Below are 223,790 nucleotides of genomic sequence, written 5' to 3' on the forward strand. Positions count from 1 at the left end.
CGGCCGCGCGGCCGGCGCCGGGAGATGTCAGTCCGCGACGCGGAATTCGACGTCGCCGAGGTTCTGGAACTCGCAGGAGACGTGGACGCCGGGGGCAAGGTGCGCGGCTGCCGTGGCGCCGCCGGCAAGCACGATATAGCCCGGCTCCAGCCGTTCGCCGGAGCGCGCGACCATGCGGGCGGCGGCAACGAGCGAGCGGATCGGATTGCCGAGGATCGCGGCCGTGGAGCCGATCTCCACCGGCCGGCCGTCGAACTTCATGATGATGCCGAGATTGGCGACGTCGGTGTCCGGGGCGTGCCAGCCGCCGACGACGAAGCCGGAGGAGGAGGAGTTGTCGGCGACGACGTCGCCGAGGGCGAATTTGAAGTTCTCGTAGCGGCTGTCGATGATCTCCAGCGCCGGGGCGACGGCCTCGACGGCGGCCAGCGCCTCCATCGGGCTGACGTCGCCGGCGAGCGGCTTCTTCATCAGGTAGGCGATCTCCGGCTCGACGCGCGGATGGACATAGCCGGCCATATCGAGGACGCCTCCTTCCTCAACGCGCATGGCGTCGGTCAGCCGGCCCCAGATCACCTCCGAGACGCCGACCTGCTCCATCTTGACGCGGCTCGTCAGCCCCATCTTGAAGCCGACCCGGCGCTCGCCGCGCTGGATGCGGCGCGAGACCGACATCGCCTGGACGGCGTAGGCCTCTTCCAGGGTCATCTCGTCGTCGCCGACGAATTGCGGGATCTCGGTGGCGGTGCGGGCCGCCTCGTCGACGATCTCGGCGAACTTGGCAAGGTTCTTCATTGCAGTCCTTCGTTTCGTTCTTGTGTGCCTATTCGGCGGCGTGCTGGCGTGCCTTTACGAGGTCGAGGGCGACATCGACGATCATGTCCTCCTGGCCGCCGACCATCTTGCGCCGGCCGAGCTCCACGAGGATGTCGCGGGTGTCGATGTTGTAGAGTTCCGACGCGTTCTCCGCGTGGCGCAGGAAGCTGGAATAGACGCCGGCATAGCCGAGGCTGAGGCTTTCGCGGTCGACGCGGACCGGGCGTTCCTGCAGCGGGCGGACGAGGTCGTCGGCGGCGTCCATCAGGCCGAAGAGGTCGCAGCCGTGCTCTAAGCCGGCCCGGTCCATGACCGCGATCAGCACTTCCAGGGGCGCGTTGCCGGCGCCGGCGCCAAGGCCGGTGAGCGAGGCATCGACGCGGTTGGCGCCCTCCTCGATGGCGGCGATGGAGTTGGCGACGCCAAGCGAGAGGTTGTGGTGGCAGTGGATGCCGAGTTCGGTCTCGGGCTTGATGGCATCGCGCACGGCGCGGATACGAGTGCGCACATCGTCGGGCAGCATGTAGCCGGCGCTGTCGGTGACGTAGATGGTGGTGGCGCCGTAGCCCTCCATGAGCTTTGCCTGTTCGGCAAGGCCTTCCGGCGAGTTCATATGCGCCATCATCAGAAAGCCGATGGTGTCGTAGCCGAGCTCGCGGGCGATCGGGATGTGCTGCTGGGAGACGTCGGCCTCGGTGCAGTGGGTGGCGATGCGGACGGAGCGGGCGCCGGCGTCGTAGGCATCCTTCAGGTGCTCGCGGGTGCCGATGCCGGGCAGGGAGAGAACGGTGACGACGGCAGTGTCTACGGCGTCGGCAACGGCGGCGATCCACTCGAAATCGGTGTGGGCGCCGAGGCCGTAATTGAAGCTCTCGCCGGCAAGGCCGTCGCCATGGGTGATCTCGATGGCAGCGACGTTGGCCGCGTCGAGCGCCTTGGCGATGCGCACGACGTCATGGAGATGGAACTGGTGACGGATGGAGTGCATGCCGTCGCGGAGCGTCACGTCCTGGATGTAGATTTTCTCGGTCATGTCTTTCTCCCTCAGGCCGCTTCGGCGTCGCGCTTCTTGTCCATCCAGCGCTCGGCGGTGGCCAGCGCGGCGGACGTCATGATGTCGAGATTGCCGGCATAGGCGGGCAGGTAGTGGGCCGCGCCCTCGACCTCCAGGAAGATGGTCGACTTGATGCCGGTGAACTCGCCATAGCCGGGGAAGCGGATCGGGTTGTTGTCGCCGAAGCGCTCGAACTGGACGTCCTGCTTGAGGCGATAGCCGGGCACGTATTCCTGCACCTTTGCGGCCATTTCCTCGACGCTTTTCTGGATCTCTTCCGGCTCGGCGCCCTGGCTCAGCACATAGACGGTGTCGCGCATCAGCAGCGGCGGCTCGGCCGGGTTGAGGATGATGATCGCCTTGCCGCGATGGGCGCCGCCGACGGTCTCGATGGCGCGGGCCGTGTTCTGGGTGAACTCGTCGATATTGGCGCGGGTGCCGGGGCCGGCGGACTTGGAGGCCACCGAGGCGACGATCTCCGCATAGGGTACGGACTTGGAGACCCGGGCGACGGCGTGGACCATCGGGATGGTCGCCTGGCCGCCGCAGGTCACCATGTTGACGTTCTGCTCGGTGAGGTGCTCGTCCATGTTGACGACGGGGATGCAGTGCGGACCGATCGCCGCCGGCGTCAGGTCGATCATCTGCTTGCCGTACTCTTTGCAGATGTCGTTGTGCTTCTTGTGGGCGTAGGCGGAGGTGGCATCGAAGACGACGCCGATCTCGTCCCAGACCGGCATCTTGACGAGGCCGTCGATGCCTTCGGCGGTCGTTGCCACCTTCAGGCGCTCGGCGCGGGCAAGGCCGTCGGAGGCCGGGTCGACGCCGACCATGGCGCCCATCTCGATGTTCTTGCCGGTGCGCATCACCTTGATCATCAGGTCGGTGCCGATATTGCCCGAGCCGATGATCGCGCATTTGGTCTTGGCATTGCTCATCGTTACTCTCCCTTGGCGAACTGGGCGCGGACGGAGCCGAGGCCCTCGATGCGGGCCTCGAAGACATTGCCGGGCTTGGCGACGACCATCGGGCCGAGGGCGCCGGACATGATCTGGTCGCCGGCGCCCAAGGGCCGGCCGACGCGGGCCATGGTCTTTGCCAGCCACAGGGCGGCGTTCAGCGGATGGCCGAGGCAGGCGGCGCCCGCGCCGGTCGCCATCGGCTCGCCCTTCAGGGTCATCACCATGCCGCAGCTCCGGAGATTGAGGCCGTCGAGTTTCCGCGGCGTGGTGCCGAGGACGTAGAGGCCGCTGGAGGCGTTGTCGGCGACGGTGTCGAGGATGCGGATATCCCAGTTGGAAATGCGGCTGTCGACGATCTCGACGGCCGGCAGGACGTATTCGATCGCGCTCATCAGATCGGACATGGTGAGGTCCGGCTCGGCAAGATCCCTGCCGACGACGAAGGCGACCTCCGCCTCGACCTTGGGCTGGATCAGCGTGCCGACCGGCACCTCCTCGCCCTCCGGCACCGACATGTCGGCGAACAGCATGCCGTAGTCGGGCTGGTCGACGCCGAGCTGCTTCTGCACGGAAACGGAGGTCAGGCCGATCTTGCGGCCGACGATCGTGCGGCCGGCATCGAGCCAGCGCTTCGTATTGATCTCCTGGACGGCATAGGCGCCGTCGACGTCGCCGTCCTCGAGCATGTCGCGGATCGGCGCGACGGGTTTCTTGGTGGCATGGGCATCGAAGATCGCGTCGGCGGCCTTCTGGATGTTTTCCTCAGTAGAACTCACGGCGCCTCTCACAGCTTCACGCAGACATTGGACAGTTCGGTGTAGAATTCGAGGGAATGGACGCCGCCCTCGCGGCCGATGCCGGACATCTTGGAGCCGCCGAAGGCGGTCCTGAGATCGCGCAGGAACCAGGAATTCACCCAGATGATGCCGGCCTCAAGGTGCCGCGAGACGCGGTGGGCGCGCGAGACGTCGCCGGTCCAGACCGCCGCGGCAAGGCCGTAGGGCGTGTCGTTGGCGAGGTGCAGAACCTCGTCCTCGCTATCGAACGGGCGGATGTGGCAGCAGGGGCCGAAGATCTCCTCCGTCACGATGGCGCTGTCGTCGGGAAGGCCGGTCCAGATGGTCGGCTCGACCCACCAGCCGCCATTGAGGTCGCCCATTTCCGGGATGCCGCCGCCGGTAACGACCGTGGCGCCTTCGGCGGCGGCCTTGTCGTAGTAGGACTTTACCTTGGCGCGGTGTTCCTCGGAAATCAGCGGGCCGAGATTGGTTTCCGGGTCGTCGGAATGGCCGAGCTTCAGGTTCGATGCCTTCTCGGCAAGGGTGGCGACGAATTTCTCGAAGATCGGCCGCTCCACATAGACGCGTTCGGTGCCGAGGCAGACCTGGCCGCAATTGGCGAAGACCGAGCGCATGGTGCCCTCGATGGCGGCGTCGAAATCGCAGTCGGCAAAGACGATGGCGGGGTTCTTGCCGCCGAGCTCGAAGGAGACGTCGCGCACGCCCCTGGCGGCGGCTTTCATGATGGCCTCGCCGGTGCGGGTCTCGCCGGTGAAGGTGATGGCGTCGACGCCGGGATGCTCGGTGAGGAAGGCGCCGGCGGCATCGGGGCCGTGGCCATGGATGACGTTGTAGACGCCCTTGGGGATGCCGACCGCGTTCATCACCTCGCCGAGGAGCGTGGTCGTCATCGGGGTCTCTTCCGACGGTTTGACGACGACCGTGTTGCCGCAGGCAAGTGCCGGGCCGACCTTCCAGGTCATCAGCAAGAGCGGCAGGTTCCAGGGCGAGATGACCCCGATGACGCCCTTCGGCTTCCGCACCGCATAGTTCATGGCACCGGCGCCGTCTGGGGTCTCCAGGAAGAAGCTCTCGGTGGGGACGTTCTTCACCACGTCCGCAAAAACCTTGAAGTTGGCGGCGCCGCGGGGAATGTCGATATGGGCGGCGAGCGACTTCGGCTTGCCGGTGTCGGCGATTTCGGCGGCAAGGAAGTCGTCGAAGCGCCGGTCGATCTCGTCGGCGACCGCATAGAGCAGCTTGACGCGCTCGGCCGTCGACATGCGGCCCCAGTCGCCGTCAAGGGCGGCGCGGGCGGCGGAGACCGCGGCGTCGACGTCTTCCTTCGTTGCCTTGTGGATGACGCCGAGCTTCTCGCCGTTCAGCGGGCAGATGTTGTCGAAGGTCTCGCCGCCGGAGCCGGCGACGAATTCGCCGTTGATGAAATGCTTGATCTCGACCGTTTCGGTCTCCGCTTTCAGCGCTGTCTGTGTGCTCATCGTCGTCTTTCCGGGCTGGTTGATCTTATTTTTCGGGGGCAAGGCCGATGGCTTTCAGCCCGGCCGTTGCGCAGATTTCGTCTTCCTCGGCCGAGGCACCCGAGACGCCGATGCCGCCGACGATTTTCCCGTCGACCGATATCGGCAGGCCGCCGGCGAACATCACCAGGCGGTCGCGGACCATCAGGCCGTCGCGCAGCATGTCGTCGCCGGCAACGACCGCGCCCCACTTCGAGGTGGCAAGGCCGAAGCTTGCCGAGGTGAAGGCCTTGTCCTCGGCGATGGAAATGGAATGGAGCGGCGCGCCGGGCGCCCTCAGGAAGGCCAGCAGGTGGCCGCCGGTATCGACGACCGCGGCGTTGATCGGCCGTTCCATCTCAAGGCCCGTCCTGACCGCGGCTTGAACCGCGGCCAGGCCGGCCTCGAACGTCAGACAGGTGCTGGGTTCGACAACCTTCATCGGACTATCCGGTCAGGTGACCACCGACAGGAAGGCTTCGTTGAGTTCGCCTTCGTAGTAGAAGATGCCGCGACCGACCTGGTCGGCGCTCCAGCGGCGGGTCGGGTTGTCGGGGTAGTAGGTGTAGCCGCCGGCATAGACCTCGTTGCGATTGCCGCTCGGGTCGAAGAAATAGATCGTCTGGCCGCGGGTGATGCCGTGGCGGGTCGGGCCGACGTCCCGGGAGATGTTGTAGTGGGTCATGATGTCGGCGGCGTGGCCGACGTCGTTCCAGCTCTCCAGGAAGAAGGCGGCGTGGTGGAACTTGCCGGGCTCGGCATGGTTCACGAAGGCGATGTCGTGGGCCTTGTTGGAGACCGTCAGCCAGATCGCCAGCTTGCCGTCCGGGGTGTCGACATATTCGGCGAGCGAGAAGTCGAGCACGTTGGTGAACAGGTCGAGGACCTCATTGAGGTTCGGGCCGTAGAGCAAGGCGTGGTCGAAGCGGGTCGCCTTCATGCCGCGCGGCTCGACCGGCCAGATCATCGGGTTCTCGATCGCCGGGTGGGTCTCCGACATCTCGATGTCGGCATAGAGCTCGATGCGGTGGCCGCTCGGGATGGTGAAGCCGATGCGGCGGCCGACGCCCGGCTGCTCGCCGGCGGGCACCTCGTCGGTGGCGACGCCGTAGGCGTTGAGGCGCCTGGTGAAGTCATTGAGCGAGGCGTCGCTGTCGACCTTGAAGGCCATCAGGTCGATGCCGGCCTGGTCGGCCTCACGCAAGATGAAGCTGTGGCGGTCGAACTCGTCCCAGCCCTTCAGAAACACGCGGCCGTCGTCGCTGCGGCTGACCTCGTTGAGGCCGACGCGGTCGATGTAGTGGGTCAGCGCCTCATCCATGTCCAGGACGCGGAGCTGGATGAAGCCCGGACGCAAGATCCCTTTGAGTGCCATTTGTCGTCTCCCTTGACGTTTCCCGTGATGCCGTTGCGGCTGCCTTTAAGCACATTTTTGCCGCGGCACCGGTGTCTTGACCGCGTTGCGCAGCACCATGTCGCTGGTCGGCGTGATGCGGCAGGACAGGGCAAAGCCCGCTGCCGCCTCCGCGTCGTCGACATGGTTCTTCCCCATCCGCAAACGGTCGCAGTCGCCTTGAAGGATCTGGACCCGGCATGCCCCACAGCCGCCGCCCCGGCAGCCGACCTGGATCTTGCGCAGACGCGCCCGCTCCATGGCGGCCAATACCTTTTCGCCTTCGCGGCAGTCGAAGCTGTCGCCGCTTTCGAAGGTGATGCGGTAGGTCTTCGGGGCCGTTCCGGCGGCATCAGCCATGAAGGCCGGATCCTTCTTCAACGTTTCCATCGGCGCGAGTTTTGTCCGGTCCGTTATTGCGGGCCGCCGCTCGCTTACGGGATGCATCATGAAGGCCTAAAATATCGTCTGTCAACAAAAATATCGTTATTTAAAGACTCTCTCGTTTATTTGTTTCGGGCAGACGAGCGCTATTGTCCGCCCGGCGACAGGGCGCTTGCGAGACGGGAAAACAGCGGATTTTCAGGAATGGTGGAAGCAGCCTGCGGAGGCAGTGCGAGCCCTTTTTATGCGGGCTGCTGAACTCGATATCTGCCCGCGAAGACACATTGACGCCGAGGAGTTCCGGGAGTGCGCAAGCTACGAACCGGACAGCGGTGGGCTGAGGCGCAGGAGCCCGATGAACGGCATGCCGTGAAGCGGCGGGATCGGATCAGGATCCGACGGCGGGCCTTGAGTCGGTTTCGCCTCAGACCGCGGCGGAGCGCCGGGGCTCCTCGCGGCAGGGCTCGTCGTCGGTTGCCGGCTCCTCCACATGGAGGCGGATGACGTTGGACGGGCCCTTGCCCCGGCGATGGCCGGCCTCGGCAGTCAGGAGTTCGGCGAGGGTCCGGGCGGGCAGCATTCTGAGGGCGATCATCTGGTTTCCCCGGTTCTGGTTTTTTGGCGCCGGAGCCTTAAGGGGCCGGGCGCAGCGCTTGTTGGTCCTGGCGCGGCTCCAGCGTCATGCCGGCCGCGCCGAGCACGGCGGCGAAATCGCAGGCGGTCTTGACGACCTCGTCGGCGTCGGGCGTGCCGAGGAGGGTGGCGGCAACGCCGCGCACGGCCTCCTCCGTCTCGTGCTGGCCGGCGGCGATCATGGCGATGCCGAGCCGCTCGTCGCGGCAGAAGGCGACGCCGTCGAAGGGATCGTAGAACGGGTAGAACTCGATCTGCCGGCTGGCGGCGGCGCTCAGCGCCCGCACCCAGCACGACAGTTCCGTGATCGCGCCCTTGGCCGCGTCGGCGCCGAGCCTGTCGCGATAGATGCGCCAGCCGGCCTCCCAGCAATTGATGTCGCAGGTGGCGAACCCCGCCATCCAGCAGCGAAAGCCGATGCCGACGAGCCGTTCGGGTATCCTCAGGGTGCCGCCGGCCTCGCGGAGCGGGCAGATGTCGCCCTTCGGGCATGGAATGCAGTTCATCGCGGCGGCTCCCCTCCACCGTGCGTGCCGTCGTCGCAGCAGGGTGCGCATCTCATCCGCATGACGCTAATGAGAATGAGTTGCAATAGCAATAAGTAAAACAGCGGATGTGATTAAATTATAATCGATCTAAGATTATGCCGTGGGATTGTGCAGAACTGGCGTGTTTCCGGAATTTTTAAATGTCTATGCGCAATATCCCTTAATTGCCATTGAAAATCATTCGCATTAAGAGTAGGGATGCGTCACTCGCCAAGGCGAGAAAACAAGGGGAAGGACAATTTATGTTGCCAATCGTACGTGCCCAGTTCGTCCGGGCTTGTGGAGTTGCCGGGCTTGTAGCGGGGCTGACGATGATCTCACCCGCCGCCGCCGAGGTTGACGAAAAGGCGGTCCTCGACACCTACGCGGATATCGCGGAGGCAGGCTACGGGGACTCTCTGGCCGCTGCCAGGACGCTCGATGCGGCCATCGACAAGTTGATCGCCGATCCTTCCGAGGAAACGCTTGCCGCCGCGAAAGACGCCTGGCGTGCCGCCCGCATTCCCTATCAGCAGACCGAGGCGTTCCGCTTCGGCAACCCGATCGTCGACGACTGGGAGGGCAAGGTGAATGCCTGGCCGCTCGACGAGGGCCTGATCGACTATGTGAAGACCGACACTTACGGCATGGAGTCCGACGAGAACGAACTCTTCACCGCCAACGTCATCGCCAATGAGACGATCACCATCGGCGGCAAGGAGATCGACACCTCCAAGATCACGCCGGAGCTTCTCGGCGAGACCCTGCACGAGGCCGGCGAGGTCGAGGCGAACGTGGCCACCGGTTACCACGCCATCGAGTTCCTGCTCTGGGGCCAGGACGTCAACGGCACCGACGCCGGCGCCGGGACCCGTCCGGCGACCGATTTCGACACCGCCAACTGCACTGGCGGCCATTGCGACCGTCGCGCGGCCTACCTCAAGGCGGCTTCCACGCTGATGATCAGCGACCTGGAAGAGATCGCCGCGGCCTGGTCGGACGGCGGGGCGGCCCGCAAGGACGTGATGGAGGGCAAGGCCGGCCTCGTTCGCATCCTGACCGGCATGGGTTCGCTCTCCTATGGCGAGCTTGCCGGCGAGCGCATGAAGCTTGGCCTGCTGCTGCACGATCCGGAGGAAGAGCACGACTGCTTCTCCGACAACACGCACATGTCGCACTTCTTGGACGCAAAGGGCATCAGCAACGTCTACCACGGCAAATACACCCGCATTGACGGGACCGTCGTGGAGGGGCCGAGCCTGTCCGACCTGGTCGCCGGAAAGAACGCCGACCTCGATAAGGAACTGAGCGGCAAGCTCGAGGCGACCATGGCGGCGATGACGACCATGAAGGAGCGCGCCGAGGGCGGCGAGGCCTACGACCAGATGATCGGCGAGGGCAATGACGAGGGCAACGCCGTCGTCCAGGCCGCGATCGACGCCCTTGTCGACCAGACCCGGTCGATCGAGCGGGTGGTCGCCGAACTCGACCTCGATGCCATCGATTTCGAGGGCTCCGACAGCCTCGACAATCCGAACGCGGTGTTCCAATGATCGTCTGCAGTTGCAACGTCATCAGCGATTTTGAAATCGAGGAGGCCGTTCTCGGCCTCCTCGAGGACGATCCCTGGCGGCTTATCGTCCCCGGCCACGTCTACAAGGAGATGCGGAAACGGGGGAAGTGCTGCAACTGCTTTCCGAACGTCGTCCAGATCATCGAACGCGTCACCGAACGCTTCCATCGCACCCTGGGAACCGCCGATGCCGACCGCACGGCGGCTTTCCTGTCGAACCTGAAGGCCGAGCACCGCAGGATCGTGGAGATGCGCCGGGCCCGGCGCGAGGCCGCCGCAAAGCAGTGGAAAAAGACGATCGCCGCGTGATCGCCGGCCGCCCGCCACGACTACGCCCCTTTGAATGTGGCGCCATTCGTTCTATTTGCATTGGGAGACGACATCCCAATGCGAGACGGAAAGGACGAATAGCCGATGAAGGGCGACCCAAAAGTCATTGAATGTTTGAACGAAGCGCTCTTTATGGAACTGGCGGCGATCAACCAGTACTGGCTGCATTACCGGCTGCTGGACGACTGGGGCTACACGCTGCTGGCCAAGAAGGAACGGGAAGAATCCATCGAGGAGATGGGCCACGCCGACAAGCTGATCGAGCGCATCATCTTCCTGGAGGGGCTTCCAAACCTGCAGACCGTTGCGCCGCTGCGCATCGGGCAGTCCGTCAAGGAAGTGCTCGACAGCGACCTGGCCGCGGAATACGAGGCGCGCGAGGCCTATGCCAAGTCGCGCGAGGTGTGCCGCGAGGCGCGCGACTACGTCTCCATGGAACTCTTCGAGGAACTGCTGACGGACGAGGAAGGTCATATCGACTTCCTGGAAACCCAGCTCGAGCTTTTCAAGGAAATCGGCCCGCAGAACTACGGCCAGCTCAACGCCGGTCCGGCGAGCGAAGCCGACTAGGCCGCCGGCCGATCCCGAATTCGACGGGCCGGCGCATGCCTCGATATGTGCCGGTCCGGCTTTTGCGTAGTCATTTCCTGATCAAATGCGCGATACGATGCTTGCGGGTGCCCGATGGCGCCGAGGCGCGCGCGTGACGGGGCGGCGTTTCCTTTCGGCGGCCGGCGTCGGCGCGCTGGCATTCGTTGCCGGCCTTGCCACGACGATCGCTGCCGACAAGGGCGGCCGCGACGACCTTTCCGCCGACGACGCGGCGCGCGTTGCCGCCGTCATCCGGCCGACCACCGACTTTTCCACGGCCGAGCGCTTCGAGGCTCGATCCGCCGGCGCGGGCACCCATATGAAGCGGGTGACGCGGATGGCGTTTTCCCAGCCGCTCGCCAATCTGTCCCGCAAAGACGAGACCGAATTCCGCTTCGGCAACGGGCTGTTCGAAAAGCTCTGGGTCTCTTCGCCCTCATCGACCCGGGCCTCCGACGGCCTCGGGCCGCTCTTCAACGCCCGTTCATGCCAGAGTTGCCATGTGCGCGACGGCCGCGGCCGGCCGCCGGAAGCACCCGGCGCCAGCGCCGTCTCCATGTTCCTCAGGCTTTCCGTTCCGCCCGAGACCGATGCGGACCGCAAGGCGCTGGCGACGAAGGCGGTGCTCAGCGTTCCGGAGCCGACCTATGGCGGCCAGCTTCAGGAGTCCGCCGTCACCGGGCTTGCCGCGGAGGGGCAGCTCCATGTGGACTACACCGAAGAGACGGTCGTGCTTGCCGGCGGCGACACGGTCCGCCTGCGCCGGCCGCACTACCGGGTGACGAATCTCGGCTACGGGCCGATGCACCCGAAGGTGCAGCTCTCTCCGCGCGTGGCGCCGCAGATGGTCGGCCTCGGGCTGATCGAGCAGATCCACGAGGCCGATATACTTCGCCTTGCCGACCCGATGGATGCCGACGGCGACGGCATTTCCGGCAAGGCCAGCATGGTGCGCGACCATGATGGAACCCTCGTCCTCGGCCGGTTCGGCTGGAAGGCGTCGATGCCCTCGGTGCTGGAGCAGTCCGCCCACGCCTTTTCCGGCGATATCGGCATTTCCAATCCCCTGATGCCCGATGCCTTCGGCGACTGCACGGCGCGCCAGCCGGACTGCCGGGGGATGCCGACGGGCGAGCAGGCCAATCTCGGCGCCACCGAGGCGCCGGATCCGGTGCTGGCGATGGTCGTCCATTATTCTGAGAACGTTGCCGTGCCGGCCCGGCGCGATGTCGGCGATGCCGCGGTGCTGCGCGGCAAGAAGGCGTTCTACGGTGCCGGTTGCGCCTCCTGCCATACGCCGAAATTCGTCACCCGCCGCGATGCGCCGAACCCGGCCCACCGCTTCCAGCTCATCTGGCCCTATTCCGATTTCCTCTTGCATGACATGGGCGAGGGGCTTGCCGACCGCCGGCCCGTCGGCGATGCTTCGGGTCGCGACTGGCGCACGCCGCCACTCTGGGGCATCGGGCTGACAAAGACCGTCAGCGGCCATACCTACTTCCTGCATGACGGGCGCGCCCGCACCCTGCTGGAAGCCATCCTCTGGCATGGCGGCGAGGCCGAGGCGTCGCGCGATGCCGTCGTCGACCTTCCGCCTTCCGCCCGCGCCGATCTTCTGAAATTCCTGGGGTCCCTGTGATGCCGTTTGTTCACGCCGTTCTCGCCCTTCTCGTTCTCGTCGCGGCCTTTCCCGGTACGGCGGTGGCCGAACCGGTCGACGCCTATCCGCGGATCGTGGAACGGACCATCACCGAGTTCATCCGCCCCGGCTACGACCGGCTGGCGGCGGAGGCCGGCGCCATGGACAAGGTCGCCGCTGCGCTCTGCGCGTCGCCGTCCGAGGAGACGCTCAGTGCTGCCCGCGGGCAGTTCGCCGATCTGGTCGATGCCTGGTCGCGGGTGGAACTCCTCCGCTTCGGCCCGGTGCGCGAGGACAACCGCTATGAGCGCCTCAATTTCTGGCCGGACCGGCGCAGCCTCGGGCTTCGCCAGGTGCAGCGGATCATTGCAGGCAAGGACGAAAGCGCCATCGGCGCCAAGGCGCTATGGGACAAGAGCGTCGCCGTCCAGGGCCTCGGGGCGCTGGAATTCGCCCTCTTCGGCACGGGCGCCGACAAGCTCGCCGAAGCCGGCGCTGCCGATTTCCGCTGCCGCTACGCCGAATCCATCGCCGCGCGCATGGCCGCGACGGCCGGCGATGTCGCCTCGGACTGGAACAAGGCAGACGGTTTTTCCGCCGTGCTCCTTGAGCCCGGCGACGACAACCCGGTCTATCGGACCCATGGCGAGGTCGTGCAGGATTTGCTCAGGGCGATGACCGAGGAAATGCAGTTCGTCCGCGACCTCAAGATCGTCGCCATCATGGGCGAGGACGCCAAGGACGCGAACCCGCGGGTGGCGCCGTTCCGCCGTGCCGGGCTCACCGTTGCCGCCATCAAGGCGAATGTGGAATCGGTGCTGGCGATGTTCGAAAAGGGCGACTTCATCTCCGCCCTCGGCGAGGAGGATGCCTGGCTGTCGCAGTCGCTGCGCTTCGAGATCGGCCAGGTGTTCCAGTCGCTGGGCCAGGTGGAGGACGATTTCGGCAAAGCCTTGCGCGACGAGGACAAGCGCAAGTTCCTCGATCTCGTGCTCCTCAGCCTGCATGGCGCCAAGGAGTCCATCGGCGACTACTATGCCGGCCGGACCGGGCTCGCCATCGGCTTCAATTCCTTTGACGGAGACTGACCGTGATCGAGATCGACCGGCGCCGGTTCCTTGCCGGCGCGCTTGCCAGCGGGCTGGCGACGGCCGTTGCCGTGCCGGCAGAGGCGTCCGGGGGCGAAGCGACCTATGTCACCGCGATCCGCAACGCCGACGGCAGCTTCGGCGTCGCCGTTCTCAACGCGGAGGGAACCCTCCTTTTCACCGACACCATGGAGGGGCGGGGCCACGGTGCCACCGTCTCGCCGGACAATTCGACCGCTGTCGTCTTCGGCCGGCGGCCGGGCAAGTTCGCGGCCGTGGTCGACATTGCGGCCGGAAGGATCGTGCGCACCATTCCGGCGGCGAAGGGCCGCCATTTCTGCGGCCACGGGCTCTATACGCCGGACGGGCGCCTGCTCTATGCGACCGAGAACGCCTATGAGCTGGAAAAAGGGATGCTCGGCGTCTATGACGTTGCGGCAGACTACCGGCGCATCGGCGAGATCTGGACCGGCGGCATCGGCCCGCACGAGACGCTGCTGATGCCGGACGGCAAGATGGCGGTCGTCGCCAATGGCGGCATCCTGATCGATCCGATGTATGGCCGCCAGAAGCTCAACATCGCCACCATGGAGCCCTCGCTCGCCTATCTCGACCTTGAGAGCGGCGACGTCGTCGACAAGATGGAGCTTGGGCCTGAGCGCCACCAGCTGTCGATCCGCCATATCAGCATCGACGGCGAGGGTGCGGTCTGGTTCGGCTGCCAGTATGAGGGGCCGAAGACCGACCGGGTGCCGCTGATCGGCAAGCACAAGCGGGAGGGCGAGCCCCAGATGATGTCGGCGCCGCCGCAGGTCATGCGCGGCTACCGGCAGTATGTGGGCTCGGTCGCCACCAGCCGCGACGGCACGCACGTCGCCACCTCCAGCCCGCGCGGCGGCGTCATGACGATCTGGAACTGCGCCACCGGGACCATCGTCTCGGAAGCGAAGGTAGAAGACGTCTGCGGTCTTGCGCCCGATGCCGGCAACGCCTTCTTCGGCACCTCCGGCACCGGCCTCGTCTTCGACGGCGACAGGAACCTCGCCCGCTATCCGGGCATCGCCTTCGACAACCACATGCGGATGGTTTGAGGGCCGGTGGGCGGAGTTTCAGCAAGTGGTGCATTGCGCTCGGGAGCGCGCTGCGCTGGATTGCTTCGCTGCGCTCGCAATGACGGTAATTTATTGATTTATTGGGGGTTTTTCGTCATTGCGAGGAGGCCGTAAGGCCGACGCGGCAATCCAGCCGACCTTTCAGGGGCACTCCTTCGCCGGCAACGGACCTCTTGCCTACCCGACCTCGAAATGCTCCCTGAGCGCGAGCCATGTCGCCTCGTCCGGCGCCAGCAGCAGCATGCCGTCCTCGCGGGCCGGGGTGTAGGGGCGGCCGTCGACGAGGGCGGCGTGGCCGCCGGCTTCGCGGAAGATCAGTTCGCCGGCCGCGTGGTCCCAGGGCCGGATATGCGGCGTCAACAGGAAGGAGGCGCTGCCGAGGGCGAGCATGCGGTATTCGTAGGCGGAGCAGCGCAGCGTCAACACCCTGTGGAAGGCGGCGAGTTTTTGCGCCATCCGGGCCTTCGCCTTATCCTCGAACAGGAAAATCGAGAAGAAGCCGACGGCGTGCCTGAAGTCCTCGACGGGGGCGACGGTGAGGCGCTGGCGGGCGCCCTTTGCGTTGCCGTACCAGGCCCCAAAACCCTCGATCGCGCAAACCCAGTCGTCGCCGAGGGGATCGTAGACGATGCCGAGTTTCGTCTGTCCGCCTTCGGCGACGGCAAGCATGACGCCGAAGATCGGCAGGCCGTCGACGAAATTCCAGGTGCCGTCGATGGGGTCGATGATGACGGCCCGTTCCGCATCGGCGATCTTGGCCAACAGGCCGGGGTCGTCGGCGACGGCCTCCTCGCCGATCACGGTGGCGATGGGAAAAGCTTCGCGGACGCGGGCGGTGATCACCTCTTCCGCGCGCCGGTCGGCCTTCGTCACGAAATCGGTGGCGTGGGCCTTGGTGTCGATGGCCTCGCGCGGGAGATTGCGGAATAGAGGTACAATCTCGTCGCTTGCGGCCTGGCGGACGATGTCGATGAGGGTGGCGAGGGTCGCCTCGGAGAAATCCATGTCACGCGGTCCGATGGCAGGCGGGAGGGCGATTCGGCGCGCCCATTGTTGCCGGCCATCATAAGGATTCCGTGACGGCCTGCCAGACGCCTGCGGCCGCACCCCGCGTCCGTTGCGTTCAGACCTTCCCGTCTTCCAGGATCATGGCGCTCGCCTTTTCGCCGATCATGATCGTCGGGGCGTTGGTGTTGCCGGAGACGATGGTCGGCATGATCGAGGCATCGGCGACCCTGAGCCCTTTGATGCCGTGGACGCGCAGGCGGTCGTCGACGACGGCATTGGCGTCATGGCCCATCTTGCAGGTGCTGGTCGGGTGGTAGATCGTCTGGGAGATGTTGCGGGCCGCTTCCAGCAGATTGTCGTCGCCGTCGACCTCCGTGCCCGGCACCTTTTCCGACACGATGAAAGGTGACAGGGCCGCGGTTCCGACCAGGCGGCGGGAAAAGCGCATGGCGTCGACCACGGTCTCCTGGTCGCGCAGGGCCGACAGGTAGTTCGGAAAGATCTTCGGGTAGGTGCGCGGGTCGGGCGAAGCGATGGCGATGCGTCCGCGGCTTTCCGGCCGCAACTGGCAGACCGAGGAGGTAATGCCGGAAAAGCGGTGCATCTCGATGCCGGGCTTGTCGGCGGAGAGCGGCTGGACGTGGAACTGGATGTCGGGCGTCTCCAGCTCCGGCCTTGTCTTGGCGAAGATGCAGACCTGGCTGGCGCCCATCGCCATCGGGCCGGCGCGTTTTAAGACGAATTGCAGGCCGATGAGGCCACGGCGGACGAGGTTGTTGATCTCGTCGTTGAGGGTCGGGACGTTGACCTCGTAGATCATGCGCACCTGCAGGTGGTCCTGCAGGTTCTCGCCGACGCCGCTAAGGTCGCGCACGACCGGGATGTCCATCTCCTGCAACAGGGCGCCGGGGCCGATGCCGCTCAGTTGCAGGATCTGCGGCGAGCCGATGGCGCCGGCGGACAGGATCACCTCGCCGCCGGGTTTGAGGGTCGCCAGCCGCGGCTCGTTGCCGGCGGCGTAGCGGATGCCGTCGACCCGGTCCGGCGCCTCGCTGGCGAACAGCAGCCGTTCCACATGGGCGTGGGTGACGATCTCCAGGTTCGCGCGGTTCTTAGCCGGCTTCAGAAAGGCCGTGGCCGACGAGCAGCGCAGGCCGTTTTTTGCCGTGAGCTGGAAGTAGCCGGCACCCTCCTGGCTGGCGCCGTTGAAGTCGTCGGTGCGCGGCACGCCGAGTTCTTCGGCGGCCGCGATATAGGCGTCGCAGATGTCGCGCTGAGCGCGCATGTTGGTGACGGAAAGCTCGCCGTCGGCGCCGTGGAAGTCGTCGGTGCCGCGCTCCTGGCGCTCGGACCTGCGAAAGAACGGCAGCACGTCGTCATAGGACCAGCCGACATTGCCGAGCTGGCGCCAGTGGTCGTAGTCCTCGCGCTGGCCGCGGATATAGAGAAGGCCGTTGATGGAGCTGGAGCCGCCGAGCACCTTGCCGCGCGGCCATTGCAGGCTGCGCCCGTTGAGGCCCGGATCGGCCTCGGTCCTGTAGCACCAGTCGGTCTTGGGATTGTGCAGGGTCTTGAAATAGCCGACCGGCACATGGATCCACGGATTGGTGTCGCGGCCGCCGGCTTCCAGAAGAAGAACGCGCTTGTCCGGATCGGCCGACAGGCGGTTGGCGAGGACGCAACCGGCAGACCCGGCGCCGACGACGATATAATCGTACTCCATGGACGGCTCCCAGTTTTTTTTATCGGCCACGTGGGCCACTTTTGGCGTTTACTTTACAATGCATATAGCATTAATATTGAGACTGTCAGTCTCAAAAAAACATAATTTTTGCTCAATGCATATGCAAACGACACGCATATGCTAGCGATAACAGGGAGGAAGCCGATGCTGACAGCATCCGAGAAGCTCAAGGGAATTTCACGCCGCGACCTGCTGCGCCTGACCAAGCAGTTCGGGATCACCTCGACGCTGGTCGCGGCCGGCGGCCTGACGGGCACGGTGACGCTGACGCGCCTCGCCGAGGCGGCGAACTCCACCTACGAGAAGCGCTTCAAGACGCCGGCCAAGCACACCTGGAAGTTCGGCGCGGCCGGCTTTAACGAGCGCAACCTCCTGATCGAGCGCGCCGGCTGCCTGGAGTTCGTGCGCGACATCGAAGAGCGCTCCGACGGCGCCATCCGCATCGAGTTCATCGGCTCCAACCAGATGTGCGGTCAGCTCGACTGCGTGAAGAAGACCCAGCAGGGCATCACCGACGTGTTCTCCGCCTCGACCCAGAACTCGGCCGGCGGCGCGCCCTATCTGAACGTCCTCGACTACGCCTACATGTTCCCGAGCCGGGCTTCGCAGTACTACTTCTTCTACCATCCGGGCAGCGAGAAGGTGCTGCGCGAGCCGCTGCGCAAGCGCCACGGCCTGCAGTTCCTGTTCACCCACTGCGAGCTGCGCGGCATCCAGCTTGGCCTGAAGTGGAAGGACAAGCCGCTGGTCAAGAGCGTCAAGGACCTCGCCGGCACCAAGAACCGGGTCACCGGCACACAGCTCGGCCGTATCGCCATGGAGCTGATGGAGCTGAACCCGACGCCGATCGCCTGGGAAGAGACGCTCGACGGCCTCAAGCAGGGCCTCATCGACGGCGCGGAGACCTGGGCCGCGGCGGTCGCCTACGCCAACATGTCGCCGGTGGTCTCGCAGTGCGTCAATCTCGGCTTCTTCTGCGGCACCGAGCACACGGCGATGAACGCTTCGAAGTTCGACGAGCTCTCCGGCGACCTGCAGGACGACGTCATGGAATCGGCGTACCTGACCCAAGTGCAGATCCAGGCCGCGAACGAGGCGGCGCTGGTCAAGACGGTCGGCTTCTCCGACCCGCAGCTTCCCGACACCCTGTTCGCCAAGAACGGCGTGCGCGTCGCCATGCTCGACGATGCGGCCCGCCACGAGGCCGAACAGATGTGCTCGCCGGAGTTCAAGCCGGAGCCGTGGACGAAGTGGCGCGAGCGCCTCAACGACTGGTCCGGCGGCATGGACACGTACAAGTACATCTACGACATCGCCCGGGAAATCCCGCAGGACACCAAGCCGGAGAACGTCGAGCCGCGGCGCTGGTGGAAGGGCTAACCCGGTCCGCCGTCCAAGACATCGGCGAGGGTGTGGTCGGCCCGCCGCACCCTCATCCGTCGATGGCCGCCTTGAGGAACGCCCCCGGTATCGCCCTGGCGTGCCGTCGGTGTTGCCTCAAGGCGTGCCGTTGACCGGTCCGGCCGGCGCCGGCCAACATCAATCTCACATCGCAGACAAGGGAGGGAGTGCATGCCCATCATCCGGTGGCTCGACCGCAACGTCGAGCGCGTCGTCATCCTCGTGAGCTACACGGTGATGGCGCTGATCGTCTTCGTGGAGGTGATCCGTCGCTTCACGATCAGCGAGCAGGCGCCCTGGAGCAGCACCATCCCGGTCTATCTGTTCCTGTGGATCGTCTGGGCCGGCTGCGCCTACAACGTGCGCATCCGCACCCATCTGCGCTTCGATGAATTGAGGGTCCGGTTTTCCTACACCGCGCAGTTCGCCTGCCTGATGCTCGACGCGCTGCTGTGGATCGTCTTTTCCGCGATCATCATCTACTTCACCGTCCACCAGGTGCAGCTCGCCAGGGACAATTTCGCCATCGTCCAGGGCACCGACGACGTCATGCAGTGGTGGTTCTACCTGGCGACCCCGCTCGCCTTCTCGCTGCTGATCATCCGCGTCTTGCAGAACGTCTATGAGGACGTCGCCAAGTACCGGCGCGGCCAGCCCTTCGAAATCCAGACCAGCATTCTCGGCGATTAGAGGGCCACCCCATGGATCAACAAACCCTCATTCTCCTGATCTCGATCGGCGTCACGCTGTTGTTCCTCATCGGCGTGCCGATCTTCCTGGTCATCGGCTTCTGGGTCATCGGCGTCAGCATCGCCATCGACTTCACCCTCGCCAATCTCGGCGTCACCCTCTATGAGGGCCTCAACTTCTTCGGCCTCCTGGCGCTGCCGCTGTTCATCCTCACCGGCGACCTCATCAACGGCGCCGGCATCGCCAAGCGGCTGTCCGATTTCGCCTATTCGATCCTCGGCTGGCTGCGCGGCGGCCTGGCCATGGCGGCGCTCGGCGCCTGCGGCCTGTTCGCGGCCATCTCCGGCTCCAATTCGGCGACGACGGCGGCGATCGGCTCGATCATGCATCCGGAAATGGTCAAGGGCGGCTACGACGAGAACTTCGCGGCGGCGACGGCCGCTTCGGGCGGCACCGTCGGCATCATCATCCCGCCGTCGATCATCTTCATCGTCTACGGCTTCCTGATGAACCTTTCCATCAGCGACCTGTTCATCGGCGGCCTGTTGCCGGGCATCATGATGGTCGCCGCGATGCAGGCCGCCTGCTGGTGGATCTGCCACAAGAACGGCTGGGGCCACCTGATCCGGCTGAAGCTGAGCCGGATCGTCGGCACGGCCTTCGGCGCCTGGCTCGGCTTCTTCGCCATCGGCCTCGTCCTGTGGGGCATCTATACCGGCGCCTTCTCGCCGACCGAGGCGGCGGGCGTCACCGCGGGCTTCTGCGCCATCGCCGGCCTCGTCTGCTATCCGATTCACAAGGTCCTGATGCGCATCCAGGAGCGCCGCGGGCGGCCGGAGATCGGCGATGACGTCGCTCCGGATGCGGAGGGTGGCGCCCATGTCGCGGAAATCGACAGCCGCGGCATCCTCGGCAACCTCGTGGTGCCGGGCTTCAGCCCGCTGGAGCTGCCGACGCTGATCATGCGCTCGGGCCAGATCACCGGCCTGCTGGCGCCGCTGATCGCGATTTCCGTCGTCATGCAGCAGATCCTGACGCTGCTCGGCGCCAAGGCGTTCGTCACCGGCATGCTCGGCGAACTGGGCAGCTACTACGCCATCCTGTTCGCCTGCATGGGCATCGTGCTGGTCGCCGGAACGATCCTGGAAAGTCTGCCCAACACCATCATCCTGGCACCGATCCTGGCGCCGATCGCGGCCACCATCGGCGTCGACCCGATCCATTTCGCCGTCATCTTCCTGATCGGCGATGCCATCGGCTTCATCACCCCGCCCTACGGCCTCAACCTCTATGTGGCCAGCGGCATCACGGGCATTCCCTATTTCCGGCTGCTGCGATACACCATGCCCTACCTATTCGCGCTGCTCGCCGTGTGGGCGATCGTGGCGCTGGTGCCGCAGCTATCGACGATCCTGCTCTTCAACAGCGGAGCGGGCGTCTACCAGTGATGACGGGGGTTTCCTTGCCGGGACATTCGGAACGCGACGACGAGACCGGCGAGGGTCGCGTTCCGACCGGCATCCGCAGCCTCATCATCCTGGAGGAACTGGCCCGAACCGGCACGCCGATGACGGCAACGGAGATCACCGCCGCCCTCGGCCTGCCGAAGCCGACGATCCACCGGCTCTGCCAGCAGCTCGAGGCGGAAGGCTTCCTGGAGCGCGACCTCGACGGACGGCGCTACCTGCCGGGCCGGCGCATGCGCGAGATGGCGGCCGGCGTCACCCAATTCTCAAGCGTCTTCCAGGAGCGCCACGCCATCCTGGAGCGGGTGTCGACCCGGCTCGGCGAGACCTGCAACATCGTCAGCCACGACAAGGACGGCATGTTCTATCTCGACCGGGTGGAATCGCGCTGGCCGCTGAAGGTCGACCTGCCGGTCAGCGGGCGGGTGCCGTTCCACTGTACGGCCAGCGGCAAGCTCTATCTGTCGAGCCTCAGGAAAACGCAGCGGCGCACGCTCATCCATGCGCTGACCTTGCGCAAATACGGCCCCAACACGCTGACGGCGCCGGAGAAACTGATGGCCGAGGTGGAGGCGACGGCGAAGCGGCGCTACGGCATCGACAACGAGGAATTCATCGAGGGGATGGTGGCGCTGGCCGTGCCGGTGCGCGATGCCGGCGGGCGGCTTGCGGCCATCCTTGCCGTGCACGGCCCGGTGCAGCGCATGAGCCTTGAGGACGTCATCGGCCACCTGCCGGTGCTGCGCGAGGGCGCCGAGCAGCTTGCGGCTGTCATCGACGCGGAAGCGGCGGGTTAGGCCATGCGTGGGACGCTATCCGCCGCAGGTTTCCGCGGCGCCGGGCTCGCCAAAGGGAATACGGGAAAAACCGTTGACAACTGCGGCATATCGTCTAATTACGAGACTGCAAGTCTCAAAAACAGAGCAATTTGCGACTAATGCGGAGGCGGAAATCCCGCCGGTGTGGTGACCAGGTGGAGCCGGCGAAACGGTTTCCTTCCTCCGCGGCAAAAACAAGCCGACCGACTTGCATCAATGGGCCTCAACGTGTGTGTAACGCTAGAGTGAGCTGAGAAACCGCCAGACCGTCGGACACGACCGTTCCATCGGCCCTATGATCTTCGCGACAAGCCGTCCCGCGCCTGCCGTCTGATACCGCTTCGGACCAATGCCCGACCTTTTGTCGCGATACCTTCGATCGCACCAAGGAGTGTATCCCCCATGAAAATGTCCACCGAAGAAGCCTTCATCAAAGTCCTCCAGATGCACGGCATCGATCAGGCCTTCGGCATTATCGGCTCGGCGATGATGCCCGTGTCCGACCTGTTCCCCCAGGCCGGCATCAGGTTCTGGGACTGCGCGCACGAGACCAATGCCGGCTATATGTGTGACGGCTACACACGGACGACCGGCAAGATGGCCATGGCCATCGCCCAGAACGGCCCCGGCGTCACCGGCTTCGTCACCTCCATCAAGACCGCCTACTGGAACCACACGCCGATGCTGCTGGTGACCCCGCAGGCCGCCAACAAGACCATCGGCCAGGGCGGCTTCCAGGAGGTCGATCAGATGGCGATGTTCCGCGACATGGTCGCCTACCAGGAAGAGCTGCGCGACGCCTCGCGCGTCGGCGAGGTGCTCAACCGTGTCATCGAGAAGGCCTGGCGCGCCTCTGCGCCGGCGCAGATGAACGTGCCGCGCGATTTCTGGACCCAGGTCGTCGACATCGAGCTGCCGCAGATCGTGGCGCTGGAGCGCACCTCGGGCGGCCGCGGCTCCATCAAGCAGGCGGCCGAACTGCTGTCGGACGCAAAATTCCCGGTGATCCTGTCGGGCGGCGGCGTCGTCATCGGCAACGCCATTGGCGACTGCGCGGCGCTCGCCGAGCGGCTCGACGCCCCGGTCTGCTCCGGCTACCAGCACAATGACAGCTTCCCCGGCTCGCACCCGCTCGCCGTCGGCCCCCTCGGCTACAACGGCTCGAAGGCGGCGATGGAGCTGATCTCCAAGGCCGACGTGGTGCTGGCGCTCGGCACCCGCCTCAATCCGTTCTCGACGCTTCCCGGCTACGGCATCGACTACTGGCCGAAGGACGCCAAGATCATCCAGGTCGACATCAATCCGGACCGCATCGGCCTGACCAAGAAGGTCTCCGTCGGCATCTGCGGCGACGCCAAGCTGGTCGCCCAGGACATCCTTGCCGCGCTGTCGGCGAGTGCCGGCGATGCCGGCCGCGAGGAGCGCAAGGCGCTGATCCACCAGACCAAGTCGGCCTGGCTGCAGACGCTGTCCTCAATGGACCACGAGGACGACGATCCGGGCACGACCTGGAACGAGCGCGCCCGCGACCGCGATTCCGAGCTGATGTCGCCGCGCCAGGCATGGCGGGCGATCCAGGCGGCGCTGCCGAAGGACGCCATCATGTCCACCGACATTGGCAACAACTGCGCCATCGGCAACGCCTATCCGACCTTCGAGACCGGCCGCAAATACCTGGCGCCGGGCATGTTCGGGCCCTGCGGCTACGCTTTCCCGGCGATCCTCGGCGCCAAGATCGGCCGTCCGGACGCCACCGTGGTCGGCTTTGCCGGCGACGGCGCCTTCGGCATTTCCATGAACGAGATGTCGGCCTGCGGCCGCGACGACTGGCCGCCGATCACCATGGTCATCTTCCGCAACTACCAGTGGGGCGCGGAAAAGCGCAACACGACGCTCTGGTACTCCGACAACTTCGTCGGCACGGAACTCGACCGCGACGTCTCCTACGCGAAGATCGCGCAAGGCTGCGGCGCCAAGGGCGTCCAGGCGCGCAGCATGGAAGAGCTGACCGCGGTGCTCAACACGGCGGTTGAGGACCAGAAGAAGGGCATCACCACCTTCGTGGAGGTGCTGCTCAACCAGGAACTCGGCGAGCCGTTCCGGCGCGATGCCATGAAGAAGCCGGAGAAGATCGCCGGCGTCGATCCGGCCGACATGCGCCAGCAGCCCGGCGTGTAAGCCTTTACCATCGGCGGGCGGTGCCAACGCCGCCCGTCCAAAAGCCGGCATCGCCGCCAATGGATGCCGCTCATCGCCTTGACGCCGGTCGGCCTCGCGCCCGCCGGCGTTTTTTCTTTGGCGCTATGGTTTGGAGGGGTCGGGTCGGTCGCGTTCACGCGTGCCGGTCGAATTCCCGCGGGAATTTTGGTATAGTGCTTCTCAACTGCAACTAACCGGGCGGACAGCTTGAACCTCGTCATTGCCAGGGTCCTTTCCAGAAGCGTTCGCGGCGTTCCTTGCGCGCCGCCGGTATCGGCCGTGCCCGCCGCCTGACCGCACCGCTTTTTTCACAAGGACCCCGACAATGACCGACCTTTTCGACAATCCGATGGGGCTCGACGGCTTCGAATTCGTCGAGTTCGCCGCGCCGGAAGCGAACATGCTGGAGCCGGTGTTCGCGATGCTCGGCTTTACCCATGTCGCCAACCACCGCTCCAAGGATGTCGCCCTTTACCGCCAGGGCAATATCAACTTCATCCTCAACCGCGAGCCGCGGAGCCTGGCGGCCTATTTCGCCGAGGAGCACGGGGCTTCGGCCTGCGGGCTCGCCTTCCGGGTCCGGGACGCGCACAAGGCCTATGCGCGGGCGCTTTCCCTCGGCGCCCAGCCGGTCGACATCCCGACCGGGCCGATGGAGCTGCGCCTGCCGGCGATCAAGGGCATCGGCGGCGCGCCGATCTACCTCATCGACCGCTACGAGGACGGCTCGTCGATCTACGACATCGACTTCGAGTTCTTGGATGGCGTCGACCCGCATCCCGTCGGCTGCGGCTTCACCACCATCGACCACCTGACCCACAACGTCTATCGCGGCCGCATGGCGCACTGGGCGGAGTACTATTCGAAGCTCTTCAATTTCCGCGAACTGCGCTTCTTCGACATCAAGGGCGAATATACGGGCCTGACCTCGCGGGCGATGACGGCGCCGGACGGCAAGATCCGCATCCCCCTCAACGAGGAGGCCTCGGGAGGTTCCGGCCAGATCGAGGAATTCCTGATGGATTTCAACGGCGAGGGCATCCAGCACATCGCGCTCCTGTGCGACGACCTCATCGCCGCCTGGGATCGCCTGAAGCGCAAGGGCCTGCCCTTCATGACGGCGCCGCCGGACACCTATTACGAGATGCTGGAAGGCCGGCTGCCGGGCCATGGCGAGCCGGTCGACGAGCTAAAGGCGCGCGGCATCCTGCTGGACGGCTCGACCGAGGACGGCGATCCGCGGCTCCTCCTCCAGATCTTCTCCGCGCCGCTGCTCGGCTCCGTCTTCTTCGAGTTCATCGAGCGCAAGCGCGACGAGGGCTTCGGCGAGGGCAATTTTAAAGCGCTGTTCGAATCCATCGAGCGCGATCAGGTGCGCCGCGGGGTGATTGCCGCGGATTGAGGGGGCGGGTCTTCGCTGCGCCGCGGCCGGGATGACGGGAGAGGGGTGAGCTACTCAGAGGCATTTCGCCAGCGCTGTTCTGGATCGCCGCGTCGGCCTTACGGCCTCCTCGCGATGACGCCACGGAAGAAATGGTCGTCATCGCGAGCGCAGCGAAGCGATCCAGAAGGCGGCAGCCTCCGTCAGTGCGGCACTGCCTCAAGACGCCCGCCCCGCAGCGCCAGCGTCCGCGTCGCAACCGCCTCCCGGAACGGGCGGTCGTGGGAGACGAGGACCATTGCCTGGGGGAGGCCGGTGAGGATCTCGATGAGCCGGGCGCAGGTTTCCTCGTCGAGGGCGTTGGACGGCTCGTCGAGCAAGAGCACCTCCGGCTCCATGGCGAGCACGGCGGCGATGGTGATCAGCCGCTTCTCGCCGCCGGACAGCTTGTGGGTGATGCGGTTACGGAAATCGCTGAGCCGCAGGCGGTCCAGCACGTCGTCGACGATGGCCATTGCCTCCTTGCGGCTCTTGCCGAGATTGAGCGGGCCGAAGGCGACGTCCTCGGCGACGGTCGGGCAGAAGAGCTGGTCGTCCGGGTCCTGGAAGACGAGGCCGGCGAGGCGCCTAACCTCGTGGAAATCGGCCTCGGCCCGGCGCTCCTCACCGAAGGCGTGGACGCTGCCGCGCACGGGCTTCAGGAGCCCGACCATGATGTGGAGCAGGGTCGACTTGCCGGCGCCGTTGGGCCCGGCAATCGCCAGCCGCTCGCCCGGCTCAAGGTCGAGCGAGACCTCGGAGAGGACCGGCGGGCCGCTGCGATAGGCGAAGTGGATGTCGCGGAGCTCAAAGAGGGGCACGCAGCACCTCGATGACGGCAAGACCGCTGAGCAGGGAGAGGGTCGCGAGCCCGAGGCCGAAATCGCGGCGGCGCCAGGCGAGGTCGTCGATGAGCGGGATCGTGCCGGTGAAGCCGCGGCATTTCATGGCCGCCAGAATGCGCTCGGACCGCTCCAGCGAGCGCACCAGCATCATGCCGACGAGGTATCCGAAGCTCTTCCAGGTGTGGCGCGAGTTCGACGGCCGGAAGCCGCGCGCCTTCATCGCCGTGCGGAGCGTGCGGTATTCGCGGACGAGCACGTCGATGTAGCGGACCGTGAACATCATCAGATGGACGAGGGGTTCCGGCGCCTTCAGGCGATAGAGCGCGCGGCCGATGGTGATGGCGTCCATGGTGCCGACGAGCGACAGCAGCATGAGGACGATGGCGTTGGCCTTCAGCGCGATCTCGACGGCGCGGATCAGCCCCTGCCAGCTTGCCGGATAGCCGAAGATCGTGACGATCGGATCGCCCGGCACGGTGAAGGGCAGCAGCATCAGCATGAAGATGATGAAGCTGTCCATCATCGCCATGCGCCGCAGCGTCGGCGCTGGCGGCAGATTGGCGAGCACCATCGCGAGGAGGCTGGCACAAAGGGCGACGACGAGCGCGGCAAGGTCGCTCAGCACCACGACGGCGAGGGCGAAGGTGACGACGGCAAGGATGCGCGCCCGCGGATCGAACCCGCCGATCGGCGTTTCCGTCTCCTCCTCAGCACGCGGCAGTGCCAAGGTTTCGGTCTGGATGGCCGACTGCGCGCGGGTCTTGAGGACGTGGCCCATCAGGCGTCTTTCAGCCGGCGGCGCGCGGCGACATAGAACGCGACGCCGAAGAGGCCGATGATGTAGCCGATGCCGCCGAGGACGTTCTGCAGGTCGTTCTTTTCCTTATAGGCGGCGATCTCGCGGCGCAGGGGCCGCAGCTCGCGGCGGATTTCCTCGGCGATGACGGCGCGCTGATCCGCCGACATGCCGGGGACCATCGCAGCGCTCACCGTTCCGGCCGGTACGATAGCGGGTTTGGCAGGATCCGTCGCTGCGGTTGCCGGCGCGGCGGCTTGCGGCAGGTCTGCGATTTCCACCCGCGCCGTTGCGACATGGCCGGCGCCGAGGTCGGCGCGGAAAATATGGACCGTTTTCTGCGTCGGCTTGTAGGTGAAGTAGCCGTCGCCGTCGGTCATCGTCTCGCCGATTTTCTTGTCGGCATCGTCATAGACATCGATGCGGGCGTTTTCGGCCATGTCGCCGTTGGAAAAGCCGACTTCGCCCTCCAGCGCTTCGCCGACCGCATAGACGGAGAGCACGACCTTGTGGGCGAGGGCCGGCGGCGCGGCGAGCAGTGCGGCGGCAATGACGGCGGCAAAGAGGGGCGCGAAGGGCTTCATGACGTTGCCTCCTTCTCGGCTTCGGAAAGGGCATCAAAGAGTTCCGGTTTGACCCGGTGGGCGAGGAGGACGGCGGCGCCGGTGAGTGCTGCTTCCACGGCCATCACCGGGACATGGGCGAAGAACACCAGCTTTGCCGCGGGAATGTATTCGTCGCCGGAAAGGGCAAGGGCGAAGGCGACCAGGAGGGTCGTCAGCGCGATCGCCAGTCCGCCGCCGAGCGCGCCCCAGCCAGCGGCAACGGCCGGGGAGCGGGCGGCGATGCCGCGCCGGCAGAGATAGTAGACGATGACCGCGGGCAGGGCGATGTTGAGCGTGTTGACGCCGAGCACCGTCAGCCCGCCGAAGCCGAAGAACACGGCCTGCAACAGGAGCCCGATGAAGAGGGCGGGAAAGGCGGCCCAGCCGAGCACCAGTCCGGCAAGGCCGTTCATAATCAGGTGGACGCTGGACGGCCCGATCGGCACGTGGATGAGCGAGGCGACGAAGAAGGTCGCCGACAGCACGCCGGCCGCCGGGATCTTCTCCATGGTCAGCGACCTCAGCCCCAGGGCGACGCCGCCGGCGGCAACGACCGCGCCGCCTGCGACGACCGGGAGCGACAGGGCACCGTCGACGATATGCATGGCCTTTCCTCCTCCTTCTGCCGTTCGGGCCGCCGGGCCGCTACTTGATGTCGTAGGCGCGGACCCAGATCACGGCGTCCTGGGAGAGCTCCTTGCCCTCATGCTCCTTGGCCGGCCCGGAACCGAGGGCGGCAAAGCCCCAGAAACCGGCCTTCGGAATGCCGAAGGTGAATTCGCCGTCGGCGTCGGTGACGGCGACGACGGCGCCGCCCGGCATCGGCGCGGCGGTCGGCTCTTTCGGCCTGTTGGCGTCCATGTCCGGCTCGGCGGCCATGAACTCCACCTCGATCTCGGCGCCGGCAACGGGCGCGCCGTCCGACAGCAGCTTACCGGAAAAGGTCGAGCCGGCGATCACGTTGGTCGGCTTGTTGAGCGGCACGATCTCCGTGGCGAGGCCGAGCGGCTCGTGCCAGCCGGTCGGCATGCCGCCCTTGTTGACGTAGCTCTTGGTGATCTGCTGGATGAAGAGGTCCTCGCTGCCCTCGTAGTAGGGCGCGGGCTCCAGGACGAAGACGTAGTCGCCGTTGCGGCGCACCGGCACGGCGGCCTCGAACGCGGCGGCAGCATTGCCCGATCCGGTGAAGGTGATTGGATTGAGGGTGTCCATCAGGTCGGTCTTCTTGCCCTTGTGGACGACGTAGAAGGCCTCAGGCTTTGCCATGTCCATGACATGGCCGTTCTCGAAGGGATGCCAGAAGATCAGCTTGAAGGGCAGATCGCCTGCCGCCTCGACGTTCACTTCGGGCGTGTAGACGAGCTGGAAATGGGCCGCGGCGGGCGCGGCGAGGAGCGTGGCTGCGGCAAGGCCGGCCACGGCGGACATCAGTTTTTTCATGTCGAGTCTCCCGTATGGTCTTGGCGACCGGCTCAATTGCCGGGGCCACAGGAGACGCGCGGGAGAAGAGGCGACGGCGGGAGAGGGGACCTCACCCGGCCGACTGCACTCGACGCTCACCCCGGCGTCCGGTCAGTCAAATCGCCGGGCGGACCCGGCGGCGGGCGATGGCAGGTCTCCTGGCTCGCGGGTCGTCGCGCTACCCCGCCTTCCCGGCCGACAAGGCCAGTGGCGGTTTGGGGCAGCGCTCGCCGCATACAGTTGCGGGGGCAGCCACGGATTTGGCCGAAGCAAAGAGCAGGGGCCGTACCGTGTTCCCTTTTCATCCCCGAAAAGCGATTCCGGGGAACCATCGCGGCCACTATCGGAGGCGGGTTCCGGCTTGTCAATCGGCCATCGCAACCGGTATGCGAAAGGCCAATGCCGGTGGGGGCTGCCGGGTCGACCGTGCGGAGGGGCGCGACAATCTGTTGCCTTGCCGTCGCCGCCTCCTGCTCCACGTCCGGGCTTTGGCGGTTGCAGGGCGTCGCAAATGCCCGGACCATCCTTCCAGCACGCCAACAAGGGGACCTGTCATGTCTGTCGAAATACCCTCCCTCACCGGCCTTCCGACCGTGGCCGAACCGACGTCCGCCATGGAGGTCATCGAGCTTGGCTTCGGCCAGCTCGACGGCCAGTCGATCCTCGACATCGGCTGCGGCAAGGGCGCGCTGGCCGCTGCCCTGATCGAGCGCGGCGCGACGATCACCGGGCTCGACCCGAACGAGATCGCCCTTGAGGAAGCAAAGAAGGCAGCACCGGAGGCCGAGTTCCATCTGCTTTCCGGGGCCGAACTGCCCTATGAGGACGGTGCCTTTGACGGCGCGATCTTCCTCAACAGCCTGCACCACATTCCCGAAGCCGACATGACGACGGCGCTGGCCGAGGCCGCGCGGGTCTGCGGTGCCGGGACGACGGTGGTGGTCGTCGAACCGGTCGCCGACGGCTCTTACTTCTCCGCCGTCCGCCTGATCGACGACGAGACGGAGGTGCGGGCCAAGGCACAGGAGGCGATCGCCGCTGCCGTGGACGCGGGGCTCTTCGCCCTCGACCTCGACACCTCCTACGAGCGGGTCTCGACCTTCGCCGACAAGGAAGCATTCCTGGAGCGCGTCGTCTCGATCGATCCGGCGCGCCGCGAGCGCGGCGAAGCCAAACGCGCCGAGGTGTTCGCGGCGCTGGATGCCAATGGGGACGAGGGACCGGACGGCATCACGCTGATCCAGCCGATGCGGGCGCAGATTCTGACTGTGCTTTGAGAGCTGCGGGGGGCGGTTTTCTCCGTCCGTTACGACCCCGCTCGGCGTCACCACCGTGCTTGACACGGTGGTCCATGATGACGTGCGGCACATTTCAGCTTAACGGATTGAAATCAAAGGCCTCATGGATTGCCGGGTCAAGCCCGGCAATGACGCCAAGTGTGTGGGCGCGGGAGTGCGCAAGCTTCCACTCTCAGAGCTGCGAATTGGCCAGATATTGCGTATTACGTATTATCCGTAGAACGGTCTTTATACGTCAGTCGAACCGCGCCGTCGCGACCATGGCAATACGGCCGTCGTCGGCGCGGGCTTCCAGCTCGACCGTGTCGTTCGCCTCGTCCTTGATGCCCACGAGGTCAAAAGGCTCGGTGTCGAAGAGCGGCGACATGGCACGAAATTCGTAATGTGCGCAAGTCGCGCTTCGGCGCCGTTCGGCCGCTTCCAGGAGCAGCATGGCGATCATCGGGCCATGCACGACGAGGCCGGGATAGCCCTCCGTTTCCGTCGCGTGATTGCGGTCGTAGTGGATGCGGTGGCCGTTGAAGGTGACGGCGGAAAACCGGAACAGCATCACCGGATCGGGCGTCACGGTCTCGCGCCAGGCGGCGGGCCGGGTTCCCGTCTTCGCCGCCGGTGCGGCGCCAGACGGGATCATCTCGCGATAGACGATGTCCTGCTCTTCGCGCACGCACAGTTTTCCGTCCTGGTGCACTTCGTGGCCGACCGTGACGAAGACGAGGGGGCCGCTGCGCCCCTCCTTCTCAACGACGTTGTCGATGCGGCTGATCATGGCCGCCCGCGCGCCGAAGCGGAGCGGGGCCTTTTGCGTGATCCGTCCGCCGGCATACATGCGCCGCGGCAGCGGCACCGGCGGAATGAAGGTTCCCGTCGCCGGATGGCCGTCATGTCCGAGGTCGCGTTGGCGCGCCACGGGCATGAAATAGAGCCAGTGCCAGAGCGGCGGCACGGCATCGCCGGCTTGAAGCGGATGGCCGGCGCCGTGGGCATCGAGGGTCGCGGCGAGCCGTTCGGCGGGCGCGGTCGAAAGATACTCTTCGACGGTCGTCTCGCGGCCGATCCAGTCCGAATAGTCGGTCATCTTTCCTCGCCTTCTTTCTCGGCAAATTCCGCCCGGAGCGCCGCGTCGTGGGCGCCGAGGTCCGGCACCGGGCCGAAGTCGGGCGTCACGCCGTCGATCTCCGCCGCCGGGGCCAGCAGTTCCGCCGTGCCGCCGTCGACTTTCACCGAGACGAGCCGGTTCTGGGGATGGGTGAGGAGGTCCTCCATGGTCGAGATGTTGCCGCCCGCGATCCGCTCCTTATCGAGCCGCGCGGCGACTTCCGTGCGCGGCAGGTCGCCGAGGACCGCCTGGATCGCGCCGTCGACGGCCGCGCGGTTCTCCACGCGCCTGGCGTTGGACGAAAAGCGCGGGTCGGACGCAAGCTCCGGTCGGCCGAGGACCTTGTCGCAGAGCACCCGCCACTCGCGCTCGTTCTGGATCGAGATGACGATCTCCTCGCCGCCCTTGCACCGGAACGCGCCATAGGGGGCGATGGTCGGGTGGGCGAGACCGACGCGCTTCGGCGTCACCCCGCCATAGCGGTGCTGCAGATAGGGCACGTTCATCCAGTCGCCGAGGCTGTGGAACAGCGAGACCTCGATGGCGGCGCCCCGTCCGGTGCGGCCGCGGGAAATCAATGCTTCCAGGATCGCCTGGTAGGCGTACATGCCGGTGGCGATATCGCAGACCGAAACGCCGACCCGGCCCGGCGCCTCGGGCGTGCCGGTCAGGGAAACGAGGCCGCTTTCGGCCTGGACCAGCAGGTCGTAGGCCTTCTTGTCGCGATAGGGACCGCGCGATCCGTAGCCGGAGATGTCGCAGGTGATCAGCCGCGCGTCGCGCTTTCGCATCGCGGCGGTGGACAGCCCCAGCCGGTCGGCAGCGCCGGGGGCGAGGTTCTGGATATAGATGTCGGCGCGGGCGATCATGCGGGCAACGAGCGCGCGGTCCTCCGGCGTCTTCAGGTCGACGCGGCAGGATTCCTTGCCGCGGTTCAGCCAGACGAAATAGGCGGACTCGCCGTGGACGTGGTGGTCGTAATAGCGGGCGAAATCGCCCTCCGGCCGCTCCAGCTTAATGACGCGGGCGCCGGCATCGGCGAGCTTGCAGGAGGCGTAGGGCGCAGCGACGGCCTGTTCGAGGGCGACGCATAAAAGTCCGTCTAGGGCTTTCACCGGGGCGTTTCCGTCTTATTGGTTTTCTGCCGCCAGACAAGGCGTTTCGGGCGGCAAAGGCAAGGGGTGTTGGCGCCCCCGGCCGGTCACTCGTCTCCACCAACCTTGCCGCGCAGGCGCTTCACGTTGCCGCGCTTTGTCTTGGCGTCCGTGCGCCGGCGCTTGGCGCCGCGGCTCGGCCGGGTCGGGATGCGCGGCTTGTCGCGCTCCGCGGCCTTTTCGATCATTTCCACGAGCCGCTCGATGGCGTCGCGCCGGTTCGCCTCCTGGGTGCGGTGGCGGTTGGCGGTGATGACGATGACGCCGTCCTTGGTCAGCCGGCTGCCGGCAATGCGCTCAAGGCGGCGGCGCACATAGTCCGGCAGCGACGGCGAGGTGCGCGCGTCGAAGCGGAGCTGGACGGCGGTCGAGACCTTGTTGACATTCTGCCCGCCGGGGCCGCCGGCGCGGATGAAGCTCAGCTCGATTTCGTCGTCGGAAAGGGAGAGCCGGTCGGATATCGTGATCATGGCACCCGTCATAGCCGAAACGGGGCGGCAATGGCACCCGGCGGCTGGTCATGCGCTTTGCCGGGGGCTTGCCTCCTGCGCCGTCCTATTGTCTATGGCTTTCGTGCAAAAAAACGGATTTCGGGAGACGCGTCGATGAGTGGGGTGGTGATTATCGGAGCCGGGCAGGGCGGGTACCAGACGGCAGAATCCCTCAGGCAGGAGGGCTATGAGGGGACGATCACGCTGATCGGCGCCGAGCCGCATCTGCCCTATCAGCGTCCGCCGCTGTCCAAGGCCTATCTGCTCGGCGACAGCGACGCGGAGCGGGTCAAGTTCCGCACCGAGGCCTATTACGAGGAACGGCGGATCGACCTCAGGACGTCGACGACGGCGACCTCCGTCGACCGCGACGCCAAGACCGTGACGCTCGCCGACGGCAGCGCGCTCGCCTACGATCATCTGGTGATCGCCACCGGAGCGCGGATCCGCGAGTTGCCGGTCGAGGGCGCCGATCTTGCGGGCGTCTGCTACATGAAGACGCTGAACGATGCCGACCATATCGGCGCGCTGATGGAGACGACCGAGCGGGTCGTCGTCGTCGGTGCCGGCTTCATCGGCCTGGAATTTGCCGCCGTCGCCCGCAAGCTCGGCAAGGACGTGACGGTGCTTGAGGCGATGGACCGGGTGCTCGGCCGCGTCGCCCCGCCGATCCTTTCGGACTATTTCTCGCGCCTGCACGAGGGCAACGGCGTCCACATCCGCTGCGGCGAGGTGGTCGCCGGCATCATCGGCGACGACCACGGACGGGTCTGCGGCGTGCGCTGCGCCGACGGCCACGAGGTGACGTGCGAACTCGTCGTCGTCGGCATCGGCGTCATCCCGAATGTGGAACTCGCCGAGGCCGCCGGGATCGATTGCGACAACGGCATCATGGTCGACGCGCATGGCCGCACTTCCGATCCGTCCGTCTATGCGCTTGGCGACGTCGCCAACTACGAGCACCCCTTCGCCGGCAAGCGCGGGCGGCTGGAATCGGTGCAGAACGCCATCGACCAGGCCAAGGCCGTCGCCTCGGCGATCGCCGGTTCCGGCGTTCCCTACACCACGGTGCCGTGGTTCTGGTCCGACCAATACGCCACCAAGCTGCAGATGGTCGGGTTTTCCGAAGGTTGCGATGCCTTTGAGATCCGCGGCGAGATCGCGGAAGGAAAGTTCTCCATCTTCCACTATCGCGGTTTGGTGCTGCGCGGCATCGACACGGTCAACCGGCCGGCCGACCACATGATGGGCCGCAAGCTGCTCGCCGCCGGCATTTCGCCGACGCCGGAACAGGCCGCCGATGCGGAATTCGCGCTGAAGTCGCTGCTCTAGCCGAGCTCGGCGAGCGTGGAGAGCACGAAATCGGCGCGCGCGGGCGTCGGGGCCTTCGGCAGGATGATCGTCTCGTAGCCGAGCCGCGGAAAGGCCTGCGCCAGCCGGCGATATTCGGCCTCGGCTTCGGCAAGGCCGTGCCGGCGGTCCGCGTCGGTGCCGTAGATCTCCGGCCAGGGCGGGGTCAGAAACACGCAGGAATGATAGCGATGCTCCGAGCCGAGCGCGGCGAGGACCGGCTCGCCGGTGAGCGCTTCCAGGGCCGCGGCGGCATCGATAAGGCCGCGGTCGAAGAACACCCAGCCCGAGCGATCTTTCGCCGCCGTCCTGTCCGCCAGCGCCATGTCGATTGCCCGGCGCAGGAAGGCGTCCATGTCTACCCAGGGCAGGGCGGTGCCGCCGGTGGCGCGTTCCTCCTCAACGATGCGGCGGCCGGGCTCTTCGACGATGCCATGGCCGCGCGCGCCGAGTTCGGCGACCAGCGTCGACTTGCCGCCGCCCGAACAGCCGGAAATAACGACGAAGCGCTTGCTCAAGGTGCGGGCTGTCCTTCGGGATTTGTGTGGTGCTGAGTTGGAGTGCTGCCGTCTATTGCAGCGGCAGGGCGAACAGGATGTCGATGTGGAAACGGCAATGAAGTCGCCGATGCCGAGAAGGACGGATCAGGCCGCTTCCACCGAGACCACCAAGCGCTTGCCGAGGACGGCCAGCGCTGCTTCCAGCTTCGGCAGTTTTGTCGGGTGATCGGGATCGAGGATGCGCTGGACCTCGCTTTTGACGACGCCCAGCCGGTCTGCGAATTCCGTCTTAGAAATACCGGACTCTTTCCACGCCTGCCAGACGGCGAGTTTGGCGGCGACGGGTGCGGGGATGGCGACGTGATCGGTCGGTGCCGGTCCGCCTTCCGGGCCGGCATTTGGGGAGGGAATGTCCCGACCAAGCTCGACATAGGTCAATAATGCGTCGGTTAGCACCTCGATGCCGACTTCCAACGTCTCGGCGCGGTCGTCACCCGCACCGATCGCTTCCGGCACAGCCGGAAAGGTGATGGTGAAGCCGTCATCGTCGGGCACGACCACGGCGGGATAGGAAAAGGTCTGCATTTACGGCTCCCGACAACGACGACGGAAATGAGGTCAGGTGACATCACGCAAGGCCAAGCTGCTTGAGGATGGCGCGCCGGGTGCCGGTCTTCACCTTTGCCGGGATCGTCGTCACTCGCCCGTCGAGATAGACCCTGATATGGCTTCCCTTGCCTCTCCCTGGCTCGACTCTTAGCTCCCGCTCGCCCGCAAGGCGGCGGAGCTCCCGGATCAGCTCCTTCTGATCCTTGGTCATGCCCCTCTCTTTGGCTTCCCCCCGGGCCGATCTAGAATTCGCATTTTTGCGAATTTCGTCAAGGAAAATTCGCAAAAATGCGACCGCTAATGCCGTCCCTCACTCCATCGGCACGGCGAAGAGGACGTCGATGTCCTTTTCGGGCGAAAAATTCTCGGCGCGGTGGACGAAAGTGGTCGGGCCGGTCTTCTCGATGCCGTCGATGCAGAGCGAGAGGAGGGCGTCGGGCGTTCCCTTGTCGATGGTCAGCGAGAAGCGGCCGATGGGGCCGAGCCAGTTATTGCCGGTGGTCAGCACGTAGCGCAGGTCGTTGCCGTGGATCATGTTATGGCGGGAGCGCTTCACGAGGCGGGAAACGCCGCGGCGGAAGCCGGCATCGGCGCAGTATTTTCTGGCGAATTCCGAGCCCGGCTCCAGCATCGAGGCATCGAGGAAGAACACGCCGGGCACGGGGCGGTAGGAGTGGGTGACCTCGATGGTCTCGTTCGCCGGGAAGGTCTGCTGCCAGTAGAAGATGACCTCGGCCTGCCAGTGGAACGAGGCGATCGGCTTGTTGTCGCCGATCCAGGCGCTCGACCAGTCCATGACGCCGTAGGATTCCAGCTCCTGACGGTCGGGCTCGGGCAGGGTGTTGAGGCGCTGGTAGAGGAGATCGGCCTCGTCTGGATCGGTGGTGATCCCGGTCAGCGGCACGTCGTAGGCCCTGAGGACGTCGGTGACGTCGACGCCGAAGCGGGTGGCACGGACCTGGGTCTCAAACGGAACCGGCTCGCCGTCGACGGCGGCCTTGAAGTCGACGAAGTTCTCCGGGTCGCTGGCATTGACGCTGTAGTTGACGTCGTCGCCGATGGTGAGCTTCGGCAGCGGAAAGGCGACGAGGGTGGTGACGTCCTTGTCGGAGGTGTTGCGGAAGAGGTAGCGGACGCGGACCTCGTCGCGCGCGAGATAGAGGTCCTCCTCGGCCATCTGGATGGCGCCCGACTGGGTGAAGACGAGGCCGCCGGCATCGATCCGGGCGGCGCTGTCATTGGCGCGCGCAGGGGCTGACATGGCAACGGCGAGGAGCGTTGCGGCGATGACGGCGGCAAGCGGCCGCGGCGCGGCGTGGGCGGACTGCATCAGACCCTCCGGTAAATGTCGGCGGCGGCATAGCTGCGCGCCGGCCGGGAACGATTCCCGGCGAAAATAGCAAAATGCCCTATTCGGTGCGCAGGCCGATTGCCTCGGCCGAGGCGAGCGGCGCGACGAGCCCGTCGGTCGAAAAGGCCCGGCCGAGGGCGTCCCGGTTTGCGGCCGGGGCGAAGGCGGAAAAGACGAGGAGCCGGCCGTCGCGTTTGGCGATGGCGACGCGCACGACCGCATCGACCCTGGTGCCGCCATTGGCGTCGAGCCGGCCGGCAATATCGGCATAGCGCATCTCGCCGGCCCCGAAGGGGAACGTTCCCTCGCCGAAGGTCTCGCCGCCCTCCAGCACCTTGGTCGCAAAATGCTTTGTGGTCTCGGCAAAGAGGTCGTCGAGCGACCGTTTGCCATTGGAGACGGTGACGGCGGCGGAAAACAGGCCTTCGGGCACCGTTCCGGCCCGCCAGGCCTTGTCGCGCAGGCGCCAGGAATCGACGCTCTCGCCGCGGTCCTCGCGGATCGTCCAGCCGTCCGGCACGCGCAGCGAAAAGCCATGGGCCTCGACCTTGCGGACATAGACGGCAGAGACGTCGGCGGGCGCCGCCTCGGTTTTTTTCGTTTCGACCGTGCCGGTGTGGGGAACCGATGCCAGCTTGGGAGACGTCGGGGCGACGGCGGGCTCCCCGGGAGATGCCTCCTGGTCAGGTTCCGGCGCAGCGGCTTGGGTTTCTTCCTCGGGTTCGGAGGTCGCGGGCCCGGGGGTTGCCGGTGCGGCCGATGCGGTTGCCTGTTCGGCGTCCTCTTCCGCGGCCGGAGCCTCGCTGCGTTCCTCTGCCGGCGGTTCCTCGGCGGCGGGTTCGTCGGCCTCGCCCTCCGGCTCTGCTTCGGACGGCGCTGCCTCGCCGGGCTCGGTCGCCACGGGCGTGCCGGTCAGCGCGACGCTGTCGGCGAGGGCCTGCACCGCGTCGGCGGTGGCGTCGTCGAGGTCGACGGGCGCAAGGGTCGCCATGGCGATGGCCGGCACGGTGCGGTCGGCGAGCAGCACCTCAAGGCTCACATCCGCGCCGCCCGGGCCGGTGCCCTCATAGGCTTCCAGGAAATGCCAGGTGTCGCTGTCCTCGACCTCGGAATTGGCGGTCAGTACGTCGTCGGACATCAGGCCGAGCATGGCTTCGACAAAGCGGTAGTAGGGTTCGTCGACGCCGCCGCCATAGGCGCCGGGTTTCAGGACCGCGAAGCGGACGAGGACTTTTCCATCGGCGCTCCGCGCCTCATAGGGCGCGACGGATCCGGGCTCGCCCTTCCGCCAGGTCCAGCCGGCGGGGAGGGTTGCGGAAAAGCCCTCGCCGGAAACGGCGACGGGTTCGGCAGAGGCCGGCGTAGCCCCGCTTGCGGCGTCTGCTGCCTCTTCCGGTGACGGCGTCTCGGCATCTTCCCCTGTTGCCGCCGTCTTCGGCTGTGCGGCAGCTTCGGCTGCCGTCTCCTCTGCCGCGGGCTGTTCCGGGGCTTCTGCCGTTTCTTCCTCGGCCTTGTCCGCGCCGTCGATGGTAACCGTGCCGGCGATCCGTTTCAGGAGCGCCGACATCTCGGCATCCGCCTCGGCCGGGGCGAGCGTTGCCATGGCGATCGCCGGGCGCTGGCGGTCGGCGAGCAGAATGTCGAGGGTGACGTCGCTGCCGTCCGCGGCGCGGCCCTCATAGGCCTCGCGGAAATGCCAGACGCCGCCGTCCTCGATCTCGCTGTTGGCGGTCAGGACGTCCTCGCTCAAGAGGTCGCGGATGCCGTCGACGAACTGGTAGTAGGGCTCATCGATGCTGCCATAGCCGCCCTCCTTCAGGACGCCGAAGCGGATCCGGGCCGCGCCTTCCGGCGCGATGGCGTCGTGGTAGGCGGTCAGTCCGCGTCCGCCCGCGCGCCATTGCCAGGTGTCCGGGATCTTTGCCGAAAAGCCCTCGCCGGAGACGGTCACGAGTTTCGCGGCGGCGGGCGCCGCGGGTGCCGCGGTTTTCGTTTCCTCGTCGGCCGGCGTGGCCTCTTCGGCTTCGGCCGCCCGGTCCGGTTCTTCGTCTGTCGCCGCTGGTGCCGCGGCCGTTTGCGGCGCCGATGCTTTCAGCTTGATGCTCCTCAGCACCAGCCGGAAGGTCTTGCGGGCAAGGTTCCAGCGCTTTTGCGGGGCCGAGAGGACGAGCGCGATCTGGCCGCCTTCATGGGCCGGATCGGAGAGGACGATGGTGGCGCCGCGCTCGCTGCCGGCGCGCCAGTCGACCCGGCGGGCGATCTGGCCGGCGACGACGGCCGACGAGGTGCCGATCTGGGTCTCGCCCTCGTTGACGTGGGTGACGTCCACAAGGACGACGACGGCGATGCTGGCGCCGCTGCCGTCTTCGGCTTCCAAAAGCACGAGTTCGTTGGCCGAGCTTTCCGCCTCGGTCCAGGTCGACGGCACGTCGAGCGACACCGACTGCACGGTCTTCGTCGTCCAGCCTTCCCGCGCGGCGGCTTCGGCCGGAGCAGCGGCAAAAGTCGCGGCGATCGGCATGGCCAGTAGTCCGAGGGCGAGAATGGCGATCCCGGCGCGGGACGGCGTTCTGCGACATTTCTTTCGGCAGGTCATGCTTCGGCGTCCTTCCCTTCGCTCGCGCCCCCAACGTGCGGTCCTTTCGCGGCATTCAGAAGGCCGCTTTTGCCGGATCGCCGCTCCCCTCAGGTTCCGGATCCTATCATAGCATGGGGTCCGGCGATGTGGTGCGGCTGTCGTAAAACCTGTCGGGCCAGGCCGGTTTTCCACGATTCCGGTTGCGTCCGGTCAATGTGTATACGGATTGCCAGAGGCGGATTTCGGCGGGTTTTCCGCAACCATGCGTACTCTTCCGCATGGGCAGACACATCATAAAATACTAAAGTATGCATACATAATTTCGGGGGCCCGTCGCAATGACCGGAACAGCCGCCAGAAGGTCCGAAGAAGGCCTGGACATATCGGGGGAAGCGCACCGCACGCTCGTCCTCGGACTGGGAAACGCCGTTCTTACCGACGATGGTGTCGGCATTCATGTTGTCCGTCGGCTCGATGCCGATGCCGATGCCGGACTGCCGCAGGGGGTGACCCTGCGCGACGGCGGCACGATCGGCCTCGGCCTGTTGCCGGAGATCGCCGATGCCGATGCGCTGATCGTCGTCGATGCCGCCGAACTGCACGCCGCGCCCGGCTCCGTCCGGGTGTTCGAGGGGGCGGAGATGGACGCGCGGGTCGGCCGCAGCAAGGGCAGCGCCCACGAGATCGCGCTTTCCGATGTGATGACGGCAGCCGCCATTTCCGGCAGCCGGCCGGAGCGCCGCGCCCTCATCGCCATTCAACCCGAAAACCTTTCCTGGGGAACCGAGCCGACCGACGCGGTCGCCGCGGCGATCCCCCAAGCCTGCGCCGCCATTGCCGGACTGGTCGACAAATGGACCCGCTAGAACACGCCGCCCTTTCCGGCACCGACGAGGCGGCGATGGCCGCGAAGGCCGAGGACTCGCCGCTCGCGATGGCGCTGCTGCGCGAGATTTCCGCCGCGCTCGCCGACTATCTGGAAACCGGAGAGACTGCGGTCATCGACCTCAAGAGCCTGCCGATGCTGGACGCCGACCGGGACGCGCTCGCCGACCTTCTGGGCGAGGGCGAGGTGACGGCAACGCTCAACGTTGCCGGCGAGAGCGAAGTCCGCGAGACCGGATATGCCGGGGTCTGGTGGGTCCGCCATTTTGGCGCCGACCGCAAGCTCGCGGCCGAGCAGATCGAGATCACCGCGGTCCCGGAGATCCTCCTTGCCCATCGCGACGACATCGCAGCGGCGGCGGACCGGCTCGCCGCAAGCCTCAAGACCGACCCACCCGAACCCATGACGACGCTGGATAGGGACACGCACCATGTCTGACGGCAGAACCCTCGGCCAGTTGCTGGCCCAGCGGGGCGTCTCGCGCCGCGCCTTCCTCAAATATTCGTCCTATCTGGCCTCGCTGATGGCGCTGCCGCCGGCCGCGTCCCGGGCGATGGCGGAGGGGCTCGCCAAGGCGCCGCGGCAGTCGGTGATCTGGCTGAGCTTCCAGGAATGCACGGGCTGTACCGAATCGATCACCCGCGCCCATTCGCCGACCCTGGAAGATTTGATCTTCGACTTCATTTCGCTCGACTATCACCACACCCTGCAGGCGGCGTCCGGCGAGGCGGCGGAGGCGGCGCGCCACGAGGCGATGGCGGCCAACAAGGGCAAGTACATCGTCGTCGTCGACGGCTCGGTGCCGGTCGGCGCCGGGGCGATCTACTCCACCATTGCCGGCATCACCAACCAGCAGATGCTGGAAGAGACGGTGAAGGACGCCTTTGCCGTCGTTGCCGTCGGCACCTGCGCGGCCTTCGGCGGCATCCCGCACGCGCGGCCGAACCCGACCAACGCCATGCCGATCCGCCGGCTGGTCAAGGACAAGCCGGTGATCAACATCTCCGGCTGCCCGCCGATCCCCGAGGCGATGGCCGGCACGCTCGCCCATGTGCTCGCCTTCGGCAACGTGCCGGAACTCGACAGCCACGGCCGGCCGCTCGCATTCTTCGGCGACAGCATCCACGATCGCTGCTACCGGCGGCCGTTCTACGACAAGGGCCAGTTCGCCGAGAGCTTCGACGACGACGGCGCCCGCAAGGGCTGGTGCCTCTACAAGCTCGGCTGCAAGGGACCGGTCACCTACAACGCCTGCGCCACGCTGAAATGGAATGGCGGCGTCTCGTTCCCGATCCAGTCCGGCCACGGGTGCCTCGGCTGTTCCGAGCCGCATTTCTGGGACATGGGTGGCTTCTACAAGCCGGTCTCGGCGCCGAGCGACGAGGTCGGTCCGCTCGCGGCCATTGCCGTTGCCGGCGGGGCGGCTGCCGGTGTCGCCGCCGGGCTCGTCCACCGCGCCGCTAAAGTGAAGGCGAAGGCCGCCCACACCACCGTCACCGTCGATGATCTGGAGAAGACGTCATGACCGCCGTCGATTTGCTGGCGCTTGCGCGCGGACCGCTGTTTCAGATCGCGTTGGTAATCTTTGCCGCCGGCGTGACGCTCCGCATCGTCGAAATCCTGGTGATCGGCCGCCGGCCCGACTACGCCGAGGCGCGCCAGGGGGCGGTCCTCTCCGGCGTCAGCACCATGTTCACCCGCTCGATCCCGCGCGAGGGCATGTTCCGGCGCAATCCCTTCGTGATCGTTTCCGGCTACATCTTCCATATCGGCCTTTTCGTCGTGATCTTCCTGTCCGCGCCGCATATCGAGGTGTGGCGGGCGATCACCGGCTTTGCCTGGCCGAGCCTGCCGACGCCGCTGGTCGACTTCCTCACGGTCGCCTCGATCGCCGCCATGTTGGTGGTGCTGGTCAACCGGATGCGCGATCCGGTGCTGCGGTTCCTCAGCACCTTCCAGGACTACCTCGTCTGGGCGGCCACGTTCCTCGCATTCCTGACCGGCTATCTCGCTGTCCACCACATGCTGCTGCGCTACGAGGCGATGCTGGCCGTGCACATCATCAGCGTCGAGGTGCTGCTCGTCCTGTTCCCGTTCACCAAGCTGATGCACACATTCACGCTGTTCATGGCCCGCTACTACACCGGCGCCACGTTCGGCCGGAAAGGGGTGGAATCATGAGCGAGCGATCCGCCCGCGCCGTTACCGCCTTCAAGGAGCAGATCGATTCCTCCACGGCGGCGTTCTTTTCAAGCTGCGTCCATTGCGGGATGTGCGCCCATGCGTGCCTGTTCCACAACGAGAGCGGCGATCCGAAATACACGCCCATCCACAAGCTGGAGCCGATGCGCAGGGTGTGGTGGAGCGAATTCACCTTTTTCGGCAAGCTGCTGTCGGCCGTCGGGCTCGGCCCGAAGGTGACGGACGAGCTGCTCCAGGAGTGGCAGGAGCTGGTCTACAACGGCTGTAGCCTCTGCGGTCGCTGCTCCATGGTCTGCCCGGTCGGCAACGACATCACCGGCATGATCCGCAAGGAGCGCGAGGGCATGGTCGCCGCCGGCTATGCGCCGGAGGGGCTGATCGGCGCTTCGGCGCGGGCGGTCCGGATCGGCAGCCCGATGGGCGTGACGCTGAAGGCCGTGCAGGCCCAGGTCCGCCACGTGGAGAACGACACCGGCCTGAAGGTTCCGTTCGACCAGGAGGGGGCGGAATACCTCGTCCTGATGTCGTCCATGGAGATCATGAACTATCCGGAATATCTGGAAGCCATCGCCCAGATCTTCGACCATGCCGGGCTCTCCTGGACGCTTTCCAGCGAGGCCTTCGAGGCGACCAATTCCGGCATCCAGATCGGCTCGTCCGACATTGCCCGAGAGCTCGTCTCGCGGGTCGTCGAGGCGGCCGAGAAGCTCAAGGTCAAGACGGTGATCAGCCCGGAATGCGGCCATGCCTATACGGCGCTGCGCTGGGAAGGCCCGAACCTTATCGGCCGGCCCTACACCTTCAAGGCCCGGCACATCGTCGAAGTGCTCGACGATCTGAGGGAGCGCGGGCTCCTGAAAACCGAGGGCATGGAGGACGAACTGGTCACCTTCCACGACCCGTGCCAGCTCGTGCGCCGCGGCGGCGTGGAAAAGGAGCCGCGCCGGCTCGTCGACATGATCTGCAGCAACTTCGTGGAGATGCACGACCACGGCAAGCTGAACTGGTGCTGCGGGGCGGGCGGCGGCGTCGGCGCCATCGAGGAGGCGTTCGATCTGAAGATGACGGCGTTCAACGCCAAGAAGCGCCAGCTCGAGGAGGTCAAGCCCGACAAGCTGATCACCGCCTGCGCCAACTGCCGGATCCAGCTCGAAGAAGGGCTGGAGGAAAACAATATGGATATCCCCGTCGTCGGCCTTACCGAAATGCTCGCCGAGCATCTGGCCGACAAGACCGACGCCTGAGGCGCTGCCAGGAGAGGCGACAGCCATGTCCGAGATCACCAACGATGCAGATTTCCGCAAGGCGCTCGACGATCTCAGCATCGACGACCAGCGCCGCATCGGCGCGGAGTTCGTGGAGAGCGTCATCGATTTTTCCAGCGACGACCGGGTCCGCGAGGCCGTGAAGGCGGCCCGCGAGGGCATGTCGGCGGAAATGCAGAGCGCCGTCTTCAAGAGCGCCAAGAAGGCCTCGCTCGACAGTCATGCGCGCTGCGGCGCGGAGGCCGACTGGTCGTGCCAGGCCGACTATTTCGTCGCCAGGGCGGCGAGCGCCGTCGTCGCCCCGCCGGGTCAGATGAAGAGCGACAACGTCGCCTGGCTTGCCGCCGTCCATGCCCGCATGGCCAAGACCTGCGCCTCCGTCGAAGCGCCGGAAGACCTGGCGGATGAGGAGCGCCAGCGGCAGTACCGGCTGCTTTCCGACTTCCTGCAATCCGCCGAGAGCGCCTGAGGGGGACCCGTTCATGGCCAACCGCATCGTCGTCGACCCGATCACCCGCATCGAGGGCCATTTGCGCATCGAGGCGGAAACCGACGCGGACGGCGCCATCACCGGCGCCTATTCCTCCGGCACCATGGTGCGCGGCATCGAGATCATCCTGAAGGGCCGCGACCCGCGCGACGCCTGGGCCTTCGCCCAGCGCATCTGCGGCGTCTGCACGCTGGTGCACGGCATGGCCTCGGTGCGTTCCGTGGAGGATGCGCTCAATTACGAGATCCCGGCGAACGCCCAGCTCATCCGCAACCTGATGATCGCTGCGCAATATGTGCATGACCACGTCATGCATTTCTATCACCTGCACGCGCTCGACTGGGTCGACGTGGTCTCCGCGCTCTCCGCCGACCCCAAGGCAACCTCGGACCTTGCCCAGTCGATCTCAAGCTACTCCAAATCGAGCCCCGGCTACTTCTCGGACGTGCAGACCAAGCTGAAGACCTTCGTCGAAGGCGGCCAGCTCGGCATTTTCGCCAACGGCTATTGGGGCCACCCGGAATACAAGCTGCCGCCGGAAGCCAATTTGATGGCGGTGGCGCACTACCTGGAGGCGCTTGCCTGGCAGCGCGACGTGGTGCGCCTGCATGCCATCTTCGGCGGCAAGAATCCGCATCCGAATTTTCTGGTCGGCGGGGCGCCGGCGCCGATTTCCTCCAACAGCGCTTCGGGTGGGGCGGCGATGACCGCGCTCAACATCGTCGGCCTGGAAGATATCCGCAACGTCATCAAGTCGATGCAGGCCTTCGTCGACCAGGTCTATGTGCCGGACACGGTCGCCATCGCCTCGTTCTACAAGGACTGGTTCGAGCGCGGCGAGGGCGTCGGCAATTTCCTGTGCTACGGCGACTTCCCCGAACAGGGCAACGACGACCCGTCGACCTGGCTGATCCCGCGCGGGGCGATCCTCAATCGCGACCTGTCCACCGTCCATCCGGTCGATCTCGACAGCCCGGAGGAGGTCAAAGAGTTCATCGCCCATTCCTGGTACGACTATTCCGGCGGCAAGGAGGCCGGCCTCCATCCCTATGAGGGCGAGACGGAATTCGCCTATGACGGGCCGGAGCCGCCCTACGACCAGCTCGATGTCGACAAGGGCTATTCCTGGCTGAAGGCGCCGCGCTGGAAGGGCAACGTCATGGAGGTCGGCCCGCTCGCGCGGGTGCTGATGCTTTACGCCAAGGGCCACGAGCCGACCAAGGCGCTGGCCGATGCGACGCTCTCCAAGCTCGACCTGCCGCTCACCGCCATGTTCTCGACCATGGGCCGGACCGCGGCGCGCACCCTTGAGTCCAAGATCGTCGCCGACCAGATGATGGTCTGGCTCGACAACCTCATCGCCAACATCAAGGGCGGCAACCTTTCCGTCCACAACGAGGCGAAGTGGGATCCGTCCTCCTGGCCCTCGGAGGCAAAGGGCGTCGGCTTCATGGAGGCGCCGCGCGGCGGCCTCGCCCACTGGATCGTCATCAAGAACGGGCGCATCGACAACTACCAGGCCGTGGTGCCGTCGACCTGGAACGCCGGCCCGCGCGACCCGGCAGGCAAGCCGGGTCCCTACGAGGCGGCGCTGATGGACCGGCACTCGCTCGCCAACCCGCAACAGCCGCTGGAGATCCAGCGTACCATCCATTCCTTCGACCCGTGCATCGCCTGCGCCGTTCATGTCGTCGACCCCGACGGCGAGGAGTTGACGAGGATCGAGGTGAAATAGGCCGCGGCGACCGGAACCGACCTCCAAACGCGGCCTGGAGCGCTTCGCCCGCACTGTCGAAGCACTCCCGGGAAGCGGCCTCGCGACGCGGGGCCGCTTTTTCCTTTTTCGCTCCCCCCAAGCGGGTCTATGACGGGCCGGTCCAAGATTCAGGGAGTGATATGATGGAAGCGGCGGAGCGCCGGTTGCGGCAGGAGATCATCGACGTCTGCCTCAGGATGTCCGAGGTCGGCATCAACCAGGGCACGTCCGGCAACGTCTCGGTGCGCCATGGTGACGGGATCCTGATCACGCCGAGCGGCATCGCCTATGAGCAACTGGTGCCGGAGGACATCGTCGCCATGGATTTTGACGGCACGGCGACGGGCAAATACGCGGCCTCGTCGGAATGGCGCTTCCACCTCGATATCCTGAAGGCGCGGCCGGACCTCAATGCCGTCGTCCACGCCCATCCGATCTATTCGACGGCGATCGCCATCTGCCGGGAGGAGATCCCGGCCGTCCACTACATGATCGCCGGGGCCGGCGGGCCAACGATCCGCTGCGCGCCCTACGCCACCTACGGCACCAGGGAACTCTCCGAGCACGCCCTTGCCGCCCTTGAGGGCCGCAACGCCTGCCTCCTCGCCAATCACGGCCTGATCGCCGGCGGCCCCTCACTCGCCAAGGCGCTGTGGCTTGCCGTGGAGATCGAGACCCTCGCCCACCAGCTCACGGTGGCCCGCCAGTTCGGCAAGCCGGTGGTGCTCGGCGACGACGAAATCGCCGTCGTGGTGGAGAAGTTCAAGAGCTATGGGTTGAAGGAGAAGGACTGAGGGCGAGGGCCGCGGGAGGCATGACGGCGCACGCCGAACGAGCCGCTCTGGATTGCTTCGCTTCGCTCGCAATGACGGATTCTCTTTTGGTTTCAACGTCATTGCGAGGGTCCGAAGGACGGGGAGCGGCGCGTGACGCGAGCCTGGGTAGGCCGACGCGGTAATCCATCGGGCGTTGGCGGTATGACCGGCGGTTCACGTATGCAATCCCGCTCGCCAAACCCTCAGCCGTCACCCCGGCCCCCGAGCCGGGGTCTAGTGCCCCCGTCCACACGGTATGCCGAGTGTTGACGGAACGAGGCCTTTGCGTGGATGCCAGCCGCGGCAGGACTCTCGACGGGCTACGATGTTGCGACGGGCAATGGGTCCCGGGTCTCCGCTGCGCTCCGCGCGGGATGACGGCAGAGAGCGTGGCGACGACGGTCATCCAATCGAGACGGCACGAGAGAGCGCCACCCCGAAATCACATGTCCTCGACCTCCCCCGCAATTCCATGGGCCTCACCACCGCGGCCTTTCGTTTGCCCCGGTCCGGATGCTAGACGAAGAAGCCGGCGCGATCGCGACTCGGCCGAGGGGAGCGGGAGCGCCGATGACGGCTGGCTTTGGCCTTGAACGACTGGGGTTGTGGTCGCTCGCCCACAAGGGGCTGGCCGCGGCCGGCGTCCTCCTTCTGACCGTCGGCCTCTTCGTCGCCTCGCTGCATCTCGGCTTTGAGAGCGACATTCGCGAGATCTTCCGCTCCGATGCGCGCGACTACTCCGTGCTGGAGGACGTCGCCGACGAATATCCGGCGAGCGAGCAGGACGTCCTTGTCGTGCTCTCCGGCCAGAACCTCCTTCAGCCCGACATCCTGGAAAAGCTGCGCACGCTGCATCTGGAGCTCCTGTTCGTCGACGGCGTCACCGAGGTGCTTTCGATCTTTTCCGCCCGCGAGCCGCCGGCGGTCGAGGGCGATCCGGCGCCGACCGTCCCGGCCGACCTTTCCGGCGTCGACATGGCCGACTTCAAGGCGCGGCTTCTCGCCAATCCGCTGGTGGAGGGAAAGCTCCTCTCCAAGGACGGTGACCTGGCGCTCCTCGTCGTCTCGCTCGATTCCTCGCTCAACGACATCAAGCCGCTGTCGGAGGCGTTCGGACGCATCGATGCGCTCGGCGACAAGGTGCTCGGCGGCACCGGCATCAAGATGGAGTTGACCGGCCTGCCGGTGATGCGGATCGAGATCATCGATGCGCTCCGCCGCGACCAGCTCACCTTCAAGATCGCCGGCTTCGCCTTCGGGGCCCTGCTGACCTGGATGTTCTTCCGGCGCCTTCGCTACGTGCTCATCGTCGGCGCGCCGGTGATCGCGGCAATCGTCTGGCAGCTCGGCGCGATGGCGCTGATTTCCGGCAGCCTCAATGTCCTGACAGCGGTGGTGCCGACGCTGGTCATGGTGCTCTCCTTTGCCGATGCGCTGCATTTGCTCTTTGCCGTCCGCCACAACATGGCCGATGGCGAGGAAACGCGGGCCGCGATCAAAAAGGCGCTCGTCGACGTGGGGCCGGCCTGCGTCCTCACCTCGCTGACGACGACGCTCGCGCTCCTGTCGCTGGTGCTGGTGCCGCATCCCTTCATCGCCGGCTTCGGCATGGCGGGTGCGATGGGGACGGTGATCGCCTTCCTTGCCACCATCTTCATCTTCCCGTTCGTCGCCTGGTTCATCCTCAAGGGGGAGGCGGCCGGAACGAAGGCCCGCGCGGTCGATAGCTGGTTCGCGCGGGAGAGCGTTGCGGTCTCGGAGCGTTCGGCCCGGCTGGTCGACCGACGCTCGGGGCTGATCGCCGTGGTCTCCGTCGTCCTTGCGGTCGTCTGCGGGCTTGCCTACGCCCAGAACGGACCGCACCACATCTACAAGGAGAACCTGCCGAAGAACAACGACGCCTACCGGGCAATCGAGGCCATCGACCAGAAGCTGGCCGGTAGCGGCACACTCTACCTGTTCCTGCGCTGGAAGGATGATATCGACCTGACGTCTGAGGCGGCCCGGACTGTCATCGCCAATGCGCACGAATTCCTCGCCGAGACGCCCGGCGTCGACTCGGTCTGGTCGCTGAAGAGCATTGCCGACTGGTACGCCGCGGGTACGCGGCCACCGGGGAGTTTTGGCGCGTTCCTGAAGCAATATCAGGAGCTGTTCGCCAACCGGGTGATCTCGCCGGACAACCATTCGGCCCTTGTCACCGGCTATTTCGTCAATGTGGACGCCTCCAAGCTGAAGCCGAAGCTGGACGCCCTGGAAGCACGGCTCGATTCCCTTCGCGCCGCCCATCCGGAGGTGACCATCGACGTCACCGGCATCGACGCGGTCGCCGCCCGCTCCAGCACGGAGATGATCAGCCAGCTCAACCGCAGCCTGGCGGCGGCGATCATCGTCATCATCATCGCCATCGGCCTGTCTATGCGCTCGGCGCGGGCCTCGCTCGTCAGCATCCTGCCGAACGTCATGCCGATCGCCGTCGGCGGCACGTTCCTCTGGCTGTCCGGAATCGGCCTGCAGTTCACCTCCGTCGTCGCCTTCACCATCTCCTTCGGCATGGCGGTCGACAGCACCATCCACATGCTCAACCGCTACCGTCTGGAAACGGCGGCGCGCGGCGAGGGCGCGGCGGCGCTGCACCGGACCGTCGTCGCCGTCGGACCGGTGCTTCTCGTCTCCACCATCGTGCTGGTCGTCGGCCTCGGCGTCACCGTCACCAGCGTCATGCCGACCGTGCGGCTCTACGGCGAGGTCTCGGTCATCGTGCTGACCACGGCGCTGGTCGCCAACCTTCTCTTCCTGCCGGCGATCCTGAAGCTGACGACGCGCAAGGGCGGGTAAGCCAATCACCTTAGCTTTTCCGGCGCTCGGCGTGTGTCGCTTTCGCGCGTCCCACACTCCGCCGTCACCCCGGCCTTGAGCCGGAGCCCATTGCCCCTGTCCACACGGCATGCCGGGTGTTGTTTGAACCGGGCGATTGCGCGGATGTCGGCCGTGCCAATATCCGCGGCGGGCTACTTTGTGGAGGTGGGCAATGGGTCCCGGGGCCCCGCTTCGCTCCGCCCGGGATGACGGGAGAGGGTGGAGCGGCGAGCACACAATAGTACACGCCGAGCGAGCTGCGCTGGATTGCTTCGCTGCGCTCGCAATGACGGATTTTCTTTTATTTTCAGCGTCATTGCGAGGAGGCCGCAAGGCCGACGCGGCAATCCAGCGGGCGTTGGTCGAGCGGTGGGAGGTGGCTATCCCCGCATCCGCGCGCCGTCTGGATCGAACAGCGGCCGCTTCTGAAGCTGCGCGGCCAGCCGCGCGCCGAGGAGTTCGATCTCCCAGCCCGTCTCTTCGTTGGCGATCTCCTTCGGTACATAGCCCATGGCGACGGAGACATTCGATGCATGGGCGTAGCCGCCGGACGTCACCCAACCGTTCACCTCGCCATTGAACCAGATCGGCTCGTCGCCGATGACGTCGGCGTCCTTTGCCTCGACGACGAAGGTGCGAAGGCGCAGCGCCCCACCGTCTTCCTTCTCGCCGAGCGCTGCCGCCTTGCCGATGAAATCGGCTTCTTTCTTCAGCGCCACGAAGCGGTCGAGGCCGGCCTCCAAGGGTCCGTAGACGGGGCGGTATTCCCGGGCCCAGGAGCCGTAGCCCTTTTCCAGCCGGAGCGCGTTCAGCGCGCGCAACCCGAAGAGTTTCAGACCGTGCGGTTCGCCCGCTTCCAGAATTGCCTGGAACAGGTAGCGGAGATATTCCGGGGCGCACCAGATCTCGTAGCCGAGGTCGCCGGTGTAGCTGATGCGCGACAGGATCACCGGCGCCATGCCGATTTCGGCCTCGGCAATGTCCATGAACTTGAAGGCGTCGGCCGACAGGTCGGTCCGGGTAAGTCCTTGCAGGATCTCTCGCGATTTCGGGCCGGCGACGGAAAGGCCCGTGATGCCGACGCCGTGGGGGACGACGGTGACCGAGCCGTCGTCCGGCAGGTCCGCCTCGAACCAGCGCATGTGGTATTCCTCGGCGATGCCGGAGCCGGCGATGAAGTAGCGCTCGGCGCTGAGATTGGCGAGGGTGAAGTCTCCGATCAGCTTGCCGTCTTCCTTCAGCATCGGCGCGAGCGTCATGCGGCCTTCCGCCGGAATGCGCCCCGCGAGCATGGTGTCGAGCCAATCGCGGGCGCCGAAGCCTTCCACCGTGTATTTGGCAAAGCCGGAGATCTCCATCAGCCCGGCCGCCTCGCGCACGGCCCGGGCCTCCGCCCCGACATGCTCGAAGTCGGTGGAGCGGCGCCAGGAGAAGCTGTCGGAAACGCCTTCCGGCGCGAACCAGAGAGGCTGCTCCAGGCCCCAGGAGGCGCCCATCTGCGCGCCCTTTGAAAGCATCAGGTCGTAGATCGGGGTGGTTTTCAGGGGCCGTGCCGCCGGCAGTTCCTCGTTCGGGTAGCGGATGGAAAAGCGGCGGGAATAGTTCTCGCGCACCTTGGCGTTGGTGTAGGCGAGGGTCGCCCAGTTGCCGTAGCGGGCGACATCCATGGCAAAGACGTCGAAGCCCGGATCGCCCTCGATCATCCAGTTGGCGAGCGCCAGGCCGACGCCGCCGCCCTGGCTGAAGCCGGCCATGACCGCACAGGCGCACCAGTAGCCGGGCAGCCCCGCGACCGGGCCGACCAGCGGGTTGCCGTCGGGGGCGAAGGTGAAGGGGCCGTTGATGATCTGCTTGATGCCGGCGTTCTGAAAGGCCGGGAAATGGCGGAACCCGACTTCCAGCGACGGGGCGATGCGGTCGAGGTCCGGGGCGAGCAGTTCGTGGCCGAAGTCCCAAGGAGTGTCGATCTCCGACCAGGGCACGCAGGCCTTCTCATAGGTGCCCATCAGCATGCCCTTGCGCTCCTGGCGCAGATAGAGCTCGCCGTCGAAATCGACCGCGTGGAGCATTTCCTTGGCCGTAGCCGCATTGTGGGCGGCGACCTCGGGCATATCGTCGGTCAGGAGATACATGTGCTCCATGGCGAGCAGCGGCAGTTCCAGCCCGACCATGCGGCCGACCTCGCGGGCCCAGAGCCCGCCCGCATTGACGACGTGTTCGGCGACGATCTCGCCCTTGTCGGTGATCACCCGCCAGGTGCCGTCGGGCTTCTGGACGAGGTCTTCGACGCGGGTCTCGATATGGATCTCGGCGCCGTTCTTTCGCGCTGCCTTGGCGTAGGCGTGGGTGGTGCCGGAGGGGTCGAGATGGCCTTCGACGGGGTCGTAGAGCGCGCCGACGAATTGCGAGGGATCGATCAGCGGCATCAGTTCGGCGGCCTCGGCCGGCGTGACCAGCTCCGCCTCCAGCCCCAGATAGCGGCCCTTGGCGAGGATCCCCTTCAGCCAGTCGAAGCGCGCTTCGGTCGCCGCCAGCATGATGCCGCCGGTCATGTGCAGGCCGATGTCCTGGCCGGAAAGCTCCTCGATCTCCTTATAGAGCTGGATCGTGTATTGCTGCAGCTTGGCGACGTTCGGGTCGCCGTTGATGGTGTGCATGCCGCCGGCGGCGTGCCAGGTCGAGCCGGAGGTGAGCTGCGAGCGCTCCAGGAGCACCACGTCGGTCCAGCCGAATTTGGTCAGGTGATAGAGGACGGAACAGCCGACGACGCCGCCGCCGATCACGACTGCTTTGGCATGGGATTTCATCGGACGTTCCTCGCTGGGTTTCTTTTTACCGGGGCCCTTGGCGAACTCTATCGGCAGGGCAACCGTTCGTTAGTGTGAATGCGACTCATCCTGCCGTCATTCCGCGGCGGATATCTTGCGATCGCTCAGCGCCTGAGCGCCTTCTGGTCGGCGTAGGGCGAGCGGCCGTACTGCATGCGGTAGCAGCGGGTGAAATGGGAGTGGGAGGAAAAGCCGGCGGCGAGCGAGATCTCCGAGACCGGCATGTTGGTATAGAGCAACAGCTCGCGGGCGCGCTTCAGCCGCTCCTGGCGGAAATAGCGCGACGGCGAGATCTGCAGGTGGTCCTTGAAGAGGCGCTCCAGCTGGCGGACGGTGACGCCGACCTGGCGGGCGACCGCGACGATCTGCAGGGGCGTTTCCAGGTTCGCCTTGAAGACCTCGACGGCCCTCGTCACGACGGCGGAATTGACGCTGAGCTCGCCCATGGCGCCGATGCTCTGCTCGTCATGGACGTCGCGGATGCGGTTGTGCAGGAACCAGCCGGAGATCTCGTTGGCGACCGAGCGGCCGAGGGCGTCCGACATCATCGTCAGCATCATGTCGAGGGAGGCGGTGCCGCCGGAGCAGGTGCAGCGGTTGCGGTCGATCTCGAACAGGCGGTTGGTGGCGACGACCTTGGGGAAGCTTTCGCGGAAGGACGAGGCGAAATACCAGTGGACGGCGCAGCGGTAGCCGTCGAGGAGACCGGCGCGGGCCAAGAGGAAGATGCCGCCGGTGATGGCGCCGAGCATGACGCCGCGGCTGGCCAGAAAGCGCAGGCGGGCGAGCACCTGGGCCTCGTTCTTCAACGGAAAGTCCGGGCTGCCGACGACGAAGACCATGTCGAAACCGGCCCGGTCCTGCAGGTCGGCGGGGTACTGGAAATCGGCGTCGGGACTGACCTCGATGCCGGAGGAGGAGCGGACGGGATTGCCGTCTTCCGTCATGATCCGCCAGCGGTAGCGCTCCGCACCCATCACCTCGTTGGCGGCGCGGTAAGGTTCCACGGCGGCGGAGAAGGTGACGAGCGGAAAGTCGTCGCTGAGGAGGAACCCGACGCGCATTGCCGCGTCTGCGTCTCCCGCTTCATGGCTCGCGTCTTGCCTCATTTCACCGCCGTGCCGGACCGATTCCCGAAAAGGGACTCTTGGCTATTCTGGCCGAAGAAACGGGCCCGTCCACCCGTCATTGTACCCACAAGGGCGCAATTCGGGCTTGGTCACGCGAGACGCGTACTTACAATCAGTCGTAGAGGTCGAGGCCGAAGCGGTAGGAAATGCCGATGCCGACGCCGAACATGTTCTCGTCGCCGGCCTTGACGATCGGCGAGTCGCCGGCGTCGGAGACCAGGCGGTCCCAGGAGGCGCGGCCGTAGAGCGTGGTCTCTTCGGTCAGCTTGTATTCGGCCGTGGCGGCGAGGCCGACGCTCTTGATGCCGCCGGAGGGGTCATAGGTCCGGTAGCCGGAGCGGATGGACTCGCGGCGCGAGACGCCGAAATAGGTGTCCATATAGTCTTCGCTGGCCAGCGACAGGCGCGGGCCGAGCTTGAACGTCCAGGCGTTGTCCGGACGGTAGATGCCGTCGACGCCGAGATCGGCGATCCAGCCCTCGTGGCCGTTGAAGCCGCGGCGCACGGCAACGAAGGCGTCGAAATATTCCGTCTCGTAGCCGACCGCAAAGCCGGCTTCCAGCGCCCAGTCGACCTTCTTCAGGCCGCGCAGGATCCGCTCGTCGGACGGATCGCGCTCACCGATATAGCGGAAGGACGGGCGGAAATAGATGGCGGAGCGGTCGCGGCTGGTCTCGTAGAGGCCGGGGATCCTGAGGTAGTGCAGCTGGATGATCGGATAGGGGGTGAAGGTGTATTCTTCCGAGCCTTCGAAGCGCGGCGAGACGAGGCCGCCGACGCCGAGTTCCAGCACCAGGTCGTCCTGGTTCGGCGTTTCCACCTGGTAGGCGTCCGGCGCCGGGGGCGCGGCATAGGTCGGCGCGTCGGCGGCCATGGCCGGGGCGGCGCCAATGAGCGCTGCGCTGAAAACAATACCGGTGAAAGAAATCCGTCGCATGTGCCTGTCTGAGCCTCAATTCCAGATGTCGTCCGCTCCTAGCACGGAATGGGTTTCGATCAAATAAAGGGACAATGGGCGGCTAGCGGAATCCCGGGCTTTGGCGCGACGCAGAACGGTTTTTCGCCTGACTGTTGCCAAACGGCCATCGCGGCCGGGACGTTGCCAGGAAGCCGGTCCGCGCCGGATCAGCGCGGCCGTCTAGCGGGATTGGGCGAGGGAGCCTTGCGCGGTATCGACAAAGGTCATGCCGGCCTCCGCCATCTCGCTTTCGGTCGCCACCCGGTCGATCCAGCCGCCGCCGAGGATGCGGGCGGGGCCCTTCGGCGCGTCGTAGAAGACGCAGGCCTGGCCCGGCGCGACGCCGAGTTCGCTGTCCATCAGGTCGACGACGACGGTGCCGTCGCAATAGGACAGGATCGCCGGCTTCGGCGGGCGGGTGGAGCGCACGCGGGCGAAGATCTCGACGCCCTGGGGCGGCAGGTCGACGAGCGTTCCATCGCCGATCCAGTTGACGTCGCGCAGCGCCAGCCGGCGGGTGGCGAGGATATCGCGCGGGCCGACGACGACGCGGCCGTGGTCGGCATCGAGCCGGACCACATAGAGCGGTTCGCCGGTGGCGACGCCGATGCCGCGGCGCTGGCCGATGGTGTAGTGGATGATGCCGTCGTGGCGGCCGAGCACGCGGCCGTCGACATGGACGATGTCGCCGGGCTCCGCCGCGCCCGGCTTCAGGCGCTCGATGACGTCGGAATATTTTCCCGACGGCACGAAGCAGATGTCCTGGCTGTCCGGCTTGTCGGAGATCGCGAGTCCGAGATCGCGGGCAATCTCCCTGGTCTCCGCCTTGGTCATGTCGCCGAGCGGGAAGCGCAGGAAGTCGAGCTGCTCGCGCGTGGTGGCGAACAGGAAATAGCTCTGGTCGCGGTCGTCGTCGACGGGCCGGTAGAGCGAGCGGCGGTCGCCGGTCTTGCGGCTCCTCACATAGTGGCCGGTGGCGAGCGCGGCGGCGCCGAGGTCGCGGGCGGTGTCGAGCAGGTCGTGGAACTTGACGGTCTGGTTGCAGGCAACACACGGCACCGGCGTCTCGCCGGCGATGTAGCTTTCCGCAAAGGTGTCGATGACGGCCTCGCGGAAGCGGTCCTCGTAGTCGAGCACGTAGTGCGGGATGTCGAGGTGCTCGGCGACGCGGCGGGCGTCGTGGATGTCCTGGCCGGCGCAGCAGGCGCCCTTCCTGTGGGTCGCGGCGCCGTGGTCGTAGAGCTGCAGCGTGATGCCGACGACATCGTATCCGGCGCGCTTCAGGAGCCCGGCGGCAACGGAGGAATCGACGCCGCCCGACATGGCGACGACGACCCGGTTGTCTCCCGGGCGTCCGGGAAGATCGAGAGATTCCAGCATATCCAAACCGTTCGTTCCAAGGCGCGTTTCGGCCGAAAAGCGCGCTGCGGCCCGGCAGGGTCGTGCCGGGCTGCCCTATAGTTAGGCGCTTTCGCCGAAAAAGCCATTGTCGGGACGCAACCGGGTGCGGCCCGGGCCTGCCGCTCCTTCACGTGCTCTTTGCGGGGCAGCTTTTGCCGACCCGGCAGGGCTTGCCCCGTCGGCGCCGCCGCATCGCCGCCGGTCTAGAGAAAATCCGCTGGAATTTCAACCTTTTGCCCGCCGCGCTTGGTTGGCCCCGAGATTGCAATACGGGTGACGGGTTTTCATGGCCTTCCTATGGAGTTGCCGTCTTGTTCGACATTGGGTTCACGTCCGATTCCGTCCGCACCAGCGATCCGACGCTTCTGGTGAAGAGAAACCGTGGCGGCGACGACAGGTTCGAGCGCATGCTCGACCGACCGGAGCCCCGCGAGGAACCGCGGCCGACGGAGCCGTCCAGGGACAGCGCCGCTTCGGAGCGCAGCAAGGCGCCGGCGCCGGACGATCGGGCGCGGACCGAGCGGCGGCAATCGGCGAAGACGGTCGAGACCGCGGCCGAAAGCGAGTCGACCGCCGATGCGGCACCGGCCGTCGACGAGGCGCCTGAAACGGAAGACACCGCCGCGCTTGAGGACGTCGCCACCAACGAGGACGGCACCACGACCCCGCGCGAGGAACTGGTGACCCGGCTGACCGAGGCCAAGACCGAGGACGGCGAGCCGCTGCTCACCGACCCGGAAGACATCGAGCACCTCGCCGACCTGCTCCTGGAGCTGCAGGCCGCGAACGGCTCCGGCGCGAGCCGTAGCGCGGAGGAGATCCTTCAGGAGATCAACGCGCTGCTCGGCGACAGGACGCTTGCCGACGGCACCGAGCTTGCCAACCTCATCGCCCAGTCGAGCGACGACCCGGTCGGTGCGGTGATCGCCGGCCTTGCCGAACAGGATGCGCTGTTGCAGAGGCTCCTGACCGGTGCCGGAGCCGGCGATCCGGCCGCGGCCAGGGGAGCGGCGGAAGCGGCATCTGCTGCCACGGCTGCGGCTGCGGCTTCGACGAAGGACACCGCCGGGGCGCAGCAGGCGAGCGCGCAGCCGAACGCGAAAGGCACGCAGACAGGCGCATCCGGCCCGGATGCGGCGGCCGATGATGCGACCAAGGCTGCGGACGCCAGGCCGGCCAGCCTGTTCGGCTCCGAGCCTCCCGCCGATGGCGACGGTGACGGCGATGCGAACCTTGCCAAGCTCTTCGGTCACCTGGCGGCAAAGGACACCGGCACCAAGGCGGCGGCATCGGCAACGGCCGGCACCACCGCCCAGACGTCCGCGGCCGCACTGTTGTCGCAGACCATCGGCCAGGCCGCCGCCGCGCCCGCCGACCCGGCGCTTGCCGCCATGGCGCCGGCCGACGCCACCAACAATTTCACCCTGATGCCGATGGGAGCTACCGCGGCAACCGCCCAGCAGGCGGTGCAGACCCCTGCCGTCGCGGCCCAGGCGGCAACGGCTGCATCGAGCGCTGCGGTGGAGATCGCCAAGTTCGCCCGCCAGGGCGAGACGCGCTTCGAGATCCGCCTCGATCCGCCGGAGCTGGGCCGGGTGGACGTCCGGCTTCGGGTCGGCGACGACGGCATCGTGCGTGCGCATCTCTTCGTGGAGCGCTCCGAGACCCTCGACATGTTCATGCGCGATCCGCGGGCGCTGGAACGCTCGCTGGAACAGCAGGGTATCAAGACCGCCGAGGGCGGCCTGGAATTCTCCCTGAGTTCCGACAATGGCAGCCAGACCGCGTCGCAGGACGGGGACGGCGAGCCGTCATTCTTCGACGGTGAGGGCGTTGACGACATGGACGTCGCAGATCGCCCGGTGGCGACCTACACCATGCGGGCCGCCCATGACGGGCGCCTCGACGTCCGCATCTAGAGACAGGAAAGAACCATGAGCATCGATCCCACCGGCGCTTCCTCCGCCGTGGCCAGTCTGGCATCGAAGTCCTCTTCGTCGACGTCCCAGGCGACGAAAGATGCGACCTCCCTTGCCGACAACTACGAGATGTTCCTGCAGCTTCTGACGGTGCAGCTGCAGAACCAGAACCCGCTGGAGCCGATGGACGCCGACAAGTTCGCCGAGCAGCTCACCCAGTACTCGTCGGTCGAACAGCAGATCAAGACCAACGACCACCTGGAGAGCATCATCAACGGCATCTCCGCATCCAGCACCGGCGCGCTGGTCAGCTATATCGGCAAGGAGATCGAGGCGACCGGCGAGACGACGGTGCTGCGCAACGGCACGGCGGCGTGGACCTATGACGTCAAGTCGGCGGCGACGGCGACCGTGACCATCACCAACTCTGCCGGTGCGGCGGTCTATACCGACCAGGTGACCCTGGAGCAGGGCGGCGGGGCGTTCGTCTGGAACGGCCAGACGACCAGCGGGCGCACCGTGGAGGATGGCGAGTACACCATCAACATCGAGGCGCAGGATGCGGCCGGCAACGCCGTCACCGTGTCGACCGCGCTGACCGGCATCGTCGACGAGGTCGACATGAGCGGCGGCGAGGCGGTCCTCAAGATCGGCGACATCAAGGTTCCGGTCGGCAACGTGACCGCCATCCGCGACGCCTCCTAAGGCGCCCGGACACCCGGCTTCGATCCGTTTTTGTAAAGAGTTTTCCGCACCCGGAGGGACCGCTTCCGGGTGCCCGTTTTCGCACGCGTTTTCCAGGCTGGGCCGATCGCATTCCGGTCCGTCGGCGGCGGCAGGAGGGGGCGGGGATATAAAGTGAATAAAGAGATTGCCAAGTCCCGGCAATTCTTACCGATTTGTTGCTGCGCTCTTAGGCAAATTTTAAAAGCCAACGCCTATGCTCGGTCATTGAAGGTCAGGGTAAAGTGTGAGAGTACGATGACCGATCGAGTGCGACCGCGAGTTAAATACGTCATTGGTCCGGATGGAAGTCCTCTGACCATCGCCGATCTGCCGCCCGTCGATACCAAGCGATGGGTGATCCGTCGTAAGGCGGAGGTGGTCGCTGCGGTGCGTGGTGGTCTTTTATCCCTTGAGGAAGCGTGCCAGCGCTATACCTTGACGATCGAGGAGCTGCTGTCATGGCAGAATTCCATCGACCGCCACGGTCTCGCCGGCTTGCGGGCAACGCGGATACAGCAGTATCGCAACTGACCCGCGGCGTTTTTTAGAAACGACCGACATGACCAGATTGAGTGGCCGGCCCTTGAGCCGGCCATTTTTCGTTTCGCTGCACGTTTTTGCCGCACGGTTAACCGCTTGCCGCGCCCATATGCCCGCGCGCCTCGCGAAAACGCCCTGAAGCGCCGATTACCGCTCCTCGCAAGGGTTAACCGGCGGCGGCAGAAGTGGCACTCCGAATTCGCAATCCGCAACGGCGACCGTCGCAGCCTGCGAAGAAAACCCCGTCCGGGCCGGGGGTGTTAACGGCTTATTTACCGACAACCCGGAAATTCTTGCCTACCAGATCCGCCCGGTCGGACGTCCTCGTCCCAAACCCTCATCCGTCCGGGTGGACTGGCCCTTGAGCCTCGGTAGGGTTGATAATAGTCGTGAATGGGGTCGTTGATTTCCTGAAGGCGCTCGGACCGGCACGCCTCGGCGCAATGGGCGCCGTAGCGGCGATCCTGGTCGGTTTCTTCGCCATCGTCATGACGCGGCTGTCGACCCCGCAGATGGTGCCGCTCTACACCGACCTTTCATTCGCCGACACCACCGCCATCGTCCGCCAGCTCGAGGCGACGGCCGTGGAATACGAGCTGCGCAACGACGGCGCCGTCGTGCTGGTTCCGGAAGGCACCCAGCTCCAGGTCCGCATGCGGCTCGCCGAGCAGGGCCTGCCGAGCGGCGGCAACATCGGCTACGAAATCTTCGACAAGACCGATACCCTCGGCACCACCAGCTTCGTGCAGTCGATCAACCATTTGCGGGCGCTGGAAGGCGAGCTGTCGCGCACCATCAAGTCGATCAACCGCATTTCGGCCGCAAGGGTCCATCTGGTGCTGCCGGAGCGCCAGCTGTTCCAGCGCGACAAGGAGGAGCCGTCCGCCTCGATCGTGGTGCGCGTGCGCGGCACCCTCGACCGCAGCCACATCGCCGCCATCCAGCACCTCGTCGCCACTGCGGTGGAGGGGCTGAAGCCGGCCAACGTGTCGATCGTCGACGAGACGGGCCGGCTGCTGGCCAGCGGCACGGAGGACGATGCCCAGGGGCTGCTCGCAAGCCACCTGCAGGAGCGCACCGTCGCCTATGAGCGCCGGCTGCGCGAGCGCATCGAGGGCATCGTCTCGGAAATCGTCGGCTCTGGCCGGGCGCGGGTGCAGGTCGCCGCCGAACTCGACTTCAACCGCATCACCCAGACCGAGCAGAAGTTCGATCCGGAAGGCCAGGTGGTCCGGTCCTCGCAGTCGCGCGAGGAGAACTCCACGGTGCGCAGGGAGCAGCGGGGCGTCACCGCCGGCAACCAGATCCCGAACGCCAACCAGAATGCCGACGGCGAGGACAATCTCCCGCGCGAGGCGTCCAGCACCACCGAGGAAACCACCAATTATGAGATTTCCAAGACCGAGCGCACCGAGGTGGTCGAGGCCGGCCGGATCAAGCGCGTCTCGGTCGCCGTCCTCGTCGACGGCATCTACACCCCGCAGCAGGGCGGGGAACTCGACTACGCGCCGCGCTCGGCCGACGACCTGGAGCGGATCGCGGCGCTGGTGCGCTCGTCGGTCGGCTTTGATGAGGAGCGCGGCGACCAGGTCGAGGTCGTCAACCTGCGCTTTGCCTCCGCGCCCTCGCAGCTTCCCCTCGACGGCGCCGAAGAGGGCCTGTTCGACTTCACCAAGCGCGACATCTTCTATTTCTCCGAACTCGGCGTGATCGTGCTCCTGTCGCTGCTGACGCTTCTTTTCATCGTCCGTCCGCTGGTCCGCAAGATCGTCGAGCCGGAGAAGCAAGAGGTCGAAATGGTGACGGGGCCGAACGGCGAGATGCTGCAGCTCAACGCCGACGGCACGCCCGCCCTGCCGGCGCCGCTGGAGGAAGAGAACTTCGCCGACTGGTTCAACGACGCCCAGGCGGAGGGCGAAAACCACGCCAATTCCATCGAGCGCGTCGGCGGCCTGATCGAGAACTATCCGAACGAGGCCATCTCGATCGTCCGCACCTGGCTCAACGAAGCCCCGGCATGAGTACGCTGAGATGAATGCTGCCCAGCAGATCCAGGCGCTCCAGATCCACGAGGATCAGGAAGAGCGCGAACTGAAGGGACCGGAGCGCGCGGCCGTCCTGCTGCTGGCGCTCGGCCACGAGCACGGCGCGCCGATCTGGAAGTCGCTCGACGAGATGGAGGTCAAGCAGATCTCCATCGCCATGGCCAAGCTCGGCCCGATCTCGCCGATCATGCTCGACAAGCTTTTCAAGGACTTCGTCACCAAGCTGTCGGCCAAGGGCGCGCTGCTCGGCAACTTCGATTCCACCGAACGGATCCTGCAGTCGGTGCTGCCGGCCGAAAAGGTGGCCACCATCATGGAGGAGATCCGCGGGCCGGCCGGACGCAACATGTGGGAGAAGCTCTCCAACGTGCAGGAGAACGTGCTCGCCAACTACCTGAAGAACGAATACCCGCAGACGGTGGCCGTGGTGCTGTCCAAGATCCGCTCCGAGCACGCCGCGCGGGTGCTGGCGATCCTGCCCGACGAGTTCGCGCTCGAGGTCGTCACCCGCATGCTGCGGATGGAGTCGGTGCAAAAGGAAATCCTCGACAAGGTCGAGCAGACGCTGCGGGTCGAGTTCATGTCGAACCTGTCGACCACCAGCCGGCGCGACGCCCACGAGCTGATGGCCGACATCTTCAACAGCTTCGACCGGCAGACCGAGGCGCGCTTCATGACGGCGCTGGAGGAGAACAACCGCGAGGCGGCCGAGCACATCAAGAACCTGATGTTCACCTTCGACGATCTGTCGAAGCTCGACGCCGGCAGCGTCCAGACCCTGTTGCGCCAGGTCGACAAGGACCGGCTGGCGACGGCGCTGAAGGGCGCCAACGAGTCAGTGCGCGAATTCTTCTTCTCCAACATGTCGCAGCGCGCGGCCAAGATGATGAAGGACGACATGGACGCGATGGGTCCGGTGCGGCTGCGCGACGTCGACGACGCCCAGGCCGGCATGGTCGCCGTCGCCAAGGATCTGGCCGCCAGCGGCGAGATCATGATCACCAAGAACAAGGCAGAGGACGAGCTTGTCTATTAAGGCGACCTCGACAGGACGAAAGAAAAAGATGGCAGCGCCGGCACGGTTCCTGTTCGACACGGATTTCTCCGCACCGGCGGAGCCGGAACCCGTCGAGCCGGAGGTTTTCGAGGAGGCCTCGGACGCGCCGCTCTCCAACCACCTCAACGCCCTGGTGGCGGCGGAAAAGCGCGCCTATGCGCGCGGTCACGCCGACGGCATGGAGGAAATGACCGCCAAGGCCCGCAAGCGGATGGCCGATGAGGCCGGCCGGCTGGTCTCCGCGGCGCAGGGGATCCTCGGGGCCCTCGATGCCGACCGGGTCCGGATCGAGCGCGAGGCCGCCGAGCTTGCCCGCCAGATCGCCGGCAAGCTGGTCGACCATCTGATCGCGCGCGAGCCGACCGGCGAGATCGCGGCGCTGATCGAGGATTGCCTCGGGCCGCTGCGCCAGGCGCCGCACATCGTCGTGCGCGTCGAGGAAAACGACGCCGACGCGATCAAGGCCGAGGTCGACCGCATCGCCCACGAGCGCGGATTCCTCGGGCGCCTCGTCGTCCTCGGCGAGCCGGACCTTGCCCGCGGCGACTGCCGCATCGAATGGGCCGACGGCGGCATCGTCCGCGACCGGGCCGCGATCGAGGCGGAAATCGACGCGGCGATCGAAACCTATTTCAGGGCCCGCGATGGTGGCGGGCCAGCCGATCCCGCGGCAAAGGCCGCGGCGGCGATGGAGAGTGAGCAATGAGCGACGACGACCTGCCGGGCGGCAAGACCGAAACCGCGGAACGTGACGGTCTGGAAGGCGCCGATCCGATGGCCCTGAAGGAAATGTCGGAGGCCGGCTACCGCGTGCTCAGCGAGGAAGAGGACGAGCCGCAGTCGAAGACCGCGTCGGACCTGGAAGCCGTGTTCGACGTACCGGTCCGGGTGTCGGCCGTGCTCGGCCATTCCCGCATGCCGGTGGCGGATCTTCTGAAGATGTCCTCGGGCACGGTTCTGGAACTCGACCGCAAGGTCGGCGAAGCCATCGACATCTATGTCAACGACCGGCTCGTCGCCCGCGGCGAAGTGGTGCTGGTGGACGAAAAGCTCGGCGTGACGATGACCGAGATCATCAAGACCGACCGCTGAGCGCGTTTGGTCCCTGGAGAAGAACGATGCGACTCCTCATCATTGGGTCCCTGAACGGCCAGTTGACGATGGCCACCAAGATCGCCATCGACGGCGGCGCGACCGTCACCCATGCCGACGACACCGCCGTGGCGCTGAAGGTGCTGCGCTCCAGCGGTGCGGACCTCCTGATGGTCGACGTGGCGCTCGACATCGCCGGCCTGATCGAGAAGCTGGAACAGGAACGCATCCACGTGCCGGTGGTCGCCTGCGGCGTTGAGAGCAACGCCAGGGCCGCGGTCGAGGCGATCCGCGCCGGCGCCAAGGAATACGTGCCGCTGCCACCGGATCCGGAACTGATCGCCGCCGTGCTTGCCGCGGTCGCCGAGGATGCGGCGGACATGATCTTCCGCGACCAGGCGATGGCGCGGGTGGTGCAGCTTGCCGACCAGGTGGCGCCGTCCGACGCCTCGATCCTGATCACCGGCGAATCCGGCACCGGCAAGGAGGTGCTCGCCCGCCACGTCCACCGCAAGTCGGGGCGGGCGAAGAAACCGTTCATTTCCGTCAACTGCGCCGCGATCCCGGAGAACCTCCTGGAATCGGAGCTGTTCGGCCACGAGAAGGGCGCCTTCACCGGCGCCGTCGCCCGGCGCGTCGGCAAGTTCGAGGAGGCTGACGGCGGCACGCTGCTGCTCGACGAAATCTCCGAGATGGATGCGCGGCTGCAGGCAAAGCTGCTGCGCGCCCTGCAGGAACGGGTCATCGACCGGGTCGGCGGTTCGCGCCCGGTGCCGGTGGACATCCGGGTGATCGCGACCTCCAACCGCAATCTCGCCGACGCCGTGCGCGAGGGCAGCTTCCGCGAGGACCTTCTCTACCGGCTCAACGTCGTCAACCTGAAGCTTCCGGCGCTGCGCGAGCGACCGGAGGACATCCTGGAGCTGGCGCAGTTCTTCGTGCGCAAATATTCGGCGGCGAACGGCGTTCCGGTGCGGCCGATCGCGGCAGAGGCCCGCCGGCAGCTCTCCTCGGCGCGCTGGCACGGCAATGTGCGCGAACTGGAAAACACCATGCACCGGGCGGTGCTGCTGGCCCGCGGCGAGGAGATCGACGCCGATGCCATCCTGATGCCGGACGGCAGCCGCATCGAGACGGTGGCGAGGGGCCCGGCTGAGCACGCGGCGATGACGGCGGAAGCCGTGACCCGTACGCTGGTCGGCCAGACGGTGGCCGACGTGGAGCGGACGCTGATCCTCGACACCCTCGACCACTGCCTCGGTAACCGCACCCACGCGGCCAAGATCCTCGGCATCTCGATCCGCACCCTCAGGAACAAGCTGAACCAGTACAGCGACGAGGGCGTCGACGTGCCGCCGCCGGGCGAGGCCCGCGCATACGGCGCCTGAACGGAGCCGCGTCGACCAAATCGTGTTGCGGGGCCGCTTCGTTAACTCCCCGGTAACCATACGCTAGGCAAATTCTGCCTAGCGACTGTCGGCGCCAAAACTGCGCCCGGACGGCTTCAGGTGACCGGAGAAGCACTCAGATGACCGATGTGACGGCAGGCGACGTTTCGGCAAAGGCGCCGGCGCAACCGCCCGCTCCCGGAGAGGTCGGAGCCAAGGCCGGCGCTGCCGGCCCGAACGCCTTCACGATCACCCTGTCGCGCATCATCGCTACGCTGAAGAGCGGCGACCTGGGGCTCGCCGCCGGCGTTATGACCATCCTCGTCCTGCTCATCCTGCCGATGCCGGCGATGATGCTGGACGTCTTCCTGGCGATCTCGATCATCTTTTCGGTCCTCATCCTGATGACCGCCCTGTTCATCCAGACGCCGCTGGAGTTTTCCGCCTTTCCCACGGTGCTCCTGATCGCGACGATGCTGCGGCTGGCGCTCAACCTCGCTTCGACGCGGCTGATTCTCGCCAACGGCCATGAGGGCACCGATGCCGCCGGCTCGGTCATCCAGGCCTTCGGCAGCTTCGTCATGCGCGGCAATTTCGTCATCGGCCTGATCGTCTTTGCCATTCTGGTGATCGTCAATTTCATCGTCATCACCAAGGGTTCCGGGCGCATCGCCGAGGTCGCCGCCCGCTTCACCCTCGATGCCATGCCCGGCAAGCAGATGGCGATCGACGCGGACCTGTCCGCCGGCCTCATCGACGAGGGCCAGGCGCGCGAGCGGCGCAAGAACCTGGAAGACGAATCGGCCTTCTTCGGCGCCATGGACGGTGCCTCCAAGTTCGTGCGCGGCGATGCCATCGCCGGCCTCCTCATCACCTTCATCAACATCATCGGCGGCATCGTCATCGGTGTTGCCCAGCAGGACCTGTCGCTCGCCGACGCCAGCCATTCCTATACGCTGCTCACCGTCGGCGACGGCCTCGTCAGCCAGATCCCGGCGCTGATCGTCTCCACCGCCGCCGGCATGCTGGTCTCCAAGGCCGGCGTCACGGGCGCCGCCGACAAGGCACTGGTCGCCCAGCTCTCCGGCTATCCGAAGGCGCTCGGCGTCTCCTCCTTCGTCATGGTGGTGATGGCGGCACTGCCGGGCATGCCGGTGATCCCGTTCCTGACGCTCGCCGCCGGGGCCGGCTACGTGGCCTATGTGTCGGACCGCAAGCAACGGATGAACCAGGCGCAAAAGGTCGTCGCCGAGGCAAAGGCCCAGGCGCCGGCGGAACCGTCCGAGCCGCCGATCAGCGAAGTCTTGAAGATGGACGACCTCAGGATCGAGCTCGGCTACGGCCTGCTGCCGCTGATCAACAAGGCTGACGGGCCGGACCGGCTGACCGACCAGATCAAGGCGCTGAGGCGCCAGCTCGCGGCGGAACTGGGCGTCGTCATGCCGCCGGTGCGTATCCTCGACAACGTGCAGATCGAGGCCAACGACTACATCATCAAGATCAAGGAGGTGGAGGCCGGGCGCGGCATCGTCTACCCGAACCTCTATATGGCGATGGATCCGATGGGCAAGCAGATCGACCTGCCGGGCGCCCACACCACCGAGCCGACCTTCGGCCTGCCGGCGACCTGGATCGAGGCATCCTTACGCGAGGAGGCCTCTATCAAGGGCTACACCGTGGTCGATCCCTCCACGGTGATGTCGACCCACCTGACGGAGACCCTGAGGGCCAACGTCTCCGACCTATTGTCCTACGCCGACGTCCAGAAGCTGCTTTCGGAACTGCCGAAGGAGCAGGGCAAGCTGGTCGACGACATCGTGCCCGGCCAGATCACCGTCTCCGGCATCCAGCGCGTGCTGCAGACGCTGCTCACGGAACGGGTGTCGATCCGCGACCTGCCGTCGATCCTGGAAGGCATCGCCGAGGCGACCGGCTTCACGCGCTCGCCGCAGTCGATCGCCGAGCATGTGCGCACGCGCCTTGCGCGGCAGATCTGCGCCCAGTACCAGGCGCCGGGCGGCTACCTGCCGCTGATCGCCCTGTCGCCGAAATGGGAGCAGGAGTTCGGCGAGGCGCTGGTCGGCGAGGGCGATAACCGCCAGCTCGCCATGGCGCCGTCGAAGCTGCAGGAATTCGTCGTCGCCGTGCGCGATGCCTTCGAGGAGGCGGCGCGCATGGGCGAGGTGCCGGTGCTGCTCACTTCGCCGCCGATCCGCCCCTTCGTGCGCTCCATCGTCGAACGCTTCCGCTCGCATACCACGGTGATGAGCCAGAGCGAGATCCACCCGCGGGCGCGGCTGAAGACGGTGGCGAGCATTTAGGGCGCATGGTGCACAGATCGGTTCGTCGTCATTGCGAACGAGCGAAGCGAGTGCGGCAATCCAGGGGCCATACGCTCCGAGCAAATTGCTCTGGATCGCCGCGTCGCCTACGGCTCCTCGCGATGACGATCTTGTTTAACGCAACGGCACGTACACATGCGCTGCTCCCCGTCCTTCGGACCCTCGCGATGACGGGCGTGCGTCGTCTGGTCCGCTTGCGGCCTACCGTTACTGGGCTCGCGCCGTTTAGTTGGACTGACCCTCCAGCTCCTTCAGATCGATATCCACCATGATGTCGTGGGCGATCAGCTCAAGCGCATCGCGCAGGTCGTCGACGTCGAGGCCGTCCGGCAGGATCACCTCCGCATCGGCGGAGAACATTGCCTCGCCGCTCATGGAGCCGGAAAAGACCTCGGTCCTCAGGTCTTCCACGCTGACGCCGTTGGCGGCGAGGATGCGGCTGACGTCGCGCACGATGCCGGCGTGATCCTGGCCGGTGACGGCGAGGTGGGCGGCCGTGCCGATTGTGCCGCCGCCGGTCTCCGCCTGGCGCCAGGTCACCGAGATGCCCTCGCCGGCAAGGTCGCAGAGCGCCCGCGTCAGTCCCTCCACATGGTCGTCCGGGACCTGGATCCGCACGATGCCGGCGAATTCGCCGCCGAGCCGCGACATGGCGCTGTCGATCCAGTTGCCCTCGGAAAACGAGACGGCTTCGGCGACGGCCTCGACGACGCCGGGGCGGTCGCGGGCGATGACGGTGAGGATAAGCTGTTGCGGCATCGTTTGTCGGACGTCCTTCCGGATCTTGTCGTTGTCTTGTCCCGGCGCCGACAGGCGAGGCCGGGGATGGCGGGACGAGTCTCGCTTGCCCGTGCGCCTATCGCAAGGCTTGAATGGTCGCGGGGGGTGCTTGGCGTCGCCGCGGCGATCGGCTATCGAGGGAAAAAACATGTTCCGAACCCGGCGACAGCATGACCTATCTCGACCTCAACGGCATGACCGATCTGCCTTCCGGCAAGGTCGCCTCCATCGTCACCTCGCTGGAAATGACGGCGCCGCCCGAGCCGCGCGATGCGCCGGAGCGGGGCGACCTTGACCTCGTCAGAATGGCGTGGCCGAAGGGTGCGCCGGACCTTGCCTGGTACCGGGACATCTACCGGCGTATCGGCGAGGATTGGCTATGGTTTTCGCGGCTGGAACTGCCCGACGACGCGCTCGCCGCGATTCTCGACGATCCGGGCATCGAGGTCCACGCGCTGATGGCGGATGGCCGGGCGGAGGGGATCGTGGAACTCGACCGGCGCCGGGCGCCGGACGTGGAGCTTGCCTTTTTCGGAGTGAGCGAAGCCCTCGTCGGCAAGGGCGCCGGGCGCTGGATGATGACGAGGGCACTGGAGATCGCCTGGTCGACGAGCCCGCGCCGGCTCTGGGTCCACACCTGCACCCTCGACCATCCGGCGGCACTGTCCTTCTACATGCGCTCCGGCTTCCGGCCGTTCCGCCGTTCCATCGAGGTGGTCGACGACCCGCGCCTCACGGGTGTCCTCCGCCGCGACGCGGCCGCGCATATTCCGGTGATCCTGCCGGGGAAGTGAGGGTCACACCCGTTCCGGGAACGCTGCGGCGATCGCCTCCCTGTTGGCGTCGACGATGCCGCGCTCCGTGATCAGGCCGGCGACGAGCCGGGCGGGCGTCACGTCAAAGGCCGGGTTGGCCGCCGGCGAGCCGTCCGGCAGGATGGTGATGGTTGCGATCGTGCCGGCGTCGGTGCGGCCGGTGAGGCGCGAGACCTCCTCCATGGCGCGCTCCTCGATGGGGATTTCGGCAACGCCGTCCTCGACCCGGAAGTCGATGGTCGGCGAGGGCAGGCCGACATAGAACGGAATGCTGTTGTCGGCGGCGGCGAGCGCCTTCAGATAGGTGCCGATCTTGTTGCAGACGTCGCCGGTGGCGGTGGTGCGGTCGGTGCCGGTGATGACGAGATCGACCTTGCCGTGCTGCATCAGGTGGCCACCGGCATTGTCGACGATGACGGTGTGCGGCACGCCATGGTGGCCGAGCTCCCAGGCGGTCAGCGAGGCGCCCTGGTTGCGCGGCCTTGTCTCGTCGACCCAGACATGGACCGGGATGCCGGCATTGTGGGCCATGTAGATGGGCGCCGTCGCCGTGCCCCAGTCGACGGTGGCGAGCCAGCCGGCATTGCAGTGGGTGAGGACGTTGACCGCCTCGCCGGTCGGTTTCCTGGCCGCGATTGCCTCGATCAGCGCCAAACCGGCCTTGCCGATGGCGGCGTTGATCTCCACGTCCTCGTCGCAGATTTCCGCCGCCCTCTTGTAGGCGGCGGCGACACGCTCGGTGGGGTCGAGCGGCGAGAGCACCTTTTCCATCTCTTCCAGCGCCCAGCGCAGGTTGATCGCCGTCGGCCGTGTCGCCAGGAGCACGTCGGTCGCGGTGGCCAGCGTCGCATCGGAGGCGTCGTCGCGCAGCGCGAGCGCCATGCCGTAGGCGGCGGTCGCCCCGATCAAGGGTGCGCCGCGCACCCACATGTCGCGGATGGCGCGGGCGGCATCGTCGAGGGTCTTCAGATCGAGGGTGGTGAAGACGTGCGGCAGGCGGGTCTGGTCGATGATGCCGACGCTCCAGCCGTCGTCGTTGAGCCAGATCGTGCGATAATCGGTGCCGTCAACTTTCATCTGAAAAATGCTCCGGAAATGGGGGCTATCCCTTGACGTCGACCGGCGTCGCGCCGATGGCATCGGCAAGGGCGTTCGGATCGCAGGAAAAGACGCATTTCGGCGTTCCGGCCGCGGCCCAGACGACATTGAAGCCGAGAAGGTCGGTGTCGATGAAGGTCTGGAGGGGCGTCGCGTGGCCGAGCGGCGGGATGCCGCCGATGGCAAAGCCGGTGAGGGCGCGCACGTCGTCGGCATCGGGTCGGGTCAAGGCCTCGCCGAGATGTTTCGCGACGCCCTTCTCATTCACCCGGTTTGCGCCGGAGACGAGGAAGAGATAGGGCTTTTTCGAGGTCTTGCCGCGAAACACCAGCGACTTGACGATCTGGGCGACGGTGCAGCCACAGGCGCTCGCCGCGTCCTCGGCGGTGCGGGTCGAGGCCGGCATTTCCATCACCGTGACATTGAGCCCGGCACGCGCTGCAGCTTCGCTGACGAGCCGTGCGCTTTTCGGCAGTTCGCTCATGGTTGCCCGCTCTCATCCTCGTGTCGTTCGATGGGCGAAGATGGCCGAGCATGTATCCAATGGCAAGGGCGCGGCGGGTCGCGGCGGGCGTGCCATGGCGCCGAAATTCTGTTAACAGTTCGTTAAGCGGGGGGCCGATCGGGCAAAGGACCGGGTCATGACGATGGAAGACAACGTGGTGCCGCACGAGCGCATTCGCACGCTTCGCGAAGCCGTGCAGCAGGCGCGCATTGCCGAGGCCGACCGCTCCGATGCGCTGGAACAGCGGCGGCAGACCGAGCAGGTGCGCCTGGAGCTGGTGGCGCGGGAGCTGGAAGGCGTCTTTGCCGAGGCGCGGGAAAAGAGCGACCAGTTCATCTGCGAGATTTCCGCCGGCGCCACGCCGCGGTTGTGGATCGACGTCACCTCCCATGTGGCGGTCGCCAACGATATCCACACCTACCGTTTCCTGAAGGACACGCGGCTCGGCCGTATCGTTCTTGCCGAGACCGACGATACGGGCACGCTCGCCGACCGCGTCACTGCCTATATCGCGGAGCGGGTCGTCGACCTGGAACGGGCGGTGGAGGCCGACTGGCAGATCTGGCGGCTGAACGAGCAGGCGCAGAAGGAAGCGGCGGAAGCCCAGAAGCGCGACGAGGACAAGGCCGCGGAGGCCAAGGCGCGGGACGACGAGGCGGAAGCGGCGAACACGGCACGCCTGGACGGCCCGGCGGGCCGGCCGCGCGAGCGCGGCCATGCCGGCTTTGCCTTTCTCTTCGGGCTCATTCTCGGCTGCGCGGCGCTGGCCGTCTGGATGCAGGCCTCCGGCCAGTACGATTTCCGCCAGCACCTGAAATTCCTGCAGACGAGCGGCACGGCCTCGTTCCCGCAATTGACGGCGGAGCCCAGTGAAGAGACGGCGACGGCGACCGAGGAAACGGCGCCGGCAACGCCTGCCGAGGAGGAGACCGCGGCTGAACCGGCCGATGAGACCGGCAGCATTCCGGAACTGGCCGGCGCGCCCGAAACTCAGCCGGAAGCGGCGACGGGCTCCGAGACGTCTTCGGAAACGGTCGCGCCGGGCGAATAGACGAGACGCCGGCTGCGGATTTCCGACACCGGCTTGCCGGGCAGCGTGAGGCCGCGCTCGGTCATGGCGCAGGTCCAGCCGCCGTCGGTTTTTTCCATATCGAAGAGGTTGTAGCGGGCCGCCGGGCGCTTGTCGCCGGGGGCGTTGGAGGCCGACGGCACGCCGATGATCGGCACCGGCCTCGTGTCGCCGTCGATCCACACGAGGCTGTCCACATGGGTATGGCCGTGCAGCACCAGCTCGGCGCCGGCCTCGTGGATGGCGCGGCTGAAATGGCCCGTGCCGATGAGGCGGCGGTGCCAGTATTTGCGCGAGCGGACCGGCGGATGGTGGATGAGGACGACGCGGAAGAGGTTTTCGGCCTGCAGGCTCTTCAACGTCCGGCAGAGCGCCCGGGCCTGGCGGCTGTCGAAGACGCCGGTCGCCATGAAGGGAGCGGAGGCCGTGGCGCTGGACAGCGCGACGATCGCCAGCGGGCCGCGCCGGCGCACGAACGGAAAGTCGTTGCCGTCGAGCGCTGCAGTATCGCCGGTCATGAACGGGCGCCAGGACTTGATCGCCCGCTTCACCGAGCCGGGCACATAGGCGTCGTGGTTGCCGGGAATGGCGGTGACGTCATGGGGCGGCCCGAGGCTCTGCAGCCAGGCGCGGGCGGGTTCGATCTCGGCCTTCAGCGACAGGTTGACGAGATCGCCGGTGACCGCAATGTGGTCGGGCGCCTGGGTCGCCAGGTCGGCGAGCAGGGTCGTCAGGTGGTCGGCCGTGTGGGTTCCGGCCCGGTTTCGGTGCCAGTTGACGTAGCCGATGACGCGCTTCGACATCAGCTCGCGGATGCGCGCGTCAGGCAGCGGGCCGAGATGGGGATCGGAGAGGTGGGCGAGGCGGTACATGCCTCGCATCTAGTGCCCGGATCGCCCGGCGTCCACCCTCAGACGAGGGGAGCCAGGCAGATCGGCACGAGCCGTGCGTCCGGCCGTCGTTCAGTTGGAGCTGAACGTCATCAGTGCCGCGGCAACGCGACGGTTGGAAAAGTCGACTGCCGGACTCCAGACAAAGCGCTGGTCGCGACGGCGGCGGCGTAAAAAGCTGAACATCGGTCTTTCCTTTGTGGGACGACGAAATCGCCGGGCTCTCGGCGCCGGCGATTAATTTCTATGCAGAGGATGACCACTTAATAGGCATTCTATTGCTGATTGGTTAGGGGGGCAGAGGCAGGTCAGACCCGCCCGAAACGCATGGCTCAGTTACCGGATTTTCATGAAGCTATGCTTTCAGGACATATGACGGCGTTTTCCCGATCCAAATCCTGCTGGACGGCCTTGCGGGGGTGTGATAATCGCCTCGCCCATTCTTCCAACGGAGCCCGCCATGCGGCCGCTATCCCGACTGCGACGACGAAACCGGTCTTGTGACGCTGCGTCACGAGCCGTTCACGCCTGCTGACCGTCGCGTCCGGATCCTTTCGCAAAGAAAATCGCATGATCCCTTGGCGCCGGCCGGCCGGATCGCCAAATCGCATTTCGCGGACCCCATGATCATGTCGATACAAAGCCCCCAGATAGAGCTGGAATCCCCGGGCGACGACGCCGATATCGAAGCCCTGCACGAAACCGCCTTCGGGCCGGGCCGCTTCGCGCGGACCGCGTTCCGGCTGCGCGAGGGCGTGCCGCACGATCCCGCGCTTTCGTTCGTCGTGCGCCGGGACGGCGGGCTCGTCGGATCGGTGCGGCTGACGCCGATCGATATCGGCGGGGTGTCGGGGCTTTTGCTCGGCCCGCTCGCCGTGCTGCCGGCCTTCAAGAACAATGGCATTGGCAAGGCGCTGGTGCGCCATTCGGTGGCGGCGGCGAGGGCCGGGATGGCGGCAAGCGGCCACCGGCTGGTGCTCTTGGTCGGCGACGAGCCCTATTACGGGCCTCTCGGGTTCAAACGGGCGCGGCCGGGCGCTTTGACCCTGCCGGGGCCGGTCGATCCCTACCGGCTGCTGCTGGCCGAACTCCAAGAGGGCGCGGCGGATGCCGCGCACGGCGCGGTGACGTCCGGACGGGTTTTGGCGGGCGCAGCGGCCGTCGAAGGTTAGCGTCCTTCGCGGAACCAGGTGAGCGACAGGATCCCCAGGAGCAGGGCGAGGCCAAGGAGGCCGGCGAAAAGCGGCAACCGGTCGATGCCTTTCAGCACGCTGGCGTCCGTCGTTCTCAGTCCGATCCAGCCGGAGCCGGCAAAGGCTGTCCCGCCTTTCAAGGCGACGACGTTCGGCACGTCGATGTCGCCGCCATCGCTCGTAAGACGGCGGACGCTGCCGCGCGTCTCCTCGGCCATCGGCCGCAGATTCTCGTCGGTGGAGCGCATGGCCGAGAATTCGCGCGGATTGGCCGGGCCGACGGAGGCGAGCGCCGTGCGGGTGCCATCGCTTGCCGAATAAAGCCCGATCTCGCTCGCCGGCACGACGGCTTCCCACAGGCCCGGATCAAGCCGCTGCAGGTCCACCGTCTCGGTGGTGCCCGTCGGGGCGGTCACCGTCACCGGATCGACCGTCTCGCCAAGGGTCTGGCGGCGCACGACGAGGTCGCGGCCGCGGGCCTCCAGCGTGATGCCTTCCTCTTCCAGGTCCGGTTCCTTCATCAGCCAGTGGGCAAGGCGCCTCAAGAGCGGGCCGTGCGGGCCGCCATTCTCGAAGGAGCGCGCCCACAGCCAGACATGGTCGGACAGCAAGAGGGCGACGCGGCCCTTGTCGACGCGCGACAGCACCAGCAGCGGCTGGTTGTCGGCGCCGGTCATGACCGTCTGGCCGGTGGCGGTTTCCGCTGCAATCAGCCGGAACCAGCGGCTCCAGTCGGGCGGATCGCTGGCCGCGCCCGGCAGGCCGCGGGTCACCGGGTGGCGCTCGCCCAGTTCGTTGACATGGGCCCGGTAGGGCTGTTCCAGCACGACCCCGGTCGGCGTCGCCGGCAGCACCTCGGCGAGTGTCGTGCGCGACAGGCTGCCGGGATCGGCGAAGTCGGGGCCGGCGGCGATCAGGATGGCGCCGCCGTTGCGGACATATTGCGTGATGTTGTCGAAATAGAGCGAGGGCAGCACGCCGCGCCGGCGGTAGCGGTCGAAGATGATGAGATCGAACTCGTCGATCTTTTCGGAAAACAGCTCGCGGGTCGGAAAGGCGATCAGCGAGAGCTGGTTGATCGGCGTGCCGTCCTGCTTCGACGGCGGCCTTAGAATCGTGAAGTGGACGAGGTCGACCGAGGCGTCGGACTTCAGCAGGTCGCGCCAGGTGCGCTCGCCGGAATGGGGCTCGCCGGAGACGAGCAGCACGCGCAGGTTCTCGCGGATGCCCTTGACGGCGACGACGGCACGGTTGTTCTGGGTCGTCAGCTCTGCCGGGTGGCCGTCGATCTCGAACTCGAAGATGTTCTTGCCGCCATGGGTGATCTCGACCGGCACCTCGGTCTTTTCCCCGGGCACCATGACGACGGCGCCGACCTCGTCGTCATTGCGGCGGATGACCATGCGGGCCGGGCTCTGGTCGCCGCCCTCGTCGACATAGCGCAGGACCACGGTCTGTTCGGAACCGACGAGGCCGTAGCGCGGCGCGCGTTCGACGACGATGCGCCGGTCCTGCTCGTCCTTGCGGCCGGTGAGGAGCACGTGCAGGGGCCCGTCGAAGCCGAAGCTTTCCGCGCTCTTGGGAACGTCGTGCACCTGGCCGTCGGTGATCATCAGCGTTCCGGCGAAGCGTTCCGGCGGCACGTCGGCAAGGCTTTCCGCCAGCCTGTCGAAGAGCTCGGTGCCGTCGGCGGTGCCGCTGTCGTCGCGGCCGGCCTCGACGATCCGGGTCTCGACATTGCGCAGGTGCGACAGCCGTTCGGTGAGCGCCGCAAGCGCTGCGTCCGTCGCCTCGGTGCGGCCGGAGAGCGCCTGGCTTTCGGATCGGTCGACGACGATGGCGGCAACGCTGGTCAGCGGCTCGCGGTTCTCGCGCTGGATCGAGGGATCGAGCAGGGCGAGGATGAGAAGGACGAGCGCGGCGGCGCGCAGCGGCGCTCCGCGCTGGCGGCGCCAGAAGGCGACCGCCATGAGCACCAGGGCGACGGCGGCTGCCGCCAGGATCAGCGGCAGCGGCAGCAGCGGGGCGGTGTCGATCGACCAGGTCATCCGTTGCCCCTATTGCCCGAGCCGTTCCAGCAGCGCCGGGATGTGCACCTGGTCGGCCTTGTAGTTGCCGGTCAGGGTGTACATGACGATGTTGACGCCGACGCGGAACGACCATTCGCGCTGGAACGGGTCTGGCGACGACATCGGCAGGTAGAAGCGGCCGTCGTCGGTGACCGCCCAGGCGCCGGCGAAATCGTTGGAGGTGATGAGGATCGGCGAGACGCCGTCGCCGGTGCTGACCGGGCGGTCGGGCCGTGCCTCGCCTTTCGGGGTCGCTTCGGTCCAGAGCTGGCCGTCGGCCCAGCGGCCGGGATAGGTCTGTAGCAGATAGAAGGCCTTGGAGAGCACGTGGTCGGCCGGCACGGGCTCTAACGGCGGAATGTCCAGATTGGCAAGGATCTCGCGCAGCTTGGCGGTCGCCGGGGTGATGCCCGGCGCATTGCCGCCGGCCGGCTGGGTGTAGGCGTCGCCGGTGTCGAACAGCACCGTGCCGCCGTTCTTCATATAGGCATCGACCCTTGCCATGGTTTGCTGGGTCGGGGCGTCGGCCTCCGGGTCGATCGGCCAGTAGATCAGCGGATAGAAGGCGAGTTCGTCGCTGGCAACGTCGACGCCCATGGGCTCGCCCGGCTCCAGCGCCGTCCTCTGGGTGAGGAACTGGGTCAGGCCCATCAGGCCGCGGCGGCTGACCGTGTCGATGGTCTCGTTGCCGGTGATGACATAGGCGAGCCGGGTGGAGAGCGTCGCTTCCAGCGCTTTCTGGTCGGCGGCGGAAAGTTCCTGGGCCGAGGCCGGGCGCGGCACGGCGAGCATCATCGCGGTGGCGGCCGCGAGAAGAATACCGGCGGCGCGGCGGCGATGCCAGAAGGTCGCGAGGCCGCCGGCGATCAGGATGACGGCGACGGTGTCGATCAGGATAAGCGCCAGCGCGATGCCGAAGAGGAGGCCGCGCAGGGATCGCGGTCCGGTGACGTCATAGGACGCGATGGTCGCCGTGCCGCCGAGCGGGCCGAGGTCGAGCGGGGCAAGGCTGGCGTCCGGCTTCAGGAGATTTAACGCAAAGAACGCCTCGCTGGCGCCATAGAGCCCCGGCGGATGGGTGCGGCCGGGCACGGCTGAGGCAAGCTGGGCCTCGCCGATCGGCTCGGCCTCGGCCGGCGGCGCGGACAGCGTGCCGAATCCGTCGAGCGTGCGCAGCGGGGCGAGCACAGCGGCCTCGCCATTGGCGTCGGTTGCCGCGTCGGCCTCGGTGCGGGCGGAAAAGGCGACGATCCGCTGCAGCATCTCCACGAAGACGCCGGAAAGCGGCAGGTTCGACCAGTCGGTGTCTGCAGTGACGTGAAAGAGCACCAGCCAGCCGTCGCCATGGCGGGCGGCGGTGACCAGCGGCGTGCCGTCGGCAAGGCTCGCCCAGGTCTTGTCGGGCAGGTCCGGGTCGGGCTCGGCCAGCACCTGGCGGGTGACGGTGACGTCTTCGGGCAGGCGCAGGTCGGCGAAGGGGCCGTTCTCGGAGAAATTGGCGAGCGCCTGGGGCTGCTCCCAGGTCAGGCTGCCGCCGAGGCTGCGGTCGCCGGAGCGCAGGCGCACCGGCACCAGATCGTCCGTGCTGGAGGCAAGGCGCGGGCCGGCGAACCGGACCAGCACGCCGCCGCCGCGCACCCATTTTTCCAGCGGATCGCGGGCCGCCGGCACCAGCGTGCCGATATCGGCCATGGCGATCACGGAAATGCCGGCATCGACGAGTTCCGGGATCGCCGCGGTGACGTCGTCCTTTTCCGGAATGCGGATGTTGGCGAAGGGATTGAGGGCGCGGGTGAGATAGTGCAGCGAAGCGAGCAGGGGCTGGGCCGTTTCCGTGGCATCGCTGGCCAGCAGGCCGATGGTGCGCCGGCGCCAGCGCTCGTCGAGGAGTTGGACGCTGCCGGCGGTCTCGCCGCCGACCGCGGCAAGGCGCGCGATCTCGTTGCGCAGCTCCACCGGCAGGTCGAAGCGGGCCTCGGTGTCGTTGGCGCCGGTCTCGAAGCGGAACGGCGCGGTGCCGAGGACAAAACCCTTGCGGTCGCGGGCCTCGATGAGGCCGTTATCGGGTCCAAGGCCGCCGGTGCGCAGGATCTTGACCGTCAGCGCGTCCGGGTCGTTGGCGGCGCCGGCAAGGCCAACCGGCGAGGCGCCCTCGCGTTCATAGATGGTGACCGGCGCGTCGCCGGCGATCTGGGCGAGGGCGGTGCCGAGGGCCGATCCCGAGCCGTCGTCGACCTCGTCGGCGAGCCAGATGATCTCGCCAGGCGGGGTGTCTGAGGCGGCCTCGTTAAGGGCCTCGACGAGGCCGCCGCGGTCGCTGAAATAGGGGCGCGGGGCGATGGCGCGGAGCCGGTTGCGGGCCTCTTCCGGGTCCGTCGGCACGATCTCCTGGCGGGCGCCGTCGGCGGTGGCGACCAGCAGCACCGGCCGCTCGCCGTCCTTGGCCTTGTCGATGGCGCGTTCGGCGACCGTCACGCGGGCGTCCCAGCCGGTCGCGGCCGGCCAGCCATTGTCCATGACGATCCACATCGGCCCGTCGGCGGAGGTGCGCTCCAGCGCCGGGCGCCAGATCGGCTCGGCGAGTGCCAGGATGATCGCGGCGGCTGCGGCAAGGCGCAGCAGCGTCAGCCACCAGGGACTGCGCGACGGTGTCTCCTCCCGGTGGGCGATTTCGGCCAGGAGCCGGGTCGGCGGGAAGTCGATCTCGCGCGGCCGCGGCGGCACCAGCTTCAGGAGCCACCAGATGGCGATGAGGAGCGCGAGGGCGGCGAGCATTGCCGGGGCACCGAAGCCTAGGGGAAGCCAGCTCATCGCGCCGCCTCCGCCGTATCGCTGCGGTTCATCAGGACGACGTGGCCGTGGTCGCTTTCCGTCAGTCTATGGTGGAGGGCCAGCAGGGGTTCGGCCGCCGGCCTGTCGGTGTGGTGGATGATGAGCGTCCAGCCGAGCGGGTCGACGATGCGGGCAAGCCGCTCGCGCCGGGCGGCGAGGCGGTCGATATAGGCCTGGCGCCAGGTCTCCGCGCGGCCGGCAACGACCCTGAGGCCGCTTTCCGGATCGAGGAATTCGGTGCGCCCGGCAAAGGGGAAGGTCTCTTCCACCGGATCGAGGATCTGCACCAGATGGCCCCTTGCGCCATTGGCGGCGAGCTTTCGCACCCAGTCCTCAAGGACGTCGATGGGGTCGAGCAGGTCGGCGAACAGGACGACGTCCGAGAACCGCTTCACGGCGGCAGTCTTCGGCAGGGCGATCGGCTCGGCGAAATGGCTGAGGGTGGTGGCGATGTGCTCGGCCGCGCCGCGGCTCGCCGTCGGGCGGGTCAGATCCAGGAGCCCGATGCGCTCGCCGGAGGCGGCGAGGAGATCGGCCAGCGCCAGCAGGAGGACCAGCGCCCGGTCGCGCTTGGAGCCGGGGGCAAGGTTTGAGCGGAAGGCCATCGACGGCGACAGGTCCGCCCAGAGCCAGACCGTGTGGGCGGCCTCCCATTCCAGTTCGCGGACGTAGAGGTGGTCGTCGCGGGCCGAGCGGCGCCAGTCGACGCGCTGCGCCGGCTCGCCCGGAACGAAGGGACGGAACTGCCAGAACGTCTCGCCGGGGCCGGGCTGGCGTCGTCCGTGCCAGCCGGCGGCGACGGTCACCGCAATGCGGCGGGCCTCGACCAGCAGATCCGGCAGGCTCGCCGCGACGGTGCGCGAATCGCGCAGGATCGCCGGCCAATGGGCATCGGCCGGCGCGTCCATCTCGGTTTTCGTCTGCTTCTTTATTGCCATGCGGTCGGGCGGTGTCCGTAAAAGGTCGCCGGGTCAGGCGATGCGGGCAACGAGGCGGGAGATGACCTCGCGCACGGTGTGGCCGTCGGCGCGGGCGGCAAAGGTCAGCGCCATGCGGTGCTGCAGGACCGATTCTGCGAGCGCCACCACGTCGTCGACGGAAGGCGCGAGGCGGCCGTCGAGCAACGCCCGTGCGCGCACCGTCAGCATCAGGGCCTGGCTGGCGCGCGGGCCGGGGCCCCAGGAAATGAGGCGGGCCTCCTGGTCCTCGCCGTCGCCGGGACGGGCCGAGCGGACAAGGTCGAGGATCGCTTCGACCACCGACTCTCCGGCCGGCAGGCGGCGCACCAGTTGCTGGAAGCGCATCAGTTCGCTGGAATTCAACACGGTTTCCGGCGGCGTCTCGGCCGCGCCCGTGGTCTCGATCAGGATGCGGCGTTCCGCGTCGCGGTCCGGGTGGTGGATGTCGATCTGGGTCAGGAACCGGTCGAGCTGGGCTTCCGGCAGCGGATAGGTGCCTTCCTGCTCCAGCGGGTTCTGGGTGGCGAGCACATGGAACGGCGAGGGCAGGTCGTGCCGCGCGCCGGCGACCGTCACATGGTATTCCTGCATGGCCTGCAACAGCGCCGATTGGGTGCGCGGGCTGGCGCGGTTGATCTCGTCGGCCATCAGGAGCTGGGCGAAGACCGGGCCGCGCACGAAGCGGAAGGAGCGAGTGCCGTCGGGCGACTGGTCGAGCACTTCCGAGCCGAGGATGTCGGACGGCATCAGGTCCGGCGTGAACTGGATGCGCCGCTCGTCGAGGCCCAGCACCGTGCCCATGGTCTCCACCAGCTTGGTCTTGGCAAGGCCGGGCACGCCGACCAGCAGCCCGTGGCCGCCGGCAAGCACGGTCACCAGCGCCTTTTCCACCACCTCGCGCTGGCCGAAGATGACGGTTTCGATGGCGCGGCGCGCCGCGACGATGCGCTCGACGGCGGCATCGGCTTCGCGCACGACGTCGGTGTCGTCGATTTCCTTGATGTCGGTGGTCACGTCTGTCCCGTCTGGCTGTTCCTGGAAAGGCTCGAGTCGCTGGAAGTTTGACAGCATTCAGCTTGTCACGCATCCCTATGAGGTCATTTAGGGAGGGACCTCGCCGCGTCACCATCGAAAGCGACGCGCGACCAAAGAAAGCGGCGTTTCCGGCGGAATGATGACGCCCGGCGACGCGCATATACAGGCAATACTTGGGAAGCAGAATGGCAGATGCAGAAAGCCCGCTCGATGCGCTGGTGCGCAGAGCCGGCGGCCTGAAGGGCGGGAAACCGCCGATAGAGAACTGGAATCCGCCCGATTGCGGGCCGATCGACATGCGCATCGCCGCCGACGGCACCTGGTTCTACATGGGAACGCCGATCGGCCGGCAGCCGCTGGTCGAGCTCTTTGCCTCGGTGCTGAGGCGCGAGGAGAACGAGGAATATTACCTGGTCACGCCCGTTGAAAAAATCGTGATCGAGGTGGAGGACGCGCCGTTCGTCGCCGTGGAGATGCATTCGGACGGTGACGGCGAGGGCCAGACGATCACCTTGCGCACCAATGTGGGCGACGTGGTCGTGGCCGGGCCAGAGCATCCCTTGCGCTTTGCCGTGGAAGAGGGAACCGGCGGCGTGAAGCCCTATATCCTCGTGCGGGGCCGGCTGGAAGCGCTGTTCGCGCGGCCGCTGCTCTACCAGCTCGTCGATCTCGGCACGACGCGCGACGTCGACGGCGCGGCCCATTTCGGGGTGTGGAGCGGGGGCACGTTTTTCCCGATCCTTCCCGCAGCCGAGCTGGAGCGGCTGGCCCAATGAGCCTTTCAACAGATATCCGCCCGTTCAGCGTTGCCGACTTCCGGGCGCGGGTGGCGCGGCTGTCGACCCACGGCGATGGCGAGGCGGGCGACCATCTGATCGATCCCGCGCTCGACCGGCTGCACGACCGGCACCTGCGCGATGCCGCGGTTCTGGTGCCGGTGGTGGCGCGCGAGCCGGAGGCGACGGTGCTGCTGACCGTGCGCACCGAGCACCTGCCGTCCCATGCCGGCCAGATCGCCTTTCCCGGCGGCAAGATCGACGACGGGGACCGCTCCGCGCTCCATGCGGCCCTTCGCGAGGCGGAGGAGGAGATCGGGCTTGTCCGCGATGTCATCGAGCCGATCGGGCAACTGGAGCCCTATGTCTCCAATTCCGGCTTCCGGATCGTGCCGGTGCTGTCCGTCGTGGCGCCGGATTTCACATTGACGATCAACGAGCATGAGGTGGCCGACGCCTTCGAGGTGCCGCTCTCTTTTCTTATGACGACCTCCAACCACCGGCGCTCGTCCAAGATCCACGAGGGGCTTTACCGCATGTTTTACGAAATGCCCTATGGTGACCGCTATATCTGGGGCGTGACCGCCGGCATCCTCCGGCGCATCTATGAGCGGCTTTATGGCGACGAGGCTTAAGGCGGGCTGGCTTGTCGACGACAAGCTGCAAGGGGTGCTCGCCGCGCTGAACGTTGAGGGCGACGAGGCGCGCATCGTCGGCGGGGCGATCCGCAACACCCTGCTCGGCGTTCCCGTCAGCGACATCGACATCGCCACCACGGCGCGGCCGGAAACGGTCGTCGAACGCGCCGAGGCGGCCGGGTTCCGGGCGATCCCGACCGGCATCGAGCACGGCACCGTCACCCTCGTCGTGGCGCACACGCCGTTCGAGGTCACCACCCTTCGCGAGGACATAGAGACCTTCGGGCGAAAAGCGACAGTGCGCTTCGGGCGCGACTGGGAGGCCGATGCGCGGCGGCGCGACTTCACCATGAACGCGCTCTATGCCGGCGCCGACGGCACCGTCTACGACCTCGTCGGCGGCCGCGCCGACTGCCTGTCGCGCAAGGTTCGCTTCATCGGCGATGCGGACGCGCGCATCCACGAGGACTATTTGCGGATCCTGCGCTTCTTCCGCTTCCATGCCAGCTACGGCGACGGGCCGATCGATCGGGAGGGTCTGCTTGCGGCCGTGCGCGGCCGCTCGGGCCTCCGGCACCTGTCTGCGGAGCGGATCGGCCAGGAGATGCGGCGGCTCGCCATGGCGCCGGGCGGGGCGGCGACGACGCGGATCATGGCCGACAGCGGTATCTTGCAGATCGTCCTCGGGGGCATCGGTTCTCCGGAGACGCTCGGCCGGCTGACGGCGCTTGCAGCTAACCTTCCGGCCTCCCTCGATGCCGCCCTCGCCCACGCCGCCCTCAGCGCCCGCATTCCGGAGGACGCGGAGCGGGTCGCCGAACGGCTGCGGCTCTCCAACGAGGTGCGGCGGCGCATGGTCAAGGTGCTGCGGCTGGCGCCGGGGCTTTCCGCGGATATGGGCGAGGCTGCGGCCAGGCTGGCGCTCTACCGCAGCGATGCGGAGACCTTCCGCGGCGCGGTGCTGCTTGCCTGGGCCTGGTCCGATGCGGCCGGCGACGATGCCGGCTGGCGCGACCTTTTCGGGCTCGCCGGACGCTGGCCGGTGCCGCGCTTTCCGGTCTCGGGGCGGGACCTCGTCGCGCTTGGCATTCCGTCGGGGCCGGCGGTCGGGGAATTGCTTGCCCGTGTTGAGGACTGGTGGATCGGGGAGGGTTTTTCGCCGGGACGCGATGCGGCGCTGGATTATGCGCGGAGCCTGATTGCGGATGAGGTGGAGTAGGGGGCGCGAGTGCACTTCGGATAGGCTGCACTGGATTGCTTCGCTGCGCTCGCAATGACGATTTTGTGAGTGTTTTCAGCGTCATTGCGAGGAGGCCGTCAGGCCGACGCGGCAATCCATAGGGCCTTTCCGGTCATTCCGCCGTCTAGGGCCACTTCACCAGTGGCGGCATCGACGACAGGATCGACTCCACATTGCCGCCGGTCTGCAGGCCGAAGATCGTCCCCCGGTCGTAGAGCAGGTTGAACTCCACGTAGCGGCCGCGGCGGACGAGCTGCTCGTCGCGGTCGGCCTCGGTCCAGGGCCTCTCGAAGTTGCGCCGCACCAGCGCCGGGTAGACCTCGCGGAAGGACTCGCCGACCGAGCGGGTGAAGGCGAGGTCGGCGTCGAAGTCGCCGGAGTTGTGGTAGTCGTAGAAAATGCCGCCGACGCCGCGCGGCTCGTTGCGGTGCTTAAGGAAAAAATACTCGTCGCACCAGGCCTTGTATTTCGGATAGTCCGCCGCCGGATGGGCCTTGCAGGCCGCTTCCATGGCCTCGTGGAAGGTCTTTGTGTCCGGGTCGTCCTGGGTGCGCCTGCGGTCCAGCACCGGCGTCAGGTCGGCGCCGCCGCCGAACCACTGCCTGGTCGTCACCACCATGCGGGTGTTCATGTGCACGGCCGGCACGTTCGGGTTCTGCGGGTGGCCGATCAGCGAGATGCCGGAGGCCCAGAAGCGCGGGTCCTGGTCGGCGCCGGGGATGCGATCGCGGAACTCCGGCGAGAACTCGCCATGCACCGTGGAGATGTGGACGCCGACCTTCTCGAAGACGCGGCCGCCCAGCAGGCTCATTTCGCCGCCACCGCCATCGGCGCCGGTGGAATCCGTTCGGCTCCAGGGTTTCCGGACAAAGCGGCCGGCGGGGGCGTCGGCGCCGGGCACGCCCTCGGGCAGGTCGTCCTCCAGTTTCTCAAAGGCAGCGCAGATGCTGTCGCGCAGTTCGCGGAACCAGGCGCGGGCGCGCTCCTTGCGCTCTTCGATGTCGGCCGGCAGTTCGCTCATTTTTGGTCTTCCCCTCATTGTGCCGGCGCGTTCATCCGCCGCTCTCTCCCCCTTGCATACGCAATGATACGGGGGAACGGCAACCGGAGTCAGATGTGTCCGGCCGGCCACAGCGGGCCCTCCGGTAGCCCTGGGACGCCCCGTCAGGCATTCCCAAACCGGGAAGGTTCGGCTATAAGGAAGCCTGATGCTGCGTGCGACCCGCGCGCGGCGCTTTGCGTCAGCGCAATTGGAGATGCCGATGAGAATCCGTTTCGGATGTTATCCGCCCGGCATCCCACGTATGCGAGCCGCCTGACACCAAAGCGCCCTTTAGCGTTTCTCTGCATCCCATAATATCGCTTTTGTCGCCGCGTTCGCGCCGTGGATCCTTGAAAGGATCACGCCGTTCGGCCGGGCGTTTGCTGCATTGCCCGTGACGGCGATGCGCCCGCCCGTCTTTTCGCGCTGCCGCAACAGGCGCGCCGCCGCGACCCCAATTCGGAGCTTGGCCATGTTTGGCTGGTTTGAAAAACTGATCGATCCGTTCCCGGCCGCCCCTCCGGGCGAGCCGCCCAGGGGCCTGATGCCCTTCCTCTGGCACTATTCCAGGCCGGTGGCGCCGCTGCTTGCCGTGATGGGCGCGACGGCGGCCGTCATCGCCGTTGGCGAGGTGCTGCTCTTCGGTTTCCTCGGCAACCTCGTCGACTGGCTGTCGGACCAGGACCGGGCGACGTTTCTCGCCGAGCACGGCTGGAAGCTCGCCGGCATGGCCGTCGTCATCGTCGTCCTGCTGCCGGCCGTCGTCTTTCTCGACTCGGTGGTCATCCACCAGTCGATCCTCGGCAACTTTCCGATGATCGTGCGCTGGCAGGCACACCGCTACCTGCTCGGCCAGAGTTATGCGTTCTTCCAGGACGAATTCGCCGGGCGCATCGCCACCAAGGTGATGCAGACGGCGCTGGCCGTGCGCGAGTCCGTCACCAAGGTGCTCGACGTGCTGGTCTATGTCAGCGTCTATTTCGTCTCCATGGTGGTGCTGATGGCGGCCTCCGACATTCGCCTGTCGGCGCCGATGGTCGCCTGGATCGTCGCCTATGTGTGCCTGTTGTGGTTCTTCGTGCCGCGGCTGAAGCGGGTCTCGCAGGCCCAGGCCGATGCCCGCTCCGTCATGACCGGACGGATCGTCGACAGCTACACCAACATCGCGACCATGAAGCTGTTCTCCCATGCCGGCCGGGAATCGGCCTATGCCCGGGACGGCATGGACCAGTTCCTGCATACCGTTTACCGGCAGATGCGGCTGGTGACCCTGTTCCAGTCGGCGCTCTACTTCCTCAACTCGCTGGTGCTGTTTGCCATTGCGGCCGTCGCCATCTGGCTGTGGCGGCTCGATGCCGTGACGCTGGGGGCGATCGCCATTGCCATCAGCATGATGCTGCGGCTCAACGGCATGTCCCAGTGGATCATGTGGGAGGTCTCGGCGCTGTTCGAGAATATCGGCACGGTGCAGGACGGCATGGGAACGCTGTCGCGGCCGCAGGCGGTGCGGGACATCGCCGGTGCCAAGCCGCTCGAGGTCAGCGAGGGGCGGATCGATTTCGATGCCATCCGCTTCCACTACGGCAAGGAGGGCGGCGTCATCGAGAACCTCTCCCTGACGCTCTCGCCAGGCGAGAAGGTCGGCCTCGTCGGCCGCTCCGGCGCCGGCAAGTCGACGCTCGTCAACCTGCTTTTGAGGTTCCACGATCTCGAAGGCGGACGCATCCTGATCGACGGCTCGGACATTGCCACCGTCACCCAGGAGTCGCTCCGCGCCGCCATCGGCATGGTCACCCAGGACACCTCGCTGCTCCATCGCTCGGTGCGCGAGAACATCCTTTACGGTGCGCCGGACGCCACCGAGGCGGATGTCCGCGAGGCCGCGCGCCAGGCCGAGGCCGACGACTTCATCCAGGACCTGTCCGACCAGCGCGGCCGGACGGGCTACGACGCCCATGTGGGCGAGCGGGGCGTCAAGCTCTCCGGCGGCCAGCGCCAGCGCATCGCCATTGCCCGCGTGCTCCTCAAGAACGCGCCGATCCTGGTGCTCGACGAGGCGACCTCGGCGCTCGACTCCGAGGTCGAGGCGGCGATCCAGAAAAGCCTCGGCAGGCTGATGGAGGGAAAGACGGTGATCGCCATCGCCCACCGGCTTTCGACCATCGCGGCCATGGACCGGCTGGTGGTCATGGACAAGGGCGAGATCGTGGAAGAAGGCCACCACGAGGAGCTTCTCGCCAGGGGTGGCCTATATGCCAGCCTGTGGGCGCGCCAGTCGGGCGGGTTTCTGTGCGAGGACGAGGAGGAGGCCGAGGTCGCCGAATAATGCTGGGACGTTTCGAGCGCATCGTCGATCCGCTGAGGCCGCCGGAGGCACTGGAGCCCCCGGCGCGCCTCGGCGCGTTCATCTGGCACTATGCGCGCCAGGCGAAATGGTGGTTCATCTTCTTCTTCCTCAACGGCGCGCTGATCGCGGCGACCGAGCTGTTGCTGTTCGCCTTTGTCGGCGACATCGTCGATCTCCTCGGTACGGCCGAACCGGCAACGCTGTGGCAGGAGCACGGCGCGACGTTCCTCTGGATGGTCTTCGTCGTCCTCGTGCTGCGCTCCGCCGCGCTCGTTGCCGGCGCGCTCCTGGAACAGCAGATCATCGTGCCGGGCTTCTTCAATCTGGTGCGCTGGCAGGCGCACAGCCATGTGGTCGGCCAGTCCTTCACCTATTTCCAGAACGATTTTGCGGGCCGGCTCGCGACCAAGGTCATGCAGGCCGGGCAGGCGCTCGGCGACTTCCTCATCAATATCTTCCAGAGCCTCTGGTACTTCGTGATCTTCGCGATCTCGACCTTTGCCATCTTTCTCGACCTCGACTGGCGGCTCGGCGTCGTCGTCGGCGTCTGGATCGCCGGCTACGTCACCATCGGCAGCATCCTGATCCCGCGCATCCGCCGCGCCGCACGGCGGCTCGCCGATATGCGCTCGGTCTTCAACGGCCGCATCGTCGACGCCTACACCAACATCCACACCGTCAAGCTGTTCGACACCACGGGCCATGAGGACGCGTTTGCGCGCGAGGGGCTCACCTGGATGTGGCAGGCGCTCTGCAGCCTGACCCGGATCATCTCCACCATCCGGTTCTCGCTGGTGGCGCTCAACGGCCTGCTTTTGACCGTGTCCGGGTTCCTCTGCGTCTGGCTGTGGCAGGCAGGGGTGCTGACGGTCGGGGCCGTGGCGCTGGCGCTCGGCCTGGTGCTCCGGCTCAACACCATGTCGGGCTGGATGATGTTCTCCATTTCCAACATCTTCCGAGACCTCGGCACCATCCAGGACGCCATGGAGACGATCGCCAAGCCGCACGGCATCACCGACCGGCCGGACGCGAAGGACCTGGTGCCGCGCCAGGGACGGATCGAGTTCGAGCGGGTGAGCTTCCACTACGGCAAGGAGACCGGGATCATCGAGGACCTGTCGCTGACCATCGCGCCGGGCGAGAAGGTCGGGCTGGTCGGCCGCTCGGGCGCCGGCAAGTCGACGCTGGTCAATCTGCTCCTCAGGCTGTTCGACCTGGAAGGCGGGCGCATCCTCATCGACGGCACCGACATCTCCACCGTCACCCAGGAGTCCTTGCGGGCGGCGATCGGCATGGTCACCCAGGACACCTCGCTACTGCACCGCTCCGTCAGGGACAACATTTCCTATGGCGCTCCCGGTGCCGACGATGCGTCCATCTTGAGGGCGGCGGAGATGGCCGAGGCCGACGGCTTCATCCGCGACCTCGTCGACCCGAGAGGCCGGCAGGGATTCGACGCCCATGTGGGCGAGCGCGGCGTCAAGCTTTCCGGCGGCCAGCGCCAGCGCATCGCCATTGCCCGGGTGCTCCTCAAGAACGCGCCGATCCTGGTGCTCGACGAGGCGACCTCGGCGCTCGACTCAGAAGTCGAGGCGGCGATCCAGAAGAGCCTGGGAACGCTGATGGAGGGCAAGACCGTCATCGCCATCGCCCACCGGCTGTCGACGATCGCGGCGATGGACCGGCTGGTGGTCATGGACAAGGGCCGCATCGTCGAGGAAGGCCGGCACGAGGACCTGCTCGCCCTCGGCGGCCTCTATGCGAGCCTTTGGGCGCGCCAGTCCGGCGGTTTCCTGGGCGAGGACGAGGCGGAGAACGCCGCGCAGTAGGGCGGCATCGGTGGCATCACGGGTGCCGGTTTCGACGATAGTGACCGATCAAGGACCGTCTAGGTTGTGACCGCTTCCCTCATGCGGTCTGCGGCATTCCACCCGTCTGCCGCAGCGCCTCGGTGACGCCCATGGCGACGGAGACGGCGAGGTTCAACGAGCGCGTGCCGTCGACCATCGGGATCATCGTGCGGATGTCGGCCCTGGCGTGGATCTCGTCGGGCACGCCGGCGGACTCGCGACCGAAAAGCAGTATATCACTTTCCTCAAATGACAGATCGACAAAGGATCGACTTGCCTTGGTGGTGAACAGCACGAGGCGCCCGCCGGTGCGGCGCCTGGCAGCGTCGAAGTCCTCCCAGCCGTCGTGCAAGGTCAGGGCGGCGCGGTCCAGATAGTCGAGCCCGGCGCGCCTGAGGGCCCGGTCGTCGGTCCTGAACCCGGTCGGCCCGATGACGTCGACGGCGACGCCGAGGCACGCTCCCAACCTTAGAATGGTTCCGGTATTCTGTGGAATATCCGGCTGATACAAGGCGATACGCACGTTTCGTCTCATTCGTGGTTTCCGATATCGACCTCTCCCGCGCCATGCGCTAAAAGGCTTTCGGGGACGGCTTTTAGAGGGGGCGGCGGTTGCGACAAACAGTCGTTTTGACATAAGTCGGTCTGGACAGTCGACGCACCTCCCCCTAAGAACGCCAATGAGGCCAAGTATCTCGCTTGGCGAATAACATATTGCCCGCGGACTACAGCAGGTGCGACCGCATATCGCGCGCATCGCATGCGAAAAGAGGACACGCCATGTCTGCTTCTGCCACTGCCGAACCCACCCGTCGCGACATGCTCTACATTTCGACGGCCGCCGTCGGCGCCATCGGCGTCGCCGCCGTCGCATGGCCGTTCGTCGACCAGATGAATCCGGACGCCTCCGCGCTCGCGCTCGCCTCCATCGAGGTCGACGTCAGCGCCGTCGAGGTCGGCCAGTCGATCAAGGTCAAATGGCGCGGCAAGCCGGTGTTCATCCGCAACCGCACCGAGAAGGAACTCGAGGAAGCCAACGCGGTGCCGCTCGACGAGCTGCCGGACGCCAACGCCCGCAACGCGAACCTGCCGGGCGATGCCCAGGCGACCGACGAAAACCGCGCCGCCACCGGCAAGGAGCCCTGGCTGGTGATGATCGGCGTGTGCACCCATCTGGGCTGCATCCCGCTGATGAATGCCGGCGACTATGACGGCTATTTCTGCCCCTGCCACGGCTCGCACTACGACACGGCCGGCCGCATCCGCAAGGGCCCGGCGCCGGAGAACCTGCACATCCCGCCCTACGAGTTCCTGTCGGACACCAATATCAAGATCGGCTGAGGCCGAAACAACGGCACAAGCCGGAACGAGGAATATCGGCCATCGCCGATAAAAGGGGAAGCTTGAAGGAAATATAGATGTCCGAATATTCGAAGTTCCAGTCGCAGAACCGCTTCGTGAAGTGGATGGAAGCGCGGCTGCCGATCGTCAGCCTTGCCTACAATGAGACCTTCGGGTTCTACAGCCCGAAGAACCTTTCCTATTTCTGGACCTTCGGCGCCATTCTCACCTTCATGCTGGTGGCCCAGATCGTGACCGGCATCGTGCTGGTCATGCACTACACGCCGCATGTCGACATGGCCTTCAATTCGGTCGAGCACATCATGCGCGACGTGAACTACGGCTGGCTGCTGCGCTACCTGCACGCGAACGGCGCGTCGATGTTCTTCATCGCGGTCTACATCCATATTTTCCGCGGTCTCTATTACGGCTCCTACAAGGCACCGCGGGAGGTGCTTTGGATCCTCGGCGTCATCATCTATCTCCTGATGATGGCGACCGGCTTCATGGGGTACGTGCTGCCGTGGGGCCAGATGTCGTTCTGGGGCGCCACCGTCATCACCAACCTGTTCTCCGCCTTCCCGCTGGTCGGCGAGAGCATCGTGCAGTGGCTGTGGGGCGGCTTCTCGGTCGGCAACCCGGCCCTGCAGCGGTTCTTCTCCCTGCACTACCTGCTGCCGTTCATGATCGCCGCGGTGGTCATCCTGCATATCTGGGCGCTGCATGTGGTCGGCAACGGCAACCCGACGGGCGTCGAGCCGAAGTCACGCCAGGACATGGCGCCGTTTGCGCCGCACGTGCTGATGAAGGACGCCTTCGCGCTGATGCTGTTCTGCATCTTCTTCGGCTGGTTCGTGTTCTACATCCCGAACTATCTCGGCCATCCGGACAACTACATCCAGGCCGACCCGCTGGTCACCCCGCCGCACATCGTGCCGGAATGGTACTACCTGCCGTTCTACGCCATCCTGCGCGCCATCCCGGACAAGCTCGGCGGCGTCATCGCCATGTTCGGCGCCATCCTGGTGCTGTTCATCCTGCCCTGGCTGGACACCTCCAAGGTGCGCTCCGGCGCCTACCGGTCGCTGTGGTTCAAGACCGCCTTCTGGCTGTTCGCCGTCGACTGCGTCATCCTCGGCTGGCTCGGATCGCAGCCGGCGGAGCCGGTCTACGTCACGGCCGCGCAGTTCGGCACCGCGTACTATTTCGGCTACTTCTTCATCATCCTGCCGCTGCTCGGCTTCTTTGAGAAACCGAAACCGTTGCCGGCGAGCATTTCCGATGCGGTTCTGGCCAAGAACGGTGGCTCGGCACATCCTGCCGACGCGACCTCGGCACCGGAAACGCGCGGTTGACGCGGGCGAAACAGGAGGTTTTTCCAATGAAGACGATGATCAAATCCACCGTCGCCGCCGCCTGCCTCGCCAGTGCGTTCGCCCTTGCTAGCGTCCCGGCGACCGCGGCCGAAGAGGGCCATCACCTGGAGCAGCTCTCCTGGAGCTTCGCCGGACCGTTCGGCCGCTACGACCAGGCGCAGCTCCAGCGCGGCTTCAAGATCTACCGGGAGGTCTGCTCGGCCTGCCACTCCATGGAGCTGGTGTCGTTCCGCAACCTCGCCGACCCGGGCGGGCCGGGCTTCACCGAGGAGCAGGTCAAGGCGCTGGCCGAGGAATACACCATCAAGGACGGCCCGAACGAAGAGGGCGAGATGTTCGAGCGGCCCGGCAAGCCGTCGGACAAGTTCCCGTCTCCGTTCCCGAACGCGGAAGCGGCCAAATACGCCAATAACGGCGCCCATCCGCCGGACTTCTCGCTGCTGGCCAAGGCCCGCGGTCCGCATCGCGGCTTCCCGTGGTTCCTGTTCGACGTCTTCACCCAGTACCAGGAGGGCGGCCCGGACTACATCCATGCCATCCTGACGGGCTATGAAGAGTCGCCCGAATGCGGCGCCGACTTCGAAGGCTACTACAACACCGCGTTCACCGTCGGCGGCGTTCCGGAAGGCTGTAAGGAAAACGGCCATTCGACCATTGCCGGCACCTATATCGCCATGGCGCCGCCGCTGTTCGACGAGCTGGTCGAATATGAGGACGGTACGGCGACGACCGTCGACCAGTATGCCAAGGACGTCGCGGCCTTCATGATGTGGGCGGCCGAGCCGAAGCTGGAGCAGCGCAAGCGCATCGGCTTCATGGCGATGATCTACATGATCGTGCTGGCCGGCATGCTCTATTTCGTCAAGAAGAAGCTCTGGGCCAACATCGACCACTAGAGCCCTTTTGACGCCGAAATCGCGGCCCCCGCTCTCCTGCCGGAGGGCGGGGGTCTTGCTTTTTGCACCGTTCGCAGCGACACCGTCATGCCGCCGGCAGGAGCCGGCCAGACCGGAACCCGACCTCTTCTTCCGCCATGCCGCATCACGATCCCGACCGCCCCGGCACATTGAGACGGCTGAAATACGGCCTGGAATACGGCCTCTTCCTCGCCGTCGTCGGCATTGTCCGGCTGATGCCGCTCGATATGGCCTCTGCGGTCATGGGGCGGATCTGGCGGATGCTGGCGCCGCTGACCCGGCGGCAGCAGCGGGTGCTGGAAAACCTGGAACGGGCGATGCCGGAAAAGAGCGCGGCGGAGCGGCGCACGATCGCCCGCGATGCCTGGGAGAACCTCGGCCGGGTGTCGGCCGAGACCCTGCTCATCGACCGCATCGTCGCACAGAAGGACAAGCGTGTTTCCTGGCCGGACGGCATGGTCGAGACCCGCATGGGTACGGACAGCGACCACATGGTCCTGGTCTCGCTGCATCTCGGCAACTGGGAGGTGGTGATCCTGCCGGCGGTAGCCGCGGGTGTGAAGCCGGTCGGCGTCTATCGCGAGGTCAAGAACCCGCTGGTCGACGCCTATCTGCGCCGAAAGCGCATGCTCGTTTTCCCGCACGGGCTCCTGTCCAAAGGCCACGATACGGCGCGGACGCTGCTCGGACATCTGCGCCGGACCGGGTCCGTGGCGCTGGTCGGGGATCTCCGCGAATCCAAGGGCATCGACGTCACCTTCTTCGGCCACAGGGCATCGGCGACCTATTTTCCCGCGATGCTGGCCCGTCATTGCCGGGTGCCGCTGATCGCCGGGCGCTGCGTGCGCACCGGCGGTGTTCATTTCCGCATCGACATGCAGCACATCGACTATCCGGTCACCGACGACCGCGATGCCGACATCGCCGCGGCGACCCAGGCGATTCACGACGTCTTCGAGCAATGGATCCGGGAGACGCCGGCGCAGTGGATGTGGGTGCAGCGCAAATGGTGGCCCGGCCGCAGCCAGCGGCGCCAGAGCCGGCATGGCGAGGAGGCCGGTGTGGCGGAGGGTGCGCGCGAGGGGACGGAGACCGATCCGCTGCGGCGCGACACTACCTGACGAGGGCCGCGTAGCCCTTCATCAGCATGCGGTTGGCGGCGATCCGGATCGGCTTGTTGCCGAGGTCGGCGGTGCGGTTGGAGTGCGGTACGCCGCCTTCCATCACCGGCTCTTCCAGGAAGTCGCAGAGTTCCTTCCAGCCGTCGCCGGTCTCCCAGCAGATTTCCAGGAACTGGTCGCTGGCGCCCTGGCGCGCGAAGAAATCGCGGACGCGCTGGTTGTGGGCCTCGTAATAGGCGATGAACTCCTCTTCCCGGCCGACCGGATAGAGATAGCCATAGACGTCGAGGTTGAGCTTGTTGCCGAAGACAGAGCGGCGCTCGAAATGGGAGATCAGGCTGTTCAGCCATTTTTCCGGCGAGCGGCGGGTGGTCAACACGGCGCGCATCGCCTTGCCGTAGCGTTCCAGGCCGACCTCGTAGAGATAGGGCGGGGCAAGGCCGGTGAAGGCTTCGTGGGCGTCGAGGTGCGGCAGGACGGCCTCCATGCGGCCGGCGCGGGCATCGAAGAAGACGCGCTTGTGCAGCCGGGCGATGTCGTAACCGAGGAGACCGAGGCATTCGCGCAGCGTCGAAGTGCCGCTTTTTTGCAGACCGACGCCGAACACCTTGAATTTCTTGTCCAATCCGGTACCTCATTGCGTGGGGATCGGGCGGACGATAGTGCGGACGGCCGGGAGTTTCAATGACCGCCATTGGCGGCGGCGGCCGAGTGCGGTGTCGGGCCTTGCGTCCCGGCGCCCGGGCCGGAGCATGGGCGAGGGTCCTCGATGACGAAATCAATGCTTGGGGTAATCGGCGGATCGGGTCTCTACGATCTGCCGGGGCTGGAAAACGCGCGCTGGGAGACGGTCGAGAGCCCCTGGGGCGAGCCGTCCGACGCGATCTGCATCGGCGAGGTCGACGGCCTGCCGATCGCCTTCCTGCCGCGGCACGGGCGCGGCCACAGGCTGAGCCCGACCGGCATCAACTACCGGGCCAATATCGACGCCATGAAGCGGATCGGCGTCACCGACCTTGTCTCCGTCTCGGCCTGCGGCTCGCTGAAGGAGGAGCTGGCGCCGGGCACCTTCGTGCTGGTCGAACAGTTCATAGACCGCACCTTCGCGCGCGAAAAGAGCTTCTTCGGCAATGGCTGCGTCGCCCATGTCTCCATGGCCTATCCGGTCAGCCCCGGTCTCGTCGACGAGATCGAGAAGGCGGCGCGGGCCGAGGACATCGCCTACCGGCGCGGTGGCACGTATCTGGCCATGGAGGGCCCGCAGTTCTCCTCGCTGGCCGAAAGCCACCTCTATCGCGGCTGGGGCTGCGACGTCATCGGCATGACCAACATGCCGGAGGCCAAGCTCGCGCGCGAGGCGGAACTCTGCTACGCGACTGTGGCCATGGTCACCGACTATGATTCCTGGCATCCGGACCATGGCGAGGTCGACATCACGGCGATCCTCAAGGTGCTGAAGGAAAATGCCCACCACGCCCAGCAGCTCGTCGGCCGGCTCGCCCGCGATTTCCCGCGCGAGCACCAGCCCTGTCCGATCGGCTCCGACACCGCCCTCGACTTCGCCATGATCACGGCGCCGGACGCGCGCGATCCCGCCCTCGTCGCCAAGCTCGATGCGGTCGCCGGCCGTGTCCTCAACAAGTCCTGAGGAGGCAGCCATGGAACTTCGCAACGGAATGGACCTGAAGCGGCTCGTGCGGACGATCCCGGACTATCCCAAGCCGGGCATCATGTTCCGCGACCTGACCACGCTGTTCGCCGATCCGGCGGGCCTTCGCGCCGCCGTCGACGAGATCGTCTGGCCGTTCTTCAAGGCCAAGGCGCAGATCGACATCATCATCGGCATCGAGGCGCGCGGCTTCATCCTCGGCGGTGCCGTCGCCCACGAACTCGGCCGCGGCTTCGTGCCGATCCGCAAGAAGGGCAAGCTGCCGCACAAAACCATCGGCCAGGATTACAGCCTGGAATACGGCGTCGATACGATCGAGATTCACGCCGACGCGATCAAGCCGGGCGACCGGGTGCTGCTGATCGACGACCTGATCGCCACCGGTGGCACCGCGGTCGCCGCCGCCGAGCTGATCCACCGCTCCGGCGGCGAGATTGTCGCCGCCGCCTTCATCATCGACCTGCCGGACCTCGGCGGCACCGCCCGCCTGCGCGACAAGGGCATTGCGGTGCATACGCTGATGGAATTCGAGGGGGATTGAGGGCTGCCCGGGCGGCATTGAAGAGTTATAGTTATATGCCTATAATCTTCCTGCGGTCGGGATGCGAGGCATCGTGAAACCGTGCTTCTTCGTGGCTTCGAGCCGGGACGATCTCCGCGCCTTTCCGGATCCTGTGCGCCAGGAAGTCGGCCTTGCGCTCTACGAAGCGCAGTGCAGCTTTGAGGCGGGCTCGGCAAAAGCGCGCTGAAGGGATTCGGCGGCCGCGGCGTCCTGGAGGTGGTCGAGCACCACGACGGCAACACCTTTCGGGTGGTCTATACGGTTCGCCTTGCCGGTGCCGTCTATGTCCTTCACGCCTTCCAGAAGAAGTCGAAGAAGGGCATTGCGACGCCGAAGCAGGAGGTCGACCTGATCAGGCGGCGCTTGAAGGTTGCCGAGGAGCATCATCAGCGCTGGCGCACGGAGGAGAGCCGATGACGGACGAGAAAACGGATGCGGTCGTTGTCGGAAGTGGCAACGTCTTTGCCGATCTCGGCCTGCCCGATGCGGACGAGCATCTCCTGAAGGCCGAGATCGTCGTGCAACTGAAACGCCTGATCGCCGAGCGTCAGCTCACTCAGACGAAAGCGGCGACGCTGATTGGCATGGCCCAGCCGGACCTGTCCAATCTCCTGCGCGGGCAGCTTCGCGGAGTGTCTGTAGAGCGGCTGATGCGGGCGCTGACCGCACTCGGTCAGGACATCGACATCCGCATCGGTCCGCGCGACGACGACAGCCGGCCGGCCCGCATCAGAGTTCTGGCTACCGAGTCTGGCGCGTAACCGGTCGTCTCAGACTGGCCTCAACGGCAAAAAAATGCGGCCGGTGAAGCGCATGACCGGAGTGCCGTCCTGGTTTTCGGCGCCGTTTTCCGAGGTCAGGATGCCGAAGTCGGGGCGCGAGCGGGAGATGCGCTTGTCGACGATCCTTGAGGAAAGGCTCAAGGTGTCGCCGGCATAGACCGGCTTCGTCCAGCTGAGGTCCTCGATGCCGGGCGAGGGACCCATGGCGACGACCGGGATGCCGGCGGCATGGAGGCGCGCGTCCTCCGCCACCCAGTAGTCCACATAGGCGCGGATCCAAAGCGCCGTGGTGTGCCAGCCGCTGGCGCAAAGGCCGCCGAAATGGCTCTTGCGGGCCGCCTCGTCGGAGAGGTGGAAGGCCTGGGGGTCGTATTTTTTCGCGAAGGCGACGATCTCCTCGGCGGTCACCGTGCGGCGGCCGAGGTCCATCTCAAGGCCGATTTCGATCTCCTCGAAGCGCCTCACGGGGCCGCCCTCCGGCCCTGCAGCATTGGAAATTCCATTTCAAGGAGCGCGCTGCCGGTCTCGTCCATCAGCGTTGCCCGGCACTGGACGATGCCCATTTCCGGGCGCGAGCGCGAGGCGCGGGCGTCGAGCACCAGGAGACGGGCAAAAAGCCGTCCCGGCACCACCGGCTTCAGCCAGCGCACCCTGTCGATGCTGCCGGCGCCCATGGAGGCGGTGTTGGCAAGGAGGCCGTCGACCATCAACCGCATGGTGACGCCGCAGGCCTGCCAGCCGGAGGCGCAGAAGGTGCCGAGCAGCGAGGCTTTTCCGGCCTCCTCGTCGAGATGGAAGGGCTGGGGATCGAAGGCCGTTGCGAACTCCACGATCTCATCGTGGGCGAGATCGTAGCTGCCGAGGTCGATCTCCTCGCCGGGGACGAAATCCTCGAAATAGCGGAACTCAGTCATGGGAGCACTTTTGCGATCGGAAGGTATCGAATCTTTATCTGAAAATGTCGCGCCGGTCAGGTCGCGAGGCGCCAGATCAGCGGCAACAGGATGGCGGTCGCCAGCGCGTTGAGGCCCATGGCAAGGCCGGAAAAGGCGCCGGCGATCTCCGTTTCCTGAAAGGCGCGCGCGGTGCCGATGCCGTGGCTCGCGGTTCCGAGGCCGAGGCCCCTTGCGGCCGGATCGCGGATGCCGATGAGGGTGAGGACGAGGGGCCCCACCATCGCCCCGAAGATGCCGGTGACGATAACCAGCACGGCGGTCAGCGAGGGAAGGCCGCCGAGCCGTTCGGCAATGCCCATGGCGACGGGGGCGGTCACCGACTTGGCGGCAAGGGAGGCAAGGGCATCGCGCGAGCCATCCAGCAGATAGCCGATGGCGAGCGCGGAGAGGATGGCGGTGAGCGAGCCGGTGATGAGGCTGACCGCGATGGCGACGGCGGAGCGGCGGATGCGCTCGAACTGGCGGTAGAGCGGTACGGCAAGCGCCACGGTCGCCGGGCCGAGCAGGAAATGGACGAACTGGGCGCCGTCGAAATAGTCCTGGTAGCTGGTGCGGGTCAGGAGCAGCAGCGCAACGAGGATCGCGACGGCGAGGAACACCGGATTGGCGAGCGGGTTCGAGCCGCTCTTCTTGTAGATCAGCGTCCCGATCAGGAAGGCGGCAAGGGTGAGCGTCAGGTGCAGGAGCGGCGAGGCGCTTAAGTAGGCCCAGATGTCGCGCAGGTCCGCCATCGGCTCAGCCCTTTTCCGTGTCGCCGCGCCGGCCGAACCAGGCCATGATCGTGGCGGTCACCGCGATGGTGAGGACGGTGCTGACGACAAGCGCTGCGCCGATCGGCAGGGCTTCAGAAGCGATCAGCCGGAAATGCAGCATGACGCCGACGCCGGCCGGCACGAACAGCAGCGACAGGTGAGCGAGCAGCGTGTCGGCGACCCTGGCAAGGTCGGCCGGGACGCTGCCGCGAAGGGCGAGGAAGGCGAACAAGAGGACCATGCCGACGACCGGGCCGGGCACGGGCAGGCCGAGGAAATGTGTGATCAGTTCGCCGGCGAGCTGGCAGGAAAAGATGAGCGTCAGATAGGCGAGCATGGAACGGCCCGTGTGTTTGGCAATGCCGAGAGGAGAGCCGGTAGCGCGGGCAAGGTCAAGCGGGCGTTGGCCCGCGCAGGCCTCTAGGTATTGAACTTGAAGAGCATGACGTCGCCGTCCTGGGTGACGTATTCCTTGCCTTCGTCGCGGGCCTTGCCGGCGGTCTTGGCGCCCTGTTCGCCGCCGCAGGCGACGAAGTCGTCAAAGGCGATGGTCTGGGCGCGGATGAAGCCGCGCTCGAAGTCGCTGTGGATGACGCCGGCGGCCTGGGGAGCCTTTGCACCCCGGTAGACGGTCCAGGCGCGGGCCTCCTTCGGCCCGGCGGTGAAGAAGGTGATCAGGTGGAGGAGGTCGTAGCCGGCGCGGATCAGCCGGTCGAGGCCCGGCTCCTCAAGGCCGATGGTCTCCAGGAACTCGGCCTGCTCGTCCGCCGAGAGCTGGGCGATCTCCGCCTCGATGGCAGCGGAAATGACGACGGCGGCAGCGCCCTGGGAGGCGGCCATTTCCTCGACCTTGGCGGAGAGCGCGTTGCCCGTTCCGGCCGATTCCTCGTCGACATTGCAGACATAGAGGACCGGCTTGGAGGTCAACAGGTTGAGGGCCTTGAAGGCAGCCTCGTCGTCTTTGGCAACGTCCAGCAGGCGCGCCGGCTTGCCGTCCTGGAGGAGGGCGAGCGCGCCCTCCATCACCGGCAGGACGGCCTTTGCCTCCTTGTCGCCGACCTGCGCCTTCTTGCGCAGCGCCACGATGCGGCGCTCCAGGCTCTCAAGGTCGGCAAGCATCAGCTCGGTCTCGACGGTCTCGGCGTCGGTGACGGGATCGATGCGGCCGTCGACATGGGTGACGTCGCCGTCCTCAAAGCAGCGCAAGACATGGACGACGGCGTCGACCTCGCGGATGTTGGCGAGGAACTGGTTGCCGAGGCCCTCGCCCTTGGAGGCGCCGCGCACCAGGCCGGCGATGTCGACGAAGGTGATGCGGGTCGGCACGATGTTGGCCGAGCCGGCGAATTCGGCGATCTTGTCGAGCCGCGGATCGGGCACGGCGACCTCGCCGGTGTTCGGCTCGATGGTGCAGAACGGATAGTTGGCGGCCTGGGCCGCCGCGGTCTTGGTCAGGGCGTTGAACAGCGTCGACTTGCCGACATTCGGCAGACCGACGATCCCGCATTTGAAACCCATGGTCTTTTCGTCTTTCCGGTTGGGCGCTTAATGCCCGAGGTCTTTAGCTTGGCATCGGGTGATTCCGAAAACCGGTGCCCACTTTTCGGCCCGATGCCCGAAATCAGTCATGCTTTCCGAACAGCCGGGCGAGGCCCTCGGCCAGCGCGCCGCGCTTTTGCGGCTCGGCAGGCTTGTCCGCCGTCGCCGGTTTTTCTGCCGGCGTGTCGGCCGCCTTCGGATCGGGCTTCGCCTCCGGCTTGTCGTTCTTCTTTCCGCCACCCTTGCCCTTTGCCGGCTTCTTCGGCCCGGTGGGGCTGCCGCCGAGCGCCAGGTGCAGCTTGTTGGCGAAGGCGGAATCGGCGCCGGTCGCTAAGAGCACCGCGTTGTCGGCAATGGCGTCGAGCAACGGCTCCAGCCAGTCGAGGTCCGCCTTGGCGAAGTCCTTCAGGACATAGGAATGGACCAGCTCCTTGCGGCCGGGATGGCCGATGCCGAGGCGCAGGCGCCGGTAGCGGTCGCCGATCTGGGAGGTGATGGACCTGAGGCCGTTGTGGCCGCCATGGCCGCCGCCGGTCTTCATCCGCGTCTTTGCCGGCGGCAGGTCGAGTTCGTCATGGATGACGACCACGTCCTCGGGCTGAAGCTTGTAGAAGCGGACGACCTCGCCGACGGCGCGGCCGGATTCGTTCATATAGGTCATCGGCTTGACGAGAAGCACCTTCTCGCTGCCGAGATGGCCGTCGGCGACCTCCGCCTGGAATTTCCGCCGCCAGGGCGAGAAGCCATGGCGGCGGTGTACGGCGTCGACGGCCATGAAGCCGATATTGTGGCGATTGTCGGCGTAGTCGGAGCCGGGATTGCCAAGGCCAACGAGTATGAACATGGCCGGCCCTCCCGGCTTGCCGTCCGGGACCGATTACTGCTCGGAGCCGTCTTCGGACTTCTCCGAACCGTCTTCCCCGCCTTCGCCCTCGCCCTCGGCTTCCGCCTCGGCTTCGGCCGCTTCGGCTTCTTCCTCTTCCTCCTCCTGGAGGCCGGCAGGAGCCGCGATGGTGGCGATGGTGAAGTCGCGGTCGGTGATCGCCGGGGTCACCCCTTCCGGCAGGGTCACCGCCGAAATGTGGATGGAATCGCCGAGATCGAGGCCGGCAAGGTCCAGTTCCAGATTGTCCGGAATGGCGTCGACCGGGCAGTCGAGTTCGACCGTGTAGCGAACGACGTTGAGGACGCCGCCGCGCTTCAGACCCTTGCTCGACTCTTCGTTGATGAAGGTCACCGGCACTTCGACGGTCAGCTTGGCACCCTTGGTGATGCGCAGGAAGTCGATGTGCAGGAGTTCGTCGCGAACCGGGTGAAGCTGGAAGTCGCGCGGGATGACCCGGGACTTCTTGCCGTCGACATTGACGGTGGCGACCGTGGTCATGAAGGCGCCGCCATGCAGACGCATGGTCATGTCCTTCAAATCGACCGCAATCGGCTCGGGGGATTTCTTGTCGCCGTAAATCACGGCAGGAATCTTGTTCTCGCGGCGCAATGCACGTGCGGCCCCCTTGCCAACCCGCTCGCGCACCGTGGCCGCTATCTCGTAGCTCTCGCTCATCGGTGTCTCCTTAAAGAAAAAAGGCCGCAAAAACTTGCGTGCCTGATCAGACGCCGCCTCCAGGGGTGCAAGCGCCGCGGGCCGCTTATAGTGGAGAGCGCGTCGAAGGGCAAGATGGCGCCGGGGCGCGGCACCCCGGTTTCTTGCCGTTTCTCGTTAAGGCGCCCGATCGATCCTAGTCGAAGAGGCTGGAGACCGATTTTTCCAGGGCCGTGCGGTTGATCGCTTCGCCCAGCAGCGGGGCGATCGACAGGAGCCGGATGTTCGGCGCGGCGTTGATCGCCGCCGTCGGCTCGATGGAGTTGGAGATCACCAGTTCTTCCAGCCGCGAGGCCGTGATGCGCGCAACGGCGCCGCCGGACAGCACGCCGTGGGTGATATAGGCGATGACGCCGGTGGCGCCCTTTTCCAAGAGCGCATTGGCGGCGTTGCACAGCGTGCCGCCGGAATCGACGATGTCGTCGATGAGGATGCAGCGCCGGCCTTCCACGTCGCCGATGATGTTCATGACCTCCGACTCGCCCGGCTTGTCGCGGCGCTTGTCGACGATGGCGAGCGGCGCATCGATGCGCTTGGCGAGCGCGCGGGCGCGCACGACGCCGCCGACATCCGGCGAGACCACCATCAGATTGTCGCTCTGGTAGCGCTCCTTGATGTCGCGGGTCATCACCGGCGCGGCATAGAGGTTGTCGGTCGGGATGTCGAAGAAGCCCTGGATCTGGCCGGCATGGAGGTCGAGGGTGAGCACTCGGTTGGCGCCGGAGCCGGCGATCAGGTTGGCGACGAGCTTGGCCGAGATCGGCGTGCGCGGCCCGTGCTTGCGGTCCTGGCGGGCATAGCCGAAATAGGGCAGCACCGCGGTGACGCGTCTTGCCGAGGCGCGCCGCGCCGCGTCCATAATGATCAAGAGCTCCATCAGGTTGTCGTTCGCCGGGTAGCTCGTCGACTGGATGACGAAGACGTCCTGGCCGCGGACGTTTTCCAGGATCTCCACATAGATCTCCTGGTCGGCAAAGCGGCGGACCTGGCACTTGCAGAGCGGGACTTCGAGATAGGCGGAAATCTCTTCGGCAAGCGCCCGGTTGGAATTTCCGGCGACGAGCATCATGGGCGGGTACGTTTCTATCTGGCCACTGGTTTCGCTCGACGGGCGAGCGCTCAGTGCGCTGGGGACTGCAAACCACGCCGGGCGCACGACTTTTCGCTGCGGCGCTGAGGGCTTCCTTCTAGCAACGCTGTGGCGGGCGCACAACAGGAGGATGCCTTACGCGGTGGATGGGCGGACCGGGCTCCGCCCGCGTCAGCGCATCCGTCTTTACAATTATCGGCGGACGGCTAATCTTCAGGTGCCCATCCATGTGCAGCTAGGGTTCCGCCGAGCCGCCAGGTCAAACTGGCGAGCATCGGGTCCGGTCCGAGCGCTGTTACGAGCCCGAAATCGGGCAGACACCTTAAAGGCGAAAAAACTAGGGGGGATGGAAGGGCGTGCTTTGGCACGTCCGTTCACACCCGGCCTTTGAGGTTTTCATGACACCCCTCGGTTTCGCTCTCGTCCTGGCGGCGGCGCTCTGCCACGCCACCTGGAATTTCTTCGTCAAACGGATCAATGGCGGCCCGGAGTTGATCTGGTTGTTTTCGGTGCTGTCGGTAGCGCTCTACCTGCCGCTGGCGGTGGCGATCTGGGTTCGCTCCGCTGCCTTCGATCTCACCCAGCTCTCCTTCATCGCCGGCAGCACCGGCCTTCATCTCGGCTATTTCCTCGTCCTTCAGGCCGGCTATCGCACGGGCGATCTGTCGCTCGTCTATCCGACCGCGCGGGCGACGGGCCCGCTGCTGTCGTCCGGGCTCGCCGTCGCCGTCCTCGGCGAGGCGATTTCCTGGCAGATCGCGGCCGGGGCCGTCGTCATCGTCTTCGGCGTCTTCATGCTGACGGGCGGCGTGAGGCGATCGGCGGGCAATGCCACCGTCTCGCTCGCCTTCGGCATCGGCGCCGGAACGCTGATCGGCAGCTACACGGCGTGGGACGCCTATGCGGTCTCGGCGCTTGCCGTGCCGCCGCTACTGATGGACTACGCCTCCAGCGCCGGGCGCAGCATCGTCCTTGCCCCCGTCGCCTTCCGGCGCCGGGCCGACGTCTTGCGGCACTGGCGGGAGCACCGGGGCGGCGTTCTGGCGATCGCGGTCTTCAATCCGCTCGCCTATATCCTCGTCCTCGTCGCGCTGACCTTCACGCCGGTGGTGTTCGTGGCGCCGATCCGGGAAATCAGCGTGCTCGTCACCGTCCTGATGGGCAGCCTTCTTCTCGGCGAGGGCAATCTGCGTCACCGGCTTGGCTGGTCGGCGGTGATCCTTGCCGGGGTGGTGCTGTTGGCGTCTTCCGCGTGAGTGCCACAGGGCGGGTTCGGTCACATCCCGATGACGGCGAAGGCGACCGAGACCAGCAGCATGGCCGCAAAGGCGATGTTGACGATGCGCCCGAGCGTGGGATCGGCCAGGAACCGCGAAAAGACCGAGCCGAAGGCGAGCCAGACGGTCGCGAAGACGACGACGGCAAGGCCGAGGGCGGCGATCTTGGCCGCGGCATCGGCAAAGGCGTCGCCGGCGATGAGCGTGTGGCTGGTGAAGACGGCGCCGATCGCCGCATAGGCCTTGGGGTTGGCGAGCGCCAGGATGAGGCCGGGTGCGAAGGCTGGCGCGGTCTCGTCGCCGGCCTTTCGGCTGCCGACGGGGGCGGTGGCGATCTTGAAGGCGAGATAGAGGATGTAGGCGGCGGCAGCGACCGTCAGAAGCACGACCAGTGCCGGCTCGGCAAGGATCAGGGCCGTTGCGCCGCTCGCCACCAGTACCAGGATCGCCCAGGTGCCGAGGACGATGCCGGCCCAGTAGGGCAGGCCGCGGCGGAAGCCGTAGGCGGTGCCGACGCCGGCAAGGCTGAGGGTCGCCGGGCCTGGGCTCGCCATCAGCGGCAGGGCGGTCAGCCAGAGGAGCAGGAGGTCGTTTGTCATTGTCGCCGGATTGGTCAATTCTGAGGATCGGTGCTTGTGACAAGCATTCTTGTGACGAGTATTCCGGCAATCGACGGGCGGGTCTTGAACGAATGTGCAAGGGCCAGGACATCGGCACGATCCGGCCTCTGGCGGCCAGCGAGGGCGTGCAGGTCTTCGAGGCCTCCGCTTTGCGCTATGCCTTCGCGCCGCATCGGCACGACGCCTATGTGGTCGGCATCACCACGCACGGGGTGCAGAGCTTCCGCTATCGGCGCGAGGCGCGGGCGTCGCTGCCCGGCCAGGCCTTCGTCATCCACCCGGACGAGCAGCATGACGGGCATCCCGGTACCGAGGCGGGCTATGGCTATCGCACGGCCTATCTGGCGCCGGACCTGATCGCCGAGGCGCTCGGCGGACGGTCGCTGCCCTTCGTCGGCGATGTGATCAGCGGCGATGCCGGGTTGCTCGCTGCGCTGCGCGAGCTTTTTGCGGTTGCCGATCCGGCGGCGGACGATCTCGGGGTCGTCTCGTCGGTGACACGGCTTGCCGATGTGTTTGCACGCATGGCCGGCGCGTCGGCCGGGAAATGCGCGCAGGACTGGCCGGCGATGCGGCGCATCCGCGATCATCTGCTTGCCGAATGGCGGGACGGCGTGTCGATGGCGGCACTGGAGACGGAGCACGGCCTCGACCGGTTCGCCATCTCCCGCGGGTTCCGGCGCCATTTCGGCGTCAGCCCGCACCGGTTCCTGGTGCTCAGGCGGCTGGAGCGGGCGCAACGCGACATCCGCGCCGGAGCGAGCCTTGCTGATGCGGCGCTTGGCTCAGGCTTTGCCGACCAGGCCCACATGACCCGCCAGTTCCGCCGCGCCTTTGGGGTCACGCCGGGGGTGTGGCGGCGGCTGGTGGGGTGAAATCGCGAGGGCCGTGATTCAGCCGCCTTGCGTGCCGAGCGCGGCGGGGCGGCAAGCCCAGATGTAGAACGTTTTCTCCGACATCCTTCGGACGAGCGCGGCAACGACGGCGGTTGCGGCGATGGCGAAGGCCAGGCGGCCGAGGAGGATGCCGCCGACGTCGGCGCCGAGCGCCATGACGATGAGCGTGTCCTCGATGATGCTGTGGGCGAAGCCCATGAAAACGCAGGCGATGAAGACCTGGCGCGGGGACACCGTGCCGGACCGGGCCTCGCGGATCAGGAGGCCGCCGCCATAGGAAATGCCAAGGAAGAGGCCGATGGCGGCGAACTGGCCGGCCTCGCGCCGAACCCCCGCAAGCCGCAGTCCGGGGGCGAGGCCTGCCATCATCAGGTCGAGCAGCCCGATCCGCTTCAGGATTTCCAGGCCGAAGGACAGGGCCAGCAAAATGACGAGCATGGAGGCCATGGTCTCCGCGAGGCCGACGGCAAAGGCGGACCAGTCGGCGGGGGCGCCCATCGGGATCCAGGCCGGTGCCACGGGGACCGACAGCCAGCCGGTGGCCGCGTAAAGACGGTGCAGCAGGAACGCGTAGGCGAGGGCGCCCGCGAGCCGCAGCAGCGTCGTCAGCAACATCGCCGGCCCGGCCTTCTGAATGATCTTCTGCTCCATGGGCAGGCCGTGGGCGATTACCAGAAGCGCCGAAAACACCGTGATGTCGGCGACGCTGAGAGACCCTGCCGGGACGAGGGCAAAGACCAGCGGGACGGCGCCCCAGACGCCGACCAGCAGGCCGGTCAGCCACGCCAGACCTAGTTCGGGCGGCAGCCCAACAAGGGCCATGACGGGCGCGAAGGCCGGGGCGACCGCCTCGATGACACCGAGCTGCGACAATAGCTCCGTCAGCACGGCGACCGGCACCATGATGCGGGCGAGCACCCAGTATATCTGAAGCGTTTCCAGGGTCTTCAGTCGGACGACGTCGAGAACTGCCATTGCCGGCCTCCTTCGGGATTGCCCTTTTCTGGTATCCCGGGCCGGTTCGAATTTGCGGTCTAATATTGCAGTCTTATGCAATTTTATTGCACGCTGGCCGAAAGCCGTGGGAAGGCGCGATGGACCGTCTCGACAGAAAGCTCCTGAACCTTTTGCAGCGCGATGCGTCGCGCACGAATGTGGCGTTGTCGGAAGAGGTCGGGCTCTCGCCGTCGAGTTGCCTGCGTCGCGTGCGGCGGCTCAGCCGGTCGGGGATCATCGAGCGCATCGTCGCGATCCTCGATCCCGCCCGCGCCGGCCGGGTCCTGAAGGCGCTGGTCACGGTCGAGCTCAAGCTGCACGGCGAACAGCACATGCGCCGGTTTCTCGACCTCGCCGTTGCCGAGGAGGCCGTCGCCCAGGCCTATGCGGTGACCGGCGAGATCGACGTGGTGCTGGTGCTGCGCTTGCGCGACATGGAGGAGTTCGACGGCCTGTGCGACCGGTTGTTCCGCGACCGGACCAACGTCGCGCGCTTCTTCACGATGATGGTCATCCGCACGGCCAAGGACGAGACGGCGATCCCGCTTTGATCGTCGTGGCGATCTTCGCTGCTAAGCCTGCCGGGCTCCGCCCTGCAGCCAGGATTTGATCTCGATGACGGTGCGGGCGGCGATGTTCTTCAGGGCGTCGTTTTCGACGCCGTTCCAGGGATCGCCGTCGGAGCCTTCGGAAACTTCCTGGCCGGTGATGCGATGGACACGCGTGTTGCCGGAAAAGATATCGTAGACATAGACGATGGTGGCGCCGGAGTCGCTGCCGACGGCGGTGAGATACCCGCGGACCCGGTAGGTCGCCTCGGCGTCGAGCCGGCGCACCAGGTTGAGGTTCTGGCGCTGGGCCTCGACGCCGATGCGCTTGGCGAGTTCGTCGGCGCGGTTGCCCGGCATGCCGATGAACGGCTCGAAGGCGATGGTGGCATCGCTCGCCGGCACCGGCGGCGGCGCGGCGGCGGGCGGCGGGGTGGCGCCGAGGGCGCCCGGCGTCGGCGGGCTGCCGTTCGGGCCGCAGCCGGCAAGGAGCGAGGTCGCTGCCAGGGCGATGAGGAGGAAAAGCCGCGTCGTCATTGTTTTATCATCCCGTCCGTCAAGATCGGCCGGCCGTGCCCGCCGTCGTCGCCATAGGCTACCCGGCTCTTCCTAGCAAATCCCGAACGGCCGTTGCGAGGCTATTTGGTGACGAGGTCGAGGCTCAGCTTCGACAGCGGCTCGGGCGCTCCGTCGGTGGTCAGGTACGTGCGGCCGAGGGTCATCGCCGTCTCGGTCGAGGAATCGGCAAGGATGATGTGGACGAAGAGCACCATGTCCGGCACCACCTCGGCGCGGTTGTCGCGGTAGAACATCGGCCAGTCCATCCAGGACGGCGCGAAGCGGGCGCCGAGGGAGTAGCCGCAGGCGTTGAGCCGGTGCGGGGCAAGGCCGCGGGAGTCCGATTCGCGCGCATAGGTCTCGAAAACGTCGGCGAACTTGGTGCCGGGCTTCAGGACCTTCTCGATCTCGGCGATGGTCTCGCGCGCCGATTCGTAGAGTTCCAGGTGCCGCTTGGTCGGCTCGCCGACGATGACGGTGCGCATCAGCGCTGCATGGTAGTGGTGGGCGACGCCAGCGATCTCCATGGTGATCTGGTCCTGGGCCTCCAGCTTGCGGCGGCCGGACTTGTAGCGGCACAGCAGCGCGTCCGGGCCGGAGCCGATGACGAAGGGGTTGCCGGGATAGTCGCCGCCGGCCTCAAAGACCGCGTTCTGCATGGCGGCGAGGATGTGGCCCTCATTGGCGCCCGGCTCGATGCTCGCAATGCCGGCCTCAAGCGCGGCATCGCCATAGGCGGCGGCCTCGCGCACGACCGCGATTTCCGCCGGCGACTTGACCGCGCGCAGCGGCGGGATCAGGTCGGAGGCGTCCTCGGCGCGGGCGAAGGAGCGCAGCATCTCGTCCAGCACCCGCGCATTGCTGCCGATCAGGCCGTGGGTGTTGTATTCGACGCCAATGCGGGCGCCGAGGAGATCGAGATCGTCGAGCAGATCGCGCAGCGGCCCGGCCGGATTGCGGGCGCCCCGCTCCTGCCAGACCCGGACGTCGTCGATCAGCGAGGTGTGCTTGGCCTGGCGCAGGTCCGGCGCGCGCGTGAACAGCACGAACTGGTCCTTGCGGGTGAAGATCAGGCACTGGAAGAAGGCGAACCCGAAGGTGTCGTAGCCGGTCAGCCAGTACATGCTCTCCTGGGCGAAGATGAGCATGGCATCCAGATGCCGCTCGTCCATCTTCTCCAGCACCTGCGCTCGTCGGTCGTCGTATTCTTCCAGCGGGAAATGAAGGGCCATGTGTCTCTCCCTCGTCGGCCGCACCGGCCGTTCTGTCTTTATGGAGCGATCGGCGCCGCTCCTTGCTGTCGGCTCAGCCGGCCAGGACGATTGCCGAGGCCAGCCGGCCGTAGTCGGGTTCCCGGCGGTGGGTCGCCCGGCGATAGGAGTAGAAACGGGCCTCGTCCGCGTAGGTGCACAGCCCCAGCATCGCCGCCTTCTTCACGCCGCATCTTTCAAGTCGCTGCATAATGTAACCCGGCAAGTCAAAGTATTTGTGGCCGTCGCGTTCGGCATCGCCGAAAAAGCGCCGATTGGTCGCATCCTCGTCCAGAAACCTTTCGACGAATTCCGGCCCGACCTCATAGTTCTTCACCGAGATCGTCGGGCCGAGGACGGCATGGATACGCTCCCGGCGCGCGCCTTTTCCTTCCATCGCCGCAATGGTGTTGTCCAGAACGCCCCCGACGGCGCCTTTCCATCCGGCGTGGGCGGCGCCGACGACGCCGGCATCCGCATCGGCAAAGAGCACCGGCCCGCAGTCGGCCGTGGTGACGCCGACGGCGATCCCCGGCGTTGCGGTGACGACGGCATCGACGCGCGGGCGTTCCTCGGCGCCCCAGGGGGCGTCGAGCACGGCGACGTCGGGCGAATGGATCTGGTAGGGCAGGGCGAGCCGGTCGGCGGCAACGTCGAGGCCGTCCGCGACTCGCCTGCGATTTTCCAGAACCGCCTCGCGGTCGTCGTCGGAGCCGAGGCCGATATTGAGGCTCTGATAAACCCCTTTGGAAACGCCGCCATTGCGCGTAAAGAAGCCGTGGCGAATGCCCGTGAGCGCGGCGAGGTCCGGCGCTTCGATCATGGATCCCCGTTTCATTAGCAAGTCATCATTCTTCATGGATCGTGCGGTGCTGCGGGCCGGCTGTCAAACGGTTCCGGCAGGATTCCGGGGCCGGTGACGGCCAGCACCTTGAAGAGATGGCCCATGGCGTCGGGGCCTGCAAGGCGCTCCACCGCATCGCGAATGTCGTTCTGCACCCTTTCCTCCTGGCCGTGGCCGAGCCGGCCGGCGCGCTCGATGAGGCCCAGTCTGAGGAGAAAATCGGCCTGAGTAAGGCCGGAATGGGCGACGGCTCCCGCTGCCTCGGCTGCTTCGCCAAGGGCCTGGAAATCCACATGGGCTGTGAGGTCGGCCTGGCCCGGTTTTTTCAGCGGGTCCGCATAGGCGTGGCCGCGGACGGCCTGGAAGGTGTCGCCGGGCGCGGTTGCGAGGTGCCCGTAGTCGATGGCAAGGGCGCCGCCGCCGTGCTTCACGATACGATCCGCGATCGCGGCCATTGCAGCGGTGCTTGCCGGCGAGGTCTCCAGGATGGCGCCCACTTTGGCGCCGCGGCAGGCCGCCGGCACGGCGGTGTCGGGCAGGCGGGTGGAGCCGACGACGAAGGCCAGGGCCCCATCCGCATCGAGGCCGACGAGGCGTTCCTGCCAGCCGCTCTCCGTCCGCACGAACTGGTGGACCGGCAGGGCGTCGAAGAACTCGTTGGCGACGACCAGCGCCGGGCCGTCCGGCACGTCCTCGAAGCGGTCGTGCCACTCGGGTGTCAGGGGTGCGCCGCTCAACGTTTCGGCCTGGCGCTGTTTCAGCGCCGGGCTGATCTCGACGAGATGCAGGGAAGCGGCCTTCAGGAAGGCCGGGTCAAGGCTGGCGACGCGCAAAAAATCGGCCATCAGCGTGCCGCGCCCGGGGCCCAGCTCGACGAGGCGGACGGGATCCGGCGCGCCGATCTTGTACCAGAGTGCAAGGGTCCAGGCGCCGATCAGCTCGCCGAACATCTGGCTCACTTCCGGAGCGGTCACGAAGTCGCCGGCCGTGCCGAAGGGATCGCCGCGCATGTAGTAGCCGTCCCCCGGGTCGGCGAGGCATTCGGCCATATAGGCGGCAACGGTGATCGGCCCGGTCTCGCGGATGCGGGCGACGAGCCGGTCGCTGAGCGTATCGGTCATCGGCGCGGCGCCCCCGCGCCTTCGCTACCGGCGGCGCGGGCCTTGCGGCGTGCGGCCCAGGTCATCAGGGCGATGCCGACGAGGATCATCGGCAGCGACAGCAGCATGCCCATGGTCAGGCCACCGGCGAGGAAGCCGATATGGGCGTCGGGCATGCGGAAGAACTCGCCGATGACGCGGGTGCAGCCATAGAGCGCGGCGAAGGCGCCGGCGATGAAGCCGGGCTTGTCGAGCACCTTTGCTTTGTGGGTGAGGAGGCGCAGCAAGAGGAAGAGGACGATGCCCTCGAGGGTGGCCTCGTAGAGCTGGCTCGGGTGGCGCGGAAGCTGGAAATGGTCGGTCGGAAAGACCATCGCCCAGGGCACGTCCGTCGGCCGGCCGAACAGCTCGGCATTGATGAAATTGGCGATGCGCCCGAAGAACAGGCCGAACGGGACGCTTGCCGCGATCACATCGAAGAGGCTCCAGACATTGATGCGGCGGTTGCGGGCGAACAGGATCATGGCGACGACGACGCCGAGGAAGCCGCCATGGAAGGCCATGCCGCCCTGCCAGACCTGGAAGATCTCCAGCGGATTGGCGAGGTAGAAGGCGGGCTTGTAGAACAGCACGTAGCCGAGACGGCCGCCGAGGACGATGCCGAGCGTCGCCCAGACGACGAAATCGTCGATGTCGGTCGGCGTCATCGCCGGCCTGCCGCGCCACAGCTCCTCGCGCGCGGCCAGCCGGCGAGCATACCACCAGCCGAGCAGGATGCCGGCGATATAGGCAAGGGCGTACCAGCGGATCGCGAACGGACCGATGGAGATCAGCACCGGGTCTATCGCCGGATAGGGAAGGACGAGGGTCGGCATGTGGGGCCTTTTTGCGGTCGGCGTCGGCGCAGCCTTGCCGGGCCGTGCGAAAAACGTCAAGCGCTGGGACTGGACGAGGCCGCACCCGGCCATGGCGACGTGGCAGGACGATGACGCGGCTGCCTGCCGGTGCCCGTCGCGGCGCTGCGCCCGCCGTGCGGCAAAGCGCGGGGTTGGCCCGGCGCAGTTGAAACCGCAGGCAAACCCGCTTACCTGATAGGAAAGCAGAACCGCCGCCGTGCGCAAGGAATCCCCGATATGACGCAGACCAACAACAAGCTTTTCGACGAATTCGCCAAGCTGATGACCGACGCCTCCGGCGTTGCCCAGGGCATGCGCCGCGAGGTCGAGACCATGGTGCGCGGCCAGGCCGAACGGTTCCTCGCCGATATGGACATCGTCCGCCGCGAGGATTTCGACGCGGCGATGGAACTTGCCGCCAACGCCCGCAAGGAGGCCGACGGGCTCGCTGAGCGGGTCGGCGCGCTGGAGGCCCGGGTGGCCGAACTGGAAGGCAAGGGCGCGGCGCCGAAGAAGCCCGCGAAAAAGCCGGCCGCAAAGGCCGCCGGCAAGGCCTGACGACCCGTGATCTGAGAGAAACAGCCGTTTCGGCGTGCCGTCGCGCGCATGTTGCTATCTGCGGCAGGCGCATTGTGTGCGCTGCGGCATCGACGATGGATACCGGAAATACTGCTAATCCACAGGTGCCTTGGGCCGCATGACCGCAGGGCCTTTCAATATGCGCATCGGGACATCTATACTGATTCTCAAAGGGGATTCGTGCCGGGTGTCACAGTGGTGACGCAATCGGCACCGACGATCCCGCCGGGTGCCCGCTTGAGTCGGTCTTGTTTGGGGCAGATCGGATCGTTCTTTTCGGCGTCGGTGTTTTGCGTTGCCGAACCGGTTCTTTTCTTACGTGCGAGGTCGCCATGAGCCTCATCGATTTCGAGATCGAACGCCACACCAACCCCGTCGACATGATCGAGCAGATCGCCTCGTTCCACGACTGGGCGTTTGAGCGTTCCGGCGACGACGAAATTACCATCTCCATTTCCGGACAGTGGTGCGACTACCACGTCTCGTTCTCCTGGCTGGAGGACATCGAGGCACTGCACCTGGCCTGCGCGTTCGACCTGAAGGTCACCGAACAGCGCAAGATCGAGGTGATGCGGCTCCTGGCGCTGGTCAACGAACAGCTCTGGATGGGCCATTTCGACCTGTGGAACCAGGAAGGCTTCGTCATGTTCCGCCAGTCGCTGTTGCTTGCCGGCGGCGCGGAGGCGACCAGCCAGCAGGTCGAGGGCATGCTCGGCAACGCGCTAGAATCCTGCGAGCGCTACTACCAGGCCTTCCAGTTCGTCGTCTGGGCCGGTCGCAGCGCCAACGAGGCGCTCGACACCGCGCTTTTCGAGACGGCAGGCGAGGCATGAGCCTTGCCGCGGCAACGCCGCTCGTTCTTGCCGGCTCCGGCAAGATGGGCGGGGCGATGCTGGCCGGCTGGCTCGACATGGGGCTCGACCCGGCGGGCGTGACGGTCATCGACCCGGGCCCGCCGCCGGAGATCGCCAACCTGATTTCCCAAAAGGGTATTCGCCTGGAGGCTTCGGCGCCGGACGATGTCACCGCCGCCGTCCTGCTCGTCGCGGTCAAGCCGCAGATGATGGGTGACGTGCTACCCGCCTTGCGGCCGGTGGTCGGGTCCGAGACCGTCGTCGTCTCCATCGCCGCCGGGACGACCATCGCGACGCTGTCGGTAGGCCTCGGTACCGATAACGTGGTGCGCTCCATCCCCAACACGCCGGCCCAGGTCGGCCGCGGCATGACGGTGGCCGTTGCCACATGTGACGTTGGTCGTGCGCAGCGCGCCGTCGTCACGGATCTCCTGTCCGCCGTCGGCAAGGTCGGTTGGGTCGAGGATGAGGAGCTGATCGATGCCGCGACCGGTGTTTCCGGCTCCGGCCCGGCCTATGTGTTCTTTCTCGTCGAAGCGCTGGCGGAAGCTGGCCGTGCGGCTGGACTCGACGCCGATCTCGCCATGACGCTTGCCCGCCAGACCGTCACCGGGGCGGGCGAGCTGCTCCACCGCTCCGATCTCGATGCTGCAACGCTGCGGCAGAATGTCACGTCTCCAGGCGGCACGACCGCTGCCGCGCTGAACGTGCTGATGGCCGAGGAGGGCGGGCTTGCCGGGCTGATGCGCGAGGCGGTTGCGGCTGCAACGAAGCGCTCGCGCGAGCTTGCCGGCTAGCGCCGACAGGAAAACCCACTACCCGTCTACCCTTTTTCCCGCGGCCGCGGCGTCCTATCTTGGCCGCAAAGGAGAGGTGATCCATGGCTACGGACCGCAATCGCAAGAAAATCATCGATGCCTTTATGGCGCTGGCCGAGACCCGCGCCTTCGAGGAGATCTCGCTGGTGGCCATCGCCGAGGAGGCGAAGGTCGACCTTGCCACCCTGCGCGATGCCTATGACGGCAAGCTGGCGATCCTCGCCGACTTCTTCCGTCGCATCGACATGGCGGTGCTGAAGGGCGAGGAAGAGGGCGCGGCCGACGAGACGCCGCGCGACCGGCTGTTCGACGTCGTCATGCGCCGCTTCGATGCGCTGGCGCCCTACAAGGCGGCACTCGCCTCGCTGGGCCATTCGGCAAGGCGCGACCCGTTCCTGACGATGGCGCTCGCCCGGCTTTCGTCCGTCTCCCAGAACTGGATGCTGACGGGGGCCGGGATCGACACCTCGGGGATCGTTGGCCTTGCCAAGGTCAAGGGCATGGTCCTGACCTATGCCAAGGTGTTCCGCACCTGGCTGAAGGATGACGATCCGGGGCTGGCGCGCACCATGTCGGCGCTCGACAAGGAGCTCAGGCGCGGCGAGAAGGTGGTCTCCCGGCTCGAGCGCATGTCCCGGCGCTGCGGCCGGCGGCGTTCGGTCCGCCAGGACGATCATCTGAAGGATTTCCCCGCGGAGGGCGCCGACGCAACGGCCGCCTGATCGGCACATTCCGAAAGGTTCTTCCATGAGCGACGGTGCCCCGGCGCAGCAGATCACGTTCGACGACTTCCTGAAGGTCGATATCCGCGTCGGCACCATCGTCGAGGCCGAGCCCTATCCGGAAGCGCGCAAGCCCGCCTACAAGCTGAAGATCGATTTCGGCCCGGAGATCGGCGTCAAGAAGTCGTCGGCGCAGATCACCGTCAACTACACGCGCGATGAATTGGTCGGTCGGCAGGTGATGGCGGTCGTCAACTTCCCGCCGCGCCAGATCGGCAAGTTCATGTCCGAGGTGCTGACGATGGGCTTTCCCGACGCCAATGGCGAGGTGGTGCTCGCCGCCATCGAGCGCCCGGTGGCGAATGGCGGGCGGCTTTATTGAGGTTGGCGGGGCTTTTGATGCTCCGGCCCTGAAGGCTGCCTGACGGGGCGTTAGCCCCATGGCGCGGCGATAGCGGCGGCTAAATTCCCTTTGACCCAAACACGCTCGTCACCGCGGGCTTGACCCGGGGCCTAGTGCCCTTCTCCACACGGTATGCCGGGTGTTGAGGGAACGGCGCGTTTGCGTGGGTGTCGGCCGTGCCAAGACCCGCCACGGGCTACCGTGTCGATGGGGGCAATGGGCCCCGGCTCTCCGCTTCGCTTCGGCCGGGGTGACGGGAGAGTTTGCGGCAGTGCGGAGCGACACCACTGGCTCGGTCATGCCGGATTGCTTCGCTGCGCTCGCGATGACGGCTTCAGTGGGTTTCCGCAGACTTTTCAACGTCATTGCGAGGAGGCCGACAGGCCGACGCGGCAATCCAGCAAACGGTTGCGACAGGTTACGAGGGTGCGTCGGGCACGAGGCTCGGCTGTCGCCTCGGATGATGGCAGAGACCACCTCTCGGCATTTGGACAACGCACCGCCGCTCTGGATTGCTTCGCTTCGCTCGCAATGACGGAATCTCCCATGATTCCAATCCTATCGCGGGCGCCTGCCTCTTAGATCGGGATGCGGATCGTCGCCCTGAGGCCGCCGAGGGGGGAGCGCGAGAGGCTGATCTCGCCGCCATGGGCCCTTGCGATGTCGCGGACGATGGCGAGGCCGAGGCCGGTGCCGTGGCGGTCCTGGTTGCGGGCCGTGTCGAGGCGGTAGAAAGGCCGGAACACCGTCTCCAGCTCCTCCTCGGGGATGCCCGGGCCGTTGTCGTCGATGACCAGTACGACGGCGTTGCCGGCGTTGCGGGCGGCGATCTCCACATGGTCGGCGTGGCCGGCGGCGTTGGTGACGAGGTTGAGCAGCATCCGCTTGAAGGCGTTCGGCTTCACCGCCACGTCGGTCGTCAGTTCAATGCGCGAGGTGACCGTCGCGCCGAGCGCCTCGGCCTCGATCTCAAGGTCCTCCACGATCGCCGCCAGGTCGGTGGCGGTGACGGTCTCGTCGCCGTCGCCGCGCACGAAGGTGAGATAGGTCTCCAACATCGCCTGCATTTCGTCGACGTCGCGCTTCAGGGCGTCGATCTCCGGGCCCTCGCCGATCAGTTCCAGCTCCAGGCGGAAGCGGGTGAGGACGGTCCTGAGATCATGGCTGACGCCGGCGAGCATGACCGTTCTCTGCTCGATGTGGCGGGCGATGCGGCCGCGCATTTCCAGGAACGCCTCGGTCGCCAGGCGCACCTCGCGCGAGCCGCGCGGCCGCAAATCCGCCACCTCGTGGCCGCGGCCGAGGCTTTCGGCGGCGTTGGCGAGCTGCTGGATCGGGCGGATCTGGTTACGCAGGAACAGGATGGCGATGATGATCAGTACCAGCGAGGTGGAGACCATCCAGATGACGAAGATGTAGGAGTTGGAGGCGTAGGTGTGGCTGCGCTTGGCGAAGATGCGCATGATCGAATGGTCGAGCTGGACGCGGATCTCCACAAGGTCCGAGCGGCCGACCGTGTCGATCCAGAACGGCTTGCCGACTTGCTTGGAAATCTTGCGGCTGAGCGCCCGGTCGAGCAGCGAGAAGAACGGTTTCGGCGCGGGCGGCGGAAGCGGGCCCGGCGGCATCATCACCATGATGATCTGCAGGTCGTCGCGGGCGATTTCGGAGAGCTTTTCGTAGTTGTCGTCCTGGGGATACTGTTCGGCGATGGAGATCAGCGCGGCGATATCGCGCACCGTGGCGTCGGACAGGCGGTTGGTGACGGTCTCCCAGTGACGCTCCATGAAGACGAAGGCGAGCACCGACTGCAGCAGCACCATCGGTGCGACGATGATGATGAGAGCGCGGCCGTAGAGCCCCTTCGGCATGTAGTTGTGGAGGGTGCCGGCGACGATGTTGTAGCCGCCGCGGACGAGCCGCCAGAGGCGGGCGAGGCGCGAGCGGACGGCCGGGGAGGTGTCGCTGGTCGCCATCGCCGGCCCGTCAGTCGCACATCAGCCGGTAGCCGACGCCGCGCACCGTCTGCAGATAGATCGGGTTGGTCGGGTCGGGCTCCAGCTTGCGGCGCAGGCGGTTGATCTGGACGTCGGCGGTGCGCTCGCCGAGATTGCCGTCGCCGCCGATGAGAAGGTGCCGGGGCACGGTCTCGCCAGGCTTTTCGGCAAAGATGCGCAACAGGCCGCGCTCCCGGTCGGTAAGGCGGATGAGGTCGTCGCCCTTTTTCAGCTCGCGCCGATCGAGGTGGAAGGTGAAGGGGCCGAAGCGGACCTCGGTCGGCACGCCGACGGGCTTGGCGTCGCCGCGCTTCAAGAGGTTGCCGAGGCGCAGCAGCAGCTCGCGCGGCTCGAAGGGCTTCGACAGGTAGTCATCGGCGCCGACCTCCAGGCCTTCGATGCGGTGCTCGACCTCGGTGCGGGCGGTCAGCATCAGGATCGGCACGTCGGACGCCTTGCGCAGGGCCGAGGTCAGCTCCAGGCCGCTTTCGCCCGGCATCATGACGTCGATGACGAGGGCGTCGAAGGTCAGCGCCTCCAGCTTGCGCCGTGCGGCGGCGGCGGAATCGGCGACCGTGACGCGGAAGCCGTGATTGCCGAGATAGCGCGACAGCAGGTCGCGGATGCGGCTGTCGTCGTCGATCACCAGAAGGTGCGGGGCATCGTCCGGCGGGTGAACTGCCTGGGTCTCCATGGGGTCTTCATTCCACGCGCGCGGATGCCGCGCGTTCTAGCGTTTCGCCGTCAGCCGCCGGACCTCGGCGCGTTCGGTGTCGTTGACGAGTTGCAGGAGGAAGTCGCGGGCGGCGGCCTCGCTCCCGGCAGGGAGTTTCTCTAGTGCGGCAAGAATACGGTGCGATTGCGGCGCGGCAAGGCGGATCGCCAGGTCGTGGCCGGCCGTCGTGGCGAAAAGCAGGCGCTGGCGGCGATCGAAGGATCCGGTCTGCTGCTCGATGAAGCCGCTTTCCACGAGCTGCTTCAGCACCCGGCCGAGGCTCTGCTTGGTGATCTTCAGGATATCGAGGAGCTCGGTGACGGTGATGCCGGGGTTCCGATTGACGAAATGCAGCACCCGGTGATGGGCGCGCCCGAAGCCGTATTCGGCAAGGATGGTGTCCGGATCGCTGACGAAGTCGCGGTAGGCAAAGAACAAAAGCTCGATCAGCTCGAAGTCGAGATCGGGTTCGCGGACGTCGTCAGCGGCGCCGGCGCCATCCTGTCCAGCCGTGCGTATTTTCGCGGAGGAAGAATTTATGTCAGCCATATTGACTTATTTCGTGTCGATTGTTACCCATATGCCCGTCGAAACGAAATGATCGGTCGCAAGGCCCCATTTCGAGGCATACGAACTTGCGTGGCAGGTCCGTTCCCGGCGGTGTGCACGATATCGATTGTTTTATCGCGACGCAAAAGCCACTGCCCCTTTCCCGGGGGATGAACCGGCGGCCCGCGGACGGATCGCGACGCAGCAACAACAAGGGCGCGAGAGCAAGCGCCAGTGGAGAAAATTATGGCGGGAATTCCTTTCGATCAGCGCGACGGCGAGATCTGGTATGACGGGGCCTATGTCCCCTGGACCGACGCCAAGGTGCATGTGCTGACGCACGGGCTGCATTACGCCAGCGCCGTGTTCGAAGGTGAGCGGGCCTATGGCGGCGCCATCTTCAAGCTTGAAGAGCACACTGACCGGTTGATCGAGTCGGCCCGCGTACTCGGCTTTTCGATTCCCTATTCGGCCGAGGTGATCAACGACGCCTGTAACCAGCTCCTCGTCCGGGCGAACCTGATCGACGCCTATGTGCGGCCGATCGCCTGGCGCGGCAGCGAGATGATGGGCGTGTCGGCGCAGGCCAACACCATCCATCTGGCGATCGCCGCGTGGCAGTGGCCGAGCTATTTCGCGCCGGAAGAGCGGCTGAAGGGCATCCGCCTCGACATGGCCGAATATTGCCGGCCGGATCCGCGTACGGCGCCGTCGAAGTCGAAGGCGGCCGGGCTCTACATGATCTGCACGATCTCAAAGCACGCGGCCGAAGCCAAGGGCTATGCCGATGCCCTGATGCTCGACTGGCGCGGCCAGGTGGCCGAGGCGACCGGCGCCAACGTGTTCTTCGTCAAGGACGGCGTCATCCATACGCCGAAGCCCGACTGCTTCCTCGACGGCATCACGCGGCGCACGGTCATCGGCCTTGCGAAGGCGCGCGGGATCGAGGTGGTGGAGCGGGCGATCCTGCCGGAGGAAATGGAGGGCTTCGAGCAGTGCTTCCTGACCGGTACGGCGGCCGAGGTCACCCCGGTCTCGGAGATCGGCCCCTACAGTTTCACCGTCGGCGACATCACCAAGACGCTGATGGAAGACTACATGGCGGCGGTGCTGCCGCAGGAGCCTGCAAAGGTCGCCGCGGTCGGCTGAGCCGGCGCGTTACCTCCTGAAATTATCAGCGGCCGGGAGAGCGATCTCCCGGTCGTTTTGCGTGCGTGGGCCGGCGCGCAGCGAGCCGACCCGTCCGTTCGGCGGATTGCGCGCGCAAAACGGGCCGCTCCGTAGCATTGAAATGTTTGATTGTCGGTAATATTTTATGCAACTAATAACCGATATCAAAAATCGGAAACAAAACAGGAGGGGAACAATGAAGGCAATTCTGGCATCGGCAATTGGGGTCATGTGCCTGTCGGCGGTCGCGGTGGCTCCGGGGCTCGCAAACGAATCGACGCATCAGCGCCACATTATCAAGGTGAATTGCGATCACAGCGAGATCGACAACGAAGAGACCAAGAACACGATTACCGTCGAGTTCTGGCGCGACGATCTGAAGCTCTACGAGACCACGACGAACTATGTGGCCGAAACCTTTCTGGTCTGGTCGGCTCTGAAAGCCGTGGTCAAGCATCCGGAGTTCAAGGAAGGTCCGCCGCAATGCGATTCCAACCAATGGGCGGTTTATATTTCCGAACCGACCCAGTTTCCGGCCCGTGGCAAATACAAGAAGGGCACGGAACGAAACCCGACCCACTTCATCATGCGCACCAGCGGCAAGGATGGATTCTTCATCGACGAGATCGACTACGAGGACGAAGAGAACAAGGAGAACAACGTCGCATTCGGCGCCTCCAACGGCAAGGGCTATTGCCTGTCGAAGGACAGCGGCGACGCCAACCGAAGCTGGAAGAAATACGTGGACGGCTGCTATCCGGCGCTGAAATTCGTTCTGAAGACCGGCAAGGTCTATCCCGTGGATTGAGCAGGCCGCCGGTCCGGCAGGTCTTCGGCGAGGGCGGCGCCGAGGCGCCGGGCGGCGTCGCCGGCCTCCTGCCGCATGCGGATCGAATACTCCGCCTTCGGCAAGGCCGGCAGGTCGAGGGAGGCGGGCGCGGGCGCAAGATCCCCCGCGGCCCAGCGCGGCGTGCGGGCGGTGACGGCAACGCCCGCCGCGACGGCGGCAAGGCAGCCGGCGAGTGACGGGCTGGTGGCGGCGATCCGGTAGCTACGGCTCGCGCTGTCGAGCGCTGAAAGGGCGCCTGCCCGGAACGCGCAGGGCGGATCGATCAGGGCGAGCGGCAGGTCTTTCTGGTCCGCGGCCGCGAGGCCGCCCGGCGCGGCGAGCCAGCACATCGGTTCGGCAAAGACGGCGACCTCGTCGGGCTCCACGGCGTTTCTCAAGACGACCAGGAGGTCGATCTGACCGCTCCGATAGGCCTCTGTCAGGTCCGCCGTGCCGCCGACGCGCAGGTCGAGCCGCACGCGCGGATGGGTGCGGGCGAAGCGGGCGAGCACCTCCGTCAGCGGGCCTTTGGCGAAATCCTGGGTGATGCCGAGGCCGACCCGGCCGTCGATTTCAGCGCCCGCAACGCTCATCAGCGCTTCGCGGTTTGCGGCGAGGATGCGCCGCGCATGGGCGACGAGGCGAGACCCGGCATCGGTCAGCACCTTGCGCCTTCCGTCGTCCCTCAAGAGTGGCACACCGGCCGCTGCTTCCAGCCGTTGCATCTGGGCAGTCACCGCGGAGGGCGTGCGGCCGACGATATCGGCGGCGCGGGCCAGCGTGCCGGTATCGGCAAAAGCGACCAGGGCCTGTAACAGGGTTGGATCGAACGGCTTCATAATTCAATATTATCGAATCTTTGGCGAAGAACAATTCGATTTTATCAAATAAAACCTTCGGGCATGGTCGCGGCATCGCTTCCCACACCGCAAGGATATTTCGACATGCCGCTTCTGACGCTTTCCCTTTCCGCCGCTAAGGACGGCAACCGCGCCGGCAAAGCCGCCCGGATTCTGACCGACCTCACCGCCCGCCATCTCGGCAAGGCGCCCGAGGTCACCGCCGTCATCGTCCACGAGCACGATCCCGCCCGCTGGTTCATCGGCGCCGAACCGCTCGCTGGCGACGTCGCAGCGCGCGCGAGCTTCGCCCTCGACGTCAAGGTGACGGCCGGCACCAACACCAAGGCGGAGATCTCGGCCTATATCGATGCGGTGTTCGCGGCGATGGGCGCGCTCACCGGCGCGGTGCGCACGGAAAGCTACATCGTCGTCGACGAGGTGCCGGCGCCGAACTGGGGCTTCGGCGGGCGGACCCAGGAGCACCGCTTCATCGCCGGCCGGCGGGCCGAGCCGGCGACCGAACTGACGGCGCCGTGAGGCGGATGGATGCCTTGCGAGAAGAGGTCCCGGAGCGCATAGTGCCGGCCGAAAAATGCCCCTTCCTGGATGACACGCCATGAGCCCGGAATTCCTCGTCACCTCCTTCGTCGTCGTGCTGGCGCCGGGCACCGGCGTCCTGTTCACGCTGGCCATGGGGCTGTCGAAGGGGGTCAAGGCCAGCATTGCCGCCGCGTTCGGCTGCACCCTCGGCATCGTGCCGCATATGGCGGCCGCCATCCTCGGACTGGCGGCGCTGTTGCACGCCAGCGCCACGGCGTTCCAGGTGCTGAAGATCGCCGGCGTGATCTACCTGCTCTATCTCGCCTGGACGATGCTGAAGGAGCGCGGCGCGCTGTCCGTGCCGCCGGGGGAGGAGGTGCGCGAGGACGCCACGCGGCATGGCGGGATCATCGTCAAGGCGATCCTCATCAACATCCTCAATCCGAAGCTGTCGATCTTCTTCCTCGCCTTCCTGCCGCAGTTCATCGATCCGGAAAGCGCCGGCGCGACCGGGTCCATGGTGTTCCTCAGCGCCATCTTCATGGCGATGACCTTTGTCGTCTTCGTCGCTTACGGGGTGTTCGCCGCCACCGTGCGCCGCCACGTCATCTCAAGGCCATCGGTATTGGCCTGGATGCGGCGGGCATTCGCCGGCTCGTTCGTGCTGCTCGGGGGCCGGCTGTTGCTGGCGGAGCAGTAGGGGCGAGGGTGTTGCGGGTCGAACCGCTGTTCTGGATTGCTTCGCTGCGCTCGCAATGACGGATTTGCCAACAGTTTCAACGTCATTGCGAGGAGGCCGTCAGGCCGACGCGGCAATCCAGCCCTGCTGCCGGCCGGCGGTCAGCCCAGGAACGGCCTACTCCTTCCAGCGCAGGAGGGCGCTGTCGTCGGCGTCCTTGGCCTCGACCCAGCCGCCGGTCGTGCCGTCCTTCAGGTGTTCCTTCTTCCAGAACGGCGCCCGGGTCTTCAAATAGTCCATCATATATTCGGCCGCCTCGAAGGCGGCGCGGCGGTGCGAGGCGGCGGCGATGACCAGCACGATGGGATCGCCGGGCGCGAGCTTGCCGTAGCGGTGGATGGCGGTGAGGCCGAGAAGCTCCCAGCGGCTTTCGGCCTTTGCCGCGACGCGGCCGATCTCGTCCTCGGCCATGCCCGGATAGTGCTCCAGCTCCAAGGCGGAGAGCCGGCCGTCCTCGTCGCGGACATAGCCGGTGAAACTGGCAAGCGCGCCGATGTCGGCACGGCCGTCGAGCAGTTTTTCACTCTCGGCGGCGAGGTCGAAGGGCTCGGCCTGGATGCGGATCGTGGCAGGCATTGAAACTCAGCCGCCGGTCATCGGCGGGAACATGGCGATCTCGCGGGCGCCGGTTATCGCCGTGTCATGCTCCACATGGACCCGGTCGACGGCGACGCGGATCAATTCGGGCGCCTCGAAGGCGTACTCGAACTCCTCGCCGCGGCCCTTCAGCCAGGCGATGAGGTCGGCGACGGTGGCGACGTCGGCCGGCAGGTCGACGTTTTCCTCGGGCTTGCCGACGCGTTCCCGCAGCCAGGCGAAATAGAGAAGCTTCACGATTCGTCCTCGAACAGGTGGCCGATGCCGGCGCGGAAATAATCGTAGCCGGTATATAGGGTGACGAGTGCCGCGCTCCACAGCAGCGTCAGGCCGATCAGCGTCGTGCCCGGCAGGTAGCGCTCGCCGGCGGGGCCGGCCAGCAGGAAGCCGATGGCGACGAGTTGTACCGTGGTCTTCCACTTGGCGAGCCGCGTCACCGGCACGCTGACCTTCAGCTCGGCGAGATATTCGCGCAAGCCCGAGACCAGGATCTCGCGGCACAGGATGACGATGGCGGCCCAGAGCGACCAGCCGGCGATGGTGCCGTCGGCGGCGAGCAGCAACAGGCATGCGGCGACCAGCAGCTTGTCGGCGATCGGGTCGAGCATGCGGCCGATGGACGACTGCTGGTCCCAGGCGCGGGCCAGGTAGCCGTCGAGGAAATCGGTGATGCTGGCGAGCACGAACAGGATGACCGCCGTCCAGCGGGCGGCGTCGCTGCCCGAAAATTTCCCCTCGCCGAAAAAGCAGACGACGACCATCGGCACCGCGGCGATGCGGCCATAGGTCAGGATATTCGGAAGGCTGTAGGCGTGTGATCGCGGCATGAGGCTCTTGGCGCGGCTTAAGGCTTGGGACGGTGCCTTTGCGGTGCGAGAACACCATGCCCGGCTTTTCGGGTCAATGCGGGAACGCCATCGAATGGCGGCGGCAAGGACGCGCAGGCGAATTCCCGCAACGGGATCGTGGTTTGCCGGGCAAGCCTAAGGCGTGTTTGTGACGGCGCGGTTGCGGTTCGTGTTGTTGGAAAGGCATGTCAGGTATCGGGTGTCGGCGGCTACGAGCGAGGTCTAGGGTCGCTGCGACAGGGATCGAGGCGTTTCGGGGGGGCAATCATGGCAGAGGGTTCGGATCGGTCGGGCATGGTCATCGGCTATGGCTGGGTGCCGGGGGTGGTCGGCGAGATCGTGCGGGCCCATGCCGTCTACTACGCGCGGGAATGGGATTTCGGGCCGGTGTTCGAGGCGAAGGTCGCGGGCGGGCTGGCCGCGTTCCTGGAGCGCTACGATCCGGCGCGCGACCGGCTGGTGCACGCCCATGACGGAGACACTTTTCTCGGCTCCGTCGTCATCGACGGCAGCGACCCGGAGCTGGCGCCCGGCGGGACGCATCTGCGCTGGTTCGTCGTCACGGACGCCGCGCGCGGCCGTGGGCTCGGGCGCCGGCTGATGGACGAGGCCGTCGGGTTCCTGCAATCGTCCGGCGCCGCGTCCTGCTATCTCGACACCTTTGCCGGGCTCGACGCCGCCCGGCATCTCTACGAATCCTGCGGCTTTCGCCTGACGGAGGAGCGCGAGGCGACGAGCTGGGGAACGCCGGTCGCCGAGCAGCGCTTCGTGCTGGATGTCGACGCCTCCGCCGCGGGCGCGGCTCCTTCCCTCACTTGCGGTTGATGTTCCACATCAGGCAGGAATTGGTGCGGTACCGGCCATCGTCGCCGCGCGTTGCCGCGATCAGCGGGCCGTAGTTGCTTTGATAAAAATCGACACCGCAGGTCGCGGACTGGCGGTTGGTGACGATCCGCACCGTTTCGCCGACCTCTCCCTTGACGACGCGGTCGACGCGGAAGGTGGTCTCGCGCTTGCGGCCGCCGGCGAGGCGCGCGTCGGTGGCCTCGCCCTCAAAAACGATGTCGGCCCTGCCCATGGCGTCGGCCTGGCTCACGCGGCGGCAGGAACAGGCGCTGGCCTCATCGGCGGTCGCGGCGAGCACCGACAGGGCGACAAGGCCGCCGAGGAAGAGCGAAACGTACTTGCCATCACGCATGACCGTCTCCTGATGTCGCTGCCGCTACTGCTTTCGAGAAATGTTCAGCATGATGCAGCTATTGGTGATCAGCCGGCCCTTTTCGTCGAGGAAGGCGGCGACGGTGAAGGGGCCGGTGCCTGGTTTGAAGCGCACGGCGCAGACCGAGGGCGGAATGGAGATTTCCGCGCCGTTGGCGTCGCCCTGCCGACCCTTCAGCCATTTGTCGACGGCAAAGACCGTCGTTTCCCATTCGACGCCGTCCTCGTCGGCTTTGGAGACCTTGGTTGGCTTGCCGACGAAGACCACGTCGGCCTCCTTCAGGATCGTCTCGCGCGGCTCCTTCAGGCAGATGCAGCCGCCGCCCTGGCTTGCTGCCGGGCCGGCCGACACAAGGGCGAGGAAAACAAGCGCCGGGATGAGGCGGTGGACCATGGCGACAGCCGAAACACCGGGAAACGGATCGGCCCCTGCCTAGCCTATCCGGCGCCCTCATGGAAGAAGTCGTAGACGATCTGGGCGATGCTTTCGGAAATGCCGGGCACGGATCGCAGGTCGTCGATGCCGGCGCGGCTGACCGCTTTAGCGGTGCCGAAATGGCGCAGAAGCGCGCGCTTGCGGCCGGGGCCGACGCCGCGGATCTCGTCGAGCGGGTTCTTGGTCAGGTCCTTCTTGCGCCGGGCCCGGTGCGAGCCGATGGCGAAGCGGTGGGCCTCGTCGCGCAGGCGCTGGATGAAATAGAGCACCGGATCGCGGGTCGGCAGCATGAAGCTGTCGCGCTCCGGCAGGTAGAAGGTCTCGCGGCCGGCATTGCGCTCCGGGCCCTTGGCGACGCCGACCAGCGGCAGGTCCTCGATGCCGAGCTCGGCGAGCGTCTCGCGCACCGCGTTGAGCTGGCCGCGGCCGCCGTCGATCAGGACGAGGTCCGGCCAGGCGCCGACGGTGTCGCGGTCCTCCTCGCCGTCGCCATTCCCATCGCCGCCGCGCGGTCCGGCCTCCTTCAGCAGGCGCGAGAAGCGTCGTGTCATTACCTCGCGCATCATGCCGAAGTCGTCGCCGGGCGTGATGTCCGTCGACTTGATGTTGAACTTGCGATACTGGCCCTTCACGAAGCCTTCGGGACCGGCAACGATCATCCCGCCCACCGCATTGGTGCCCATGATGTGGGAGTTGTCGTAGACCTCGATGCGCCGGGGCATGGCGTCGAGGCCGAAGACCTCGCCGACGCCTTCCAGCAGCCGCGCCTGGGACGAGGATTCGGCGAGCCGGCGGCCGAGCGCCTCGCGGGCATTGGCATGGGCGTGCTCGACCAGCTCCTTCTTCTCGCCGCGCTGGGGCACGGAGATCTCCACCTTGCGGCCGGTCTTCTCCGTCAGCGCCGCGGCGAGCAGCTCGCGCTCGGCGAAATCGTGGGACAGGAGGATCTGCTTCGGGCACGGCTTGTCGTCGTAGAACTGGGCGAGAAAGCTTTCCAGCACCGCGTCGGCCTCAAGGGTCTTGTCGGCCTTCGGGTAGTAGCAGCGGTTGCCCCAGTTCTGGCCGGTGCGGAAGAAGAACACCTCGATGGCCGTCTGGCCGCCCTCCTGGTGCAGCGCGAAGACGTCGGCCTCCGAGACAGTCTGCGGGTTGATGCCCTGGTGCGACTGGACGTGGGAAAGGGCGGCGAGGCGGTCGCGGTAGACGGCGGCCTGCTCGAAGTCGAGGCGGTCCGACGCCGCCTCCATGGCGCATGCAAGCTCCGCCTTCACCGCCTTGCTCTTGCCGGAGAGGAACGCCGTCGCTTCTTTTACCAGCCGCTCGTAGCCCTCAGCGTCGATCTCGCCGGTGCAGGGACCCGCGCAGCGCTTGATTTGGTAGAGCAGGCACGGCCGCGTGCGGCTGTCATAGACCGCATCGGAGCAGCTTCGGATCAGGAACGCCTTCTGCAGCGCGTTGATGGTGCGGTTGACGGCGCCGGCCGAGGCGAAGGGGCCGAAATATCGCCCTTTTCGCTTCTGGGCGCCGCGGTGCTTGACGATCTGGGCGGCGTCGTGGTCGCCGGTCAGCAGGATATAGGGGAACGACTTGTCGTCGCGCAGGAGCACGTTGAAGCGCGGCCGGAGGCGCTTGATGAGGTTCGCTTCAAGAAGCAGCGCCTCGGTCTCGGTCCGCGTCGTGACGAACTCCATCGTCACCGTCGCCTGGATCATCCGGGCGATGCGGTTCGACTGGCCGGCGAGCTTGGTATAGCTCGTCACGCGCTTCTTCAGGTTCCGCGCCTTGCCAACATAGAGCACATCGCCGTCGCCATTGATCATCCGATAGACGCCCGGCGCATTCGGCAGGCGCTTGACGAAATCGGCGATCACCTCGACGCCGCGGCGCACGGGGGCTTCGGTTTCTGTCTCTTCCGGCTGTTGTTCGGCTTGTTGTGTCACGGGCTTGTTGTTCGGGCGATTCGGTTCGCTGCTATTGCTCGCCCCAGATATAGGACATTTCCGGCGCGAAGGAGGAGGGCGGCGGTGGAAGCCGTTTGGCTGCCGCGCAGCAGGGCCTGGAAATTCCAAAAAAAACGGCGGAGCGCGAAGGCTCCGCCGGGCAGTCGGGAGGAAGAGCTGGCGGCGGGTGCGCCGCTGAAGTCCGTCAGGCGGCGGCGACGCCGTCTAGGAAGCGGTCGACGGCGACGCGCAGTTCCTCGGCCTGGTCGGCGGCGCTGCGCGAGGTGTCGGCGACGCTGTCGGCCGAGTCGGAGGTCCTGGAGACGGCCGTGGTGACGCCGGAGACATTGGCGGCCACCTCGCGGGTGCCGGCCGCCGCCTCCTGGACGTTGCGGGAGATGTCGCCGGTGGCCGCGCCCTGCTGCTCGACCGCGGCGGCAATGGCACTGGTGTAGCCGTTCACCCGTTCCATGATTTCCGAAATCGACTGGATGGCGCCGACGGCCTCGTCGGTCGAGCCCTGGATCTCGCCGATCTGCTGGGCGATCTGCTCCGTCGCCTTGCTGGTCTGGGAGGCCAGCGTCTTGACCTCCGAGGCGACGACGGCAAAGCCCTTGCCCATCTCGCCGGCGCGGGCGGCCTCGATGGTCGCGTTGAGGGCGAGGAGGTTGGTCTGGGCGGCGATGTCCTGGATCAGGTTGACCACCTCGCCGATCCGCTGGGCCGCATCGGCGAGGCCGGAAATGCGCTCGTTGGCGGTGCGCGTGGTGGTGCTGGCCTCCTGGACGACGGCGGTCGTCTCGCCGACCTGGCGGGCGATCTCGGCAATCGAGGCATCCAGTTCCTCGGCGGCGCTGGCCACCGTCTGGACGTTGACCGAGGCCTCTTCGGAGGACGCGGCGGCGCCGGTCGCCTTCTCCGAGGTCTCGTCGGCAACGGCTGACAGGACCCGGGCGGTTTCCTGCATCTCGCCCATGCGGCCGGAGAGCGAACCGAGGATCGTCTGCGAGCGCGCGCGGAAATCGCCGATCAGCCCCTCGATCCGTGCCTGGCGTTCGGCCCGGTCGGCCTGCTCGACCTTGCGCGTCGCGCGGTTATGTTCGCGCTCCACGGCGTTCTGCTTGAACACGATGACGGCCTCGGCCATCTCCTGGATCTCGTCCTTCGTCTCGTAGTCCGGTACCTCGACCTCAAGGTCGTTGTCGGCGAGCCGGCGCATGGTCCCGGCAAGCCGGGAGATCTTGCGGGTGATGCAGCGCGCCGCCAGGAACGCGACCGCAAGCACGACGAGGAATAGCGGAATGCAGATCATCAGGAGCGTGCGGCCGAGCGCGGCCACCGGTGCGTTGGCCTCGCCGGTGCCCTGCAGGGCGGCGAGCGCCCATTTCGTGTCGTGGAAGACGATCGGTGCGGCAACCGCGAGAAACTCCATGTCGCGATAGCCGTCGATCGCGCCGTTGGACGTTTCGCCGGCAACGGCCTCGCTGATGACCGGGCCCTCGATCCGGGTCGTCAGGATATCGTTGGTGTCGGCGCTCCGCGTGGAATCGTTGCGCATCAGGCCGTTGGCGCCAACGAGGACGGTTTCGCCGGTCTTGCCGAGGCCTTCCTGGTCGCCCAGGATCGCGTTGAGCTTGTCGATCGGCATCTGCAACACGATGACGCCGATGGTGTTGCCGTCGGCGACGATGGGCGCGGACAGGAACGCGGCCGGCGCGTCGTTGCTCGGCGCATAGGCCCGGAAGTCGAAGAAGGTGATGCCGTCCGCCGGTGCGCCGAAGCCGCTGCGGAAGGCATTGCCGAGGTCGGTGTCCTTCCAGGGGCCGGTGTTCAAATTGGTCGCGTAGTCGAGCTCCTTGAACACCGTGTAGACCAGGTTGCCCTCGGTATCGAACAGGAAGATGTCGTAGTAGCCGCGGGCGCGCAGCAATTTCCGGAACCACGGGTGATAGGCCGCGTGGACGCCGTCATAGGGTGTCGTTCCGGCGCTGTCCAACTCGTCCTTCTTGCCGGTCGGGTGCGGATTGTCCTCGATATAGGCCTTTTGCAGGGCGGCCGTCGGATCCGCGCCGATCTCCCTCCAGCTCTTCGTGAACGCCTGCACGGCGTCGATCGTCATCGGGCTCGCGGCAAGCGTCTTCAGATCCTCGTCGACGGCCTCGAGGTAATGGGTCAGCTCCGCCTTGCGCGAGCCGGCAACGGCCTCGAGCCGTTCCATGGTCATGTCGTGGGCGTTGGTCGAGGCCGCCCAATAGCTGGCAACGCCGACGGCGACGGTGAGGACGAGGGCCGAGACCGCAACGAGAGCGGGAATCCGGAAAGCCAGACGCTGGAAGGATGTCGGTATCAACGCAGATACTCCAGATCGAACGCGGGGTTTCGGACCTTTTCCAGTACTATTGTTGCCGAACCCTTTAATATAACGTTCAAATCCGTTTTTATTCGAAATAAAATTGAGGAAAAGCGAAAATATACTTTTTATACGGCCACCGCCGGCGTTTTTTTTGCTTACGAGAACGTGCCGTCGCACATTGCCGGCGCAACCGCCGGGGCCCCGTCGCCGAAAGCCTGCGGCGGCCGACGCCGTCCACGCTGGCGCGTCAGCGCCGCGCCTCCATCCGGCAGCCGACCGACTTGCAGTCCGGATAGACGTCGAGCTTGCGCGTCGAGACGGTGGCGGCCAGCACCTCGGGCCGCGAGAACAGCATCGCCAGGATGTCCCGGCAAAGGGTTTCCTGGAGATTGTAGCGCCGGGTCTGGACGAGGCCGTGGATGCCGTTGCGGATGAAGTCGTAGTCGAGCACGTGGTCGATCGCATCGCCCTTGGCGCCGTCGACGACCGCATCGACCTCGATGTCGACATTGATCAGCACCCGCTGCGGGGCGCCGATCTCGTGGTCGTGGATGCCGATGTCGATGGTGACCTCGAAGTCTTCCAGGAAGAGCGCGACGGTTGTTTTTTGTCTCACGGCTGTTCCTTGCTTACGCTCGGGCCGGCGACGGCGCGGCGCAACGGCGCCGGCGGGCGGGCGGCCTCGCGATCCCTTCGGGCTCGTTTTTTTCGCTCACGGCCGGGCGCTCGCTTGCGCTCGCTGGCCTCCGCGGGGGCGGCGCATCGGCGCCGGCGGCCGTTCGGCCTTGCGACCCCTTCGGGGCCGTTTGTGAGGATACGGCCAGGCGCTCGCTGGCCTGCGCCAGGGTGGAGATGTTCATTTCTGCCGCTCGGTCATGAAGGCGACGTCGCGCTCCAGCTTCATCAGCTTCTGGCCGCCGTCGACGGTGATGACTTCGCCGTTGAGGGTGCGCGATTCCACGATGAAGCGGGCGGTGCGGCAGATGTCCTCCACCTCGATCGCGCGCTTCAGCGGGTTCATCGCCTTGGTCTCCTCATAGTCGTCGTCACTCTGAACGCCCGAGACGAAGGTCACCCCCGGGGCGATGCCGCAGACCCGCACATGGGGGGCGAGCGCCATCGCCATCAGCTCGGTGGCGCCCAGGAGCGCGTATTTGGAGATCGAATAGGAAAAATAGTCCGGGTTCGGCGCGAACACCTTGTTGTCGAGCATGTTGACGATGACGCCTTCGCCGCCGCGGTCGCGGACCAGTTCGGCAAAGCGGCGCGACAACAGGATCGGGGCGGCGGCGTTGACGTGGAAATGCTTTTCCAGCGTCGCCGGCTCGGAGGTCCAGGCCTCGTCATATTCGAACATGGAGGCGTTGTTGATGAGCGCGGTGAGCGGCGGGCTGTCTGCTGCGAGTTTTTCGAAGAACGCGTCATAGGCGGAAAAATCGGTGAGATCGAAGGCGAGGATGCGGCCGTCGCCGCCGGCCTTCTTGACCTCTTCCAGCGTATCCGCCGCCTCGCCGAGCGAGGTGTTGACGTGGATGGTGACGAACCAGCCGGCCGCGCCGAAGGTCCTGGCGAAGGCACGGCCCATGCGCTTGGCGGCGCCGGTGATCAGGATATGGCCGGGCGTTTTTGCGTCTTCTGCCATGTGGCGGTCCCCCCGAGTAGTGTTCGAGGGTTCTAAAATAAGGGGCGTCACGGCATTATCAATCGCCGGATGCGGCCTCTCAGGCGGCGCCGATCTGGAAGACGATGACGATGTAAAGCGCGTAGCCGGCGGTCATGGCGATGCCGGTGACGCGGCCGATGGTGGCGGAAAAGGCGGCAAAGAGCAGGATCAGCACGGAGGTCGCCAGCATCGCCCAGATGTCGAAGCTGACGATCTCGGCCGGCACCGCGATCGGCGCGATGAGCGCGGTGGCGCCGATGATCGCCAGGAGATTGAAGATGTTGGAGCCGACGATGTTGCCGACGGCAACGCCGGTGTGACCGCGCACCGCCGACATGAGGGTGGTGGAGAGTTCCGGCAGCGAGGTGCCCAGCGCCACGATGGTGAGCGCGATGGCGGTGTCGGAGACGTGCCAGGCGCGGGCGATGGAGACGGCGCCGTTGATCGTCAGTTGCGCGCCGACGGGCAGTGCCGCAAGGCCGGCGACCAGGAAGAATATGGCGACGGCGAGCCGGCTCGGCACACCGCCGACCTCGTCGTCGATGGCTTCCAGCTCGTTGCGTCGCCGGTCGCGCCGTGCCTTGCGGGCGACGTTGACGGAAGCGGTGAGGAATATCACGAGGAGGGCGAGGAGCATGACGCCGGCCGCCCGGTCGATAACGCCGAAATAGCAGAACAGCGCGAACACCAGCGACACGGCGATCATGAAGCTGGCACTGCGGGTGACGCCCTCGTCGCCGCAATAGGTGGCGGCGAGGATCGACGGCAGGCCGAGGACGAGGAGCACATTGGCGACGTTGGAGCCGACCACGTTGCCGATGGCGATGCCGCCGGCGCCGTCCAGGGCGGCGCGGACCGAAATGACGAATTCCGGGGCCGAGGTGCCGAAGGCGACGATGGTCAGGCCGATGATCAGCGAGGGAATGCCGAGGCGCTGTGCCAGACTGACGGACCCGCGAACGAGGACGTCGCCGGCGATCAGGAGGATAGCGAGACCGCCGAAGAGACTGGCAAGATCGAGGAGCATCAAACCCGTTCGAGCTGTCGCCCCGCATCGGGCCCTGAAGGATGCCGGAGAGGGTGCGTTTCGTGGATGGCCTGGTAAGCCGGATTGCCCGCCTATATAGGCGCGGCGATGTCGGATAGAAACCACCCGGAGTGCGGTTTCCCGTGCAGGGCTGCCGTGCAACCGCAGAGCGGGCCGGGCGCGGGACCACGAATGCATCGGCGCTGTTGCGGGCGCGGGGGCTGTGCTATCGCCGGTGCCATGACGGCAAAAGTCCTTTTCCTCAGCGATTCACGGCCGGGCCATTATCATCAGAGCGAGGGCGCGATCCGCGCGCTGAAGCGGCTGGTTCCGGTCACGGTCGAGCGCGTGCAGGTGAAAAGCCCCGGCTGGCTGCGCGGGCATCGGCAGCGGCAACTGGTCTCGCTCATGTCGTTTTCGCCGGCGCTTGCGTTGAGGCTTGCCCACGGGCTCGACCTTGCCGCCATCGCGCGGCCCGACATCATCGTCTCGGCCGGGGCGGAGACGATGGCCGCCAACGCGCTGCTCGCCCGCCATTTCGCAGCCAGGAACATCTTCATCGGCTCGCTCAGGGAGATGGCGGAGGACCGGTTTTCGGCGGTGCTCGCCATCTATCCGAGCCAGGCGGTGCGGGCGAACCATATCCTGACCCTGAAGCCGCCGCCCTTCGAGCCCGACGATCTTCCCGCGCCGCAGCGGCCGAAGGGGACGGATCTCGCAGGGCTCACGGCGGCGCTGTTCGTCGGCGGGCCGTCGGGCAGCCATTCCTGGGGCGCGGCCGACTGGGAGCGGCTCGAAACCCTTGTCCGGGAAACGGGCAGAGCAGGGCTCTCCTGGACGCTGACCAATTCCCGGCGCACGCCCCATGCGGCGTCGGACATGCTCCAGCGCCTTGCCGCCGAAGAGCCGTCCGTTGCCGGCTTTGTCGATATCCGCGCGGCGGGAGCCGGCTCGGCCCATCGGCTCTTTGCCGCCGACATCCTTGCGGTCACGGAGGATTCCGCGACCATGCTGATGGAGGCAGTGGCGGCGCGCCGCCCGGTCGTCGCCCTGGTGCCGGAGCGCCGGACGGCGACGCGCGACGACGAGGCGATCGATGCCCTTGAAGGCGCGCGGCGCCTGGTGCGCCTGCCGCTCGCCGAGGCCGACGGCGCGCGGTTCGGGGACGCGGTCCTTGCCGGTGAACCGCTTGCGGAGAATCCGCTCGATGCGCTGGCGGAGAAGCTGAGGCCGGTGCTCGGGCTTTGAGGTTTTTGTCGCTCACGCCGGCTCGCTGCGCTCGCGGCTCCGCGAGGGCGGCGCAACGGCGCCGGCGGCCGGTCGGCCTTGCGAAGCCTGACGGCTTCGATGGTCGCTGCTCGGGACAAATCGCACTTCGGCGCGATCTCGTGTTCGTGTTGCTGCGGGCGCGGGGTTTGTAGCTCCTGGATTGCCGCGTTGGCCTATCGGCCTCCTCGCAATGACGTTGAAAGCATTGATAAAACCGTCATTGCGAGCGGAGCGAAGCAATCCAGTAACGGCCCTTGCGACGACCGCCTGCGTACCGTGTCGACAGGGGCAACGGACTACGGCCTTCCGCTTCGCTGCAGCCGGGGTGACGACCGCCCGGTGCCCTGCCGCTCCTACTCCGTCCGGCCGGCGAGATTGGCGACGAGGTCGGGGTCGAGGTCGAAGATGTTGTTGGCTTCCAGCAGCGTCTTCTGGTCGAGCGGGCGGGGGCCGAGTTCGACGTCCTTGGCGAGCTTCTGGCAGATCGTCGATATGATCTCGATCCGCGCATAGCGCTTGTCGTTGGCGGGCACCAGGTGCCAGGGCGCGATCCTGGTCGAGGTCTTGTCGAGCATCTCCTCGATGGCCTCGATATATTCCGGCCAGCGCTTGCGGTTGCGAAAATCCTCGTAGCCGAGCTTCCAGCGCTTGATGGGGTCGCGCAGGCGCTCCTCGAAGCGGCGGAGCTGCTCCTCCGGCGTGATGTGGAGGAAGAATTTCAGCACCCTGGTGCCGTCCTCGACCAGCAGCCGCTCGAAGTCGTTGATCTCGTCGAAGGCGCGCTGCCATTCGGTCGTGGTGGCGAAGCCCTCGACCCTCTCGACCATCACCCGTCCGTACCAGGAGCGGTCGAAGATCGAGATCGTGCCCTTCGGCGGCAGGCGCTCCCAGAAGCGGGTCAGGTAGTGGCGCTCGCGGTAGTAGTCGCGCGGCGCGGCGATCGGCCAGACCTTGACGCCGCGCGGGTCGAGCAGTGCCATCATGCGGCGGATGGTGCCGCCCTTGCCGGCGGCGTCCCAGCCCTCGAAGACGAGGACGGCGGCGTCGCCGGAAAACAGGTAGGCCTGCTGGATCTGCCGCAGTTCCTCCTGAAGCTTGCCGAGCTTGTGGTGGTACTTCTTCTTCTTGATCGTCTTCGTCATGTCGAGGGACGCCAGATGTCCCTTGCCGCCGCTGTTTTTCTTGTTTGCCATCGTCGGTTCGTACCGCCCCCCGAATGTCTGTGCTGTCGGTGAAATCATCGGGACATTTTGCGCAGGGCGCAAGAGCGTCCGCTATTTCGCCGGATAGACCTTCGGCCAGCCGCCGGGTCCGCCGCTGCCGTTGCAGCGGTTCGGGGCGGAAAACTCCCGCATGGCGAAGGCGTAGTTCTTCCAAACCCAGGTGCCGGAATGGCCGCAGTCGCCGGCGCCGCGCGCCTTGTAGGCGCTGGTCAGCTCCTTGGTCTCTTCGTTGAAGGCGATGTTGAAGAGGGTGTCGGTGCCGACCCAGCCGTAATCGCCGTTGAAGGCCGCGAAATAGAGCGGTTCGATGCCGCCGATCTCGCCGGTCTCCACGATGTAGAGCCGGTAGCCGACATTGTTGCCGCCGGCGGTGCAGGGCAGCGCGTAAAGGGTCGCGGTCTTGGAGACGGCGCCGATGACCGGATCGAAGCCGCTCATGTGTTCGGAGTTCGGGTCCTCGCAGGTGCTCGCGGCGCGGTGGCGGGCGAGCAGATGCGGCGGCACGCCGAGGCGGGCGATGGCGGCGGCGTTGTCGATCTTCGGCGCCGGGCTCAGATGGTTGGGCGGGCCGGCAAGGAGCGGGCTGCCGAGCCGCCCCTGGGCCTCGTCGATCCACAGAAGCGCGTCCGCAACGCCGGCGAGCGGGAAATCGACGTCGTGGGGCGTACCGGAGACGTCGAGGAAGGTGAAGCGCAGGCTCTCGCCGGCGAGCATCTGGCCGATCAGGATGTTGAGCGTTCCGTCGTCGACGATGAAGAAGTCGTTGACCGTGCCGAAGGGCGCGTAGCCGCGTTCGGGCTTCAGCGTCAGCGGCGGGTTGTCGTCGACGCGGACCTCGGCCGGACGGTCGCGGTCGGCAAGGACCGCTATCGTGGAGATGGAGATCGTCCAGGCGGAATCCGCCTTGGCGGTGCGGCCGACCCTGAGCGCGAAGCGGGCGTCATAGCCGCCGCTTGCCTTGCCGACGAGGCTTGAGGCGATGCAGCCGTCTTCCTCTTCGCAGACGGCGGACCAGTCGTCGAAGGTGCTTTCCTCGGCGCCGGCAGGGGAGCCGGCAGTCAGGATCAACGCCGCAATCGCGGCGGCAAGGTGTGTCTTGGCCATCATTGCCTCCTTCCAGGCCCGATCAACGCGCCGGACGGCTTAAGGGTTGCGCTTTGCCGCGTTCCGGCGCGACGGCGGCATGACCACCCGGTCGCGCCGGCAGGCGCGGCGGTCGACGGCGCGGCAGGGCCGGAAGTCAAGCTCGCGGGTCATGCAGATGCGGACCTCGCGCAGCCGCCGCCGGTCGCAGGTAACGGCGATGGCGCCGGCTTCAAGCCCTGGATTGGCGGCGCGAAAGGCCTTTTCCACCAGGTCCGGATCGACCATGCGATAGTCATCGAGATGGACGAGGGCCGGCGGCACGACAACCCGTTTGCGGGCCGCGCGCATGCGCTCCAGGTAGCCGACCGGCGAGAGGCCCGAACAGGTGCCGTGCTTCTTCCATTCGTGGCGGACGAGGTCGCGGCTCGGCATGATGTCGAGCATGCCGGTCACCTCGTGCTCGGTCAGGCGCCGGAAGTCACGCATGTGGCAGTAGTCCGGCCAGCCTTTCTCATATTGCGGCCAGAGGCCGTGGACGACGAAGGCATAGGGGCGCTTCGAGCCGCACTGGAAGCGGTCGGCGCGCGCGCCTTCGGCCTCGCAGTAGCTCGGCGACCAGGACAGCGACAGCACATAGTAGTCGAAGACGCCGGGCCGTCCGTCGGCGAGCGACGGCACCGGCCGCAGCACCTGGGCGGCGATGACGGCGAGGATTGCGACCGAAAGGGCGCGAAGCATCGGACGGGTTATGGCCGTACCGTGCGGCACTTGGCGTCGTGCACGTACCAGGGATCGAGGCCGCGGATGCAGAATTCGACGCCGCGCCACAGGGCGACGAAGCCGGCCTCCTCCTCGATCATGTAGTACATCGTCCGGTGGCTGAGGTCGGAGAGGTGGACCCGCGCGCGGCAATAGCGGCGCACCAGCGGGCTCGGCCGGTTGGAGATGAGGGCAAGCTGCTGCACCTGGTCGATCTCGTCGATGGCCTGGATGCCGCTGTAGAAATCGCGGTCGGCATGGGCGAAGCGATGGGTGATGGAGCGGAAGACGCCGGGGCTGTCGCAGGCCGGCACGTGGCGGTCCGGATCGGGATCGTTGCTGTGGTTCCAGAAGAAGGCCGAGGCCGGAAGGGCGCCGAGCGCAAGCAGCGCGGCAGCAAGGACAAGGCGGGCGATACGGCTCATGACGGGCCCCTGGCAAGGTCTTTCCGATTGTGACGCGACGATGGGCCAGCGGCCGCGCGGCGTCAAGCGGAAGGGCTGATATGCGCGCGAAATGGCCGGACGGTGTGGCTATTCGGGAACGAGCCAGTCGAGGCGGTGGCCGGCGCCGGGGCCCGTGGCCAGCGTCTTCTGCAGCCAGGGCAGCAGCAGCTTCAGTTCGTCGGCGAGCGTATAGGGCGGATTGACGACGAGGAGGCCGCAGCCGGTGAGCGGGCCGTCCTTGTCGCCGCTCGCGACCTGGAACTCCGCGCGCAGCACCCGGCGGATGCCGGAGGCTTTGATGTCCTCGTGGAAATGGCGCACCTTCGTCGCGTCCTTGATCGGATACCACAGGAGATAGATACCGGTCGGCCAGCGGTGGTGGGCCTTTGCCAGCCCGTCGGCGAGCGTTGCGAACTCTTCGGTTTCCTCAAAGGCCGGGTCGACCAGGACGAGGCCGCGCTTTTCCTTCGGCGGCACGAAGGAGCCCAGCGCCAGCCAGCCATCCAGTTCCACAGCCTTAATGCGTCGGTCGCCGGCATAGAGCGCAAAGAGGGCCTCGTAGTCGCGCGGGTGCAGTTCGACAAGGGTGAGGCGGTCGTTGCGGCGGGTCAGGCGCCGGGCGATCTCCGGCGAGCCGGGATAGGCGGCAACGGCATCGTCGCTATTGAGGTCGCGGATCGTCTCGAAATAGGGCTCCAGCAGCGCGGCGATATTTTCCGGGATCTCGGCTTCGATCAGCCGGCCGATGCCGCCCTGCCATTCGCCGGTGCGCAGGGCCTCGTCGGAAGAAAGGTCGTAGACGCCGAGGCCGGCATGGGTGTCGATGACCCTGAACGCTGCCGGCTTCCGCTTCAGATAGTCGAGGACGCGGGCGAGCGTTGCGTGTTTGACGACGTCGGCGAAGTTGCCGGCGTGGAAGGCGTGGCGGTAGTTCATGAAGGGGCCTCTGGTACGGCGTTCCGGCGCCGCGATCCGCCCCTACCTGCCGCGCCGCGGCGGCAAATGCAAGCCGATGATCAATCCTCCAGGCGAAGCCCGACGGCCTTGGGGCCACGGCCGCGCCGGTCCGGCTCGGTCTCGAACGAGATGCGCTGGCCGGAATCGATGGTGCCGAGGCCGGAGCGCTCCACTGCGGAGATATGAACGAAGATGTCGACCTCGCCCATGTCCGGCTTGATGAAGCCGAAGCCCTTGTCCGCCTTGAAGAATTTCACCGTTCCGAACTGCCGCGGGCCGCGCTCGGCCGGGTCGTCGTCGGGGCGGCGCGACATGCGCTCGCTGAATCCGTAGTCGCTCATTGTCCTGGTCGCCGTTTTTCGTCTCGCCCGCCGGAGGCGGGCATATCGAGGTCATACGATAGCGGCGCTCTATGACCGTTTGGTGAGACCTTGATGGCACCAATGGGGCGGGTGGTGCGCGCCGCTGCCGCATTGTGTATCGTGGCGCCGCCCGACCCCTGCCGCTTTCCCGAAAGGACCTTTCATGTCGCCCATGAACGCCATCGTCGTGCCCGTCACCGCCTTCCAGCAGAACTGCACGATCCTGTGGTGCACGGCGACGATGAAGGCGGCGATCATCGATCCGGGCGGCGACGTCGAGGGCATCAAGGAGGTGATCGCGGAAAAGGGCCTGACGCCGGAAAAGGTGCTCCTGACCCACGGCCATCTCGACCATGCCGGCGGCGCGGCGGAGCTTGCCGAGGCCTATGGCATTCCCGTCGAGGGCCCGCATGTGGACGACACGTTCCTCTTGGAGAGCCTTGCGACCCAGGGCCGCGACTTCGGCGTGCCGGCGGAAGGGCGCAACGTCACGCCGGATCGCTGGCTCGGCGACGGCGATACGGTCACCGTCGGCGATCTGACCTTCAAGGTGCTGCATTGCCCGGGCCATACGCCCGGCCATGTGGTGTTTTTCCTGGAGAGCGGCCGGTTCCTGATCGCCGGCGACGTGCTGTTTCAGGGCTCGATCGGGCGCACGGATTTTCCGCGCGGCGACCATGCCGCCCTGATTTCCTCAATCAAGGACAAGCTCTATGCGCTCGGCGACGACGTCGCCGTCTTGCCCGGCCACGGGCCGATGACCACCATCGGCGAGGAGCGCAAGACCAACCCGTTCCTGCAATAGGCGGGTACGGCCGGCTTAGGCGTGGCGTCGGCGCCCATCGGCGCTATAGTGGTCTTCGACAATGGATGAAAAGGGCCACGAATGGCAGGCCGGGCGCACAAGATCGCAATCGGGATCGCAGCCATCGCAGTGCTGGCGATGCCGGCCGGCGCGGCCCCGGTTATGGGCAAGACCGTCTACAAGCACTACGCGGTGCGCGGCGAGACGCCGGCGGAAATCATCGTCGACATCTGGCGCCAGCGGCGGGTCAATCGCGGCGACTTTTCGATCGCCAGCATCCAGACCTCGGTCGAGCCAAGCGGCCGGCTGCAGTCCGGAAAGACGTGTAAGGTCAAGGATTTCTCGGTCAAGACAAGCTACGTCATCACGCTGCCGCGGCATGTGGGCGAGCGCCGGCTGAAGAGCCGCACGCGCCGGCTCTACCGCGCCTTCATCAAGAACGCGCGCAAGCACGAATTGACCCACCGGGCGATCTACGAGAAGTGCATGACGCGGTTCGTGCGCTCGGTCCGGCAGATGACGCCGCAGAGGTCCTGCGCGGCCGCGCGGCGGGTGATCACGCGGATCGCCAAGCTGGAGAGCCTGCGCTGCCGGGCGGAGAACCTTGCCTTCGACAAGCGCGAATACGCCAAGTCGGCGCGGCTGCCGCTGCTGCGCCAGGCGCTCGCCGACACCGAGGCGCTAAAGGCGGCGCGGCTGTCCACCGGCCGCATCAACGTCTTTGCCGGCGACGCCGGGGCGTTCTCCTCCTCCGCCGTGCTGCTGCGCCGCCACAACAGGGCGATGGAGAACAAGTAGACGGCTATTTGGTGCCGGCGGCGCGGGCGACGACGCCCATGCGCAGGCGCACGGATTTCGGCACCTTCATGTCCGCCAAGAACTGGTCGGTGCGGGTGAAGCCGCACAGGTCGCGCTGGATGACGGTGTACCAGAGCGTCTCGCCGGCGGCGTCGATGAGGTTCGCGTGCTCTTGCCGGCGCGGGTCGTCCTCGGGGAGGGCGTGCGTGGGAAGGTCCGCCTCGAAGGCTTTGAGCCTCTTCAGGCGCTTTTCCAACTCCCGCAACAGCCGCCCGAGCGTCCCGGCCTTTTCCTCCATCACCTCCCGGTCGATCGACGCGGTCAGCGGATCGGTCAGGCCCCTGGGGGCGTAGAGAGAGGGCGGACGGACGGACATGGGGGAAGGATCGGGGGCGGGGGAGGCGAGGTCAAGGGGGAGTTAGGGGTTGGAAGGGCGGGCGGCCCGCCTCTCCGCCGATGCCGCCCCTGACGCAAGCATGCCACGCCCATAATGCCCGCATCGGCCGCTCCGATTGGGCTTGCGGCATCTGGCTCCGCTGTCCCCCACACTCGGCGTCACCACCGTGCTCGACACGGTGGTCCATGATGCCTCGCGGTTGGTAACGACGGGAGCGATTGCAGCCACAGCCTCATGGATTGCCGTGTCAAGCACGGCAATGACGCCGGGGACGGTGGCATGGGCCGTGCCATCCGGGTTCGTTCCCCGTCATGCGCGGCGCGACATCCGATGCCACTGTCTATTCGGTATGTTGGAGAAGGGCGCGACGGCCGTTGCTGGATTGCTTCGCTGCGCTCGCAATGACGGAAAGGGGAAAGCAGGTCCTCAGCGACCGGTAGACGGGCACCGCTCAGATCATTGACAACCGCGAAAGTGCGCGCACTATCGGCGAAGTTCTATTTCTGGGCGAACCCGTTGGCATGTTGCGTTTCTTCGACAGGGCTCTCAACGCTCAAGGAAGTCGGGAATATGTTGTCTTCAACTACATTCTCCTCGTCCTGATATTCCTTTCCATTTTCCTCCTTGTCGTCGAGGTTCGTTACAAGGACGACATCGGCCCGCAAATGGCGGTGGTCGTCGACGTGGCCGATTACGTCATCGTCATTGTTTTCGCCGTCGAATATGTCCTCCGGGTCGCGCTAGCAGAGAAACCCAAGAAATACGTTTTCAGCTTTTACGGGATCGTCGATTTTCTTGCTGTCTTTCCCTCCCTGCTCATCTTCGCCTTCGGGGGCGTTGTCAGCGTCGGGTTCTTCCGGGTCCTGCGGTTGTTTCGTCTGTTCCGGATTTTGAAGATCGTCCGGTTCCGGCGCGAGCAGGATCCCTTCTGGAAGGGCGTTCTGGCGCAGACGGCTCCCTACATGGCGATCGGCATGGCCTTGAAGATCGTCGTGTTCGCGTTCGAGGACCAGCGATGGGTTCCGGAGATCGGAAACCTCGGTACCGTGATTGCGGTGGTTGGTTTCTCGATCGGCGTCCTGCTCGGATCGAAGCTCGGCGTTGCGCAGACCCGTCTGCACAAGTTCGAAGACAGCCTGATCGAAACCATTGGCCTGTTGGAGAGCATCCAGACGACCGTCGACAGGAGCCTGATCCGGGAATGGACCGCGCAGTTGGAGACCTATTTCCGAACCGGCGAGAATCCGGACGGTTTCTGGGATGTGCATGATCGGCTCATACTGAAGATGCAGGAAGCGAATATCGGCGCGCCGATCCGGGCATCGATCAATCAGAAGGTCTCGTACATCGTCTTTCGCATGAAGACCGAAACACCGCGCATCTACGACGAGTTCCTGCAGCGAATTCTGATCTTCTATGCACTGGCCGTCATTATTTCGATTCCGGGCTTTTTCGGTTTTCTCAGCATCATTTTGATCTGCTACGTGCTTGGGGGCATGTATTTCGTCATCTGCGATATTGACCAGCCGATCTCGCACAGCCGGACGGCGCAGATCGATGCGGATATCTCGCCATTGCTCGACTACATGAAGCGACTTGGTGTGGAGCCGGGGCTTTCGGCCTGACGATTGGCTGTTGCTTCGAGGCTCCAACGGCACGATGGAAATTGAAGTGCTGAATTCACGAAAAGGGAAAGCAAAGATATTGCGCTCATATTTTTTTCGAAAAGAGAATGTTGAAAATTAGGAAGGTGACTATTCCAAAGCCAAAAATCATGAAGTCATTTATGACGAATAAGTTGGTTTCGAAAACCGAAAGTGCCACTCCTATTGCGAAAGCCAAATAGAATAGAAACGCAGTTGAGCGAATCCAAAAACTCAATTTCGCATAGGAAATCCAAAAGTGAACAATGGACAAGGCCAATGCCGCTAATTGGAAATAGAAAAACTGCGAATTGCCGACGTTCGTTGGTGCTTCATCATATTTGTATACCCAGAGGGGTGCTATAAGGTTAAGGGCAGGAAATAATATCGCGCTTTGCTCGACGAACTCTTTTTTCGTGTATAGCGGAGGAGGTTTGCTGGTCTCGCCATCTGTCATTTTTCACCCCTCCGTCTATCAATCTTCTCTCTGCTCAAAAAATCACGACGCCGCGGCCGGAAAGGCGATCGGCCGTTTCAACCGGCCACTGATCGTCCCGCCGGCCACGCGCTCTGTCAATCAGGAAGCGTGGCTGCGGCAACCGGGCGCAACTTTTGATTGGCAGCGATCGTTCCCGGATTGTGCCGGGCCGAGGCGGTCCGACGGCAGGAGATCCCGGGTCTGCGCTTCGCTCCGCCCGGGATGACTGGGAGGCCAGCGGCCAGCCCGGCAGGAGGGGTGACAAGCCCCCTACTTCCGCGGCTTCTCCGTCCGCCCCACGGTCATCTCGTCCAGCGTATTCTTCCGCACTCTTGACCCCGATCCCTTGCCGCCCTTTTGCGCGCGGCCGTGCTTGCGGTCGCCCGAATAACCGCCGGCCTTGCCTTCGATGGCGGATTGGCGGGCGAGGGGGTCGTCGGCGACGGCGAGTTCTGTTTCCTGGAGGCGCTTGATTTCGTCGCGCAGGCGCGCGGCGGTTTCGAATTCGAGGTCCGCGGCGGCGTCGCGCATCTTCTTTTCCAGGTCGGCGATATGGGCCTGGAGGTTGTGGCCCATGGGGGCGTCTTCGGAAAAACCCTTGTCGACGGTGACGTGGTCCTGCTCGTAGACGGAGTCGAGGATGTCGCCGATGGCCTTGCGGACCGATTCCGGCGTGATGCCGTTTTCCTCGTTGAAAATAACCTGCTTGGCGCGGCGGCGGTCGGTCTCGCCGATGGCGCGATCCATGGAGCCGGTGATGCGGTCGGCATAGAGGATGACGCGGCCGTCGACGTTGCGGGCGGCGCGGCCGATGGTCTGGATCAGCGAGGTCTCGGACCGCAGGAATCCTTCCTTGTCGGCATCGAGGATGGCGACCAGCCCGCATTCGGGGATGTCGAGGCCCTCGCGCAACAGGTTGATGCCGACCAGCACGTCGAAGGCGCCGAGGCGCAGGTCGCGGATGATCTCGATGCGCTCCAGCGTGTCGATGTCGGAATGCATGTAGCGCACGCGCACGCCCTGCTCGTGCAGATATTCCGTCAGGTCCTCGGCCATGCGCTTGGTCAGCACGGTAACCAGCGAGCGGTAGCCCTTTTGCGCCACCTCGCGGACCTCGCCGAGGAGGTCGTCGACCTGGGTGGAGGCCGGGCGGACCTCGACCGGCGGGTCGGTGAGGCCGGTCGGGCGGATGACCTGTTCGACGAAGACGCCGCCGGCCTCCTCCATCTCCCAGCCGCCGGGGGTCGCGGAGACGCAGGTCGTTTGCGGCCGCATGGCGTTCCATTCCTCAAACCTGAGCGGCCGGTTGTCCATGCAGGAGGGCAGCCGGAACCCGTACTCGGCCAGCGTCGCCTTGCGGCGGAAGTCGCCGCGATACATGGCGCCGAGCTGGCCGATGGTGACGTGGCTCTCGTCGACGAAGACCAGCGCGTTGTCGGGCAGATACTCGAACAGGGTCGGCGGCGGCTCGCCGGGCTTGCGGCCGGTGAGGTAGCGCGAATAGTTCTCGATGCCGGCGCAGGAGCCGGTGGCCTCGATCATCTCCAGGTCGAAGCGGGTGCGCTGCTCCAGCCGCTGGGCTTCCAGCAGCCGGCCGGCGGCCTCCAGTTCGACCAGGCGATGCTTCAGCTCCTCCTTGATCGACTTGGTGGCCTGCTGCAGCGTCGGCTTCGGCGTCACATAGTGGGAGTTGGCGTAGATCTTCACCGACTGCAGCTCGCCGGACTTCCGGCCGGTCAGTGGGTCGAACTCGGTGATCGCCTCGACCTCGTCGCCGAACAGCGAAATGCGCCAGGCGCGGTCCTCAAGGTGGGCCGGGAAAATCTCGATGGTGTCGCCGCGCACCCGGAAGGTGCCGCGCACGAAATTGGCGTCGGAGCGGCGGTATTGCAGGGCGACCATGTCGGCGAGCAGTTGCCGCTGGTCGAGCCGGTCGCCGATCTCGATGGCGAAGGTCATCGCCGTATAGGTCTCGACCGAGCCGATACCGTAGATGCAGGAGACCGAGGCGACGATGATGACGTCGTCGCGCTCGAGCAGGGCGCGGGTGGCCGAGTGGCGCATCCGGTCGATCTGCTCGTTGATGGAGGATTCCTTCTCGATATAGGTGTCGGTGCGCGGAACGTAGGCCTCCGGCTGGTAGTAGTCGTAGTAGGAGACGAAATACTCCACCGCGTTGTCGGGGAAGAACGAGCGGAACTCGCCATAGAGCTGGGCCGCCAGCGTCTTGTTGGGGGCGAGGATCAGCGCCGGCCGCTGGGTCGCCTCGATGACCTTGGCCATGGTGAAGGTCTTGCCGGAGCCGGTGACGCCGAGCAGCACCTGGCAGTCGTCCTCGTTGGCGATGCCCTCGACCAGTTCCTTGATCGCTTCCGGCTGGTCGCCGCGCGGCTCGAACTCGGAGACGATCTTCAGCGGGATGCCGCCTTCCGACTTTTCCGGCCGCGGCGGGCGGTGCGGCTGCCAGACGTCGCCGGCGAATTCCGGGCGGCCGTGCTCGATCAGTTGCGACAGGGCCTCGACGGTGGCGGTGACGCCGCTGTCGGAGAGGCCGGCGGCGTCTTCCAGCGAGATGTCGAGGCCGGCGACCGGGTTGAGGCCGCCCTTGGCGCGTTCGGCCGCGGTCGCCTTGCCGCCCATGGAGGTGCCGCGGGCGGTTTTTGACGGTTTTTCGGCCTTATTCCGTTTTTTGGGGCTTTTTGTCGCAGGTTTTGCGGTCTCGGCGTCGGCAGCCTCGGAAATTTCCTTTGCCCAGTCGCTGAGAGATGTGCTCGAGGGGCCGGAAAGCGGGGTGCCTTCCAGCGGCGCCTGGGGCGCTTCGGCAAAGCCATCCTGCCGGTTTTCATCGGTTTTTTTCGAAGATCGTGACATGAGTCGGACTATGGAAGAAACTCCTCGGGCCGCCAAGTCACATTGTCTCGGGCGCCCGACGGAGCCGCGTTGCACTGTATTCGATTTATTCACTTAGACCGATTATAAGGGGCGGAAATCCGGTCCCGTGTCCGGGTTCGGGTCCTTTGACCCCAAATAGTGTTCCGCAAGGTTTTTGCACGAGGCGCTCGTTGGGAGCCGAGCAATTCGAAAGGGACAAATGGAAATTCTACTGGCGGAAACGTCTCGGTTGGGGCGACGGGTAATTGCAGAGATGCTGGAGCGGCGCGGTGACGTCGTGCATTGCTGTGGCGACGGTCATGAGGCGCTCAGGGAACTGCACGACAACCCCGATATCGATGTGCTGCTGACGAGCATCGAGCTGCCCGGCGTGTGCGGTCTGGAACTGTGCTGGGATGCGCGCATCCTGGCCGAGACAAGGGCGCCCATCTACATCATCATCATGTCGTCGAGCCGCGAGCGCTCGATGCTGGTGGAGGTGCTGGACAGCGGCGCCAACGACTTCTTCCGCAAGCCGCCGCTGGAGGCGGAACTGCACGCGCGGATGCGCTCGGCCGAACGGCTCCTGAAGGCGCAGCGTGAGATCCTCTGGCTGTCGCAGACCGACTCGCTCACCGGCGTGCTCAATCGCCGCCACTTCTTCAGCCTCTTGGGCGAGGAGATCGAGCGCCTCAGCGGCGACCCCCTGTCGCTGGTCATGCTCGACATCGACCGCTTCAAGGGCATCAACGACCGCTATGGCCACGATATCGGCGACAAGGTAATCCAGTCGCTGGCGGCGCAGTTCAACGGTCGGACCGGAATTTTCGGGCGCGTCGGCGGCGAGGAGTTCTGCTGGGCGCTGCCCGGCTGTCCGCTGTCGCTGGCGGTCGATATGGCCGAGGAGGTCCGCATCGCCATCGAGAGCGGCGTGGTCGCGAGCCCGCTCGGTCCGATCCGCTTCACCAGCAGCCTCGGCGTTGCCCAGCACCATGCCGGCGATACCGTCGAGGACCTGTCGCGACGCGCCGACGAGGCGCTCTACGACGCCAAGGAGTCCGGCCGCAACCGGGTCAGCACGCGCCTTGCGAAACCGCCGCAACTGCTGACGGCGTAGCTTGCCTCACTCCGCCTCGGCCATGTCCGCCTGGATCTGCCGGCGCTGAAACAGCCAGTATTTGGTGTTGGATTCCACATAGTTCTGCTTGTCGCAGGCGGCATCGAGGCCGTGGATCGCCGGTGCGAGGCGGTTATCGAGGCGTTCGATGGCGGCCATCCATGCGCCGTCTTCCTTCAGGGCGCGCACCGCGTCCTGTTCGTCGCGGATGAAGTTCTGCCAGGCAAGGCATGGATAGGTCTTCCGGTCCCGCGCCAGCCGGGTGCGGGCAAACCGCAGCGCGGAGGTCATGCGGCGCTCTGTGAGACTGGAACAGGCGGGCGCGAAGGCCTCAAGGGCCCAGGACCGGGCCTCTTCCATGGCCAGCATGGCGCGGTAGTGCTTGTCGCTGAGATAGCCCGTGATGGCGTCGCCGAGGGCGTCGGTTTCTTCCAGAACGATGTGGCAGGCTTCCAGGCCGGAGGTCGCCACGGCGGCGGCTTCCGCGTCGGGCATCTCCGCCGCCTCGCCGCCGCAGACCGCTTCGGTCAGCTTGATGTCGGCGGCAAGGCGGACGGCGAGGCGGGTGGTCTCGCCAAGGGTCCTGGCTTCCGCAAGGGCGGCGGCGTTCCGGGTGCGCACGGCCAGCCTTTCGGCACACGTCTCCGCTGGCAGGCCGCCGGGGACAAAGCCGAGAACCTCCTCGGCGGTCTTGCCGATGGGCAGCGGCGGCAAGGCGGTGAGCACGACGAGAGCTTGGCGCGGCAGGCCGGTGGTCGGGTCCGCCGCCGGGCTGGTGGCGACCGGCGTCGCCGGCACGCCGGGAGCATTGCCGGTCAAAAAGCCGGCGCGGTCCGTCCCCGCGAGACCGAAACGGGCCAGCCCGTCGGCGCAGAACGCCTCCATCGAGGTGCGGCCGCGGGCCATGGAGGCGGCAAAAGAGCCGTTGCCGCATTCGGCCGCGAAGTAGCCGCCTTCAGCGCGCAGGTCGGCCCCGGTCTGGCCGGCGAGGCGGGCGCCAAGACCGTCGGAGAGGGCGAGGCCGGAGCAGCTCTTGGCGACCTGATCGGCATAGCAAAGGTCGCTCGCGATGGCTGCGACCTCGTCCTCCGGCAACATCAGTTTCGGTTTGCCGCGGGGCGCAAGCAGCCCGGCGCGGCGGCTGCCCGCAGGGCCGAAAAGGGCGAGAACGCCGCTGCACGCTTCGTCGCGGCCGAGCCGTCCCTGGCTGGCGTAGAATTCGGCGTAGCCGGCGCTGCAGGCGGCCCGGGTCGGGGAATCGTCGCCGCGCAGTCGGGCGCCGGCCTCTTCGGCCAGACGTGCCTCGGTGCCGTCCGGCATGGTGACGGCCTTGCGGCAGCGCGAGGCGGCGGCAACGGCGTGGCAGAAGTCCCGGGCGATGCCGCCCGGATCGGGCGCTTCGGGCGCCGCAGGGTCCGCCGGAGCGGTCTCCTGCTGCGCGGCGGCATCGAGCGGCGCGCCAAGGGCGACGACAAGCGCAAGGGCGATCGACAGACGGGTCACGGCCGGGCTCCAGAGGGTCAAGGGCAATACGCCAAAGCCTAAAGCCACGACCGCGAGCTGCAACCTGCAGGCTCGTCCACCCGTTCACGTATCCGTGAGGCGAGCGGCCGCGTCAGCCGCCGAAAAGCTGTTCCAGGAGGCCGGGCGCGCGCTGTTTCTGCGGGATGATTTCCTGGCGCATGCCGGGCCTGCGGCGGGGCGCATCGGTGCCCCAGTCGTTGCCGTCCATGGCGACCGCCTCGGGCATCGGTTCCGGCGCAGGCCGGTAGCTGCCGGGCAGGTCGACGACGGCGAGCCCCTCGTTGGCGGTCTGCATGGTGCGGGCCCAGATCTTGGCCGGCAGGTTGCCGCCGGTGGCGCGCCGCGTTGGCGAATTGTCGTCGTTGCCGAGCCAGACGCCGGCCGTGAAGTAGCTGGTGTAACCGATGAACCAGGCGTCGCGGAAATCCTGGCTGGTGCCGGTCTTGCCGCCGGCCGGCCGGTCGCCGAGGGAGGCCTTGCGGCCGGTACCGCTCAGCACCGTCTCCCGCAGCATGTGGTTCATCATGCCGACGTCCGCGTCGGAGACCACCCGGCCGGGGCCGGAGCCCTTGCGCTCGTAGAGCAGCTTGTTGCTGGCCGTGCGGATGCGCTTGATGACGTGCGGGACGACGCCGAAGCCGCCATTGGAGAACGGCACATAGGCGGCGGTGAGTTCCAGCGGCGTCACCTCTGAGGTGCCGAGCGCGATCGAAGGATTGGCCTTCAGCTTGGAGGTAATGCCGAGCCGGTTGGCGGTCCTGGCGACGCGCTTCGGCCCGACCTCGTAGGCGAGGCGCGCGGCGACCGTATTCAGCGACTTGGAGAGCGCGCGGGTCAGCGACACCGGGCCGCGATATTCCTTGGAGTAGTTCTTCGGCCGCCAGCCCTTGATGGAGACCGGCTCGTCGACGCGGATCGTCTCCGGCGTCATGCCCTGTTCCAGCGCCGTCAGGTAGACGAAGGGCTTGAAGGCGGAGCCGGGCTGGCGATGGGCGGCGATCGCCCGGTTGAACTGGCTCTTGCCGTAGTCGCGGCCGCCGACCAGCGCCTTGACCGCGCCGGAGGCGTCGAGCACGACGACTGCTCCTTGCGTGACGCGATATTTCTTGCCGTCTTCGGAGAGCGTCTGGCGCAGGGACTCCTCGGCGGCGTGTTGCAGGTTCACGTCGATGGCGGTGTCGACGACGATGTCCTCGTCGAGCGAGCCGATGAAGCTCGGCAACTGGTCCATGACCCAGTCGGCGACATAGTTCTCGCTCGCCGAATTGTGCCGGCTGACGACGGCGGTCGGCGTCGCGATCGCGACCTTCGCCTCACGGTCCGTGATGAAGCCGGCGTCGCGCATGGCGATCAGCACGGTGTGGGCGCGCTTCTCGGCGCGTTTCGGGTGGCGGTTCGGGGCATAGCGCGACGGTGCCTTCAGCAGGCCGGCGAGGATCGCCGCCTCGGCCAGCGTCACCTTGCGGGCGGACTTGCCGAAATAGCGCCTGGCGGCGGCATCGACGCCATAGGCGCCGGCACCGAAATAGACCCGGTTCAGGTACATCTCCAGGATCTGCTCCTTGGAGAATTTCGCCTCCAGCCAGAAGGAGAGCACCACCTCCTGCATCTTGCGCCGGAACGTGCGTTCCGGCTCCAGGAACAGGTTCTTGGCGAGCTGTTGCGTCAGCGTCGAGCCGCCCTGGACGAGGCCGCCGGCATAGAGATTGGTGGCGATGGCCCGGGCAAGGCCGATCGGGTCGATGCCGAAATGGTAGTAGAAGCGCCGGTCCTCGATCGCCATCACCGCCTCGGGCAGGTGCGGGGGCAACTGTTCCAGGCGCACCGATTCGCCGCCGGTGTCGCCGCGATTGGCGAGAAGGCTGCCGTCGGCGGCGACGATCTTGACGTTGGGCGGGCGCTGGGGCACGGCCCATTCGGAGGTCGGCGGCAGGTGCGCGGCGTAGTAGCCGAGGAGGCCGACGAAGGCGATGGTGCCCCAGATACCGGCAACGACGGTCCAGTAGACGCTGCGGCGCAGGAACCGGGTGATGCCTCCGCCGCCACCGTTGCCGCCGCCACGCGAACTCTTGCGGCGGCCCTTGCCGCGCCGGCCGGACGCCGGCTTCTTTGCTGCGGTGCCGCGGGCGGCGGGTGCCTTGGTCTTGCTGCTCGTGTTGCTGTTGGCGGCTTTTTTCTTCGGCCGGGAGCGCGGTTTCGCGCCGCCGCTGCCCGTCGCGCGGTCACTCTCGTCGAGGCGCAGGTCGAGCGCCGGCGAACGCTCGCCGTCGTCGAATTTCGGTTCGATGCGCTTGGCGCGCCGAGTGGCCATAGTGATCTTACCCGCGTCCCGTCCGGAACTCCTCTCCGGCACCGACTCCCTCGTTGCAGGCTAAATGCGGCAATTTAAGAGGTGGTAAAGGATTGCCCGTCGCATGCAGCGTTTGCAGCCTATAAGGCGCAAAATGCGGCAGTTTTTCGGTGAACGGCTTTTTCGGGCGGTCTATTGGCCGGGGTTGAAGGCCGAGGCGCAGCGATAGCCGATCGGGCATTCGGGATCGTCGGCGGTCGGCACGAAGGCCGGGCGCGTCACCTGTTCGCGCGGGCACTGGGCCTCGCTGGAAACGAACCGGTAGTAGAGAAAGGTGGAGGTGGCGAGCACCACGGCACCGCTCCCGGCGACGAGGGTCTGCGCTTCGGTGCAGGTCATGGCCGTTGTGTTGGCGCGCGGCGCGGCGGCGGCTCCGGATCCGGCAAGGCAGAAGAGAAACGCGACCATGGCGGCGGCGGCACTGCGCATCGATTTCTCCTAGAACCGCCCGGGGAACCGCATGCGCCGCTCGCAGCGATAGCCGACGAAGCAGGAGGCCTCGTCGCGCGTCGGCAGGTGTTCGGGGGCAGTGCCCTCGCCGCGCTCGCAATGGCCGCGATGGGTGACGATCCGCTTGTAGAGCCGCGGACCGTAATAGACGATGGCCGCACCGGCGGCCTCAACGGCATCGGCTGCCTCGGCGCAGCTCATCGTGGTGATGTCGATGCGCGGATCGGCGGCGGCAGTGCCGGAAAAAGCGAGGAAAAGGGCCAGGGCGCCGGAGATGGCGGCAGACGCGCGGACCGCCGGGCGTTGCTCGATCCTCCGCTGGCCCCCGCCGGTCGCCATGCTAGACGCCGATCGCTTCGAGGCCCTCGTCGAGATAGTCGGCGAGCATCGACATGCCGAGCAGGTAGCGCGCCGTGGAGCCGACGGCGCGGCCGCGGGCCATGTCGACGGCGTTGTCCCAGTCGGCGACGTCGTAGTCGCCGCGGCCGACCCAGGCGATGGCGACGAGTTCGGCGGATTCGTCGACGTTGAGATCCTCGATCAGCGCCTTCAGCTCGTCGCGCGTCATGTTGTCGGCTTCTTCCTCCTGCAGGCCCTCATGGGCATGGGAGTCCGACAGCGATTCGGGATCGAACTCGACGTCGTGCTCGTGGCCGTCCTCGAAGGAGTCATCGACGGAGGATTCGATCAGCCGCGCCTTCTGGGCGAAAAGCCGGACCGTGTCCGGATCGATGTTCAGCTCAACGGCCATCTCACAGCTCCTTATCTTTCTCGTTCGGCGGGCTGTTCTGTCGACGTCAGGGCGAGACGTGCCGAGGGCAAATCCCACTCCCGCTCTAACTTTTTGTTGGAGCATCGGATCTTTTCGAAAACCGGTTCCCACTTTTCGCTCCCGCGGTGTTTCGGTTCGGTTCGACGCTCTTGTGCCTGCGGTCGTCAAGAATAACGCGAATCCTCTCCTGTGCCTGTTTTTTAGTACGGTTTCCCCGGCTTTTGAAAGTGCCCAGACGTCGCGACGAAATTCCGTCCCAATCGTGAAGAAGACTTTGCCGATATGGCCCGGCGCGCCCAATATGACGGGACGGGAACGGCGATGGCGCACGGCGGCGCCGAAACCGCAGGGCGGCTTGTCCCGTCGAAGGGCCCTGAACCGAAACCGACACCGGCATTCATCGCCGGTTCAGTGCCCTCCGGGCATCAACGGCGCGGTCGCCGGGCGCTGTCCGGCAAGGATTGATCTGGAGGACCGATGATTTCGAAGGACGCAATCACGGCACTGAAAAGATTCGGCTGCGGCCCGCGTCGCGGCGAAGCGGCCGGGCTCGCCAGCCCGCGCGAGTGGCTGGTGGCGCAGCTCGACCGTGCCGATGCGGCGCGGATCGACGATGCCGACCTGCCGCGCGCCGATCAGGCCCAGCGCGACCATGTCGCCTATCGCCGGGAACGCAAGCGGCAGCTTCGCGGCCTCGACAAGGACAACCGGGAGCAGATGGACGATCTGAAGCGGATGATGGGGCCGCGCCCGGCGGTCGACTACTACAGTCAGGAGATCAACGCCCGGACCCGCCACGCCATCGAAACCGATGCTCCGCTGGTGGAACGGCTGGTCGGCTTCTGGTCGAATCATTTCTGCATTTCGGCCGCCAAGAACGGCCGGGTGCGGGCGATGGCCGGTGCCTATGAGCGCGAGGCCATCCGGCCCTATGTGCTCGGCCGGTTCCGCGACATGCTGTTCGCCAGCGCCCAGCATCCGGCGATGCTGCTCTATCTCGACAACGAAAAATCCGCCGGCCCGAACTCGCCGGTCGGGCGCCGGCGGTCCCGCGGCCTCAACGAGAATCTCGCCCGCGAGATCATGGAGCTGCATACGCTCGGCGTGCATGGCGGCTACACCCAGGAGGACGTCACCAATTTCGCCCGGATCCTGACCGGCTGGTCCGTCGGCAAGGTGGATTCGCCGCGCGGCGGCGTGTTCGTGTTCCACCGCAGGGTCCACGAGCCCGGCGCCTTCACCGTGCTCGGCCGGCGCTATGGCGGGCGCGGCGTCGACCAGGGCGAGGCGGTGCTGGAGGACCTGGCGCGCCATCCCGCCACGGCCCGGTTCGTCGCGGGCAAGTTCGCGCGCCATTTCGTCGGCGACGGCGCGTCCGATGAACTGGTCGGGCGCCTTGCCGCGACCTTCCGCGAGACCGACGGGGACCTGCGCGAGTTGACCTACGACCTGATCGCGTCCGACGAGGCCTGGGAGACGCCGGCGCAAAAGCTCCTGCCGCCCTACGATTTCATCGTTGCGACGGCGCGGGCGACCGGCTGGCGGCCGCAGGAGCGGCAGATGATGAAGGCGCTGAACGCGCTCGGCCACAAGATGTGGGCGCCGCCGTCGCCGGCCGGCTGGCCGGACGAGGACGATGCCTGGGTGTCGCCCGACGCCATGCTCGAACGGCTCGACTGGGCGCAGCGCATCGCCCGGCGCAAGGCGCCGCGCGAGCCGGTCGACCGGATTGCCGAGGACCTTCTCGGGCCGGCCCTCGACGACCATTCGCGCCAGGTGATCGCGCGCGCCGAAAACAAGGGCCAGGCCCTGGCTCTCCTTCTCATGACCCCGGGTTTCCAGCGGAGATAGTTCCATGGTCCTCAGCGATCTTTCCCGGCGCCAGTTCCTGGCCGTCAGCGGCGGCCTCGCCGTCTCGCCGTTCCTGCCCGGCATTGCCGGCGCTTCCGGCCGCGATCCGCGGTTCCTCACCGGCATTCTGCGCGGCGGCGTCGACGGGCTCGCAGTCGTTGCCCCGGTCGGCGACCCGGACTACCAGAACGTGCGCGAGGGTCTTGCCTTCGAGCGCTCCGGGCCGAATTCCGGGCTGCGGCTGGACGGCTTCTTCGCGCTCAATCCGAACATGCCGCAACTCGCCGAGCTCTATCGCAGCGGCGAGGCGCTGTTCGTCCATGCGGTATCGACGCCCTATCGCGAGCGCTCCCATTTCGACGGTCAGGACGTGCTGGAGAGCGGCTACGGGCGCTCCGGCGTCGGCGACAGCGGCTGGCTCAACCGGGCGCTGGAAGTCGCCGCGGCGAAAAAGACGATCGACAGCCGCGGCTTTGCCATGGGCGCGCAGTTGCCGCTGGTGATGCGCGGGTCGGCGCCGGTACTGTCCTGGATGCCGCCGGCCTTCCAGACGGCGAGCACCGACACCCGCCTCCGGCTCCTCGACATCTATACCCACGCCGATCCGACGCTGGCGGCGGCCATCGCGGAGGGCATGGAACTCGACGATCTCGTCGGCGGCGAGGATTCCGCCCGCGAGGTGATGCGGCAATCGCGCAAGATGGGCGGCGGCGGCAAGGTGCGCTCCTACCGCACGACCGGCACTGTCGCCGGCAAGGTGATGTCGGATGCCGACGGCCCGCGCGTCGGCGCCTTCAGCCTCAACGGTTGGGACACCCACGCCAACGAGCGGCCGTTCAAGGGCCGGCTCGGGCGGCAGCTCGAAGCGCTCGATGCCACCATCGGCGCGCTTCGAACCGAAATGGGGCCGGTCTGGAGGGACACTGTCGTCGCGCTCGTCACCGAATTCGGCCGCACCGCGCGCATGAACGGCACGTCGGGCACCGACCACGGCACCGCGACGCTGGCCATCCTCGTCGGCGGCGCCGTCAATGGCGGGCGCGTGATCGCCGACTGGCCGGGGCTGTCCGACCGCGCCCTCTATGACGGCCGCGACCTTGCCCCGACGACGGACCTGAGGGCCATCCTCAAGGGCGTCATCGGCGACCATCTCGGGGTCTCGGAGGCCGCGCTTGGCGAAAAAGTGTTCCCAGGAAGCCGCGACGTCAGGCCGGTCCGCGACCTCATTGCTTGAATTCGCTTGCGAAGTTCCGATATCGGAAAAGAGCTGCCGCAGTCAGAACCGGGGGAAACCGGGCGCGGCGGCGTCCGATAATCGGAGCAACGAGGGGAAGTTCTAGAATGACAGCGCGATTTGGCCTTTTGGCGGCCGCAGCCCTTGCGGCCGGCCTGGCAATGATAGTGCTCGGCGCCCCGGCGCGGGCCGCCGATGGCGGCGGTCCCGCGGGGCCGTCGAGCTGCGGTCCCGGCATGACATGGGATCCGGTTTCGCGGATCTGCATCAAGGCCAAGGGCGCCTGCAAGCGCGGCACGGTGCGCGACCGCAAGACCGGCAAGTGCGTGGCGGTGAAGGCGTTCAACGGCGATTCGGAGACCCGCTACCAGGTGGCGCGGTTCTACGCCTATGACGGGCGCTTTGAGGATGCCATCGCGCTGCTCGACCCGATCGCCTATGAGCGCGATCCGCGGGTCCTCAACATGCTGGGGTATTCCAACCGCAAGCTCGGCCATTTCGACACCGGCCTTGCCTATTACCGGCGGGCGCTCGCCATCGATCCCTCCTTCGATCTCGCCCGGGAATATCTCGGCGAGGGCTATGTGGCGCTCGGCCGGATCGACCTGGCCCGGGAGCAGCTCGGCCATATCGCCCGGAGCTGCGGCACGGGCTGCGAAGAATATCGCGCGCTCGACACGGTGATCAAAGGGGCGCTTGCGGCCAAGGGCTGAGCGGAGTTATCGTTTCAGGAGAGCGAGCGGCCGGGCGTTAATCGCCCGGCCGTTTTTGTTCGCGACGTTGCGCTTCGTGTTCCGACAAACTTCCGTCGTCATCCCGGCCGTAGCGAAGCGGATAGCCGGGATCCATTGCCCGTATCAATAAAGTGGCCCGTTGGAGAGTACGGACGCGGTTCGCCGATGTCCCAATCGACACCTTACGGCATCCCGTGTGGAGAGGGGCATTAGACCCGGGCTCGGGGTCTGGGTGGCGGTTGAGGATCGGGCGGGCGGCATTGCGTTCCCGGATTGGCCGGTCGTGCCGCCGATGCCGAATGGATTGCCGCGTCGGCCTGGCGGCCTCCTCGCAATGACGTTGAAATTGTTGGGAAAATCATAAACGTCGTCGTTGCGAGCGGAGCGAAGCAATCCAGTTGCGGCCTTGCCGATTGGCATCGGCGTTTGCCGTCTGGGTCGGCCAACGGATGCCCGGCCGGGCAGTGTCTTAAGGCCCGGGACGACGCCAGCGAACAGGTGCACCGCCGCGCAGCCCTACTCCGCCGGCGCGACCCGCAACAACTGGCCGTTGGCCTCGTCGGTGAGCAGCCAGATTGCGCCGTCGGGGCCGCTGCGCACGTCGCGAATGCGGCCGAACGCCCCCTCGAACATGCGCTCTTCACCGACGATCTTGCCGTCCTTCACATCGAGCCGGGCGAGCAACTGGAACTTCAGCGCACCGACGAAGAGGCTTCCTTTCCAGTCCGGAAAGAGGTCGCCGTCATAGAAGGCAGCGCCGGAGGGGGCGATCGAGGGATCCCAGTAATAGACCGGCTGCTCCATGCCCTCCTTGTGGGTGCCGACGCCGATCCTGGCGCCGGAATAGTGGCGGCCGTAGGAGATCACCGGCCAGCCATAATTGCGGCCGGACATCGGGATATTGACCTCGTCGCCGCCGCGGGCGCCGTGCGCCACGGTCCACAGCTCGCCGGTCTCGGGGTGCAGCGTCGCCCCTTGCGGGTTGCGGTGACCGTAGGACCAGATCTCCGGGCGGGCACCGTCCGTGCCGACGAAGGGATTGTCGTTGGGAACGCTGCCGTCCGGGGCGATGCGCACGACCTTGCCGTTATGGGTGGAAAGGTCCTGGGCGAGAGGGCGCTGGCCGCGCTCGCCTAGGGTGGCGAAGAGATTGCCATCCCGCGCAAAGACGAGGCGCGAGCCGAAGTGGTGGCTGGTGGTGGTCTTCGGCTGCTGGCGGAAGATCACCTCGACGTCTTCCAGCCGCGCCGATGAGCCCTCGCGTACCAGCCGGGCACGGGCAACTGCCGTGCCGGCGCCGCCGTCGCCCCGCTCGGCATAGCTCATGTAGATCAGGTTGCTGTCGGCGAAGTCGGGCGAGGGGACGACGTCGAGGAGGCCGCCCTGGCCGCTGGCGTAAACCTTCGGCACGCCGGAGACCGGGGCATCGACCAGCGAGCCGTCGAGCACAAGCCGCAGCCGGCCGGGCCGTTCGGTGACCAGCATCGCGCCGTCCGGCAGGAAGGCGAGCGACCACGGATGCTCAAGGCCGGAGGCGACGGCCGTAACGTCGACGGCATAGTCGTCGGTCCGGAAAGTTTTGGCGGCGACCGGCGCCGCACTGACGGCGAGGGCGAGTGCAGCCACTACGGCTTGGCGGCGAGCGGTTCGGGGCAGGGTCTTGATCATCGGGTCGGCCTCCTCATTGCAGCTAACCGGAAGGAGCCCGGCTGCCGGCAGGGGGAATGTCGACCTCTAGACATAGGCAACGGAAACGGCAAAACGAGAGCCGCGCCGGCCTGGCGCGGCTCACAATCATGGCATCGCCCGAAAGACCGGCGTCGCCCTAGAACGCCGCGCCCGGGGTCACGCCGAAGCGCTTCAGGATCATCGCCAGCGGACAGAAGCCGGTGAAGGCCGACTGCAGGAGGTTGGCGCCGACGAAGGCCGTCAGCCACAGGAAATAGGGGCTGACAGTGACGGCCAGCAGCAGCGAGACGAGGATGACGATGCCGGCGAAGGCCAGCACCATGCGGTCGATGGACATGGGGAAATCTCCGTTACATTAGTTTTGTCTAATTTAAAAGCCAATCTACAGATCGGGACCCCGTCGCGCAAGGGTTTGGAAACTAAGTCTTTACCTGTGTTAACGCCGCCACATTCTCGCCCAGAAATGACTTGGCCATTGCCCAAAAGGAAGCAAACCCCGGTCGAATTTGTCCGGCTCTATCATGCTTAATGAAAACGGGGATTTGCGGGTCATGATTGAACGGATTTCACAACGGTCCGACAAGCATTGGCGCACTGACAAGCCGATGCGGTCGACCACCTGGCGCCGGCGCGCCGGACGGCTGAAAGCGGCGGCCTTTGCGGCCATGCTGGCGCTCTCGGCGGTCCCGCTTGCCGGCTCCGTCACCGCCGAAGCCTCGCCGCAGATCGCGGCCGAGACGCTGCACGGCCCGGCGGCCCTGGCGCTCGCGCCCTCCGTCGTCATCGGTCCCGTGCTCAACGGGACGTCCGGCACGGCGCCGGGCCGCATCGCGGCGATTCCGAAATCCGACCGCCTGCCTCTGACCAAGCCGGAGCAGAAGATCGTCACCGGGCTCAACGCGATCCTCTTCTCCGCAATGCTGTTCGTCGTCCTCGTCATGTGGCGGCACCTGGCGCGCTCGTTCAGCCGCGACCGCCGCTCGACCTGGGAGGACTGGCAATGACCGGCCCGAAGAACGACTTCCGCGAACGCGCGATGCTGGAGCGGATGGCGATCGTTGCCGTCGTCCTGTCGGCGCTGGCCGGCGTCGGCCTGATCAGCCAGGGCCTCTTCATGAAGGCCGGCTCGACGCTCGGCGACATGCTGGGCGCTGCGGCCCCGGCGCCGGTGGAGCAGGTCGTGGAGCCCGTCTCGGGCGATGCCAGGACGTCGCTTCCCCCGCTGCCCGACCGGCCGTCCTAAGACCTTTCGGCGGCCCGGCGAAATCGTCGCAAGTTCTTGGCTCAGTGGCGGGAAATCCCCATTTCTGTGGTGTCGAATCCAACCACGGAAATTGCGGGAGGAACCGAAAATGCTTCGCCGTCTCGCCGCTCTTCTGGCCTTTCTGCTGCTTGCCGTGCCGCCGGCTGCGGGCGCGGGCGGTGACGAGGTCAAGGGCCTCATCGCCGACCGCTGCGCCGACTGCCACCTCGTCGCCGGCTACGAGAGCCGCGCCGCCGATGTGGGCGCGCCGAGCTTTGCCGTCATCGCCGCCGACAAGGCGACCTACACGGAGGGTCGCCTGCGGGCCTATCTGCAGGATCCGCACTGGCCGATGGAGCAGTTCGTGCTGTCGCGCTCGGACATCGACCACATCGTCGCCTATTTCGCAGCCCGCGGGAATCAGGCCGAATAGGCGCACCGCGAAAACGCCTTTCTTGCCCCGGCGGCGCCTTGCCTCGCGCCGGCTTCAAGACTAGGGTCGCGGCAAGCGCCACGGGCGCGTCCTCAAGTTTCCAATCCGGGAGATACTGTCATGGGCTTCATCGCCGATGCGCTGCAACGGGTGAAACCTTCTGCGACGATTGCAGTCACCAACAAGGCGCGCGAGCTGAAGGCCGCGGGTCGCGACGTCATCGGCCTCGGCGCCGGCGAGCCGGATTTCGACACGCCGGAGAACATCAAGGAAGCCGCGGTCGCGGCGATCCGGGACGGCAAGACCAAATACACCGCCGTCGACGGCATCCCGGAGCTGAAGCAGGCGATCGTCGCCAAGTTCGCCCGCGAGAACGGGCTTGAGTACAAGACCAGCCAGATCACGGTCGGCACAGGCGGCAAGCAGGTGCTCTACAACGCCCTGATCGCCACCGTGAACCCGGGCGACGAAGTCGTCATCCCGGCGCCCTACTGGGTCAGCTATCCGGACATGGCGCTGCTCGCCGGCGGCACCCCGGTGCCGGTCGAGACGACCATCGACACCAGCTTCCGGATGACGCCGGAGGCGCTCGATGCGGCGATCACGCCGAAGACCAAGTGGCTGATCTTCAACTCGCCGTCGAACCCGTCGGGTGCCGCCTACAGCCGCGAGGAAATCGCCGCGCTGGCCGAGGTGCTGCGCCGTCACCCGCATGTCTGGGTGATGACGGACGACATGTACGAGCACCTGGTCTACGACGATTTCGAATTCACGACGCTGGCCCAGGTGGCGCCGGACCTGAAGGAGAGGACGCTGACCGTCAACGGCGTCTCCAAAGCCTATGCCATGACCGGCTGGCGCATCGGCTATGCCGGCGGCCCGGAGCCGCTGATCAAGGCGATGGCCAAGGTGCAGTCGCAGTCGACGTCGAACCCGTGTTCGATCTCGCAGTGGGCGAGCGTGGAGGCCCTCAACGGGCCGCAGGACTTCATCCCGAAGAACAACGCCGTCTTCAAGAGCCGGCGCGACCTCGTCGTCGGCATGCTGAACCAGTCGAAGGGCCTTTCCTGCCCGGTGCCGGAGGGCGCGTTCTACGTCTACCCGTCCTGCGCCGGCACCATCGGCAAGAAGGCGCCGTCGGGCAACGTCATCAACACGGACGAGGATTTCGTCACCGAACTCCTGGAGACCGAGGGCGTTGCCGTCGTCCAGGGCTCTGCCTTCGGCACTGGCCCCAACTTCCGCGTCTCCTACGCCACCTCCACGGAGGCGCTGGAGGCGGCCTGCGAGCGCATCCAGCGGTTCTGCGGCGCCCTCGACTGAGGCTGCTGGTGCGGCTCCGCTCCCGCATACGATTTATGCATTGGACAATCACCGCCGCCGGGTCCGAAAGGGCCCGGCGGTTGTCGTTTCAACGCGGTTTGACATGGCTCATCCCGGCGGCTCTCGAAATGTCGGAAAATGCGAGACGTTTTTTGCGCTGCGGCAGTTGATTCCCTTGCGTCGCGCCGTTGGTGCTGAGACGATGCAAAGTTAAGCGGCGCCCTGCGCCACAACCGCGACCCGTCCGGCGATCGCGGGATAACCAGCCGAAAATAGGAGAGTGATCATGGGAGACGGCAACGGCAGAGAAACGGGGCCCCGGTGCATTGCGCTGGTCGGCCCGTTCGGAAGCGGCAAAACCACTCTGTTCGAGGCCATTCTCGCGCGCACGGGGGCCATTGACCGGCAGGGAACGGTGGCTGAGGGCAACACGGTGGGCGATGCCTCGCCGGAGGCCCGCGCCCACGCCATGAGCGTGGAGGCGAACGTCGCCGAACTGAGCTTCATGGATGAAAGCTACACGCTGATCGACTGTCCGGGCTCGGTGGAATTCCTGCACGAGACCGATGCGATCCTGCCCGGCATCGACCTTGCGATCGTCGTCGCCGAGCCGGATGAGAAGAAGGTGCCGGCGCTGCAGCTCATCATGAAGGCGCTGGAAGACCGCGGCGTGCCGCGGGTGCTGTTCGTCAACAAGCTCGACAAGGCCGAGGGCTCGGTCCGCGAGAACCTCAACTATCTGCAGACCGCCAGTTCCGTGCCGCTGGTGCTGCGCCAGATCCCGATCCGCACGGACGGTGCCGTTTCCGGCTTCATCGACCTCGCCCTGGAGCGCGCCTACATCTATCACGACCATGCGCCGAGCGAGATGATCGAGATCCCGGACGACGAGCGCGCCCGCGAGGTCGAGGCGCGGTTCTCCATGCTGGAAAAGATCGCCGACTATGACGACGACCTGATGGAACAGCTCCTGGAGGACGTCGAGCCGAAGCGCGACACGGTGTTCCATGATCTCGTCCAGGAACTGCAGGACGGCGTCATCTGTCCGGTGTTCATCGGTTCGGCCGAGGGCGGCAACGGCATCTTCCGGCTCCTGAAGGCGCTGCGCCACGAGGCGCCGGGGATCGATGCGACCTGCGGGCGGCTCGGCGTCGAGCCGGGCAGCAATGCCGTGCTGCAGGTCATGAAGACCTTCCATACGCCCCATGGCGGCAAGATGTCTGTGGCGCGGGTGCTTTCCGGCTCCGTTTCCGACGGCGACGTCATCTATCGCGGCGACGGCAATGACGACCGGATTTCGGCGATCTACACCCTGATGGGCCAGCAGACGACGAAGCATCCCAAGGCCGTGCGCGGCGAGACGGTGGCGCTCGGCAAGGTCGACATGGCAAAGACCGGCGATACGCTGACCGACGCCAAGGGCGGCACGGCGAACCTCGTCACCCTGGAAGCGGCCGACCCGGTGCTGGCGATCGCCATCCGGCCGACCGAGCACAAGGACGACGTCAAGCTCTCCGCCTCGCTCGCCAAGATCGTCGAGGAAGACCCCTCGCTGAAGGTCTCGCACAACCAGGACACCGGCGAGACGCTGCTGGAAGGCCAGGGCGAGATGCACCTTCGCGTCGTCATCGAGCGGCTCACCGCGAAATACGGCATTTCGGTCGAGCGCCTCGATCCGGAGATTCCCTACAAGGAGACTATCCGCGGCTCGGTCACCCAGCGCGGCCGGCACAAGAAGCAGTCCGGCGGCCACGGCCAGTTCGGCGACGTGGTGCTCGACATCAAGCCGTTGCCGCGCGGCGAGGGCTTCGTCTTTTCCGACACCATCACCGGCGGCGTCGTGCCGAAGCAGTACATCCCGTCGGTGCAGGCGGGCGTGGAGGAATATCTGGCCACCGGGCCACTCGGCTTTCCGGTCGTCGACGTTGCGGTGACGCTGACGGACGGCTCCTACCACTCGGTGGACTCCTCCGACCAGGCGTTCAAGATGGCGGCCCAGATCGGCATGCGCGAGGGTATGGCCGAGTGCAAGCCGGTGCTGCTTGAGCCGATCCTGGAGGTATCCGTTGTCTGTCCGTCCGATGCGACGGCCAAGGTCAACGCCATCGTCTCCGGCCGCAGAGGCCAGCTCCTCGGCTTCGATGCGCGGCCGGGATGGCCGGGCTGGGACGAGGTCAAGGCGATGATGCCCCAGGCCGAGATCCAGGACCTGATCATCGAACTCAGGTCCGCAACCCAGGGCGTTGCCAGCTATACGGCGCGCTTCGACCACCTGCAGGAGCTGACCGGCCGGCTCGCCGAGCAGGTGCTGGAGCGGCACGGCAAGCAGGCGGCCTGACCGACGGGTCGTCTCGCGGCTTCATCGACGAACGAAATCGACCGGCGGCAGCGATGCCGCCGGTTTTTTTGTGCTTTAGAAGGCAGCGATGTCCGCTCCGATGCGCCTTGCCTCACGGTCGGCACACCCGGCTGTGATTTGATTTTGTAGAGCCGTCTCGCCCACATTCGCGGGCAAGTGCCCTCAACGGGCCCCCCTTACACGTCCCCGACCAAAGGCAAACTCATGCTCATCAAACGCACGCGCTCCTGGGAGCTTCCGGAATCCCTGGTGACGCCGGAAGCGGTGTTCCTCAACCGCCGCAAGTTCCTCGTCTCCTCCGGCCTGCTGATGGCGACCGCCGCGCTCGGCGGCTGCGAGGAGAGCGAAGAGGTGGTCGGCCTTGCCGGCAAGGGCAAGGGTGCGGGCGAGGACCCGAGCGCTGCACGCTATCCGGTCGACCGCAACGAGGCGTTCACGGTGGAGCGGCCGATGACGCCGGAAAAGACGGCGTCGAGCTACAATAATTTCTACGAATTCGGCTCGCACAAGAGCATTGCCTCGGCGGCGCAGGCGCTGCCGATCCGGCCCTGGGAGATCACAATCGATGGCGAGGTGGAAAAGCCGCTCACCTTCGACATCGACGATCTCCTTGCCCGCGTGCCGCTGGAAGAGCGCCTCTACCGGCTGCGCTGCGTGGAGGCCTGGGCGATGGTCATACCCTGGACCGGGTTCCCGCTGAAGGCGCTCGTCGACTACGCCAAGCCGACGTCGAAGGCGAAGTATCTCAGGATGGAGACCTTCCTCGATCCGGCCGTGGCGACCGGCCAGAAGCAGAGCTGGTATCCCTGGCCCTATGTGGAGGGGCTGACCATGGCCGAGGCGACCAACGAGCTCGCCTTCATGGTCACCGGTGCCTATGGCAAGCCGCTCCTGAAGCAGTACGGGGCGCCGCTGCGGCTGGCGACGCCATGGAAATATGGCTTCAAGTCGGTCAAGTCGATCGTCCGCTTCTCGTTCGTTGCCGAACGCCCGGTCAGCTTCTGGGAAAAGATCAATCCGAACGAGTACGGCTTCTGGGCCAACGTCAATCCGGAGGTGCCGCATCCGCGCTGGTCGCAGGCCACGGAAAGGCTGCTGCCGTCCGGGGAGGTCTATCCGACGAAGATCTACAACGGCTATGGCGATCAGGTCGCCGGCATCTATGCCGGTCTTACGGACCAAAAGCTGTTCATGTGAGGATGGGGTGACCGGCCTTTTCCCCTGGCGTCTGCCGGTTGGTAATTGTTCGCAATGACGCTTTAAATGGAGTCGGTCACTTTCCGGTTGAAGGCCGTGCGAGGCCTCCCGGAAGGAATCGATTTTTCGAGCCGGAAAAGAAAAATGCCGGACCCGGGTTACGGGTCCGGCAGTTATCCATCACGTTGTCGGACGCGATGAAATCACCTTCCAGAGGGGAACAGCTGCACGCAAAAGGATCACGGGGAGGTGTGAGCTCGATTGCCATCAGCTGATTGTTTATATGACCGATGGGAGATGCCTTTTCTATAGGCAGCCCGGCATGCCAGTTATGCAGATTTCGCATGATTAATATTCAGACCATGCAGAACTATGATGAAAAATCGGGCAGCGAAGCGGGAAAACGCTTTTCCGTCAATGGGTGAATAATCCCGTGACAGGGGATGCACCGGAATCCGGTTTATTTCCTTGCCGGGCGCCGTGCATGGCGCGCCGCAATGCTGCGACAGAATGGCCAAAGAAAAGCCTTGATCGGACCGGCGGGCAAGGCGCTGCGGCATTGGTATTTCTGCCAAAAGGCAGTGCCGTCTTTCCACTTTTTGGAGACTGCCAGGCGTGATTCGGTTTTGCCGGATCAGTAGATCCAGCGCTCGGCCTTGGTCAGCAGGAAGTCCCGGAACGCCGTGATGCGGGCGGTGTTGCGCAGCTCGGACGGGTAGACGAAATAGGTGTCGAAGGTCGGCACGTCGGCGCCGGGGATGAGCTGCACCAGGCGGGACTCCGCCTCGATCACATAGTCCGGCAGCATGGCGACGCCGATGCCGTACTGCACCGCCCGCTTCATGGCGAAGATGTTGTTGATCCTGAGCGCCGGCGTGCGCGGATTGTCGGAGGAACGGCCGGCGGTCTCCAGCCAGTTGACGTCACGCAGGTAGGACGGCGGCCGCGAGCCGAAGGTGATGATCCGGTGGTGGTCGAGGTCGGCGACTGTCTTGGGACTGCCGAAGCGCTCCAGATAGGCCTTGGAGGCGTAGAGGTGGAAGTGGACGGTGAACAGCTTGCGCTGAATCAGGTCCGGCTGCACCGGCTGGCGCAGGCGGATGGCGACGTCGGCCTCGCGCATGGACAGATCGAGTTCGGTGTCGGACAGCATGATGTCGAGCTCGATCTCCGGATAGTGGTCGACGAACTCGTTGAGGCGGGCGGCGAGCCAGGTCGAGCCGAGGCCGACCGTGGTCGTCACGCGCAGGGTGCCGGACGGCCGCTGCTTGGTGTCGGACAGCCGCGACTTGGCGGCTTCCAGCTTCATGTAGACGTCGCGGGCGGTGCGGAACAGGTGCTCGCCCTGCTCGGTCAGGATGAGGCCGCGGGCGTGGCGGTGGAACAGGGCGATGCCGAGTTCGGCCTCCAGCGCGGAGACCTGGCGGCTGACGGCCGACTGGCTCATATTGAGCTCTTCACCCGCATGGGTGAAGCTGCCGGCGCTGGCGGCGGCATGGAATATCCGAAGCTTGTCCCAATCCATTGCGCTCTCAGCGTCCTTCCATCCGGGGCGGGACCCCTGCCTCCGGCAGCGGCGGTCGCGGGCAGGGCGGATTGGCCCGAAAGGCCGCCGCCCGATTGAACCTAATACAAACGCAAGAAGGGTTACTGGGCGGCTTCCACGGCCGGCAGCGCCGCCAGGTGCCGTTCGGCCTCCAGCGCCGCCATGCAGCCCATGCCGGCCGCGGTGACGGCCTGGCGGAAGATGTCGTCGGTGACGTCGCCGGCGGCGAAGACGCCCGGAACGCTCGTTTCGGTCGAATCGGGAGCGGTCCAGATGTAGCCGTTCGGCTTCAGCTTGACCTCGTCGCGGAACACCTCCACGGCGGGGGCGTGGCCGATGGCGATGAAGATGCCGTCGACGGGGAAGTCGGTGACCTCGCCGGTCTTGACGTTCTTCAGGCGGGCGCCGTTGGCGGACGGCGGGAAGCCGTCGGTGCCGGTCACCTCCTCCAGAACGCTGTCCCAGATGACGTCGACCTTGTCGTGCGCCATCAGCCGCTGCTCCAGGATCTTCTCGCAGCGTAGTTCGCCCCGGCGATGGACCAGGGTGACGCGGTCGGCGTGGTGGGTGAGGTAGAGCGCCTCCTCGACCGCGGAGTTGCCGCCGCCGACGACCAGCACGTGCTTGCCGCGGTAGAAGAAGCCGTCGCAGGTGGCGCAGGCGGAGACGCCGAAGCCCTTGAACTTTTCTTCCGAGGGAAGCCCGAGCCATTTGGCCTGTGCGCCGGTGGCGATGATGATAGTGTCGCCGGCATAGGTGTCGCCGCTGTCGCCGACGAGCCGGAACGGGCGCTTGGAAAAGTCGGCGGAGACGATATGGTCGCTGATCATCGTCGTGCCGACATTCTCGGCCTGCTTGCGCATCTCGTCCATCAGCCACGGGCCCTGCACCGGCTCGGCAAAGCCCGGATAGTTCTCCACGTCGGTGGTGATGGTGAGCTGGCCGCCCGGCTGGATGCCGGCGACGAGGATCGGTTCCAGCATGGCGCGCGCGGCATAGATCGCCGCCGTGTAGCCGGCCGGGCCCGAGCCGACGATCAGAACCTTGCTGCTGTGCGTTGCCATTCCCTTCTCCTCGGCGTTTTGCGTCCTAGGTTTATCCCAATCGAAACGGTCATGCCAGTATCGGCGGCCGTGCCCTGGCGGCTCGACAGAGGCCCCGCCATGGCGTATGACGCCGCAACTGAAACCCTGCGGCGTGCCCGCAGGCGCGGGCGCAGCGCGATCGGCGCCGAGCCGATCAGGATGCGAGCGACATCCCATATGGCCATTCCGGCAAGCACCGAAAAGACCCTGATTCCCGCGATTCGTGCCGCGGAGCGCCATGCCGCACCCTATGCGCACTGGTTCGTCTCGGGCCTGTTCGACGAGGCGACGCTGGCGGGCCTGCAGTCGCTGCCGTTCCCGGCGCCCGAGCTTGGCGGCGTCTCCGGCACCCGCGAGGCGCACAATGCGACCCGGGTCTATTTCGATGTGGAAAACCGGGCCGAGCACCCGGTGTGCCGCGCAGTGGCGGACGGTTTCCAGGCGCCGGAGACGGTAAGGACAATCACAGATGTGTTTGGCGCCGACCTCGACGGCACCTACTTGCGAATCGAATACGGCCAGGATACCGACGGCTTCTGGCTCGGCCCGCACACCGACATCGGCGTCAAGCGCTTCACGATGCTCGCCTATCTCTCCGACATCGCCGGCCATGAAGACCTCGGCACGGACATCTATGCCGACAAGAAGACCTGGGCGAAGCGGACGCCGTTCCGGCCGAACTTCGCAATGGTGTTCGTGCCGTCCGACCGGAGCTGGCACGGCTTCGAGCCGCGGCCGATCCCTGGCGTGCGCAAGTCTCTGATCATCAATTTCGTCACCGACGACTGGCGCGCGCGGGAGCAACTCGCGTTCCCCGAGGCGCCGGTCCGGCTCTAGCCTGCCGGCTGGAACGGGTTCAGCTTCTTCAATCGCGTGGAAAGGCGGTGGCGGCGCTGTTCGTGGGCGACGACGGCGGCGTCGGTCACCCAGTTCATCTGGATCGCGCGCCGGCGGCCCTCGAACGGCTCGTGGCCGTGCCAGGAGGTGTCGGAGCGGCGGAAGGCGAGCAGGGTGCCGCCATGGGGCGGGACCTCGGCGGCGGCGTCGTTGAGGTCGGTGCCGCTCCTCAGGATCCTCAGCCGGCCGCCCTCTGCCTCCCATTCCTCGTTGAGGTAGAGAAGGACGGTGATGATCTTGGTCCTGGAGTCCGGGTGGATGTTGCCGTCCTTCAGGCGGCAGAAGCCGCGGACGGTGAACATGGTCGGCCGGCCGGCAAGGTCGATCGAGAATTTCTCTTCAACCGCGCGGCGGAACGGTTCGGCATCCATTTCCGACAAGAGGTCGGCGAACGCGCCCTTGATCTTCAACAGGCTGGGCGGATGCGAGCCCGGTCCGGGGACGGACGGGAAGTCTTCGATGATTCCGGAAAGATTTTCGGGCGGCACGAAACGCGGCACGACAAGATAGTCGAAGGGATCGGTCTCAAGCGGCGTCGCTCGGAACGCCCCCAGGTCGATCGTGCTCATCCGGATGTCCTTCCCTATTCGATCGGTCTTCTGCCGTTTCTTTCCATGTAACGCGAAACGATCTCGTCGGCTACATACCGGGTGGCATCGAGGGGCGCGTAGTCCCAGGTCTCGCAAGTGCCGTCGAACCAGTGGATGGCGCCGTGGGCGATCAGGTCCTTGTGGAAGGCGCCGATCTTGTCGCTGGTGCCGGGCAGGCGCCAGGCGTGGATCGGCTTGCCCGTATAGGCGGCCTCGCCCAGCATGTTGACGGAATCGCAGGTGACCACCAGCCGCTCGGCGATACCGAGAATGCCGAAATAGGGATTGTCGCCGGTGCCGTCCCAGACCCAGGAGGGAACGCCGGAAAGCTTGTCGCGGACGATGTTGGTGTTGGTCTTGCCGGTGCGCCGCGACGGCGTGACGGCGACGGAAAAGCCGTGCTCGGCGGCGAATTTCGCCAGCGCCTCGCCAAGCGCTTCGGCTTCGACGGCGCGGAACTGGTAGAACCGGCTGGAGCCGCCGATGACGACGCCGAGCACCCGGTCCGTGAGGACCGGCGCGTGGGTGCGCAGGGCGGCGGCGCCGTCCTTCAGCCGGGCGACATTGACCCGGTTCGGGGTGGTGACGGTGCGGATGACGTTGTCGCCGCAAAGGGCGTCGTGCTCGTTGACCCAGACGAGGTCGAAGCCGTTGATGCCGGCGACAGGGTTCTGCAGCACCGCCGTGAAGGTGCGCCCGCCCGAGCGCTTGCGGATGGCACGGGCGTAAGGAATGCTCTGGCGACCGGAGACCAGCACGACGTCCGGCCAGGGCGCGGCGATCTTGGGATGGCGGGCGGCCGGGCCGTAGGGGGCGAGAAAGCGGAACGGGGCGCCGGGCGCGACGCGGATCACCTTCGGCCGGATCCCCATCGCCTCGAAGACGCCGATCGCCGGCTCCTGGTGGCCGGCATTGCCGCTGGTCACCACCCAGCCGGTTTCGGGGATCCTGATGTTCTCGGCTCGGGTCATCTCGGCCATTTTCCTTGCATGCACAGCGTTTGCCGCGGTCCAGTGCGAGCGTGCGCGCGACGTACGATTCCTGCTCGTTTCGATTATTTTATTGCGAAATTGGGCATTTATTGTACGCAAGAGACGGTTGCGTCCCTTGCTGGAGAGTTCGCGGTGAAATTACGGTTGGACGACGTCGATTGGAAGATCCTGTCCGAGCTGCAGGCCGACGGTCGCATCACCAATGTCGAGCTGGCGCGCCGTGTCGGCATCTCGGCGCCGCCGTGCCTGCGCCGCGTGCGCGCGCTGGAACAGGCCGGCGTCATTCGCGGATACCGGACGCTGCTGGAGGAAAAAACGCTCGGCTTCGACGTCACGGCCTTTGCCATGGTCGGGCTGGCCTCCCAGGCGGAAGCCGATCTCGTGGCGTTCGAGGAACTGGTGCGCGGCTGGGGCATCGTGCGCGACTGCTGGATGCTGTCCGGCGAGATCGACTTCATGCTGCTCTGTGTCGCGCCGGACCTGCAGTCGTTCCAGAACTTCATCATCGGTGAACTGACCAAGGCGCCGCAGGTCGACAGCGTGCGCACGGCACTGACCATCCGCCACAGCAAGGATGCCGGCGGCGCGCCGCTGGAACTGCTGTAGCCCCGGCGAATCCGATTTCTAGATGAATTTGACCGCGAGGATCTCGTAGGCGCGGGCGCCGCCCGGGGCCGCGACCTCGATCGAATCACCGACGGTCTTGCCGATCATGGCGCGGGCGATGGGCGAGGAGATGGAGATCTTGCCGGACTTCACGTCGGCCTCGATGTCGCCGACGATCTTGTAGGTCTTTTCCTCGTCGGTGTCCTCGTCGACGATGGTGACGGTGGCGCCGAACTTGACGGTGTCGCCGCCGAGCTTGGTCGGATCGATGATGTTGGCGCGCGAGAGCTGGTCCTCGATCTCGGCGATGCGGCCCTCATTGTGGCTCTGCTGTTCCTTGGCGGCATGGTATTCCGCGTTTTCCGACAGGTCACCATGGGCGCGGGCTTCAGAAATCGCCTGGATGATGCGCGGACGCTCCTCGACGGTGCGCCGTTTGAACTCCGCCTCGAGCGCTTGATGCCCCTCGATGGTCATCGGAATCTTGTCCATGGGTCAACGACCTCTTCATGTCTTCAATGCGGCCTGTGTATATCGCGCATCCCGGCGCGAAACCGCACACAGATGAACCCCCGCCCGGATACCGCGGCTTTTTGCGCGGAGCCGGAACGGGCGGAAAATTACGAGACCGGGGCGAAATATGCCTGCAACGGCCTCACTTCAAGACTGCCGGAAGAATATGCCTCAATTCCTTGAGCTGCGGCGATCGCTCCCGCCAGGGTCGTATAATACGGTACCCGGTGAAGGAGCGCCGCCCGTCTGAGTGACCGGCTGTCGGCGAGGGCCTGTGCGCCTTCGGTTGTGTTGAAGACCAGTTGGACCTCGCCATTTTTGATAGCATCGACGATGTGCGGGCGGCCTTCAAGCACCTTGTTGATTTTTGTCGCCGCAATGCCGTTGTCGGCGAGATAGCGCTGGGTGCCGCCGGTGGCGATGATGGCGAATCCGAGCCGGTCTAGCAGCCGCGCGGTTGCCAGCACCTGTTCCTTGTCCTGGTCGCGCACGGAGATGAATACCGTGCCGGCCGTCGGCACGCGGGTGCCGCCGCCGAGCTGCGACTTGGCAAAGGCGAGCGCATAGTCGCGGTCGAGGCCCATGACTTCGCCGGTGGAGCGCATCTCCGGGCCGAGCACCGTGTCGACGCCGGGGAAGCGGGCGAACGGGAACACCGCCTCCTTGACCGCGATGTGGTCGATGGCATGCGGATTGACGCGCGTGCCGTAGCACTCGATCGCCGGCTGAAGCTTTTCGCCGGCCATCACCCGGGCGGCGATCTTGGCGACCGGCAGGCCGATGGTCTTGGCGACGAAGGGCACCGTGCGCGAGGCGCGCGGATTGACCTCGATGACGTAGATGTCGCCGTTCTTCAGCGCGTATTGCACATTCATCAGGCCGCCGACGTCGAGGGCTTTTGCCAAGGCTTCGGTCTCGCGCTCCAGTTCGCGGATGGTCTCTGCGGTGAGGCTATGCGCCGGCAGAGAGCAGGCGCTGTCGCCGGAATGGATGCCGGCCTCCTCGATGTGCTCCATGATGCCGCAGACGAAGACGTCGCTGCCGTCGCACAGCGCGTCGACGTCGATCTCGATGGCACCGGACAGGTAGGAGTCGAAGAGCAGCGGATTGCGGGCGAGCACGGCGTTGATCTGGCCGGTCTTGTCGTTCGGATAGCGCTGGCGGATGTCGTGCGGCACCAGCTCGGACAGGGTGCGCTGCAGATAGGTCTCGAAGGCCTCGGCGTCGCGCACGATCTCCATCGCCCGCCCGCCGAGCACATAGGACGGGCGGATGACCACCGGAAAGCCGATCTGTTCGGCGACGATGCGGGCCTGCTCGATGGAATGGGCGACGCTGTTCTTGGGCTGGCGGAGGTCGAGCTTGGCCAGCAGCTTCTGGAAGCGGTCGCGGTCCTCGGCGAGGTCGATGGCGTCGGGCGAGGTGCCGAGGATCGGCACGTCGGCCTCCTGCAGGGCCTCGGCAAGCTTCAGCGGGGTCTGGCCGCCGAACTGCACGATGACGCCGTGCAGCGTTCCGTTCGACATCTCCACGCGGACGATTTCCAGCACGTCCTCGGCCGTCAGCGGCTCGAAATAGAGCCGGTCGGAGGTGTCGTAGTCGGTGGAGACGGTCTCCGGGTTGCAGTTGACCATGATCGATTCGAAGCCGGCATCGTCCAGCGCGAAGGCGGCATGGCAGCAGCAATAGTCGAACTCGATGCCCTGGCCGATACGGTTGGGGCCGCCGCCGAGGATGATGACCTTCTTCCTGTCGGACGGCTGCGCCTCGTCTTCCGGCGCGCCGTTAAACGGCACTTCGTAGGTGGAGTACATGTACGCGGTCGGCGAGGCGAACTCGGCGGCGCAGGTGTCGATGCGCTTGTAGACCGGGTGGACGCCGAGACGCGCGCGGGTGGCGGCAATGTCGGCCTCCTCCTGGCCGGTGAGGCCGGCGAGGCGGGCGTCGGAAAAGCCCAGCGCTTTCAGCATCGCCAGGCCGCGGGCCGTCGGCGGCAGGCCGCGTTCGCGGATATTCTTCTCCGCATCGACGATCTTCTGCAGCTCCTCGATGAACCACGGATCGATGGCGCAGGAGGCATAGATCTGGGCGTGGTCGACGCCGAGGCGCAGGGCCTGGGCGACCTTCAGGAGCCGGTCTGGTGTCGGCGAGCCGAGGGCGGCGCGGATGGCGTTCTTGTCGTCGCCCTGGCCAAGGCCCGGGATCTCGATCTCGTCGAGCCCGGTGAGGCCGGTCTCCAGGCCGCGCAGGGCCTTTTGCAGGGATTCGGTAAAGGTGCGGCCGATGGCCATGACCTCGCCGACCGACTTCATGGAGGTGGTCAGGCTCGGCTCGGCGCCGGCGAATTTCTCGAACGCAAAGCGCGGGATCTTGGTGACGACGTAGTCGATGGTCGGCTCGAAGGCGGCCGGGGTGGCGCCGCCGGTGATGTCGTTGGCGAGCTCGTCGAGGGTGTACCCGACGGCGAGCCGGGCGGCGACCTTGGCGATCGGGAAGCCGGTGGCCTTGGAGGCCAGCGCCGAGGAGCGCGAGACGCGCGGGTTCATCTCGATGACGACGAGGCGGCCGGTCTCCGGGTTGACGGCGAACTGGACGTTGGAGCCGCCGGTCTCCACCCCGATCTCGCGCAGCACCGCGATCGAGGCGTCGCGCATCACCTGGTATTCCTTGTCGGTGAGCGTCAGCGCCGGGGCGACGGTGATGGAATCGCCGGTGTGGACGCCCATCGGGTCGACGTTCTCGATGGAGCAGACGATGATGCAGTTGTCATCGCGGTCGCGGACGACCTCCATCTCGAATTCCTTCCAGCCGAGCACCGATTCCTCGATCAGCACTTCGGCGGTCGGCGAGGCGTCGATGCCGCGCTCGACGATGTCGAGGAATTCCTCGCGGTTGTAGGCGATGCCGCCACCGGTGCCGCCGAGGGTGAAGGAGGGGCGGATGATCGCCGGCAGGCCGATGTCGGCGAGCGCTTCCAGCGCCTCGATCAGCGCTTTTTCCTGGTAGCGCTTGCGCCGGTTCGGCTCGTCTGCGGCCCAGGCCTTCTCGAATTCGGCAACGAGGCGGATATGCTCGTCCGGGGAGACGTCTAGGGCCTCGATGCGGGCGATTTCCCTGGCCTTCGCTTCCTTGTCCTCGTGCTTCAGGCTGGACGCGTTGGCAAGGTAGGAGCGCGGCGTCTCAAGGCCGATCTTGCCCATCGCCTCGCGGAACAGCTTGCGGTCCTCGGCCTTGTCGATGGCCTCGGCCGTTGCGCCGATCATCTGAACGCCGTGCTTTTCGAGCACGCCGAGCTGGCGCAGCGACAGCGCGCAGTTCAGCGCCGTCTGGCCGCCCATGGTCGGCAGCAGGGCGAAGACCCGGCCCTCCGGCACGTTTTCCTTTTCCTTTTCGATGATCTTGGCGACCACTTCCGGCGTGATCGGTTCGATATAGGTCGCGTCGGCCAACTCCGGGTCGGTCATGATGGTGGCCGGGTTGGAGTTGACGAGGACGATGCGGTAGCCCTCTGCGCGCAGCGCCTTGCAGGCCTGGGTGCCGGAATAGTCGAATTCGCAGGCCTGACCGATAACGATCGGGCCGGCGCCGATGATCATGATGGTATGGATGTCTGTGCGTTTGGGCATGTGCTCTCGCAAGGGGGCCCGTGGGCCCGCGGGATTCGAACACTGAAAGTGCGTGGATGGCTATGCGAAGCCGCGCCGGGTTCTACACGATAGGATTGGCGATGGCCAGCCAAATCCGGCCAACATGACGCAGGTGCGCGCCACACCTACCCGGCGTTTTTGCCGGCATCGAGGGGCGTTTCCACGGCGATGCCGTCGGCCTTTTGCGCATCGGCGGCGAGTTCCGGCTCGAGCGGGCCGGAATGGGCCTCCAGGTCGCCGCCCGGTGCGACCGCGACGACCAGTTCGCCATCGAAATCGGTGACGCCCTTGGACAGCGCATAACAGGCGAGGCGGACGGATTTGGGGATCGTCACCTTCTTGCCGTCGCGTCTGCCCTTTTCGTAGTACTGGATCATCCGCTTTTTCAGGCCGAGTGCGTCTGCGGCGTCCTTCTGCTTCCAGCCGAGGGCCCTGCGCCAGGCGCGGAATTTCTCCGGGCTCATCGGGATATCGTCGTCGCCGGATTTTTCAGCTTTTTTCATGGAAACGCGCAATTCGGAATCGGATGCGGCATCAGCGCACATTGTGCACCCTGGGCGTTGACAGAGGCGCACCGAGTACGCCAACGTGCACTCAGTGCTAGTGAAGTCCGAATGGGCCTACGGAGTCAATAGAGTCTCCGCAAACGTCGTGGGTTCGCAGCGGGGGCGCAGGCTCGAACGAGCCGGGAGGAACGCAAATGCTAGCTGACCTCATCATAGGACGGGCGATGGTCGCTCCGCACGGGATCGATGTCCATCGGCATGCGACATTTTCCTGCAGCATGGCGCGCCTGATCCGCAAGGTACTGAATTTCGGCGCCTGACGGCCGCGTCCCGCGGTCGGGCGCCCGGCACAGGTTTCCCGCATTTGCCGGCGTGCGACATGCCGGTTTTCCATCCTTTTCGATCCGCTCGGACGGCCGCCGGCGTGGCGCGCCGCCGCCGGCCCGGTGAGTCGCGGCGCGGACCCTTCTCAAGGCCGCCAATCCGCCAGGGTGTGCGGTTTCCATCCTCCAATGCCTGATTGTGAAGCGGCGGCCGCGGGAAACGCGGGAACCATTTACCGTGTTCGGCGCTAATTGCGCACAGTGTGCATTTTTTAACTTGAAATAGTGGCACTCTGTGCGTATCTATCGTTTCGAAGATGCACCAAGTGCACCCGAGAACGACAACCTCCCCTCAAGAGGGAGGCCCGGCGACGCCGGGAGACACAAGGAGAAGAAAAATGGCCGTCAACATTCTTGTTGCGCGCAGCTATATGGGGCACCGCAAGGTGGACGTTCACACGTCCGCGCTGGTCTGGTGCAAGCTGAATGCCGCCTTCAAGCGGATCCGCGGGCTGTTCGCCTGACACGACGCGAACCTTGACCTGTGAACGAAAGGGCGCGGCCTCGGCTGCGCCCTTTCGTTGTTTCCACGGGGAGGCCCATGCGACGGGGCGGCAGGCGCGGGGCCGAAATCGTCACGGTAAGCGCGCGCTAACCTAACATATGCACGAATTCACAACTTCAAGATTGTATTTTGCGGATGACCACCGGCAGACACGAGGATGAGCAGATGGCTCTCAACATTCTGGTTGCCCGCAGCTATTTCGGACAGCGCAAGATCAACTTGCACAACACCGCAGTGGCCTGGTGCAAGCTGACCTCCGCCTATAAGCGTATCCGTCGGACCTTCGCCTGGCGGCTCCCAATTTCCGATGCATGAGCGACAAGGGCGTGGCCTCGGCCGCGCCCTTTCGTCGTTTTCGGGCTCTCTGCCGTCTTCGCCAAAACCGGTTCCCACTTCCGGCGGTCACGCGCTATTGTCGCGCATCGCGGCCCGTTGCGTGGCCGAGCCACCGATAGGGAGACGGCGATGCGCTGGCGGGGACGACGGCAGAGTTCCAATATCGAAGACCGGCGCGGGTCGGGCGGGCGCGTGGTGCGCCGGGCCGGCGGCGGCAGCATTCTTTTCGTTCTCATCGCCATCGGCGCCTCGCTCCTCTTCGGCATCGATCCGCGGCAGGTCCTGGGGATTCTGGAAGGCGGCCAGACCGTCTCGCAGCAACGCCAGACGGCGCCGGCGGGCGGGCGCAACGACGAGGGCAGGGCGTTCGTCGGTGTCATCCTCGCCGACACCGAGGACGTCTGGAACCGGATCTTTTCCGCCAACGACCGGAAATACGAGGAGCCGGCGCTGGTGCTGTTTTCCGGCCGTGCCCGCTCGGCCTGCGGCTTTGCCAGCGCCGCGAGCGGGCCGTTCTACTGTCCCGGCGACCGCAAGGTCTATATCGACCTCGCCTTCTATGAGGAGCTCCGCCGGCGCTTCAAGGCACCGGGCGATTTCGCGCAGGCTTATGTGATCGCCCACGAGGTCGGCCACCACGTCCAGAACCTCACCGGCGTCCTGCCGGAGTTCAACCGGCGCCGCCAGACGCTGTCGGAGCGCGAGGCCAACCAGCTTTCCGTCCGCGTCGAACTGCAGGCCGACTGCTATGCCGGGGTCTGGGCGCACTTCACCCAGCAAAAGGGGCTGCTGGAGGCCGGCGACATCGAGGAGGCGCTGAACGCGGCGCATCAGATCGGCGACGACGCGATCCAGAAACGAACGCAGGGCTATGTGGTGCCGGACGCCTTCAACCACGGCTCCTCGGAACAGCGCGCGCGCTGGTTCCGGCGCGGGCTGTCGTCGGGCAAGGTCTCGGACTGCGATACGTTTTCCGGACGGCGGGTGTAGCGGCTCGGGCTAGTCGGCGCCTTTCCGCGCGACGTCCGGCAGGCCGGCCTGGATGTAGCTGATCAGCTTCCAGCGCTCGTCGGCCGTCAACACGTCCTTGAAGGCCGGCATGTCGGTGCCGAGCTTCTCGCCGCCCTCCGTCACGGTCCACATCAAGAAACCGTCGGAGCGGAAGATCCGCATCATCGCCATGCGGCGCGGGCCCATGCCGCCACCAGGGCCCATGCCCATACCGCGACCCATACCCATGCCGCGGCCCATGCCGCGCCCGGGTCCCATCATATCGGCCGTGATCGGCGCCAGCACCGGTGGCGGCGGGGTCAGGTCCGTGCCGCCCTCGCCGTCGCCCATGCCCCTCGGGCCGTGGCAGGTGGCGCAGTTGTCGGCATAGAGCTCGGCGCCTTCGGCAAGGACGCTGCGGTCGCCGGCATAGGGATTCCGGACCGCTTCATAGCCGGGCGGCAGGCCGTTCCAGCGGATGATGCGGTGTCTGGTGGGATTGTGGATCGTTCCGGCCGCAAAAGCCCAGCCGAAGGTGCCGGCGATCAAGGCGCCGGCGGCAAGGGCGAAGAGGGCGTGGCGTTTGACGGACATGATCGGCCTCCCTCGTGCGGGCAGCAAATCACTTCCCGGGGCAGGGTCTGTCCCAGGTGGTATAGACCTTGCGGATTTCCGATAACAGGCCGCGCCTGCTCTGGCGGATGCGGCAGGTTGCTGCGGCAGCCGGCAAGTTACCCCGCGGCGCGGGCTTCGCCCGGTGCCGGGCGCTCGGCGACGGTCGCCTCGTTCTTGCGCTCACGAATGAGGTTGACGAAGCGGGTCATCAAATAGTGGCTGTCCTGCGGGCCGGGGGAGGCCTCCGGGTGGTACTGGACGGAGAATACCGGCCGGTCCTTCAGCTTCAGCCCGCAATTGGACCCGTCGAACAGCGAGACATGGGTCTCCTCCACGTCCGCCGGCAGGCTGTCGCGGTCGACGGCGAAGCCGTGGTTCATGGAGGTGATCTCCACCTTGCCGGTGGTGTGGTCCTTGACCGGATGGTTGGCGCCGTGGTGGCCCTGGTGCATCTTCTTGGTGGCGCCGCCGAGGGCAAGCGCCAGCATCTGGTGGCCGAGGCAGATGCCGAAGACCGGCAGGCCGCTGTCGACGAGCTTCTTGATTTCCGGCACGGCATATTCACCCGTCGCCGCCGGATCGCCCGGACCGTTGGACAGGAACACGCCGTCCGGGTTGAGGGCGAGGATGTCGTCCGCCTTGGTCTCGGCCGGCACCACCGTCAGCTTGCAGCCTTCGCCGGCGAGCAGGCGCAGGATGTTGCGCTTGATGCCGTAGTCGACGGCGACGACGTGGTGGACCGGCTCTTCCATGCGCCCAAAACCCTTGCCGAATTCCCAGGGCGTCTCGTCCCAGGAAAAGCGCTGGGCGGAGGTCACCATCGGCACCAGGTCCATGCCCTCAAGGCCCGGCCAGGCGGCGGCCTCGGCCTTCAGCCGCTCGAGGTCGAACTTGCCGTCCGGGGCGTGGGCGATGACCGCGTTCGGCATGCCGGCCTCGCGGATGAGTGCGGTGAGGGCGCGGGTGTCGATGCCGGCAAGGCCGACGATGTCGCGGGCTTTCAGCCAGGCGTCGAGGTGCTTGCCGGCGCGCCAGTTGGACGGGTCGGTGACCTCGGTCTTGGTGATGCAGCCGCGCACGCCGGAGGATCCGGCCATGCTGACCGTCTCGATGTCCTCGTCGTTGGTGCCGACATTGCCGATATGGGGGAAGGTGAAGGTGATGATCTGTCCGGCATAGGAGGGATCGGTCATGATCTCCTGGTAGCCGGTCATCGCCGTGTTGAAGCAGACCTCGCCGACGGCCTCGCCGACGGCGCCGTAGCCGATCCCCTCAATCACGGTTCCGTCTGCGAGCACGAGCACCCCGGTCGGGCGCGGGTCTTGCCATGGGTCGGTCATGATGCTGATTTTCCGTCCGAAACTGTTGTCTTGACTGCCGCCGCGCCGCGCGCCAGGCGCGCAATCGCTCTCACCAAGAGCTTCCTTGCCGCGGAACTCCCTTGCGATGGCTGGCGTTACCGTGATGACAGATGGGGTTCGCCCGCCCGGACTCAAGGCGTTCGAGCGCCAGAGACTAGGCCAAGGCGAATCTCTCGTCAATAGGCGCGAAAAATAAAAGCTGTATATAAATCAAACAGTTAATCCAGGGGAAGCTTGCCAGGACGGGGTTTTTCGGTGTAATTTCCAAAACTCGGTCCACGACATCCCGAGGTGGGTCATGAGAGAAGCCATTCAGGCTGCGTTGAAGGATGCGATGAAATCGCAGCAGAAGCGACGGGTCGCGACGCTGCGGCTCATCAGTGCTGCGATCAAGGATCGCGATATTGCCGCCCGCAGCCAGGGCAAGGATGCCGTCGGCGACGACGAGATCCTGCAGATCCTCGCCAAGATGGTGAAACAGCGCGAGGAGTCCGCCCGCATCTATGAGGAAGCGGGGCGGCTGGAACTGTCCGAGGAAGAGCGCGAGGAAATCGAGATCATCTCCGAGTTCCTGCCGCGCCAGCTCTCCGAGGAGGAGACCCGCGCCGTCTGCGCCGGGGTGATCGCGGAGATCGGCGCGAGCGGATTGCGCGACATGGGCAAGACCATGTCGGCCCTGAAGGAGCGCTATCCCGGCCAGATGGACTTTTCCAAGGCCAGCGGCATCGTCAAGGAACAGCTTCAGTAGGTTTGGTGAGGGGAGGGCGCCCGGTCAGGCGTCCTCGGCCTCGTTCTTGCGATGCTCCATATAGGAGCGCAGCACCTGATTGATGCGGGTCTGATAGCCGCGTCCCTCCTGCTTGAAGAAATCGAGCACATCGGCGTCGAGGCGGATGGACACCGCCTTCTTGGGCGCCGGGACGACCAGCACGGCCTTCGACCAGTCTATGTCGAGCAGCCCCTCCCAGTCGGGATCCTCGCGGGCGGCGCGCTCGATCTCCTCATCGGTCAGGTTTTTGACCCGTTCCCAATCGGTCTTGCCCTTCACCTTCGAGCCAGCGGATCGCCTGATGATATGCTCGTCGTTCATTTTTTCGTGCCCTTCGTGCCGAGATCACACGACAGTTTTGGTTGCGGATGGTGTAGATGACAGCGATCTCCACCCCCTCGAGAAGGCCGATAGCAAGGAGGCGTTCTTCGTCGGGAAAATCGCAAGGATCAACGAGGTGCGGTTGCTCGAATACCGAGATCGCATCGTCAAAATCGAAGCCGTGCTTTTCCAGATTGGATTCGCTTTTGCGCTCATTCCACTCAAATTCTGGAAATTCTTGGCTCTCCAAAAATCTCATTTTAGTTGCTCTCGGAATCTATAAAATATACGTTTTGTATATACAATATTATTGCGCTTGTCAACATTTTTCGTGCTGCCCAGCGCCGATCTCCGATGACGCCCGTTCCCGCATTGGCCTATAGTCGCCGCCATGCGGTTCACCACCTCCTTTCTCGATGAAATCCGCGCTCGGCTGCCGATCTCGGAGGTCGTTGCGCCGCGCGTTGCCTGGGACCGGCGCAAGTCGCAGCCGGCCAAGGGCGACTTCTGGGCGTGCTGCCCGTTTCATCAGGAAAAGACGCCGAGCTTCCATGCCGACGACCGGCGCGGCCGCTATCACTGCTTTTCCTGCGGCGCTTCCGGCGACCATTTCCGCTTCCTGGTGGAGACCGAGGGGGTCAGCTTTCCGGAAGCCGTGGAGCGGCTGGCCGGCCAGGCCGGGGTGCCGATGCCCGCACCGGACCCGCAGGCTGAAAAGCGCGAGGCTCGGCGCAAGAGCCTCGGCGAGGTGGTCGAGCTCGCCTGCCGCTATTTTGAGGAGATGCTGCGGCTGCCGAGTTCGCAAGCCGCGCGGGACTACGTCGCCAGGCGCCGGCTCAGGAAGGAGACCATTTCCGAGTTCCGCATCGGCTATGCGCCGGACGCGCGCGACGGGCTGAAGAAGCACCTGCTGGCGCAGGGAATCGATGAGGCCTCGATGATCGAGGCCGGGCTGATCCTGAAGCCGGAGGACGGGCGCGAGAGCTACGACCGGTTCCGCAACCGTCTGATCGTGCCGATCGAGGACGAGCGGGGCCGGGTCGTCGCCTTCGGTGGACGGACCATCGACCCGCACCGCGAGCCGAAATATCTCAACTCGCCGGAAACGCCGCTGTTCTACAAGAGCGCCGTGCTCTTCAACCTGCACCGGGCGCGCAAGCCGGCCCACGACACCGGCTCCGTCGTCGTCGTCGAAGGTTATCTCGACGCCATCGCCGTCTATCAGTCCGGCATTTCCTCTGTCGTGGCGACCCTCGGCACGGCGTTTACCGAGGAGCAGATGACGCGGCTATGGCGGCTGGCGTCCGAACCCGTCGTCTGTTTCGATGGCGATGCCGCGGGCACGGCCGCCGCCCACCGGTCCATCGACCGCATCCTGCCGCTTCTGAAGAGCGGGCTCTCCTTCAACTTTGCCTTCCTGCCGCCGGGCATGGACCCGGACGACCTCGTCGCCAAGGGCGGCCGCGAGGCCCTGATGGGGGAACTCCAAAAAGCGCTGCCGTTGTTCGACGTTCTTTGGGAGCGCGAGACGACGACGGCGCGGATCGACACGCCGGAGCGCAAGGCGGCGCTGGAAAAGCGCATCGAGGATCTGGTCGCGACGATAGCCGACGGTCTCGTCTCGCGGCGCTATCGCCAGGCTTACCGGGTGCGGCTGTCGGAGCTGTTCTGGCAGCAGACGCGGGGAGCGTCCGGCCGGCGCGACAGCCGGCCGCGGCGGGCGGGCCGGGACGGCGACGAGACGCCGGCACTCACCAGGGTGCCCGGTTTCAAGGTCGAAGAGGCGACGACGCTGGAGCGCGCCGTTCTCGGCCTTTGCGTCTCCTTTCCGCAGCTTTTCGAGCAGCACTATGAGCGGCTGCAGGCGATCCCCTTCGTCAGCGGCGATTTCGACAGCTTCAAGGAGGAGCTGCACCGGGTCGTCATCGACCGGGACAGCGACGCGGTCTCGGCGCTTTATGAAGACCTCGACCCGAAATTCTTCGACGTCCTGCACGAGGTGCATGCCAGCGTGCTCTCGCGGGTCCGCGATAATGCAGAACGGCGGCGCAGCCTATGGGCCGACCAGCCGATCCTTAAATTCCATCCGCCGGAGCACTTCGTCGATTCCTACCTGGAACTGTTGCTCGACCATCTGGAACTGAGGTCCATGCGCAACGAGCTCAACCACGAGGTGGCGACCGCCGACGGCGATATCGATCCGGCGACGGAGGGGCGGATCCTGGAGTTGTCACGGGAGGTCAACCGGCGCTCCGAGGAGGTCGCCCGCCGGGAGCGCGACCTGGCTGAGGCGGCACGGATCATCCGGCTGGAATTCGAGACGGCGACGGGCGGCGAGGCGGCTGATCGCACGGCCGTCTGACGGCAGCATCCGGACGACTCGCCGGGGCCAAATTCGCGAGTCTCCCGAATAACTTCGCCGTCTGGCGCGAATCGACCTTGCGCAATGGCCCACCCGCATTACATAACACGGTCGAGCGGAGGATCAGCGCCCAACGCATCGGCGACGAAAGCATCTCAGACCCGCTCGACAATCCGGATCGCGAGGCCGAAAGGGACCGGCAACGGTTTTCTTTTGTCGCCCGACACCGTATGACAGTTTTTTTGACCCTCATGCGGCAAAGAAATTTCGGTTAAACGGGAGTTAAGAGAGTTCCTCTACCGTTTACCGACGACGAGATTTTTGGCGTGGGCGCAACACGACACATGCATTCGGGGCGAGACGAAATGACGCGCGGCCGGGGAGGGACGTGCTGTCGCCCGGCGGGCGGTGTTCTGCCGTTCGCGGCCCTGTCGCGCCCTTTCGCCTCTGCCGCAGACACCGATATCACCGTGCCGACGACGGACCAGACCGCGACCACCAGGACTTCGAGACGATCCTAATGCGCGCCCGCCGGGCTCCCGCCGCATGCGGGCGTCCGGCCGCCGGCGCCGACAGTTGAAGCGCGCAAGCGAGGCAAGACGACCATGGCCACCAAGACCGAATCCGAAGAGACCCAGGAGACCCCGACCGAGGGCCACGACGGACCGCTCCTCGACCTGTCCGACGCCGCGGTCAAGCGGATGATCAAGCAGGCCAAGAAGCGCGGCTACGTCACCTACGACCAGCTCAACGAGGTGCTGCCGTCCGAAGAGGTCACCTCCGAGCAGATCGAGGACACCATGTCGATGCTCTCGGATATGGGCATCAATGTGATCGAGTCCGAAGAGGCGGAGGAAAACGAGGAAGCCGCGAAGGAGAACGCGGGCGGCGATCTCGTCGACGCCACGGCCTCCTCCACCGCAGTCGCCAAGACCACGACGACCCGCGAGCCGGCCGACCGCACCGACGACCCGGTGCGCATGTATCTGCGCGAGATGGGCTCGGTGGAGCTGCTGTCCCGCGAGGGCGAGATCGCCATCGCCAAGCGCATCGAGGCCGGCCGTGAGGCGATGATCGCGGGGCTTTGCGAAAGCCCGCTGACCTTCCAGGCGATCATCATCTGGCGCGACCAGCTCAACGAGGCGCAGATCCTCCTGCGCGACATCATCGACCTTGAGGCAACCTACGCCGATCCGGGCAGCAAGAGCGATAGCGACAGCGGCGAGGACAGCGAGGACGAGAGCGCCACCGCGGTCGCCACGCCGCGAGAGGCCTCCAGCGAGGAGGCGATCAAGAAGGCCGACGACAGCAAGGACGCCGACGAGGCGGAGGAAAGCGGCGACGACGACGGCGACGACGACGACGATTTCGAGGCCAACATCTCGCTGGCGGCCATGGAGGCGGAGCTGAAGCCGAAGGTTCTGGAGACCTTCGACCTCATTGCCGAGAACTACAAGAAGCTCCGCAAGCTGCAGGACCAGCTCGTCGAGAACCGGCTGAAGAACCAGACCCTGTCGCCGAGCCAGGAGCGCCGGTACAAGCGCCTGAAGGAAGACATCATCCAGGAGGTGAAAAGTCTCTCCCTCAACCAGAACCGCATCGATTCGCTGGTCGCCCAGCTCTACGACATCAACCGCCGTCTGATGGGGTATGAGGGCCGTCTGTTGCGCCTTGCCGAGAGCTACGGCACGGGCCGCGACGACTTCCTCAAGCAGTACCAGGGCTTTGAGCTCGATCCGAACTGGATCCGCCGGGTCGCCAATCTCGGCTCGCGCGGCTGGAAGGAATTCGTCGCCAACGAGCGCGAGACGATCCGCGAACTACGCCAGGCGATCCAGAATCTGGCCACCGAGACCGGCCTTGAGATCACCGAGTTCCGCCGCATCGTCCATATGGTGCAAAAGGGCGAGCGCGAGGCGCGCCAGGCCAAGAAGGAGATGGTCGAGGCGAACCTCAGGCTGGTCATCTCGATCGCCAAGAAATACACCAACCGCGGCCTGCAGTTCCTGGACCTGATCCAGGAGGGCAACATCGGCCTGATGAAGGCGGTCGACAAGTTCGAGTACCGCCGCGGCTACAAGTTCTCCACCTACGCCACCTGGTGGATCCGGCAGGCGATCACCCGCTCGATCGCCGACCAGGCCCGCACGATCCGCATCCCGGTGCATATGATCGAGACGATCAACAAGATCGTCCGCACCTCGCGCCAGATGCTGCACGAGATCGGCCGCGAGCCGACGCCGGAGGAACTGGCCGAAAAGCTGGCGATGCCGCTGGAAAAGGTCCGCAAGGTGCTGAAGATCGCCAAGGAGCCGATCAGCCTTGAGACCCCGATCGGCGACGAGGAAGACTCTCATCTCGGCGACTTCATCGAGGACAAGAACGCGGTGCTGCCGATCGATGCGGCGATCCAGTCGAACCTGCGCGAGACGACGACCCGCGTGCTCGCCTCCCTGACGCCGCGCGAGGAACGCGTGCTCAGGATGCGCTTCGGCATCGGCATGAACACCGACCACACCCTGGAAGAGGTCGGCCAGCAGTTTTCCGTCACCCGCGAGCGCATCCGCCAGATCGAGGCCAAGGCGCTGAGGAAGCTGAAGCACCCGAGCCGGTCGCGGAAGCTGCGGAGCTTCCTGGATAGCTAGGCTTAGCTATCCTTGATCGTCGTGGACGGGTGCTTTTTTGCGTACCCGTCCGTGACGAATTTTCCTGTTCTGGAACTCCGGTGCGTGCCGCCGGTGCTTCCGCCGCCACGCGTTTCCCCCAGCGTGGTTACGGGATGGGAATTCGCAAATTTCTTCGTCACAAACTGACCTGATTTCGCACTGCGGTAGTTCTTACCGCTGCCGCCTGATTTGGCCATTGGACCAGTCCTATCGGTTACGGATCGCGACTCGTCGCGGTCAACACGGGGATAATATCAGGTTCCTTGTTTGTTCCGCAAGGATGGCGGGAACTTCTGTAGCAATAGCTCGGGAAAATCCCCGCGCATGACATCTTCTCCGTAACCAAAGCTACAGAACGCTTCGGTCGTCTCCGCTATGTCGCGAGGGCTTTCGTTTCCTATCGACAGGAGCCGCGTCCGTGACCGTCGCATTGCTTTTGCCGCTCCTGGCCGTTTGCGGCCTTGGCGTGCTGTTTCTCGTGTCCGGCGAGCTTTCCCGGCGCATCGGCGTGGCATCGCCCGGCCGGATCGGGCTTGCTGCGCTCCTTGGCTTCGGCATTCTCGCCATGTCGATCAAGGCCGTGGTGCTCCTCTCCCTGCAGCCGACGGGCGCGTTGGCCGCCGTTGCGGCCGCCGCGCGCGCCATCGACCCTGCGCCTGCGGGGCGGGACGGACGCTCGGCCGGTCCCGGCCTTTCCTTGGGAACTTCGTCGATGCGGTTCTCCGTTCGCAACAAGGCCTGGAAAGCCCTGCCGCGCACCACCGATCTGCCGGATGCGGCGCTGGTCGATCTGGGGCGCAGGCTTTTCTTCGACAAACGGCTTTCCGCCGACGGGACGGTCTCTTGCGCGTCCTGCCACGACATCGCCGCCGGCGGCGATGACGGGCGCCGAACCGCCGTCGGTATTGCCGGAGCGAGGGGCGCGCGCAATGCGCCGACGGTCCTCAATGCCGGGTTCCTCCGGCGCCTGTTCTGGGACGGGCGCGCCGCCTCGCTTGAGGAGCAGGCGCTTGGACCGCTCCTCAACCCGGTGGAGATGGGCCTGTCGTCGATGGCGCGCGCGGTGGCGATCGTTTCCGGCGACGCCGACTACCGGGCGCGTTTCGCCGAGGCGCTGTCCGCGCCCGCCACCGCCGGGGGCATCGTTCGCGCGATCGCCGCCTTCGAGCGCACCCTGGTGACGCCCGCATCGCCCTATGACAGCTTCGTTCTGGGGGACGACGACGCCCTCAGCGCAAGCCAGAAGCGCGGCCTGTTTCTCTTCGACGACGTCGGCTGCCGGACCTGCCATGCCGATCCGTGGTTCACGATTGCAGCCGACCGGCGCTCCTCGCCCTACCGGATTTTTCCCGTCTTCCGGACGGGCCCGCTGCTGGCGCGCTTCGACCTGACGGCGGACGGGGGGCGCCACGGGGCAGATGTGTGGCGGGTGCCGTCCTTGCGAAACGTGGCGCTGACGGCGCCCTATTTCCACAACGGATCGGTCGACACGCTCGAAGACGCCGTGCGGATCATGGCCGAGGCTCAGCTTGGCCGCCCGACGGCGGGGGATCCGTTCGGCACGACGTCGATCGTGCGCGACCGAAGCGGGCGGCCGTTCGTTGCGCGCGGGCGCACGCTTACCCAAACGGATGTCTCCGATATCGCGGCCTTCCTGCGGTCGCTGACCGGCAGCATTCCCGTCGTCCGGGCGCCGTCTTTCTGAGGCCGGGGCGCGATTGCCCTTGTCCCCGCATCGACGACATGGCTGCCCATCACCCAAGCGTGACGGATTGCGACTGGCGATTTCCTGGCAAAGGACCATATTCCGTTCGTGACGCGGAGGAAGACGCTTCTTCCGCGCCCGTTGCTTCTTTTTCTCATCTGCCAGGATGTCCCGCGCCGTGAACGTTGTCGATCTTCCGACCCCGGAATTCACCAAGACCAAGCCGCTGCCCCAGGAGCGGTGGCTGAAGACCAAGGCCGCGATCGGCTGGCTGCTCGGCGACGGCCGCCGGGCGACCAACGGCGCCGACTTCATCGAGGGCCTGTGCGCCCATGCCCGGGCCACCGGCCTTCCCGTAGAACGGGCGGCGATCGCCATCCGGCTCCTGCATTCCGAATATGCCGGCCTCGGCTTTCACTGGCAGCTCGGCCAGCAGGCAACCGTCAACCCTTATGCCTATACGCCCGGCCCCTCGCCGGCTTACGACAACAGCCCCTACAAGGCCGCCCACGACACCGGCGAATGGGTCATGCTGTGGCTGGCCGATACGCCCGACGACGCCTATGGCATCGTGCCGGAGCTGAAGGCGGGCGGCTACACCCACTATATCTGCATCCCGTTTTCCTCCCGCTTCGGCCTTTCCAATGGGCTGACGCTGGCGACCCGCGATCCCGGCGGCTTTTCCGACGACGATCTGATGGTCATCGCGATGCTGGCGCCGGCGGTCGCGGCGGCGGCGGAGATCCTGTCCCTCGACCGCATGCTCGACGATCTTTTGCGGATCTATCTCGGCGACGAGCCGCACCGGCGGGTGCTGGAGGGCAATGTCCATCGCGGCGAGGTCACGCGCGTGCGCGCGGCGATCCTTTTCGCCGACATGCGCCATTTCACGACCCTGTCGCTCGACATGTCGGCCGAGGCCGTCACCGGGCTCCTCAACCGCTATTACGACTGCGTGGTGCCCGCGGTGGAGGAGCGGGGCGGGGAGATCCTGAAATTCATCGGCGACGGGGTGCTGGCCATGTTCCCGGCCGAGGAAGGGGCGAGCGACGATGCCTGCCAGGCGGCCTATGCGGCGGCCAAGGACGTGCAGAAGCGGGCGGCGCGGATCGGCGGCGAGGCCGAGCCCGGCTTTTCCGTCGGCGTGGCGCTGCATTTCGGCCGCGTCGCCTATGGCAATGTGGGCTCCGGCCACCGGCTCGACTTCACCATGATCGGCCGCGACGTCAACGCGGCGAGCCGGATCGCCAGCCTGTGCGGCGAACTGCAGCGCAAGATCCTGATGTCGAAGGATTTCGCCGGCCGCCTGAAAGACGATCCGACGCGCTATCTCGGCGCCTATCCCTTGCGCGGCATTCCGGGCCTGCAGGAGATCCACGAGGTCGCCTGCGGCCCCGATCCGTGCGTCCCGCCGGCCTGAGCGGCGCGGTCGTCCGAACCTTCCCTAAAGCCCGAGACACGACGCACCGGCCCGAGGCAACCTGGCTCAACCCGCCCCTTCGGCCCGGGCTTGCGGCGCCGGGCTCACATGCTATAGGGGACGGGCGCTCCAAGCGATGCGTGGGCCCGTAGCTCAATTGGTTAGAGCCGACCGCTCATAACGGTCTGGTTGCAGGTTCGAGTCCTGCCGGGCCTACCACAAAGTCCCTCGGATTTGCCGGATACGACTTGCCGTTCCCGCCGGCTTCAACCCGGCCGCCGGGAATTGCAGTTTCTGTTTTTGGGGCCCGCGCTAAGCGGCCCGCTCCCGGCCGGCGAGCGACAGGAAGACGTCCGCGGCCCGGTCGATATCGTCCTCGCTGATATGGCGATGGGTGACGCAGCGGAGCAGGGCGGGATTGACGGTGCGTGTCAGAACGCCGTTGGCGGTCAGGGCGTCGACCCATTCAAAGCTCGTGCGGCCGGTTTTCGAAACGTCGACCTGGACGATGTTGGTTTCAGGCGCGCTCGCCCTCAGCGTGGTCCCTGCCGCGTTGAGGGCCTTGCTGAAGCGGGCGGCGCGGGCATGGTCCTCGCCGAGCCGGTGTCGCATGACCTCGATGGCCTCGATGCCCGCCGCCGCAAGGACGCCGATCTGCCGCTGCGTGCCGCCTAGCAGCTTGCGCATCTGTCGCGCCTGCCGGATCGTCTCGGCAGGGCCGGCCAGGACGGCTCCGGCCGGCGCGCTCAGTCCCTTGGACAGGCAGATGGCGACGGTGTCGGCATGGGACGCAATCCGGTCGGGGGCGATATCGAGCGCGACCGCGGCATTGAAGATCCGGGCGCCGTCGACATGGACCCTGATGCCGTCCTCGTTCGCCAGCTCGCGGATCGCCTGCATGTGCGCCAACGGCAGGACGGTGCCGCCGGCGGCGTTGTGCGAGGTTTCCAGGCAGATCAGCGCGGTCGCGATGCGGCCGCGGTCGACGGTCAGGATCTCCGCGACCGCGTTGCGGTCCATGGCCCCGGCCGTCCCGGGGACGGCCCTGACGCAAACGCCGGTGAAGACCGAGGTGCCCCGCTCCATCCGGAGCATGTGGGCGTTGTCCCCGACCAGGATCTGGTCGGCGCGCTGCGCCTGGACCAGTACCGCGATCAGGTTGGCCATGGTGCAGGTGGGCACGAAGACGCCGGCTTCCTTGCCGAGGAGGTCGGCCGTGCGCCGTTCCAGATCGAGCGCCGTCGGGTCCCCGTCGAGCCCGTCGTCGCCGAGGGGCGCGCTGCGCATGCGCTCATACATGGCCTCGGTGGGTTTGGTGACGGTGTCGCTGCGCAGGTCGATGACCTGGTTGCCGGCCTGCGTCCCGGCGGGGGGGTGAACGACCATCTCGACTGATCTCCGCATGCGGTTGCCGGGTCCTTGCGGGCGCCCGGAGGATTCGCTTCGGGCACCGCGGCAGCTCCCGCAGCCGTCGCGCTCGTGCCGTCCTTCGACGCGGCAAGGATCGCATGGCGGATTACATATCGGAAATGCGAATGTTGGTCAGTATCATACATATTTGATATGATAGATCGCGCGCCAGGGCGGGCGGGCGCCGGCTGCAGGGGCAGAGGACGGGCATTCGCGCGCATGTCGCCAACTCCGCGGGGTGTTGATGATCGCCAGACGCATGGGACTGCAGCATATCGAGACCTTTCGGGCCGTGGTCATGACAGGTTCCATGACCCGGGCCGCGGAGGAGTTGCATACCTCGCAGCCGCAGATCAGCCGGCTGATCGGCCAACTGGAAGAGATCGCCGGTTTTTCCCTGTTCGTCCGGAACGGCACGCGCATCGCCACGTCGGCGGAGGGCGCGAAGTTCTTCGAGGAGGTGGAAAAGGCCTTCGTCGGACTGAAAAACCTCGAAACCGCGGCCGACGATATCCGCTCGTTCCGGGCTGAGAGCCTTCGGGTCGCCGCCATGCCGCGCCTTGCCGGAGGCCTGCTCACGCAGTCGGTCGCGGCCCTCAAGACCGACTATCCCGACGTCATGGTGTCCATTCATTCGGGCACGGCGAGCGCCGTCGATACCTGGGTGGGCTCCGGCATCTGCGACGTCGGTCTCGTCATGCTCTACGGAAGCGGTGGAACGGGCCTCGACATGGTGCCCGTGTCGACGTCCAATTGCGTGTGCGTCCTGCCGGTCGGACATCCGCTGGCGGAGCGGGAGGCCATCGGCGCCGCGGACCTCGCCGGGGAGCGGTTCATCGCCTTTTCCAGCGGCAGTTCCCTGCGCCGCCAGGTGGATGCGTTTTTTCGCGACGACGGGGTGGAGCCGGCCATCGCGGTGGAGACGGATCTCGGCGCCTCGGCCTGCGCGCTGGTGCGTGCCGGGCTGGGGGTGAGCATCATCAACCCGATGGCCGCGCTGGAAGAGGCCGGCCGGATGGACATCGCGATCCGCCCCGTCTGGCCCCGGCTGCCGGTGACGCTGGGGCTGATCTTTCCGCCCTACCGGCAGCGCAGCAGGCTGATCGACCTGTTCGAGGACTATGCGCGCGCGACCATCGGGGACGCATTGCGCGGCGCCTTCGCCGAAGCGGATGGGCCCGCGCGTTGAGGCACCGGCACGGAGGCATCGCGCGGTTGACAAGCCGTCCGCCGAATGCCAGATTTCAATTGACTATGCAATTGTCTGGAAATGACTGGTAAACGGGGGTCTCCCTTGGCAGAGACGAACCAAGCCGCCGGTTCCGGCGCCGGGCGCGCCGTGCCGCTCTACCAGCAGATCCGCAATCACCTGCTGGAGCTGATGGAGTCGGGCGAGCTCCAGCCCGGCGACAAGCTACCGTCGGAAAACACGCTCGCCAAGCAATTCAAGACGACACGCGCGACCGTCGTCAGCGGGTTCCAGCAACTGGTCCATGAGGGACGGGTGGTGCGCAAGGCCGGCCGTGGCTCGTTCGTCGCCGAACGCATGGTCGATGCCGCGCTGGTCTCCTCCGGCGTGCAGTCGATCGAGGAACAGCTTGCGCGCCAGGGCGCCGTCGTTTCCTACAAGTTCCTGCGGTTCGACCTGACGCGGCCGAACGAAAAGGTGCGCACGGCGCTCGCTCTGGACGACGACGAAGACGTCTACCGGCTTGAGCGGGTGCGGCTCTCGGACGGACGCCCGATCAGCCTGGAAATCCGCCATATCCGGCGCGACCTCGGCCGGGGCATCACGGTCCGCGCCCTGGAGGAGACGGCCTTCATCGATATCCTGCGCCGCGAACTGGGCCTGAAGCCGGACAAGATCGTCGGCACGCTGACGGCGACGGCCGCATCGGAAAAGCAGGCAAGCCTTCTCGCCATCCGTCCAGGCACGCCGCTCGTCCTGCGCGAGTACACATTCTACGACGGCGACGGCCAACCGCTGACGCACGGCGAGTCCTGCTACCGCAACGACGTCCGGTTCCAGTACACCAGCGGCGCCTGACGGGGCGATTGTTTTCGCCGCGGTGCCGAGCATTGCGGTGCGTCGCACGCGGGCGGTCGACCCCGGAATGATGGTCCGCCCGGCTCCGATCCGTCCCAACTTTTCACGCTTTTCCGGCTCGGGCAGAACGGCGGTCGCATCCGGTCGGCGGCGACCGCCGTTCCGGGCATTTCCACCGTTTGTCGCCGTCGCCGCTCAATTGCATGATCAAGATTATTATTGACTAGTCAATCTTGATATGCCTTGCTTGCCGCGTCCCTGGGCGAAGAAAAGGAAGCGGGCGTGCTCGTTGGTATCGACATCGGCGGAACATTCACGGACGTTGTGGCGCTCGACCCCCGCAATGGTCGTGTCTTTCTTCACAAGCTCCCCTCGACCAACGACAATCCCGCCCTTGCGGCCTTGCTGGGCCTGCACGAAATCCTGGCCCAGAGCGGCACCTCACCCGAACGGCTGGAAGGCGTTTCCCACGGCACCACCGTGGCGACCAATGCGGTGCTGCAGAGCCGCTACGCCCGGACCGCCCTGGTCACCACGAAGGGCTTTCGCGACGTTCTCGACATCGGCCGCCAGCGGCGGCCGGATCTGTGGGACATCGACAGGGACAAGCCCGATCCCATCGCCGCACGCGGCGACCGTTTCGAGGTCGACGAGCGGCTGGACCGCAACGGCGATGTCCTGAAGGCGCCGCCGGCGGCCGAAATCGAGGCGCTCATTCCGTGGATCCAGACGGCCGGCGTCGAGGCGGTGGCGGTCTGTTTCCTGCATGCCTACGCAAGCAACCGGCACGAGGAGCGGATCGCGGACGAGGTGCGGCGCCGGCTGCCGGGCGTCTATGTCTGCACGTCGGCCGAAGTGGTGAACGAGTTCCGCGAGTACGAGCGGTTCTGCTCCACGGTGGTCAATGCCAGCCTGCTGCCGGTCATGGACCGCTATCTGGCCGAGCTCGAAGGGGGCGTGCACGACATTTCCGGCAAGGCCTTCCTCCGGGTCATGCAGTCGAGCGGCGGCACCATGTCGGCGACGGCGGCGCGGGAAAAGCCGATCAACACCTTCCTGTCGGGGCCGTCCGCCGGCGTCATCGGCGCGGTCGCCGTTGCCGCGGCCGCAAAGCAGGACGATTTCATCACCCTCGATGTCGGCGGAACCAGCGCCGACGTCTGCCTGGTCGAGGACGGGCAGTCGCAGTTGCGCCTCGACCAGCGTATCGCCGGACTGCCGGTGAAGACCCCGACCGTCGACGTGCATACGGTCGGAACCGGCGGTGGCAGCATCGCCTGGATCGATGCATCCGGCCTGTTGAAGGTCGGCCCGCAGAGCGCCGGCGCGACGCCCGGGCCGGCCTGCTACGGCCGCGGCGGCACGATGCCGACCGTCTCGGACGCCAACGAGGTGCTCGGCCGGCTCAATCCGGATACCCTGCTCGGTGGCCGGCTGAAGGTCGACTGGGACGCCGCCGATGGCGTCATTTCCGACCTTGCCGGGAAGTTGGGCCTCAGCAGGACGGAAGCGGCATTCGGCGTCATCCGGATCGCCAATGCCCAGATCGTCCAGGCCATTCGCGTCATCTCGGTCGAACGGGGCCACGACCCGCGCGACTTCGCGCTGCTGGCGGCCGGCGGCGGCGGGCCGGCCCAGGCCGCCGAAGTCGCCCGCGAACTCGGCATCAAGACGGTGCTCGTTCCGGCCAATCCCGGCCTGCTGTGCGCCTACGGCCTTTTGCATTCGCGGCAGCGGGCGGACTTCAGCAGGACGCGGCTGATCCCGGTCGCCGACGGGGCTTCCGGCGCGATCTCCGACCTGCGCGACGATGTGCTGGCCGAGGTCGAGGAGTGGCGGCAACGCGAGGGCAAGGCACCCGACGACTTCGAACTCGCCTGCCTGGGGGATTTCCGCTATGGCGGCCAGGATTCCGAGCTGCAGGTCGACATCGGCCTCGGCGCCATCGACGAAGTGGTCGCGGCGGCCCTGAGGAAAGCCTTCCACGACGCCCATGAGGCGAATTACGGCTATGCCGCGCGGGCGCAGCGGGTCGAACTGGTCGCCATCCGGATCGTCGCGACCGGCCGGCAGCCCCGCTATCCGGCGGAAGATCTCTCTGCTGCCGGCGACGGGCGCCCGTCCGCCACAAGGTCGGTGTGGTTCGAGCACGACGGCCGGGTCGACACACCGATCTACCAGCGCAGCAGCCTGATCCCGGGAACGGCGATGCAAGGCCCGGCGATCGTCGAGCAGATGGACACCAGCACGCTCGTGCTGCCCGGCATGTCGTTCACGCTGCTGCCCAGCGGTGTGCTGGTTCTGGAGGAGGCCGAATGAGCGCGGCAGAGACCACGGCGGCGACACCGCCGGCAACCATCGACCCCATCATGACGGAGGTCATCTACAACCAGGTCCTCGGCGCCGCCGAGGAGATGGGGACCGCGCTGGCGCGCACCGCCTATTCGCCCAACATCAAGCAGCGTTTCGATTTCTCCACCGCCGTCCTCGGGCTCGACGGCGAAGTGCTCGCCCAGGCGCCGCGCATTCCGATCCACCTCGGCTCGATGATCGGATCGGTCCGCGAACTCGTCAGGACCCGGCCGCTGGAGACGCTTCGGGCCGGCGACATGTTCCTGGCCAACGACCCCTACAATGGCGGCGGCCAGCATCTCCCCGACATCAACGTCATGGCGCCGGTGTTCTTTGAGGACACGCCCGTCGCCTTCGTTGCGAACATCGCGCACCACGCCGACGTTGGCGGCATGCTGGCCGGCAGCGAGGCGATCGCCTGCAAGACCATCTTCCAGGAAGGCATCCGGTTTCCGACCGTCCAACTGATGCGGCAGGGCGAACTCGTCGAGGACATTCTGTCGATCGTCGCGCTGAATTCGCGCACGCCCGACGAACGCCGCGGCGATCTCCTTGCCCAGATCGCGGCCAATCAGGTCGGGTCGCGGCGCGTCACGGAGTGCGTTGCCAAGTTCGGCGCGGCGGCGACGCTGGGCGCCCTGACCAGTTACATGAACGCCACCGAGACGCGGTTTCGTGCGGTCCTCGCCGGCATTCCCGACGGTACCGCGACGGTGGAGGATTTCCTCGACCCGGATGTCTACGCGCCGGACCGGCCGGTGCCGATCCGCCTGACGCTGGAAAAGCGCGGCACCGACATCTTTCTCGATTTCTCCGGGTCCGCTGCGCAGTTGCAGAGCGCGCGCAACGTGCCCCTCGGGGCGCTCCATTCCACCATCTACTCGGTTCTCAAGATGCTGCTCGATCCCGGCCTTGCGGCCAATTCGGGCTATTTCCGCGCCATTCACATTACGTCGCCCGAAGGCAGCGTCCTCAACCCCAATGTCGGGGCGGCCGTCGGTGCGCGGGCCCTGCCATGTGCCGTCATCGGCGACGTCGTCGCCCGGACCATCTCGGAGCTCGTGCCGGAGCGCGCGCTCGCCGGCTGCGGCCCGCACCACCAGATCATCTTTTCCGGCGACCGGGATCAGCCGGGCCAGTTCTGGGTCAATTACGAGACCTATGCCGGTGCGCTCGGCGCGCGGCCCTACAAGGACGGCGTCGACGCGATCCGCGTCCATGCGTCGGGCTCCTCCAACCTGCCCGTTGAGGCGTTGGAGCAGTCCTATCCGCTGTTGATCGAAGAATATGCGCTCAACCCGGCATCGGCCGGCGAGGGCCAGTATCGCGGCGGCGCGGGGATCGTTCGCAGTTATCGCGCGCTCGCCGACATGCGCGTCACCCTGGCGGCGGAGCGGCAGACCGTGCCCGCCAGGGGGCTTGCCGGCGGCGCGGACGGACAACCCGGAACCTTCATCCTCAATCCGGGAACGACAGGCGAGGAAATCCTCTACAGCGCCCTTGGAGAGCGGGAAATTCGAGCCGGCGAAGTGATCAGCGTGCACACTCCGGGCGCTGGCGGATACGGCCCGAAAACCGCGCGCGTCAGCGCCACGAAGGCCGGCGGGCGGCCCGGACGAGACACCTGACGACCCTTTGCGGCCGTCGCGGGAACACCGGAGAAAAACAACCACCTGAAGCAAAGACTTCACAGAGGAGAAGACCATGAGTTTCGTTGATCGCATAGCCCATGGCACCAGGTGCCTGGTGTCGGCCGCGCTGTTGGCCATGCCGCTTGCTGCAGCCCCGGTGTTCGCGACGTCGTCCGCCCAGGCCGCCGACGACTTTCCCTCCCGGCCGGTCAACCTGGTCGTCAGCTACGGCGCCGGCGGCGGCACCGACCGCCAGGCCCGCATGATGGCCGGGTTCCTGGAAAAGAAGCTCGGCTCGTCCGTCGTCGTCCAGAACATGCCGGGTGCCGGCGGCCAGGTCGCGATCACCGCGATGCTGCGCGATGAGGCCGACGGTTACACCATCGTCGCCACCAACGAACCGGACATCTCCATGACCGTGGCGCTGCGCAACGCGCCCTACGCCCGCGAGGACGTGGAGGTGCTGGCGGTGGACATCGTCGATCCGCGTCTCCTCCTGGTGCTCAAGGATGCTCCCTACGAGAGCTTCGACGACTTCATCAAGGCAGCCAAGGAAAACCCGGGCGAATTGTCGGTCGCGGTCAATTCCGGCGCCGTCCAGGAGCAGTTCGCCAAGTGGCTGTTCAAGGCGCTCGACGTCGACATCAACTTCGTCGGCTACAAGTCCGGCGGGGAGACCACGGCGGCCCTGCTCGGCGGCCACGTCACCTCGCTGGTCGGCGACGATTTCGCCCGTTTCGACGTGCGCGACCAGACCAAGGCGCTGATGATTGGCTCCGCCACGGCCAGCCCGCGCTGGCCCGAGGCCGAGGTCATGGTCGATGCGCTCAAGCCCTATGGCGTGACGCCGCCGACGCCGGATTTCCTCGCCCGGCACATGGTCTATATGGTTCCCTCAGCGCTGCATGAGAACTATCCCGAGCGGTTCCAGAAGCTGCAGGATGCCATCACCTCGCTGGCGACCGATCCGGAGTACCAGAAGCTGATCAAGGACCAGGGCGCCGGCGACCTGACCAAGATGGCGCCGGGCAGCGAGTACCGCGACGCGTTCCAGAAATCGCTGGAGGCCTTGAAGGCGACGACCGCAAACTGATCCGACGATCCGGCCTGCCGCCGGCCCGCGCCTTGGGGCCGGCGGTCTGCACCGCAGGGAGCTCGCCATGCCAAAGACGTCTCGGGGCATCGAACGGCTTGCCGGGGAACTTGTCGTGCCGGCGATCGGCCTGGCATTCCTTGCGGCCTATTGGTGGCAGGCCGCGTCGCTGTCGTTCCAGGCAAAGGTGTTTCCCGGCCTGGTGTCGGTCAGCATGCTCGTGCTGATCGTCATTCGCTGCGTGGCGATCGGCCGGGAGTTTTTCGCGCAAAGGCAGGCCGCGCCGGTGCTTGCGGCCGGCGAGGCGACAGCGACGCCGGACGGTGCCTGGCGCGGCGCGGTGCGCCGGGCCGCGCTTCTGGTGCTGGCAACGCTGATGATGGTGCTGTGGCGCGACCTCGGCGCCATGATCTGCATTTTCCTGTTTCTTCTCGGGGCCCTGCTGGTGCTTGGCGAGCGCCGGATCGTCCTCCTCGTGCTGTTGCCGGGCATCATGACCGTGACGCTGGTCTATCTGTTCAAGACCGTGCTGGCGGCGGTGTTTCCCGCAGGCATCTTTTCCCTGTTCTGAACCTCTGGACCCCCGTTCGCACAGAAGGTGACGCCAACCCCATGGACGCTCTTCAGCAGATCGCTACCGGCGCTCTCTCGATTCTGTCGTTCGAGACGATCTTCTGGATCATCCTCGGCAGTTTCCTCGGCATGATCGTCGGCGCCATCCCGGGCCTGTCGTCGGGCATGGCCGTGGCGCTGCTGCTGCCGCTGACCTATACGCTGACGCCGCTCAACGCGCTCATCTTCCTGACCTGCGTCTATGTCGCCGTCACCTATGGCGGCTCGCTCTCGGCGATCCTGCTGAACACGCCCGGCGCCCCGGAAAACGCGGCGACCGCCTTCGACGGCTATCCGATGGCCCGCGAGGGCAAGGCCGGCGAGGCGCTGGGCCTGGCCATTGCGGCCTCCGCGCTCGGCGGTTCGATCTCCTACCTGTTCCTGATGGGCGGCATCGGCTACGTCGCCGACATCGCCCTCAGCTTCGGCCCGGCCGAACTCTTCCTGCTCGCCCTGCTCGGTGTCCTGATTCTCAGTGCGGTCGGCACCGCCGATCCGGTCAAGGCGCTCATCTCGGGGGCCATCGGCCTGCTCATCGGAACCATCGGGCTGGTGCCGACCGGCGAATCCCGGGCGATCTTCGGCAGCCTCTATCTCGTCGAAGGCGTCCAGATCGTCCCGGTTCTGATCGGCATGCTGGTGATTACGGAACTCTTGCTGATGATCGACCAGGACTACATCGTCGATCAGGACAAGATGGCCGGGAACCGGGGAGTGGCGGGCATCTTCCGGGGATTCCGGCGCGCGCTGGACTATCCCGTCAATCTGTGCCGGTCGACCGTCATCGGCATCGTCATCGGCCTGATCCCGGCGACCGGCGCGACCCTTGCGGCCCTTGCCTCCTACACCATCGCGCGCCGGACATCGAAAAATCCGGAAAGCTTCGGCAAGGGCAACCCGCAGGGCATCGTGGCCGCGGAATCCGCCAACAATGCCTGCTCGGGCGGCGCGTTGATGACGACGCTCACCCTCGGTGTGCCGGGTAGCGTCGCGACGGCGGTGCTGCTCGGGGCGCTCACGATCCACGGCCTGCGGCCCGGACCGGCGCTGGTGCAGCAGCAGGGTCCGCTCGTCTACGGCCTGATCTCGGCGGCGATCCTTTCGCAAGTCTTCATGGTGACGATTGCCGGCGGTCTGGGGCACGCCTTTTCCGGCTCGCTGGCGATCCACACGCGGATCCTCGTCCCGCTGTTGATGATCTTTTCCCTTCTGGGCAGCTATGCCGGGCGCAATGTGAGCTTCGATGCCTATCTGATGATCGGCTTCGGCCTTCTCGGCTATCTGATGAAGAAATACGGCTATCTGCCGGTCGCCGTGGTGATGGGCGTCATGCTGGGCTCGATCGCCGACAACGAACTGGTCCGCGTGCTGCAATTGTTCCGGTCGCACTGGTATCGCGCCTTTTTCGAACGGCCCATCGCCTTCGTCCTGATGGTCGTGCTGGTCTCCATTCTGGCAAGGGCGCTCTATCAGGGCCTGTTCGGACGGCGCAAAAAGCCGGCCGAGTGAGGGCGCCGCTTCGTCGGTTCGGCGCCGGGCGTCGGCAGCCTTGCGCGCAGGCAGTGCCGGAAATACTCTTCGGACACGGAACATCCGACAGTCCCGGTGCCGATGCCGGCGCGGGCGTCTATGGATCAGCCAAAGGCACACCGATGGACATCCGCACCTATGCCGGCTTCGTCACCGCGGCCGAGCTCCTCAACATCACCTCGGCCGCGCAGCGGCTCAACATCACGCAGTCGGCCCTGTCGCGGCAGATCCGCAGCCTGGAGGATTCCCTCGGCCTGCGCCTCTTTGAGCGGACGAAGCGCAACATCCGCCTGACGGCGGCCGGCGAGGCGCTGTTGTCGCGCATCAACGGGGTGCTCGCCGCCGACCGGGACTTGCGCGCCTTCGCCGGCGACCTTGCCCGCGACCAGAGCGGGCTCTTGAAGATCGGCGCCTGCTCGCAGCTCATCGAGCGCTACCTGCCGGCGTTCCTCGGCGACTGGCGCGCGGCCAATGCCGGCATCGACGTGCGGCTGGAGGACGGCGGCGGGCCGGAACTGGTGGAAAAGCTGCAGGCGGGCGCGGTGCACCTGATCATCAGCTCGATGCCGTCGGCGCCGATCGACCCGTTCGACATGGTGCGGCTGGGAGACCTCGCCTTCGTCGCGGTGGCGACGCCTGACCTGTTGCCCGACGCCGGTGCGCCGATCGAGATCTGCGATCTCCTGGAAAGCCCGATCCTGACGCTCAACCGCCGCCATGCCTCGCGCGAGGTGTTCGATGCCGCCTGCCGGCTGTCGCGGGCGGTGCCGCGCATCGTGCTGGAAGCGACCTCGCCGCACACGCTGTTTGCGCTCGCGGAAGGTGGCAACGGGATCGCCGTCGTGCCATCCTCGGCGCGGCTGGCCGGGCGGTCGCTCGTCAGCCGGCCGATCACGTTGCGCGGCGAGTTGGTGCGCTTCGATATCTGCGCCATGTGGGACAGCCGGGTGCCGCTGCCGGCCTATGGGCGGCGCTTCGTGGAGGCGCTGCGCGCCCATATCATGGCCGAAGAGGGGACGGGCGAGACGCCGGCCGGGACGGCCCACGGGCACCTGCGCATCGTCTGAACTCATTCCCGATCGGCATAGGTATTAAGCCGAATCTTTCATTGGACGGCAGCTTTTGCCGCTCGCTAAGCTTTTCTCAAAGGGCTCCGCGTGGGCCGCGAACAATCGAGAAAAGAGGCGTGCATGGGCGGCAGTGCGGGAGTTTTCCTGCGGAATCTGAACCAGGAACGCATCGTCCTAGTCGTCGCCCTTGCTGTCTTCGTCGCGGCCATGGTCGGTCTTCCGGGCTTCCTGACGGCCGGCAACCTGATCGCCATCGTGCGCTCCATCGCCGTCCTCGGCATCCTGGCATTCGGCATGTCGGTGGTCATCATCGGCCGCGGCATCGACCTTTCCATGGTCGCGGTGATGGCCATGTCGGTCGCCTGGTACCTGCAGCTCCTTGGCGACGGAATGCCCGACTACCAGGCGTTCGCGCTGGTCTTGGGCGGTGTGCTGGCGATCGGGCTGGTCAACGGTTTCCTCGTCGCCTATGCGGACGTGCCGGCGATCTTCGTGACGCTGGCGAGCGGCTCCTTCGTCTTCGGCTATGTGCGCTCGCAGCTCATCTCCTCCGATGCGGTTCCGGTCCCCGACGGCCACTGGGTCGAGCTTCTCGGCGGCCTGCGCTTCCTCGGCGTGCCGGTGGAGGTCTATCTGTTCCTGGCGCTCGCCGCCCTCGTCTTCGTCTTCCTGCGGTTCACGGTCTGGGGCCGCTACGTCTACTATGCCGGCGACAATCCGGTCGCGGCGCGCAATATCGGCATTCCGGTGCGGCCGATGCTGTTGCTGCGCTACGCCCTGTCGGCCGTGACCGCCTTCCTGGCCGGGCTTTTGACGGCGGCGAGCCTGCATTCCATCAACACCCGCGTCGTCAACTCCACCCTGCTCTATGACATCGTGCTGGTCGCGGTGATCGGCGGCATCGGCCTGTCGGGTGGCAAGGGGGGCGTGCGTAACGTGCTGGTGGGTGCGGCGCTGATCGGCATTCTGCTCAATGCGATGACGATCATCGACATCCCGCTGCTCTACCAGAACCTCATCAAATCGACCATCCTGCTCGCCGCAATCATCGTCGACGGACTGCTCAATCCGCGCGACGAACAAACCGCGCAACAGGGGGACATCTGACCCCGGCGCGGCACAACAACAAACCTTCCAACTGGGCAAAGGACACAAGCATGAAACCGATCAAGACCTTTCTGGCCGCGGCCGTCGTGGCTGCCACGGCGCTCGCCGCGCTGCCCGCCAACGCCGCGGATCCGGCGCCCGCCGCCTACGCCGCAGCGCTGAAGGATAAGCGCGTGCTCCTGGTGCCGATGGCCATGGGCTTCGACCTGGCGCAGGGCTGGGCCGCGATCCTCAAGCATGAAGTGGAAGCCTTCGGCGGCGTCTTTGAGACCCGCGATCCGAACTGGAGCGTCGAAGCCGGCGCCCAGGCGATCACCGAGGCGATTGCGTCGGATCCCAAGCCCGACGTCCTGGTCGTCATGTCGCCGGACCTCAACTCCTACTCCAAGCTGATGAAGCGCGCCCAGAAGGCCGGCATCTATGTGCTGCTGGTCGACAACCCGGCCAACTTCAAGGCCGATGCCTATCTCGGCAGCGACTGGACCGAACTCGGCCGGCTCGAGGCGGAAGCCGTCGTCAAGGGATGTGGTCCGGACTCCTCCAAGAAGATCGGTCTGGTGCAGGGCGACCAGGTTAATGCGACCAGCCTCTTCCAGTATGCCGGCATCATGGAGGTGCTGGAGAAGTATCCCGACTTCGAGGTCGTCGCCAAGCCGGACTCCAACTGGGACGCGACCACCTCGCGCAACGTGACGACGACCATGTTGCAGCAGCATCCGGAGATCTGCGGCGTCATCGACTTCTGGGACGGCGATGCGACCGGTGCGGCGGCCGCCATCCGCGATGCCGGCAAGCAGGAGCAGGTGTTCCTGGTGACCACCGGCGGCGGCGAGAAGACGGCCGATTGCGACCGCATTGCCGACGGCACCTACGGCGCCGTGGTGATGACCGAGCTGAAGCAGGAGAGCTACAACATGGTCACCATGATCAAGTACCTGCTGCAGAGCGGCCAGCCGGCCGGAACCTCGTCGGCCTACATCTACACGCTGCTTCATGCGACGACGAAGGACAACATGATGCCGGATAGCTGCTGGGACCTGAAGGCCCTGCAGGAAATGGCCGGCAACTGACACCGGGTGCATTCGCCCAAGACCGGGGCGGTCGGACTTTCCGACCGTCCCTTTCCTCTCCTGGTTTTGTGAATCGTCGATGAAACTTCGCGAGCGGCTGCAAGCCTGGCGCTACAATCTCGTCCCCGACCATCTGATCGGCGAGATCCTGACCAAGCGCTGGACCGACAACGCCATCCCCTTCCTGGCCCTGATCATTACGGTGGCGACGTTCGGGAGCATCATTCCGGGCTTCTTCCAGCTCTATTCGCTGCAGGAATCGACGCGCCAGCTCGGCGAGTTCAGCCTCGTCGTGATCGGCCTCACCGTCGTCATGCTCGGTGGCGGCATCGACCTTGCCGTCGGCTCTATCTTCGCCCTGTCCGCGTTTTCGGCGGTGGCCACTTTCTTCATCCTGGAACAGCCCGTCTGGGTCGCGCTGCTGGCGTCGCTGGCGACCGGGCTCGCCTTCGGCGCCGTCAACGGCTACCTGATCGGCTTCCTGCGCCTTCGCGCCTTCATCACCACGCTCGTCACCTTCATCATCGGCCGGGCGCTCTACGACATCCTCATCGTCGCCCATGGCTCCAAGATCCAGATGTCGTTCGTTTCCTCCGACACCTGGGACTTCATCGGCGACGGCACGTTCCTCGGCATCTCGGTGCCGATCTGGTCGGCCATCGTGCTCGCCGTCGTCACCCATGTGGCGCTGACCCGCTCGCGCCCCGGCTGGCACGTGCTTGCCGTCGGCGGCTCGCGGCGCTCGGCCCACAATGCCGGCATCCAGGTCCGGCTGACGGTGTTCTTCACCTACGTCTTTTCGGGCCTTTGCTCGGCGCTCGCCGGGTTCCTGATCGCCACGCGGCTCTCCGGCGCCGGACCGGGCACCGGCGGCGGGCTTGAAATCCTCGCCCTGACGGCGGCGGTCGTTGGCGGCAACAGCCTCGGCGGCGGACGCGGCTCGGTGGTCAAGGGCCTGATGGGCGCGATCATCGTGCTCGTCCTGACCAACGGGCTGATCCGCCTCGGCTACGGCACCGGCACCAACCAGATGGTGCTCGGCATCCTGCTCGCCGTCGCCGTGACCATCGACATCCGCTGGCTGAAGAACCGCCACAAGGTGCTGAACGAGGTCTATGTGGCGCCGGTCTATCTGCGCATGGGCGAGCCGCAATCGGCGGTGCCGGGGTCCGGAACGCCCTATGCGCTGAACAACAAGCTGTCGGAGGCCGAGCATATCGGGCTCGGCGAGCTGGAAGGACCCGAGGACGTCATCCTCGACCGCAACGACAACCTTTATTGCGGCACCAGGCACGGCGAGATCATCCGCTTCTTTGCCCCGGACTACACACGCTCGGAGGTCTTTGCCCATATCGGCGGCTTCCCGCTCGGCCTTGCCTTCGATGCCGACGGCAACCTCATCACCTGCGTCGGCGCGATGGGGCTCTACGCGATCTCGCCGGACGGAAAGGTGACGCGGCTTTCGGCGGAAACGGCGCGGTCCTGGACCTCGGTCAACGACGATGCGCGGCTGCGCGATCCGAACGACCTCGACATCGCGCAGGACGGCAAGATCTATTTCACGGATTCCACCAAGCGCTACGACGCCCATGACTGGGCGCTCGATTCCATCGAGAACCGGGGCACCGGCCGGCTGCTGGTCTACGACCCGGCGGACGGTTCGACCAAGACGCTGCTCGACGGCTACCGCTACACCAATGGCGTCTGCATGGCGCACGACAACAAGTCGCTGTTCTTTTCCGAAAGCTGGCGCTGCCGCATCCACCGCTACTGGCTGGAAGGCCCGAAGGCGGGGACGGCGGAATGCGTCATCAAGGACATGCCGGGCTATACCGACAACATCAACCGCGCCTCGGACGGCACCTATTGGATGGCCTGGCTCGGCATGCGCACGCCGTCCTTCGACCTGTCGCTGCGCCATCCGTCGATGCGCAAGCGCATGACGCGGCGGCTGCCGCAGGACGAGTGGCTGTTCCCCAACATCAATACCGGCGGCGTCGTCAAGTTCGACGAGAATTTCAACATCGTGCGCACCATGGCCGACCTCTCCGGCGTCTCGCACCCGATGGTCACCTCCATGCGCGAGCACAAGGGCGAACTGTTCATCGGCGGCATCCTCAACAACCGCATCGGCCGGTTCAGGATCGAGGGTGCCGATCCGACCTGGGACGCCAACACCGCCTATTGGGGGACGCGGACATGATCTTCGATCCGATCCTCGACCTCTTCCGCGGCAAGGCGATCACCATCCCGCCGCTCGACGGTGCGTTCTGCGCCAATGCCGGCCTCGACGAGGCGCCCGTCCTTGCCGAATTGCCCGTCGCCGACAATCTGTGCCAGGCCGCCGGTACCGTCTATGCCTCGAGCGGCCCGGGCCTCTACCGGCTGGGCGAGGGCGGGGAGCGGGAGCGGGTGGAGGGTTTCGCCGTCCCGATCACCGCGCTGGCCGCCGATGCAGACGGTACGCTCGCCGTCGCGCTCGATGACGGCACGCTGATCGAAGGCGGGACGCCGTTGCCTTTGCCGAAAGGGATTTCCTGCATCACGGCGCTCGCCTATGGCGAAGACGGCTCGCTGTGGCTGGCCAACGGCTCCGAGCAGCACCCGCCCTCGGCCTGGGTCGCCGACCTGATGGAAAAGAACGCCTCCGGCTCGGTCTGGCGGCGCAAGGCCGGCGGTGCCTTCGAGCGCATGGCGCGCGGCCTCGCCTGGCCCTACGGCGTCCTGCCGCGCAGCGGAGACATGGCGATCGTCTCGGAAAGCTGGCGCCATCGCCTGGTGCGCGTCGATGCCGGCGGGTCGGACCCGGTCGTGAAGCACCTGCCGGGCTATCCGGCGCGACTGTCGCCCGCCGCGGACGGCGGCGTCCTGTTGTCGATCTTCGCGCCGCGCAACCGGCTTATCGAACTGGTGCTGCAGGAAAAGCACTATCGCTACGACATGATGATCGAGGTGCCGCGCGAATACTGGATCGCGCCGACCCTCTCCTCGGGCCGCAGTTTTCTGGAGCCGCTGCAATGCGGCGGCATCCGCACCATGGGTGTCCACAAGGCCTGGGCGCCGAGCCGGTCCTACGGCATGGTCGTGCGGCTCGACGAGCATCTGGCGCCTGTCGCGAGCCTGCACAGCCGCGCCAACGGGCGCCGTCACGGCACGACCAGCGCCATCGAGGCGGACGGCCGACTGCTCGTCGCCTCCAAGGGCGGCAACTGCATCCTCGCACCGGAGGGCTTGTGATGGACCCGATCGTGCGCATGGACAAGATCACCAAGGCCTATCGCAGCGTGCCGGCGGTCAAGGACGTCGACTTTGAGCTGCGCGAGGGCGAGATCCACGCGCTCCTCGGCGAGAACGGCGCCGGCAAGTCGACGCTGACCAAGGTCATGGCCGGCGTCGTGGAAGCGACCTCGGGGCGCATGTTCTACCGCGGCGAGGAAGCCCGTTTCGCCAACCCGCACGAGGCCCTGAACGCCGGCATCGCCATGGTCTTCCAGGAAACCAGCCTGGTGCCGTCGATGACGGTGGCGCAGAACCTTTATCTCGGCTCGGAGAGCTTCCTCAACCGGCTGCGCGGGGTCTACATCTCCGCCCAGCAATTCCTGCAGTCGCTGAACTTTGCCGTCGATCCGACGGCGATGGTCGAAACGCTCGGCGCCGCCAAGCGGCAGATGGTGGAGATCGCCCGCGCGGTCCACCACCAGGCCCGCGTGATCATCTTCGACGAGCCGACCGCCTCGCTGACGCCGGAGGAAAAGCGCCACTTCTTTGCGCTCCTCCGCCGGCTGAAGGCGCAAGGGGTCTCCATCGTCTTCATCAGCCATGCGCTGGAAGAGGCGCTGCTGATCTCCGACCGCATCACCATCCTGCGCGACGGCGTTCTGGTGGCGAGCGGGCCGACGGCGGAGTTCGACCGCGACAAGATCATCGCCGCCATGGTCGGCCGCTCCCTGTCTGGCCAGCTCTACAACAAGCGCGACGTTAGCCATCTGCGCAAGCCGGGCCGCAAGGTGCTCTCCGTGCAGGACATCTCCATGGGCGCGGCGGTCCGTAACACGTCGTTCTCGATCTTCGAGGGCCAAATCACCGGCGTCTTCGGCCTGATCGGCTCGGGCCGCACGGAGACCTTCAAGATCCTCTCCGGCGTCTACAAGCGGGATTTCCTGCGCGGCGGCGCCATCGCCCTCGACGACCGTCCGGTGCGCTACTACACGCCCGCCGAGGCGGTGCGCGACGGCATCGCCTACATCACCGAGGACCGCAAGTCCGAAGGCTTCTTCGAGACCATGGGGATCGGCGAGAACCTCTATAGCGGCCTTCTGGCGGCGGGCCGCGAGGCGAGCCTGGTCGTGCGCATGCGCGCCATCCGCGACCTCGCCGAGGAGTGGACCGGGCGGCTCAACATCAAGACGATCAACGCCAATGCCCGCGTCGTGGAACTTTCCGGCGGCAATCAGCAGAAGGTGGTGATCGGCAAGGGGCTGGTGCAGAAGCCGCGCGTCGTCATCTTCGACGAACCGACCCGCGGCGTCGACGTCGCCGCGATCGCGGAGATCCACCAGCTCATCAAGGAGCTCGCCGACCGCGGCCTCGCGGTGGTGATGATTTCGTCCTACCTGCCGGAGGTCATGAACCTGTCCGACCGCATCCTGGTCTGCCGGCAGGGGCGCATCGTGGAAGAATTGTCGCCGGTCGAGGCGACGGAAGAAAAGATCATGTACGCGGCCGTCCACTAGAGCCGAAAGGGCTCCGGGCGGCGCAAAGGAGGCACTAGTGGCTAAGACAATCTGGACTTACTGGCGCGGCGACTGGCACGAGGGCGATTTGCGCATCCTCGGCGCGACCTCGCACGGAACCTGGCTCGGCAGCCTCGTCTTCGACGGCGCCCGCCTGTTCGACGGCGTTTCTCCTGACCTCGACCGCCATTCGCAGCGCGTCAACGCCAGCGCCGAGGCCCTCGGCCTTGCGCCGACGCTGACAGGCGAGGAGATCGAGGCGCTGACCTTCGAGGGCCTGAAGAAGTTCGCGCCGGGCACCGACGTCTACATCCGGCCGATGTACTGGGCCGAGGAGAACGATGTCGGCATCCTGCCGCCGAAACCCGACACCACCGATTTCGCGCTCTGCCTGGAAGAGATGCCGATGGTCGAGCCGACCGGCTTCACCATCACCACCACCCGGTTCCGCCGGCCGACCATGGAAGTGATGCCGGTCAACGCCAAGGCCGCCTGCCTTTACGCCAACAATGCGCGCATGGTCCGCGACGCGCAGGCCAAGGGCTACCAGAACGCCCTTTGCTGCGATGCCAACGGCAATGTGGCGGAGCTGGCGACCTCCAACGTCTTCATGGTGCGCGGCGGCGAGGTGTTCACGCCGATGCCGAACGGCACCTTCCTCAACGGCATCACCCGCCAGCGCGTCCTCGGCCTTTTGCGCGAGGCCGGCGTTGCCGTGCACGAGGTGACACTGAGCGTCGACGACTTCCGCGAGGCGGAGGAGATCTTTTCGACCGGCAACATTTCCAAGGTCGTGCCGGTGATCGGCTTCGACGACGCCCAATTGCAGTTCGGACCGATCGCGCGCAAGGCGCGCCAGCTTTATTGGGACTGGGCGAAAGCCTGAAAGATAAGGAGGAAACCATGGCAACCGTGAAGATCTTGAGCGATGCCGACGCCGAGGCGAACCCCGCCGTCAAGGCTGTGTTCGACGACATTCGGGCGACCCGCAAGACCGATTTCATCAACAATTTCTGGCGTGGCCTCGCCAACGATCCGGTGACGCTGAAGCGTACCTGGGAAGGCCTGAAGGCGGTCATGACGGGCGACACCGCGCTCTCGCCGGTCATGCAGGAGATGATCTATATCGCCGTTTCCACCGCCAATGGCTGCAACTACTGCATCCATTCGCACACCGCTTCGGCGCGCGCCAAGGGCATGACCGACGCGGAATATTCCGAGCTGCTGGCGCTGATCGGGCTGGCCGCTCAGACCAACCATCTGGTCACCGCCATGCAGTTGCCGGTCGACCCGGCCTTCCTGGTGGAAGGCTGAGGCGATGGGCGGCGGATTGGTGGCCCGGGAACCCGGCGGCCCGGAGGCGATGGTCTGGACGGACCTGCCGCTGGAGAAGCCGGGGCCGGGCGAAGTCGTCGTGGCCCATACGGCCGTCGGCGTCAATTTCATCGACGTCTATTTCCGCAGCGGCCTCTACCCCTGGCCCGAGACGCCGATGATCCCCGGCGCGGAGGCCTCGGGGGTGGTGGAAGCGGTCGGCCCGGACGTTGCCGACCTCAAGGTCGGTGACCGGGTCGCCTATGTGCTGCCGCGCGGTGCCTATCGCGAGCAGCGGGTGCTGCCGGCCGAACGGCTGGTGCCGCTGCCGGACGGCATCGATGCCACCGCGATCGCCGGTGCCATGCTGAAGGGACTGACGGCGCACTATCTCGTCACCGCGTCCTATGCGGTGAAGCCGGGCGACACGGTCCTCGTCCATGCCGCGGCCGGCGGCGTCGGCCTGATCCTCGGCCAGTGGCTGAAGGCCCTCGGCGTCACGGCCATCGGCACCGCCGGCGGGCCGCAGAAGGTCGCGCTCGCCAGGGAGCACGGCTACGACCACGTCATCGACTACAAGTCGGAGGACTTCGTTGCCGAGGTCGAGCGTCTGACCGATGGCGCGGGCTGCGAGGCGGTCTATGACAGCGTCGGCGCCGACACCTGGCGCGGCTCGCTGAAATGCCTGAAGCGGCGCGGCATGTTCGTCAATTTCGGGCAGTCGTCGGGGATGCTCCGCGACTTCCAGATGTCGGACCTCGCCAAGGGCGGATCGCTTTCGGCGAACCGGCCGATGCTATTCGACTACATCGTCGACCGCAGCGAGCTGCTCGATCGTTCCTCGGCCCTGTTCGATCGCATCCTCGACGGCACCATCCGCCTCGACGTCGCGGCGACGCGCCGCCTGAAGGAGGCCGCTGCCGCCCACGCGGACCTTGAGGCGCGCAAGACCGTCGGCTCGACCATCCTGGTGGTCTGAGGGACGGCGCTGCCGCGGAACGCGCTTTCTGCCCCGTTGTCACCGCCAACGCGACGATGGGGCAGGAGCCGCGCGGCCGGGCGCCTTTTCACTCGATCGGCCCGTCATAGCCGAATTCGACGACATGGAGCGTCAGGCCGGTCGCGGTCTCGACGATCACGCTGTAGGCCGGCGGAAGGCCGGGGGCGCTGATGAAGCGGTCGTCGGCAAGGTTGGGTATGGCCTGGTAGATCAGCGACCTCAGCCCGAAGGCCGGGATGCCGGCGACGAGGCCCGAAACACTCATGTGGCAATGGCCGAAGAAGACGGCTTCGACCTTCTCGGAGTGTCGTGACAGGCAGGCGTCGACCGCCTCGATATCGTCGAGGGCGATGGTGGCAAAGGCCGGCAGTGCGGTGTCGATCGGCGGATGGTGCAGGAAGACGAGGCACTTGCGGTCGCTTGCGGCGAGCGTTTCCTCCAGCCATTCCAGGCGCCCGCCGTCGAGCCGCCCACCGCCGTAGTCCGGCACGTTGGTATCGAGCAGCACACAGCGCCGCGAACCGACATCGGTGACCGATTGGACGAAGCCGTTGCCGTCGCGCGGGACACCGGCGAACTGGTTCAGGAAATTGCCCCGGTCGTCGTGGTTGCCGAGGGTGTAGGCGATCGGCATCGGCAGGGCAGAGAGGAGGCTGGCGAGGTCTTTGTATTCCGCCGGCAACCCCTCGTCGGCGAGGTCGCCGAGGAGCACGCAAAGGTCGGCGTCGCCGTGGTGCACCGCGATATGGCCGATGGCCCGGCGCAGGAACATTTGGGGCGAGCGGCCGCAGATGTCGCCTGCCGCCTTGATGTGGATGTCGCTCATGACGACGATTTTCATGGGCAGCCTCTCCTATGCGGATGCTTTTCGCGGGTGGTGGCGCGCACGACCAGCCCTGTAGGAATGCGCCGGACTTCGCGCGCGCGGTCCGGGTCGGCGAGCCGGCTGTCGAGCAGGTCGAGGATACCGGAAACGACGCCTGCGATGGGATAGTCGACGGTGGTGAGCTGGTTGCTGCGCCAGGCGGCGGCCGGCACGTTGTTGAAGCCGACGATGGACAGGTCGTCCGGCACCGAAAGGCCGACGGCGCGGGCGGCCTCGATCGCCGCAATCGCCATGCTGTCGGTGGAGGCGAACAGGCCGTCCGGCGGCGCCGGGCCGGCGAACAGGTCCGTTGCGGCCTGAAAGACGGTGCCGTGATCGCGGTCTGCGACGGCTGTCGTCGCAACCTCGATACCGGCTCTTGATGCGGCCCCCGCAAATCCTTTCAGGCGCTCGCGGTCGGAAAAGGTGGCGCCGCCGCGGCCGAGATAGGCGAGCCGGCGGCAGCCGGTGCGCACGAGAAGCTCCGCCGCCTGACGTCCGCCGCCGACATTGTCGGCAAGAACGCTGTCGACGCCGGGCGCGTCGAGCACCCGGCCGGAGAGGATTACCGGCAGGCCGGCGCGCACGCACAGATCCGCATGTTCCGGCGACATGGTGCCGGCGGCAACGATCACCGCATCGGACTTGTAGTCGAGCGCCTGCAGGAGGCCGCTGTCGCCCGCTGCGTCGCGCCCCGCCGAGGCGAGCATCAGCCGGGTGCCGCGGGCGGCCAGCGCTTCGGCGAGTTCGTCGAGGAAGAGGGCGTCGAAAGGGTCGTGCATCCGCCCCATCACCAGGGTGACGAGGTTGGTCCTGGTGCCGACGAGGCCGCGCGCCAGCAATGACGGCCGGTAGCCGAGGTCCCGGGCCACCGTCAGCACCTTTTCGCGCGTTGCCTCAGAGGCGCTGGCGCCGTCGGTGAAGACGCGCGAGACGGCGGAGGGCGAGACCCCCGCGATCCTGGCGACGTCCTTGATGGTGACCCGAGTCATGGCGGAGATTATTGGGAGAGCAGCGTCGTTTTTGCAAACGTTTTTGATGACTCGCATCCGCAGTTTTTAGCCGTAAAACCTCCTGTCCGGCTTCACAAAAGCGTCACCTCGACTGGTTAGGCTATGGCCATCGTGCAAACGTTTGCAATCGATGCGCACGATCGTTGGGAAGCTGCATTCGCCCGACAGACGGGCGTCGAATTTTCCGGAGCGTCGGGGTGGCGGTCCGCTGACAGGAACCAAGCAATCACGGGAGATGCAACATGAAGGTGCTGACTTCGGCCCTCCTGGCCGGTGCCCTGGCGCTGACGGCGGTCGCCGCCAAGGCCGAGACGCTGGTCATCGCCGGCCGCGACGGCGGCTATGGCAAGGCGCTCAGCCTTGCCGTCGATGCCTACAAGGAAAAGAACCCGGATCTTGAGATCGAACGGCTGGAACTGACTGGCGGCGGCCTCTTCGAGAAGGTCACCATCGCCATGCGCGAAAAGTCCGCCGCCTATGACGTCATCATGCTCGATGACCCGTGGGCGGTGGAGTTCATGGCCAAGGGCTGGCTCGCCGACCTTGATGCGCTCGGCGGCGGCGTCGACGAGGATTTCGTCGCCCCGGCCCGGGCCGTCTCGCGCTATCCGGTGGGGACGGGCCCCTATTACGCCGTGCCCTTCGTCGGCAATGTGGAGCTGTTTGCCTATCGCAAGGACCTGTTCGAGAAGTTCGGCCTCGGCGCACCGGAGAGCTGGACCGACGTGGTCAAGGCCGCAAAGGTGATCTCGGAGAAGGAAGACGGCGTTTCCGGCGTCGTCTATCGCGGCCAGAAGGCGAACCCGATCGTCACCGGTTTCCTGCCGATCCTGTGGGCTCATGGTGCCCGCATCGTCGATGCCGACGGCAACGCCTCGCTCGACAGCGAGGCTGCGCTTGAGGCCATGAACCTGTGGCTGGAGCTGAAGTCCTACGCGCCGAAGGGCGTTGAGACCTACAACGCGACGGAAGTCCGCGACGCGCTGATGCAGGGCACGACCGCGATGACCATCGAGCTGTGGCCGGCCTGGGCGCCGTCCCTCGACGACCCGAGTGCCTCCAAGGTGCCGGGCAAGATCGAGATCATGGCCGCTCCCGGCCAGGTCCAGGGTCCGGCGCCGATGCTCGGCTCCTGGCTGGTCGCCGTGCCGGCGGACTCGGAGAATAAGGATCGCGCCCGCGACTTCATCGACTTTCTGACCTCGCCTGAGATGCAGAAGAAACTGGCGCTGGAAGTCGGCACGCCGCCGACCCGTGCCAGCGTCTACAAGGACGCCGACGTCGTCGCCAAGTACCGCTGGTATCCGAACCAGGTCGCGGCCCTGATGAACGCCCAGCCGCGCCCGCGCATCACCCAGTGGTCGAAGGTCGAGACCATCCTCGGCGACTACCTGCAGCTCGCCCTGATCGGCCAGATGGCGCCGAAAGATGCGCTCGCCGAGGCCAACGGCAAGATCGCCCGCGCCCTGTCGCACTAGGGAGCCGCACAGGCTCCGGGCGCCGCAAGATCGGGGGAGCGGGACCGCCCGCTTCCCCTCGCGTTTTTGATTTGACGGCGAATGACCCCACAGGAATTGGAATGAAATCCGGGCGCCTCGTCCCTCTGCTGTTTCTCGCGCCGGCGCTCTTTCTCTTCGGCCTGTTGACGATCTATCCGCTCGTCCGGGTTTTCTTGTTATCGTTCTTCTACACCGAGTATGGCTTTTCCGGCGCCAGCTTCGTCGGGCTGGAGAACTACGCCGCCCTCCTCGGCGATTCCTTCTTTCGCATCGCCACCTGGAACACGATCTTCTTCACGGTGACGGCGACCGCGAGCGAGGTCGGCCTCGGGCTCTTGCTGGCGCTCCTCGTCAGCAAACGCTTTCCCGGCCGCTTCATCGTCATCCCGACGCTGGTCGCGCCCTTCGTGCTCTCCACGATGGTCGTCACCGCCATCTGGCGGGCCTGGTTCCACTATGATTTCGGGTTCTTGAACAACGTCCTGCGCGCCGGCGGGCTGCCGCCGGTGGCGTGGCTGTTCGATCCCGACATCGCCATCTTTTCGCTGGTCCTCGTCGACGTCTGGCAGACCGTGCCGCTGACCTTCCTGATCCTTCTCGCCGGCCTGCAGTCGATCCAGCCGGAGATCTACGAGGCGGCGCGGATGGATGGTGCCGGGCCTCGGCAGATCCTGTTGCGGATCACCATCCCGCTTCTCATACCGCACATCCTGCTGGCCTCCCTGCTGCGCTCCATCGACAGCTTCAAGATTTTTGACAAGGTCTATGCGCTGACCGGCGGCGGGCCGGGCCAGGCGACCGAGACGCTCTCCATGTATGTCTACCGGCTCGGCTTCCAGTTCTTCGACGTCGGCATGGCCTCGGCCGCCGCCGTTATCATGATCGTTATTGCCGGCGCGCTCGCCGCGCTCTACGCGGTCCGGATCATGAAGGGGGAGTCCCATGCGGGGTAAGGTCCTTCGCCCGGCGCTCGCCTATCTGGTCACCGCCCTCGTGCTCCTGCCGATCGTCTGGATGGTCGGCACATCGGTGAAGCCGCCGATTGAGTACGTGTCGCCGGTCGTCGACCTGTTGCCCAACGCGCCGACGGGCGAGCACTACCGGCAGCTTATAGACGACGGCATCCTCGGCAAGATGCTGAACAGCCTCATCGTTTCCTTCGGAGCGACGTTTCTGGCGCTCTTTGCCGGCTTCCTCGCCGCCTATGCGCTCGTGCGCCTGAAGCTGCCGAAGAACGCCGACATGGCCTTCCTGCTCTTCGTGCTTTTGATCAAGCTGTCGCCGCCGATCGTCCTTGCCATCCCGCTCTACCAGGTGCTGCGGACCCTTGGCCTGCTCGATACGCTCGCCGGGCTGGTGCTGGTCTACCAGGTCTATGCGCTGCCGTTCGCCATCTGGATGCTGCTCGGCTTCGTGCGCGACGTCCCTGTCGCCTATGAGGAGGCGGCGCTGATGGACGGTGCCTCGCTCTTCCAGCGCATGGTCCATGTCGTCGTGCCGCTGATGACACCGGGGCTGATCGCCACCGCCGTCTTCGTTCTGATCCTGTGCTGGAACGAGTTCGTCTACGCGCTGCTCTTCATCCAGACGCCATCGAAATTCACCTTGCCGACCTTCATCGCGACGCTGATCACCGAGGACGAGACGTTCTGGGGCCGGCTGTCGGCCATCGGCTTCATCGCCTCGCTGCCGATCCTCGCCCTCGTCGGCGTGGTCCAGAAGGGCCTGACGCGGGGCTTTTCCGGCGGGCTGAAGTGACCGCCGGGAGGCGGTTGCTATTCGGGTCGAGAAGCAGGTGCCGACCTATCGTAGCGATGAGGTCCGGTCGATGTGTAGTCCTGCAAGGTCTGGCGGCAGGCAAGGGGCCACGATCTCGCTCCCGAATTCGCGGCGGCTGCCGAGGGCGTGGCGGATCAGCATGTTGACGAAGAGCCCCGGTCCGCTGGAATAGATGCGCCAGCCGCCGTCGACCGGGATCGTTCCGTCCCGGACCCGCTGCCATTCCTCACGGGCCTGATAGCGATCGGCAAAGGCGGCATCGCTGCTGGAGAAATAGGCGTTCCTCTGGCGGAGTGTGGCGTTTGGTACCTCGTCCGTCACCGCGATCGGATTGACGACCGCAAGGGCGTTCCAGAGGCCGGTACTATCGCCGAGCCCGGCCAGCATCTCCGCATAGCGCAGGTGGGCGTGGACATACATGAGCCCGATCTCGCGGCCGAAATAGGACGCAGATTCCGCCCGCCGGAACACCGTCTCGACACCGCCGCGATAGGGAACCGGCCGGTCCATGAGGCGGACGCCGTCGGGGAAGGACAGGCGCTCGTGCAGCAGGCGCAGGTGTTCACTGACCTCGTCCGGCGTTAGCAGGCCGGCGACCACCGCCTCGGTGATGGAAATGAGGGAGAGGGAGACGCCCGTTGTTTCATCCGTTGGGTGGAGCAGCAGTTCCGGCGCCGCGCCGCCGGCATCGAAGACCGCGTAGCCGGCGACGATGCCGTCGCGCAGGAGAAATTTGCGGAAGTCGTCGCGCATCGCCGCGGCCATGGTCTTGCAGTGCTTTGCGGCCTCGGCCTTTCCTGCCTGATGCATGAGTTCTGCATAGCGGCTGAGTTGGCGGGTGAGCAGGGCGACGGTCCAACTGCTGACCATCCAGTCGCGCTTTGCCGGGTCGACGGGTTGCAGCGAGTCGTTCCAGTCGCCGTTGCCGTATCGGATGAGGTGCGTGCCGGCAAGGAAACGGCTCTCGACGGTGGCGATCAATCGCGCGGCGTGGTCTTCGACCGTGCTGTGCGCATCGCTCGCCGCGCCGCCGCCCTCGCGGCGCCAGCCAATGCGTTCGTTAAGGAACGCCAGGTCGCCGGTCTCTTCCAGATAGTCTGAGAGCGCCTTCAGCGGCCAGACGATGACGTCGCCGTGGGCGCCGGCGTCGCGGATGAAGGAATAGGGCTCCAGCATGAACCATTGCGGCCAGTCGCCCCTGACCTCGTCCTGCTGGGAAAAAACGGTCTTCAGGATCTCTTTAGCCGGCGCGTCCTGGCGGAGCGTCAGGAGCAGTTCCAGCGGGCCCTGGCAGACGTCGCGTGTCCCCCAGGCGGCGCCGGTATATTGCTCAAGCCCGTGCGGCGCGGCGACGTGGATGCGGGCGTTGTGGACGAGCCAGGGAAGGGCGGTGTTCATCGCCTCGACGGTGGCGTCGCGGCTGCCGTCGTCGAGGGCGAGATGCGGTGAGACCGCATCCCAGAAGGCGGTCGTCTCGGCCAGTATCGCTGCATCGTCGACGCCGCTTGCATAGCGCTCGGCGAGCGCCGCGGCCGTGTCTTGCGACGTCATCGCGCCGACAATGGCGAGGCTGAAGGCGTTGGTGGCACGGGTCTGGACGACGACGGCTTCGCCGGTCCGGCTTCCTTCGCCGTCAAAGAGAAGTTCGTCGCAGCCGATGGCCTCGACTTCTTCCGGCGTGCTGCTGACGAGGTGGACAACGGCCTCGGGGTAGCGCTCGTCCCAGATCCGGCCCACGGCCGGCCGGAAGGCGGCGCGCTTTTTCGATCCATCGATCGCGATGCGTCCGCCGCCGTCGAGCTCGCGCTCGCCGAGGACGAGGTGGCCGACGACGAGGAAACGGCAGGGAGCGCCATCCGAAACCACGCGCAATTGCGCGGCGGCATCGCCGGCGACGGTCATGGAGACGGCGATCGTCCGGTCTCCCAGCCGGTAGATCCAGCGGCAGTCCTGAAGGCCCATCTCGAACGCTGAGGGCACGGCGAGGTGGCGCCAGCCGTCGCCGGTGTCGACGAGGATCCTGAGGCCATTGGAGCGGATAATGTTGTAGGGGTCGCGCGAGACGGAAAAGAGCTTGTGCAGCGAGGTGTTGCCGATGGTGAGCTGGGCGCCGAAGACGCCGTGCATCCAGGCGGTCAGCGACAGGGCGTCGTCCTCCGGCATCCAGCTCGTCCCGCTGAGGAGGATGGTGCCGTGCCGGCGGGCCACGAGCCGTTCCTTGTCGCCAAGGACGACATGCCGGTTCTGATGCCCTTCGGGGACGAAGAACGACAGCATCGTTCCGCCGTCCCGTTCCTCAAGGAAGCGATCCGGATAGCGCTCGGCGATCTCCGCATCGCTCAAGGGGTCGACCGCAAGGGGCGGGGCTTCCTCGATGACGCTGCGGCGGATTTCCTGGAGGCGGACGTCCTGCGGCTCGAACGCTGCGCTGGCGCGCCGGGCTTCCTCCACCACGCTGAGGTCGGCGTCGCCGGAGGCTGCCGGATGGTCGGGGCGATAGACGCCGAAGAAGGTCCGGGATGCGGTGGCGCCGGGGGCGATCTCAAGGGGGGCGGACTGCAGCATCGCGCCGGCGCATTCGCCTTGCAGGCGCACCGACGGCAGGTCCGTTCCGAAAGGGAGGTCGAAGCCGGCGCGGTCGCGGTGGTCCGGGCCGAGGACCTGCCGGAAGTCGGTGGCAAAGCCGGCGGTGCCGTCGAGGCAGCCATGGGCGAGCCACGGGTGGGCGTCCCATTGGGCTAGGTTCTGCCGGGTCATGATCACCGGGCCGATGTCCGGGGCTTCCGCGATGTGATGGTCGAGATACTGGCAGGCGAAGGCCTCGTTGTTGGTGAGGAAGCCGCGGTCGGCGAGGCCCAAATCCTGCATCAGCACGGCATCGCAGCGGATCGGGTTCTTGCCCCCGTTGGTGACGTCGATCCGCCAGAGCCACACCAGGCTTTCAGGATGCAGCCAGAGGGTCGTGCGGCACAGGACGCCGTTTTCCTCGCATTGCCAGACGATGCGGTCGCCCTCGCTGCCGACGAGGCCGCGTGCGCCCGATCCGGCGATGGGGATGACGGCACCGTCGCCGAGCCTCAGAACGATGCGGCCGAGACCGCCGCCGAGGGGTGAGCCCAGCACCTGGTTGACCATGGTGCGGTGGTCGCCCGCATCGTGCTCGATGGCAAAGAGCGCGCCGTTCGGGAGCACGGCGGCGCCGAGCCCGGACGGGCTCGTGGCATGCCGCAGCGCAAGGTCCGCGTCCGAGGGAGTGGTCCGTCTTTCTGTGCCCGTCATTGCCGCCTGTCCTTGGTTGGATCCGGTGAACCTAGGGCGCATTGTTGTCAGATTGAAGGAGCCCTGCTGCGCGAGGTTACCCAAAGCGAAAGGCCGGAGCCTCACGCCTCCTCGATGTCGTCCGCGCCGTCCATGATCATCTTGGCCAGCGCATCGGCCGAGACGCCGTCCAGAGACAGGGACGTCACCGCCCGGCCGCCCTTCAGGATCGTCGCGCGGTCGGCGACGGCGATCACGTCGGCCATGTTGTGGCTGATGAGGAGCACGGTGGCGCCGCGGTTGCGCAGTTCGTTGATGAGCCGCACCACCTCTTTGGTCTCGCGCACGCCGAGGGCCGCCGTCGGCTCGTCCATGATGATGATCTCGGCGTTCCAGCGCAGGGCGCGGGCGATGGCGACCGCCTGCCGCTGGCCGCCGGACAGGGCCTCCACGGGCTTGGTCATGTCAGTCATCACCGAGTTCATCTTGGCAAGAATCTCCCGCGCGCCGCGCATCATCGCCCGCTTCTGCAGGACCCGGATGCCGGCCAAGCGCACGCTCAGTTCGGAGCCCAGATAGATGTTCTGGTAGATGGCCATGGCGGGCGCGAGGCCGAGATCCTGGTGGATCGTGGCGATGCCCGCGGCGAGCGCATCCTGGGGGTCGCCGAAGGACACAGGCGTGCCGCGCACCTCGATGGTTCCGGCGTCCGGCGTCTCGACGCCGGCGATCAGCTTGATGAGCGTCGACTTGCCGGCGCCGTTGTCGCCGCAAATCGCATGCACTTCGCCGGCATTGACGGAGAGGTTGGCGCCGCGCAGCGCGGTCACTGCGCCGTACTTCTTGAATGCGCCCGTGACGGAGAGGATCTGGTTCATGGGAATGACGCGGGCGACCGGGGCCGCCCGCCTGTCCGTTGTCTAGTCGAGGTACTTGTCGACGTTGGCCGCATCGACCAGTTCGGCGTCCATGAAGAGGTAGGGGCCGGAGGTGATGCTCGCCTTGTCGGCGCCGTCGATGGCGATCTTCTGCATGGCATCGACCGCGGCCGCGCCCATCTTCTCGAACGGAATGGCGACGGTCGCCATCAGCATGGAGTCCGGGTCCTTGATGCGCCGGTAGGTCTCCGCGCCGCCGTCGATGGAGACGAGGACCACGTCGCCCTTGTTCATGCCCTGCTCCTTCAGGAGGTCGTCGATGATGAAAGCCTGGCCGTCGAAGGAGGCCCAGATGCCTTTGAAGTTGCCGGCGTTCTGCAGGATGAGCGCGCTCATGCCGCTGCGCACGTCCTCGCGCCAGCTCTTGGTGCGGGCCATGGAGTGGGTGCCGACGACCTCGACGCCGGTGTTCTCCGACAGCACGACGTCGAGCATCTTGCCGCGCACGCGGGTGCCGACATTGGACTCAAAGCGCTGGGTGAGGATCGGACCCTGGTAGCCGATCTGGCCGAGCAGGTAGAGCGCGGCCGAGGCGCCGACGGCGTATTCGTTGACCTGCACGTCCATCAGGGCGTGGGGGCTGGCGCCGCTCATGACGGTGATCAGCGGAATGCCGGCTTCCTTGACGGCGGCCATCTGGGCGTCGAACTCCACGGGCTTGGACATCGCCAGGATGATGCCGTCGACGCCGCGCTGGACGAGGTTCTCGATCTGCTCGGCGTGGGTCGGCAAGGTGCCGTTGGAGTTGAGGACGGTGACGTCCCAGCCCTTTTCCTTAGCGGCGGCCTCAACGGCGTTCGCGACCCGGGCGTGGGTCTCCGACGACATCTGGAAGGCGACGACGCCGATCTCGAAGGCGTTGGCGGCGGCGGAATGGGCGAGCAGCGCCGCTGCGGCGGCAAGCCCGATGAGGGTTTTCTTCATCTGGTTTCTCCTTCTGGAATTTATCAGACCGAGAACGCGGCCTTTTTGAGCACGCTGGCCGACACGCCGACCGAGCCGATGACGATGACACCGAGCATGATGTCCTGCAGGTAATAGGGGGCGCCGAACAGCACGAGGCCGTTGGCGAGGATGGCGAGGATCAGGGCGCCGACGAAGCTGCCGGCGATGTTCGGCCGGCCGGGGTCGAACATGGTCATGCCGAGGAGAACGGCGGCGATGGCGTTGAGGAGGAAATCCCCGGCCATCTGCGGCGCCGCCGAGCTCAGGTTTGCGACCAGAAGCACGGCGGCGGCGCCGGCGGCCGCGCCGGAAAGGGTGAGCCCGAGGAGCTTCATGCGCTTGGTCGCGATGCCGGCGCGGTGGGCCGCGCCTTCCGCCTCGCCGGTCGCCTGCATGTGGACGCCGAGGGGCGTCAGGCGGGTGACGAACCAGGAGATGGCGACAATCGCGAACATGATGATGATGAGGAACGGAATGCCGAGGACCTTGCCGCGGGCGAGCGCGAGGAAACTCGCATCCCAGCGGCCGACGAAGGCGACGCCGCCGGTGACCATGAAGGCGGTGCCGGTGGCGATCGATGCCGTGCCGAGGGTGGCGATCAGCGAGGGCACCTTGATCGCGGTCACGAGAAGCCCGTTCAGGAGGCCGCCGATGGTGCCGACGGCAAGGCCGGCGGCGACGGCGATCAGCCAGGACGTGTCGGAATGCAGGAGCCAGCCGACCATCACGGCGGCAAGACTGGCGATACTGGCAAAGGACAGGTCGAGCTCCGACGTCAGCAGCGCGAAGGTGAAGCCGCAGGCGAAGATCGCCAGAAAGCTCGCCTGCTTCAGCACGGTCAGAAGGTTGGCCGGCGAGGCGAAATTGCGCGCGAAGAGGAGGAAGACGACGAACAGGGCGAGGCCGGAAAGGGCGGTGCCGTATTTGGCGACGAGCTGCTTCATCGGCACGGCCTCTTGCTCATGAAGGCGACGGGGGAGGGTATCATCGGGTGGATATCACGTGGGCTGGCTGCGCGCGAGGGCGGCGAGCTTGCGGGAGATGGTCGATACCGTGTCGAAGCTCTCAAGGAAGAGTTCGTATAGCAAATTCATGCGCTCGCGACGATCGGGCCGGGGTTCGATGCGGACGGTCTTGTGGGCAAGGGACGTCGCGGCGTCGGCGAGACTGACCGCTTGGCCGCTCGCGACCCGCGCAAGGGCAAGGCAGCCCATCAGGCCGGCCTCGGGGTCCTCTGAGACGATGACCACCGGACGGTCCAGCATGTCGGCCCGGATCTGCGGCCATTCCGGCACCCTGGCGCCGCCGCCGGCGAGGAACACCTGTTCCGCCTGGATTCCAGCCGCGCTTTCCGCGAGGTCGAGGGTCCGCCTGTTCACCATCGCAATGCCTTCCATGGCCGCGCGCACCATATCGCCGCGCCCGTGTTCCGAGGATAGGCCATAAAACGCCGCGGAGAGGTTTTCGTCCCAGAACGGTACCCGCTCGCCGAACAGGAAGGGGTGGAAGAGGAGAGGGCGGGGAGCGGGCGGTTCGGCCAGGAGGGTCGCAATGGCGTCATCCGTATTTCCGTTCTTGGGCCCGAAGCGGTCGAGCAGCCAGTCAAGCACGTTGGCGCCGTTGAGGCCGGGCCCGCCGATGTGCCAGATGTCGCCCCAGTCGAGGGTGATGAGGCCCTCGGCGCTTGCCGGGCGGTCGGTCATCAGGCCGAAGACCTCGCTCGAGCCGGAGATGCAATAGGCGCTGCCGGGGCGCATGGCGCCGATGCCGGCGACCGCCGACCAGGTGTCGTGCGACCCGCAATAGACGTCGGCGCCGGCAAGGCGGCCGAGGGCGCCGGGCAATCCCTCCCGAACGGTGCCGACCCGATCCCAGGGCTGGCCGATGGGGGGCAGCATGTCCGGCAGACCGAGTGCTGCAGCGAGCGAGGCGGGGCCGCCCTGAAAGGATGCGATCAGCCGGGCCTCGGAGATGTGGTCGGTCATCGTCTTTCCGGTGAGGCGGAAGTTGAGATAGTCCTTGGGTTCCAGGACGACCTTCAGCCGCGCGGCGGCCTGCGGTTCGTGCTCTTTCAGCCAGGCGAGCCTTGCAGCTGGGTGATAGGCGTTGAGGTTTTTCGCCTCTGGGATGCGGGAGGAGTCGAGCTTTGCTTTGGCTTCGAGGGCCACCCGCTCGGCGCGCCGGTCGCGAAAGCCGATGGCTGGCCGGATCGCGTTTCCGGCTTCGTCCAGAAAGACCTGGGTGCGGGTCATGCCGCAGATGGCGATGGCGCCAGTGTCGGCAAGTGCCGTTCCGGCGGTAGCGGCTATCTCGGTAACGGCCGCTTGCAGCAGGCACCACCATTCCTCCGCGTCCTGCTCCGACGACGCATCGTCGGGCTGGGAAAACGCCGCCGGGAGGCGCGCGCTCGCCAGAATGCGGTCCGTTCCATCATAGAGCCGCGCCTTCAGGGCCGATCCGCCGAGATCGATTGCCAGTACGTTCAATGGACTTGCGCTTTCGAAACCTTGCCGGCGGTGCCGCCGAGCGTGAGGTCTCACATATCCCCAACGGATGCGCGTGTTCAACAAGTCAGACGTTGCTGAGGACACTCCGGCTGCGAGGCGGAAATGTCAGCTCGCGGTAACAAGGCCGATGACTTCGTCCAGCGTCTTGATCGTGCGGTCGGCAGCGCCGACATCGACCGGGGAGGCGGCAAAGCCGACGGAGACGACGCCGGCCGCGCGCGCCGAAGCGATGCCCGACGGGCTGTCCTCGATGGAGAGCACTTCGCCAGGGGCAAGGCCGAGGCGCTCCGCCACCATGCGATAGGGGGCGGGATCGGGCTTGCCGGCGGGCACGTCGTCGAGCGACAGGGAGAACCGCATCAGGTCGGCGACGCCGAGGGTTTTCAGGTTGGTGTCGACGACGACGCGGTTGGAGTTGGAGACGGCGACCTGCGGAATGTCACGCTCGGCGAGCGCGCGCACCGTCTCGGCCGCGCCGGGGATCGGCTTGAGGCTGTCGGCGTTGCGCTGGTAGTGCTCGTTGAGGACGATGATCCAGCGCTCCCGGGAAAGGCTCCAGGGATAGCGATCCTTCAGCGCCTCCCAGACGCCGTAGAGATCGACGCCGACGAAGCGGTCGTCGGGCAGGTCGGAGATGTCGACGCCGTAGTCCGCGCAGGTGGCGAGCAGCGCGCGAAGGTGCAGCGGTTCGCTGTCGACGAGGGTCCCGTCGACGTCCCAGGCAACGGCGCGGATGGTCATTGGGCAAGCGTCCGGCAGGCGCTAGCGAGGGCCTCGTAGTTGGCCCGGAAGCGCGCATAGCCGGCGTCGTAGAGATTGGCGTTGGCAGGGTCGGGTTCCACGCGCTCGCCGTAGGAGACGAATTTCGAGACGCCGTCCCAGTCGTCGGTCAGGCCGGCGCCGATGGCGGCCATCCAGGCCGCGCCGAGGCACGAACCGGGATGGCCGACAAGCAACTGCACCGGATGCTGGAGGACGTCGGCGCAGATCTGCATCCACAGGCGCGAGCCCGACCCGCCGTCGGAGGCGAGGTAGCTGAGGGTCGGGTGGCCGATATCGTTGAAGACCTCGATGTGGTGGCGCAGAGCATAGGCGTAGCTCTCAAGCAGCGCGCGCCAGACATGGCGGAGGTCGTGGTTGAGGCTGAGGCCGTTGATGACGCCGCGGGCATCCGGATCGTGCAGCGGCGTCTTTTCGCCGAGGAAATAGGGGATGACCTCGACGCCGTCGGCGCCGGGGGGCGTCTCTGAAGCGATCGCATCGAGGTGCTGGTGGAGGGTGAGGTCGGCGCTTGCGGCCGCTTCCGCCTCGCCGCGGGCGAATTTTTCCGCGAACCAGTTCAGCGCCGAGCCGCCCGTCGCCATGCAGCCATTGGGCATGAAGAGGCCGGGGATCAGGTGGCGGTCTAGGAACATGCGCGGATCGGGCATAGCCTTTTCCGAGGCCAGCATGATGTCGATGGCGCCGCCGAACTTCAAAAGGACGTCGCCGGGCTTGGTGATGCCGGCGGCATAGGCCGAGGCGATGTGATCGGCCGCGCCACCGACGACGGGAATGCCTTCCGGCAGGCCGGTCGCCTTGGCCGCAGAGGCGCTGACGGGGCCGAGGACCTCGTGGCAGCCGATCTGGCGCGGCACGGCAGTGCGCGGGATATGGCCGAGGGCGATGAGGTCGTCGGAAAGGTCGCCGGTGGCGAGATCGACGAAGCCGGCCTCCAAGGCCCAATTCTGCTCCACCGCCTTTTCGGCGGTCAGCCGCCAGTTGATGTAGTCGTAGGAGCCGAAGACGGTGTCGATGCCGGCAAAGACGTCCGGCTCGTGCTTTTCGATCCAGCGCAGCTTGGCGGCGACGAGCTGCTGGTTGATGCCGTTGCCGGCCTTTTGGACAAATTCGGCCTCGGGGATCTCGGCGGCGAGTTCGGTCACTTCCTTACCGCAGCGGCCGTCGCTCTGCTGGATCGAGGGACGCAGGAGATTGTCCTCACGGTCGAGCAGAACGACGGCTGGCAGCATTCCGGTAACGCCCACGGCAACAATGTCCGAGGCCGCAATGCCGGCCTCGGCGATCAGCGTCGGCACGATCGCGGCAACGTTCTCCCACCATTCCTCCGGGTTCTCCTCCGCCCAGCCCTGTTTGGGCGAGGAGAAGGTGACCGGGCGGGAGGTCTTTGCCAGCACCTTGTCCGGCAGGGAGATCAGGATGCCGATCGTCGAGGTGGTGCCGATGTCGAGGCCGAGGACGCAAGGCATGGCGCGGGGGCCCTATCTGACGGAGTTGACGACGTCCATGAAGCGCTTGACCCGGTCGCCATCGACCGAGTTCCAGGTGTCGCCATCGATCTTGAAATGGGTGCCGATGACGCAGCCGGAGGCGACCGACATGACGTCGCGGACGTTGTCGATGTTGACGCCGGTGTTGGCAAAGACCGGCACCATGCCCTCGACCGCCTCGGCGGCGGTGCGCAGGTCCGAGGCATCGGCCGGCTGGCCGGTGATCGGACCGGAGACGAGGATGGCGTCGGCGAGGGACGAGAACACCGCCGATTTGGCGCGCAGGCTGATCGGCCGCTGGTCCAGCGAATGGGCGAACTCGGCGTTGATGTTGAAGAGCATCTTCATGTCGGTGCGGCCGAGATTGCGGCGCAGGCGCGACGGCGTCGCGCAGTCGGGCGCCCACACGCCCATGTCGGAAGCAAAGACGCCGGTGAAGATCTCGCGCACGAAGGAGGCGCCGGTGGCGACCCCGATGGAGACGGTGGCGGTCGGATCCCACAGATAGTTGACGCCGAACGGTACCTTGAGCACCTGTTTGGCGGCGGCGACCACCGCGGTCATGGCGGCGATGCTCTCCGGCGTTGCCTTGAGCAGATAGGGCCGGTCGTTCTCGTTGCCGAACATGATGGCATCGACGCCGCCGGCCTGCAGTTTCTCGATGTCGCTGACGACATCCTCGACGAGCTTGTCCATGCCGCCATCGGCATCGTAGAGCGGCGAGCCGGGCAGCGCGCCGATATGTGCCATGGCGACCACGGCCTTCTTCTTGTCGCCGAAAAAGTCGAAAATCATCTGGTTTTCCTTCGTTCTTGGTCTTTTCTTGATCGTCAGCCGGCGACCTCGACGCGGACGCCGGCATCGGCCAGCGCAGCGGCGAGCTGTTCGGGTGGGCGGGCGTCGGTGACGAGGACG

215 protein-coding genes, 1 tRNA gene and 1 riboswitch (1 of these 217 running past the window's edge) are annotated in these 223,790 nt (G+C 66.3%); of the genes, 105 read left to right on the plus strand and 111 right to left on the minus strand.

Annotated features, from left to right (window positions below; all coding sequences use genetic code 11):
- Positions 1-27 precede the first annotated feature (27 nt).
- The 10 genes from CH339_RS00005 to CH339_RS00045 form a co-directional block, all read right to left on the minus strand.
- The gene (locus tag CH339_RS00005) at positions 28-795 is read right to left on the minus strand and encodes a 2-keto-4-pentenoate hydratase (RefSeq protein ID WP_111432214.1); all 768 of its coding nucleotides are present in this window, start codon (positions 793-795) and stop codon (positions 28-30) included.
- Positions 796-823: 28 nt separating this feature from the next.
- Positions 824-1,849, minus strand: coding sequence for a 4-hydroxy-2-oxovalerate aldolase (dmpG, locus tag CH339_RS00010; RefSeq protein WP_111432215.1), 1,026 nt, complete (start codon positions 1,847-1,849; stop codon positions 824-826).
- Positions 1,850-1,860: 11 nt separating this feature from the next.
- On the minus strand, positions 1,861-2,808 hold the full coding sequence (locus CH339_RS00015; protein WP_111432216.1) for an acetaldehyde dehydrogenase (acetylating): 948 nt from the start codon (positions 2,806-2,808) through the stop codon (positions 1,861-1,863).
- A 2-nt stretch (positions 2,809-2,810) separates the two neighbouring features.
- Positions 2,811-3,608, minus strand: a complete 798-nt coding sequence (locus tag CH339_RS00020) for a 2-keto-4-pentenoate hydratase (protein WP_245408080.1) — start codon at positions 3,606-3,608, stop codon at positions 2,811-2,813.
- A gap of 8 nt (positions 3,609-3,616) precedes the next feature.
- A complete protein-coding gene (locus CH339_RS00025) occupies positions 3,617-5,110 on the minus strand; it encodes a 2-hydroxymuconic semialdehyde dehydrogenase (protein ID WP_111432217.1) in 1,494 nt (497 codons plus the stop codon).
- A 25-nt stretch (positions 5,111-5,135) separates the two neighbouring features.
- Positions 5,136-5,570 carry a GlcG/HbpS family heme-binding protein gene (locus CH339_RS00030; protein WP_111432218.1) on the minus strand — a complete coding sequence of 145 codons (435 nt, stop codon included), beginning with the start codon at positions 5,568-5,570 and terminating at the stop codon, positions 5,136-5,138.
- Positions 5,571-5,582: 12 nt separating this feature from the next.
- The gene (locus tag CH339_RS00035) at positions 5,583-6,503 is read right to left on the minus strand and encodes a catechol 2,3-dioxygenase (protein ID WP_111432219.1); all 921 of its coding nucleotides are present in this window, start codon (positions 6,501-6,503) and stop codon (positions 5,583-5,585) included.
- A 45-nt stretch (positions 6,504-6,548) separates the two neighbouring features.
- Positions 6,549-6,881 carry a 2Fe-2S iron-sulfur cluster-binding protein gene (locus tag CH339_RS00040; protein ID WP_170138325.1) on the minus strand — a complete coding sequence of 111 codons (333 nt, stop codon included), beginning with the start codon at positions 6,879-6,881 and terminating at the stop codon, positions 6,549-6,551.
- A 448-nt stretch (positions 6,882-7,329) separates the two neighbouring features.
- Positions 7,330-7,500 (minus strand): hypothetical protein, encoded by a 171-nt coding sequence (locus CH339_RS24490; RefSeq protein WP_170138326.1) that lies wholly within the window; start codon positions 7,498-7,500, stop codon positions 7,330-7,332.
- Positions 7,501-7,537: 37 nt separating this feature from the next.
- Positions 7,538-8,044 carry a hypothetical protein gene (locus CH339_RS00045; protein WP_111432221.1) on the minus strand — a complete coding sequence of 169 codons (507 nt, stop codon included), beginning with the start codon at positions 8,042-8,044 and terminating at the stop codon, positions 7,538-7,540.
- Between the two features lie 353 nt (positions 8,045-8,397).
- Between CH339_RS00045 and CH339_RS00050 the strand changes: the two genes are divergently transcribed.
- From CH339_RS00050 to CH339_RS00075, 6 genes are all read left to right on the plus strand, one after another.
- Complete coding sequence (locus CH339_RS00050) at positions 8,398-9,618, plus strand: imelysin family protein (RefSeq protein ID WP_111432222.1); 1,221 nt, start codon at positions 8,398-8,400, stop codon at positions 9,616-9,618.
- Positions 9,615-9,947, plus strand: a complete 333-nt coding sequence (locus CH339_RS00055) for a (2Fe-2S)-binding protein (RefSeq protein WP_111432223.1) — start codon at positions 9,615-9,617, stop codon at positions 9,945-9,947. Before CH339_RS00050 ends, CH339_RS00055 begins: the two co-directional genes overlap by 4 nt.
- A 105-nt stretch (positions 9,948-10,052) precedes the next feature.
- Positions 10,053-10,538, plus strand: coding sequence for a bacterioferritin (gene bfr, locus CH339_RS00060; RefSeq protein WP_111432224.1), 486 nt, complete (start codon positions 10,053-10,055; stop codon positions 10,536-10,538).
- A 97-nt stretch (positions 10,539-10,635) separates the two neighbouring features.
- Complete coding sequence (locus CH339_RS00065; protein ID WP_111432480.1) at positions 10,636-12,198, plus strand: di-heme oxidoreductase family protein; 1,563 nt, start codon at positions 10,636-10,638, stop codon at positions 12,196-12,198.
- Complete coding sequence (locus CH339_RS00070; RefSeq protein ID WP_111432225.1) at positions 12,198-13,286, plus strand: imelysin family protein; 1,089 nt, start codon at positions 12,198-12,200, stop codon at positions 13,284-13,286. Before CH339_RS00065 ends, CH339_RS00070 begins: the two co-directional genes overlap by 1 nt.
- Positions 13,287-13,288: 2 nt before the next feature.
- Complete coding sequence (locus CH339_RS00075; RefSeq protein WP_111432226.1) at positions 13,289-14,377, plus strand: DUF1513 domain-containing protein; 1,089 nt, start codon at positions 13,289-13,291, stop codon at positions 14,375-14,377.
- A gap of 198 nt (positions 14,378-14,575) precedes the next feature.
- On the opposite strand, the gene CH339_RS00080 is transcribed toward CH339_RS00075, so the two are convergent.
- Together CH339_RS00080 and CH339_RS00085 are read right to left on the minus strand one after the other, a co-directional pair.
- On the minus strand, positions 14,576-15,403 hold the full coding sequence (locus CH339_RS00080) for an inositol monophosphatase family protein (RefSeq protein WP_111432227.1): 828 nt from the start codon (positions 15,401-15,403) through the stop codon (positions 14,576-14,578).
- A 118-nt stretch (positions 15,404-15,521) separates the two neighbouring features.
- Positions 15,522-17,129, minus strand: a complete 1,608-nt coding sequence (locus tag CH339_RS00085; protein WP_111432481.1) for a GMC family oxidoreductase — start codon at positions 17,127-17,129, stop codon at positions 15,522-15,524.
- Between the two features lie 165 nt (positions 17,130-17,294).
- Here CH339_RS00085 and CH339_RS00090 point away from each other — a divergent pair, with 165 nt between their 5' ends.
- The 6 genes from CH339_RS00090 (at position 17,295) to hppD (ending at position 25,126) form a co-directional block, all read left to right on the plus strand.
- Complete coding sequence (locus tag CH339_RS00090) at positions 17,295-18,530, plus strand: TRAP transporter substrate-binding protein (RefSeq protein WP_201241004.1); 1,236 nt, start codon at positions 17,295-17,297, stop codon at positions 18,528-18,530.
- A 192-nt stretch (positions 18,531-18,722) separates the two neighbouring features.
- Positions 18,723-19,241, plus strand: a complete 519-nt coding sequence (locus CH339_RS00095; RefSeq protein ID WP_111432228.1) for a TRAP transporter small permease — start codon at positions 18,723-18,725, stop codon at positions 19,239-19,241.
- Positions 19,242-19,252: 11 nt separating this feature from the next.
- Complete coding sequence (locus tag CH339_RS00100; RefSeq protein ID WP_111432229.1) at positions 19,253-20,689, plus strand: TRAP transporter large permease; 1,437 nt, start codon at positions 19,253-19,255, stop codon at positions 20,687-20,689.
- A gap of 14 nt (positions 20,690-20,703) precedes the next feature.
- Entirely contained in the window at positions 20,704-21,504 is an 801-nt protein-coding gene (locus CH339_RS00105; RefSeq protein ID WP_244669116.1) for an IclR family transcriptional regulator, read from the plus strand.
- Positions 21,505-21,927: 423 nt separating this feature from the next.
- Positions 21,928-23,703: a sulfoacetaldehyde acetyltransferase gene (gene xsc / locus CH339_RS00110; RefSeq protein WP_111432231.1), complete on the plus strand. Its 1,776-nt coding sequence runs from the start codon at positions 21,928-21,930 to the stop codon at positions 23,701-23,703.
- Positions 23,704-24,049: 346 nt separating this feature from the next.
- On the plus strand, positions 24,050-25,126 hold the full coding sequence (gene hppD / locus CH339_RS00115) for a 4-hydroxyphenylpyruvate dioxygenase (protein ID WP_111432232.1): 1,077 nt from the start codon (positions 24,050-24,052) through the stop codon (positions 25,124-25,126).
- A 182-nt stretch (positions 25,127-25,308) separates the two neighbouring features.
- Here hppD and CH339_RS00120 read toward each other — a convergent pair whose 3' ends face one another.
- The 5 genes from CH339_RS00120 to CH339_RS00140 are packed head-to-tail and all read right to left on the minus strand — an operon-like array spanning position 25,309 to position 28,830.
- The gene (locus CH339_RS00120; protein ID WP_111432233.1) at positions 25,309-25,965 is read right to left on the minus strand and encodes an energy-coupling factor ABC transporter ATP-binding protein; all 657 of its coding nucleotides are present in this window, start codon (positions 25,963-25,965) and stop codon (positions 25,309-25,311) included.
- Complete coding sequence (gene cbiQ / locus CH339_RS00125) at positions 25,952-26,767, minus strand: cobalt ECF transporter T component CbiQ (protein WP_111432234.1); 816 nt, start codon at positions 26,765-26,767, stop codon at positions 25,952-25,954. Before cbiQ ends, CH339_RS00120 begins: the two co-directional genes overlap by 14 nt.
- Positions 26,767-27,369 (minus strand): NikL family nickel/cobalt ECF transporter subunit, encoded by a 603-nt coding sequence (locus CH339_RS00130; RefSeq protein WP_111432235.1) that lies wholly within the window; start codon positions 27,367-27,369, stop codon positions 26,767-26,769. Before CH339_RS00130 ends, cbiQ begins: the two co-directional genes overlap by 1 nt.
- On the minus strand, positions 27,366-27,995 hold the full coding sequence (cbiM, locus tag CH339_RS00135) for a cobalt transporter CbiM (protein ID WP_111432236.1): 630 nt from the start codon (positions 27,993-27,995) through the stop codon (positions 27,366-27,368). Before cbiM ends, CH339_RS00130 begins: the two co-directional genes overlap by 4 nt.
- A 40-nt stretch (positions 27,996-28,035) precedes the next feature.
- The gene (locus CH339_RS00140) at positions 28,036-28,830 is read right to left on the minus strand and encodes a DUF4198 domain-containing protein (protein ID WP_111432237.1); all 795 of its coding nucleotides are present in this window, start codon (positions 28,828-28,830) and stop codon (positions 28,036-28,038) included.
- Positions 28,831-28,982: 152 nt separating this feature from the next.
- Positions 28,983-29,199, minus strand: a riboswitch (cobalamin riboswitch).
- Between the two features lie 206 nt (positions 29,200-29,405).
- Here CH339_RS00140 and CH339_RS00145 point away from each other — a divergent pair.
- Entirely contained in the window at positions 29,406-30,128 is a 723-nt protein-coding gene (locus CH339_RS00145) for a class I SAM-dependent methyltransferase (RefSeq protein WP_170138327.1), read from the plus strand.
- Between the two features lie 256 nt (positions 30,129-30,384).
- Here the strand turns inward: CH339_RS00145 and CH339_RS00150 are convergent, their stop codons facing one another.
- The 3 genes from CH339_RS00150 to arfB form a co-directional block, all read right to left on the minus strand.
- Complete coding sequence (locus tag CH339_RS00150) at positions 30,385-31,227, minus strand: HTD2 family dehydratase (protein WP_111432239.1); 843 nt, start codon at positions 31,225-31,227, stop codon at positions 30,385-30,387.
- Positions 31,224-32,363 (minus strand): CaiB/BaiF CoA transferase family protein, encoded by a 1,140-nt coding sequence (locus CH339_RS00155; protein WP_111432240.1) that lies wholly within the window; start codon positions 32,361-32,363, stop codon positions 31,224-31,226. Before CH339_RS00155 ends, CH339_RS00150 begins: the two co-directional genes overlap by 4 nt.
- Positions 32,364-32,449: 86 nt before the next feature.
- Entirely contained in the window at positions 32,450-32,872 is a 423-nt protein-coding gene (gene arfB, locus CH339_RS00160) for an alternative ribosome rescue aminoacyl-tRNA hydrolase ArfB (protein WP_111432483.1), read from the minus strand.
- Positions 32,873-33,007: 135 nt separating this feature from the next.
- Between arfB and CH339_RS00165 the strand changes: the two genes are divergently transcribed.
- The gene (locus CH339_RS00165) at positions 33,008-34,225 is read left to right on the plus strand and encodes an NAD(P)/FAD-dependent oxidoreductase (protein WP_111432241.1); all 1,218 of its coding nucleotides are present in this window, start codon (positions 33,008-33,010) and stop codon (positions 34,223-34,225) included.
- Here CH339_RS00165 and CH339_RS00170 read toward each other — a convergent pair.
- From CH339_RS00170 to CH339_RS24500, 5 genes are all read right to left on the minus strand, one after another.
- Positions 34,222-34,761 carry an AAA family ATPase gene (locus CH339_RS00170; protein ID WP_111432242.1) on the minus strand — a complete coding sequence of 180 codons (540 nt, stop codon included), beginning with the start codon at positions 34,759-34,761 and terminating at the stop codon, positions 34,222-34,224. The two genes, CH339_RS00165 and CH339_RS00170, sit on opposite strands and share 4 nt — an antisense overlap.
- A 126-nt stretch (positions 34,762-34,887) precedes the next feature.
- Positions 34,888-35,328 (minus strand): type II toxin-antitoxin system HicB family antitoxin, encoded by a 441-nt coding sequence (locus CH339_RS00175; RefSeq protein ID WP_111432243.1) that lies wholly within the window; start codon positions 35,326-35,328, stop codon positions 34,888-34,890.
- 43 nt (positions 35,329-35,371) lie between these two features.
- The gene (locus tag CH339_RS00180; protein WP_111432244.1) at positions 35,372-35,563 is read right to left on the minus strand and encodes a type II toxin-antitoxin system HicA family toxin; all 192 of its coding nucleotides are present in this window, start codon (positions 35,561-35,563) and stop codon (positions 35,372-35,374) included.
- A 99-nt stretch (positions 35,564-35,662) separates the two neighbouring features.
- Positions 35,663-36,682, minus strand: a complete 1,020-nt coding sequence (locus CH339_RS24495) for a DUF4424 family protein (protein WP_170138328.1) — start codon at positions 36,680-36,682, stop codon at positions 35,663-35,665.
- Between the two features lie 79 nt (positions 36,683-36,761).
- On the minus strand, positions 36,762-39,299 hold the full coding sequence (locus CH339_RS24500) for a hypothetical protein (RefSeq protein WP_170138329.1): 2,538 nt from the start codon (positions 39,297-39,299) through the stop codon (positions 36,762-36,764).
- A 320-nt stretch (positions 39,300-39,619) separates the two neighbouring features.
- Here CH339_RS24500 and CH339_RS00190 point away from each other — a divergent pair, with 320 nt between their 5' ends.
- The 9 genes from CH339_RS00190 to CH339_RS00230 all read left to right on the plus strand — a co-directional run bounded on the left by CH339_RS00190 (position 39,620) and on the right by CH339_RS00230 (position 49,533).
- Positions 39,620-40,147 (plus strand): hydrogenase maturation protease, encoded by a 528-nt coding sequence (locus CH339_RS00190; RefSeq protein WP_111432246.1) that lies wholly within the window; start codon positions 39,620-39,622, stop codon positions 40,145-40,147.
- Positions 40,135-40,605 carry a hydrogenase expression/formation C-terminal domain-containing protein gene (locus CH339_RS00195; RefSeq protein ID WP_201241005.1) on the plus strand — a complete coding sequence of 157 codons (471 nt, stop codon included), beginning with the start codon at positions 40,135-40,137 and terminating at the stop codon, positions 40,603-40,605. Before CH339_RS00190 ends, CH339_RS00195 begins: the two co-directional genes overlap by 13 nt.
- Positions 40,598-41,692 carry a hydrogenase small subunit gene (locus CH339_RS00200; protein WP_111432247.1) on the plus strand — a complete coding sequence of 365 codons (1,095 nt, stop codon included), beginning with the start codon at positions 40,598-40,600 and terminating at the stop codon, positions 41,690-41,692. The genes CH339_RS00195 and CH339_RS00200 overlap by 8 nt, the downstream gene beginning before the upstream one ends.
- A complete protein-coding gene (locus tag CH339_RS00205) occupies positions 41,689-42,348 on the plus strand; it encodes a hypothetical protein (protein WP_111432248.1) in 660 nt (219 codons plus the stop codon). Before CH339_RS00200 ends, CH339_RS00205 begins: the two co-directional genes overlap by 4 nt.
- Positions 42,345-43,613, plus strand: coding sequence for a (Fe-S)-binding protein (locus tag CH339_RS00210; protein ID WP_111432249.1), 1,269 nt, complete (start codon positions 42,345-42,347; stop codon positions 43,611-43,613). The genes CH339_RS00205 and CH339_RS00210 overlap by 4 nt, the downstream gene beginning before the upstream one ends.
- 25 nt (positions 43,614-43,638) lie before the next feature.
- Positions 43,639-44,103, plus strand: a complete 465-nt coding sequence (locus tag CH339_RS00215) for a hypothetical protein (RefSeq protein ID WP_111432250.1) — start codon at positions 43,639-43,641, stop codon at positions 44,101-44,103.
- 13 nt (positions 44,104-44,116) lie between these two features.
- Complete coding sequence (locus CH339_RS00220) at positions 44,117-45,859, plus strand: nickel-dependent hydrogenase large subunit (RefSeq protein ID WP_111432251.1); 1,743 nt, start codon at positions 44,117-44,119, stop codon at positions 45,857-45,859.
- 164 nt (positions 45,860-46,023) lie between these two features.
- Entirely contained in the window at positions 46,024-46,674 is a 651-nt protein-coding gene (locus CH339_RS00225; protein WP_111432485.1) for an L-fuculose-phosphate aldolase, read from the plus strand.
- A gap of 591 nt (positions 46,675-47,265) precedes the next feature.
- Positions 47,266-49,533 carry an efflux RND transporter permease subunit gene (locus tag CH339_RS00230; protein ID WP_170138330.1) on the plus strand — a complete coding sequence of 756 codons (2,268 nt, stop codon included), beginning with the start codon at positions 47,266-47,268 and terminating at the stop codon, positions 49,531-49,533.
- A gap of 401 nt (positions 49,534-49,934) precedes the next feature.
- Here CH339_RS00230 and CH339_RS00235 read toward each other — a convergent pair whose 3' ends face one another.
- The 4 genes from CH339_RS00235 to mnmA form a co-directional block, all read right to left on the minus strand.
- The gene (locus tag CH339_RS00235; RefSeq protein ID WP_111432253.1) at positions 49,935-52,361 is read right to left on the minus strand and encodes a GcvT family protein; all 2,427 of its coding nucleotides are present in this window, start codon (positions 52,359-52,361) and stop codon (positions 49,935-49,937) included.
- Positions 52,362-52,486: 125 nt separating this feature from the next.
- The gene (locus CH339_RS00240) at positions 52,487-53,446 is read right to left on the minus strand and encodes a GlxA family transcriptional regulator (RefSeq protein ID WP_170138331.1); all 960 of its coding nucleotides are present in this window, start codon (positions 53,444-53,446) and stop codon (positions 52,487-52,489) included.
- 178 nt (positions 53,447-53,624) lie between these two features.
- Positions 53,625-54,449, minus strand: a complete 825-nt coding sequence (locus CH339_RS00245; protein ID WP_111432255.1) for a MipA/OmpV family protein — start codon at positions 54,447-54,449, stop codon at positions 53,625-53,627.
- A gap of 201 nt (positions 54,450-54,650) precedes the next feature.
- Positions 54,651-55,850: a tRNA 2-thiouridine(34) synthase MnmA gene (gene mnmA, locus CH339_RS00250; protein WP_111432256.1), complete on the minus strand. Its 1,200-nt coding sequence runs from the start codon at positions 55,848-55,850 to the stop codon at positions 54,651-54,653.
- Between the two features lie 332 nt (positions 55,851-56,182).
- On the opposite strand from mnmA, the gene CH339_RS00255 reads away from it, so the two are divergent.
- From CH339_RS00255 to flhA, 9 genes are all read left to right on the plus strand, one after another.
- Positions 56,183-57,790 (plus strand): flagellar hook-length control protein FliK, encoded by a 1,608-nt coding sequence (locus CH339_RS00255; RefSeq protein WP_111432257.1) that lies wholly within the window; start codon positions 56,183-56,185, stop codon positions 57,788-57,790.
- 15 nt (positions 57,791-57,805) lie between these two features.
- Entirely contained in the window at positions 57,806-58,495 is a 690-nt protein-coding gene (locus CH339_RS00260; protein ID WP_111432258.1) for a flagellar hook assembly protein FlgD, read from the plus strand.
- A gap of 276 nt (positions 58,496-58,771) precedes the next feature.
- On the plus strand, positions 58,772-59,047 hold the full coding sequence (gene sciP, locus CH339_RS00265) for a CtrA inhibitor SciP (protein WP_111432259.1): 276 nt from the start codon (positions 58,772-58,774) through the stop codon (positions 59,045-59,047).
- Between the two features lie 398 nt (positions 59,048-59,445).
- Positions 59,446-61,077: a flagellar basal-body MS-ring/collar protein FliF gene (gene fliF, locus CH339_RS00270; protein ID WP_111432260.1), complete on the plus strand. Its 1,632-nt coding sequence runs from the start codon at positions 59,446-59,448 to the stop codon at positions 61,075-61,077.
- A 10-nt stretch (positions 61,078-61,087) separates the two neighbouring features.
- On the plus strand, positions 61,088-62,137 hold the full coding sequence (fliG, locus tag CH339_RS00275) for a flagellar motor switch protein FliG (RefSeq protein WP_111432261.1): 1,050 nt from the start codon (positions 61,088-61,090) through the stop codon (positions 62,135-62,137).
- Between the two features lie 28 nt (positions 62,138-62,165).
- On the plus strand, positions 62,166-62,864 hold the full coding sequence (locus CH339_RS00280; protein WP_111432262.1) for a FliH/SctL family protein: 699 nt from the start codon (positions 62,166-62,168) through the stop codon (positions 62,862-62,864).
- 83 nt (positions 62,865-62,947) lie between these two features.
- On the plus strand, positions 62,948-63,250 hold the full coding sequence (gene fliN / locus CH339_RS00285) for a flagellar motor switch protein FliN (RefSeq protein ID WP_244669133.1): 303 nt from the start codon (positions 62,948-62,950) through the stop codon (positions 63,248-63,250).
- A gap of 26 nt (positions 63,251-63,276) precedes the next feature.
- On the plus strand, positions 63,277-64,638 hold the full coding sequence (flbD, locus tag CH339_RS00290) for a sigma-54-dependent transcriptional regulator FlbD (RefSeq protein ID WP_111432263.1): 1,362 nt from the start codon (positions 63,277-63,279) through the stop codon (positions 64,636-64,638).
- A 140-nt stretch (positions 64,639-64,778) separates the two neighbouring features.
- On the plus strand, positions 64,779-66,959 hold the full coding sequence (gene flhA, locus CH339_RS00295; protein ID WP_111432264.1) for a flagellar biosynthesis protein FlhA: 2,181 nt from the start codon (positions 64,779-64,781) through the stop codon (positions 66,957-66,959).
- A 246-nt stretch (positions 66,960-67,205) separates the two neighbouring features.
- Here the strand turns inward: flhA and CH339_RS00300 are convergent, their stop codons facing one another.
- Positions 67,206-67,739, minus strand: coding sequence for a glycine cleavage system transcriptional repressor (locus CH339_RS00300; RefSeq protein ID WP_111432265.1), 534 nt, complete (start codon positions 67,737-67,739; stop codon positions 67,206-67,208).
- A gap of 191 nt (positions 67,740-67,930) precedes the next feature.
- Between CH339_RS00300 and CH339_RS00305 the strand changes: the two genes are divergently transcribed.
- On the plus strand, positions 67,931-68,554 hold the full coding sequence (locus tag CH339_RS00305) for a GNAT family N-acetyltransferase (protein WP_111432266.1): 624 nt from the start codon (positions 67,931-67,933) through the stop codon (positions 68,552-68,554).
- 3 nt (positions 68,555-68,557) lie between these two features.
- Here CH339_RS00305 and mtnA read toward each other — a convergent pair whose 3' ends face one another.
- Both mtnA and CH339_RS00315 read right to left on the minus strand, forming a co-directional pair.
- A complete protein-coding gene (gene mtnA, locus CH339_RS00310; protein WP_111432267.1) occupies positions 68,558-69,652 on the minus strand; it encodes an S-methyl-5-thioribose-1-phosphate isomerase in 1,095 nt (364 codons plus the stop codon).
- A gap of 25 nt (positions 69,653-69,677) precedes the next feature.
- Positions 69,678-70,157, minus strand: coding sequence for a YbaK/EbsC family protein (locus CH339_RS00315; RefSeq protein WP_111432268.1), 480 nt, complete (start codon positions 70,155-70,157; stop codon positions 69,678-69,680).
- Positions 70,158-70,314: 157 nt separating this feature from the next.
- On the opposite strand from CH339_RS00315, the gene CH339_RS00320 reads away from it, so the two are divergent.
- Positions 70,315-71,229 carry a hypothetical protein gene (locus CH339_RS00320; protein ID WP_111432269.1) on the plus strand — a complete coding sequence of 305 codons (915 nt, stop codon included), beginning with the start codon at positions 70,315-70,317 and terminating at the stop codon, positions 71,227-71,229.
- Here CH339_RS00320 and CH339_RS00325 read toward each other — a convergent pair.
- Positions 71,169-72,119, minus strand: coding sequence for a metallophosphoesterase family protein (locus CH339_RS00325; RefSeq protein WP_111432270.1), 951 nt, complete (start codon positions 72,117-72,119; stop codon positions 71,169-71,171). The two genes, CH339_RS00320 and CH339_RS00325, sit on opposite strands and share 61 nt — an antisense overlap.
- A 647-nt stretch (positions 72,120-72,766) precedes the next feature.
- On the opposite strand from CH339_RS00325, the gene CH339_RS00330 reads away from it, so the two are divergent.
- On the plus strand, positions 72,767-73,309 hold the full coding sequence (locus CH339_RS00330) for a GNAT family N-acetyltransferase (protein ID WP_111432486.1): 543 nt from the start codon (positions 72,767-72,769) through the stop codon (positions 73,307-73,309).
- Here the strand turns inward: CH339_RS00330 and CH339_RS00335 are convergent.
- Genes CH339_RS00335 through CH339_RS00350 form a run of 4 tightly spaced genes read right to left on the minus strand, consistent with a single transcriptional unit; the run spans position 73,306 to position 80,204 of the window.
- Positions 73,306-75,378 (minus strand): hypothetical protein, encoded by a 2,073-nt coding sequence (locus CH339_RS00335; RefSeq protein WP_111432271.1) that lies wholly within the window; start codon positions 75,376-75,378, stop codon positions 73,306-73,308. The two genes, CH339_RS00330 and CH339_RS00335, sit on opposite strands and share 4 nt — an antisense overlap.
- A gap of 9 nt (positions 75,379-75,387) precedes the next feature.
- Positions 75,388-78,210: a DUF4159 domain-containing protein gene (locus CH339_RS00340; protein ID WP_111432272.1), complete on the minus strand. Its 2,823-nt coding sequence runs from the start codon at positions 78,208-78,210 to the stop codon at positions 75,388-75,390.
- Positions 78,207-79,169 (minus strand): DUF58 domain-containing protein, encoded by a 963-nt coding sequence (locus CH339_RS00345; RefSeq protein WP_420825891.1) that lies wholly within the window; start codon positions 79,167-79,169, stop codon positions 78,207-78,209. The genes CH339_RS00340 and CH339_RS00345 overlap by 4 nt, the downstream gene beginning before the upstream one ends.
- A 33-nt stretch (positions 79,170-79,202) precedes the next feature.
- The gene (locus CH339_RS00350; protein ID WP_245408081.1) at positions 79,203-80,204 is read right to left on the minus strand and encodes an AAA family ATPase; all 1,002 of its coding nucleotides are present in this window, start codon (positions 80,202-80,204) and stop codon (positions 79,203-79,205) included.
- A gap of 206 nt (positions 80,205-80,410) precedes the next feature.
- Here CH339_RS00350 and CH339_RS00355 point away from each other — a divergent pair, with 206 nt between their 5' ends.
- Genes CH339_RS00355 through CH339_RS00365 form a run of 3 tightly spaced genes read left to right on the plus strand, consistent with a single transcriptional unit; the run spans position 80,411 to position 82,858 of the window.
- A complete protein-coding gene (locus CH339_RS00355) occupies positions 80,411-81,001 on the plus strand; it encodes a DUF1285 domain-containing protein (protein WP_111432274.1) in 591 nt (196 codons plus the stop codon).
- The gene (locus CH339_RS00360) at positions 80,998-81,636 is read left to right on the plus strand and encodes a CoA pyrophosphatase (RefSeq protein WP_111432275.1); all 639 of its coding nucleotides are present in this window, start codon (positions 80,998-81,000) and stop codon (positions 81,634-81,636) included. The genes CH339_RS00355 and CH339_RS00360 overlap by 4 nt, the downstream gene beginning before the upstream one ends.
- Positions 81,620-82,858, plus strand: a complete 1,239-nt coding sequence (locus CH339_RS00365; protein WP_170138332.1) for a CCA tRNA nucleotidyltransferase — start codon at positions 81,620-81,622, stop codon at positions 82,856-82,858. The genes CH339_RS00360 and CH339_RS00365 overlap by 17 nt, the downstream gene beginning before the upstream one ends.
- Before the next feature lie 145 nt (positions 82,859-83,003).
- Here the strand turns inward: CH339_RS00365 and hemF are convergent, their stop codons facing one another.
- A complete protein-coding gene (gene hemF, locus CH339_RS00370) occupies positions 83,004-83,900 on the minus strand; it encodes an oxygen-dependent coproporphyrinogen oxidase (RefSeq protein WP_111432277.1) in 897 nt (298 codons plus the stop codon).
- 312 nt (positions 83,901-84,212) lie between these two features.
- Positions 84,213-84,395 carry a hypothetical protein gene (locus CH339_RS00375; protein ID WP_111432278.1) on the minus strand — a complete coding sequence of 61 codons (183 nt, stop codon included), beginning with the start codon at positions 84,393-84,395 and terminating at the stop codon, positions 84,213-84,215.
- Here CH339_RS00375 and CH339_RS00380 point away from each other — a divergent pair.
- Positions 84,394-86,247: an ABC transporter ATP-binding protein gene (locus CH339_RS00380; RefSeq protein ID WP_111432279.1), complete on the plus strand. Its 1,854-nt coding sequence runs from the start codon at positions 84,394-84,396 to the stop codon at positions 86,245-86,247. The genes CH339_RS00375 and CH339_RS00380 overlap by 2 nt on opposite strands.
- Complete coding sequence (locus tag CH339_RS00385; protein ID WP_111432280.1) at positions 86,247-88,097, plus strand: ABC transporter ATP-binding protein; 1,851 nt, start codon at positions 86,247-86,249, stop codon at positions 88,095-88,097. Before CH339_RS00380 ends, CH339_RS00385 begins: the two co-directional genes overlap by 1 nt.
- Positions 88,098-88,176: 79 nt before the next feature.
- On the opposite strand, the gene CH339_RS00390 is transcribed toward CH339_RS00385, so the two are convergent.
- Positions 88,177-88,653, minus strand: a complete 477-nt coding sequence (locus tag CH339_RS00390) for a tRNA (cytidine(34)-2'-O)-methyltransferase (RefSeq protein ID WP_111432281.1) — start codon at positions 88,651-88,653, stop codon at positions 88,177-88,179.
- A gap of 245 nt (positions 88,654-88,898) precedes the next feature.
- On the opposite strand from CH339_RS00390, the gene petA reads away from it, so the two are divergent.
- The 4 genes from petA (at position 88,899) to CH339_RS00410 (ending at position 92,873) form a co-directional block, all read left to right on the plus strand.
- Positions 88,899-89,459, plus strand: coding sequence for a ubiquinol-cytochrome c reductase iron-sulfur subunit (petA, locus tag CH339_RS00395; protein ID WP_111432282.1), 561 nt, complete (start codon positions 88,899-88,901; stop codon positions 89,457-89,459).
- A gap of 77 nt (positions 89,460-89,536) precedes the next feature.
- The gene (locus CH339_RS00400) at positions 89,537-90,814 is read left to right on the plus strand and encodes a cytochrome b (RefSeq protein WP_111432283.1); all 1,278 of its coding nucleotides are present in this window, start codon (positions 89,537-89,539) and stop codon (positions 90,812-90,814) included.
- 26 nt (positions 90,815-90,840) lie between these two features.
- On the plus strand, positions 90,841-91,731 hold the full coding sequence (locus tag CH339_RS00405; RefSeq protein WP_111432284.1) for a cytochrome c1: 891 nt from the start codon (positions 90,841-90,843) through the stop codon (positions 91,729-91,731).
- 137 nt (positions 91,732-91,868) lie between these two features.
- A complete protein-coding gene (locus CH339_RS00410; protein WP_111432285.1) occupies positions 91,869-92,873 on the plus strand; it encodes a lysophospholipid acyltransferase family protein in 1,005 nt (334 codons plus the stop codon).
- Here the strand turns inward: CH339_RS00410 and CH339_RS00415 are convergent.
- Complete coding sequence (locus tag CH339_RS00415) at positions 92,866-93,498, minus strand: sulfotransferase (RefSeq protein ID WP_111432286.1); 633 nt, start codon at positions 93,496-93,498, stop codon at positions 92,866-92,868. The two genes, CH339_RS00410 and CH339_RS00415, sit on opposite strands and share 8 nt — an antisense overlap.
- A gap of 144 nt (positions 93,499-93,642) precedes the next feature.
- On the opposite strand from CH339_RS00415, the gene CH339_RS00420 reads away from it, so the two are divergent.
- The 4 genes from CH339_RS00420 to CH339_RS00435 all read left to right on the plus strand — a co-directional run bounded on the left by CH339_RS00420 (position 93,643) and on the right by CH339_RS00435 (position 95,865).
- Positions 93,643-94,521, plus strand: a complete 879-nt coding sequence (locus tag CH339_RS00420; protein ID WP_111432287.1) for an S-methyl-5'-thioadenosine phosphorylase — start codon at positions 93,643-93,645, stop codon at positions 94,519-94,521.
- Positions 94,522-94,531: 10 nt separating this feature from the next.
- Positions 94,532-95,083, plus strand: a complete 552-nt coding sequence (locus CH339_RS00425; protein ID WP_111432288.1) for an adenine phosphoribosyltransferase — start codon at positions 94,532-94,534, stop codon at positions 95,081-95,083.
- Between the two features lie 237 nt (positions 95,084-95,320).
- Positions 95,321-95,521 (plus strand): type II toxin-antitoxin system RelE/ParE family toxin, encoded by a 201-nt coding sequence (locus CH339_RS26050; RefSeq protein ID WP_306461162.1) that lies wholly within the window; start codon positions 95,321-95,323, stop codon positions 95,519-95,521.
- Positions 95,518-95,865, plus strand: coding sequence for a helix-turn-helix domain-containing protein (locus CH339_RS00435; RefSeq protein ID WP_111432289.1), 348 nt, complete (start codon positions 95,518-95,520; stop codon positions 95,863-95,865). Before CH339_RS26050 ends, CH339_RS00435 begins: the two co-directional genes overlap by 4 nt.
- Before the next feature lie 9 nt (positions 95,866-95,874).
- Here the strand turns inward: CH339_RS00435 and CH339_RS00440 are convergent, their stop codons facing one another.
- The 8 genes from CH339_RS00440 to CH339_RS00475 form a co-directional block, all read right to left on the minus strand.
- The gene (locus tag CH339_RS00440; RefSeq protein ID WP_245408082.1) at positions 95,875-96,351 is read right to left on the minus strand and encodes a MaoC family dehydratase; all 477 of its coding nucleotides are present in this window, start codon (positions 96,349-96,351) and stop codon (positions 95,875-95,877) included.
- On the minus strand, positions 96,348-96,800 hold the full coding sequence (locus tag CH339_RS00445; protein ID WP_111432290.1) for a MaoC family dehydratase: 453 nt from the start codon (positions 96,798-96,800) through the stop codon (positions 96,348-96,350). Before CH339_RS00445 ends, CH339_RS00440 begins: the two co-directional genes overlap by 4 nt.
- A gap of 56 nt (positions 96,801-96,856) precedes the next feature.
- Complete coding sequence (locus tag CH339_RS00450) at positions 96,857-97,573, minus strand: LrgB family protein (RefSeq protein ID WP_111432291.1); 717 nt, start codon at positions 97,571-97,573, stop codon at positions 96,857-96,859.
- Between the two features lie 4 nt (positions 97,574-97,577).
- Positions 97,578-97,931, minus strand: coding sequence for a CidA/LrgA family protein (locus tag CH339_RS00455; RefSeq protein WP_111432292.1), 354 nt, complete (start codon positions 97,929-97,931; stop codon positions 97,578-97,580).
- Between the two features lie 83 nt (positions 97,932-98,014).
- The gene (gene ychF, locus CH339_RS00460) at positions 98,015-99,112 is read right to left on the minus strand and encodes a redox-regulated ATPase YchF (RefSeq protein ID WP_111432293.1); all 1,098 of its coding nucleotides are present in this window, start codon (positions 99,110-99,112) and stop codon (positions 98,015-98,017) included.
- Positions 99,113-99,215: 103 nt separating this feature from the next.
- The gene (gene pth, locus CH339_RS00465; RefSeq protein ID WP_111432294.1) at positions 99,216-99,977 is read right to left on the minus strand and encodes an aminoacyl-tRNA hydrolase; all 762 of its coding nucleotides are present in this window, start codon (positions 99,975-99,977) and stop codon (positions 99,216-99,218) included.
- Between the two features lie 33 nt (positions 99,978-100,010).
- Positions 100,011-100,694, minus strand: a complete 684-nt coding sequence (locus CH339_RS00470) for a 50S ribosomal protein L25/general stress protein Ctc (protein WP_111432295.1) — start codon at positions 100,692-100,694, stop codon at positions 100,011-100,013.
- 175 nt (positions 100,695-100,869) lie between these two features.
- Positions 100,870-101,802 (minus strand): ribose-phosphate pyrophosphokinase, encoded by a 933-nt coding sequence (locus tag CH339_RS00475; RefSeq protein WP_111432296.1) that lies wholly within the window; start codon positions 101,800-101,802, stop codon positions 100,870-100,872.
- Between the two features lie 419 nt (positions 101,803-102,221).
- On the opposite strand from CH339_RS00475, the gene CH339_RS00480 reads away from it, so the two are divergent.
- On the plus strand, positions 102,222-103,079 hold the full coding sequence (locus tag CH339_RS00480) for an EamA family transporter (RefSeq protein ID WP_111432297.1): 858 nt from the start codon (positions 102,222-102,224) through the stop codon (positions 103,077-103,079).
- 20 nt (positions 103,080-103,099) lie between these two features.
- On the opposite strand, the gene CH339_RS00485 is transcribed toward CH339_RS00480, so the two are convergent.
- Positions 103,100-103,699, minus strand: a complete 600-nt coding sequence (locus CH339_RS00485) for a LysE family translocator (RefSeq protein ID WP_111432298.1) — start codon at positions 103,697-103,699, stop codon at positions 103,100-103,102.
- A 92-nt stretch (positions 103,700-103,791) separates the two neighbouring features.
- Between CH339_RS00485 and CH339_RS00490 the strand changes: the two genes are divergently transcribed.
- Positions 103,792-104,595, plus strand: a complete 804-nt coding sequence (locus CH339_RS00490; protein ID WP_111432299.1) for an AraC family transcriptional regulator — start codon at positions 103,792-103,794, stop codon at positions 104,593-104,595.
- An 18-nt stretch (positions 104,596-104,613) separates the two neighbouring features.
- Here CH339_RS00490 and CH339_RS00495 read toward each other — a convergent pair whose 3' ends face one another.
- Positions 104,614-105,591, minus strand: a complete 978-nt coding sequence (locus CH339_RS00495) for a nucleoside recognition domain-containing protein (protein ID WP_111432300.1) — start codon at positions 105,589-105,591, stop codon at positions 104,614-104,616.
- A gap of 119 nt (positions 105,592-105,710) precedes the next feature.
- Here CH339_RS00495 and CH339_RS00500 point away from each other — a divergent pair, with 119 nt between their 5' ends.
- Positions 105,711-106,163 (plus strand): Lrp/AsnC family transcriptional regulator, encoded by a 453-nt coding sequence (locus tag CH339_RS00500; protein ID WP_111432301.1) that lies wholly within the window; start codon positions 105,711-105,713, stop codon positions 106,161-106,163.
- Between the two features lie 21 nt (positions 106,164-106,184).
- Here CH339_RS00500 and CH339_RS00505 read toward each other — a convergent pair whose 3' ends face one another.
- The 5 genes from CH339_RS00505 to lgt form a co-directional block, all read right to left on the minus strand.
- On the minus strand, positions 106,185-106,697 hold the full coding sequence (locus CH339_RS00505) for a hypothetical protein (protein WP_111432302.1): 513 nt from the start codon (positions 106,695-106,697) through the stop codon (positions 106,185-106,187).
- 101 nt (positions 106,698-106,798) lie between these two features.
- Positions 106,799-107,950, minus strand: a complete 1,152-nt coding sequence (locus CH339_RS00510; protein ID WP_111432303.1) for a M24 family metallopeptidase — start codon at positions 107,948-107,950, stop codon at positions 106,799-106,801.
- Between the two features lie 73 nt (positions 107,951-108,023).
- On the minus strand, positions 108,024-108,806 hold the full coding sequence (gene pgeF, locus CH339_RS00515; protein WP_245408083.1) for a peptidoglycan editing factor PgeF: 783 nt from the start codon (positions 108,804-108,806) through the stop codon (positions 108,024-108,026).
- Between the two features lie 17 nt (positions 108,807-108,823).
- Positions 108,824-109,933, minus strand: a complete 1,110-nt coding sequence (locus CH339_RS00520) for a class I SAM-dependent methyltransferase (protein ID WP_111432305.1) — start codon at positions 109,931-109,933, stop codon at positions 108,824-108,826.
- A complete protein-coding gene (gene lgt, locus CH339_RS00525; protein WP_111432489.1) occupies positions 109,930-110,787 on the minus strand; it encodes a prolipoprotein diacylglyceryl transferase in 858 nt (285 codons plus the stop codon). Before lgt ends, CH339_RS00520 begins: the two co-directional genes overlap by 4 nt.
- A gap of 258 nt (positions 110,788-111,045) precedes the next feature.
- Between lgt and CH339_RS00530 the strand changes: the two genes are divergently transcribed.
- From CH339_RS00530 to CH339_RS00550, 5 genes are all read left to right on the plus strand, one after another.
- The gene (locus CH339_RS00530; protein ID WP_111432306.1) at positions 111,046-111,366 is read left to right on the plus strand and encodes an accessory factor UbiK family protein; all 321 of its coding nucleotides are present in this window, start codon (positions 111,046-111,048) and stop codon (positions 111,364-111,366) included.
- A gap of 353 nt (positions 111,367-111,719) precedes the next feature.
- Complete coding sequence (locus CH339_RS00535) at positions 111,720-112,220, plus strand: type III secretion system chaperone family protein (RefSeq protein WP_111432307.1); 501 nt, start codon at positions 111,720-111,722, stop codon at positions 112,218-112,220.
- Positions 112,217-113,038: a pyrroline-5-carboxylate reductase gene (gene proC, locus CH339_RS00540; protein WP_111432308.1), complete on the plus strand. Its 822-nt coding sequence runs from the start codon at positions 112,217-112,219 to the stop codon at positions 113,036-113,038. The genes CH339_RS00535 and proC overlap by 4 nt, the downstream gene beginning before the upstream one ends.
- A gap of 83 nt (positions 113,039-113,121) precedes the next feature.
- Positions 113,122-113,781, plus strand: a complete 660-nt coding sequence (locus CH339_RS00545) for a TetR/AcrR family transcriptional regulator (RefSeq protein ID WP_111432309.1) — start codon at positions 113,122-113,124, stop codon at positions 113,779-113,781.
- Positions 113,782-113,806: 25 nt separating this feature from the next.
- Positions 113,807-114,163, plus strand: a complete 357-nt coding sequence (locus CH339_RS00550; RefSeq protein ID WP_111432310.1) for a tRNA-binding protein — start codon at positions 113,807-113,809, stop codon at positions 114,161-114,163.
- A gap of 599 nt (positions 114,164-114,762) precedes the next feature.
- On the opposite strand, the gene CH339_RS00555 is transcribed toward CH339_RS00550, so the two are convergent.
- Genes CH339_RS00555 through CH339_RS00565 form a run of 3 tightly spaced genes read right to left on the minus strand, consistent with a single transcriptional unit; the run spans position 114,763 to position 117,445 of the window.
- Complete coding sequence (locus CH339_RS00555; protein WP_111432311.1) at positions 114,763-116,160, minus strand: ATP-binding protein; 1,398 nt, start codon at positions 116,158-116,160, stop codon at positions 114,763-114,765.
- Positions 116,161-116,170: 10 nt separating this feature from the next.
- Complete coding sequence (locus CH339_RS00560; protein WP_111432312.1) at positions 116,171-116,875, minus strand: response regulator; 705 nt, start codon at positions 116,873-116,875, stop codon at positions 116,171-116,173.
- A gap of 36 nt (positions 116,876-116,911) precedes the next feature.
- Positions 116,912-117,445 (minus strand): MarR family winged helix-turn-helix transcriptional regulator, encoded by a 534-nt coding sequence (locus CH339_RS00565; RefSeq protein ID WP_111432313.1) that lies wholly within the window; start codon positions 117,443-117,445, stop codon positions 116,912-116,914.
- A gap of 246 nt (positions 117,446-117,691) precedes the next feature.
- Between CH339_RS00565 and CH339_RS00570 the strand changes: the two genes are divergently transcribed.
- Entirely contained in the window at positions 117,692-118,594 is a 903-nt protein-coding gene (locus CH339_RS00570; RefSeq protein WP_111432314.1) for a branched-chain amino acid aminotransferase, read from the plus strand.
- 217 nt (positions 118,595-118,811) lie between these two features.
- Positions 118,812-119,423, plus strand: coding sequence for a hypothetical protein (locus CH339_RS00575; protein ID WP_146610084.1), 612 nt, complete (start codon positions 118,812-118,814; stop codon positions 119,421-119,423).
- On the opposite strand, the gene CH339_RS00580 is transcribed toward CH339_RS00575, so the two are convergent.
- On the minus strand, positions 119,408-120,283 hold the full coding sequence (locus CH339_RS00580) for a LysR substrate-binding domain-containing protein (RefSeq protein WP_111432316.1): 876 nt from the start codon (positions 120,281-120,283) through the stop codon (positions 119,408-119,410). The two genes, CH339_RS00575 and CH339_RS00580, sit on opposite strands and share 16 nt — an antisense overlap.
- A gap of 105 nt (positions 120,284-120,388) precedes the next feature.
- Between CH339_RS00580 and CH339_RS00585 the strand changes: the two genes are divergently transcribed.
- Positions 120,389-120,823: a tautomerase family protein gene (locus tag CH339_RS00585; RefSeq protein ID WP_111432490.1), complete on the plus strand. Its 435-nt coding sequence runs from the start codon at positions 120,389-120,391 to the stop codon at positions 120,821-120,823.
- 79 nt (positions 120,824-120,902) lie between these two features.
- Entirely contained in the window at positions 120,903-121,526 is a 624-nt protein-coding gene (locus CH339_RS00590; RefSeq protein WP_111432317.1) for a LysE family translocator, read from the plus strand.
- Between the two features lie 156 nt (positions 121,527-121,682).
- Here the strand turns inward: CH339_RS00590 and CH339_RS00595 are convergent, their stop codons facing one another.
- The 3 genes from CH339_RS00595 to pgsA are packed head-to-tail and all read right to left on the minus strand — an operon-like array spanning position 121,683 to position 122,989.
- On the minus strand, positions 121,683-122,141 hold the full coding sequence (locus CH339_RS00595) for a molybdenum cofactor biosynthesis protein MoaE (RefSeq protein WP_111432318.1): 459 nt from the start codon (positions 122,139-122,141) through the stop codon (positions 121,683-121,685).
- Between the two features lie 6 nt (positions 122,142-122,147).
- Complete coding sequence (gene moaD / locus CH339_RS00600; RefSeq protein ID WP_111432319.1) at positions 122,148-122,399, minus strand: molybdopterin converting factor subunit 1; 252 nt, start codon at positions 122,397-122,399, stop codon at positions 122,148-122,150.
- Entirely contained in the window at positions 122,396-122,989 is a 594-nt protein-coding gene (gene pgsA, locus CH339_RS00605) for a CDP-diacylglycerol--glycerol-3-phosphate 3-phosphatidyltransferase (RefSeq protein WP_111432320.1), read from the minus strand. The genes moaD and pgsA overlap by 4 nt, the downstream gene beginning before the upstream one ends.
- Positions 122,990-123,277: 288 nt before the next feature.
- Between pgsA and CH339_RS00610 the strand changes: the two genes are divergently transcribed.
- The gene (locus tag CH339_RS00610) at positions 123,278-123,835 is read left to right on the plus strand and encodes a GNAT family N-acetyltransferase (RefSeq protein WP_201240928.1); all 558 of its coding nucleotides are present in this window, start codon (positions 123,278-123,280) and stop codon (positions 123,833-123,835) included.
- Here CH339_RS00610 and CH339_RS00615 read toward each other — a convergent pair.
- From CH339_RS00615 to CH339_RS00645, 7 genes are all read right to left on the minus strand, one after another.
- Positions 123,822-124,208 (minus strand): hypothetical protein, encoded by a 387-nt coding sequence (locus CH339_RS00615; protein WP_111432321.1) that lies wholly within the window; start codon positions 124,206-124,208, stop codon positions 123,822-123,824. The two genes, CH339_RS00610 and CH339_RS00615, sit on opposite strands and share 14 nt — an antisense overlap.
- Positions 124,209-124,232: 24 nt before the next feature.
- Positions 124,233-124,622: a hypothetical protein gene (locus tag CH339_RS00620; RefSeq protein WP_111432322.1), complete on the minus strand. Its 390-nt coding sequence runs from the start codon at positions 124,620-124,622 to the stop codon at positions 124,233-124,235.
- A gap of 44 nt (positions 124,623-124,666) precedes the next feature.
- Positions 124,667-126,604 carry an excinuclease ABC subunit UvrC gene (gene uvrC, locus CH339_RS00625; RefSeq protein WP_245408084.1) on the minus strand — a complete coding sequence of 646 codons (1,938 nt, stop codon included), beginning with the start codon at positions 126,602-126,604 and terminating at the stop codon, positions 124,667-124,669.
- Between the two features lie 205 nt (positions 126,605-126,809).
- On the minus strand, positions 126,810-128,954 hold the full coding sequence (locus CH339_RS00630; RefSeq protein ID WP_111432323.1) for a methyl-accepting chemotaxis protein: 2,145 nt from the start codon (positions 128,952-128,954) through the stop codon (positions 126,810-126,812).
- A 250-nt stretch (positions 128,955-129,204) separates the two neighbouring features.
- Positions 129,205-129,573, minus strand: a complete 369-nt coding sequence (locus tag CH339_RS00635) for a dihydroneopterin aldolase (protein WP_111432324.1) — start codon at positions 129,571-129,573, stop codon at positions 129,205-129,207.
- A gap of 240 nt (positions 129,574-129,813) precedes the next feature.
- A complete protein-coding gene (locus tag CH339_RS00640) occupies positions 129,814-130,599 on the minus strand; it encodes an SDR family NAD(P)-dependent oxidoreductase (protein WP_111432325.1) in 786 nt (261 codons plus the stop codon).
- Between the two features lie 79 nt (positions 130,600-130,678).
- Entirely contained in the window at positions 130,679-131,647 is a 969-nt protein-coding gene (locus CH339_RS00645; protein ID WP_111432326.1) for a calcium/sodium antiporter, read from the minus strand.
- A 240-nt stretch (positions 131,648-131,887) separates the two neighbouring features.
- On the opposite strand from CH339_RS00645, the gene CH339_RS00650 reads away from it, so the two are divergent.
- Complete coding sequence (locus CH339_RS00650; protein ID WP_170138333.1) at positions 131,888-132,895, plus strand: ELM1/GtrOC1 family putative glycosyltransferase; 1,008 nt, start codon at positions 131,888-131,890, stop codon at positions 132,893-132,895.
- 374 nt (positions 132,896-133,269) lie between these two features.
- Here CH339_RS00650 and CH339_RS00655 read toward each other — a convergent pair whose 3' ends face one another.
- The 6 genes from CH339_RS00655 to CH339_RS00680 all read right to left on the minus strand — a co-directional run bounded on the left by CH339_RS00655 (position 133,270) and on the right by CH339_RS00680 (position 137,728).
- Complete coding sequence (locus CH339_RS00655) at positions 133,270-134,109, minus strand: polyphosphate kinase 2 family protein (protein ID WP_111432328.1); 840 nt, start codon at positions 134,107-134,109, stop codon at positions 133,270-133,272.
- An 81-nt stretch (positions 134,110-134,190) separates the two neighbouring features.
- Positions 134,191-135,243 (minus strand): DUF1176 domain-containing protein, encoded by a 1,053-nt coding sequence (locus CH339_RS00660; RefSeq protein WP_170138334.1) that lies wholly within the window; start codon positions 135,241-135,243, stop codon positions 134,191-134,193.
- 39 nt (positions 135,244-135,282) lie between these two features.
- Positions 135,283-135,963: a ribonuclease T2 family protein gene (locus CH339_RS00665; RefSeq protein WP_111432330.1), complete on the minus strand. Its 681-nt coding sequence runs from the start codon at positions 135,961-135,963 to the stop codon at positions 135,283-135,285.
- 8 nt (positions 135,964-135,971) lie between these two features.
- The gene (locus tag CH339_RS00670) at positions 135,972-136,409 is read right to left on the minus strand and encodes a cytoplasmic protein (protein WP_111432331.1); all 438 of its coding nucleotides are present in this window, start codon (positions 136,407-136,409) and stop codon (positions 135,972-135,974) included.
- Between the two features lie 108 nt (positions 136,410-136,517).
- A complete protein-coding gene (locus tag CH339_RS00675; protein ID WP_111432332.1) occupies positions 136,518-137,366 on the minus strand; it encodes a 23S rRNA (adenine(2030)-N(6))-methyltransferase RlmJ in 849 nt (282 codons plus the stop codon).
- An 80-nt stretch (positions 137,367-137,446) separates the two neighbouring features.
- Positions 137,447-137,728: a cold-shock protein gene (locus CH339_RS00680; protein ID WP_274609878.1), complete on the minus strand. Its 282-nt coding sequence runs from the start codon at positions 137,726-137,728 to the stop codon at positions 137,447-137,449.
- A gap of 184 nt (positions 137,729-137,912) precedes the next feature.
- On the opposite strand from CH339_RS00680, the gene CH339_RS00685 reads away from it, so the two are divergent.
- Entirely contained in the window at positions 137,913-138,554 is a 642-nt protein-coding gene (locus CH339_RS00685) for an MBL fold metallo-hydrolase (RefSeq protein ID WP_274609879.1), read from the plus strand.
- 81 nt (positions 138,555-138,635) lie between these two features.
- Positions 138,636-139,352, plus strand: coding sequence for a DUF922 domain-containing protein (locus tag CH339_RS00690; protein WP_111432334.1), 717 nt, complete (start codon positions 138,636-138,638; stop codon positions 139,350-139,352).
- 4 nt (positions 139,353-139,356) lie between these two features.
- On the opposite strand, the gene CH339_RS00695 is transcribed toward CH339_RS00690, so the two are convergent.
- A complete protein-coding gene (locus tag CH339_RS00695; RefSeq protein WP_111432335.1) occupies positions 139,357-139,728 on the minus strand; it encodes a hypothetical protein in 372 nt (123 codons plus the stop codon).
- A gap of 542 nt (positions 139,729-140,270) precedes the next feature.
- On the opposite strand from CH339_RS00695, the gene CH339_RS00700 reads away from it, so the two are divergent.
- Positions 140,271-141,374: an ion transporter gene (locus CH339_RS00700; RefSeq protein ID WP_111432336.1), complete on the plus strand. Its 1,104-nt coding sequence runs from the start codon at positions 140,271-140,273 to the stop codon at positions 141,372-141,374.
- A gap of 85 nt (positions 141,375-141,459) precedes the next feature.
- Here the strand turns inward: CH339_RS00700 and CH339_RS00705 are convergent, their stop codons facing one another.
- Both CH339_RS00705 and uvrB read right to left on the minus strand, forming a co-directional pair.
- Positions 141,460-141,849 carry a hypothetical protein gene (locus CH339_RS00705; RefSeq protein ID WP_111432337.1) on the minus strand — a complete coding sequence of 130 codons (390 nt, stop codon included), beginning with the start codon at positions 141,847-141,849 and terminating at the stop codon, positions 141,460-141,462.
- A gap of 291 nt (positions 141,850-142,140) precedes the next feature.
- On the minus strand, positions 142,141-144,741 hold the full coding sequence (gene uvrB / locus CH339_RS00710; RefSeq protein ID WP_111432338.1) for an excinuclease ABC subunit UvrB: 2,601 nt from the start codon (positions 144,739-144,741) through the stop codon (positions 142,141-142,143).
- Between the two features lie 220 nt (positions 144,742-144,961).
- Between uvrB and CH339_RS00715 the strand changes: the two genes are divergently transcribed.
- Positions 144,962-145,858, plus strand: coding sequence for a GGDEF domain-containing response regulator (locus CH339_RS00715; protein ID WP_111432339.1), 897 nt, complete (start codon positions 144,962-144,964; stop codon positions 145,856-145,858).
- A 6-nt stretch (positions 145,859-145,864) separates the two neighbouring features.
- Here the strand turns inward: CH339_RS00715 and CH339_RS00720 are convergent, their stop codons facing one another.
- The 5 genes from CH339_RS00720 to CH339_RS00740 form a co-directional block, all read right to left on the minus strand.
- Positions 145,865-147,361, minus strand: a complete 1,497-nt coding sequence (locus CH339_RS00720) for a hypothetical protein (protein WP_146610085.1) — start codon at positions 147,359-147,361, stop codon at positions 145,865-145,867.
- A 112-nt stretch (positions 147,362-147,473) separates the two neighbouring features.
- Entirely contained in the window at positions 147,474-149,693 is a 2,220-nt protein-coding gene (locus tag CH339_RS00725; RefSeq protein WP_111432341.1) for a transglycosylase domain-containing protein, read from the minus strand.
- 171 nt (positions 149,694-149,864) lie between these two features.
- A complete protein-coding gene (locus CH339_RS00730; RefSeq protein WP_111432342.1) occupies positions 149,865-150,161 on the minus strand; it encodes a hypothetical protein in 297 nt (98 codons plus the stop codon).
- Between the two features lie 9 nt (positions 150,162-150,170).
- The gene (locus CH339_RS00735; protein WP_111432343.1) at positions 150,171-150,521 is read right to left on the minus strand and encodes a hypothetical protein; all 351 of its coding nucleotides are present in this window, start codon (positions 150,519-150,521) and stop codon (positions 150,171-150,173) included.
- Between the two features lies 1 nt (position 150,522).
- Entirely contained in the window at positions 150,523-150,933 is a 411-nt protein-coding gene (locus tag CH339_RS00740; RefSeq protein WP_111432344.1) for a DUF3775 domain-containing protein, read from the minus strand.
- A gap of 498 nt (positions 150,934-151,431) precedes the next feature.
- Here CH339_RS00740 and CH339_RS00745 point away from each other — a divergent pair, with 498 nt between their 5' ends.
- The 3 genes from CH339_RS00745 to CH339_RS00755 all read left to right on the plus strand — a co-directional run bounded on the left by CH339_RS00745 (position 151,432) and on the right by CH339_RS00755 (position 154,752).
- On the plus strand, positions 151,432-152,805 hold the full coding sequence (locus tag CH339_RS00745; protein WP_111432345.1) for a DUF1800 domain-containing protein: 1,374 nt from the start codon (positions 151,432-151,434) through the stop codon (positions 152,803-152,805).
- Between the two features lie 4 nt (positions 152,806-152,809).
- On the plus strand, positions 152,810-154,039 hold the full coding sequence (locus CH339_RS00750) for a DUF1501 domain-containing protein (RefSeq protein WP_111432346.1): 1,230 nt from the start codon (positions 152,810-152,812) through the stop codon (positions 154,037-154,039).
- Between the two features lie 107 nt (positions 154,040-154,146).
- Positions 154,147-154,752: a tetratricopeptide repeat protein gene (locus CH339_RS00755; protein ID WP_111432347.1), complete on the plus strand. Its 606-nt coding sequence runs from the start codon at positions 154,147-154,149 to the stop codon at positions 154,750-154,752.
- A 537-nt stretch (positions 154,753-155,289) separates the two neighbouring features.
- On the opposite strand, the gene CH339_RS00760 is transcribed toward CH339_RS00755, so the two are convergent.
- Together CH339_RS00760 and CH339_RS00765 are read right to left on the minus strand one after the other, a co-directional pair.
- Positions 155,290-156,441: a PQQ-dependent sugar dehydrogenase gene (locus CH339_RS00760; RefSeq protein ID WP_111432348.1), complete on the minus strand. Its 1,152-nt coding sequence runs from the start codon at positions 156,439-156,441 to the stop codon at positions 155,290-155,292.
- A gap of 157 nt (positions 156,442-156,598) precedes the next feature.
- Positions 156,599-156,799, minus strand: a complete 201-nt coding sequence (locus CH339_RS00765; protein WP_111432349.1) for a YgaP family membrane protein — start codon at positions 156,797-156,799, stop codon at positions 156,599-156,601.
- Between the two features lie 268 nt (positions 156,800-157,067).
- Here CH339_RS00765 and CH339_RS00770 point away from each other — a divergent pair, with 268 nt between their 5' ends.
- The 6 genes from CH339_RS00770 to msrP all read left to right on the plus strand — a co-directional run bounded on the left by CH339_RS00770 (position 157,068) and on the right by msrP (position 163,017).
- Entirely contained in the window at positions 157,068-157,466 is a 399-nt protein-coding gene (locus tag CH339_RS00770; RefSeq protein WP_111432350.1) for a hypothetical protein, read from the plus strand.
- Positions 157,463-157,705, plus strand: coding sequence for a hypothetical protein (locus CH339_RS00775; protein WP_111432351.1), 243 nt, complete (start codon positions 157,463-157,465; stop codon positions 157,703-157,705). The genes CH339_RS00770 and CH339_RS00775 overlap by 4 nt, the downstream gene beginning before the upstream one ends.
- 109 nt (positions 157,706-157,814) lie before the next feature.
- Positions 157,815-158,138: a hypothetical protein gene (locus CH339_RS00780; RefSeq protein WP_111432352.1), complete on the plus strand. Its 324-nt coding sequence runs from the start codon at positions 157,815-157,817 to the stop codon at positions 158,136-158,138.
- A 120-nt stretch (positions 158,139-158,258) separates the two neighbouring features.
- On the plus strand, positions 158,259-159,461 hold the full coding sequence (locus CH339_RS00785; RefSeq protein ID WP_111432353.1) for a pyridoxal phosphate-dependent aminotransferase: 1,203 nt from the start codon (positions 158,259-158,261) through the stop codon (positions 159,459-159,461).
- 286 nt (positions 159,462-159,747) lie between these two features.
- Positions 159,748-161,799 carry an elongation factor G gene (locus tag CH339_RS00790; protein WP_111432354.1) on the plus strand — a complete coding sequence of 684 codons (2,052 nt, stop codon included), beginning with the start codon at positions 159,748-159,750 and terminating at the stop codon, positions 161,797-161,799.
- Between the two features lie 225 nt (positions 161,800-162,024).
- Positions 162,025-163,017 carry a protein-methionine-sulfoxide reductase catalytic subunit MsrP gene (gene msrP, locus CH339_RS00795; protein ID WP_111432355.1) on the plus strand — a complete coding sequence of 331 codons (993 nt, stop codon included), beginning with the start codon at positions 162,025-162,027 and terminating at the stop codon, positions 163,015-163,017.
- A 329-nt stretch (positions 163,018-163,346) separates the two neighbouring features.
- Here the strand turns inward: msrP and CH339_RS24900 are convergent, their stop codons facing one another.
- The 3 genes from CH339_RS24900 to trxB form a co-directional block, all read right to left on the minus strand.
- The gene (locus CH339_RS24900; RefSeq protein WP_146610086.1) at positions 163,347-163,577 is read right to left on the minus strand and encodes a hypothetical protein; all 231 of its coding nucleotides are present in this window, start codon (positions 163,575-163,577) and stop codon (positions 163,347-163,349) included.
- A gap of 74 nt (positions 163,578-163,651) precedes the next feature.
- Positions 163,652-164,542, minus strand: coding sequence for a LysR family transcriptional regulator (locus CH339_RS00800; RefSeq protein ID WP_111432356.1), 891 nt, complete (start codon positions 164,540-164,542; stop codon positions 163,652-163,654).
- A gap of 122 nt (positions 164,543-164,664) precedes the next feature.
- Positions 164,665-165,627: a thioredoxin-disulfide reductase gene (trxB, locus tag CH339_RS00805; RefSeq protein WP_111432357.1), complete on the minus strand. Its 963-nt coding sequence runs from the start codon at positions 165,625-165,627 to the stop codon at positions 164,665-164,667.
- 198 nt (positions 165,628-165,825) lie between these two features.
- Between trxB and CH339_RS00810 the strand changes: the two genes are divergently transcribed.
- Positions 165,826-166,485 carry a 2OG-Fe(II) oxygenase family protein gene (locus CH339_RS00810; protein ID WP_111432358.1) on the plus strand — a complete coding sequence of 220 codons (660 nt, stop codon included), beginning with the start codon at positions 165,826-165,828 and terminating at the stop codon, positions 166,483-166,485.
- Here the strand turns inward: CH339_RS00810 and CH339_RS00815 are convergent.
- Together CH339_RS00815 and CH339_RS00820 are read right to left on the minus strand one after the other, a co-directional pair.
- On the minus strand, positions 166,482-167,114 hold the full coding sequence (locus CH339_RS00815) for a 2OG-Fe(II) oxygenase (protein ID WP_111432359.1): 633 nt from the start codon (positions 167,112-167,114) through the stop codon (positions 166,482-166,484). The genes CH339_RS00810 and CH339_RS00815 overlap by 4 nt on opposite strands.
- Before the next feature lie 14 nt (positions 167,115-167,128).
- A complete protein-coding gene (locus tag CH339_RS00820) occupies positions 167,129-168,106 on the minus strand; it encodes a mitochondrial fission ELM1 family protein (RefSeq protein WP_170138336.1) in 978 nt (325 codons plus the stop codon).
- A 153-nt stretch (positions 168,107-168,259) separates the two neighbouring features.
- Between CH339_RS00820 and CH339_RS00825 the strand changes: the two genes are divergently transcribed.
- On the plus strand, positions 168,260-168,733 hold the full coding sequence (locus tag CH339_RS00825; protein ID WP_111432361.1) for an Lrp/AsnC family transcriptional regulator: 474 nt from the start codon (positions 168,260-168,262) through the stop codon (positions 168,731-168,733).
- Positions 168,734-168,751: 18 nt separating this feature from the next.
- Here the strand turns inward: CH339_RS00825 and greA are convergent, their stop codons facing one another.
- The 3 genes from greA to CH339_RS00840 form a co-directional block, all read right to left on the minus strand.
- Entirely contained in the window at positions 168,752-169,225 is a 474-nt protein-coding gene (gene greA, locus CH339_RS00830; protein ID WP_111432362.1) for a transcription elongation factor GreA, read from the minus strand.
- A 128-nt stretch (positions 169,226-169,353) separates the two neighbouring features.
- Positions 169,354-172,872 carry a carbamoyl-phosphate synthase large subunit gene (gene carB, locus CH339_RS00835; protein ID WP_111432363.1) on the minus strand — a complete coding sequence of 1,173 codons (3,519 nt, stop codon included), beginning with the start codon at positions 172,870-172,872 and terminating at the stop codon, positions 169,354-169,356.
- 146 nt (positions 172,873-173,018) lie between these two features.
- Positions 173,019-173,396: a helix-turn-helix domain-containing protein gene (locus CH339_RS00840; protein ID WP_201240924.1), complete on the minus strand. Its 378-nt coding sequence runs from the start codon at positions 173,394-173,396 to the stop codon at positions 173,019-173,021.
- Positions 173,397-174,120: 724 nt separating this feature from the next.
- Here CH339_RS00840 and CH339_RS25270 point away from each other — a divergent pair.
- The 3 genes from CH339_RS25270 (at position 174,121) to ypfJ (ending at position 175,613) form a co-directional block, all read left to right on the plus strand.
- Positions 174,121-174,246: a hypothetical protein gene (locus tag CH339_RS25270; protein WP_274609875.1), complete on the plus strand. Its 126-nt coding sequence runs from the start codon at positions 174,121-174,123 to the stop codon at positions 174,244-174,246.
- Positions 174,247-174,452: 206 nt separating this feature from the next.
- Positions 174,453-174,602: a hypothetical protein gene (locus CH339_RS24505; RefSeq protein WP_170138337.1), complete on the plus strand. Its 150-nt coding sequence runs from the start codon at positions 174,453-174,455 to the stop codon at positions 174,600-174,602.
- A 150-nt stretch (positions 174,603-174,752) separates the two neighbouring features.
- Complete coding sequence (ypfJ, locus tag CH339_RS00850; protein ID WP_111432365.1) at positions 174,753-175,613, plus strand: KPN_02809 family neutral zinc metallopeptidase; 861 nt, start codon at positions 174,753-174,755, stop codon at positions 175,611-175,613.
- Positions 175,614-175,622: 9 nt separating this feature from the next.
- On the opposite strand, the gene CH339_RS00855 is transcribed toward ypfJ, so the two are convergent.
- Together CH339_RS00855 and carA are read right to left on the minus strand one after the other, a co-directional pair.
- Positions 175,623-176,207 (minus strand): c-type cytochrome, encoded by a 585-nt coding sequence (locus CH339_RS00855; RefSeq protein ID WP_111432366.1) that lies wholly within the window; start codon positions 176,205-176,207, stop codon positions 175,623-175,625.
- A gap of 137 nt (positions 176,208-176,344) precedes the next feature.
- The gene (gene carA / locus CH339_RS00860; protein ID WP_111432367.1) at positions 176,345-177,568 is read right to left on the minus strand and encodes a glutamine-hydrolyzing carbamoyl-phosphate synthase small subunit; all 1,224 of its coding nucleotides are present in this window, start codon (positions 177,566-177,568) and stop codon (positions 176,345-176,347) included.
- A 319-nt stretch (positions 177,569-177,887) separates the two neighbouring features.
- On the opposite strand from carA, the gene CH339_RS00865 reads away from it, so the two are divergent.
- Positions 177,888-178,337 (plus strand): GatB/YqeY domain-containing protein, encoded by a 450-nt coding sequence (locus CH339_RS00865; RefSeq protein ID WP_111432368.1) that lies wholly within the window; start codon positions 177,888-177,890, stop codon positions 178,335-178,337.
- 24 nt (positions 178,338-178,361) lie between these two features.
- Here CH339_RS00865 and CH339_RS00870 read toward each other — a convergent pair whose 3' ends face one another.
- Entirely contained in the window at positions 178,362-178,637 is a 276-nt protein-coding gene (locus CH339_RS00870) for a BrnA antitoxin family protein (RefSeq protein ID WP_245408085.1), read from the minus strand.
- A complete protein-coding gene (locus tag CH339_RS00875) occupies positions 178,591-178,938 on the minus strand; it encodes a BrnT family toxin (RefSeq protein ID WP_111432370.1) in 348 nt (115 codons plus the stop codon). Before CH339_RS00875 ends, CH339_RS00870 begins: the two co-directional genes overlap by 47 nt.
- 132 nt (positions 178,939-179,070) lie before the next feature.
- Here CH339_RS00875 and dnaG point away from each other — a divergent pair, with 132 nt between their 5' ends.
- Entirely contained in the window at positions 179,071-181,041 is a 1,971-nt protein-coding gene (gene dnaG / locus CH339_RS00880; RefSeq protein ID WP_111432371.1) for a DNA primase, read from the plus strand.
- A 605-nt stretch (positions 181,042-181,646) separates the two neighbouring features.
- Positions 181,647-183,686: an RNA polymerase sigma factor RpoD gene (gene rpoD, locus CH339_RS00885; RefSeq protein WP_111432372.1), complete on the plus strand. Its 2,040-nt coding sequence runs from the start codon at positions 181,647-181,649 to the stop codon at positions 183,684-183,686.
- Between the two features lie 2 nt (positions 183,687-183,688).
- Here rpoD and CH339_RS00890 read toward each other — a convergent pair whose 3' ends face one another.
- Positions 183,689-183,904, minus strand: coding sequence for a hypothetical protein (locus tag CH339_RS00890; RefSeq protein WP_111432373.1), 216 nt, complete (start codon positions 183,902-183,904; stop codon positions 183,689-183,691).
- A gap of 221 nt (positions 183,905-184,125) precedes the next feature.
- Here CH339_RS00890 and CH339_RS00895 point away from each other — a divergent pair, with 221 nt between their 5' ends.
- From CH339_RS00895 to CH339_RS00905, 3 genes are all read left to right on the plus strand, one after another.
- Complete coding sequence (locus CH339_RS00895) at positions 184,126-185,412, plus strand: cytochrome-c peroxidase (protein WP_146610087.1); 1,287 nt, start codon at positions 184,126-184,128, stop codon at positions 185,410-185,412.
- A 178-nt stretch (positions 185,413-185,590) separates the two neighbouring features.
- A complete protein-coding gene (locus CH339_RS00900) occupies positions 185,591-186,832 on the plus strand; it encodes an adenylate/guanylate cyclase domain-containing protein (protein ID WP_170138338.1) in 1,242 nt (413 codons plus the stop codon).
- A 142-nt stretch (positions 186,833-186,974) separates the two neighbouring features.
- Positions 186,975-187,051 (plus strand) — tRNA-Ile (locus CH339_RS00905).
- 93 nt (positions 187,052-187,144) lie between these two features.
- Here CH339_RS00905 and CH339_RS00910 read toward each other — a convergent pair.
- Positions 187,145-188,236, minus strand: a complete 1,092-nt coding sequence (locus CH339_RS00910) for a GntG family PLP-dependent aldolase (RefSeq protein ID WP_245408086.1) — start codon at positions 188,234-188,236, stop codon at positions 187,145-187,147.
- Positions 188,237-188,486: 250 nt separating this feature from the next.
- On the opposite strand from CH339_RS00910, the gene CH339_RS00915 reads away from it, so the two are divergent.
- The 16 genes from CH339_RS00915 to CH339_RS00990 all read left to right on the plus strand — a co-directional run bounded on the left by CH339_RS00915 (position 188,487) and on the right by CH339_RS00990 (position 207,780).
- Complete coding sequence (locus CH339_RS00915) at positions 188,487-189,431, plus strand: LysR substrate-binding domain-containing protein (protein ID WP_184443205.1); 945 nt, start codon at positions 188,487-188,489, stop codon at positions 189,429-189,431.
- A 105-nt stretch (positions 189,432-189,536) separates the two neighbouring features.
- On the plus strand, positions 189,537-190,289 hold the full coding sequence (locus CH339_RS00920) for a GntR family transcriptional regulator (protein ID WP_170138339.1): 753 nt from the start codon (positions 189,537-189,539) through the stop codon (positions 190,287-190,289).
- Between the two features lie 282 nt (positions 190,290-190,571).
- Complete coding sequence (locus tag CH339_RS00925; RefSeq protein WP_170138340.1) at positions 190,572-192,608, plus strand: hydantoinase/oxoprolinase family protein; 2,037 nt, start codon at positions 190,572-190,574, stop codon at positions 192,606-192,608.
- Positions 192,605-194,269: a hydantoinase B/oxoprolinase family protein gene (locus CH339_RS00930; protein ID WP_111432379.1), complete on the plus strand. Its 1,665-nt coding sequence runs from the start codon at positions 192,605-192,607 to the stop codon at positions 194,267-194,269. Before CH339_RS00925 ends, CH339_RS00930 begins: the two co-directional genes overlap by 4 nt.
- Before the next feature lie 76 nt (positions 194,270-194,345).
- Positions 194,346-195,365 (plus strand): Bug family tripartite tricarboxylate transporter substrate binding protein, encoded by a 1,020-nt coding sequence (locus CH339_RS00935; RefSeq protein ID WP_111432380.1) that lies wholly within the window; start codon positions 194,346-194,348, stop codon positions 195,363-195,365.
- A gap of 67 nt (positions 195,366-195,432) precedes the next feature.
- Positions 195,433-195,936 carry a tripartite tricarboxylate transporter TctB family protein gene (locus CH339_RS00940; protein ID WP_111432381.1) on the plus strand — a complete coding sequence of 168 codons (504 nt, stop codon included), beginning with the start codon at positions 195,433-195,435 and terminating at the stop codon, positions 195,934-195,936.
- Between the two features lie 41 nt (positions 195,937-195,977).
- Positions 195,978-197,486 (plus strand): tripartite tricarboxylate transporter permease, encoded by a 1,509-nt coding sequence (locus tag CH339_RS00945; RefSeq protein WP_111432382.1) that lies wholly within the window; start codon positions 195,978-195,980, stop codon positions 197,484-197,486.
- Between the two features lie 143 nt (positions 197,487-197,629).
- Positions 197,630-198,574, plus strand: coding sequence for a LysR family transcriptional regulator (locus tag CH339_RS00950; protein WP_111432383.1), 945 nt, complete (start codon positions 197,630-197,632; stop codon positions 198,572-198,574).
- Between the two features lie 123 nt (positions 198,575-198,697).
- Positions 198,698-199,684, plus strand: coding sequence for an ABC transporter permease (locus tag CH339_RS00955; protein WP_111432384.1), 987 nt, complete (start codon positions 198,698-198,700; stop codon positions 199,682-199,684).
- Between the two features lie 50 nt (positions 199,685-199,734).
- On the plus strand, positions 199,735-200,754 hold the full coding sequence (locus CH339_RS00960; protein WP_111432385.1) for a sugar ABC transporter substrate-binding protein: 1,020 nt from the start codon (positions 199,735-199,737) through the stop codon (positions 200,752-200,754).
- A gap of 79 nt (positions 200,755-200,833) precedes the next feature.
- Positions 200,834-202,957 (plus strand): ABC transporter permease, encoded by a 2,124-nt coding sequence (locus tag CH339_RS00965; RefSeq protein ID WP_111432386.1) that lies wholly within the window; start codon positions 200,834-200,836, stop codon positions 202,955-202,957.
- Complete coding sequence (locus tag CH339_RS00970; protein ID WP_111432387.1) at positions 202,954-203,991, plus strand: SMP-30/gluconolactonase/LRE family protein; 1,038 nt, start codon at positions 202,954-202,956, stop codon at positions 203,989-203,991. Before CH339_RS00965 ends, CH339_RS00970 begins: the two co-directional genes overlap by 4 nt.
- A complete protein-coding gene (locus CH339_RS00975) occupies positions 203,991-205,487 on the plus strand; it encodes a sugar ABC transporter ATP-binding protein (protein ID WP_111432388.1) in 1,497 nt (498 codons plus the stop codon). The genes CH339_RS00970 and CH339_RS00975 overlap by 1 nt, the downstream gene beginning before the upstream one ends.
- 49 nt (positions 205,488-205,536) lie before the next feature.
- Positions 205,537-206,373 carry a branched-chain amino acid aminotransferase gene (locus tag CH339_RS00980; protein WP_170138350.1) on the plus strand — a complete coding sequence of 279 codons (837 nt, stop codon included), beginning with the start codon at positions 205,537-205,539 and terminating at the stop codon, positions 206,371-206,373.
- A 17-nt stretch (positions 206,374-206,390) separates the two neighbouring features.
- Positions 206,391-206,801 (plus strand): carboxymuconolactone decarboxylase family protein, encoded by a 411-nt coding sequence (locus tag CH339_RS00985; protein WP_111432496.1) that lies wholly within the window; start codon positions 206,391-206,393, stop codon positions 206,799-206,801.
- Positions 206,802-206,805: 4 nt separating this feature from the next.
- Positions 206,806-207,780 carry a quinone oxidoreductase family protein gene (locus CH339_RS00990; RefSeq protein WP_111432390.1) on the plus strand — a complete coding sequence of 325 codons (975 nt, stop codon included), beginning with the start codon at positions 206,806-206,808 and terminating at the stop codon, positions 207,778-207,780.
- An 88-nt stretch (positions 207,781-207,868) separates the two neighbouring features.
- On the opposite strand, the gene CH339_RS00995 is transcribed toward CH339_RS00990, so the two are convergent.
- Positions 207,869-208,642, minus strand: coding sequence for a metallophosphoesterase (locus CH339_RS00995; RefSeq protein ID WP_111432391.1), 774 nt, complete (start codon positions 208,640-208,642; stop codon positions 207,869-207,871).
- Positions 208,639-209,658, minus strand: a complete 1,020-nt coding sequence (locus tag CH339_RS01000; protein ID WP_170138341.1) for a LacI family DNA-binding transcriptional regulator — start codon at positions 209,656-209,658, stop codon at positions 208,639-208,641. Before CH339_RS01000 ends, CH339_RS00995 begins: the two co-directional genes overlap by 4 nt.
- A gap of 263 nt (positions 209,659-209,921) precedes the next feature.
- Here CH339_RS01000 and CH339_RS01005 point away from each other — a divergent pair, with 263 nt between their 5' ends.
- The 3 genes from CH339_RS01005 to CH339_RS01015 all read left to right on the plus strand — a co-directional run bounded on the left by CH339_RS01005 (position 209,922) and on the right by CH339_RS01015 (position 212,936).
- On the plus strand, positions 209,922-211,157 hold the full coding sequence (locus CH339_RS01005; protein WP_111432393.1) for an ABC transporter substrate-binding protein: 1,236 nt from the start codon (positions 209,922-209,924) through the stop codon (positions 211,155-211,157).
- Positions 211,158-211,258: 101 nt separating this feature from the next.
- A complete protein-coding gene (locus tag CH339_RS01010) occupies positions 211,259-212,131 on the plus strand; it encodes a carbohydrate ABC transporter permease (RefSeq protein WP_111432394.1) in 873 nt (290 codons plus the stop codon).
- Entirely contained in the window at positions 212,121-212,936 is an 816-nt protein-coding gene (locus CH339_RS01015; RefSeq protein ID WP_111432395.1) for a carbohydrate ABC transporter permease, read from the plus strand. The genes CH339_RS01010 and CH339_RS01015 overlap by 11 nt, the downstream gene beginning before the upstream one ends.
- Positions 212,937-212,981: 45 nt before the next feature.
- Here CH339_RS01015 and CH339_RS01020 read toward each other — a convergent pair whose 3' ends face one another.
- From CH339_RS01020 to CH339_RS01060, 9 genes are all read right to left on the minus strand, one after another.
- Positions 212,982-216,236 (minus strand): GH36-type glycosyl hydrolase domain-containing protein, encoded by a 3,255-nt coding sequence (locus CH339_RS01020; RefSeq protein WP_111432396.1) that lies wholly within the window; start codon positions 216,234-216,236, stop codon positions 212,982-212,984.
- A 101-nt stretch (positions 216,237-216,337) separates the two neighbouring features.
- Positions 216,338-217,093, minus strand: coding sequence for an ATP-binding cassette domain-containing protein (locus CH339_RS01025; protein WP_111432397.1), 756 nt, complete (start codon positions 217,091-217,093; stop codon positions 216,338-216,340).
- 42 nt (positions 217,094-217,135) lie between these two features.
- On the minus strand, positions 217,136-218,077 hold the full coding sequence (locus CH339_RS01030; protein WP_111432398.1) for a sugar ABC transporter substrate-binding protein: 942 nt from the start codon (positions 218,075-218,077) through the stop codon (positions 217,136-217,138).
- Between the two features lie 23 nt (positions 218,078-218,100).
- Positions 218,101-219,042, minus strand: a complete 942-nt coding sequence (locus CH339_RS01035; RefSeq protein ID WP_111432399.1) for an ABC transporter permease — start codon at positions 219,040-219,042, stop codon at positions 218,101-218,103.
- Between the two features lie 54 nt (positions 219,043-219,096).
- Positions 219,097-220,584, minus strand: a complete 1,488-nt coding sequence (locus CH339_RS01040; RefSeq protein WP_170138342.1) for a xylulokinase — start codon at positions 220,582-220,584, stop codon at positions 219,097-219,099.
- A gap of 126 nt (positions 220,585-220,710) precedes the next feature.
- A complete protein-coding gene (locus CH339_RS01045) occupies positions 220,711-221,346 on the minus strand; it encodes an HAD family hydrolase (RefSeq protein ID WP_111432401.1) in 636 nt (211 codons plus the stop codon).
- Positions 221,343-222,854 (minus strand): FGGY-family carbohydrate kinase, encoded by a 1,512-nt coding sequence (locus CH339_RS01050; RefSeq protein ID WP_111432402.1) that lies wholly within the window; start codon positions 222,852-222,854, stop codon positions 221,343-221,345. Before CH339_RS01050 ends, CH339_RS01045 begins: the two co-directional genes overlap by 4 nt.
- Positions 222,855-222,866: 12 nt before the next feature.
- Entirely contained in the window at positions 222,867-223,670 is an 804-nt protein-coding gene (locus tag CH339_RS01055; RefSeq protein ID WP_111432403.1) for a BtpA/SgcQ family protein, read from the minus strand.
- Between the two features lie 35 nt (positions 223,671-223,705).
- Positions 223,706-223,790, minus strand: partial view of a DeoR/GlpR family DNA-binding transcription regulator gene (locus tag CH339_RS01060; protein ID WP_170138343.1) — the end only. 689 nt of this gene lie beyond the right edge of the window; 85 of the gene's 774 nt are visible here — the last part of the coding sequence; its start codon lies beyond the right edge, outside the window; the stop codon is at positions 223,706-223,708.

The organism is Rhodobium orientis (assembly GCF_003258835.1).
GTDB lineage: Bacteria > Pseudomonadota > Alphaproteobacteria > Rhizobiales > Rhodobiaceae > Rhodobium > Rhodobium orientis.

What these genes read in the sequence shown, in the direction of transcription:
- CH339_RS00005 (WP_111432214.1), bottom strand. Translation starts at nt 795, where the DNA reads ATGAAGAACCTTGCCAAGTTCGCCGAGATCGTCGACGAGGCGGCCCGC.
- dmpG (WP_111432215.1), bottom strand. Translation starts at nt 1,849, where the DNA reads ATGACCGAGAAAATCTACATCCAGGACGTGACGCTCCGCGACGGCATG.
- CH339_RS00015 (WP_111432216.1), bottom strand. Translation starts at nt 2,808, where the DNA reads ATGAGCAATGCCAAGACCAAATGCGCGATCATCGGCTCGGGCAATATC.
- CH339_RS00025 (WP_111432217.1), bottom strand. Translation starts at nt 5,110, where the DNA reads ATGAGCACACAGACAGCGCTGAAAGCGGAGACCGAAACGGTCGAGATC.
- CH339_RS00030 (WP_111432218.1), bottom strand. Translation starts at nt 5,570, where the DNA reads ATGAAGGTTGTCGAACCCAGCACCTGTCTGACGTTCGAGGCCGGCCTG.
- CH339_RS00035 (WP_111432219.1), bottom strand. Translation starts at nt 6,503, where the DNA reads ATGGCACTCAAAGGGATCTTGCGTCCGGGCTTCATCCAGCTCCGCGTC.
- CH339_RS00040 (WP_170138325.1), bottom strand. Translation starts at nt 6,881, where the DNA reads ATGGCTGATGCCGCCGGAACGGCCCCGAAGACCTACCGCATCACCTTC.
- CH339_RS24490 (WP_170138326.1), bottom strand. Translation starts at nt 7,500, where the DNA reads ATGATCGCCCTCAGAATGCTGCCCGCCCGGACCCTCGCCGAACTCCTG.
- CH339_RS00045 (WP_111432221.1), bottom strand. Translation starts at nt 8,044, where the DNA reads ATGAACTGCATTCCATGCCCGAAGGGCGACATCTGCCCGCTCCGCGAG.
- CH339_RS00050 (WP_111432222.1), top strand. Translation starts at nt 8,398, where the DNA reads ATGATCTCACCCGCCGCCGCCGAGGTTGACGAAAAGGCGGTCCTCGAC.
- CH339_RS00055 (WP_111432223.1), top strand. Translation starts at nt 9,615, where the DNA reads ATGATCGTCTGCAGTTGCAACGTCATCAGCGATTTTGAAATCGAGGAG.
- bfr (WP_111432224.1), top strand. Translation starts at nt 10,053, where the DNA reads ATGAAGGGCGACCCAAAAGTCATTGAATGTTTGAACGAAGCGCTCTTT.
- CH339_RS00065 (WP_111432480.1), top strand. Translation starts at nt 10,636, where the DNA reads ATGCTTGCGGGTGCCCGATGGCGCCGAGGCGCGCGCGTGACGGGGCGG.
- CH339_RS00070 (WP_111432225.1), top strand. Translation starts at nt 12,198, where the DNA reads ATGCCGTTTGTTCACGCCGTTCTCGCCCTTCTCGTTCTCGTCGCGGCC.
- CH339_RS00080 (WP_111432227.1), bottom strand. Translation starts at nt 15,403, where the DNA reads ATGGATTTCTCCGAGGCGACCCTCGCCACCCTCATCGACATCGTCCGC.
- CH339_RS00085 (WP_111432481.1), bottom strand. Translation starts at nt 17,129, where the DNA reads ATGGAGTACGATTATATCGTCGTCGGCGCCGGGTCTGCCGGTTGCGTC.
- CH339_RS00090 (WP_201241004.1), top strand. Translation starts at nt 17,295, where the DNA reads ATGCTGACAGCATCCGAGAAGCTCAAGGGAATTTCACGCCGCGACCTG.
- CH339_RS00095 (WP_111432228.1), top strand. Translation starts at nt 18,723, where the DNA reads ATGCCCATCATCCGGTGGCTCGACCGCAACGTCGAGCGCGTCGTCATC.
- CH339_RS00100 (WP_111432229.1), top strand. Translation starts at nt 19,253, where the DNA reads ATGGATCAACAAACCCTCATTCTCCTGATCTCGATCGGCGTCACGCTG.
- xsc (WP_111432231.1), top strand. Translation starts at nt 21,928, where the DNA reads ATGAAAATGTCCACCGAAGAAGCCTTCATCAAAGTCCTCCAGATGCAC.
- hppD (WP_111432232.1), top strand. Translation starts at nt 24,050, where the DNA reads ATGACCGACCTTTTCGACAATCCGATGGGGCTCGACGGCTTCGAATTC.
- cbiQ (WP_111432234.1), bottom strand. Translation starts at nt 26,767, where the DNA reads ATGGGCCACGTCCTCAAGACCCGCGCGCAGTCGGCCATCCAGACCGAA.
- CH339_RS00130 (WP_111432235.1), bottom strand. Translation starts at nt 27,369, where the DNA reads ATGAAGCCCTTCGCGCCCCTCTTTGCCGCCGTCATTGCCGCCGCACTG.
- cbiM (WP_111432236.1), bottom strand. Translation starts at nt 27,995, where the DNA reads ATGCATATCGTCGACGGTGCCCTGTCGCTCCCGGTCGTCGCAGGCGGC.
- CH339_RS00140 (WP_111432237.1), bottom strand. Translation starts at nt 28,830, where the DNA reads ATGAAAAAACTGATGTCCGCCGTGGCCGGCCTTGCCGCAGCCACGCTC.
- CH339_RS00145 (WP_170138327.1), top strand. Translation starts at nt 29,406, where the DNA reads ATGTCTGTCGAAATACCCTCCCTCACCGGCCTTCCGACCGTGGCCGAA.
- CH339_RS00150 (WP_111432239.1), bottom strand. Translation starts at nt 31,227, where the DNA reads ATGACCGACTATTCGGACTGGATCGGCCGCGAGACGACCGTCGAAGAG.
- arfB (WP_111432483.1), bottom strand. Translation starts at nt 32,872, where the DNA reads ATGATCACGATATCCGACCGGCTCTCCCTTTCCGACGACGAAATCGAG.
- CH339_RS00165 (WP_111432241.1), top strand. Translation starts at nt 33,008, where the DNA reads ATGAGTGGGGTGGTGATTATCGGAGCCGGGCAGGGCGGGTACCAGACG.
- CH339_RS00175 (WP_111432243.1), bottom strand. Translation starts at nt 35,328, where the DNA reads ATGCAGACCTTTTCCTATCCCGCCGTGGTCGTGCCCGACGATGACGGC.
- CH339_RS00180 (WP_111432244.1), bottom strand. Translation starts at nt 35,563, where the DNA reads ATGACCAAGGATCAGAAGGAGCTGATCCGGGAGCTCCGCCGCCTTGCG.
- CH339_RS24495 (WP_170138328.1), bottom strand. Translation starts at nt 36,682, where the DNA reads ATGCAGTCCGCCCACGCCGCGCCGCGGCCGCTTGCCGCCGTCATCGCC.
- CH339_RS24500 (WP_170138329.1), bottom strand. Translation starts at nt 39,299, where the DNA reads ATGACCTGCCGAAAGAAATGTCGCAGAACGCCGTCCCGCGCCGGGATC.
- CH339_RS00190 (WP_111432246.1), top strand. Translation starts at nt 39,620, where the DNA reads ATGACCGGAACAGCCGCCAGAAGGTCCGAAGAAGGCCTGGACATATCG.
- CH339_RS00195 (WP_201241005.1), top strand. Translation starts at nt 40,135, where the DNA reads ATGGACCCGCTAGAACACGCCGCCCTTTCCGGCACCGACGAGGCGGCG.
- CH339_RS00200 (WP_111432247.1), top strand. Translation starts at nt 40,598, where the DNA reads ATGTCTGACGGCAGAACCCTCGGCCAGTTGCTGGCCCAGCGGGGCGTC.
- CH339_RS00205 (WP_111432248.1), top strand. Translation starts at nt 41,689, where the DNA reads ATGACCGCCGTCGATTTGCTGGCGCTTGCGCGCGGACCGCTGTTTCAG.
- CH339_RS00210 (WP_111432249.1), top strand. Translation starts at nt 42,345, where the DNA reads ATGAGCGAGCGATCCGCCCGCGCCGTTACCGCCTTCAAGGAGCAGATC.
- CH339_RS00215 (WP_111432250.1), top strand. Translation starts at nt 43,639, where the DNA reads ATGTCCGAGATCACCAACGATGCAGATTTCCGCAAGGCGCTCGACGAT.
- CH339_RS00220 (WP_111432251.1), top strand. Translation starts at nt 44,117, where the DNA reads ATGGCCAACCGCATCGTCGTCGACCCGATCACCCGCATCGAGGGCCAT.
- CH339_RS00225 (WP_111432485.1), top strand. Translation starts at nt 46,024, where the DNA reads ATGGAAGCGGCGGAGCGCCGGTTGCGGCAGGAGATCATCGACGTCTGC.
- CH339_RS00230 (WP_170138330.1), top strand. Translation starts at nt 47,266, where the DNA reads ATGACGGCTGGCTTTGGCCTTGAACGACTGGGGTTGTGGTCGCTCGCC.
- CH339_RS00235 (WP_111432253.1), bottom strand. Translation starts at nt 52,361, where the DNA reads ATGAAATCCCATGCCAAAGCAGTCGTGATCGGCGGCGGCGTCGTCGGC.
- CH339_RS00240 (WP_170138331.1), bottom strand. Translation starts at nt 53,446, where the DNA reads ATGCGCGTCGGGTTCCTCCTCAGCGACGACTTTCCGCTCGTCACCTTC.
- CH339_RS00245 (WP_111432255.1), bottom strand. Translation starts at nt 54,449, where the DNA reads ATGCGACGGATTTCTTTCACCGGTATTGTTTTCAGCGCAGCGCTCATT.
- mnmA (WP_111432256.1), bottom strand. Translation starts at nt 55,850, where the DNA reads ATGCTGGAATCTCTCGATCTTCCCGGACGCCCGGGAGACAACCGGGTC.
- CH339_RS00260 (WP_111432258.1), top strand. Translation starts at nt 57,806, where the DNA reads ATGAGCATCGATCCCACCGGCGCTTCCTCCGCCGTGGCCAGTCTGGCA.
- sciP (WP_111432259.1), top strand. Translation starts at nt 58,772, where the DNA reads ATGACCGATCGAGTGCGACCGCGAGTTAAATACGTCATTGGTCCGGAT.
- fliG (WP_111432261.1), top strand. Translation starts at nt 61,088, where the DNA reads ATGAATGCTGCCCAGCAGATCCAGGCGCTCCAGATCCACGAGGATCAG.
- CH339_RS00280 (WP_111432262.1), top strand. Translation starts at nt 62,166, where the DNA reads ATGGCAGCGCCGGCACGGTTCCTGTTCGACACGGATTTCTCCGCACCG.
- fliN (WP_244669133.1), top strand. Translation starts at nt 62,948, where the DNA reads ATGTCGGAGGCCGGCTACCGCGTGCTCAGCGAGGAAGAGGACGAGCCG.
- flbD (WP_111432263.1), top strand. Translation starts at nt 63,277, where the DNA reads ATGCGACTCCTCATCATTGGGTCCCTGAACGGCCAGTTGACGATGGCC.
- flhA (WP_111432264.1), top strand. Translation starts at nt 64,779, where the DNA reads ATGACCGATGTGACGGCAGGCGACGTTTCGGCAAAGGCGCCGGCGCAA.
- CH339_RS00300 (WP_111432265.1), bottom strand. Translation starts at nt 67,739, where the DNA reads ATGCCGCAACAGCTTATCCTCACCGTCATCGCCCGCGACCGCCCCGGC.
- CH339_RS00305 (WP_111432266.1), top strand. Translation starts at nt 67,931, where the DNA reads ATGACCTATCTCGACCTCAACGGCATGACCGATCTGCCTTCCGGCAAG.
- mtnA (WP_111432267.1), bottom strand. Translation starts at nt 69,652, where the DNA reads ATGAAAGTTGACGGCACCGATTATCGCACGATCTGGCTCAACGACGAC.
- CH339_RS00315 (WP_111432268.1), bottom strand. Translation starts at nt 70,157, where the DNA reads ATGAGCGAACTGCCGAAAAGCGCACGGCTCGTCAGCGAAGCTGCAGCG.
- CH339_RS00320 (WP_111432269.1), top strand. Translation starts at nt 70,315, where the DNA reads ATGACGATGGAAGACAACGTGGTGCCGCACGAGCGCATTCGCACGCTT.
- CH339_RS00325 (WP_111432270.1), bottom strand. Translation starts at nt 72,119, where the DNA reads ATGTACCGCCTCGCCCACCTCTCCGATCCCCATCTCGGCCCGCTGCCT.
- CH339_RS00330 (WP_111432486.1), top strand. Translation starts at nt 72,767, where the DNA reads ATGTCGATACAAAGCCCCCAGATAGAGCTGGAATCCCCGGGCGACGAC.
- CH339_RS00335 (WP_111432271.1), bottom strand. Translation starts at nt 75,378, where the DNA reads ATGACCTGGTCGATCGACACCGCCCCGCTGCTGCCGCTGCCGCTGATC.
- CH339_RS00340 (WP_111432272.1), bottom strand. Translation starts at nt 78,210, where the DNA reads ATGAGCTGGCTTCCCCTAGGCTTCGGTGCCCCGGCAATGCTCGCCGCC.
- CH339_RS00345 (WP_420825891.1), bottom strand. Translation starts at nt 79,169, where the DNA reads ATGGCAATAAAGAAGCAGACGAAAACCGAGATGGACGCGCCGGCCGAT.
- CH339_RS00355 (WP_111432274.1), top strand. Translation starts at nt 80,411, where the DNA reads ATGGCAGATGCAGAAAGCCCGCTCGATGCGCTGGTGCGCAGAGCCGGC.
- CH339_RS00360 (WP_111432275.1), top strand. Translation starts at nt 80,998, where the DNA reads ATGAGCCTTTCAACAGATATCCGCCCGTTCAGCGTTGCCGACTTCCGG.
- CH339_RS00365 (WP_170138332.1), top strand. Translation starts at nt 81,620, where the DNA reads ATGGCGACGAGGCTTAAGGCGGGCTGGCTTGTCGACGACAAGCTGCAA.
- hemF (WP_111432277.1), bottom strand. Translation starts at nt 83,900, where the DNA reads ATGAGCGAACTGCCGGCCGACATCGAAGAGCGCAAGGAGCGCGCCCGC.
- CH339_RS00380 (WP_111432279.1), top strand. Translation starts at nt 84,394, where the DNA reads ATGTTTGGCTGGTTTGAAAAACTGATCGATCCGTTCCCGGCCGCCCCT.
- CH339_RS00375 (WP_111432278.1), bottom strand. Translation starts at nt 84,395, where the DNA reads ATGGCCAAGCTCCGAATTGGGGTCGCGGCGGCGCGCCTGTTGCGGCAG.
- CH339_RS00385 (WP_111432280.1), top strand. Translation starts at nt 86,247, where the DNA reads ATGCTGGGACGTTTCGAGCGCATCGTCGATCCGCTGAGGCCGCCGGAG.
- CH339_RS00390 (WP_111432281.1), bottom strand. Translation starts at nt 88,653, where the DNA reads ATGAGACGAAACGTGCGTATCGCCTTGTATCAGCCGGATATTCCACAG.
- petA (WP_111432282.1), top strand. Translation starts at nt 88,899, where the DNA reads ATGTCTGCTTCTGCCACTGCCGAACCCACCCGTCGCGACATGCTCTAC.
- CH339_RS00400 (WP_111432283.1), top strand. Translation starts at nt 89,537, where the DNA reads ATGTCCGAATATTCGAAGTTCCAGTCGCAGAACCGCTTCGTGAAGTGG.
- CH339_RS00405 (WP_111432284.1), top strand. Translation starts at nt 90,841, where the DNA reads ATGAAGACGATGATCAAATCCACCGTCGCCGCCGCCTGCCTCGCCAGT.
- CH339_RS00410 (WP_111432285.1), top strand. Translation starts at nt 91,869, where the DNA reads ATGCCGCATCACGATCCCGACCGCCCCGGCACATTGAGACGGCTGAAA.
- CH339_RS00420 (WP_111432287.1), top strand. Translation starts at nt 93,643, where the DNA reads ATGACGAAATCAATGCTTGGGGTAATCGGCGGATCGGGTCTCTACGAT.
- CH339_RS00425 (WP_111432288.1), top strand. Translation starts at nt 94,532, where the DNA reads ATGGAACTTCGCAACGGAATGGACCTGAAGCGGCTCGTGCGGACGATC.
- CH339_RS00435 (WP_111432289.1), top strand. Translation starts at nt 95,518, where the DNA reads ATGACGGACGAGAAAACGGATGCGGTCGTTGTCGGAAGTGGCAACGTC.
- CH339_RS00445 (WP_111432290.1), bottom strand. Translation starts at nt 96,800, where the DNA reads ATGACTGAGTTCCGCTATTTCGAGGATTTCGTCCCCGGCGAGGAGATC.
- CH339_RS00450 (WP_111432291.1), bottom strand. Translation starts at nt 97,573, where the DNA reads ATGGCGGACCTGCGCGACATCTGGGCCTACTTAAGCGCCTCGCCGCTC.
- CH339_RS00455 (WP_111432292.1), bottom strand. Translation starts at nt 97,931, where the DNA reads ATGCTCGCCTATCTGACGCTCATCTTTTCCTGCCAGCTCGCCGGCGAA.
- ychF (WP_111432293.1), bottom strand. Translation starts at nt 99,112, where the DNA reads ATGGGTTTCAAATGCGGGATCGTCGGTCTGCCGAATGTCGGCAAGTCG.
- pth (WP_111432294.1), bottom strand. Translation starts at nt 99,977, where the DNA reads ATGTTCATACTCGTTGGCCTTGGCAATCCCGGCTCCGACTACGCCGAC.
- CH339_RS00470 (WP_111432295.1), bottom strand. Translation starts at nt 100,694, where the DNA reads ATGAGCGAGAGCTACGAGATAGCGGCCACGGTGCGCGAGCGGGTTGGC.
- CH339_RS00475 (WP_111432296.1), bottom strand. Translation starts at nt 101,802, where the DNA reads ATGATGCTCGTCGCCGGAAATTCCAACCGGGCGCTTGCCGAAGAGATT.
- CH339_RS00480 (WP_111432297.1), top strand. Translation starts at nt 102,222, where the DNA reads ATGACACCCCTCGGTTTCGCTCTCGTCCTGGCGGCGGCGCTCTGCCAC.
- CH339_RS00485 (WP_111432298.1), bottom strand. Translation starts at nt 103,699, where the DNA reads ATGACAAACGACCTCCTGCTCCTCTGGCTGACCGCCCTGCCGCTGATG.
- CH339_RS00490 (WP_111432299.1), top strand. Translation starts at nt 103,792, where the DNA reads ATGTGCAAGGGCCAGGACATCGGCACGATCCGGCCTCTGGCGGCCAGC.
- CH339_RS00495 (WP_111432300.1), bottom strand. Translation starts at nt 105,591, where the DNA reads ATGGCAGTTCTCGACGTCGTCCGACTGAAGACCCTGGAAACGCTTCAG.
- CH339_RS00500 (WP_111432301.1), top strand. Translation starts at nt 105,711, where the DNA reads ATGGACCGTCTCGACAGAAAGCTCCTGAACCTTTTGCAGCGCGATGCG.
- CH339_RS00505 (WP_111432302.1), bottom strand. Translation starts at nt 106,697, where the DNA reads ATGACGACGCGGCTTTTCCTCCTCATCGCCCTGGCAGCGACCTCGCTC.
- CH339_RS00510 (WP_111432303.1), bottom strand. Translation starts at nt 107,950, where the DNA reads ATGGCCCTTCATTTCCCGCTGGAAGAATACGACGACCGACGAGCGCAG.
- pgeF (WP_245408083.1), bottom strand. Translation starts at nt 108,806, where the DNA reads ATGAAACGGGGATCCATGATCGAAGCGCCGGACCTCGCCGCGCTCACG.
- CH339_RS00520 (WP_111432305.1), bottom strand. Translation starts at nt 109,933, where the DNA reads ATGACCGATACGCTCAGCGACCGGCTCGTCGCCCGCATCCGCGAGACC.
- lgt (WP_111432489.1), bottom strand. Translation starts at nt 110,787, where the DNA reads ATGCCGACCCTCGTCCTTCCCTATCCGGCGATAGACCCGGTGCTGATC.
- CH339_RS00530 (WP_111432306.1), top strand. Translation starts at nt 111,046, where the DNA reads ATGACGCAGACCAACAACAAGCTTTTCGACGAATTCGCCAAGCTGATG.
- CH339_RS00535 (WP_111432307.1), top strand. Translation starts at nt 111,720, where the DNA reads ATGAGCCTCATCGATTTCGAGATCGAACGCCACACCAACCCCGTCGAC.
- proC (WP_111432308.1), top strand. Translation starts at nt 112,217, where the DNA reads ATGAGCCTTGCCGCGGCAACGCCGCTCGTTCTTGCCGGCTCCGGCAAG.
- CH339_RS00545 (WP_111432309.1), top strand. Translation starts at nt 113,122, where the DNA reads ATGGCTACGGACCGCAATCGCAAGAAAATCATCGATGCCTTTATGGCG.
- CH339_RS00550 (WP_111432310.1), top strand. Translation starts at nt 113,807, where the DNA reads ATGAGCGACGGTGCCCCGGCGCAGCAGATCACGTTCGACGACTTCCTG.
- CH339_RS00555 (WP_111432311.1), bottom strand. Translation starts at nt 116,160, where the DNA reads ATGGCGACCAGCGACACCTCCCCGGCCGTCCGCTCGCGCCTCGCCCGC.
- CH339_RS00560 (WP_111432312.1), bottom strand. Translation starts at nt 116,875, where the DNA reads ATGGAGACCCAGGCAGTTCACCCGCCGGACGATGCCCCGCACCTTCTG.
- CH339_RS00565 (WP_111432313.1), bottom strand. Translation starts at nt 117,445, where the DNA reads ATGGCTGACATAAATTCTTCCTCCGCGAAAATACGCACGGCTGGACAG.
- CH339_RS00570 (WP_111432314.1), top strand. Translation starts at nt 117,692, where the DNA reads ATGGCGGGAATTCCTTTCGATCAGCGCGACGGCGAGATCTGGTATGAC.
- CH339_RS00575 (WP_146610084.1), top strand. Translation starts at nt 118,812, where the DNA reads ATGAAGGCAATTCTGGCATCGGCAATTGGGGTCATGTGCCTGTCGGCG.
- CH339_RS00580 (WP_111432316.1), bottom strand. Translation starts at nt 120,283, where the DNA reads ATGAAGCCGTTCGATCCAACCCTGTTACAGGCCCTGGTCGCTTTTGCC.
- CH339_RS00585 (WP_111432490.1), top strand. Translation starts at nt 120,389, where the DNA reads ATGCCGCTTCTGACGCTTTCCCTTTCCGCCGCTAAGGACGGCAACCGC.
- CH339_RS00590 (WP_111432317.1), top strand. Translation starts at nt 120,903, where the DNA reads ATGAGCCCGGAATTCCTCGTCACCTCCTTCGTCGTCGTGCTGGCGCCG.
- CH339_RS00595 (WP_111432318.1), bottom strand. Translation starts at nt 122,141, where the DNA reads ATGCCTGCCACGATCCGCATCCAGGCCGAGCCCTTCGACCTCGCCGCC.
- pgsA (WP_111432320.1), bottom strand. Translation starts at nt 122,989, where the DNA reads ATGCCGCGATCACACGCCTACAGCCTTCCGAATATCCTGACCTATGGC.
- CH339_RS00610 (WP_201240928.1), top strand. Translation starts at nt 123,278, where the DNA reads ATGGCAGAGGGTTCGGATCGGTCGGGCATGGTCATCGGCTATGGCTGG.
- CH339_RS00615 (WP_111432321.1), bottom strand. Translation starts at nt 124,208, where the DNA reads ATGCGTGATGGCAAGTACGTTTCGCTCTTCCTCGGCGGCCTTGTCGCC.
- CH339_RS00620 (WP_111432322.1), bottom strand. Translation starts at nt 124,622, where the DNA reads ATGGTCCACCGCCTCATCCCGGCGCTTGTTTTCCTCGCCCTTGTGTCG.
- CH339_RS00640 (WP_111432325.1), bottom strand. Translation starts at nt 130,599, where the DNA reads ATGGCAGAAGACGCAAAAACGCCCGGCCATATCCTGATCACCGGCGCC.
- CH339_RS00645 (WP_111432326.1), bottom strand. Translation starts at nt 131,647, where the DNA reads ATGCTCCTCGATCTTGCCAGTCTCTTCGGCGGTCTCGCTATCCTCCTG.
- CH339_RS00650 (WP_170138333.1), top strand. Translation starts at nt 131,888, where the DNA reads ATGACGGCAAAAGTCCTTTTCCTCAGCGATTCACGGCCGGGCCATTAT.
- CH339_RS00655 (WP_111432328.1), bottom strand. Translation starts at nt 134,109, where the DNA reads ATGGCAAACAAGAAAAACAGCGGCGGCAAGGGACATCTGGCGTCCCTC.
- CH339_RS00660 (WP_170138334.1), bottom strand. Translation starts at nt 135,243, where the DNA reads ATGGCCAAGACACACCTTGCCGCCGCGATTGCGGCGTTGATCCTGACT.
- CH339_RS00665 (WP_111432330.1), bottom strand. Translation starts at nt 135,963, where the DNA reads ATGCTTCGCGCCCTTTCGGTCGCAATCCTCGCCGTCATCGCCGCCCAG.
- CH339_RS00670 (WP_111432331.1), bottom strand. Translation starts at nt 136,409, where the DNA reads ATGAGCCGTATCGCCCGCCTTGTCCTTGCTGCCGCGCTGCTTGCGCTC.
- CH339_RS00675 (WP_111432332.1), bottom strand. Translation starts at nt 137,366, where the DNA reads ATGAACTACCGCCACGCCTTCCACGCCGGCAACTTCGCCGACGTCGTC.
- CH339_RS00680 (WP_274609878.1), bottom strand. Translation starts at nt 137,728, where the DNA reads ATGAGCGACTACGGATTCAGCGAGCGCATGTCGCGCCGCCCCGACGAC.
- CH339_RS00685 (WP_274609879.1), top strand. Translation starts at nt 137,913, where the DNA reads ATGTCGCCCATGAACGCCATCGTCGTGCCCGTCACCGCCTTCCAGCAG.
- CH339_RS00690 (WP_111432334.1), top strand. Translation starts at nt 138,636, where the DNA reads ATGGCAGGCCGGGCGCACAAGATCGCAATCGGGATCGCAGCCATCGCA.
- CH339_RS00695 (WP_111432335.1), bottom strand. Translation starts at nt 139,728, where the DNA reads ATGTCCGTCCGTCCGCCCTCTCTCTACGCCCCCAGGGGCCTGACCGAT.
- CH339_RS00700 (WP_111432336.1), top strand. Translation starts at nt 140,271, where the DNA reads ATGTTGCGTTTCTTCGACAGGGCTCTCAACGCTCAAGGAAGTCGGGAA.
- CH339_RS00705 (WP_111432337.1), bottom strand. Translation starts at nt 141,849, where the DNA reads ATGACAGATGGCGAGACCAGCAAACCTCCTCCGCTATACACGAAAAAA.
- uvrB (WP_111432338.1), bottom strand. Translation starts at nt 144,741, where the DNA reads ATGTCACGATCTTCGAAAAAAACCGATGAAAACCGGCAGGATGGCTTT.
- CH339_RS00715 (WP_111432339.1), top strand. Translation starts at nt 144,962, where the DNA reads ATGGAAATTCTACTGGCGGAAACGTCTCGGTTGGGGCGACGGGTAATT.
- CH339_RS00725 (WP_111432341.1), bottom strand. Translation starts at nt 149,693, where the DNA reads ATGGCCACTCGGCGCGCCAAGCGCATCGAACCGAAATTCGACGACGGC.
- CH339_RS00730 (WP_111432342.1), bottom strand. Translation starts at nt 150,161, where the DNA reads ATGCGCAGTGCCGCCGCCGCCATGGTCGCGTTTCTCTTCTGCCTTGCC.
- CH339_RS00735 (WP_111432343.1), bottom strand. Translation starts at nt 150,521, where the DNA reads ATGGCGACCGGCGGGGGCCAGCGGAGGATCGAGCAACGCCCGGCGGTC.
- CH339_RS00740 (WP_111432344.1), bottom strand. Translation starts at nt 150,933, where the DNA reads ATGGCCGTTGAGCTGAACATCGATCCGGACACGGTCCGGCTTTTCGCC.
- CH339_RS00745 (WP_111432345.1), top strand. Translation starts at nt 151,432, where the DNA reads ATGATTTCGAAGGACGCAATCACGGCACTGAAAAGATTCGGCTGCGGC.
- CH339_RS00750 (WP_111432346.1), top strand. Translation starts at nt 152,810, where the DNA reads ATGGTCCTCAGCGATCTTTCCCGGCGCCAGTTCCTGGCCGTCAGCGGC.
- CH339_RS00755 (WP_111432347.1), top strand. Translation starts at nt 154,147, where the DNA reads ATGACAGCGCGATTTGGCCTTTTGGCGGCCGCAGCCCTTGCGGCCGGC.
- CH339_RS00760 (WP_111432348.1), bottom strand. Translation starts at nt 156,441, where the DNA reads ATGATCAAGACCCTGCCCCGAACCGCTCGCCGCCAAGCCGTAGTGGCT.
- CH339_RS00765 (WP_111432349.1), bottom strand. Translation starts at nt 156,799, where the DNA reads ATGTCCATCGACCGCATGGTGCTGGCCTTCGCCGGCATCGTCATCCTC.
- CH339_RS00770 (WP_111432350.1), top strand. Translation starts at nt 157,068, where the DNA reads ATGCGGTCGACCACCTGGCGCCGGCGCGCCGGACGGCTGAAAGCGGCG.
- CH339_RS00775 (WP_111432351.1), top strand. Translation starts at nt 157,463, where the DNA reads ATGACCGGCCCGAAGAACGACTTCCGCGAACGCGCGATGCTGGAGCGG.
- CH339_RS00780 (WP_111432352.1), top strand. Translation starts at nt 157,815, where the DNA reads ATGCTTCGCCGTCTCGCCGCTCTTCTGGCCTTTCTGCTGCTTGCCGTG.
- CH339_RS00785 (WP_111432353.1), top strand. Translation starts at nt 158,259, where the DNA reads ATGGGCTTCATCGCCGATGCGCTGCAACGGGTGAAACCTTCTGCGACG.
- CH339_RS00790 (WP_111432354.1), top strand. Translation starts at nt 159,748, where the DNA reads ATGGGAGACGGCAACGGCAGAGAAACGGGGCCCCGGTGCATTGCGCTG.
- msrP (WP_111432355.1), top strand. Translation starts at nt 162,025, where the DNA reads ATGCTCATCAAACGCACGCGCTCCTGGGAGCTTCCGGAATCCCTGGTG.
- CH339_RS24900 (WP_146610086.1), bottom strand. Translation starts at nt 163,577, where the DNA reads ATGCCGCAGCGCCTTGCCCGCCGGTCCGATCAAGGCTTTTCTTTGGCC.
- CH339_RS00800 (WP_111432356.1), bottom strand. Translation starts at nt 164,542, where the DNA reads ATGGATTGGGACAAGCTTCGGATATTCCATGCCGCCGCCAGCGCCGGC.
- trxB (WP_111432357.1), bottom strand. Translation starts at nt 165,627, where the DNA reads ATGGCAACGCACAGCAGCAAGGTTCTGATCGTCGGCTCGGGCCCGGCC.
- CH339_RS00810 (WP_111432358.1), top strand. Translation starts at nt 165,826, where the DNA reads ATGGCCATTCCGGCAAGCACCGAAAAGACCCTGATTCCCGCGATTCGT.
- CH339_RS00815 (WP_111432359.1), bottom strand. Translation starts at nt 167,114, where the DNA reads ATGAGCACGATCGACCTGGGGGCGTTCCGAGCGACGCCGCTTGAGACC.
- CH339_RS00820 (WP_170138336.1), bottom strand. Translation starts at nt 168,106, where the DNA reads ATGACCCGAGCCGAGAACATCAGGATCCCCGAAACCGGCTGGGTGGTG.
- greA (WP_111432362.1), bottom strand. Translation starts at nt 169,225, where the DNA reads ATGGACAAGATTCCGATGACCATCGAGGGGCATCAAGCGCTCGAGGCG.
- carB (WP_111432363.1), bottom strand. Translation starts at nt 172,872, where the DNA reads ATGCCCAAACGCACAGACATCCATACCATCATGATCATCGGCGCCGGC.
- CH339_RS00840 (WP_201240924.1), bottom strand. Translation starts at nt 173,396, where the DNA reads ATGAAAAAAGCTGAAAAATCCGGCGACGACGATATCCCGATGAGCCCG.
- CH339_RS25270 (WP_274609875.1), top strand. Translation starts at nt 174,121, where the DNA reads ATGGCCGTCAACATTCTTGTTGCGCGCAGCTATATGGGGCACCGCAAG.
- CH339_RS24505 (WP_170138337.1), top strand. Translation starts at nt 174,453, where the DNA reads ATGGCTCTCAACATTCTGGTTGCCCGCAGCTATTTCGGACAGCGCAAG.
- ypfJ (WP_111432365.1), top strand. Translation starts at nt 174,753, where the DNA reads ATGCGCTGGCGGGGACGACGGCAGAGTTCCAATATCGAAGACCGGCGC.
- CH339_RS00855 (WP_111432366.1), bottom strand. Translation starts at nt 176,207, where the DNA reads ATGTCCGTCAAACGCCACGCCCTCTTCGCCCTTGCCGCCGGCGCCTTG.
- carA (WP_111432367.1), bottom strand. Translation starts at nt 177,568, where the DNA reads ATGACCGACCCATGGCAAGACCCGCGCCCGACCGGGGTGCTCGTGCTC.
- CH339_RS00865 (WP_111432368.1), top strand. Translation starts at nt 177,888, where the DNA reads ATGAGAGAAGCCATTCAGGCTGCGTTGAAGGATGCGATGAAATCGCAG.
- CH339_RS00875 (WP_111432370.1), bottom strand. Translation starts at nt 178,938, where the DNA reads ATGAGATTTTTGGAGAGCCAAGAATTTCCAGAATTTGAGTGGAATGAG.
- dnaG (WP_111432371.1), top strand. Translation starts at nt 179,071, where the DNA reads ATGCGGTTCACCACCTCCTTTCTCGATGAAATCCGCGCTCGGCTGCCG.
- rpoD (WP_111432372.1), top strand. Translation starts at nt 181,647, where the DNA reads ATGGCCACCAAGACCGAATCCGAAGAGACCCAGGAGACCCCGACCGAG.
- CH339_RS00890 (WP_111432373.1), bottom strand. Translation starts at nt 183,904, where the DNA reads ATGGCCAAATCAGGCGGCAGCGGTAAGAACTACCGCAGTGCGAAATCA.
- CH339_RS00910 (WP_245408086.1), bottom strand. Translation starts at nt 188,236, where the DNA reads ATGCGGAGATCAGTCGAGATGGTCGTTCACCCCCCCGCCGGGACGCAG.
- CH339_RS00915 (WP_184443205.1), top strand. Translation starts at nt 188,487, where the DNA reads ATGATCGCCAGACGCATGGGACTGCAGCATATCGAGACCTTTCGGGCC.
- CH339_RS00930 (WP_111432379.1), top strand. Translation starts at nt 192,605, where the DNA reads ATGAGCGCGGCAGAGACCACGGCGGCGACACCGCCGGCAACCATCGAC.
- CH339_RS00935 (WP_111432380.1), top strand. Translation starts at nt 194,346, where the DNA reads ATGAGTTTCGTTGATCGCATAGCCCATGGCACCAGGTGCCTGGTGTCG.
- CH339_RS00940 (WP_111432381.1), top strand. Translation starts at nt 195,433, where the DNA reads ATGCCAAAGACGTCTCGGGGCATCGAACGGCTTGCCGGGGAACTTGTC.
- CH339_RS00945 (WP_111432382.1), top strand. Translation starts at nt 195,978, where the DNA reads ATGGACGCTCTTCAGCAGATCGCTACCGGCGCTCTCTCGATTCTGTCG.
- CH339_RS00950 (WP_111432383.1), top strand. Translation starts at nt 197,630, where the DNA reads ATGGACATCCGCACCTATGCCGGCTTCGTCACCGCGGCCGAGCTCCTC.
- CH339_RS00955 (WP_111432384.1), top strand. Translation starts at nt 198,698, where the DNA reads ATGGGCGGCAGTGCGGGAGTTTTCCTGCGGAATCTGAACCAGGAACGC.
- CH339_RS00960 (WP_111432385.1), top strand. Translation starts at nt 199,735, where the DNA reads ATGAAACCGATCAAGACCTTTCTGGCCGCGGCCGTCGTGGCTGCCACG.
- CH339_RS00965 (WP_111432386.1), top strand. Translation starts at nt 200,834, where the DNA reads ATGAAACTTCGCGAGCGGCTGCAAGCCTGGCGCTACAATCTCGTCCCC.
- CH339_RS00970 (WP_111432387.1), top strand. Translation starts at nt 202,954, where the DNA reads ATGATCTTCGATCCGATCCTCGACCTCTTCCGCGGCAAGGCGATCACC.
- CH339_RS00975 (WP_111432388.1), top strand. Translation starts at nt 203,991, where the DNA reads ATGGACCCGATCGTGCGCATGGACAAGATCACCAAGGCCTATCGCAGC.
- CH339_RS00985 (WP_111432496.1), top strand. Translation starts at nt 206,391, where the DNA reads ATGGCAACCGTGAAGATCTTGAGCGATGCCGACGCCGAGGCGAACCCC.
- CH339_RS00990 (WP_111432390.1), top strand. Translation starts at nt 206,806, where the DNA reads ATGGGCGGCGGATTGGTGGCCCGGGAACCCGGCGGCCCGGAGGCGATG.
- CH339_RS00995 (WP_111432391.1), bottom strand. Translation starts at nt 208,642, where the DNA reads ATGAAAATCGTCGTCATGAGCGACATCCACATCAAGGCGGCAGGCGAC.
- CH339_RS01000 (WP_170138341.1), bottom strand. Translation starts at nt 209,658, where the DNA reads ATGACTCGGGTCACCATCAAGGACGTCGCCAGGATCGCGGGGGTCTCG.
- CH339_RS01005 (WP_111432393.1), top strand. Translation starts at nt 209,922, where the DNA reads ATGAAGGTGCTGACTTCGGCCCTCCTGGCCGGTGCCCTGGCGCTGACG.
- CH339_RS01010 (WP_111432394.1), top strand. Translation starts at nt 211,259, where the DNA reads ATGAAATCCGGGCGCCTCGTCCCTCTGCTGTTTCTCGCGCCGGCGCTC.
- CH339_RS01015 (WP_111432395.1), top strand. Translation starts at nt 212,121, where the DNA reads ATGCGGGGTAAGGTCCTTCGCCCGGCGCTCGCCTATCTGGTCACCGCC.
- CH339_RS01020 (WP_111432396.1), bottom strand. Translation starts at nt 216,236, where the DNA reads ATGACGGGCACAGAAAGACGGACCACTCCCTCGGACGCGGACCTTGCG.
- CH339_RS01025 (WP_111432397.1), bottom strand. Translation starts at nt 217,093, where the DNA reads ATGAACCAGATCCTCTCCGTCACGGGCGCATTCAAGAAGTACGGCGCA.
- CH339_RS01030 (WP_111432398.1), bottom strand. Translation starts at nt 218,077, where the DNA reads ATGAAGAAAACCCTCATCGGGCTTGCCGCCGCAGCGGCGCTGCTCGCC.
- CH339_RS01035 (WP_111432399.1), bottom strand. Translation starts at nt 219,042, where the DNA reads ATGAAGCAGCTCGTCGCCAAATACGGCACCGCCCTTTCCGGCCTCGCC.
- CH339_RS01045 (WP_111432401.1), bottom strand. Translation starts at nt 221,346, where the DNA reads ATGACCATCCGCGCCGTTGCCTGGGACGTCGACGGGACCCTCGTCGAC.
- CH339_RS01050 (WP_111432402.1), bottom strand. Translation starts at nt 222,854, where the DNA reads ATGCCTTGCGTCCTCGGCCTCGACATCGGCACCACCTCGACGATCGGC.
- CH339_RS01055 (WP_111432403.1), bottom strand. Translation starts at nt 223,670, where the DNA reads ATGATTTTCGACTTTTTCGGCGACAAGAAGAAGGCCGTGGTCGCCATG.